This is a genomic window from Microbulbifer maximicatervae (SeqCode) (genome assembly GCF_052468155.1).
In genome coordinates this window covers 1,907,501-2,138,186 of the sequence record NZ_CP174335.1, presented here as the reverse complement: position 1 = coordinate 2,138,186, position 230,686 = coordinate 1,907,501, and the positions used below count along the sequence as shown (strand labels likewise).

At 50.5% G+C, this 230,686-nt stretch carries 195 protein-coding genes, 2 tRNA genes and 2 rRNA genes (2 of these 199 cut by a window edge); 103 read left to right on the top strand and 96 right to left on the bottom strand.

Annotated elements, in window-relative coordinates:
* Positions 1–964: the 3' portion of a glycerol-3-phosphate dehydrogenase/oxidase gene (locus ACJJIY_RS09195; RefSeq protein WP_445359457.1), read on the top strand. The gene continues 245 nt to the left of window position 1, outside the view; only the last 964 of its 1,209 coding nucleotides appear in the window; its start codon lies off the left edge, out of view; it ends in the stop codon at positions 962–964.
* Positions 965–1,049: 85 nt separating this feature from the next.
* Here the strand turns inward: ACJJIY_RS09195 and ACJJIY_RS09190 are convergent, their stop codons facing one another.
* Positions 1,050–1,310 carry a hypothetical protein gene (locus ACJJIY_RS09190; protein WP_445359456.1) on the bottom strand — a complete coding sequence of 87 codons (261 nt, stop codon included), beginning with the start codon at positions 1,308–1,310 and terminating at the stop codon, positions 1,050–1,052.
* Between the two features lie 528 nt (positions 1,311–1,838).
* On the opposite strand from ACJJIY_RS09190, the gene dusA reads away from it, so the two are divergent.
* From dusA to ACJJIY_RS09175, 3 genes are read left to right on the top strand one after another with little or no spacing between them, the layout of a single operon-like run.
* Positions 1,839–2,816: a tRNA dihydrouridine(20/20a) synthase DusA gene (dusA, locus tag ACJJIY_RS09185; protein WP_445359455.1), complete on the top strand. Its 978-nt coding sequence runs from the start codon at positions 1,839–1,841 to the stop codon at positions 2,814–2,816.
* A gap of 44 nt (positions 2,817–2,860) precedes the next feature.
* Entirely contained in the window at positions 2,861–3,856 is a 996-nt protein-coding gene (gene tal, locus ACJJIY_RS09180) for a transaldolase (protein ID WP_444906342.1), read from the top strand.
* On the top strand, positions 3,837–4,295 hold the full coding sequence (locus tag ACJJIY_RS09175) for a tellurite resistance TerB family protein (protein WP_282934160.1): 459 nt from the start codon (positions 3,837–3,839) through the stop codon (positions 4,293–4,295). Before tal ends, ACJJIY_RS09175 begins: the two co-directional genes overlap by 20 nt.
* A 43-nt stretch (positions 4,296–4,338) precedes the next feature.
* Here the strand turns inward: ACJJIY_RS09175 and ACJJIY_RS09170 are convergent, their stop codons facing one another.
* From ACJJIY_RS09170 to hrpA, 7 genes are all read right to left on the bottom strand, one after another.
* Positions 4,339–4,857: an STAS domain-containing protein gene (locus ACJJIY_RS09170; protein ID WP_282934161.1), complete on the bottom strand. Its 519-nt coding sequence runs from the start codon at positions 4,855–4,857 to the stop codon at positions 4,339–4,341.
* A 220-nt stretch (positions 4,858–5,077) separates the two neighbouring features.
* The gene (locus ACJJIY_RS09165) at positions 5,078–6,256 is read right to left on the bottom strand and encodes a PP2C family protein-serine/threonine phosphatase (protein ID WP_413664484.1); all 1,179 of its coding nucleotides are present in this window, start codon (positions 6,254–6,256) and stop codon (positions 5,078–5,080) included.
* Between the two features lie 38 nt (positions 6,257–6,294).
* The gene (locus ACJJIY_RS09160) at positions 6,295–7,197 is read right to left on the bottom strand and encodes an MlaA family lipoprotein (RefSeq protein ID WP_413664483.1); all 903 of its coding nucleotides are present in this window, start codon (positions 7,195–7,197) and stop codon (positions 6,295–6,297) included.
* A 127-nt stretch (positions 7,198–7,324) separates the two neighbouring features.
* Complete coding sequence (locus tag ACJJIY_RS09155) at positions 7,325–8,095, bottom strand: HvfC family RiPP maturation protein (RefSeq protein ID WP_444914687.1); 771 nt, start codon at positions 8,093–8,095, stop codon at positions 7,325–7,327.
* Complete coding sequence (locus ACJJIY_RS09150) at positions 8,076–8,873, bottom strand: HvfB family MNIO-type RiPP peptide maturase (RefSeq protein ID WP_413665843.1); 798 nt, start codon at positions 8,871–8,873, stop codon at positions 8,076–8,078. Before ACJJIY_RS09150 ends, ACJJIY_RS09155 begins: the two co-directional genes overlap by 20 nt.
* 136 nt (positions 8,874–9,009) lie before the next feature.
* The gene (locus tag ACJJIY_RS09145; protein ID WP_445359454.1) at positions 9,010–9,294 is read right to left on the bottom strand and encodes an HvfA family oxazolone/thioamide-modified RiPP metallophore; all 285 of its coding nucleotides are present in this window, start codon (positions 9,292–9,294) and stop codon (positions 9,010–9,012) included.
* Between the two features lie 239 nt (positions 9,295–9,533).
* On the bottom strand, positions 9,534–13,448 hold the full coding sequence (gene hrpA, locus ACJJIY_RS09140) for an ATP-dependent RNA helicase HrpA (protein ID WP_445359453.1): 3,915 nt from the start codon (positions 13,446–13,448) through the stop codon (positions 9,534–9,536).
* Positions 13,449–13,614: 166 nt separating this feature from the next.
* Here hrpA and ACJJIY_RS09135 point away from each other — a divergent pair, with 166 nt between their 5' ends.
* Together ACJJIY_RS09135 and ACJJIY_RS09130 are read left to right on the top strand one after the other, a co-directional pair.
* Positions 13,615–15,108: a peptide MFS transporter gene (locus ACJJIY_RS09135; protein ID WP_413664480.1), complete on the top strand. Its 1,494-nt coding sequence runs from the start codon at positions 13,615–13,617 to the stop codon at positions 15,106–15,108.
* Positions 15,109–15,219: 111 nt separating this feature from the next.
* The gene (locus ACJJIY_RS09130; RefSeq protein ID WP_445359452.1) at positions 15,220–16,338 is read left to right on the top strand and encodes an amidase family protein; all 1,119 of its coding nucleotides are present in this window, start codon (positions 15,220–15,222) and stop codon (positions 16,336–16,338) included.
* A 42-nt stretch (positions 16,339–16,380) separates the two neighbouring features.
* On the opposite strand, the gene ACJJIY_RS09125 is transcribed toward ACJJIY_RS09130, so the two are convergent.
* The 10 genes from ACJJIY_RS09125 to dnaX all read right to left on the bottom strand — a co-directional run bounded on the left by ACJJIY_RS09125 (position 16,381) and on the right by dnaX (position 25,251).
* Positions 16,381–17,562, bottom strand: coding sequence for a vWA domain-containing protein (locus ACJJIY_RS09125; protein WP_445359451.1), 1,182 nt, complete (start codon positions 17,560–17,562; stop codon positions 16,381–16,383).
* Between the two features lie 100 nt (positions 17,563–17,662).
* A complete protein-coding gene (locus tag ACJJIY_RS09120; RefSeq protein WP_445359450.1) occupies positions 17,663–18,508 on the bottom strand; it encodes an AAA family ATPase in 846 nt (281 codons plus the stop codon).
* 172 nt (positions 18,509–18,680) lie between these two features.
* Positions 18,681–19,361, bottom strand: a complete 681-nt coding sequence (locus tag ACJJIY_RS09115) for a YEATS-associated helix-containing protein (RefSeq protein ID WP_108731891.1) — start codon at positions 19,359–19,361, stop codon at positions 18,681–18,683.
* A gap of 416 nt (positions 19,362–19,777) precedes the next feature.
* Positions 19,778–20,158 (bottom strand): hypothetical protein, encoded by a 381-nt coding sequence (locus tag ACJJIY_RS09110; RefSeq protein WP_282934168.1) that lies wholly within the window; start codon positions 20,156–20,158, stop codon positions 19,778–19,780.
* A 196-nt stretch (positions 20,159–20,354) separates the two neighbouring features.
* Complete coding sequence (locus ACJJIY_RS09105; protein ID WP_444906346.1) at positions 20,355–20,762, bottom strand: YcgN family cysteine cluster protein; 408 nt, start codon at positions 20,760–20,762, stop codon at positions 20,355–20,357.
* Positions 20,763–20,814: 52 nt separating this feature from the next.
* Positions 20,815–21,102 (bottom strand): YcgL domain-containing protein, encoded by a 288-nt coding sequence (locus tag ACJJIY_RS09100; RefSeq protein ID WP_444892840.1) that lies wholly within the window; start codon positions 21,100–21,102, stop codon positions 20,815–20,817.
* Complete coding sequence (gene rnd, locus ACJJIY_RS09095; RefSeq protein WP_445359449.1) at positions 21,099–22,229, bottom strand: ribonuclease D; 1,131 nt, start codon at positions 22,227–22,229, stop codon at positions 21,099–21,101. The genes ACJJIY_RS09100 and rnd overlap by 4 nt, the downstream gene beginning before the upstream one ends.
* A gap of 9 nt (positions 22,230–22,238) precedes the next feature.
* Complete coding sequence (gene recR, locus ACJJIY_RS09090; protein WP_445359448.1) at positions 22,239–22,844, bottom strand: recombination mediator RecR; 606 nt, start codon at positions 22,842–22,844, stop codon at positions 22,239–22,241.
* Between the two features lie 30 nt (positions 22,845–22,874).
* Positions 22,875–23,219, bottom strand: coding sequence for a YbaB/EbfC family nucleoid-associated protein (locus ACJJIY_RS09085; RefSeq protein WP_413664473.1), 345 nt, complete (start codon positions 23,217–23,219; stop codon positions 22,875–22,877).
* Between the two features lie 55 nt (positions 23,220–23,274).
* A complete protein-coding gene (gene dnaX, locus ACJJIY_RS09080) occupies positions 23,275–25,251 on the bottom strand; it encodes a DNA polymerase III subunit gamma/tau (RefSeq protein ID WP_444895119.1) in 1,977 nt (658 codons plus the stop codon).
* A gap of 235 nt (positions 25,252–25,486) precedes the next feature.
* Here dnaX and ACJJIY_RS09075 point away from each other — a divergent pair, with 235 nt between their 5' ends.
* The 5 genes from ACJJIY_RS09075 (at position 25,487) to ACJJIY_RS09055 (ending at position 37,208) form a co-directional block, all read left to right on the top strand.
* Positions 25,487–26,014: an RNA polymerase sigma factor gene (locus tag ACJJIY_RS09075; RefSeq protein ID WP_413664471.1), complete on the top strand. Its 528-nt coding sequence runs from the start codon at positions 25,487–25,489 to the stop codon at positions 26,012–26,014.
* A 339-nt stretch (positions 26,015–26,353) separates the two neighbouring features.
* Positions 26,354–27,406, top strand: coding sequence for a FecR family protein (locus tag ACJJIY_RS09070; protein ID WP_444895120.1), 1,053 nt, complete (start codon positions 26,354–26,356; stop codon positions 27,404–27,406).
* 457 nt (positions 27,407–27,863) lie between these two features.
* On the top strand, positions 27,864–30,431 hold the full coding sequence (locus ACJJIY_RS09065; RefSeq protein WP_445359447.1) for a TonB-dependent receptor: 2,568 nt from the start codon (positions 27,864–27,866) through the stop codon (positions 30,429–30,431).
* A 272-nt stretch (positions 30,432–30,703) separates the two neighbouring features.
* Positions 30,704–33,541 carry a TonB-dependent receptor plug domain-containing protein gene (locus tag ACJJIY_RS09060; protein WP_444895122.1) on the top strand — a complete coding sequence of 946 codons (2,838 nt, stop codon included), beginning with the start codon at positions 30,704–30,706 and terminating at the stop codon, positions 33,539–33,541.
* A gap of 958 nt (positions 33,542–34,499) precedes the next feature.
* On the top strand, positions 34,500–37,208 hold the full coding sequence (locus tag ACJJIY_RS09055) for a TonB-dependent receptor plug domain-containing protein (protein WP_444895123.1): 2,709 nt from the start codon (positions 34,500–34,502) through the stop codon (positions 37,206–37,208).
* Between the two features lie 94 nt (positions 37,209–37,302).
* Here the strand turns inward: ACJJIY_RS09055 and ACJJIY_RS09050 are convergent, their stop codons facing one another.
* The gene (locus ACJJIY_RS09050) at positions 37,303–38,439 is read right to left on the bottom strand and encodes a tetratricopeptide repeat protein (RefSeq protein ID WP_444895124.1); all 1,137 of its coding nucleotides are present in this window, start codon (positions 38,437–38,439) and stop codon (positions 37,303–37,305) included.
* A 382-nt stretch (positions 38,440–38,821) separates the two neighbouring features.
* Here ACJJIY_RS09050 and ACJJIY_RS09045 point away from each other — a divergent pair, with 382 nt between their 5' ends.
* The gene (locus ACJJIY_RS09045; protein ID WP_445359446.1) at positions 38,822–40,354 is read left to right on the top strand and encodes a peptide MFS transporter; all 1,533 of its coding nucleotides are present in this window, start codon (positions 38,822–38,824) and stop codon (positions 40,352–40,354) included.
* A gap of 63 nt (positions 40,355–40,417) precedes the next feature.
* Here the strand turns inward: ACJJIY_RS09045 and ACJJIY_RS09040 are convergent, their stop codons facing one another.
* From ACJJIY_RS09040 to fabV, 8 genes are all read right to left on the bottom strand, one after another.
* Positions 40,418–41,248, bottom strand: coding sequence for a sulfite exporter TauE/SafE family protein (locus ACJJIY_RS09040; protein WP_445359445.1), 831 nt, complete (start codon positions 41,246–41,248; stop codon positions 40,418–40,420).
* Positions 41,249–41,322: 74 nt separating this feature from the next.
* The gene (locus ACJJIY_RS09035; RefSeq protein WP_413664459.1) at positions 41,323–42,096 is read right to left on the bottom strand and encodes an MBL fold metallo-hydrolase; all 774 of its coding nucleotides are present in this window, start codon (positions 42,094–42,096) and stop codon (positions 41,323–41,325) included.
* Positions 42,096–43,289, bottom strand: a complete 1,194-nt coding sequence (locus tag ACJJIY_RS09030) for an NlpB/DapX family lipoprotein (protein WP_413664458.1) — start codon at positions 43,287–43,289, stop codon at positions 42,096–42,098. The genes ACJJIY_RS09035 and ACJJIY_RS09030 overlap by 1 nt, the downstream gene beginning before the upstream one ends.
* Positions 43,290–43,323: 34 nt before the next feature.
* On the bottom strand, positions 43,324–44,199 hold the full coding sequence (gene dapA / locus ACJJIY_RS09025; RefSeq protein ID WP_282934185.1) for a 4-hydroxy-tetrahydrodipicolinate synthase: 876 nt from the start codon (positions 44,197–44,199) through the stop codon (positions 43,324–43,326).
* A gap of 92 nt (positions 44,200–44,291) precedes the next feature.
* Positions 44,292–45,257, bottom strand: a complete 966-nt coding sequence (gene lpxL, locus ACJJIY_RS09020) for an LpxL/LpxP family Kdo(2)-lipid IV(A) lauroyl/palmitoleoyl acyltransferase (RefSeq protein ID WP_413664457.1) — start codon at positions 45,255–45,257, stop codon at positions 44,292–44,294.
* Positions 45,258–45,363: 106 nt separating this feature from the next.
* Positions 45,364–45,597, bottom strand: coding sequence for a DUF2789 family protein (locus ACJJIY_RS09015; protein WP_413664456.1), 234 nt, complete (start codon positions 45,595–45,597; stop codon positions 45,364–45,366).
* Positions 45,598–45,746: 149 nt separating this feature from the next.
* Positions 45,747–46,790: an NADP(H)-dependent aldo-keto reductase gene (locus ACJJIY_RS09010; RefSeq protein WP_444912153.1), complete on the bottom strand. Its 1,044-nt coding sequence runs from the start codon at positions 46,788–46,790 to the stop codon at positions 45,747–45,749.
* Between the two features lie 111 nt (positions 46,791–46,901).
* Positions 46,902–48,080, bottom strand: a complete 1,179-nt coding sequence (gene fabV / locus ACJJIY_RS09005; protein WP_413664454.1) for an enoyl-ACP reductase FabV — start codon at positions 48,078–48,080, stop codon at positions 46,902–46,904.
* 480 nt (positions 48,081–48,560) lie between these two features.
* Here fabV and ACJJIY_RS09000 point away from each other — a divergent pair, with 480 nt between their 5' ends.
* The 3 genes from ACJJIY_RS09000 (at position 48,561) to ACJJIY_RS08990 (ending at position 50,438) form a co-directional block, all read left to right on the top strand.
* Positions 48,561–48,989 (top strand): acyl-CoA thioesterase, encoded by a 429-nt coding sequence (locus ACJJIY_RS09000; RefSeq protein WP_413664453.1) that lies wholly within the window; start codon positions 48,561–48,563, stop codon positions 48,987–48,989.
* 79 nt (positions 48,990–49,068) lie between these two features.
* Positions 49,069–49,641: a tRNA-(ms[2]io[6]A)-hydroxylase gene (locus ACJJIY_RS08995; RefSeq protein WP_413664452.1), complete on the top strand. Its 573-nt coding sequence runs from the start codon at positions 49,069–49,071 to the stop codon at positions 49,639–49,641.
* Positions 49,642–49,727: 86 nt separating this feature from the next.
* Positions 49,728–50,438, top strand: coding sequence for a DUF2238 domain-containing protein (locus ACJJIY_RS08990; RefSeq protein ID WP_444895133.1), 711 nt, complete (start codon positions 49,728–49,730; stop codon positions 50,436–50,438).
* Between the two features lie 9 nt (positions 50,439–50,447).
* On the opposite strand, the gene ACJJIY_RS08985 is transcribed toward ACJJIY_RS08990, so the two are convergent.
* Positions 50,448–50,924, bottom strand: coding sequence for an Lrp/AsnC family transcriptional regulator (locus tag ACJJIY_RS08985; protein WP_444895134.1), 477 nt, complete (start codon positions 50,922–50,924; stop codon positions 50,448–50,450).
* A 177-nt stretch (positions 50,925–51,101) separates the two neighbouring features.
* Here ACJJIY_RS08985 and ACJJIY_RS08980 point away from each other — a divergent pair, with 177 nt between their 5' ends.
* Positions 51,102–52,775 carry an aminotransferase class V-fold PLP-dependent enzyme gene (locus ACJJIY_RS08980; protein ID WP_444895135.1) on the top strand — a complete coding sequence of 558 codons (1,674 nt, stop codon included), beginning with the start codon at positions 51,102–51,104 and terminating at the stop codon, positions 52,773–52,775.
* 19 nt (positions 52,776–52,794) lie between these two features.
* Here the strand turns inward: ACJJIY_RS08980 and ACJJIY_RS08975 are convergent, their stop codons facing one another.
* Together ACJJIY_RS08975 and ACJJIY_RS08970 are read right to left on the bottom strand one after the other, a co-directional pair.
* Positions 52,795–53,697, bottom strand: coding sequence for a universal stress protein (locus ACJJIY_RS08975; RefSeq protein ID WP_445359444.1), 903 nt, complete (start codon positions 53,695–53,697; stop codon positions 52,795–52,797).
* Entirely contained in the window at positions 53,697–55,199 is a 1,503-nt protein-coding gene (locus ACJJIY_RS08970) for a SulP family inorganic anion transporter (RefSeq protein WP_413664447.1), read from the bottom strand. Before ACJJIY_RS08970 ends, ACJJIY_RS08975 begins: the two co-directional genes overlap by 1 nt.
* A gap of 371 nt (positions 55,200–55,570) precedes the next feature.
* On the opposite strand from ACJJIY_RS08970, the gene ACJJIY_RS08965 reads away from it, so the two are divergent.
* The 9 genes from ACJJIY_RS08965 (at position 55,571) to ACJJIY_RS08925 (ending at position 66,674) form a co-directional block, all read left to right on the top strand.
* A complete protein-coding gene (locus ACJJIY_RS08965) occupies positions 55,571–56,851 on the top strand; it encodes an efflux RND transporter periplasmic adaptor subunit (protein WP_444895137.1) in 1,281 nt (426 codons plus the stop codon).
* Between the two features lie 82 nt (positions 56,852–56,933).
* Entirely contained in the window at positions 56,934–57,635 is a 702-nt protein-coding gene (locus ACJJIY_RS08960) for an ABC transporter ATP-binding protein (protein ID WP_444895138.1), read from the top strand.
* Between the two features lie 12 nt (positions 57,636–57,647).
* On the top strand, positions 57,648–58,961 hold the full coding sequence (locus ACJJIY_RS08955; RefSeq protein WP_444895139.1) for an ABC transporter permease: 1,314 nt from the start codon (positions 57,648–57,650) through the stop codon (positions 58,959–58,961).
* A gap of 9 nt (positions 58,962–58,970) precedes the next feature.
* Positions 58,971–60,179, top strand: coding sequence for an ABC transporter permease (locus ACJJIY_RS08950; RefSeq protein WP_445359443.1), 1,209 nt, complete (start codon positions 58,971–58,973; stop codon positions 60,177–60,179).
* Between the two features lie 137 nt (positions 60,180–60,316).
* Positions 60,317–60,856, top strand: a complete 540-nt coding sequence (locus ACJJIY_RS08945; protein WP_444895141.1) for a nuclear transport factor 2 family protein — start codon at positions 60,317–60,319, stop codon at positions 60,854–60,856.
* A 102-nt stretch (positions 60,857–60,958) separates the two neighbouring features.
* Positions 60,959–62,311: a sigma-54-dependent transcriptional regulator gene (locus ACJJIY_RS08940; RefSeq protein WP_445359442.1), complete on the top strand. Its 1,353-nt coding sequence runs from the start codon at positions 60,959–60,961 to the stop codon at positions 62,309–62,311.
* Positions 62,311–63,636, top strand: coding sequence for a sensor histidine kinase (locus ACJJIY_RS08935; protein WP_445359441.1), 1,326 nt, complete (start codon positions 62,311–62,313; stop codon positions 63,634–63,636). Before ACJJIY_RS08940 ends, ACJJIY_RS08935 begins: the two co-directional genes overlap by 1 nt.
* Positions 63,637–63,920: 284 nt before the next feature.
* Positions 63,921–66,233, top strand: coding sequence for an immune inhibitor A domain-containing protein (locus ACJJIY_RS08930; RefSeq protein WP_445355037.1), 2,313 nt, complete (start codon positions 63,921–63,923; stop codon positions 66,231–66,233).
* 156 nt (positions 66,234–66,389) lie between these two features.
* On the top strand, positions 66,390–66,674 hold the full coding sequence (locus tag ACJJIY_RS08925; protein ID WP_282934201.1) for a hypothetical protein: 285 nt from the start codon (positions 66,390–66,392) through the stop codon (positions 66,672–66,674).
* Here ACJJIY_RS08925 and ACJJIY_RS08920 read toward each other — a convergent pair.
* Complete coding sequence (locus ACJJIY_RS08920) at positions 66,671–67,633, bottom strand: AraC family transcriptional regulator (protein WP_282934202.1); 963 nt, start codon at positions 67,631–67,633, stop codon at positions 66,671–66,673. The genes ACJJIY_RS08925 and ACJJIY_RS08920 overlap by 4 nt on opposite strands.
* Positions 67,634–68,013: 380 nt before the next feature.
* Between ACJJIY_RS08920 and ACJJIY_RS08915 the strand changes: the two genes are divergently transcribed.
* Both ACJJIY_RS08915 and ACJJIY_RS08910 read left to right on the top strand, forming a co-directional pair.
* A complete protein-coding gene (locus ACJJIY_RS08915) occupies positions 68,014–69,156 on the top strand; it encodes an efflux RND transporter periplasmic adaptor subunit (RefSeq protein ID WP_444939999.1) in 1,143 nt (380 codons plus the stop codon).
* A gap of 99 nt (positions 69,157–69,255) precedes the next feature.
* On the top strand, positions 69,256–72,447 hold the full coding sequence (locus ACJJIY_RS08910) for an efflux RND transporter permease subunit (protein WP_445359440.1): 3,192 nt from the start codon (positions 69,256–69,258) through the stop codon (positions 72,445–72,447).
* Positions 72,448–72,492: 45 nt separating this feature from the next.
* Here the strand turns inward: ACJJIY_RS08910 and ACJJIY_RS08905 are convergent, their stop codons facing one another.
* The gene (locus tag ACJJIY_RS08905; RefSeq protein WP_444895148.1) at positions 72,493–72,876 is read right to left on the bottom strand and encodes a hypothetical protein; all 384 of its coding nucleotides are present in this window, start codon (positions 72,874–72,876) and stop codon (positions 72,493–72,495) included.
* A 255-nt stretch (positions 72,877–73,131) separates the two neighbouring features.
* Here ACJJIY_RS08905 and ACJJIY_RS08900 point away from each other — a divergent pair, with 255 nt between their 5' ends.
* Positions 73,132–73,914, top strand: a complete 783-nt coding sequence (locus tag ACJJIY_RS08900; RefSeq protein WP_444934910.1) for a glycosyltransferase domain-containing protein — start codon at positions 73,132–73,134, stop codon at positions 73,912–73,914.
* 53 nt (positions 73,915–73,967) lie between these two features.
* Here ACJJIY_RS08900 and ACJJIY_RS08895 read toward each other — a convergent pair whose 3' ends face one another.
* The 10 genes from ACJJIY_RS08895 to ACJJIY_RS08850 form a co-directional block, all read right to left on the bottom strand.
* The gene (locus ACJJIY_RS08895; protein WP_444895150.1) at positions 73,968–74,261 is read right to left on the bottom strand and encodes a hypothetical protein; all 294 of its coding nucleotides are present in this window, start codon (positions 74,259–74,261) and stop codon (positions 73,968–73,970) included.
* Positions 74,251–74,553 carry a hypothetical protein gene (locus ACJJIY_RS08890; protein ID WP_282934207.1) on the bottom strand — a complete coding sequence of 101 codons (303 nt, stop codon included), beginning with the start codon at positions 74,551–74,553 and terminating at the stop codon, positions 74,251–74,253. Before ACJJIY_RS08890 ends, ACJJIY_RS08895 begins: the two co-directional genes overlap by 11 nt.
* 95 nt (positions 74,554–74,648) lie before the next feature.
* Positions 74,649–74,921 (bottom strand): hypothetical protein, encoded by a 273-nt coding sequence (locus ACJJIY_RS08885; RefSeq protein ID WP_444895151.1) that lies wholly within the window; start codon positions 74,919–74,921, stop codon positions 74,649–74,651.
* Positions 74,922–75,145: 224 nt separating this feature from the next.
* Complete coding sequence (gene aceF / locus ACJJIY_RS08880; RefSeq protein WP_445359439.1) at positions 75,146–76,789, bottom strand: dihydrolipoyllysine-residue acetyltransferase; 1,644 nt, start codon at positions 76,787–76,789, stop codon at positions 75,146–75,148.
* 17 nt (positions 76,790–76,806) lie between these two features.
* Positions 76,807–79,476, bottom strand: coding sequence for a pyruvate dehydrogenase (acetyl-transferring), homodimeric type (gene aceE / locus ACJJIY_RS08875; RefSeq protein ID WP_445359438.1), 2,670 nt, complete (start codon positions 79,474–79,476; stop codon positions 76,807–76,809).
* A gap of 448 nt (positions 79,477–79,924) precedes the next feature.
* Complete coding sequence (locus ACJJIY_RS08870) at positions 79,925–80,503, bottom strand: class GN sortase (RefSeq protein WP_445359437.1); 579 nt, start codon at positions 80,501–80,503, stop codon at positions 79,925–79,927.
* A gap of 2 nt (positions 80,504–80,505) precedes the next feature.
* Complete coding sequence (locus ACJJIY_RS08865) at positions 80,506–82,818, bottom strand: marine proteobacterial sortase target protein (protein ID WP_445359436.1); 2,313 nt, start codon at positions 82,816–82,818, stop codon at positions 80,506–80,508.
* 209 nt (positions 82,819–83,027) lie between these two features.
* Positions 83,028–84,131 (bottom strand): phosphoribosylaminoimidazolesuccinocarboxamide synthase, encoded by a 1,104-nt coding sequence (locus ACJJIY_RS08860; RefSeq protein WP_444934905.1) that lies wholly within the window; start codon positions 84,129–84,131, stop codon positions 83,028–83,030.
* 91 nt (positions 84,132–84,222) lie between these two features.
* Positions 84,223–85,308, bottom strand: a complete 1,086-nt coding sequence (locus ACJJIY_RS08855; protein ID WP_445359658.1) for an AI-2E family transporter — start codon at positions 85,306–85,308, stop codon at positions 84,223–84,225.
* Between the two features lie 23 nt (positions 85,309–85,331).
* Positions 85,332–85,625 carry a sulfurtransferase TusA family protein gene (locus ACJJIY_RS08850; RefSeq protein WP_445359435.1) on the bottom strand — a complete coding sequence of 98 codons (294 nt, stop codon included), beginning with the start codon at positions 85,623–85,625 and terminating at the stop codon, positions 85,332–85,334.
* Positions 85,626–85,817: 192 nt separating this feature from the next.
* Here ACJJIY_RS08850 and ACJJIY_RS08845 point away from each other — a divergent pair, with 192 nt between their 5' ends.
* On the top strand, positions 85,818–87,326 hold the full coding sequence (locus ACJJIY_RS08845; protein WP_445359434.1) for a M48 family metalloprotease: 1,509 nt from the start codon (positions 85,818–85,820) through the stop codon (positions 87,324–87,326).
* 67 nt (positions 87,327–87,393) lie between these two features.
* Here ACJJIY_RS08845 and nadA read toward each other — a convergent pair whose 3' ends face one another.
* Positions 87,394–88,446, bottom strand: coding sequence for a quinolinate synthase NadA (nadA, locus tag ACJJIY_RS08840; RefSeq protein WP_444895159.1), 1,053 nt, complete (start codon positions 88,444–88,446; stop codon positions 87,394–87,396).
* 163 nt (positions 88,447–88,609) lie between these two features.
* Here nadA and ACJJIY_RS08835 point away from each other — a divergent pair, with 163 nt between their 5' ends.
* On the top strand, positions 88,610–89,707 hold the full coding sequence (locus tag ACJJIY_RS08835; RefSeq protein ID WP_445359433.1) for an NAD(P)/FAD-dependent oxidoreductase: 1,098 nt from the start codon (positions 88,610–88,612) through the stop codon (positions 89,705–89,707).
* Positions 89,708–89,925: 218 nt separating this feature from the next.
* Here the strand turns inward: ACJJIY_RS08835 and ACJJIY_RS08830 are convergent, their stop codons facing one another.
* The 3 genes from ACJJIY_RS08830 to ACJJIY_RS08820 all read right to left on the bottom strand — a co-directional run bounded on the left by ACJJIY_RS08830 (position 89,926) and on the right by ACJJIY_RS08820 (position 93,130).
* Positions 89,926–90,765 carry a hypothetical protein gene (locus ACJJIY_RS08830; RefSeq protein WP_445359432.1) on the bottom strand — a complete coding sequence of 280 codons (840 nt, stop codon included), beginning with the start codon at positions 90,763–90,765 and terminating at the stop codon, positions 89,926–89,928.
* Between the two features lie 270 nt (positions 90,766–91,035).
* The gene (locus ACJJIY_RS08825) at positions 91,036–92,229 is read right to left on the bottom strand and encodes a hypothetical protein (protein WP_445359431.1); all 1,194 of its coding nucleotides are present in this window, start codon (positions 92,227–92,229) and stop codon (positions 91,036–91,038) included.
* 463 nt (positions 92,230–92,692) lie between these two features.
* Positions 92,693–93,130: a hypothetical protein gene (locus tag ACJJIY_RS08820; RefSeq protein WP_445359430.1), complete on the bottom strand. Its 438-nt coding sequence runs from the start codon at positions 93,128–93,130 to the stop codon at positions 92,693–92,695.
* A gap of 620 nt (positions 93,131–93,750) precedes the next feature.
* Here ACJJIY_RS08820 and ACJJIY_RS08815 point away from each other — a divergent pair.
* The 4 genes from ACJJIY_RS08815 to ACJJIY_RS08800 all read left to right on the top strand — a co-directional run bounded on the left by ACJJIY_RS08815 (position 93,751) and on the right by ACJJIY_RS08800 (position 99,661).
* Positions 93,751–94,701 (top strand): IS5 family transposase, encoded by a 951-nt coding sequence (locus ACJJIY_RS08815; protein ID WP_445359429.1) that lies wholly within the window; start codon positions 93,751–93,753, stop codon positions 94,699–94,701.
* Positions 94,702–95,369: 668 nt separating this feature from the next.
* Positions 95,370–95,729, top strand: coding sequence for a hypothetical protein (locus tag ACJJIY_RS08810; RefSeq protein WP_445359428.1), 360 nt, complete (start codon positions 95,370–95,372; stop codon positions 95,727–95,729).
* Positions 95,730–95,933: 204 nt separating this feature from the next.
* Positions 95,934–98,048 carry a TonB-dependent receptor family protein gene (locus tag ACJJIY_RS08805; RefSeq protein ID WP_445359427.1) on the top strand — a complete coding sequence of 705 codons (2,115 nt, stop codon included), beginning with the start codon at positions 95,934–95,936 and terminating at the stop codon, positions 98,046–98,048.
* A 41-nt stretch (positions 98,049–98,089) separates the two neighbouring features.
* Positions 98,090–99,661, top strand: coding sequence for a PepSY domain-containing protein (locus tag ACJJIY_RS08800; RefSeq protein WP_445359426.1), 1,572 nt, complete (start codon positions 98,090–98,092; stop codon positions 99,659–99,661).
* Positions 99,662–100,249: 588 nt separating this feature from the next.
* On the opposite strand, the gene ACJJIY_RS08795 is transcribed toward ACJJIY_RS08800, so the two are convergent.
* The 17 genes from ACJJIY_RS08795 to ACJJIY_RS08715 form a co-directional block, all read right to left on the bottom strand.
* Positions 100,250–100,325 (bottom strand) — tRNA-Lys (locus ACJJIY_RS08795).
* Positions 100,326–100,430: 105 nt separating this feature from the next.
* A tRNA-Lys gene (locus ACJJIY_RS08790) sits at positions 100,431–100,506 on the bottom strand.
* Between the two features lie 132 nt (positions 100,507–100,638).
* Positions 100,639–101,316 (bottom strand): 7-cyano-7-deazaguanine synthase QueC, encoded by a 678-nt coding sequence (gene queC / locus ACJJIY_RS08785; protein ID WP_282934224.1) that lies wholly within the window; start codon positions 101,314–101,316, stop codon positions 100,639–100,641.
* Positions 101,317–101,351: 35 nt separating this feature from the next.
* Entirely contained in the window at positions 101,352–102,011 is a 660-nt protein-coding gene (gene queE / locus ACJJIY_RS08780; RefSeq protein WP_108731832.1) for a 7-carboxy-7-deazaguanine synthase QueE, read from the bottom strand.
* Positions 102,012–102,117: 106 nt separating this feature from the next.
* Entirely contained in the window at positions 102,118–102,957 is an 840-nt protein-coding gene (gene ybgF / locus ACJJIY_RS08775; RefSeq protein WP_445359425.1) for a tol-pal system protein YbgF, read from the bottom strand.
* Positions 102,958–102,975: 18 nt separating this feature from the next.
* On the bottom strand, positions 102,976–103,464 hold the full coding sequence (locus ACJJIY_RS08770; protein WP_444895168.1) for an OmpA family protein: 489 nt from the start codon (positions 103,462–103,464) through the stop codon (positions 102,976–102,978).
* Between the two features lie 99 nt (positions 103,465–103,563).
* Complete coding sequence (tolB, locus tag ACJJIY_RS08765) at positions 103,564–104,859, bottom strand: Tol-Pal system beta propeller repeat protein TolB (RefSeq protein WP_444912140.1); 1,296 nt, start codon at positions 104,857–104,859, stop codon at positions 103,564–103,566.
* A complete protein-coding gene (gene tolA / locus ACJJIY_RS08760) occupies positions 104,856–105,650 on the bottom strand; it encodes a cell envelope integrity protein TolA (protein WP_445359424.1) in 795 nt (264 codons plus the stop codon). The genes tolB and tolA overlap by 4 nt, the downstream gene beginning before the upstream one ends.
* Positions 105,651–105,657: 7 nt before the next feature.
* Positions 105,658–106,089, bottom strand: a complete 432-nt coding sequence (gene tolR, locus ACJJIY_RS08755) for a protein TolR (protein ID WP_444892812.1) — start codon at positions 106,087–106,089, stop codon at positions 105,658–105,660.
* A 20-nt stretch (positions 106,090–106,109) separates the two neighbouring features.
* The gene (gene tolQ / locus ACJJIY_RS08750) at positions 106,110–106,799 is read right to left on the bottom strand and encodes a protein TolQ (RefSeq protein ID WP_413664412.1); all 690 of its coding nucleotides are present in this window, start codon (positions 106,797–106,799) and stop codon (positions 106,110–106,112) included.
* A 4-nt stretch (positions 106,800–106,803) separates the two neighbouring features.
* Positions 106,804–107,208, bottom strand: a complete 405-nt coding sequence (ybgC, locus tag ACJJIY_RS08745) for a tol-pal system-associated acyl-CoA thioesterase (RefSeq protein WP_282934233.1) — start codon at positions 107,206–107,208, stop codon at positions 106,804–106,806.
* Positions 107,209–107,220: 12 nt separating this feature from the next.
* Entirely contained in the window at positions 107,221–108,240 is a 1,020-nt protein-coding gene (gene ruvB / locus ACJJIY_RS08740) for a Holliday junction branch migration DNA helicase RuvB (RefSeq protein WP_413664411.1), read from the bottom strand.
* 23 nt (positions 108,241–108,263) lie between these two features.
* Complete coding sequence (ruvA, locus tag ACJJIY_RS08735; RefSeq protein WP_445359423.1) at positions 108,264–108,875, bottom strand: Holliday junction branch migration protein RuvA; 612 nt, start codon at positions 108,873–108,875, stop codon at positions 108,264–108,266.
* A gap of 57 nt (positions 108,876–108,932) precedes the next feature.
* Entirely contained in the window at positions 108,933–109,460 is a 528-nt protein-coding gene (gene ruvC, locus ACJJIY_RS08730; protein WP_445359422.1) for a crossover junction endodeoxyribonuclease RuvC, read from the bottom strand.
* 150 nt (positions 109,461–109,610) lie between these two features.
* A complete protein-coding gene (locus ACJJIY_RS08725) occupies positions 109,611–110,354 on the bottom strand; it encodes a YebC/PmpR family DNA-binding transcriptional regulator (protein ID WP_282934236.1) in 744 nt (247 codons plus the stop codon).
* Between the two features lie 105 nt (positions 110,355–110,459).
* Complete coding sequence (gene aspS / locus ACJJIY_RS08720; RefSeq protein WP_445359421.1) at positions 110,460–112,238, bottom strand: aspartate--tRNA ligase; 1,779 nt, start codon at positions 112,236–112,238, stop codon at positions 110,460–110,462.
* Between the two features lie 77 nt (positions 112,239–112,315).
* The gene (locus ACJJIY_RS08715) at positions 112,316–112,588 is read right to left on the bottom strand and encodes an FmdB family zinc ribbon protein (protein WP_282934238.1); all 273 of its coding nucleotides are present in this window, start codon (positions 112,586–112,588) and stop codon (positions 112,316–112,318) included.
* A 287-nt stretch (positions 112,589–112,875) separates the two neighbouring features.
* Here ACJJIY_RS08715 and ACJJIY_RS08710 point away from each other — a divergent pair, with 287 nt between their 5' ends.
* The 5 genes from ACJJIY_RS08710 to ACJJIY_RS08690 all read left to right on the top strand — a co-directional run bounded on the left by ACJJIY_RS08710 (position 112,876) and on the right by ACJJIY_RS08690 (position 117,984).
* Positions 112,876–113,274, top strand: a complete 399-nt coding sequence (locus ACJJIY_RS08710) for an HU family DNA-binding protein (RefSeq protein ID WP_282934239.1) — start codon at positions 112,876–112,878, stop codon at positions 113,272–113,274.
* Between the two features lie 214 nt (positions 113,275–113,488).
* On the top strand, positions 113,489–115,216 hold the full coding sequence (locus ACJJIY_RS08705; RefSeq protein ID WP_445359420.1) for a proline--tRNA ligase: 1,728 nt from the start codon (positions 113,489–113,491) through the stop codon (positions 115,214–115,216).
* Between the two features lie 121 nt (positions 115,217–115,337).
* Positions 115,338–115,904 (top strand): lytic transglycosylase domain-containing protein, encoded by a 567-nt coding sequence (locus ACJJIY_RS08700; RefSeq protein WP_108731817.1) that lies wholly within the window; start codon positions 115,338–115,340, stop codon positions 115,902–115,904.
* Positions 115,905–115,907: 3 nt separating this feature from the next.
* A complete protein-coding gene (locus ACJJIY_RS08695; RefSeq protein WP_413664408.1) occupies positions 115,908–116,975 on the top strand; it encodes a helix-turn-helix transcriptional regulator in 1,068 nt (355 codons plus the stop codon).
* Positions 116,976–117,153: 178 nt separating this feature from the next.
* Positions 117,154–117,984 (top strand): sterol desaturase family protein, encoded by an 831-nt coding sequence (locus tag ACJJIY_RS08690; RefSeq protein WP_445359419.1) that lies wholly within the window; start codon positions 117,154–117,156, stop codon positions 117,982–117,984.
* 68 nt (positions 117,985–118,052) lie between these two features.
* Here ACJJIY_RS08690 and ACJJIY_RS08685 read toward each other — a convergent pair whose 3' ends face one another.
* Positions 118,053–118,457 carry a DUF4345 domain-containing protein gene (locus ACJJIY_RS08685; protein ID WP_444914740.1) on the bottom strand — a complete coding sequence of 135 codons (405 nt, stop codon included), beginning with the start codon at positions 118,455–118,457 and terminating at the stop codon, positions 118,053–118,055.
* Positions 118,458–118,687: 230 nt separating this feature from the next.
* Between ACJJIY_RS08685 and ACJJIY_RS08680 the strand changes: the two genes are divergently transcribed.
* Entirely contained in the window at positions 118,688–119,545 is an 858-nt protein-coding gene (locus ACJJIY_RS08680; protein ID WP_445359418.1) for a peptidylprolyl isomerase, read from the top strand.
* Entirely contained in the window at positions 119,545–120,594 is a 1,050-nt protein-coding gene (locus tag ACJJIY_RS08675) for a HupE/UreJ family protein (RefSeq protein WP_445359657.1), read from the top strand. The genes ACJJIY_RS08680 and ACJJIY_RS08675 overlap by 1 nt, the downstream gene beginning before the upstream one ends.
* Before the next feature lie 53 nt (positions 120,595–120,647).
* Here the strand turns inward: ACJJIY_RS08675 and ACJJIY_RS08670 are convergent, their stop codons facing one another.
* Both ACJJIY_RS08670 and ACJJIY_RS08665 read right to left on the bottom strand, forming a co-directional pair.
* Positions 120,648–121,124: an Lrp/AsnC family transcriptional regulator gene (locus ACJJIY_RS08670; protein ID WP_108731811.1), complete on the bottom strand. Its 477-nt coding sequence runs from the start codon at positions 121,122–121,124 to the stop codon at positions 120,648–120,650.
* 139 nt (positions 121,125–121,263) lie between these two features.
* Positions 121,264–122,463 carry a pyridoxal phosphate-dependent aminotransferase gene (locus ACJJIY_RS08665; RefSeq protein ID WP_444914742.1) on the bottom strand — a complete coding sequence of 400 codons (1,200 nt, stop codon included), beginning with the start codon at positions 122,461–122,463 and terminating at the stop codon, positions 121,264–121,266.
* 670 nt (positions 122,464–123,133) lie between these two features.
* On the opposite strand from ACJJIY_RS08665, the gene ACJJIY_RS08660 reads away from it, so the two are divergent.
* Positions 123,134–124,063 carry a S41 family peptidase gene (locus ACJJIY_RS08660; protein ID WP_445359417.1) on the top strand — a complete coding sequence of 310 codons (930 nt, stop codon included), beginning with the start codon at positions 123,134–123,136 and terminating at the stop codon, positions 124,061–124,063.
* Between the two features lie 190 nt (positions 124,064–124,253).
* Complete coding sequence (locus tag ACJJIY_RS08655) at positions 124,254–124,886, top strand: 2OG-Fe dioxygenase family protein (protein ID WP_444906404.1); 633 nt, start codon at positions 124,254–124,256, stop codon at positions 124,884–124,886.
* Positions 124,887–125,013: 127 nt separating this feature from the next.
* On the opposite strand, the gene ACJJIY_RS08650 is transcribed toward ACJJIY_RS08655, so the two are convergent.
* Positions 125,014–125,454 carry a YqaA family protein gene (locus ACJJIY_RS08650; RefSeq protein ID WP_445359416.1) on the bottom strand — a complete coding sequence of 147 codons (441 nt, stop codon included), beginning with the start codon at positions 125,452–125,454 and terminating at the stop codon, positions 125,014–125,016.
* Positions 125,455–125,644: 190 nt separating this feature from the next.
* A complete protein-coding gene (locus ACJJIY_RS08645) occupies positions 125,645–126,118 on the bottom strand; it encodes a hypothetical protein (RefSeq protein ID WP_445359415.1) in 474 nt (157 codons plus the stop codon).
* Between the two features lie 143 nt (positions 126,119–126,261).
* On the opposite strand from ACJJIY_RS08645, the gene ACJJIY_RS08640 reads away from it, so the two are divergent.
* Positions 126,262–126,462, top strand: coding sequence for a CPXCG motif-containing cysteine-rich protein (locus ACJJIY_RS08640; protein ID WP_445359414.1), 201 nt, complete (start codon positions 126,262–126,264; stop codon positions 126,460–126,462).
* 21 nt (positions 126,463–126,483) lie between these two features.
* Here ACJJIY_RS08640 and ACJJIY_RS08635 read toward each other — a convergent pair whose 3' ends face one another.
* The 3 genes from ACJJIY_RS08635 to ACJJIY_RS08625 form a co-directional block, all read right to left on the bottom strand.
* Positions 126,484–127,959 (bottom strand): cryptochrome/photolyase family protein, encoded by a 1,476-nt coding sequence (locus tag ACJJIY_RS08635; RefSeq protein ID WP_445359413.1) that lies wholly within the window; start codon positions 127,957–127,959, stop codon positions 126,484–126,486.
* The gene (locus tag ACJJIY_RS08630; RefSeq protein WP_445359412.1) at positions 127,956–128,831 is read right to left on the bottom strand and encodes a MerR family transcriptional regulator; all 876 of its coding nucleotides are present in this window, start codon (positions 128,829–128,831) and stop codon (positions 127,956–127,958) included. Before ACJJIY_RS08630 ends, ACJJIY_RS08635 begins: the two co-directional genes overlap by 4 nt.
* Positions 128,832–128,905: 74 nt before the next feature.
* Positions 128,906–129,868 carry a YbgA family protein gene (locus ACJJIY_RS08625; RefSeq protein ID WP_108731802.1) on the bottom strand — a complete coding sequence of 321 codons (963 nt, stop codon included), beginning with the start codon at positions 129,866–129,868 and terminating at the stop codon, positions 128,906–128,908.
* A 242-nt stretch (positions 129,869–130,110) separates the two neighbouring features.
* Here ACJJIY_RS08625 and ydiJ point away from each other — a divergent pair, with 242 nt between their 5' ends.
* The 3 genes from ydiJ to ACJJIY_RS08610 all read left to right on the top strand — a co-directional run bounded on the left by ydiJ (position 130,111) and on the right by ACJJIY_RS08610 (position 134,869).
* Complete coding sequence (gene ydiJ, locus ACJJIY_RS08620; RefSeq protein ID WP_445359411.1) at positions 130,111–133,146, top strand: D-2-hydroxyglutarate dehydrogenase YdiJ; 3,036 nt, start codon at positions 130,111–130,113, stop codon at positions 133,144–133,146.
* A 74-nt stretch (positions 133,147–133,220) separates the two neighbouring features.
* Positions 133,221–133,958: a tetratricopeptide repeat protein gene (locus tag ACJJIY_RS08615; protein ID WP_282934256.1), complete on the top strand. Its 738-nt coding sequence runs from the start codon at positions 133,221–133,223 to the stop codon at positions 133,956–133,958.
* 506 nt (positions 133,959–134,464) lie between these two features.
* Positions 134,465–134,869, top strand: a complete 405-nt coding sequence (locus ACJJIY_RS08610) for a 3D domain-containing protein (RefSeq protein ID WP_238152122.1) — start codon at positions 134,465–134,467, stop codon at positions 134,867–134,869.
* A gap of 92 nt (positions 134,870–134,961) precedes the next feature.
* Here ACJJIY_RS08610 and ACJJIY_RS08605 read toward each other — a convergent pair whose 3' ends face one another.
* Both ACJJIY_RS08605 and ACJJIY_RS08600 read right to left on the bottom strand, forming a co-directional pair.
* Positions 134,962–135,495, bottom strand: coding sequence for a hypothetical protein (locus ACJJIY_RS08605; protein ID WP_445359410.1), 534 nt, complete (start codon positions 135,493–135,495; stop codon positions 134,962–134,964).
* 203 nt (positions 135,496–135,698) lie between these two features.
* Positions 135,699–135,959 carry a hypothetical protein gene (locus ACJJIY_RS08600; RefSeq protein ID WP_108731798.1) on the bottom strand — a complete coding sequence of 87 codons (261 nt, stop codon included), beginning with the start codon at positions 135,957–135,959 and terminating at the stop codon, positions 135,699–135,701.
* A gap of 197 nt (positions 135,960–136,156) precedes the next feature.
* Here ACJJIY_RS08600 and trhO point away from each other — a divergent pair, with 197 nt between their 5' ends.
* The gene (trhO, locus tag ACJJIY_RS08595) at positions 136,157–137,158 is read left to right on the top strand and encodes an oxygen-dependent tRNA uridine(34) hydroxylase TrhO (protein ID WP_444892795.1); all 1,002 of its coding nucleotides are present in this window, start codon (positions 136,157–136,159) and stop codon (positions 137,156–137,158) included.
* A gap of 8 nt (positions 137,159–137,166) precedes the next feature.
* On the opposite strand, the gene ACJJIY_RS08590 is transcribed toward trhO, so the two are convergent.
* Positions 137,167–137,559 (bottom strand): hypothetical protein, encoded by a 393-nt coding sequence (locus tag ACJJIY_RS08590; protein ID WP_444892794.1) that lies wholly within the window; start codon positions 137,557–137,559, stop codon positions 137,167–137,169.
* A gap of 592 nt (positions 137,560–138,151) precedes the next feature.
* Entirely contained in the window at positions 138,152–139,303 is a 1,152-nt protein-coding gene (gene apbC / locus ACJJIY_RS08585; RefSeq protein ID WP_445359409.1) for an iron-sulfur cluster carrier protein ApbC, read from the bottom strand.
* 211 nt (positions 139,304–139,514) lie between these two features.
* Between apbC and metG the strand changes: the two genes are divergently transcribed.
* Entirely contained in the window at positions 139,515–141,542 is a 2,028-nt protein-coding gene (gene metG / locus ACJJIY_RS08580; RefSeq protein WP_445359408.1) for a methionine--tRNA ligase, read from the top strand.
* A 10-nt stretch (positions 141,543–141,552) separates the two neighbouring features.
* Here the strand turns inward: metG and ACJJIY_RS08575 are convergent, their stop codons facing one another.
* Positions 141,553–142,455, bottom strand: coding sequence for an EamA family transporter (locus ACJJIY_RS08575; protein ID WP_445359407.1), 903 nt, complete (start codon positions 142,453–142,455; stop codon positions 141,553–141,555).
* 151 nt (positions 142,456–142,606) lie between these two features.
* Here ACJJIY_RS08575 and ACJJIY_RS08570 point away from each other — a divergent pair, with 151 nt between their 5' ends.
* The 4 genes from ACJJIY_RS08570 to ACJJIY_RS08555 all read left to right on the top strand — a co-directional run bounded on the left by ACJJIY_RS08570 (position 142,607) and on the right by ACJJIY_RS08555 (position 144,823).
* Entirely contained in the window at positions 142,607–143,554 is a 948-nt protein-coding gene (locus ACJJIY_RS08570; RefSeq protein WP_282934264.1) for a D-2-hydroxyacid dehydrogenase, read from the top strand.
* Between the two features lie 260 nt (positions 143,555–143,814).
* Positions 143,815–144,066: a hypothetical protein gene (locus tag ACJJIY_RS08565; protein WP_282934265.1), complete on the top strand. Its 252-nt coding sequence runs from the start codon at positions 143,815–143,817 to the stop codon at positions 144,064–144,066.
* Between the two features lie 39 nt (positions 144,067–144,105).
* Entirely contained in the window at positions 144,106–144,603 is a 498-nt protein-coding gene (locus ACJJIY_RS08560; RefSeq protein ID WP_444914754.1) for a hypothetical protein, read from the top strand.
* Positions 144,581–144,823 (top strand): hypothetical protein, encoded by a 243-nt coding sequence (locus ACJJIY_RS08555; protein ID WP_444914755.1) that lies wholly within the window; start codon positions 144,581–144,583, stop codon positions 144,821–144,823. The genes ACJJIY_RS08560 and ACJJIY_RS08555 overlap by 23 nt, the downstream gene beginning before the upstream one ends.
* A gap of 126 nt (positions 144,824–144,949) precedes the next feature.
* Here ACJJIY_RS08555 and yghU read toward each other — a convergent pair whose 3' ends face one another.
* Positions 144,950–145,828, bottom strand: a complete 879-nt coding sequence (yghU, locus tag ACJJIY_RS08550) for a glutathione-dependent disulfide-bond oxidoreductase (RefSeq protein ID WP_444895198.1) — start codon at positions 145,826–145,828, stop codon at positions 144,950–144,952.
* A 402-nt stretch (positions 145,829–146,230) separates the two neighbouring features.
* Between yghU and rsxA the strand changes: the two genes are divergently transcribed.
* From rsxA to ACJJIY_RS08515, 7 genes are all read left to right on the top strand, one after another.
* Positions 146,231–146,806: an electron transport complex subunit RsxA gene (rsxA, locus tag ACJJIY_RS08545; protein WP_108731788.1), complete on the top strand. Its 576-nt coding sequence runs from the start codon at positions 146,231–146,233 to the stop codon at positions 146,804–146,806.
* 9 nt (positions 146,807–146,815) lie between these two features.
* Positions 146,816–147,430 (top strand): electron transport complex subunit RsxB, encoded by a 615-nt coding sequence (rsxB, locus tag ACJJIY_RS08540; protein ID WP_444914757.1) that lies wholly within the window; start codon positions 146,816–146,818, stop codon positions 147,428–147,430.
* A gap of 71 nt (positions 147,431–147,501) precedes the next feature.
* Positions 147,502–149,553, top strand: a complete 2,052-nt coding sequence (gene rsxC, locus ACJJIY_RS08535; RefSeq protein ID WP_445359656.1) for an electron transport complex subunit RsxC — start codon at positions 147,502–147,504, stop codon at positions 149,551–149,553.
* Positions 149,553–150,605: an RnfABCDGE type electron transport complex subunit D gene (locus ACJJIY_RS08530; protein ID WP_444906414.1), complete on the top strand. Its 1,053-nt coding sequence runs from the start codon at positions 149,553–149,555 to the stop codon at positions 150,603–150,605. The genes rsxC and ACJJIY_RS08530 overlap by 1 nt, the downstream gene beginning before the upstream one ends.
* Positions 150,605–151,309: an electron transport complex subunit RsxG gene (gene rsxG, locus ACJJIY_RS08525; RefSeq protein WP_445359406.1), complete on the top strand. Its 705-nt coding sequence runs from the start codon at positions 150,605–150,607 to the stop codon at positions 151,307–151,309. Before ACJJIY_RS08530 ends, rsxG begins: the two co-directional genes overlap by 1 nt.
* Positions 151,309–152,022 (top strand): electron transport complex subunit E, encoded by a 714-nt coding sequence (locus ACJJIY_RS08520; RefSeq protein ID WP_282934271.1) that lies wholly within the window; start codon positions 151,309–151,311, stop codon positions 152,020–152,022. The genes rsxG and ACJJIY_RS08520 overlap by 1 nt, the downstream gene beginning before the upstream one ends.
* A 333-nt stretch (positions 152,023–152,355) precedes the next feature.
* Positions 152,356–153,063, top strand: a complete 708-nt coding sequence (locus ACJJIY_RS08515) for a TetR/AcrR family transcriptional regulator (protein ID WP_282934272.1) — start codon at positions 152,356–152,358, stop codon at positions 153,061–153,063.
* A gap of 101 nt (positions 153,064–153,164) precedes the next feature.
* Here the strand turns inward: ACJJIY_RS08515 and ACJJIY_RS08510 are convergent, their stop codons facing one another.
* Entirely contained in the window at positions 153,165–154,325 is a 1,161-nt protein-coding gene (locus ACJJIY_RS08510; protein WP_445359405.1) for an SO2930 family diheme c-type cytochrome, read from the bottom strand.
* Positions 154,315–155,610 (bottom strand): parallel beta-helix domain-containing protein, encoded by a 1,296-nt coding sequence (locus ACJJIY_RS08505; RefSeq protein WP_445359404.1) that lies wholly within the window; start codon positions 155,608–155,610, stop codon positions 154,315–154,317. The genes ACJJIY_RS08510 and ACJJIY_RS08505 overlap by 11 nt, the downstream gene beginning before the upstream one ends.
* A gap of 219 nt (positions 155,611–155,829) precedes the next feature.
* Here ACJJIY_RS08505 and ACJJIY_RS08500 point away from each other — a divergent pair, with 219 nt between their 5' ends.
* Positions 155,830–156,342 (top strand): hypothetical protein, encoded by a 513-nt coding sequence (locus ACJJIY_RS08500; RefSeq protein WP_445359403.1) that lies wholly within the window; start codon positions 155,830–155,832, stop codon positions 156,340–156,342.
* Positions 156,343–156,344: 2 nt separating this feature from the next.
* On the opposite strand, the gene ACJJIY_RS08495 is transcribed toward ACJJIY_RS08500, so the two are convergent.
* From ACJJIY_RS08495 to ACJJIY_RS08485, 3 genes are all read right to left on the bottom strand, one after another.
* Positions 156,345–157,373 (bottom strand): alpha/beta hydrolase, encoded by a 1,029-nt coding sequence (locus ACJJIY_RS08495; RefSeq protein ID WP_444914761.1) that lies wholly within the window; start codon positions 157,371–157,373, stop codon positions 156,345–156,347.
* Positions 157,374–157,449: 76 nt separating this feature from the next.
* Entirely contained in the window at positions 157,450–158,052 is a 603-nt protein-coding gene (locus tag ACJJIY_RS08490; RefSeq protein ID WP_413664379.1) for a Yip1 family protein, read from the bottom strand.
* 341 nt (positions 158,053–158,393) lie between these two features.
* Entirely contained in the window at positions 158,394–159,458 is a 1,065-nt protein-coding gene (locus ACJJIY_RS08485; protein ID WP_444906420.1) for a branched-chain amino acid aminotransferase, read from the bottom strand.
* A 618-nt stretch (positions 159,459–160,076) separates the two neighbouring features.
* Between ACJJIY_RS08485 and ACJJIY_RS08480 the strand changes: the two genes are divergently transcribed.
* The 16 genes from ACJJIY_RS08480 (at position 160,077) to glpQ (ending at position 179,127) form a co-directional block, all read left to right on the top strand.
* Positions 160,077–161,375 carry a hypothetical protein gene (locus ACJJIY_RS08480; protein WP_413664377.1) on the top strand — a complete coding sequence of 433 codons (1,299 nt, stop codon included), beginning with the start codon at positions 160,077–160,079 and terminating at the stop codon, positions 161,373–161,375.
* Between the two features lie 536 nt (positions 161,376–161,911).
* Positions 161,912–162,703, top strand: coding sequence for a hypothetical protein (locus ACJJIY_RS08475; protein WP_444895207.1), 792 nt, complete (start codon positions 161,912–161,914; stop codon positions 162,701–162,703).
* Positions 162,704–162,720: 17 nt separating this feature from the next.
* On the top strand, positions 162,721–163,941 hold the full coding sequence (locus ACJJIY_RS08470; RefSeq protein ID WP_413664375.1) for a hypothetical protein: 1,221 nt from the start codon (positions 162,721–162,723) through the stop codon (positions 163,939–163,941).
* A 102-nt stretch (positions 163,942–164,043) separates the two neighbouring features.
* Positions 164,044–165,600, top strand: a complete 1,557-nt coding sequence (locus ACJJIY_RS08465) for an ABC transporter permease (RefSeq protein ID WP_445359402.1) — start codon at positions 164,044–164,046, stop codon at positions 165,598–165,600.
* A gap of 273 nt (positions 165,601–165,873) precedes the next feature.
* Entirely contained in the window at positions 165,874–167,964 is a 2,091-nt protein-coding gene (locus tag ACJJIY_RS08460; protein WP_445359401.1) for a PEGA domain-containing protein, read from the top strand.
* Positions 167,965–167,973: 9 nt separating this feature from the next.
* Positions 167,974–168,183, top strand: a complete 210-nt coding sequence (locus tag ACJJIY_RS08455) for a hypothetical protein (protein WP_413664372.1) — start codon at positions 167,974–167,976, stop codon at positions 168,181–168,183.
* Positions 168,184–168,207: 24 nt separating this feature from the next.
* Complete coding sequence (locus tag ACJJIY_RS08450; RefSeq protein ID WP_282934287.1) at positions 168,208–169,002, top strand: MotA/TolQ/ExbB proton channel family protein; 795 nt, start codon at positions 168,208–168,210, stop codon at positions 169,000–169,002.
* Positions 169,003–169,040: 38 nt separating this feature from the next.
* On the top strand, positions 169,041–170,345 hold the full coding sequence (locus ACJJIY_RS08445) for a hypothetical protein (RefSeq protein WP_444912110.1): 1,305 nt from the start codon (positions 169,041–169,043) through the stop codon (positions 170,343–170,345).
* The gene (locus ACJJIY_RS08440) at positions 170,335–171,417 is read left to right on the top strand and encodes a vWA domain-containing protein (protein ID WP_282934290.1); all 1,083 of its coding nucleotides are present in this window, start codon (positions 170,335–170,337) and stop codon (positions 171,415–171,417) included. Before ACJJIY_RS08445 ends, ACJJIY_RS08440 begins: the two co-directional genes overlap by 11 nt.
* Positions 171,414–172,418, top strand: coding sequence for a VWA domain-containing protein (locus tag ACJJIY_RS08435; protein WP_413664370.1), 1,005 nt, complete (start codon positions 171,414–171,416; stop codon positions 172,416–172,418). Before ACJJIY_RS08440 ends, ACJJIY_RS08435 begins: the two co-directional genes overlap by 4 nt.
* Before the next feature lie 23 nt (positions 172,419–172,441).
* Complete coding sequence (locus ACJJIY_RS08430; protein WP_282934292.1) at positions 172,442–173,104, top strand: hypothetical protein; 663 nt, start codon at positions 172,442–172,444, stop codon at positions 173,102–173,104.
* A 12-nt stretch (positions 173,105–173,116) separates the two neighbouring features.
* Positions 173,117–173,779 carry a hypothetical protein gene (locus tag ACJJIY_RS08425; RefSeq protein ID WP_444892778.1) on the top strand — a complete coding sequence of 221 codons (663 nt, stop codon included), beginning with the start codon at positions 173,117–173,119 and terminating at the stop codon, positions 173,777–173,779.
* A gap of 30 nt (positions 173,780–173,809) precedes the next feature.
* A complete protein-coding gene (locus tag ACJJIY_RS08420) occupies positions 173,810–175,273 on the top strand; it encodes a M48 family metalloprotease (protein WP_413664368.1) in 1,464 nt (487 codons plus the stop codon).
* 100 nt (positions 175,274–175,373) lie between these two features.
* Positions 175,374–177,005 (top strand): long-chain fatty acid--CoA ligase, encoded by a 1,632-nt coding sequence (locus ACJJIY_RS08415; protein ID WP_444895211.1) that lies wholly within the window; start codon positions 175,374–175,376, stop codon positions 177,003–177,005.
* 459 nt (positions 177,006–177,464) lie between these two features.
* Positions 177,465–177,884 (top strand): hypothetical protein, encoded by a 420-nt coding sequence (locus ACJJIY_RS08410; protein WP_444895212.1) that lies wholly within the window; start codon positions 177,465–177,467, stop codon positions 177,882–177,884.
* A 154-nt stretch (positions 177,885–178,038) separates the two neighbouring features.
* Positions 178,039–179,127 carry a glycerophosphodiester phosphodiesterase gene (gene glpQ / locus ACJJIY_RS08405; protein ID WP_444895213.1) on the top strand — a complete coding sequence of 363 codons (1,089 nt, stop codon included), beginning with the start codon at positions 178,039–178,041 and terminating at the stop codon, positions 179,125–179,127.
* A gap of 45 nt (positions 179,128–179,172) precedes the next feature.
* Here the strand turns inward: glpQ and ACJJIY_RS08400 are convergent, their stop codons facing one another.
* The 3 genes from ACJJIY_RS08400 to ACJJIY_RS08390 form a co-directional block, all read right to left on the bottom strand.
* Complete coding sequence (locus tag ACJJIY_RS08400) at positions 179,173–179,952, bottom strand: enoyl-CoA hydratase (RefSeq protein ID WP_444895214.1); 780 nt, start codon at positions 179,950–179,952, stop codon at positions 179,173–179,175.
* A gap of 215 nt (positions 179,953–180,167) precedes the next feature.
* Positions 180,168–181,088 carry a dimethylarginine dimethylaminohydrolase family protein gene (locus tag ACJJIY_RS08395; protein ID WP_413664363.1) on the bottom strand — a complete coding sequence of 307 codons (921 nt, stop codon included), beginning with the start codon at positions 181,086–181,088 and terminating at the stop codon, positions 180,168–180,170.
* Between the two features lie 88 nt (positions 181,089–181,176).
* A complete protein-coding gene (locus tag ACJJIY_RS08390) occupies positions 181,177–182,424 on the bottom strand; it encodes a Zn-dependent hydrolase (RefSeq protein ID WP_444895215.1) in 1,248 nt (415 codons plus the stop codon).
* Between the two features lie 129 nt (positions 182,425–182,553).
* On the opposite strand from ACJJIY_RS08390, the gene ACJJIY_RS08385 reads away from it, so the two are divergent.
* On the top strand, positions 182,554–183,336 hold the full coding sequence (locus ACJJIY_RS08385) for a tryptophan 2,3-dioxygenase (RefSeq protein ID WP_413664361.1): 783 nt from the start codon (positions 182,554–182,556) through the stop codon (positions 183,334–183,336).
* A gap of 127 nt (positions 183,337–183,463) precedes the next feature.
* Here ACJJIY_RS08385 and ACJJIY_RS08380 read toward each other — a convergent pair whose 3' ends face one another.
* Together ACJJIY_RS08380 and ACJJIY_RS08375 are read right to left on the bottom strand one after the other, a co-directional pair.
* Entirely contained in the window at positions 183,464–183,889 is a 426-nt protein-coding gene (locus tag ACJJIY_RS08380) for an ExbD/TolR family protein (protein WP_413664360.1), read from the bottom strand.
* A gap of 185 nt (positions 183,890–184,074) precedes the next feature.
* The gene (locus ACJJIY_RS08375) at positions 184,075–184,527 is read right to left on the bottom strand and encodes a methylglyoxal synthase (protein WP_413664359.1); all 453 of its coding nucleotides are present in this window, start codon (positions 184,525–184,527) and stop codon (positions 184,075–184,077) included.
* Between the two features lie 272 nt (positions 184,528–184,799).
* Here ACJJIY_RS08375 and ACJJIY_RS08370 point away from each other — a divergent pair, with 272 nt between their 5' ends.
* Both ACJJIY_RS08370 and ACJJIY_RS08365 read left to right on the top strand, forming a co-directional pair.
* Entirely contained in the window at positions 184,800–185,204 is a 405-nt protein-coding gene (locus ACJJIY_RS08370; protein ID WP_282934304.1) for a hypothetical protein, read from the top strand.
* A 1,183-nt stretch (positions 185,205–186,387) separates the two neighbouring features.
* Positions 186,388–187,305 carry a hypothetical protein gene (locus ACJJIY_RS08365; RefSeq protein ID WP_444895216.1) on the top strand — a complete coding sequence of 306 codons (918 nt, stop codon included), beginning with the start codon at positions 186,388–186,390 and terminating at the stop codon, positions 187,303–187,305.
* 70 nt (positions 187,306–187,375) lie between these two features.
* Here ACJJIY_RS08365 and ACJJIY_RS08360 read toward each other — a convergent pair whose 3' ends face one another.
* The 4 genes from ACJJIY_RS08360 to ACJJIY_RS08345 all read right to left on the bottom strand — a co-directional run bounded on the left by ACJJIY_RS08360 (position 187,376) and on the right by ACJJIY_RS08345 (position 193,782).
* Complete coding sequence (locus ACJJIY_RS08360) at positions 187,376–188,296, bottom strand: phosphoribulokinase (RefSeq protein ID WP_444895217.1); 921 nt, start codon at positions 188,294–188,296, stop codon at positions 187,376–187,378.
* 83 nt (positions 188,297–188,379) lie between these two features.
* Complete coding sequence (locus ACJJIY_RS08355) at positions 188,380–191,529, bottom strand: efflux RND transporter permease subunit (protein ID WP_444895218.1); 3,150 nt, start codon at positions 191,527–191,529, stop codon at positions 188,380–188,382.
* Positions 191,526–192,689, bottom strand: coding sequence for an efflux RND transporter periplasmic adaptor subunit (locus tag ACJJIY_RS08350; protein ID WP_413664354.1), 1,164 nt, complete (start codon positions 192,687–192,689; stop codon positions 191,526–191,528). Before ACJJIY_RS08350 ends, ACJJIY_RS08355 begins: the two co-directional genes overlap by 4 nt.
* Before the next feature lie 382 nt (positions 192,690–193,071).
* On the bottom strand, positions 193,072–193,782 hold the full coding sequence (locus ACJJIY_RS08345) for a Crp/Fnr family transcriptional regulator (protein WP_413664353.1): 711 nt from the start codon (positions 193,780–193,782) through the stop codon (positions 193,072–193,074).
* Between the two features lie 345 nt (positions 193,783–194,127).
* On the opposite strand from ACJJIY_RS08345, the gene ACJJIY_RS08340 reads away from it, so the two are divergent.
* The 4 genes from ACJJIY_RS08340 to ACJJIY_RS08325 all read left to right on the top strand — a co-directional run bounded on the left by ACJJIY_RS08340 (position 194,128) and on the right by ACJJIY_RS08325 (position 201,627).
* Positions 194,128–195,342 (top strand): TonB family protein, encoded by a 1,215-nt coding sequence (locus tag ACJJIY_RS08340; protein WP_444895219.1) that lies wholly within the window; start codon positions 194,128–194,130, stop codon positions 195,340–195,342.
* A gap of 158 nt (positions 195,343–195,500) precedes the next feature.
* Positions 195,501–197,573, top strand: a complete 2,073-nt coding sequence (locus ACJJIY_RS08335) for a M13 family metallopeptidase (RefSeq protein ID WP_444895220.1) — start codon at positions 195,501–195,503, stop codon at positions 197,571–197,573.
* A 169-nt stretch (positions 197,574–197,742) separates the two neighbouring features.
* The gene (locus ACJJIY_RS08330; RefSeq protein ID WP_444895221.1) at positions 197,743–199,629 is read left to right on the top strand and encodes an MFS transporter; all 1,887 of its coding nucleotides are present in this window, start codon (positions 197,743–197,745) and stop codon (positions 199,627–199,629) included.
* Between the two features lie 174 nt (positions 199,630–199,803).
* Entirely contained in the window at positions 199,804–201,627 is a 1,824-nt protein-coding gene (locus tag ACJJIY_RS08325; RefSeq protein WP_444895222.1) for an MFS transporter, read from the top strand.
* Between the two features lie 49 nt (positions 201,628–201,676).
* On the opposite strand, the gene ACJJIY_RS08320 is transcribed toward ACJJIY_RS08325, so the two are convergent.
* Entirely contained in the window at positions 201,677–203,608 is a 1,932-nt protein-coding gene (locus ACJJIY_RS08320) for a cytochrome c/FTR1 family iron permease (protein ID WP_444895223.1), read from the bottom strand.
* Between the two features lie 171 nt (positions 203,609–203,779).
* Here ACJJIY_RS08320 and ACJJIY_RS08315 point away from each other — a divergent pair, with 171 nt between their 5' ends.
* From ACJJIY_RS08315 to ACJJIY_RS08270, 10 genes are all read left to right on the top strand, one after another.
* Positions 203,780–204,259, top strand: a complete 480-nt coding sequence (locus ACJJIY_RS08315) for a glutathione peroxidase (protein ID WP_282934317.1) — start codon at positions 203,780–203,782, stop codon at positions 204,257–204,259.
* Positions 204,259–204,738, top strand: coding sequence for a MarR family winged helix-turn-helix transcriptional regulator (locus ACJJIY_RS08310; RefSeq protein ID WP_444895224.1), 480 nt, complete (start codon positions 204,259–204,261; stop codon positions 204,736–204,738). The genes ACJJIY_RS08315 and ACJJIY_RS08310 overlap by 1 nt, the downstream gene beginning before the upstream one ends.
* A gap of 381 nt (positions 204,739–205,119) precedes the next feature.
* Positions 205,120–206,655 (top strand): 2-isopropylmalate synthase, encoded by a 1,536-nt coding sequence (locus tag ACJJIY_RS08305; RefSeq protein WP_413664345.1) that lies wholly within the window; start codon positions 205,120–205,122, stop codon positions 206,653–206,655.
* The gene (locus tag ACJJIY_RS08300) at positions 206,656–207,444 is read left to right on the top strand and encodes a uracil-DNA glycosylase family protein (RefSeq protein ID WP_444895225.1); all 789 of its coding nucleotides are present in this window, start codon (positions 206,656–206,658) and stop codon (positions 207,442–207,444) included.
* Positions 207,441–207,917, top strand: a complete 477-nt coding sequence (gene rimI / locus ACJJIY_RS08295; RefSeq protein ID WP_444895226.1) for a ribosomal protein S18-alanine N-acetyltransferase — start codon at positions 207,441–207,443, stop codon at positions 207,915–207,917. Before ACJJIY_RS08300 ends, rimI begins: the two co-directional genes overlap by 4 nt.
* Before the next feature lie 123 nt (positions 207,918–208,040).
* Positions 208,041–209,423, top strand: coding sequence for an MATE family efflux transporter (locus ACJJIY_RS08290; RefSeq protein ID WP_444895227.1), 1,383 nt, complete (start codon positions 208,041–208,043; stop codon positions 209,421–209,423).
* A gap of 203 nt (positions 209,424–209,626) precedes the next feature.
* Complete coding sequence (locus tag ACJJIY_RS08285) at positions 209,627–210,937, top strand: YHYH protein (protein WP_444895228.1); 1,311 nt, start codon at positions 209,627–209,629, stop codon at positions 210,935–210,937.
* Positions 210,938–211,379: 442 nt separating this feature from the next.
* Positions 211,380–212,744 carry a YHYH protein gene (locus ACJJIY_RS08280; RefSeq protein WP_444895229.1) on the top strand — a complete coding sequence of 455 codons (1,365 nt, stop codon included), beginning with the start codon at positions 211,380–211,382 and terminating at the stop codon, positions 212,742–212,744.
* A gap of 30 nt (positions 212,745–212,774) precedes the next feature.
* Positions 212,775–214,322: a YHYH protein gene (locus ACJJIY_RS08275; RefSeq protein WP_444895230.1), complete on the top strand. Its 1,548-nt coding sequence runs from the start codon at positions 212,775–212,777 to the stop codon at positions 214,320–214,322.
* Between the two features lie 30 nt (positions 214,323–214,352).
* Positions 214,353–214,895 (top strand): hypothetical protein, encoded by a 543-nt coding sequence (locus ACJJIY_RS08270; protein WP_444895231.1) that lies wholly within the window; start codon positions 214,353–214,355, stop codon positions 214,893–214,895.
* 150 nt (positions 214,896–215,045) lie between these two features.
* Here ACJJIY_RS08270 and ACJJIY_RS08265 read toward each other — a convergent pair whose 3' ends face one another.
* Positions 215,046–215,996: an IS5 family transposase gene (locus tag ACJJIY_RS08265; RefSeq protein ID WP_444895065.1), complete on the bottom strand. Its 951-nt coding sequence runs from the start codon at positions 215,994–215,996 to the stop codon at positions 215,046–215,048.
* 354 nt (positions 215,997–216,350) lie between these two features.
* Between ACJJIY_RS08265 and ACJJIY_RS08260 the strand changes: the two genes are divergently transcribed.
* The 4 genes from ACJJIY_RS08260 to ACJJIY_RS08245 all read left to right on the top strand — a co-directional run bounded on the left by ACJJIY_RS08260 (position 216,351) and on the right by ACJJIY_RS08245 (position 220,813).
* On the top strand, positions 216,351–217,649 hold the full coding sequence (locus ACJJIY_RS08260) for a YHYH protein (RefSeq protein WP_445359400.1): 1,299 nt from the start codon (positions 216,351–216,353) through the stop codon (positions 217,647–217,649).
* A 245-nt stretch (positions 217,650–217,894) separates the two neighbouring features.
* Positions 217,895–218,416, top strand: coding sequence for a hypothetical protein (locus ACJJIY_RS08255; RefSeq protein WP_444895233.1), 522 nt, complete (start codon positions 217,895–217,897; stop codon positions 218,414–218,416).
* A 267-nt stretch (positions 218,417–218,683) separates the two neighbouring features.
* Entirely contained in the window at positions 218,684–220,132 is a 1,449-nt protein-coding gene (locus tag ACJJIY_RS08250) for an ATP-binding protein (protein ID WP_444895234.1), read from the top strand.
* A gap of 6 nt (positions 220,133–220,138) precedes the next feature.
* Positions 220,139–220,813 (top strand): response regulator, encoded by a 675-nt coding sequence (locus ACJJIY_RS08245; RefSeq protein WP_444895235.1) that lies wholly within the window; start codon positions 220,139–220,141, stop codon positions 220,811–220,813.
* Between the two features lie 34 nt (positions 220,814–220,847).
* On the opposite strand, the gene ACJJIY_RS08240 is transcribed toward ACJJIY_RS08245, so the two are convergent.
* Complete coding sequence (locus tag ACJJIY_RS08240; RefSeq protein WP_444895236.1) at positions 220,848–222,614, bottom strand: aminopeptidase P family protein; 1,767 nt, start codon at positions 222,612–222,614, stop codon at positions 220,848–220,850.
* A gap of 277 nt (positions 222,615–222,891) precedes the next feature.
* Here ACJJIY_RS08240 and ACJJIY_RS08235 point away from each other — a divergent pair, with 277 nt between their 5' ends.
* The 5 genes from ACJJIY_RS08235 to ACJJIY_RS08215 all read left to right on the top strand — a co-directional run bounded on the left by ACJJIY_RS08235 (position 222,892) and on the right by ACJJIY_RS08215 (position 227,730).
* Positions 222,892–224,475, top strand: coding sequence for a peptide chain release factor 3 (locus ACJJIY_RS08235; protein WP_444895237.1), 1,584 nt, complete (start codon positions 222,892–222,894; stop codon positions 224,473–224,475).
* 63 nt (positions 224,476–224,538) lie between these two features.
* Positions 224,539–225,156 carry a 1-acyl-sn-glycerol-3-phosphate acyltransferase gene (locus tag ACJJIY_RS08230; protein WP_444895238.1) on the top strand — a complete coding sequence of 206 codons (618 nt, stop codon included), beginning with the start codon at positions 224,539–224,541 and terminating at the stop codon, positions 225,154–225,156.
* Positions 225,157–225,167: 11 nt separating this feature from the next.
* The gene (locus ACJJIY_RS08225) at positions 225,168–225,935 is read left to right on the top strand and encodes a TSUP family transporter (protein ID WP_444892752.1); all 768 of its coding nucleotides are present in this window, start codon (positions 225,168–225,170) and stop codon (positions 225,933–225,935) included.
* A 4-nt stretch (positions 225,936–225,939) separates the two neighbouring features.
* Positions 225,940–226,290, top strand: coding sequence for a hypothetical protein (locus ACJJIY_RS08220; protein ID WP_282934336.1), 351 nt, complete (start codon positions 225,940–225,942; stop codon positions 226,288–226,290).
* Between the two features lie 30 nt (positions 226,291–226,320).
* On the top strand, positions 226,321–227,730 hold the full coding sequence (locus tag ACJJIY_RS08215; protein WP_444895239.1) for a M20/M25/M40 family metallo-hydrolase: 1,410 nt from the start codon (positions 226,321–226,323) through the stop codon (positions 227,728–227,730).
* A 791-nt stretch (positions 227,731–228,521) separates the two neighbouring features.
* Here the strand turns inward: ACJJIY_RS08215 and rrf are convergent.
* Together rrf and ACJJIY_RS08205 are read right to left on the bottom strand one after the other, a co-directional pair.
* A 5S ribosomal RNA gene (gene rrf / locus ACJJIY_RS08210) occupies positions 228,522–228,637 on the bottom strand.
* Positions 228,638–228,840: 203 nt separating this feature from the next.
* Positions 228,841–230,686: ribosomal RNA gene (locus tag ACJJIY_RS08205) — 23S ribosomal RNA — on the bottom strand; it runs 1,036 nt beyond the window's last position.

The following is a 230,686-nucleotide window of genomic DNA, read 5'->3' as shown; positions in this document are numbered from 1 at the left end:
CGTGAGAATGGTCCCTTTTTATATCCCTATCTACCAGCACAGCAAGAGACCGGCCTGGCTGGTCCGCTTGGGGTTGAGCCTATATAGCCTTCTGTCTGGACTGAGTAACACCGATTCATACTTTCGCAGAATACCCAAATCCCAGTGGGACAGCCTTCCAGGCCTGAATAGAGAGGGCCTAAAAGAGGTCTTCCGCTATAACGATGCGCAGACCGATGACGCAGCCCTAACCCGGGACGTAGTTGCCTCAGCGGTTGCCCATGGGGCGCAGATTATCTGTCCCGGTAGCCTAGTAGGTGCAGAAGTCACTGGGGATGGGGTCCGCGTTGACTATGTTGCTAATGGCAAGCTCAGCACGCTGCGCACCCGGGCGCTCATAAATTGCAGTGGCCCCTGGGTAGCCAACACGAATGCACGCTGTTCACCGCCAGTGGACATGCCCCCTATCGACCTGGTCGCAGGTACTCATATTTTATTGCCCCTCTCTCTTGGCGATAAAATCTACTATGTGGAGGCTGATGATGGCCGTGCGATTTTCGTGATGCCCTGGCAGGATAAAACACTGGTTGGAACTACAGAACGCCCCTATTTTGGCGATCCTCGGGATGTCACCCCCACACTAGAAGAAGAGAGTTACCTTCTGCAGACCGTACAGAAATATTTCTCTCAAGCCCGGGAGCTCATTGGAGAAGATATTTGCGAGAGTTATTCCGGACTACGGGTACTTCCGGAAATGGAAAAGAGTCCTTTTGCGCGCTCCCGGGAAACCATTATTTGCTGTGATGATAATAAGAAGCCTAGAATTCTAGCGGTGGCAGGCGGTAAGCTAACCAGCTATCGTGCCACTGCACGTAAATTACTAAATAAACTTGAACCCACTTTATGTGTGGAACCACCCACCCCACCCAATACCCAACATTCCGAAACCGCAAAAAACTCTTCTGAACGCGAGAGAAATATCTAAAATTTCTTCCTCGCAATAGCCCCCATTTACTTTGGGAGCAAGAAAATGGGGAGCAAGAAAAACCTCCTACCCCCGAATTTTGCTATTAACCTTCATCCACATTGGAATTCATTACTGCTAAACACTGACTTCCCGGACCTGAACAAGGTCCCTGCAATACATAAGTGGCACGCTTATCACATCCTGAAACCCCATAAGTTCTGTATCCCAGTAGCTGGATCGTTATTGAGCCCGCATCACAGTTCAGATCAAAAGGCGCCCTTTTAGATACAGTTTCTTTCATTAATGAAGCGCATCCACCCAAAACCAGTACCACAGCTCCCACACTGATTAATTTAAACTTCATACTAAACTCCTTTTATAAATTTTGTTGAGCTTGGCCAAAAAGTCAGAAGTGCACTGCCATCAAAGAAAAGACTGCACTCAAAATAATCGGCTCAGTATTAAGGACGGAGCAATTCTATCTTTCATCACAGAAATCTGTCGGCAGAAGAACATTGTGTTCACTCACTATTTATTTTGCTGATGTGGATAATTCAAATTACCAGCAAGTACAAACTGAATAAAACCTGATCTCTCTTTACCTTGCATATATCAGCCATCAAGGATCGAGTAAGAAGCTCCTGGTATATGAACCCGTTCCAGCTTTGACATCCACCGCAGATCTCTCACACTATTAGTTACACAAGCAACCGATAGGATAAGAGCACCCCTTATAAAGCCCGCCAACCATTATTCGAGTTCCACCTTGCTGTTCCGCAAGCACTCACTCCAGGAAAGGTGCCCGAAGTTTCACAATAAAGCCGCACATCACCATAGGCATCCCATATAATGGCGGCTACTCTGTTTTTATTAGTGTTTTACTCCGCAGTTTATGTCCGAATTTAATACCCACCGTTTCTGTACTGCACCACTTCTCGATTGGAGCGACCGCCATTGCCGCTATATGTGGCGCCTATTGAGCAAGCATGCACGCCTGTATTCGGAAATGGTGACCACCGGGGCAATACTGCATGGTGACCAACAGCGACATTTGCAATTTGATGCAGCTGAGCAACCTGTCGCCCTGCAGTTGGGGGGCAGTGACCCTCAAGAACTGGCTGAATGCGCCCGTGTCGCCGAGGAATGGGGCTATAGCGAAATCAACCTTAACTGTGGCTGCCCCAGTGACCGAGTCCAGTCCGGGCGTTTTGGTGCCTGCCTTATGGCGGAACCGGATGTGGTAGCCGCAGGACTCACTGCCATGCGGGAAGCGGTATCTATTCCGGTTACCGTCAAGCACCGTATCGGCATCGACGATATGGAAGACTACCCAGGCCTGACCCGCTTCGTGGAGGCCCAGGCCAATGCCGGTGTGGATACCTTTATCGTCCATGCGCGCAAAGCGTGGCTTAAAGGGCTAAGCCCCAAGGAAAACCGCGAAATTCCTCCGCTCAATTACGACATGGTTTACCAGTTGAAGAAAGATTACCCCAAACTGCAAATTGTTATTAACGGGGGGATCAATTCAATTGAGGAATGCCAGCAACATTTAAGCCACGTGGATGGTGTTATGCTGGGGCGCGCGGCTTACCAAACCCCGACAATCCTGGCCCAGGTGGACAGCCAATTATTTGGCGGTGAGACCGGCCCGGATGCCATCCAGGTGGTAGAGCAGATGCTGCCCTATATCGAGCAGGAAATGCAGCGCGGACAGCGCTTGAATCATATCACCCGGCATATGCTCGGGTTATTCCAGGGGCTTCCTGGTGCTCGGCGCTTCCGCCGACATTTGAGCGAAAATGCCCACAAGCCGGGGGCGGGTCCCGAGGTGCTTGAACAGGCATTGGCCCAGGTCACCCAAGCCGCTTAGACCGCTTTCAATATGTAGACCAGTGAATAATTAAGGGAGGAACCATGAACAAGTTGGAGCAACTCAAACAGCGCAGCCAGGTTGTAGCAGATACGGGAGATATTGAAGCAATTCGCCGATATTGTCCTCAAGATGCCACAACCAATCCCTCCCTACTGTTTAAGGCCGCCCAGCTCCCTCAGTACGACAACCATATCGCCGAGGCACTTCAGTGGGCCGAAAGCCACCAGGGTGGCTCGAACGCGGAAAATATTGCACGCCTGGCCGCCATCAAACTGGCTGTCAGCATCGGCACGGAAATCTTGCAGTTGGTGCCCGGGGTGGTATCCACCGAGGTCGATGCTCGTCTCTCCTTTGATACCCGCGCTACTATTGACTACGCACGCCACCTGATCGCCCTCTACGAACGCGCAGGTATTTCCAAAGAGCGGGTATTGATCAAGATCGCGTCGACATGGGAAGGCATTGCTGCCGCATCGGTACTGGAGCGCGAGGGAATCCACTGCAACCTGACCTTGTTGTTCAGTCAATCCCAGGCGATCGCCTGTGCCGAAGCCGGGGTAACTCTGATCTCCCCCTTCGTCGGTCGAATCCTCGATTGGCATATCGCCAACAGCGGCCGCGAGTCATTCCCTGCGGAAGAGGACCCGGGCGTAATCTCGGTGCGCAATATCTATGAGTACTACAAGTCCCGAGACTACAAAACCATTGTGATGGGCGCCAGCTTCCGCAATACCGGGGAGATTGAGGCTCTGGCTGGTTGCGATCGACTGACAATCAGCCCTCAGCTATTACAGGCCCTGGAGGACAGTGAGGCACCTCTCGCTGCTGGCCTGCCACCGGTATCCGCAACCAAATCCCGGCCGACACAGGATCTGGCTGAAGCCGAATTCCGCTTTCAATTGAATAGCGATGCCATGGCCACTGAAAAGCTTGCCGATGGCATCCGGAACTTCGTGAAGGATCAGGAACGTTTAGAGCTATTGTTACAGAACCGAGTAAAGGGACAGCAGGAAATTCATGCTGCAACAAATCCGTAAACTGTTTGAGCAGATAGGAAATAGCGTTGATGTTGAAGCACGTGACGAAAAAGACGTGCGGATGATCAGCGCTGCGCTGTTAGTCGAGGTCGCCACTGTCGATCAAAAGCTCGATGAGTGTGAGCGTGAAACGCTCACACAGCTCCTGTGCCAGCACTACTCTCTCGACCAGACTAGTGCCACAGAAATAGTCAGTGAAGCTATTGGCCAACGGGACAGAGCCACATCCCTGTTCGAGTTCACCCAGGCGGTGAATGAACAGTTCAGCGAGAGAGATAAATACCTGCTGATTTTACAGATGTGGCAGGTAGCTTTTTCAGATGATGTTATCGAGGCTTTCGAGGAGCACCTGATTCGCAGGGTGGCAGAGCTAATTTATCTGCCACACGGACTCTTCACCAAGGCACGCGCCGAAGCGAGGGATATGAAGCGTTGCTAAGAAAGGGAGATTTCCAGAACTGGGGATTAGGAGAGAATAAGCGCTAGTGATAATGCGCCGAAGATTTGGCAACCGGGGAACATTCTCGCTCCAGGGTATGTACCAAGTCGCGAAAAGTCTCGGCGTTTTGCTCGTTCATGCTCATCAATACCCGGTGAGCTTCCAGCACCTTTTCCCGCGCAGCACACTCGTCGGGGCTATTACATACCAAAGGCGTGGTGGGTACGCTCATATCGTGGACCGTATCGCTGATTTCAACCAACGAATCAAAGCCCATAGCGTCCAATAGATGGCGGATACCTTTACCCGCAGAGAATACCAGCGGCTTATCACAGCCCCGCTCCAAAGCGCGAATAGCAATCTTCGCCATCAGGCCGAGGGTCGTACTATCAACACCTTCTGCACCACCGAGATCAAATGCCACTCCGGCAAAATCACCCCGTGCAAACATGTTGTCGATAAAGCTATCAAATGAGGTACAAAGGTTGAGACGAACATCACCTACTAACTTGATGACGTAGATGCCCTGGTGGGCCCCAACCATAATTTGCCCGGACTGCATAACAACCCCTGGCTCACCCGAATACACCTTTTGATAGAAGTGCAGGCGGATGGCAAAAGTTCACTGGTAGAGAACACAATAGCATTTGACGTTTTTGGCGCCTAGTGCAATTTTGTGCATAAAGTGGGCGGAGCTTACTCCTGACTATGCAGACTGACAAGTGCGATAAAGCACAAAATTCGACTTCATAGTCGAAGACTATCGATAGAAGTTTTAGGCATTACTGACGGCCTAAAGTGAGAATCGTAATATCGTCCGGAAGGGCACCAAAAGTATCCATTTTTAGAGACTGACAGAGCCTGTCGAGTTCTCCCCCACTCTCTGAAATAGCCTGCAAAAGCTGGGCCTCTTTATCAAGCAGATCGCCCTGTAATAATTCAAGTACACCGTCGGAACAAGCGACCAGGCGCCAAGCGGGCGGCAGCTCAGCACGCATCACTTGCCAATCACCCCGTTCAAATATACCCAGGGGGCGCCCTTTTCCCGGCAACCAGTCTGCACCTGCCTCACTTACCAGGGCCGGCATAGGTATTTGCCCGGCGACGGCATAGTGCAACTGCCGGGCACTACTATCCACAACCCCGACAAACATACTGGCGTGCTTGCCCAATTTTGTGGATAACAACTCGCCATTGACCAGATTAAGGACATCCAACAAGTCATCACTGAGGGAATCCAGCTGGGCAAATAAGGGGCGCTCCCGCAAGCGATGCATAATACTGTGCTTAATCAGGGCAGTAACCAGCGCAGAAGAGACACCATGGCCCGACACATCGACCAGGTAAAAGGCTACAAAGCGCTCACCGAACAAGCCGTAATCAACAAAATCACCGCTCAGGTACAGGGAGGGAACCAGCCGGTAGGATGCTTCCACACCACTGGGGTAGTGATAGGGGGTACGGGGAAGTAAATGCTGTTGCAGTAAACGGCCAGCTTCCTGGTCCCTGCGCAGCAGCTCGACATGATCCCGCAGTTCACTGTTGCGACGCTCCAAGGTCACTTTATATTCGCGATTCTGCTTCGCCAGGTTTTCTTCACCGCTGATACGGCAGATCATGCGATCAATAGCCGCCGCTTCTTCCAAAGGTTTAACCAGGTAGTCTTTGGCTCCAAGGCGCATCGCTTGGAGTACATCATCGGCAGCACTGTCTGAGGCAATAATTACTGCGGCCACTTCTGGGGCTATGCGCTTTATCCGCCGCAACACTTCCAGCCCACTCATATCCGGCAAATAGCGATCAATCAATACGATATGGAAAGCACCGGGGCTGAACTGGCCGATGCCATCTTCCCCGTTGTTGGCAACACTTACCTGGAAGCCAAAACGCGAAAGCGCCCCTCGCAAAAAATTGCGGGAGCGCTCATCGTCGGTAAGCACCAGGCTACTGGGGCCGGCCATATAAAGGCTCTAAAAAGTTATCTGCCCTAGGTAACAAATCAGTAGTCGGAAGCCTCTTCCACTTCACCCTGATCAATTGCCTCTGCGGCCTCTTCTTCAGTTTGAACATCCATTTCACCATCGACAATCAAATAGTCGCGGCGCTGCAGGTAAGCATCCCGCAAGAGTACATAGCGATCACCATGCAACAGGGACTCCGCTTGCAGCAGGCTGGCACGGCTCTGAATGATATCTGTACCCTTCAATGCATATTTGGTCGCGTCGTCATTTACATAGGTCAAGGGGTTGGTGTAGTAATCCACGACCCTGGCAGGGGTATCCCGTACAGTGGATGGACCCAGTAGCGGCAAAACCAGGTAGGGGCCAGAAGGCACACCCCAAACAGCCAAAGTCTGGCCAAAGTCCTCGCCATCACCCTGCTCGAGACCCATGTGCTGGGCAACATCCAGAATACCGACAATACCTACCGTGGAATTCACCAGGAAACGACCCGCGTCATTGCCCGCTTGGCCCCATTTACCCTGCAGAACATCATTAAAAGTATTGGTAACTTCGCGCAGATTGTCGAAAAAGTTGCTGACACCGTGCTGCACGAAAATCGGGGTAATTTGGCGATAGCTGACAGCGGCGGGCTTCAACACATAGCGATCTGCACCATCGTTGAAGGAGAATATGGCCCGATTAAAACCTTCCCAGGGGTCGCGAAGTGATAAATCTTCGCCCTCGGCACCACCAAATTCATCGGCAGGATCAAAGCCGTACTCATCCTCGAGAGACAGGCCCCCGTCATCGGCACTGGCATCCTCTGCTCCGCTGGTATCTACCGCAGCCGGGTTTTGAGCTGCACCACCAAACGGATCTTGTTGCGCTAGCGCCCCTACTGGAGTAACAGCTATCAGAGTTGCCATTAACCAGGGCGATAAAGTTTTGCTTCCAAGCACAACCCTGCTCCTCTTATATCAAACTAGTGAGACCAAGGATTCTAACGCCCTAGTAATTCGTAAGCTACCCTCGGCAGCATAGCAGCTGGGATTTGCCAAAGATAAAGGAGTTTCAGGCAATCACAGGCTAAGCCTTTAAACCGGCAATAACCCCTTTATTCAGTAGTTTTTCTAATAAATCGGCACCAAAATCAAATAAGGAGTCACGACTAATATTGGGTAATTCCTGAGCCATCTGTTCCAATATTTGTAAGCCGGTGTAATCGCCCGCAGAGACCAACTGCAACAATCTGGCGGTGACGGCATTGATCTCCATAAAATTCACTTTGTCGGAACGATCCCGGTATACGAAAAGGAACGTCGGTACCTCCGGCGGCTCTTGGGGCTGAAAATCCGGCCCCAACCGATGCACTGGGTAGCGGTAGCTGAGGCTCCAGACAAGAGGGGAAACTACAGGAACTTGCTGTAAAACATCCCCCTCTATCGCCAGCCCTTCCGGTAATTCCACATCACTGACATCTAAAGCCAACTCTACCCACTCGTAGTGGGCAAGCTCCAACAGGAACGGAGGATCTTGTGGTTGTTCTCCCCGTTCGTTCTGTAAATATGAGAGAAACTCTTCACTGATCTGCAAAAAATACGGGCTAACGGATGTGTGTTTGTGGACAAAATCACGCACCATTTGATGCCAGTTTTCGTCGCTATAAAGACTGCGCAATACCGGGAATCCACTGGCAACAAAGGATTCAATATTGTTGTAAATCAAATCCCGATAAATAGCGACACGCCGGTCCTCAATTTCTGCCGGCGGCGCAACTTGATCCGGTGCGCGCAAATGGGCAGCAAAGTCCCGCTGCACACTTTTGAATGTCTCGGGCTTATCGACGACTGAGGACATAATTCTCTTCCACCTGGTGACTGGCCTGAATGGTTTTAATATGTCCTACTTCTTCGAGTAATTTGGGAATCGGCGGAATATTAAAATCCCGCTCAAGTAGCGTCGGCATCACACCGTGAATATCGTAGGCGCGATCGAGTAGTTCCCACACAGGATCAATAACCGGTGCACCATGGGTGTCCACCTTTAAATCCTCTGCCTCATCATAGTGCCCGGCAATATGTACGTAGCGAATTCTTTCAGTAGGTAGTGCAGATAGAAAGTCCAGCGCATCGTAGCGGTGGTTAATCGAGTTTACATAAATATTGTTCACGTCCAGAAGCAAATCACAATCGGCCTCTTCCAGCACCGCATTTAAAAAAGCCAGTTCAGTCATCTCCTGGCCCGGCGCCGCATAGTAGGAGACATTCTCCATTGCAATCCGTTCTTCCAGTGCGTCCTGGACCATACGGATTCGCTCGGCAACATACATCACCGCTTCTTGCGTAAAGGGAATGGGCAATAAATCGTACAGATGGCCGTGATCTGAGCAATAACTCAAGTGCTCACTGTAACCGCGAATATTGTGTTGCTTGATAAATTTTTTAATGGCTGCAACCAATTCCATATCCAATGGTTCTGGTGCACCAATCGAGAGAGATAAACCGTGAAGTAAAAAAGGAAAACGCTCTGTATATTCCTTAAACCAGCGCCCATAGCGACCGCCAACACCAATCCAATTCTCAGGTGCTACCTCCAGAAAATCTACGGCATCTGTATCAAGGTTTTCACCCATCATTGACCGGCGCAATCCAAACCCAGCGCCTTCTATGGAAAACTCGCGCAACACTTTCAGGTCTCACTTTTTTCAGCGATCAATAAAAAACAGGGTGGATCGCTAAAGCGTATCCACCCTCTTTGAGTACAGCGAAAAATTACCCGCCACACTTACCTTCGCCGCACTTACCTTCTTTTTTCTTGCCTTCGCCGCACTTGCCTTCTTTTTTCTTACCTTCGCCACACTTGCCTTCGCCGCACTTACCCTCTTTCTTTTTATCATCACCGTCGTGATCAGCCAGCGCCACGTTGTAGCCTGAGCTCAGGTCTGCTGCGGCAAAGGGGTTAGCATTACTGTTGGCAGCAGATACATTCATAGCGGCAGTGGCGATAAACGCTGCGCCAACTGCGGCGGCTACAGGGGAAAGGTGCTTCTTGTTCATAGTGAATCTCCTAACTAGGTGTCCTTAGCAATAAAAAGTACAAGAGACTTTTTTCCACTCCGCAGAAGTATAATGCTGCGAAACAAAAATCAGTCATTGAATAGAACCCGCCACAAAATAACCGGTATCAAGGGGTCATTCTGGGCTCCAGGCCTGCTTTCAGTACTTCTGTCGGGCTCTCCATCAAATTCTTACACTTGATCAAAATTTTTTTTGTGATCTCTTTTCCATAGAGAAAATCAACCAAGCAAACCTTTCCCATCAATTTCTGCCCATGACTTGCTTAAGCGCTTGGATGACACCGGCATCAGGGTTTTTAGAGTCTGCGCGAATAAGGAAACACGAAATTCCTCCAACATCCAGCGAAACTCACGCAATTCTGCCTCTGCAGAGAGTTCTCTGGGTGAATATTTCTCCACTTGCGCCAAGTAAGGCTCCGCCGCCTTCTGGTATTCAACTTGCAGTTTTCGGTCACGGTTAGGGTCGAGAGCGGCCTTTTCCAAGCGCATTGCGATCGCCTTCAGATAGCGGCCGTACTGGCGCAGCCATGACAGCGGAGTATCAAACAGGCAGCCTCGGTAGAAGAGCCCAGCCAGTTGCTGCTGGATATCCCCCACCGCCATTGCGACCGCCAGGTTTTTCTGCTGTTTGATTTGTTTGCGCAGTGGCACCAGCTGAGCCAGGGCCTTGACCAACAGATCACCAATCTCCTGGGCCACCCCCACCAAGTCACCGTCATTTTCCAAAGCGGCCAGGAATTCAGCTTCGGTGCGCGGCAACTCCTCTTTGGGCCAGAAAACTTCGCGCACGGCTGCCATCAGGATGTCGTCAGCTACCTCCTCACGGCGCCCCAGATCCGCTGCGGAAAGCCCCAGCTCCTTGCCTCGCAACAGCTCTTTGCGCAGATACTTCACCTTCTCCGGCAAGTGCAACAGAGCCAAACGGCAAATACCGGCGCGAGTAAGCCTGCGAGCCTCACTGGGGTTATCCAGTAGCTTCAGGGAAACACTGTCTTTTCCTTCAACCAGCGCGGGGTAAGCCCGCACCTTGAGCCCGCCCTGGTTGAGGGTGTGGGTCTCTGGAAGATTACCGAAGTCCCATCGGGAAATACCCTCCCGCTCAAAACTGTCGCCAGCTGTTGCCAGCCCCTGCTGTACCCGATCCCGGTAGCGCGCCTGCAATAGGGCCAAATCCCGATCTTGATCCAGCAATTTACCGGCTTCATCCATCACCTGGATATTGAAACGGTAATAATCTTCCAGGGCCTGTTCCGCAGACTCCCATACCTCATCTGGCAGCTGCTGCGCTGTCTGGCGCTTCAGCTCCAGAGCCAACGACTGCCACAACGGGGTATTGTCTGCACGCAGTCGGGGCAAAGCCTTATCTATCGCAGCCGGCACTGGCACAAAATACTTGCGCCACTGCTTGGGCAGGGCTTTTACCAGAGCGATGCACTTGTCCCGCAAGATGCCCGGCACCAACCAGGAGAGGCGAGCTGCCGGCACCTGGTGCAGCGCTGCAACCGGCACCTGGATACTGACGCCATCATCCACACTGCCAGGCTCAAAGTGATAGCTGAGCGGATAGACAATACCGCCCGCCTGCAACTCATTGGGGAATTGGGCCTCTCCCACATGATCGGCACTCTGCTGCATCAATAAGTCGCGGGGAATAAACAGCAGCTGTGTATCGCTGGATTCCGCTTTCTTGCGCCAGTGCTCAAATCCAGCCAGGTTGACGATATCTGCCGGGATACGCTCATCGAAGAAACGGTACACCACTTCATCATCCACCAGAATATCCCGGCGACGGGATTTGGCTTCCAGCTCTTCCAGGGACTTCAACAGGTCGAGATAGTGCTTATAAAACCGCCCATTACCGCGATAGCGTTGCTCCACCAGCGCCTGGCGAATAAACACTTCCCGAGAAGTTTGCGGGTCCAGTTTGCCGTAGGGGATTCGGCGTTTTTCCACCAGCACCAAACCGTAAAGGGAGACCTTCTCAAAGGCCATTACCTGCCCGGAGCGAGCGTCAAAATGGGGTTCAAAATAATTGCGCTTAACCAGGTGCTGCGCGGCGGCCAATATCCACTCGGGCTCGACCTTGGCTACGGTATGGGCGAACAGGCGGCTGGTCTCCAGTAACTGGGCAGACACCACCCAGCGGGGAGGTTTTTTAAATTGACCGGAGCCTGGGAAAATATGGAAACGACGATTGCGGCAGCCGTTAAACTCCTTGTTTTCATCCCGCGCGCCAATATTGCCCAGCAATCCCACCACGATGGCTCGGTGTATCGCTTCGTATTCCGCCGGCTCTTTGTTTTCTTTAACTTCGAGATCGCGACAGGCCACACGCAGCTGGTGGTGGATATCTCTCCACTCGCGCATACGCAGCCAGGACAGGAAGTTTTTCTGGCACCACTTGCGCAACTGATTTTGACTCAGTTCCTGACGCTGGACTTCAAAGGCATCCCACAGCTGAACGAAGGATAAAAAATCCGATTGTTCATGTTGCCACTGGCGATGCTTTTCATCCGCAGCCTGGCGCTTTTCTGCCGGGCGCTCGCGCGGGTCCTGCACGGCCAGAGCGGCGACAATAATCAAGAGCTCCCGCGCACTGCCATTCTCTGCCCCCGCCAACAACATGCGGCTCAGGCGCGGGTCTAAAGGCAACCTTGATAGGGATCGCCCCAATTTAGTGACCCGGCCCTGCTCATCTACCGCCTGTAATTCCTGCAGCAATTTATAGCCGTCATTAATCAGTCGTGGGTCCGGCGGATCGACAAATGGAAACTCGCGGATATCACCGATACGCAACTGCAACATTTGCAGAATGACTGCGGCCAGATTTGTGCGCAGAATTTCCGCATCGGTAAATTCCGGGCGCTGCTCAAAATCCCGCTCTTCATACAAGCGCACACAAACACCAGCGCTGACACGGCCGCAGCGACCGGCACGCTGGTTGGCGCTGGCCTGGGAAACCGGCTCTATAGGCAGCCGCTGAATTTTACTGCGGTAGCTGTAGCGGCTCACTCGTGCAGTACCCGGGTCGATCACATAACGGATACCGGGCACGGTAATAGAGGTCTCTGCCACATTGGTAGCGAGTACAATGCGACGGCCTTTATGGCCGTGGAAAACTTTGGCTTGCTCCGCAAGGCTCAAGCGGGCATACAAGGGCAGCACTTCCAATTGCGCTATCTGTGCATCGCGCAAAGCCTTGGCGCACTCGCGGATTTCCCGCTCGCCGCTCATAAATACCAGGATATCCCCACCGCGCCGACTGCTGGATTTCTCCTCGTGCAGCAACTCCTCCACAGCAGTGACCACCTGCTCGTTGAGATCTGCATCCGTATCCGCTGCGGGGCGATAGTTAACTTCCACCGGGTAGGTACGACCGGAAACCTCGATAATCGGCGCATCGTCAAAGTGCCGGGAAAATTTTTCCAGGTCGATGGTCGCCGAGGTAATTATCAGTTTCAGGTCAGGGCGCTTGGGCAGTATGGTTTTCAAATAGCCCAACAGAAAATCAATATTAAGGCTGCGCTCATGGGCCTCATCGATGATCAACGTATCGTATTTATTTAGCAGGGGATCGCGCTGAATTTCAGCCAGCAGGATACCGTCTGTCATCAGTTTGACGTGGGTATGCTCGGTGCTGTGGTCGGTAAAGCGCACCTGGTAACCGACGGACTCTCCCAGGGGCTGCCCCAGCTCCTCAGCAATTCGATTGGCTACAGTGCGCGCGGCAATCCTGCGCGGCTGAGTGTGGCCGATCTGGCCGAAAATTCCCCGGCCCAGTGACAGGCAAATTTTTGGCAACTGAGTGGTTTTACCAGAACCGGTTTCACCGGCAATCACTACAACCTGATTTTTCTCGATCTGCTCGGCGATTTCCTCCCGCCGCGCTACCACTGGCAAAGACTCCGGCCACTGCACTTCCGGCAACTTGCGCCGGCGCTCCTCCACCAGGGTCTCAGACGCTTGGAGCTGCTGCTCCAATTGGGCCAACATGCGATCTACCCGCTTGCCCTCTTTCTGGCGCCGGCGCACATTTTTGACAGTCCTGCGCAACCCATAGCGGTCACGCCCCATGGTCGCGGAGATTCGGGCCTGCAGCGCCCCCAGTACTTTTTCTGCTTCGGTGTGACTCATAATTCGTACAGCAATGGCAAACGCGGGATTATACCCCCTGAGCACCGCAGGGCTATCAAACCTTATTGTGGCGCTCATCTATACTGGTGCGAATAGCACTTCTTCTGAGGGGCACGGCCTTTACTGCTGGTGCAATTCCTCAGGGTCATACCTTGCGAGCAGTACTATGCAAGAGATCAAGCCCAAGCCCCCCGCCAGCGCAGGCCAGCTGTTTGGCCACCCCAAGGGACTCTTCCTGTTGTTTGGTACTGAGATGTGGGAACGTCTCAGCTACTACGGCATGCGTGGTATTTTTGTCTTCTACCTGACCTCTACAGCGACTGCCGCAGTCTTCGGCTGGGAACAACTGACCGATACCGAGTTGCAATCCAAAGCCCTCAGCTACCTGGGCTGGTATGCAATGCTGGTGTACCTGACCCCCATTATTGGCGGTTGGATGGCAGATAATCGCTGGGGCCAGCGCCGCTGTATTATGTTCGGCGGCACCTTGATGATGCTGGGGCAGTTCGCCCTGGGATTCCCCCACGGTTGGCTGCCAAATGGCAGTCAAATTTATATGCTGTGGATCGGGTTGGCCTTGCTGATTATCGGCAACGGTTTCTTCAAACCAAATATCTCTACCATGGTCGGGGACCTTTACGAGGAAGGTGACCACCGCCGGGATACCGCTTTTACCATTTTTTATATGGGCATCAACCTGGGCTCTATCCTCGGTTACCTGCTGGTGGGCTGGATTGGGGAAAAGGTGGATTACCAGCTGGCCTTTATCGTCGCTGGTCTTGGCATGTTAGCCGGCCTAATCCTGCAGATGACCCAAGCCAAGCGCTACCTGGGAGAAATCGGTGTAGAACCTTCTGCGCACCTGGAACTGAAAGACAAGAAAGATGAGGACGTCGATAAGCGCCGCCCGTTGACTCAGGAGGAGCGAGACCGCATCAAAGTTATTTTGGTTTTGGGCGTGTTTATCGTGATTTTTTGGGCCGGCTTTGAGCAGGCTGCCGGCTCAATGAACTTATTCGCCAAATATCGAACCGACCTGAATGTACTGGGGTGGGAGATTCCAGCCAGTTGGCTGCAGATGGTAAACCCACTGTTTATTATTATCCTCGCGCCAATTATGGCCAGTATTTGGGTAGGCATGGGAGACCGGGAACCCAGCTCACCGGCCAAATTCAGTTTGGGACTGGTTTTTCTCGGCGTGGGATTCTTATCCATGTGCGGTGCCGCCCTGCAAATTGGCGATTCAGAGACCATTAAAGCGAGTATTTGGTGGCTGGTATTTGCCTATATTTTCCACACCATTGGCGAACTTTGCCTATCGCCAATTGGGCTCTCTGTCGTAACTAAATTATCTCCGCTGCGCTATTTATCCCTGATGATGGGGCTTTGGTTTGCCTTTATTGGTATTGCCAACAAAGGAGCCGCAGAGATCGGTAAACTCGTTGGTGTATCCGGCCCACTCGCAACCTTTGGCGGAGTAGCCCTGGCCGCAATTATTGCCGGAATTATCCTGTACTTTATTCGCGAGAAACTGGTGGACTGGATGCACGGTGCAGAAGAGGTTCACGTAAAGGTGGGCGAAACCACCAAGGAGGAACTGAGCATCACCGCCGATCACGACGGTGTACCGCCGAAGCATTTTAGCGGTAATGACAAATAAGGGAGCCAACCCATAAAAGGCGTATTTTGCGAGCACGGACCTCGCTCTTTAACGTTATCAGATTCCGGACCGCTAACAGGCGTACGTTTAGCGGTCAAAGATCTCTTTCAATTGAAAGGGGAGAAAAATACGGCAGGCAGCCCCGAGTGGTTTAATACCCACCCTCCTGCCAATAAAACCGCACTTAGCTTGCAGCAATTACTGGAGGCCGGCTCAACCTTTACTGGGTTTACTCACCTTGATGAACTCGCCTACAGCATGCAGGGGAGTAATTTACACTACGGTTCTGCCGACAACCCTAAACTGCCCGGCTATTTTTGTGGGGGTTCCTCTATGGGATCGGCCGCCGCCGTGGCCTCAGGAACAGCCGATATTGGCTTAGGCACCGACACCGGCGGATCGGTGAGGGTACCTGCAAGCTATTGTGGTTTATTCGGCATTCGAACCAGTCACTCACTTATTCCTACCGACGGTGTTATCGGTTTAGCACCCTGCTTTGATACTGTCGGTTGGCTTAGTCACACTCCTTCATTACTTGTAGACGTCGGCAAAATTCTAATCCCGTCACAGCACTTGTCCGCAAATAAAGTAACCCGCCTGGTTACTTGCCCCGAGATAAGTCAACTGGCAGATACGCCCATTCAATCAGCAATCCAGGAATTTATTCCTACATTAAATAATCAATTTCCTATCTGCGAGATTAAACACCTGTCTGACATTGAATTACTGGGCGAACTGGCGGATGTATTCAGAATTTTGCAGGGCCGCGCTATCGCCAATACTCACGGAGACTGGTTGCGAAAATACCGGCCGGTATTTTCAGAGGACATCGCCACGAGAATTACTATGGCCCTATCAATTACCGACGATGAGATATCCTGGGCCAACGAAAAACGACAACAGTGGTGCAAGTTGATGGAAACATTACTACCGGACAACAGTAGCGTTTTACTAGTACCAACCACCCCCACAACCGCAATTAAGAAAGGGACCGATAGTGAACCCAGCAAAGTACAAACAAATCGCCAGCGACTATTGGGTTTAACCGCTATTGCAGGGCTTTGGGGCACCCCCCAGTGTCATCTGCCGTTGTTTTCTATCGTAGAAAATGAGATTAATACTGGGGGAAAAGAGATAGAGAAACCCAGTGGCTTCTCATTGATAATGACTCCACGAAGCGATTTTTCGCTTCTCTCTCTAGTTGAGCAACTAACGAAACCCCACGAATAGCAGGTAGCACCTAAGGTGCTACCTGAAAAAGCGATCAGCTTTTTAACGCCCTTTAACCAAATAAGCGATGGCTCGATCCAATCCCTCCAGGGTCATCGGATACATATGCCCGTCCACCAGTCTCTGGGTCATACCGATACTGGGAGTATATTGCCAGTACTCCTCTCCTACAGGGTTCAACCAGATCAGGTTACTGTAGGTATCGGTAACACGCTCCATCCAGGCCGCACCGGGCTCCTCATTCATATGTTCGACACTGCCGAAACGACTGGTAATTTCGTAGGGCGCCATAGACGCATCGCCGACAAAAATTACTTTGTAGTCCTTGCCATAGATGCGCAGTATTTCCAGCAGCGAGGTATTTTCGCTATAGCGCCGCTGGTTGTCTTTCCACACATGCTCGTAAACAAAATTGTGGAAATAAAAATATTCGAGATGCTTGAACTCAGAACGACAGGCGGAGAACAGTTCTTCACAGACGCGCACATAGGGGTCCATAGAGCCCCCTACATCGAAAAAGATCAGCACCTTAATTGCATTATGTCGCTCCGGCACCATTTGAATATCCAGTAACCCTGCGTTGCGTGCAGTAGAGGAAATGGTGTTATCCAGATCCAGTTCCTCTGCGGCACCGGTGCGGGCAAATTTGCGCAGCTTGCGCAGAGCCACCTGGATATTGCGGGTGCCCAGACTGATACTGTCATCCAGATTTTTAAACTGGCGCTTCTCCCACACTTTTGACGCCGAGCGATTGCGCCCCTTACCACCCACACGGATACCGCCGGGATGATAACCACTATTGCCAAACGGGCTCGTGCCGCCAGTGCCAATCCAACGATTACCACCACTGTGACGCTTCTTCTGCTCCTCTAGACGCTTCTTAAATTCCTCCAGCAGTTTTTCCAAGCCACCGAGGCTTTGTACCTGGGCCTTTTCCTCTTCGCTCAGCTGCTTCATAAATTCTGCACGCAGCCAGTCCTCGGGAATCATTTGTTCGACAATGTCGTCGAGGGTCTCAAGGTCCTTAAAATAGGCGTCGAAAGCGCGATCAAATTTATCGAAGTGCTTCTCGTCCTTGACGAGGCAAACGCGGGCAAGGAAGTAAAATTCCTCAAGGTCGGCAAATACCAGGCGCTGCTGTAATGCCTCAAGCAGGGCCAGCAGTTCGGTGATGGTTACCGGTAATTTATAGCGGCGTAAATTCTGGAAAAAGCCAATCAGCATAATAATTCGCAGTCAGCACAGGGAAAAAATAACACCCGGTTAAACCGGGCCGAAATCACCGAGGACAATTTCAGCCCTCGGTGACATTAACCAACACAGTTTAGCGATTATCGCGACGGGCCATAAACGCCAGGCGCTCCAGCATATGGACATCCTGCTCGTTTTTCAGCAGGGCACCGTAGAGCGGCGGAATGGCATTGCTGCTATCGCTGTTTTTCAGGATCTCCCCGGGAATATCATCAGCCATCAACAGCTTGAGCCAATCGATCAGCTCAGAGGTAGAAGGCTTTTTCTTCAGGCCTGGAACCTCGCGCAGCTGGAAGAAAATATCCATTGCCTCGGCCACCAGCTGCCCTTTGATCCCTGGGTAGTGCACATCGACAATTTTGCACATGGTGTCACGATCGGGGAAGCTGATGTAATGGAAAAAGCAACGGCGTAAAAAGGCGTCCGGCAATTCTTTCTCATTATTGGAAGTGATAATTACGATGGGGCGCTGCTTGGCCTTGATGGTTTCGCCAGTCTCATAGACAAAGAACTCCATACGATCCAGCTCAACCAGCAGGTCGTTGGGGAATTCGATATCCGCTTTATCGATTTCATCGATCAGCAGCACCACGCGCTCTTCTGCCGCAAAGGCCTCCCAAAGCTTACCGCGCTTAATGTAGTTGCCAATATCGTGAACCTTATCCACCCCCAGTTGGGAGTCCCGCAGGCGGGATACCGCGTCGTACTCGTACAGGCCCTGCTGGGCTTTGGTGGTGGATTTAATATGCCACTGAATCAGCTTTAGTCCGAGGCTCTCTGCTACCTGCTCGGCGAGCAGTGTTTTGCCGGTGCCGGGCTCACCCTTGATCAATAGTGGGCGCTGCAGGGTAACGGCCGCATTCACCGCCATCTGCAAGTCGTCGGTCGCTACATAGCTTTCGGTACCGGTAAACTTCATAACTGCTCCAATCCTGTCGTCGAGGCTAACTATCTCTTTTAGCGAATGATAATTGAACAACAGGTTGGGGGCGAGGCGGTAACGCTCAATTTGGATGACCAGCTTGCGCTGGAGGAATTTGCCAGTCCCGCAGGGCGAGCCTTGAAAGTACGCGTGGGCTTACCGAAGCAGCCTAGGCCATCTGGGTACTGCGGCGGTGTACAACCTGGCGACCTTTGCCGGTGATATACCAGCGGATGCCCAGGTGACTGTGAATTTTCCCGACCATCTCCAGCACCAGCAAGCTATTCAAGGCGCGGGCTATAGAATTGGTTTCCATACCGCTGTCCTGCACCATGCCGGAAAGAGACCGAAATACACACTCCCCGGTATTTAACAAATGCAGCACCTGTAGGGCATTGTCATCCAATTTACGGATCTGATTGAAATCGATGGTCGGCCCCTGCTCGGGATCGCCCTCAATTTCATGCTCCAATAGGGGCATCATTTCCAACTGCATGGTGCGCAGTTCCTGCTCCATATTCTCTACTCGGGCGCGGGCAATACTGGCGTCGCGCAACTGGCGCCGCGCGGCGTTAAACACGAACATACGGGACGCAATTGCAGCGAGCAGGCAGTAACCGGTAAAAATCAATAAGCGCGAGGGGTCACCCTGGATTTCTATCAACAAGTCACTCTGGGTGAATTTAAGGAATATCGGCACCATCAAGGCGCCACACAGCCCCATAATCAGGCAACGTGCGAGCCCCGCTGGATCTTCTTCGGTGAACAGCATTTGATAGTAATTGACCAGCCCACCCAAAATGCCCGAAACCAGCATTACTGCAGTCAATATAAGCAGGTGATCGAGCATCAGTATTCCTCAGCCATTCGGCTCTCACTGCCAATCCGGGCAAGTGGGTATTGAACTGAATATTTCACTCTATTCACGACTGCCCTTGCCCTCTTCCCCTAATTAGGTGCGAGGTATTTCCCACATGCTGGATACAGCCGCCTCTTGTTGTTACTGGATACCTGGCAGAAAAGTGACACTGCTTTTACATTGTTTTGCATTGCGCCACAGCGGGAACCAGCTTAATAGATATAGCAGCTGTCATTGACTGGGGTTGTCGGTCTAAAGGGTTTTAACGCCTTTGATACGAGCAACCGAGTGAAGGCCTGGATATAGGCGTCGAGGAGGGACGATGGCTGCGCAAGTGAATAAAAGTGCAACAAAAAATACTGGGGGAATGGCTACCCTGCCCTCAGGCATGACAGCCATATCTTGGGCTATTGTTCGTTAAAGTAGGGATCTTCATCAAAGCGACGACGCCTGTCCCGGCGAAATCTCATCAGCAAGCTGACAATCCCCCAAACAACCATGATCGCCAGGGCTCCACCCGAAGCGAATATCAAATTGGTAGTGACCTCTGGCGCCGCTCCATTTTCTTCAAACAGCGTTTGATAAACAAATAGCGGCAACACCGGCACAGCAACTGACTCCGCTACAGAGGTCTTTGCCGGTGCCAACAACACTGCCGCAGCCACTAAGAGTAGAGTCTGGCGCACCCAGCTCCATCGCCAATTGCGCATAAACCACCAGCCCGCCAACAGCATAACCAGTGTTGAAGCGGCGTACACCATCCAGGCAAATTGGAAATCTTCTGTCATTCTCTCACTCTACTTTCTGGCACACCGATCCAATATCGGGCAAATATGCCAGGGTCCTTTACATCGTCACTCGCTCGGAACCGGCATATTTACGCCGCTTCGCAGACAAGCACTGCCAGCGATAATTAATTCGAAGAATCGAATTAATTATGCGCAATATTCAAAGGCGTTCACAGGTCGCAGTTCCCGTTTGCAATCAACCTTGTTCAACCCAAGAGACAATATGATCCTCCATATCGTCTGGATGAACCGACTCTTCACTGACAACGCGCCCACGCACCGATATCCCCGCCCGATGTACGGATTCCGGGTCTCCCGATACCAATGGGTGCCAGTCTGCAAGAGGGCGCCCTTCCGCAAGACTGCGGTATGCGCAGGTGAGCGGCAACCAATCGAATTCGGCAATATCCTCTATACGCAACTGAATGCATCCGGGGACATGGGCTTTGCGCTGGCTGTACTTGCTGCACTGGCAGGAATGGGTATCCAACAGGCGGCAGGCCACATTAGTGAGGTAGACCTCACCCGTATCCTCATCCTCCAAACTGTGCAGACAGCAGCGACCACAACCGTCACAAAGCTGCTCCCACTCGGATCGACTCATTTGCTCCAGCGTTTTCCGCCGCCAAAAAGGCTCCTGTGCCATTTAGCTCGACTCAGCGTTGCAACTTGCTGTTCTTCAGCGCGATTTCACTCATTTCGGAATCGGCTATTGGCGGCATCTGTAAGTAATAGCCGCGAGTACGCACCTCTTTGAGCAACTTGTCCGCCTCTGCACGGGCCAGCTTTTTGTCCGGCGTCACCAACATCGTAGTGACGTGCTGCGGCTTGCCGAAAAGCTCCAGTAGATTTTTGGGAACCCTCGCAGTGCCCTCGCGCTTATCCACGTACAGATACATTTCGTCTTTATTTGGACTGCGATAAATATCGCATAAAACTTTCACTTCAATTCCTCTTTACGCAATTGTTTCAGAGCTTCGAGCAAAGGATGGCCAATCACATCGGCCCGCCACCCTCTGAGCCGCCCCTCTAACTCGGGTCGACGGGCCTGGACCAGAGCTTCGAGCTCTTTTTTGCGAATTAATATTTCGGCAGGCAACCCGGCCCGCTCGGCAATAGACACCATCTCAAGCCGCAGTTGCTTGAGGATCTCTCCCTGCTGCCGGTTGAGAGGCTGCTGCATTCGCGCAGGTGGATCGCTTCTCTCGCAGGCTTGGGCAACGATCTTTAACAAAGCTTCGCCGTGCTCACGCAGAGCTCGCCCTTCCATACCCAGTTGGCCCAAGGCACCTCTGTGCCGAGGCAACTGTTGGGCCAGGCCGAGACAGATATTCTCTTTCAACAGGTGATTGCGCGGCATATTCAGCGCCCTGGCCTGCTTTTCGCGCCAGGCACACACATCCTGAAGCACTGCCAGTTGTTTACTGCGCAGGCGCCAGGCACCTTTCACTTTTTGGTAGTAAACCTCAGGTGGGTTCGGGTTTCGAGCCGTGACCACCAATGATGCACAGTCTTCCTGCAACCACTCCAGGCGCCCCTTCGCATTGAGGTCCTTTACCAGTACGCCGTAGAGTACCGGCAACCAAGCGACATCGAGGGCGGCATAGGTTTTCTGTGCATCGCTGAGAGGTCTCTGCAGCCAGTCCGAGCGGGTTTCACTCTTGGGCAACTCTATATGCAGTAGATGGTTAACTGTCGCCGCATAACCTAAGCCTGCTCCCATACCACAGATTGCAGCGGCAATTTGGGTATCAAAAATGGGCTCGGGAATCACCCCTAGCAAGCGCTCAAGGGTTTCCAGGTCCTCACTACAACTGTGCATGATTTTAGTGACAGCGGTATCGAGCAAGAGGTCGCGAAGCGGCTGTAACTCCTCAATCGCCAAATTGTCGATCAGGTAGCAGTGTTTTCCATCACCTACCTGGACCAGCGCCGGCTGGGGATAAAAAGTACGGCTGCGCATGAACTCGGTATCCAGGGCTACCGCACTCTGCTTGCGCCATTCTGCACACAACTCTACCAGCTGCTCGTAACTGTCGACCCAGCGTGGAGTGGTATCTATTTCTGTCATCGATATCACTCAACTGCCGGAAAAAAATGCGGTTCGACTATTAAAGGCGTGGGCGAGAGTGCCGCCATCGATATATTCCAGCTCTCCGCCGATGGGCACACCGTGGGCAATCCGGCTCACCGTCACCCCCTGGGCACGAGCTCTCTCCGCGATGTACTGCGCGGTAGCTTCACCTTCTACCGTAGGGTTAGTGGCGACTATAAGTTCGCGCAACTGCTCAGTAGCGAGCCTCAGCTCCAGCAAGTCGATCCCCAGGTCCCCCGGGCCAATACCATCGATGGGCGAGAGATGCCCATGCAGGACAAAGTAGCGACCGTGGTAATTACCGGCCTGCTCAATAGCCAGAACATCAGCGGGCGTCTCAACCACGCACAGTGAGTCCTGCTCGCGCCGGCTATTGCTACACAATGAGCAAACGGGCTCCTCTGTCAGGGTGCGACACTGCCCACAGCGCCCCACTTGCTCCACCGCTCGCGCCAAACTCTGGGCCAGCAGGGAGGCAGCTTCGCGGTCTTTTTCCAACAGGTACATCGCCATGCGCTGCGCGGACTTGGGGCCCACACTGGGCAGACAGCGGAGCGCGCGGATCAGCTCTTCAATCAGGGGACTAAACATACAAACTCAAAACCAGTGGATGGCCACTTCTTAAAAGGGGAACTTAAAGCCTTCAGGCAAATTGATACCTGAAGTCAGGTCTCCCATCCCTTGCTTTTGCAGTTCCTGTGTTTTTTCCTCTACACGGCGCACAGCGTCGTTGACCGCAGCGGCCAGCAGGTCTTCCAGCATTTCCTTCTCCTCGGTCATCAGGGAGGGATCAATTTCCACAGATGTCACATCGTGGCGACCATTCATCGTCACCTTGACCATACCCGCCCCAGACTCACCGCAGATGCGAAGCTCAGTCAGGTCCTGCTGCATCTTCTGCATTTTTTCCTGCATATCGGCCTGCATTTTCTGGGCCTGCTGCATCAAATCGCCCAAACCTTTCATAGGTAACCTCTATCTTGTGCATGTGGTCCCGGAATAAACCGGGCCCTAATTGTCATTAATCTTCTACTACTAGTGATTCTACGGAGCCCGGCACCAGTTCCGCACTCAATTCTGTCTGTAATTCTTGAACCAGCGGGTCAGCGACCAGTGCATCCTGGGCAGCTTCAAGCCGCGCTTGGCGAGTAGCTGCGACTAACCGGGCGGGAGTACTCCCATGTACCTGCCCTACTTGTATCTGCGCTACCACAGGCTGTTGGAAGAAGTCAGCCAGAGAGTCCCCCAGACGCCGCTGGTGAACTTCGTCGTAGAGGCTGCTGTAGGATTCATCCAGGGTGAACGAGAGTATATTGTCCTGCCTGCCCACCATCTCCAAGTGCTGGGCAATGGAGTGCAAAATACCGGTAATACCCAGCTGTCCATACATTACCGGCCAACTGCCAGGCGTTAATGCTTCCAAACGCCCTTTTGGCACTTCCTGACCCCGGCTTTCTGCCGGAGCCTCTCGCGAGGTACTCACCGTACTTTGTGGTACTGGTTGCTGTAGTGCCGGCGCCGACTCCACTTCCGCAACTCGCTGGCGCAGCTCGGCCAGGACATCTTTACGCTGGGGACGCTCTTCTGCCACTCCCTGGACAGGGGGCGGGCTTGTAATTTGCTCCGGCTGAGCCTCCGTCGCTGGCTCACTGATCATTTCAGTTGGGGCTGCCGGCTCTGCCTCTCGCTGCTCTGTCTGATGTTTAAACGGCTGCAGGCCTTCCACTGCCTGCGAGGGAGTTAGATCAACCGCTGTAACAGCCTGCGGCTGTGCCGCTTCAGGCTTTTTTGCCGGACTGACCTCCGGTACTTCTGGTGCTATAGGAGCCTGAGGCTGTAGCGCTTCTGGAGCCGGTGCTGGCGAAACGGGTTCGGAAGCCGATGGCAGTGGCGAACGGGGAATATCCGCAACACCCTGGGGGCGGAAGGCCAGCATCCGCAGCAGAGCCATTTCAAAGCCACTGCGCTGATCCGGGGCCAAAGGCAGGTCACGCCGGGCCAGCAGGGCCATCTGGTAATACAACTGCACATTTTCCGGGGCGATACGCCCAGCTAAATTTCTCAGTCGCTCACCATCACCCAGGGAATTATCGATAGATTGAGGCAACACCTGGGCCACTGCAATGCGGTGCAGGTTGTCGGCGAGTTCTGCCAGCGCAGCACTGTAATCAGGGGCCTGCTGAGACAACTCAGCAACTGTGGCAAATAAAGCCTGTGCGTCCTCTTCAGACAAGGCTTGCAGCAGCTTCCACACCAAGCCGGTATCGATACTGCCCAGCATACCGCGCACTTCTGCCTCGGTAATTTGCCCCCCACCAAATGCGATGGCCTGGTCAGTAAGACTCATCCCATCTCGCATACTGCCATCTGCCGCGCGACCGAGGTGCCACAGAGCGCCCTCTTCAAAAGGGACCTTTTCCTGCTCCAACACAAACTTCAAGTGCCCCACAACCCGCTCGGGGCTCATATTCTTCAGCTTGAACTGGAGACAGCGGGACAGCACGGTAACCGGCAACTTCTGCGGATCAGTCGTCGCCAGTAGAAACTTCACATGGGGAGGTGGTTCTTCGAGGGTTTTTAACAGTGCGTTAAACGAGCTGTTCGACAACATATGGACTTCATCGATCAGGTAAACCTTGAAGCGGCCCCGGGTCGGTGCGTACTGCACGTTCTCAAGCAGTTCACGAGTATCTTCGACCTTGGTACGCGAGGCTGCATCCACTTCGATCAGGTCGACAAAACGGCCATCGGCAATCTCATTGCAAGTGTGGCACTGGCCACAGGGTTCAGAACTAACTCCCTCTTCACAATTCAGACACTTGGCCAGGATTCGTGCAATCGTGGTTTTACCCACACCACGGGTACCGGCAAAGAGGTAGGCGTGATGCAAGCGACCATTATCCAGGGCGTTGATCAACGCCTGGAGAACATGCTCCTGTCCCACCATCTCGCGAAACAGCTTCGGCCGCCACTTCCGTGCCAGTACTTGATAACTCATTCAATCTCCGGTGCTCGACACACCTCTGCAAGGTCTTATTGTCTGCGCCTGTGGCGCGGCCGCCATTATACCGGCATCCATCGCCAGGCATAGAGAATCGAAGAGTGTGACCAGTCAAGTTCTATCGTACCTCTCGTAGCGAAACCAATGCTTGTGATATAACTGTGCGCCAGCTCGCACTAAGAACAATCAGTCCATAACTACAGCGAGCAGGGTACGGGGATCACGATCAGTAATGAATAAGGCCAGGAAGACGCTTCTTGAAAGGCTGTTTACCGAGCACGGACAGGCCTTGGTACGCTTTGTCTCTCGCATTGTAAAAAGCCCTGACGATGCCGAGGATATCGCCCAACACGCCTATCTACGCCTGCAAAAACTCAGCGATGAAAAGGAACTCGAGAATCCACGGGCCTACCTCTACCAGATTGCCAACAACCTTGCTGTGGACCAGCTGCGTCGGGGCAAGCTGCATGTAGAGTACGTAAGCCAGCAGATCCCCATGGAGGGTGAGCCTTACACCGACGACCATGCGGACCATCAGTCACCAGAAAGGTTGCTGGCAGCCCGCCAGCAACTACAGTCCATCTACGAAACCATGGACAAGCTACCCCTAAAGTGCCGCCAGGCCTTTCTATTACATAGGACCCGGGGCCTTTCCTATAGCGAGATAGCTAAGGAGATGAATATCTCCGTGAGTAGTGTGGAAAAGTATATTTTGCAGGCTTTGAAAGCGTGTCGTAAGAAGGTAACTCCTGAAAGGTGACCTTCAGTCAGTTGCGCCACTTGTGACATATATCCTTAAAATAACGATAAAAAAAGATGAACCACCGGTATTCACACCTTAACAACAACTCCACAAAATTATTTGAGGGGGGGAGCTGTTCAGTCGTCTCAGCTTCGAAGGGCCGAATTGAGTAAACCTAAATACTCTACATACAACAGAACATTTTACTGCAATTCAGTAAAAACTCGTTGGAATTATTTTTTTACTCAGAGGTCCGTGCAGTAAAGGTCGCACAAATTGAGAGACTTTGAGTAATATGCCGCCTTTAGTATCAAAGTACTAAGTTAATTTTCGCAAATCCAAGGTGCTAGAGCAGCCATGAAGAGTAACCCTAAGCAAGCATTAAGTGAAGAAAGCCTGGATCAGGCTTGCGCTTGGGTTGCTCGTTTGCGCTCTGACTCGATCACATCTAGCGACCGCCACCAGTTCAAGAAATGGATTTCCCAAGACGAGAATCAGTTGGCTTTTGCCGAAATCACTGAACTCTGGGGAGACCTGGGTGCCTTATCTCACCTACCGGTAGATACATTGTTCCCAGAAAGCATTCCCTCTCCGCAAAATAATGCTGCCGTATGCTCCGCATCCACCGAAAATGCACAGGGGCAACAAAGCTCAAAGCAATGGACATTGCCGCAGTGGCTTATGGGCGGAGGGCTAGCAACCTGTGGAGCAATAGTTGCCTTATGGGTTGGATATCAGGGTATGGGCGGCGAACTCAAAGCTCAAATATATGCGACCGAACGCGGACAAATACAAACTATAAATCTGTCCGACGGCTCAGAAGTAAAACTGAACTCAAATAGTGAACTGCGGGTAATCTATAACCGCAATGAGCGTCGCACGGAGTTAGTTCGCGGTGAAGCCTTCTTCGAAGTGGCAAGACAAACTTCTCGCCCCTTTACTGTTACCGCCGGCAGCGCCAACATCCGCGTATTGGGGACTGAATTTAACGTTGAACTTAACCCAGAGAACACAAGAGTATCCGTAACCGAAGGCACAGTCTCAGTTAGTGAGACCGATAGCGCCCCCGGCTTGGAACCCGAATCAGTACAACTGGTCAAGAACGAGAAAGTCAGCGTTTCTGAAAGAGGCCTCAGCCCAATTGGCCAAACATCACCGGAAGAAGCTACCGACTGGACAAAAGGACTACTAGTCTTTGAAAAAACCCCACTTAAGGATGCTTTAACCGAGTTAAATCGCTATTTAGCGGTTCCAGTTGCCGCCTCTCCCCAAGTAGAGGGCAAATTAGTCACAGGAACCTTCGAGATCTCCGATCCAGACAGCACCTTGAAAGCTATCGCTACTGCGCTCGATTTGCACGAAGACCACAGCGACTCCAACCTGACTATCTTGTCTCCCGCACATAACTAGGTTATAACCGTCATCACGGCGGTTATATATTAGGCAAGCAAAATAAGCCCGCCCAGAATCTAAGAAGAACTATCAGTTTGCTGCATTTTGACATGCTGCATGTATTTGAATGGGCACCTCATTGACACCTAGGCACTGGATAACAATATCCCTTGTGTTAGCGCTCTGCTCCCCTAGCGCTACCTACGCCCTATGTCCAGAATCAGGAATCAAAATCCCAAAAGGGAACCTCTCTAAAGCCCTGATATCACTGGGCCAGCAGTGCAAAATATCATTACTTGTGAAAGCCTCATCGGCGACTAGATTTCAAGTTAGCAAGCAAACTTTACACAGCCCTGAAGGCCAGTTTGAACCAGCGCTAGAAGAACTACTTTCAGGGATCCCCCTATCCTTTAAAAAAGTTGGCCCATCATCTGTAGCAATTATTAAATCCCCTGAACAGGCTACCCCCGTCCCAATGGAAATGGGTGTCGCGCAAACTGAAGAGGTGACCGTCACCGGTCAAAGCCTGACAGGAAGTCATTTACGCCACTTCCAATCAGAAGGGTACCTTCCGGTTGACCGACTTTCGCGGGAACAGTTGGAAATGACTGGCGCCCAAACTGTCGCCGACTTGCTTAAGTTTCTACCTGCTATTTCTGGCAACTCCACAAGCACTTCAGTAAGCCTGGAGAGCGATGGCACCGCGACGGTCTCGCTACGTGGCCTACCTGCTAACAGCACCCTTGTTCTCCTCAACGGCAGGCGCATCATTAGCGACGGATTCAATGGGGAGGCAACAGACCTAAACACCATCCCTTTAGCTCTTGTTGAAAGGGTAGAAATTCTCAAAGACGGCGCCTCAGCTGTTTATGGGTCCGATGCGATTGCAGGGGTTGTGAACATCATCCTGCAAACCGACTTTGAGGGACTCTCAATAAAAAGCTATTACGGACAGGCTTCGCAAGGCGACCGGCAGAGCGAATCCCACCACTTAACTTGGGGGTGGAGGGGAGATCACTCCCATGTAATGGTTAATCTGGCCCAGAAGCGCCAAGGAAAAGTAATGAGCCGAGACAGAGGGCTCTCCAACTCAGCAGACAGCCGCGCAATTGGTGGCACCGATCAGCGGTCATCTGCTATCCCGGGGGGGTTTATCGCCCTGGAAAGAAATGAGGTATTGACCAATCTCTCACCCGGGATATATCAGCAATGGTCACCTGACGATAAATTTGACTACAGTGACTACACCTCAGCAATAACTCCCACGCAAAGCGACTCAATATACATAGCGGGTAGTCTAGATATCGGTGATAACGCGCAAGCTTTTTCTGAGATCATGGGAGTTCGATCCAGTGGGGAGTCAACGTCTGCCCCGACCCCGGTATTTACACGCTTTGACAATGGTGACCTAACAATATCAGCCGACAATATTTACAACACTTTTAATCAAGAGGTTTACGACGTTCGCAGGCGCGTTATTGAGCTTGGCCCACGGACACAGAACAACCGAACAAACACCTGGAGATTTAATACTGGGGTAAAAGGCTTCTGGGACGAATGGCAGTGGGAGCTGGGTGCTTCGATCCATAAGACCCGCAAGAAAGAGACATTAAACAATGTAATAGATCCCTTCGCACTATCTCTAGGCCTCAAAGGGCCAGACCTTTGTAATGCCACAACATCCTGTGTGGCGGTCAACCTTCTTGGCCCCAGCGGTAGTATCGACGCAGAACAATTGGATTTTATTCGGGGGAAAAGCGTTACGATCAGCAATTCACGAATGACCTCCCTCACATTCATAACCGACGGCATCATCAAGAAAATATCGGCGGGAAATGTTCTGGCTGCAGCAGGTGTTGAATTAAGGCGGGAAAATGTAAACCTTCACTCAAATGATAATTTCGGAATGTCATTTATTGGAGGGCATGCACCCGGGTCAACTGAGGGAACCCGACTCGTCAAAGAAGCCTTCGCGGAACTATCTATCCCACTAATCTCTGAAAAATTATGGCTGGATGGAGCTATCAGAAGCTCCCATTACGATGATTTTGGGAGTACCAGCAACCCAAAACTAGCCTTGCGATGGAAACCCACCTCATCCTTACTTGTGCGAAGCAGCTATACTAGGGGATTCAGGGCACCGACCTTGACAGATATGAATCAGCAGGGCTACCAAACCCAAGAATTCCTGTTCGATCCCTGCTCAAGCTCAAATGCAGATAATCTGCCCGGCTGCCGATTTCAATCTGATAGCTCCCGGATACAATATTTAACCGAATTTAGCGGAAATTCAGATCTTTCACCCGAAACATCCCGCACAATCTCTCTCGGAGTAACATGGGAGCCACTCCAAATCCCCGACTTTAAAGCTAAATTTGACCTCTATGATATAGATGAAAACCAAGTAATCGGCACCAACCCCCAATTCTTATTGGATCAAAATGCCTACTACAACCTTTATACCGATTTAGTCATACGCGACCAGAGTGGTGACATTACCAAAATTTATGCTTCCCGCATAAATCAAGGAAGCCGAGAGATCCGCGGATATGATGCAGCTTTTCGTTATAACCTTCCGTTGAACAGTGATAAGAAGCTACAACTGGCTTTGAACATCAGCAAAATGCTTCACTACCTGAATCAGAGCTCCCCCAATTCAGTCAAAGAAGACCTATCCGGCACTTTCACAGATACTTCCGTCGGCGGCCTAGGATCACTACCAAAATGGAAAGCCAATGCTGGGGCCTATTTAAATATAGGGGCTTGGGATGCCGGCTATACCATGCATTACGTCGATAATCTAAAAGAAACCTTCACCAATCTAGATGGCACAACCGAAAACCGCAGTATCAGCAGCTGGTCATCCCACGACATCCAGATTGCCTATGCCTCGAATTCTCGGTTGAGATTTTCTTTCGGCATCAATAATTTATTTGGCCGCTCTCCACCTTTTGCATCAACAGCCGAGAGTAATAATCACGATTACCTAACCTATGACCTCACAGGTCGATTTTTTTACGGAAGTTTTTCTCTTAGTCTCTAGGCTTAACCATTCTACTCCAACCTCTCTTGCAGCTCCTCGCACCCCCAAAGCGCTCAAAAATAAAGCAGGTAGGCCGATAAGCAAACATCAGCCAACCTATCAAACCTGACAATACGCAGTATCAGAAAAAAACACGATTCTTTTGAGGGGTTCCGTCCGCCACTCGTTAATAGGAGTGTTGGGAGGGAAGTAGCCACTTGGGGGTAGCTATTTCCAGCAATCGTCATTAATGACCAAAGACTAAAAATCCAACGATCAAGAGAGGATTGACAATGAAAAAGAACCTCCTGTCCGCAGCCGTAAAAGGAGCCCTGGGCTTCACCGCTGCCGCAATTATGGTTCCTGCAATGCCAGCTTTCGCTCAAGAAGATGCGGAAATGGTTGAAGAAGTAATCGTAACTGGCTCCCGTATCCAGCGCGCCGACCTGGAAGGTGCTCTGCCGATTCAAGTGATGGACGCTGACGCCATCGCCGCTACCGGTGTGACCTCTGCACCTGAGCTAATGGCCAAGCTGACTTCCATGCAAGGCATGACCGTTGCAGCTGATTCCGTTGGTGGTAGCGGCGGCGGTTTGCAAACCGCCAACCTGCGGGCCCTTGGTTCCGGTTACACCCTGGTTCTTCTTAACGGCCGGCGTATGGCTTCCTCTACCTCTGGTAGTGAGTTTGACTTGAGCCACATTCCTCTGGCAGCTATTGAACAGGTTGAAGTATTAACTGACGGCGCAAGCGCCCTGTATGGCTCCGATGCTATCGCCGGTGTTGTAAACTTTATTCTTAAGCGAGAAGTAGACAGCACAACAATAAATGTACGCTACGATAGGCCCGAGGCTAGCGGTGGCGGCGACATTGCCTCATTTGACATAACCAGCGGCTTTGGCAGTCTGGATGAAGACGGCTTCAGTATTGTCGGAAGCTTTAGCCACCATGAACAAAGCGAGCTAGCCGCAAAAGACCGCGACTGGGCTAGCTCAGGTATCATTCCGGTAACCAACCCCACTACCGGCAATACCGGTCTGTTCTTTAATGGTTCCACCAACTCCATCCCAGGTAACGCTTACGTCTATTACACAGACGAATGGAAGGCCGCCAATGGTGGGGACAATGCTCCCAACTCCGAAACTTTTAACCCTTATCTAGAAGCGAACGGTAATTGTGCGCCAGATAATGCCCCGTCTGGAAGTGTATGTGCTTTCGACTACACCAGCACCCTATTTATCCTCCCAGAAAAAGAAACTGATTCTATTTTCCTATCTGGAAAATACCGCATCAGTGACAACCTAGAAGGCTTCAGTGAGCTGGTTTACTCCGAGCGCACTATAACATCTAAGACCGCACCCTACCCAACAGGTCAAGTACCCCTGCCCATCGATTCTCAGCTGGTTCAGGACTACGTACTGCCTTACGCAAGTGTTGACACATCCGACATCGAGCAAGTTACAGGTACTTGGCGCGCTCTAGCAGCAGGTAACCGTGTTACCGAGTGGAAATCCGATGCCTTCCATTTCGTTGCAGGGGTGAACGGCTCCGTTGGCGACATCAACTTTGAAGCTGCGGCCTTCCATGCCTCTATCGATCAAGAAGAGAATTACCCGGACGGACACTTACTGGCTGAAGAGTTTGCAGAGCTCGCTAGCTCTGGCCAATTGAACATTTTCGAGCCGGTAGATAGCCTGTCAGAAGACACGGTCGCATTGGTTGCACCTACCATCTACGATGGCAATTACGGCACTACGGAAACCAGCGTTACTGGTTTCGACCTGTCTATGGACATGCCGCTATTCAGTATGGACGGTGGTGAAGCCCAATTGGCAGCGGGTATCGACTTCCGCCGTAACACCTATGAGGAAGGTATCTCTGACGCTAACCGCGATGGCCTAATCCTATTCCGTCAGGCTGGTGACGTTTATGATCTTGAGCGAGACACGTATGGTGTCTACGCTGAAGCTCTTTTTCCTGTGCTAGACACTTTGGATTTCACTGCTTCTATGCGCTACGACTCCATAGGTGGCACCGACGCGGTAGTTAACGGTAGTGACCTCGGCAGCGTAAGCGGTTCTATGTCTGATGTAACTTACAAGCTGAGCACCCGCTGGGCGGCTACGGATAATCTATCCTTCCGCGCCTCTTATGGCACAGGCTTCAAAGCTCCATCCATGCTTGAGCTAGCTAAGCCTCTGGTGAACTTCGGAGTAACCTCTGGCACCTTCGACTGTGTATTCCCTGCTGGTGATGAACTGCGCAATCTCTGTGTTGCGAACTCAGGGTTCCAGGCTCAGGTACTGCAAGTTGGCAATACTGAACTAGACGCAGAGACCTCCACTCAATACTCCCTGGGCTTTGTTCTAGATACTGACAGCGGCTTCACTGCCACAGTCGACTATTGGAACATTTCCATGGAAGACCAGGTCGATTATCTGCCCGAACAAGATATATTTGGAAACTGGGAAAAGTACCGCGACCTGTTTGTAGGGGTACACAACAGCACTACAGGGCGTGACGAACTCGGCATCATTCAAGCTTTTGTCAATATCGGTGAGTCAGAAGTAAGTGGTGTCGACTACCGTTTCGAGCAATCACTTGAACTCTCTTTCGGTGATATGCTGCTCTCCCTGGGCGGAACCTATATGATTGAGAATGAAAACTCACTCTTCGGTTCTAGCATGGGTAAGTTCGGCGCAAATGACGAAGTAACCTTCCGTAACCAGATCCGTGCAGGCGTCACTTTGTCCCACGGTATCTTCACCCACAACCTGGGTATGAACTACCGCAGCGGATATCTGGATCAAGCTAATACCATTGGCTTAATCGACGACGACGGCTCATATATTACTGAAACCGTCTATGACGAAAATGGCGTGGGCTCTGAACAGATCGTGTACGAAGATGTGCAACTTTCTATTCCTTCTTACATCACCTTCGACGTACAGAGCCAGGTTGCCCTGATGGAAGATCAGTTGACCCTGAAACTCGGTATCAACAACCTGACTGACGAAGAGCCGCCGCGCACCCTGCGTACCAGTGGCGCTGGTCACCAGCTGGGCTTCGATCCGCGTTACTCTGATGGCTACGGTCGCACTGTCTACCTGAATGCAGGTTATACCTTCTAAGAACATAAATTCTTAGTAAAGCCCGCGGCGTTAGCGTCGCGGGCTTTTTTTCAGCAGTGGGTAGATGGAACACAACAATAGGCAAAAAAGCACTTCTTAAAAGGTTAAGACTTCACGCAATATGGTATCTCTGCCAATTTGTGAACCGATGGCAAGAAGAGGACTAATTGAAACAGCTGCCCCCGTCTAACCCAATTCTCTCGAATACCTCTTTTTCTAGTGGCCTTCAGAATGAATGCTGCTGCTCCGACCTTTTTCAGTTCACCCTTCCTCCGCGGCAATCACGCCTTCAATCCAGTCAGTGAACATTTTTTAAGAATCGAACCCGTATTGCAGCAAAAGTCTCTCAAGGCACACCTCAAAACTATCTTTACAGATGTGGAGAACAAGTTAATTTGCTGACTAACACTCAACTCTTTCCACACAAGTATCGCCCAGATCCTAGCTATCAGCTCACAACGGTTGATTGGCCCCCCCTAAAACTCATCAGTCCTCAAGCACCGACATTTCGTAAGCACTATCTTGAGCCAATCTACCGAGCATTGAGAAGCCGGAAGAGGTCGTAAATCAGTAAAGCAAGGCTTATTGGAGAACGGTGGGTTACCAACAGGAGGTTCACTATCTAGAACTTGCTCATCCCCTCTCAAAGGACCTTCAATGGCAAAGGGGTGTGATCGTTATTTGCTCAATTTTTCAGATAAAAAATCTCATACTACGTTAAAGCTATAAATAGGCTTCAACTTGCCTGAAGCACCAGTTTTAAAGAATAAAATCCAAGTACTGCCTAAAAAACAAACCAAATGCTCTAAACATATTGAGCGGAATTGTTCATAAGTCGACCAAAAACTCATCGGAAAAGTTCCATATTTACCTTCAATGCATTAAAGTCAGCTTCGACAGTTTTTAACCCATATCATAAAAAGCATTATAAGCACCTTAAGTATAAGAAGGTTCCACTATGATTAAGACCAAATTGAGCATAGCCATCGCTGCTCTGGGCACCCTCGCCAGCACTGGCGTTTTCGCCCAAGAGTCTGCTGAGATTGGCGCAGAAGTAGAAGAAGTAATTGTTACCGGTTCACGCATCGCTCGTGACCCGCTATCCACTACAGGTCCAATTACTCTGGTTGATTCCGAAGCGATCCAACGCTCCGGTGTAGGCACCATTGATGAGCTGCTGAACCAACTTCCTTCTATGGGTACCACTGGTATCAATGCAAATGACAACAACGGCGGTGCTGGTCTTTCATTTGTAGACCTTCGCAACCTGGGTTCTGCACGTACCCTGGTTCTCGTAAACGGCCGCCGTTTCGTATCTTCCAGTTCTGGCGTGGCCGCCGCAGTGGATATGAACAATATTCCTGTAGATATGATCGACCGAATTGAAGTGCTAACTGACGGCGCTTCCGCTGTTTACGGCTCAGACGCTGTAGCAGGTGTTATCAACGTAGTTCTAAAAGATTCTTTCGAAGGTGTGCGTGTTAATGCCCGTGCCGGCGCCACTGAATCTGGTGGTGGAGAGAATGGCGAACTGTCTATCACTTTCGGTCAAGAATTCGAGCGCGGAAAATTCATCGCCAACCTTACTCATAGCAAGCGTGATGAGATCGCTTACACCGACCGCGATTGGGCTGGGCTGCAAAGCTCCATGTCCCCAACCGGTAATATCTTCACCTCATACGGTAATTTCGGCGTTGCTGAAGATGGGACTACCCTAGGCGACTACGCTAGCTATGACATTGGCCAGTACATGTGGCTGTCGGGAGCTATGGAGCGTACCAGTTTTACTGGAAGCGGCACCTTCTCAATTACTGACTCCATCGAGCTCTATGGTGAAGGTTCTTACACTACTAAAACTACCAATCAGCAGCTCGCCGCCCAGCCGATGTACGCTGGTAACGGCTTGAATATCACTGCTGACCACCTTTCAGCAGAAGTTCAATCTCAACTATCTGACGCCTGGCAAGAAGCTGAAGACGCTTACCAAATTGAGCTCGCTGCATACAACGCAGCAGTGGCAGAGTGGGAGGCCCAAGGCAGCCCTAAAGATCTTGAGCCTACTGCACCAGTAGCCACCCACGGTGAAAACTGGCAAGACGGCCTCAGTGATGTACGTCTCCGCCCAGTTGCTGGCGGTACTCGCGACTCCGAACAGGAAACCAAAACTTTCCGTGCCCTCACCGGTTTGCGTGGTGATTTGTCCAATGGCTGGGGCTGGGATGCATTCGTAAGCTACGGCAAGAACAAGGGTGATAACACCGTTGGCAACTCCATCAGTAAGACTAAAGTTCAGGAAATTCTTGATGGTGTAAGCGGTATTGCCGAAGAAGATGTTCAATTCCTGGGCGGTATGAGTGATGAAGTCATTGACTACATTAGCTACACCGATCGCGAAGATAACGAATACGATATGCTCAATGTCGGCGCCAGCTTGACTGGAGATATCGACGCTCTTGAGTTCCAAGGTGGAACCTTAGGGTTTGCTGCTGGCGTTGAATATCGAAAAGAGTCTGGTGAATTCAATCCCAGTGAAGAAACTCAGCTAGGCGAAACCTTTAGCAATCAACAAGATGCTACCTCTGGTGACTTCGCAGTAACTGAGGTGTTCGCAGAGTTCAACCTGCCAATCCTGGCTGGCCTCGACCTTGCTGATGAACTCTCCTTTGACGCAGCTATTCGCTATTCTGACTATGACACTTTTGGCGGTCAGGCAACCTACAAGCTTGGCGCTATATACGCACCAACGGAAAACCTACGTTTCCGCGCTAGTTTGTCTACTGCATTCCGTGCTCCAGGCATCTATGAACTATATAGCGGTTCTGCCCAGAGCTATGAATACCTCATTGACCCCTGTGACACCAGCAGTAGTAATGAGGCAGGCCAAGGTGCAAACTGTAGCATGGTAGGCGCAGGTTTCACCCAGGCAGGCAGCCAAGTACCAACCAACATCGGTGGTAGTGAGGATCTGCAGCCAGAGGAATCTACTAGCTTCACCGCAGGTATCGTATGGACTCCAGCTTTCGCTGAAGATCTGTCCATCACCCTCGATTACTTCAAAATTGAAATCGAAGACGCAATCACCTCAGCTGACACCCAGCAGATCCTGGATGATTGTTACCGTGATGGCAACGCAGCAGCTTGTGCACTGGTTCGCCGCAGCGACAGTGGCCAAATCGAGTACCTGGAGGGCTCTCTGATGAACATCGGAGAGATCAATACCAGTGGTATCGATATTGATGTAGTGCAAAACTTCCATTACGACGCTGGTAAGCTAGCCTTGCGTGCCCAAGCAACTCACCTGCTTGAGTACGAAGAGTACAATTCTCAGACAGACCAAACCACTGACCGCGTAGACTATATCGGTACTAACAGTGAGGCTTACACTAAGTGGCGCGGCCTTGCCAGCGCAACTTGGTACGCCGACAGCTGGGACTTCGGAGCTGACATTCAGTACATTGGTGATGGCCACAGCCCATACTTGGACATGCCCTCCCACACCTACCTGAACTTAAAGGCAGGCTGGGATGTGAATGATACTACGCGGCTTACTGCGGGTATCGACAACGTTACTGATCGCGAGCCGGCTACTACTTCCGGCAGCGACTGGAATGGTACTTACGACTTCCAGGGCCGCTATGCCTGGGCTGGCGTTACTTACCAGTTCTAAGTGCTAACTTTCTAAGTCAAGCCGAAAAGGGCGCCTTTTGGCGCCTTTTTTTGTTTCAAGTGAAATAACCTTGTAAAAGCTGCTACCCCCGAATCTAATCCCCGGTCCTCAGCAGAAGGTTCAACTTGTTTGTATATCTATTTTTTACATCCAAATTACCAACTAGTGAAAATGCTTCAGTAAAGCTCTCTTTGGAGGCCGCGATATCACCAAGCCGGTACCGAGTTAACCCCAACAAAAAATGAAATCGATGATCACTCTGATCTGCCCGCAGTGCCCTTCGAAGGCGTTTTTCAGCGAGTTTAAATTTATTGTTTTCATAGGCTTCCCGCGCCTGATAATAAAGGTAATAGGGGTTCCTGTTGCGGTGATAACGCACACGGCTCGCAAAGTCATCAGCCAACCTCTCCCTACCTGTCTTGCGATAAAGTCTCTCCAGATTACTGGCCGCAACAAGGTTGCCTCTCTGCAGCTGCAATGCATGCAGATAGCTCTGCTCAGCTTCATCAATAAGGTCGAAATAGCTGTAGAAAGCCCCTAAATTTGACCAAAGGTCCCCTCTTTCCGGCTGTAACTGTAGCGCCTTGCGCAGATACAGAAATGCTCGCTCCTTATCTCCCGCACGCATCAACTCTACCCCCCGATTACTGTAATAAAGGGCAAACGCAGTGCTGTCTTCAAGCTTTTGCTGCTTATAAGTTGGATCGTAGACTGCCAGATTAAAGTCAATCACTCGCCGAATATTTCTATATTCAGAAACCATATTGACATGACGGTAGACGGTAAAAACCTCAAAGTCATCCTGCCCCCAAACCGGAGGCACATCCACCTCATTAAAATAGGCCTCCACACCCAGCTCTCTAGACATAGCAACCATCATTAAGGTAAACGCTAGGCAGTTACCCCGCTGTAGCTGGTAAGTTTTACTCGCTGGAAAAGTACTGTTGGGGTTGTATTCGACCTGAAAGTCACCTCGTCCATAGCCATCCACTAAAGACTGTAGCCGTTTAGACGGAGACTCTGCAGGAGCGATAGTATCCAAATAGGCCAATACATCAGCGTCGAGACCCAGGAGATCCTCATCGGGCAGCTCCGCCGGCAAAACTGACCGATTGAGGATAGCCCGCCCACTAAGGACGTTACTTATATCAACAGCCCCAGAGTATTTAGGGGGAATTTGGGCACAGCTAGAAACAAACAGGACCAGAATAAAAGCTAGTGAGGTCTTCATCGTTATTTTCCCCTCAATATTTTTAGCCTTATGGGATTTAACACCAATTTAACGTAAATAGAAGTACCCTGTTGCCATTTATATAAATCCCCTCACTTCGGTTCGCCTGTTAAATAGACAACTGGTAAACTTTCCAAGTTACGCAGGAGGTAGGCGCTACAAACATTTAGGCCTTGGAGCTGGCAGAAAACATCCACCCAAGCCCGGATAAGTCCCGACCTCTTTAAACAAGAGCAATACAGGAAAGAAATAGTACTCTGACACACGGATAATTTACCTGGCTAACCAAAGGGCACCGAAATTTCAGTTCCCTGGCCAGGCTACCTTCCTAAATATGCAACAACATATTGCATTAGAGCTATAACAACTGGAATTTCAGCTTATGTCGTCAAATACAGACCAAAATGACGCTGGCTTTTTTGGCCACCCCAAAGGGCTCTCGACACTTTTCTTCACCGAAATGTGGGAGCGGATGAGTTACTACGGTATGCGAGCCCTGCTTGTGCTGTTTATGACAGCCAGCCTTCAGGAAGAGGGCTTGGCCTTTACCGTTGCAGCAGCGGGAGCTATTTATGGGCTCTACACTGGCGCCGTGTACTTCCTCGGCCTGCCCGGTGGCTGGATTGCAGACCGCCTACTAGGAAGACAACGCACCATATGGTACGGCGGCATCATCATTATGTGTGGCCATATTGTGCTCGCGATCCCAACCAGTTGGAGCTTTTTTATAGGCTTGATCCTTGTTGCTACCGGCACAGGCCTCCTCAAGCCCAATATCAGTGCAGCAGTTGGACACCTGTACCAACCAGATGATGTTCGCCGCGACAGTGGATACGCACTGTATTATATGGGCATCAACATGGGCTCAATCATCGGTTATGCCGTCTGCGGGTACTTCGGTGAAAATGTCGGTTGGCATTGGGGCTTTGGTGCCGCTGCTGTGGGGATGGCTATTGGCCTGATCCAGTATCGCCGCACTATCCACAATCTGGGGGACGCAAGCCTCAATCCCGAGAACCCGCTTTCGCCAGAAAAGGCAAAACTGGCTTGGCGCATAATTGGTGCTGTTGTAGTCGGTGTTGCAGTGATTACCGGCTTGGTGATGAACGGCACTATCACCATCAACCCGGTAGAAATAGCCAAGTACGTAGCTGTAGCCTTCACCCTGACCTTCCTTGCCTACTTTGGCTTTATCTACTTTGGCGGCCAGCTGAGCGGGTCAGAGAAAAAGAAAATGTGGGCGCTATTCCTAGTCTGTGTAGCCTCTACCTTTTTCTGGTCGGGCTTCGAGCAAGCGGGCTCCTCACTGAACCTATTCGGCCGCGACTACACGGATCGCCTGATTGGCAGCTTTGAAATGCCAACCTCCTGGCTACAAAGCTTTAACTCCATCTTTATCATTACCCTGTCCCCCTTCTTTGCCGCGCTGTGGATTAACCTGGGCAAACGCATGATCACCCCATCCTATGGGCTGAAGTGTGCACTTGGCCTGATCATCATGGCCAGTGGCTTCCTGGTAATGTTCTTTGCCGCTCAATATGCAGCAGCGGGCCTGAAAGTTGCTCCTTACTGGCTGGTAGCCACTTACTTCCTGCACACTGTCGGTGAACTCTGCCTGAGCCCAGTGGCCCTGAGTGCAGTAAGTAAACTTTCTCCTCGCCGCTTTGCTGGCCAGATGATGGGTGTCTTTGTTCTGACTTACTCTATCGGCAACCTCTTTGCCGGTCTTCTGTCAGGTAACTTTGATCCGAACAATGTTGCTGAGATGCCAAACCTATTCCTGCAAATCAGCTTGTTCACAATCGGAGTGGGTATCATCCTGGCCCTGATCAGTCTCAAGTCCAAGTACTGGGAAACTGACTCAGAAGCACCCCAGAATACTGCGACAGCTGAAGGCTCTACTAAAACGGCCTAATACTTAGCTGTATTCCAAAAAAAAGGCCACTGCTATACAGTGGCCTTTTTTATTTTCCCTCGCCTAAAGCAAGCCTTGTAACAGACCGACATTCAGCCAGATAAAGCGCGCCCCAATAATAAACAGCAAAACGGCAAAGCAATGCTTAAGCATTTTGGGAGAAAGGCGATGGGCGAGATTGGCACCAAAGCGGGCAAAAAACGTGCTGGTGACAACGATTCCAAAAAACGCAGGCCAGTACACATAGCCACTACTCCATGCTGGTAGAAGCTGATTGCCCCAGCCCTGGAAACCAAAGCTCAGCGCACCCGCAACCGCAATGGGAAGACCACAAGCCGCCGACGTAGCGACCGCACGCTGCATCTTCACCCGGCAACGGGATAAAAATGGAACGGTTAGTGAGCCCCCACCGATACCAAAAATCGCCGATACCCAGCCGATAACTCCCCCAGCAGATAGCAATAAAGATGACCTTGGCAAGTTGCCGGCCCCCTCCGTTAATTGATCGTGCCGGGCACCACTAAGCCACATCCTCACCGCAATCACGATCGCAAAGACGCCTATCAGCAGCTGCAGCCAGGCACCGGGGAGTAACTCAGCAGTGGCACCACCGGCCCAGGAGCCGATTAAAATGCCTGGAGCCATAATTCCAAAGATCTTCCAGTCCACCGCCCTTTTCTTATTGTGGGCGCGCACTGAACTTATTGATGTGACAATGATTGTTGCTAGGGAGGTACCCACAGCCATGTGGGTGAGGATTTCAGGGGATATCCCCATAGCGGTGTAAACAAAAACCAAGGCAGGGACAATGATCAGGCCACCACCTACGCCAAATAGTCCGGCAATAGTTCCAGCAGCGGCACCGACCAACAAATAAACCAGTAGTATTTCCATAGCCCACCCCGTTTAAATACGACAAACAATTTTGTCGCATTTAAACAGATATAAGCTGGGGATAGATAGCGACCTTAACTTCGGCTTTCCACTGTAAGCCAGTCAAACCCTTCCTGCTGACAGGCAAAAATACAGCTCTCCACTGTTTCGGCAACCTCTGCCAGGGCCTCCTTTGCCAGGGCAAGGCTGTTATTTTTTTCACTGATATGGGCTACAACCAGGTGCTGTAGCTGTTCATAGCCAACGCGCTGTAGAAAGCCAGCAGCCTGCTGATTACTCAGATGGCCATAGGCACCTCCAACGCGTCGCTTCAACGAAGGTGGATAGGGCCCTTGAGCGAGCATCAGAGGGTCGTGATTTGCCTCTAGAACCAAGGCATCACAATCACCAAAGTGCGCTTCAACATGAGGGGTGATAGTCCCCAAGTCCGTCAACAAGCCCAGACTGCTACCGCGACAGCGAAACACAAACTGCGCCGCCTCACGAGCATCGTGGGGAACCGCGACCGGGGTTATTTCAATATCAGCGACAACAAAAGGCTGGTGCCCCTCAATTAAGTGCAACTCCGGTAACTTGCCAATATCACGCGCCTTAAAAGTACCGGGCGTCAGGTAGACAGGCAGGCCATATCTGCGCGCAAGTGGACCTACACCAGAGAGGTGATCACTGTGTTCGTGGGTAACCACAATCGCAGAGATATCAGCGGGAGACATACCGAGCCGCGCCATACGGCGTTCGGTTTCCTTGATGGTAAAACCGCAGTCAACCAAAAGAAAGTGGTCGCCACTGGCGACCACTGTTCCATTGCCTTTACTGCCGCTTCCCAAAGAGGCGAAGCGCAGGCCCATTAAATAAGGTTCTGCTGGATAGATTGAAGCAGCTGGGAAGCTTCATTCTTTGAAAGCGGCTGTCCGCGAGTATCGCGCACGCGCACTTCAATCTCATCGTCATTACCACGAATAACAATCAGATAACCGGGATAAGCCTCGCTTGTAGCGGTTCCTACTCCCAGGCCTTTGATTTCCTTGAAGAGAGCAGGTTCAGCCCCCTCAGTCATATCAATTCCAGCCAAGATCTGCTGTAGGCTTACCTGATCAGCGCTCTCTGCCAGCTCATCTTCATCGCTCTTGCTACCCCAGGAGAACCAGCCTCCGTCGCCATCTTCCTCATCAGAAGCAAGTGCACGGTCTTCATCGTAGGTGACGTAAAAAAGTCCAATATCGGAATCTTCACGGTGCAGGCGATAAGCACCAGAATTCACAGCATGAGCGACAGTAGCCCAGGCCCGATCCATTTCGAGCCCCATTGCAATATAGGGCTCGTGACCAGCAGGCTCCCTCAACTGGACCTTAAGTGAGCTGCTACCAATTGCCTGGGCAACCAAAGACGCTGTAGCAGCAGCTGTTTCTGACGCCAGTGCCGTGGACATTTCATCAATCATCCACCCTTCACGCTCAGGGCTCGAAGAGCGATCAGGCCAATTAACGCTACCGCCAACCGGGGCTGCAGAAGGCACAGACAAGTGGCGCACATGAATCTCTGTCGTATCGGGTTGCACACCGGTTTCTACCTGCAAGCGATACTTATCTTTAGTGTCAGGACTCTCTTTAAAGGCCATCCAGGCAGTTTCCATCACACCCGCATTGGCATCTGACATTTCTATATTCAAGCCTGAGCTGCGAAGGAATTGGTGCAACTGGGGCCACACCTCTTCAGGAGGCTGGGATACCAGCACCCAGCGATTTCCGCCGAGCTTTTGAATCTTTACTCTCTCCAGACCCGCATTCACTGAAAGCGCTTGAGGACGCGGAACTTCAAAATCCCCCTGGGCCAGCTGCTCTCCTGCAATCTGCGGAATCTCATAGAGTTCCTCCTGGTGCTTGGTATTAACACCTTCAGGTATCCGCAGAGGCGTCAGGCTATCGGCATGCTGGTAATCATTACTGCGATCGCGGAAATAGCCATCGTTGCCGAACACACCGCACCCCGCCAGTGTAATACTGGAGATAAAGAGCCCGGCTCCAACGGTCAATTTTTTCATTAAAGCTATCCTGGTTAATTCTCAGTTCGCGGGTTTAGAGTACACCGGCACTGCGCAGAGCTTCGCGCACTGTTCCGTGGTGCTCAGGGGATAAACTTGTCAGAGGCAGGCGTATTCCACCGTCGACACGACCCATCTCCCGGAGAGCCCATTTCACCGGTATCGGGTTGGACTCCAAAAACAGCACTTTGTGCAATATTTGTATTCGCTGGTCAATTGTCCGTGCAGTCACCGCATCACCGGCCAGCGCCGCTTCACACATTTGGGCCACTGCTGCGGGGGCCACATTAGCGGTTACACTAATATTTCCATGACCACCCAGTAACATTAGTTCAACCGCGGTACTATCGTCGCCAGAGTAAACGGCAAACCCTTCGGGCAGAGTATCTATTAAAACCTTAGCCCGCTCCAGGTCACCAGTGGCCTCCTTAATGCCTACGATATTGCCGACCAACGCCAGGCGCTGTACCGTTTCTGGCAGCATATCTACTGCTGTGCGGCCGGGAACATTGTAGAGAATTTGGGGAATGGAGACAGCTTTGGCCACCGCACGATAGTGCTGGTAGAGGCCTTCTTGGGTGGGCTTATTGTAATAAGGTGTAACCAGTAGGCAGGCATCTGCACCACATCGGGCGGCATTCTCTGTAAGGTCAATCGCTTCAGAAGTAGAGTTTGCGCCAGTTCCAGCAATCACTGGCACTCGACCTGCCACTTGGTCCACAACACGTCGAATAACCTCAATATGCTCATTGAAGTCCAAGGTTGCAGATTCACCGGTAGTCCCCACAGCAACCAGTGCTCGGGTCCCCTGCTCGATATGCCACTCAACGAGGTTGTGCAGACTGTCCCAATCCGGGCTTCCGTCTGCGTACATTGGGGTGGCCAGGGCCACCATACTACCGGTTAACATCCTCACTCCTTATTTTTTGCACTCCACCCGGAATACCACCGCCAGAGTCAGTTCAGTATGTTACTTAGGCCAGGGTATCTGCGCCAGTGCGACTAGCTCGCCACTCTTTTGCGTTTCTTTTTCTTTTTGCGTACCCCGTGATACACATTTTCTGCCCCTTCAGGACGGGTCTTAAAACGGCGATGCACCCACATGTATTGTTCTGGGGCCTCGCGAATACGCGCTTCGATAAACTGGTTCACCAAAATGGCATCTTGCAGCTCATCTCCCGAAGGGATCTGATCAATAGGATCGTAAATCTTCAAACGGTAACCTGAGCCATCATCCAGTCGTGTCACCACATAGGGCACCACTTTGGCCTTGCCGACCCTGGCGAACCGTGAGGTTCCCGTAACAGTCGCCGCCGGAACATCGAAGAAAGGAGCAAAGATCCCCTGCTTAATCCCATAATCCTGATCCGGAGCATACCAGACCGCACGCCCGCGCTGCAGGGCTCGCAATACCCCGCGCACATCTTTACGCTGATAAACACTGCCATTCTCAGTATGGCGCTCTCGCCCTTTGCGCTGCATGTAGTCATAAACCGGATTTTTGTGCGGCCGATACATGCCATCGAGAGTAATGCTCATCCCCATCATGGCGGCGCCGATTTCCAGGGTAGTGAAATGCATAGCCATCAGGAGAACGCCCTGGCCTTGGGCCTGGATGGCCTGCAGGGCTTCCAGCCCTTCAAAGGTAAAGCGTTTTCGTAACCATACGGCAGAGCGAAACCAGGCCATGCCGGTTTCCATTAAGGCGATTCCACTGGACTCAAAATTACGCCTAAGAAGTTCAGCTCGCTCACCTTCCCCCAGCTCGGGGAAGCACAGCGCAAGATTGCGTTCAGCAATCGTGCGTCGACTGGTAGCTACTCTTAGCATTAGGCGGCCAAACGCACGGCCCATGGCCAACTGCCAGCGATAGGGCAGTTGCGCGATCAAAAACCATAGTGCAAAAAGCAGCCAGGTCAGCCAGTAGCGAGGATGCAGCAATGCCGCGCGAAATCGGGGTTTTTCCATCAGATCTATATCAGGGTGTGGCGCCGAGGCGCAACCTAAGTCGGTTGAAAACGACGTAGTATACCCTATGCGAGGAGAGCGGGGACTGAGTAACAACCACAGGAGGTCAGTGCCTTAACAGGGTGTCCAACTCATCCACTGCGACACACCAATCCGAATCATCCAAGATGGCATTCTCCAGGAACTCTCGTTGCCCATCGCTCCAAAAGGAGGCGGAGGAAAGCTTCTCGTGACGGTGCAAATAGTGCGTGACCAGAAATTCATGGATCTGTGCATCTTCAGACGCCAGCCCCAACTGGGAAAACAGGTCCTTCAGTGTGTGATGTCCAGTAGTTTCCATAACGATTACCGCTATCTATTCTGGCAGCCATATTTTCATGGCGACTACCCCAATTATAGTTGGGCAGCCCCTGATTCATCCCGCATTATTCCTGCGGGGCTTTCAGAGGCATCACAGGCTTTCATCAATAGAATTCAGACTCTGCCCTTTTAGGGCGCCGGGTTGGGATTCCCCTGGTGTATAGCTTCGATAGCCGCTAATTGCTCACCATCCAGGGTAATTTCAACGCTGGAAATATTGGAACGCAATTGCTCGATAGTTGTGGCGCCAATGATATTTGAAGTGACAAATGGCTGCTGATTCACGAATGCCAGTGCCATCTGCGCAGGGTCCAGACCAAACTCCCGGGCCAAATCCACATAGGCCTGGGTCGCAGCCAGGGTTCGCTCTCCGGCGTAGCGCTGAAAGCGATCATAGCGGGTAAGTCGCGCACCCTCAGGCTTCCTTCCCCCCAGATACTTACCCGAAAGAACCCCAAATGCGAGGGGGGAGTACGCCAATAGGCCACATCTCTCGCGAATAGCAATTTCAGCGCAGCCAACTTCAAAAGCCCTGTTTAAAAGACTGTAGGGGTTTTGAATCGATACAATCCTTGGCTTCCCGTAGGCAATCGACTGCTGCAGGTACTCAAACATACCCCAGGGGGTCTCATTGGAAACACCGATATGACGAACCTTGCCCTGCTCAACCAACTCCTCGAGTGCGCCCAATGTTTCAGCTATAGACACACCATCGTCGCTGCCGTGGGTATAGTCCAGGCGCCCGAAGAAATTAGTTTGCCTTTCAGGCCAGTGGACCTGGTAGAGGTCAATGTAGTCAGTGCGCAAACGTTTTAAGGAATCGTCACAGGCCTGCAAAATCTGCTCTCGGTTCAGACGGGGACCCGAGCGAATATGGCCAACACCTGAATTGGCGGCACTGCGGCCCGCCACTTTAGTTGCGACAACAACCTGGTGCCTGCCTCCTCGCGCAGCCAACCAGTTGCCGATATATTCCTCGGTTCGGCCCTGGGTTTCTGGCCGTGGCGGTACGGGATACATTTCCGCGCAATCAATGAAGTTAACCCCTTGAGATATTGCATAGTCGAGTTGCTCAGCGGATTCAGCTTCATTATTTTGTTCACCATAAGTCATGGTGCCCAGGCAAATCTGGCTTACCTTAAGGTTGGTGGTGCCGAGTTGGCGATACTCCATTGAAAAGCCCCCATAAACCGAAAAACCGGATTATGCAGCTTTGCTAGGAAGAGTTGTAGGAGTGCGTTACGGAAGGGGAAACGGGACTCCCAAATGGAGTCCCGCATAAAATCAGCCAAATTTGGTATCTACAATGGGTGAGGTGTCGGCATCGTAATCAATACCATCAACACCAAATCCAAACAGCTTGAGGAAATCCGCCTGATAGCCCTTGAAGTCAGTCAAGTCGAACAGGTTCTCAGCAGTTACCTCTGGCCACAACTTTTCGATCTTCGCCTGGGTCTCAGGGCGCAGCTCTTTCTCGTCCATACGTAAACGGTTCACATCATCGAGACGTGGAGTATCGGTATAGAGCCCCTCAGTGTAGAGGCGGTATAGCTGTTCGATACAGCCCTCATGAGTCCCCTCTTCTTTCATGATTTTGTACGCAAGAGAGATATAGAGTGGCATCACCGGAATAGCAGAGCTGGATTGGGTCACCAGCGCCTTCAAAACGGCAACGTTAGCCGCAGCCTTACCGTTATCGGTGATCGCTTTTGCCGCGCGATCAAGATCTTCTTTAGCTTTACCGATAGTCGCGTGACCATAAATCGGCCAGGTCAACTTTTCACCGATATAGGTATAAGCCACAGTCTTGCAGTTATCAGCCAATACCCCGGCATCACCGAGGGCCTGCATCCACAGTTCCCAGTCTTCACCACCCATAACCTTGACGGTATTTGCGATCTCTTCGTCGCTCGCCGGCTCCAAAGTAATATCGGAGATCTCCAGCTTGTCAGTGTTCAGATTCTTGGCAGTGTAAGATTTGTTAATGGGCTTGAGGACAGAGCTATACAGCTCACCGCTTTTCGGATCTGTGCGACGCGGGGATGCCAAGCTGTAAACCACGAGATCAACCTGACCGAGGTCTTCTTTGATCATATCTACAGTCTGGGCTTTCACCTCATCTGAAAAGGCATCGCCATTGATACTCTTTGCGTAAAGCCCCGCTTTGTGGGCCTCCTGCTCAAAAGCTGCGGAATTGTAATAACCCGCAGAAGCCGTGCGCTTTTCAGTAGGCGGCTTCTCGAAAAACACACCAAGGGTGCTTGCGCCGCAACCAAAAGCAGCTGTAATTCGTGATGCCAGGCCGTAGCCTGTGGAGGCACCTATCACCAGCACCTTTTTGGGCCCATTTTCGACCGCTGGCTGGGACTGAATATACTCAATCTGCTCGCGTACGTTAGCAGCGCAGCCCTGCGGGTGGGCATTGGTACAAATAAAACCGCGTACTTTCGGCTGGATGATCATCCTTACAGTCTCTCCCTTCGTCTTTTGGGAATCGTTGTTACCTGATTACAGATACGCTGGTGGCGCTCCGGAGAACTATCAACCCAAGGTCGTGAGTGCGACGCCTGGGTCAGGTTCGTGGGCCATTCTAATCTCTGTCGCCGAGGAGTCCCATAGCGGTATTTCCCACAATCGATAGATGACGTCCAAAATATCTACTATCCCGGCCAAAGCGCCACATCCTGTTCAAAACCCAAACAGGAAATCGATATTTCCTGACTTTCCTGCACATAAAAGGGGCTACAGTGATTAATGTCGCGCCAAGCCGGTGCCACAAAAGGGCTAATTGACATATTTCCACAGGAAAACTCATCAACCGCGCTTTTTCTGGCTTGGCACGCTGTATGCAGTCTCACCAGTGAAGGAAGCTTTTCGCTGTCATACAGCAAGCCAGGGATGGCTCGAGCGTTGTTAAACCTGTAGTAAGTTAGGAAGGTCAGAGTGAAATACTATTCGCGACACTGTGTGAAACCCGGAGACCTCAATCCTGCCCAGCGCCTGTTTGGCGGACAGCTACTGTCCTGGATTGATGAGGAAGCAGCAATCTTTGCCGGCTGCCAGATGGGTACTCCAATGCTGGTCACCAAACTGATGTCGGAAATTGACTTCGTCAGCTCCGCTGGCTGCGGTGATGTGGTGGAGTTTGGATTCGAAGTGGTTGGTATCGGCCAAACCTCGCTCACAGTCCACTGCGAGGTTCGCAACAAACAGTCGCAGCAGCTGATTGTGCAAGTGGACCAAATTGTTTTTGTCGCGCTGGACGCAAATGGCAAGCCCACCCCTCACGCAAAGGCCGGCATGTCTCTGGAACAGGCCCGAATTGTTACTCAACAAGAGCGGGAGGTTCGCGAACGCAGAATTGCCAGCTGACTCTACCCCGGAGCAATAACGCTCTAGAGCAGTGAAACGGTGGCGGTATACTGACGCTTTGCACTAACCGCCATCGACTATGTTTGAACTGCGATTTCACACCCCCAAACCCTGGGCTCAAGTGGTGCTCGCCGACTTTGATCGATTCCTGCAGGACCATGCTGCCGCAGAGAAAAAGGCCTCCGGCATGGCGGTATCCATGTTCTCCCACTATCCCGACAAGCCCGTTTTAGTGGAAGCCATGATCAACCTGGCACTGGAAGAAATGAACCACTTCCGCCAGGTTATTAAGATTATGCATGATCGAGGGATCTACCAGGCACCGGATGAGAAAGATCCGTATATCAACGCCCTGCGCCAACTGATTCGCCGGGGGCCAGATGAATACTTGATGGACCGCCTGCTCACCGCAGCGATCATCGAAGCGCGGGGGTGCGAGCGCTTTGGGCTGGTGGCTGAGGCACTGCCAGCTGGCCCCCTGAAAACCTTCTACCAGGTCATCACCGATAGCGAGGCTCGCCACCACGAACTATTTGTCGAACTCGCCCTGGAGTACTTTCCCCGCGAAAAAGTGGAAGCGAGGCTATCTGAATTACTCGACGAGGAAGCCGCGATTACTGCCGCACTCCCACACCGCGCGGCATTGCATTAGCGGACCGTAATTCAACGCAATTCCTATTCCCCTCCAATGGTGTATCCTGGCGCCAATCTCTAGCCCGACGTAGAGGCGCCAAACATATGCAGACTTTCCTTCGCCAACACTGGTTCCGCCTGTTCTTATTGACCACATTTGCCATTACCTGGGCCTGGTCTGCCTGGAACCCCCTGCACCCCGATGACTGGTTGCTTGAGAACTATCTGGTATTTGCCGCTCTACCGATCATTTTGATCAGTGCACGGAGTTTTCCCTCATCGAATATCTCCTATACATTGATCACCATCTTCATGTGCCTTCATGTGATCGGCTCTCACTACACCTATGCCGAAACGCCTTTTGGCTACACCTTACAGGAATGGCTGGGCTCCGATCGCAATATGTACGACCGCCTGGTGCATTTCAGCTTTGGCCTTCTCCTGGCCTATCCGGTGCGAGAGATTCTTGTGCGCCTGGCTCAACTGCGTGGATTCTGGGCCTATTTCTTCCCGGTAGACGTGACTTTTGCGCTCTCATCAATCTACGAAATCATCGAGTGGCAAGCGGCGAAAGCTGTCTCTCCAGAATTGGGCGCAGCCTTCCTCGGCTCTCAGGGAGACATCTGGGATGCGCAGAAAGATATGCTGCTAGCGGGGCTCGGCTCTATCACCACCATGCTGGTGGTACTCGCCCTGAACCTGTGGTTGAACTCCAACGCCTGGAGTGAGATTCGCAACAGCCTTAAGCCCCCCCCGGGTGACAGCGCCCTGGGAGAAACCCGATTGCGCCACTGGTGGAGTAATCGACGCGGCTAGAATCCACCCCTATTTCGACAATGCATGATTTAGCGGTAAACGGGTTGTCTGCTTCATCGTCTCCATTACAAAACTGGAGCTGACATCAAACAGGTCGGCCTTGATCAGCTCCTTGTAGAGACGATCGTAGCCAGGCATATCGGTGACTACCGCTTTGATCAGATAGTCCAAATCTCCACTCATACGATGGACCTCAAGAATTTCAGCCACCCCCTGTGTCAATTCACTAAAACGGGCGGCCCACTGATCATTGTGCTGGTTGGTACGAATTGAAATATAGACCGTCAGCGGCAAGTTCAGTTTTTGCTGATCAAGGAGGGTAACCCTGTCGCAAATCACCCCCTCATCCTCAAGACGGTGAATGCGGCGCCAACATGCCGACTTGGACATCCCAACCCGCTCGGCAATATCCCCCACTGACAGGGTCGCATCAGCCTGCAACAGCTCGAGTACTGCCCTATCCAGTTTGCTTAATCCTTCAGTCATCACTCAGTCCCCGCCTCGCCCAATCACACAAAATGACGCTTTATGGCACAGTTTTACGATTTAAATCTTATTATCGGCACAGTCATTCATAAATTACACAATAAAAGATACAAGTAGAGACATTGTTTCAAGCATTCGGGACTAAAGTGAGCCCCACAAAACAGGGGAAAGGAAATCATGACAGACCTGATAAAGCACATCCGCGACTCGGTAATCGGCGAATTGCAAGCAATCGTAACGCCGTTTGGAAAACGTCCTCTGGTGTACGCCGACTACACAGCTTCCGGTCGTGCGCTGACATTTATCGAAGAGACTATCCGCCAGCAGGTACTGCCCTTCTATGCCAATACCCACAGCGAGAGTTCCTATACCGGTGCCCATACCACCGCGCTACGGGAGCAGGCCCGTGAAGAAATTCGTCAGGCAGTCAACGCCAGCGATAACCATAAAGTGATTTTTTGTGGTTCTGGTGCAACAGCCGCGATCAACAAATTGATCGATATTCTCAACTTGCGCCTGCCCGCAGACCTGGATAGGCAACACCAACTCTTAAGTAGAATTCCCGAACATGATCGCCCGGTTATTTTTATCGGCCCATACGAGCACCATTCCAATGAACTCCCCTGGCGAGAGAGCATTGCCGATTTAATCGCTATTCCACTGGATAAAAGAGGCAAACTTGACCTTGAAGTACTGGAATCAGAACTGCGCGCCCATGCCCATAGACCATTTAAAATCGGCAGTTTTTCTGCGGCCTCTAACGTAACCGGAATCAAAACAGATGTAGAGGCCGTGACTGCACTCCTTAAAAAACACGGAGCTTTATCATTTTGGGACTACGCCGCCGCAGCACCCTATGTGCAAATTAATATGCAAGGGCCAGCAACGCCGGATAGCCACTACCAAAAGGATGCCGTGTTTATCTCCCCGCACAAATTCATCGGAGGACCTGGCACTCCAGGTATTCTGGTTGTACACGAAGACCTGCTGAAAAACTCGGTACCTGCTACACCGGGAGGCGGTACCGTCCTTTATGTCACACCGGAAGATCACCGCTATCTGGAAGACGCCGAGCGCAGTGAAGAGGGCGGCACTCCAGCCATTATCGAGTCGATCAGGGCCGGTATGGTTTTCAAACTTCAACAGACGGTGGGCGCAAAAGAGATTGGTCGACGCGAAACCCAATTTTTACAGCGGGCACTGCAACGCTGGTCGGAGGAGGAGGCCATTGAGATACTCGGCAATACTGACTCCGCACGACTATCCATCATCTCCCTGCGAATTAAATGGAACAATAAGGACCTTCACTACGGTTTTGTGGTGGCATTGCTCAATGACCTGTTTGGTATTCAGGTTCGCGGAGGCTGCTCCTGTGCCGGTCCCTATGGACACGCTTTATTGGGCATCGATATGGCCCACAGTAAATCCCTGGAAGAACAAATCCTGCAAGGTCAGAAGGTACTGAGACCCGGTTGGATAAGACTCAACTTTAACTATTTTATCAGCGAGGAGGTCTTCGAATACTTATTGGAGGCAGTGGCCCTGGTCGCCAACTACGGCTGGAGATTGTTGCCGTTTTACCGTTTTGACCCACTCACCGGCGTATGGAGATATCAGGATAAGAGAATGAGGACATCGCTTGATATTTCTCAGCTGACATTTACTGATAAAGACACGCAACAAGAGCAGGAAAACCGTTACAACTTAGATCTTAAGAGCTATTTAATGATGGGAGAAAAAGAGCTTCGCAAAGTTGGTCGCGAAGCCCATTTCTACGATTTAAGACTACCCGATGAGGCAGAACCCCTACGCTGGTTTGCCAGCCCCCGGGAAGCGGCACTGGCACTTTAAGTGGGAAGCGAAGGGGCTTCTACCGCAACAGCAACAGAGGCTGGCGGGCTTTCAACAACATTTTTACAGTGATGCTTCCCATCAGAAGGTCGTGCAGGCGGTTGTGACTGAAAGCTCCCATCACGGTTAGGTCAATCTGGTGCTCGGTTTGATAGGCCACCAAAGCTTCAACGGTATTGCCGGTGAGATTACTGGCAGTGCAAGTGAGCCCTGCAGAATCCAGTTTGGCCGAGGCTTCAGCCAACAAATTCTCCGCAGTTTCAGCGGGCCCTACATAGACAAGGTGACAGGAGAGTTCGCGAAATAATGGGCTCTCTGCAACCATCGCCAATGCCTTGCACGAGGCCTCACTGCCATCGTAGGCAAGCATCACCCTGCTGGGCTCTGTGAAGTCCCGATTGACCACCAGAATCGGCTTGTGCAGTGAGCGCACCACTGTCTCCAGGTGAGAGCCAAGTCCACGCTCAGAATCCCCGTGCTCTTCACCGCGAATTCCCAATACCAGCGCGCGAATGGAATCTTCCATTTCCACCACTGATTCTGTCAGGCTGTCGTGACGCTGGCAGGCTTTGATATTTTGCACACCGGCGTCTTCGGCACGGCTGCGGGCGGCCTGTAGCATCAGTTTGCCCTGCTGCACCATTAACTGCGCCCGCTGCTGCTCCAGCGCAGTTAACTCTTCCAGTAACTCCTCCTGACTTCCCAGGCCAATGCTGCCGGTAAAATCGGTTACCGCAGGGACACTGCTTCTTTCGATGTTGTGCAACAGCTTTAACGGTGCTTGCAGGCTCCTGGCCAGCCAGGCCGAGTAATCACACACCGCTCCAGTGTAATGAGAGCCATCGATACAGGAGAGTATCAATGGCGCCTTGCCGCCATTACCTGTGTTCTCATTGTTATTTTCGCTGTTGCTTACGGCCATCAATGTCCTCCAAGAACCCGCTCAATTTCCTCGGGCTTATCGTGTACGCCAAAACGGTCGACGATCGTTTCACTGGCTTCATTCAGTCCTACCAGTTCAACTTGTGCTCCCTCGCGGCGGAACTTAAGCACCACCTTATCTAGCGCATTAACCCCGGAAACATCCCAGAAGTGCGCGCGGTTGAGGTCGATCACCACCGTATCCACCACCTCTTTGAAATCAAATGACGCGGTAAACTTATCGGCTGAATTGAAAAATACCTGCCCAATGACCTTGTAAGTACGGCGACTCTGCTTTTCATCCAGGGAGCTGCTCACATACATAAAGTGACTGACTTTGTTGGCAAAGAACAGCGATGCCAACAGTACACCGACAAATACACCATAGGCCAGGTTGTGAGTCCACACTACCACAACCACAGTGGCCAGCATGACCAAATTTGTAGAGAGTGGGTAGTGCTTCAGGTTGCGGATGGAGCCCCAGTCAAAGGTGCCGATAGAGACCATAATCATGACTGCCACCAGCGCCGCCATGGGGATCACAGCAACCCAGTCACTGATAAACACTACCAGTGTCAGCAGGCCGATACCGGCCACCAGAGTGGAAAGACGGCCGCGGCCACCGGATTTCACATTAATAACAGACTGGCCGATCATGGCACAGCCAGCCATACCACCCAGGGTACCCGCAGCAATATTGGCAATACCCTGACCTTTACACTCACGGTTCTTGTCACTGGTAGTATCCGTCAGGTCGTCGACAATCGTCGCCGTCATCAGGGATTCCAGCAAGCCCACAACGGCCAGACCTGCGGAGTAGGGAAAGATAATCTGTAAGGTTTCAAAGTTAAGCGGAACTTCTGGCCAGAGGAACACAGGCAGAGTATCCGGCAGCTCACCCATATCGCCGACAGTGCGAATATCCAATCCCATCGTCACTGCCACTGCGGTGAGGAGCAGAATACACACCAGCGGTGATGGCACGGCCTTGCCAATCACGGGGATATAAGGGAACAGGTAAATAATCCCCAGACCCGCCGCAGTCATTGCATAGACTTCCCAGGTACCGCCGATCAATTCCGGCATTTGCGCCAGGAATATCAATATTGCCAGGGCATTGACGAACCCTGTCACCACAGCCCGGGAGACAAAACTCATTAAGCTCCCCAGCTTCAGGTAACCCGCAATAATCTGCAGTACCCCCGTCAATAAGGTTGCCGCAAGCAGATATTGCAACCCGTGTTCTTTCACCAGGGTCACCATCAGCAGAGCCATGGCCCCGGTGGCAGCGGAGATCATTCCCGGGCGACCGCCGACAAATGCAATCACAACAGCGATACAGAAAGAGGCGTAGAGGCCGACTCTGGGGTCAACGCCCGCGATAATCGAGAAAGCGATGGCTTCGGGTATCAAAGCCAGGGCCACTACCAGGCCGGCGAGAACATCCCGACGTATGTTGCCGAACCAGTCGGCTTTGGTCGATGAGAGCAGCGAAGGAAACATAGGAGACAGCTAATTAAATTGAGATTGATCAAAAAAAGGCCGCGCACTCTACCATAAACGGCAGCAACCCCGCATGGCGTAGCCTCCCTCTCACCACTTTTCCTCTGACAAATATCAGAACTGTCCACTGCCGTCCGACCGTGGACAAGGCGGACACCGGACACTTTTTGCGGACACCATCAAGAAAACCAAAAACTACAAAGTTTCAAAAAATTCCTTTTATTTCAACAAGTTAAATAAAAATTAACTGTTGGCATGCTTATTGCGATACCCCTCCTAACAAGCAGATTCTTAACTCTGAATCCAAATTTCCAAAAGCCTGCATCCAAATAGCAATGACAGGCAAACAGTAAGAGAAACGGAAAGCCGCAATGATTAGAGATACTTCCAGGCAAGATACCAAGATAGAAGCCGTGCCGGTTTGGAAGAACAAAAAGGTCGTCAAAGCCTCGGTATTTGCCAGTTTGACAGTGGCATTCCTGATCTGGGGTATCAATTCCTGGCACAGCAATAGCTCTGTCGACAGCACCCTCTCACTGTCTCAAGTCAATATCGCCCAGGTCCAGCGAGGAGACCTGGTGCGGGACCTGGTGGTTCAGGGCCAGGTGGTCGCTGCAAACAGCCCCACGCTTTTCAGCCCTGCCCAGGGCATTGTGAAGTTTGCGGTGAAAGCTGGGGATACCGTTGACGAAGGGCAATTGCTGGCCACCGTCGACAGCCCGGAACTATCCAATCAACTGGCCCAGGAAAACGCCCAACTCAACCAGTTGACGGTGAACCTGCAGCGCCAAAAAATCCAGGCCAAACGCCAGCATATGGAAAACCAGCAAAAGGCCGACCTGGCCAAAGTCAACCTCACCGCTGCCAAGCGAGAGTTGAGACGTGCAGAGCTGTCTATGGAAAAGCAAATTATCTCGCGGCTGGATTTTGAAAAAACCAAAGACGATATGGCCCGAGCCCAGCTGGAGTACGAACAAGCCGTACAAAATGCGGGACTGGAAAAAGAATCACTGACCTTTGAAACCCAGAACCTGGAACTCCAGGTCTCACAACAACGCCTTCAGGTAGAAGAAACTGAGCGCCGTGTACGCGAGCTGAACATTATCTCACCGGTCAACGGCACCGTCGGTAGCTTAGCTGTGGCGCAGCGCAGCGCCGTAGGCGCTAATGCGCCACTTATTACAGTTGTCGATCTCACCAGCTTTGAACTCGAGGCCAAGGTGCCGGAAAACTATGCCGACGACCTGGGCATCAGCATGGCCGTGGCAATCAATCTCGGTGGAAAAGAATTATCCGGGGAAATTACCGCAATCTCCCCCGAAGTCATCAACGGTCAGGTGGTTGCACGGGTTCGTTTCACTGAGGGCCAGCCGAAAAAGCTTCGACAAAATCTCCGCCTCACCGCCCGCATACTGCTGGAAAACCGCAATAACGTACTGTTGGTCAAACGCGGTGGCTTCCTCGATCAAAGCGGTGGCAACCATGCCTTTCGTTTGAACAGCGAACAACAGGCGGAGCGAGTTTCCATCCAGATAGGCGCCTTTGGCTTAAAACAGGTAGAGATTATCTCGGGCCTACAAGAGGGAGACAGAATCATTATCTCCTCTTCCGAGGAACTCGAAAATGCCCAGCTAATTGCGCTGACAGATTAACCCCGAGTTCAAATTGGAGCTCGATATAGCTCCTTAGTAAATCAATCAATAATTTAAAGTTTAAGAAAAAGGGAATATCGCAATGTTGAAAATGAACAATATCCGTAAAAGTTTCCGTACCGATACTATCGAAACTCATGCGCTGCGCGATTTCAGTCTCGAGGTTAAAGAGGGTGAGTTTGTTTCTGTAACCGGCCCCAGTGGCTCCGGTAAAACCACCTTTCTCAACATCGCCGGCCTACTGGAAACGCCCACCAGTGGAGAGTACCTGCTCGACGGTGAGAATGTCAGTAATCTCAATGACCGCCAGCGCTCACATCTGCGCAACGAAAAAATAGGCTTTATTTTCCAGGGGTTTAACCTGATTCCCGACCTAACCTTATTCGACAATATCGACGTTCCCCTGCGCTATCGTGGTTTCAATGCAAAAGAACGTCGCAAGCGTATTGAAAAAGTGCTCGAGCAGGTAGGCCTTTCTGCACGCGCTAAACACCTGCCGGCACAGCTCTCCGGTGGACAGCAGCAACGTATCGCTATCGCCCGCGCTTTAGCTGGCGAACCCCGTTTTCTGCTTGCGGATGAGCCCACCGGTAACCTCGACTCCTTAATGGCCCGCCAGGTAATGGAGCTACTGGAGTTTATTAACGAGTGGGGAACCACCATCGTAATGGTTACCCACGATCCAGAACTTGCACGCCGTGCCCACCGCAACATCCAGATCGTAGATGGACAGGTTTGCGATTTACGTGCGGTCCCCGAGCATCCTGCTGCCGTTACTGCTTAAGGAGACTGCACCATGTTTGGATACTATATTTCCCTGGCCCTACGAAGTTTGCGCGGAACCCCGATTTTAAGCAGCTTAATGGTTGCCGCTATTGCAGTCGGTGTCGGCGCCTCTATGACGGTGCTGACCCTGAACTACACCATGTCCCAGAATGCTTTAAAGCACAAAGACGACGTTCTCTTTGCTGTACAGCTAGACAGTTGGGATGTTAATAAAGCTTACAAAAGTAAGAATGAAATACCCTGGCAGCTGACCTATCGGGACGCCGAAGCGTTATTGCGCTCAGATATTCCCACCCGTCAAGTTGCCATGCATCGCTACGGTTTTACCGTTGAGATTGAAAACTCTGCTATTAGACCTTTTGAATCACATACCCGGGTAACTACCCGGGACTTTTTCGCTTTGTTCGATGTGCCCTTTATTTATGGCGGCACCTGGGAGGAGTCTGCTGATAGCTCTCCTACTCAAGTAGTTGTGCTTTCCAAGCCGACAAATGACAAGCTATTCTCTGGTCAAAATAGCGTTGGAAAGACAATAAAACTCAACGACGAACCCTATACGGTAGTGGGGGTTATCGACACTTGGGAGCCCTCACCAAAGGTATATGATGTCAACAACAGCCCGTTTGATACAGTAGAAGAGTTATTCATACCCTTTGGCTTACACCGCAAGTTGGAAATTCACAGCTGGGGCAACACCAATGGCTGGGACAATGCCGATCCGCAGGGATATGAAGAGTTTCTACAGAGTGAATATCTCTGGGTTCAATACTGGGTTGAACTTACAACTAGCGAGCAAAAAGCGCAGTACGAAAATTTTCTTCGCGCTTATATACAGCAAGAGAAAGCTCAAGGGCGTTTCGAGCGACCACTAAAATTTGCCTTGAGTAAACCATCTGAATGGTTGGTTCTCAATGAGGTACTCAGTGATGACAACCGTATTCTTGGGTGGGTTTCTCTGGCGTTTCTCCTGGTATGTATTATCAATGCCGTCGCATTGTTGTTGGCGAAATTTCTACGCAAGGCACCAGAAGCAGGTGTACGTCGCGCTCTTGGAGCAAGTAGAAGTGCGATTTTCACCCAGCACTTGATTGAAAGCGCAACCATAGGAATTATCGGAGGAGTAGCGGGCATCTTTCTCGCCATACTCGGCCTTAGCGGCATTCGCTACCTGGCCATGGGCCAAATCGACACACTCCCAACTATGGATTGGGTCATGATGGTTGCGGCTATTGGCCTGGCTATTGTCGCAAGCCTATTGGCAGGTTTCTATCCAGCATTGAAGATCAGTCAAACCAACCCTTCTATCTACCTGAAAACCCAGTAAGGCCTGACCATGCTTGAATTAAAACCGATGCTGTCCGCCCTCTGGCGCAACAAAGTTTCTGCACTGCTGATTGCCCTTCAGCTTGGCTTAACCCTGGCAATTATCAGCAACACAGCAATAATAATCCAAGATAGAGTAGAAAAGATAAACCGGCCCACAGGAATCGATGTCGACAACATTATTACTATTGGGTTCATGGCAATACCAAAAGACTACGACACAATTGGGGCGGTAAGAGCCGATTTGGGGATTCTCCGCCAACTTCCAAATGTTCTCGATGCTTCGATCACTCAACAAATCCCTCTATCGCAATCAGGATCGTCTTCGGTATATCACAATAAAGCCAATCAGGAGATCGGCGGTGAGGGAGCCAACTACTATCAGGTTGATCCACACTTTATTAACACCCTAAATTTAGAGTTAGTCGCAGGTCGCAACTTTACCGAGGCAGATATGCAGGCCAGCAACTCTCACGAGGCTACAAAAAAACCTGTTGTCATTATCACCCAGCAACTTGCTGACAAGTTCTACCCCAATCAGGATCCTATAGGGCGGCCAATTTTCTCCGGTGGTAGCTCTGAACCGATGGAAATAGTCGGAGTTGTAGAACGGCACTTGGGAGCCTGGGTTGGATGGTCCAAAGCTGGCAATGTGATGTTTTACCCAGAAATAAAAAATAGGCGTTATGCAAAATATATAGTACGTACAGAGCCGGGCAAACGCGATGAGGTAATGAAGGTGTTAGCTGACAAGCTGTCTGAACGGGACCCTCAGCGAGTAATCTCTGTTGAACCACTCTCTAAGTATGTCAAGCGCAGCTATGCTATCGACAATATGATGGTTAAAGTACTTTCTATTGTTGCAGCCATGTTGAGCTTTATTGTAGCTCTTGGCATTGTAGGTCTAACCATTTTCTGGATTAATCAAAGGGCCAAGCAAATTGGTGTTAGGCGTGCATTAGGGGCCACCCGTACTAATATCAGCCGATATTTCCTTATTGAGAATGGAATGATAGCGAGTCTGGGTATCGCAGTGGGAAGTGCAGCGGCACTGATTGCCAATCAATATATGGTTCGCGATTACTCACAGCCTGCTTTAACGATTGTTCCCCTAGTTGTTTGTGCACTACTTGTCCTTTTGGTCAGCCTTGCTGCTGCACTTGCCCCAGCTTTGCGAGCAGCGAATATATCACCGGCAACAGCCACTCGAAGTATTTAAACAACAACCTTGAGGGGGTGAACTACATACTCACCCCCAAATAAAGGTCAAAATTTTTTATTCACTTCGCATGGTTTATTTGTCACATCCGGCGGACATGCCCAGACTACAGAAAATAAACAATAAGGACATTGATCTTGTTAAAAAAAATATCTTCTTTATTTTTTGTGGGGCTAACCTTCATTAGCCCAAACTCACAAGCTGAAAAACATCCGGTTATTGCTGGCCCACTAGTAACTGAAGAACTAGTACAACAAATTACTAGAGCCGACCAACGTTTATTTGATGCATTATTCAATAATTGTGATCTAAGAGAAGCACAAAACTTGGTTACCGATGACTTTGAAATGTACCATGACAAGTGGGGTCAAACAGCAAAGTCTGGAGAGGAGTTTGTCAATGCCATTACCAATATGTGTAAACAGCGTGAGAATGGAAATGGTATTCGTGCACGTCGTGAACTGGTAATCGAGAGCACTAAAATCTACCCTGTTAACCATTACGGTGCTATTCAGTCAGGCACCCATCGATTTTATGGCATCAATGACGACAAATCTGAGATCTTACGGGAAAGTTCACAGTTTACTCATCTCTGGAAACAGGTAGACGGAAAGTGGCAGCTCGCGAGGGTACTCAGCTTCGACCATAAACCTGCTGAGCAACATATCGCCCACTAACTATCCCTAATCTATTTGTGGCAGGGAAAACCTGCCACAAGCACTCCCCTTCGCCATCAACACATTGCATAATAGGCGCCTTAATAGCGTGTCTTAGAAACTATGGACAAAGTACTTATTATTGACGACAACAGCAGTATCGTTTCTGCCCTGGAGATCCTGTTGTCTCTGCATGACTTGCAGCCACTTTGTGCGATTACTCCTCAAGCCGGCTTACAGCTACTACGAGAGAATAGCGATATCAACCTGGTTATCCAGGATATGAATTTCACCGCTGACACAACTTCTGGAGAAGAAGGCAAAGAACTGTTCTTCGCGATTCGGGAAATAAATCCGGACCTTCCGATTATCCTGCTGACCGCTTGGACTCAACTGGAAATGGCCGTTGAGTTAGTCAGAGCTGGTGCTGCTGATTACCTGGGTAAGCCCTGGGATGATAATAAGCTAATATCCACAATTAACAATTTATTGGAGTTGGGAGAATTACAAAAGCGCCAGCAGGCATCCCAGCAACAAGCTTTGAATGCTCGCAGTCAATTACGGGAGGACTTTTTACTACAAGACATAATTTACCGCAGCGATAAAATGCAAAAGCTGTTGGAGATGGCCACTCAAGTAGCGAAATCTGAAGTTCCCATCCTGATCACAGGGCCAAATGGGGCAGGCAAAGAAAAGATTGCTGAGATTGTCCAGGCGAACTCTTCATCTAGAGAAGGGCCTTTTATTAAAGTTAACGTAGGTGCACTGCCAGAAGATCTGATGGAAGCAGAGCTGTTCGGAGCCGAACCTGGAGCCTACACCGGCGCCGGCAATCGGGCACGGGAAGGCAGGTTTGAAGCTGCCAATGGCGGCACCCTATTTCTCGATGAGATTGGCGAGCTGTCACCCAGTGGCCAGGTGAAACTACTGCGCGTACTCCAAACCGGGGAATTCCAGCGTTTAGGCAGCAGCCAAACCCGCAAAACCAAAGTTCGGGTAATCAGTGCTACCAATAGGGATCTCCACAAGGCTATCGAGGAAGGCAAGTTTCGCCAGGATTTATTTTATCGACTCAATGTTTTAGAGCTGCGCCTTCCTCCACTGCATGAGCGCCCTGAGGACATCGCCCCCCTTGCAATAAGCTTCCTCGCAGAAAATGGCAACTCCAAAAAACTATCTCCTCAAGCATTAAATGCCCTTACTCGCTATCATTGGCCCGGTAATGTACGGGAGCTGCAAAATGTTATGCAGCGAGCGGCCGTCCTAAGTCAGAAGGATACTATCGACGAAGCCGTCCTGGCACTTCCTGAACAAATGACAACCGATAAAGTGGAAGTGAGTTTTGAGCCCAGCCGCGAGTTGCTACAAGAGACACTATCCAACTGCAATGGCATTATTGCCCAGGCTGCACGAGAACTCGGTATGAGCCGCCAAGCGCTATACCGCCGCCTGGAAAAACACGGTATACCCTATTGATGTCGAAATATTTTTCACTTGAAGGCCGCCTTATAACAACAGCGGCCATTCCCTTAGTCGCTGGTATTTCCATATCCTGGCTCGGCACTCGGGCTGGCTTTAACCCCTCGCTATCCTGGGCAGTGGGGCTTATCATTTCATTGCCGTTATTAATTATACTGGTTCGCCTTATAATTACCCCCCTAACTAGCACCCTAAAATCACTACAAAATGGCCTGCTAAATTTTCGTGACGGCGACTTCTCAATTTCCCTTGTACATCCAAAGGATAGCGAGCTCAGAAAAATAACACTGCTTTATAATGAAATTGGCGAACACTTACGTAAAGAGCGCGCTCATATTTATCAACGGGAACTCCTTTTAGACACCGTTATCCAGACATCTCCCCAAGCTCTTTTACTGGTCGATCAAAGCGATCGTATTATTTACTCAAACAGTAGTGCCAAACAACTACTCAATAATGGTAAACCTATACAAGGGTTAATGTTACAAAACCTCCTACCCAAAAGCCCTAAAGAAATAGCTAGCGCCATTAATAGCTGGAAAAATGGACTATTTAATTACACTGATAGTAATGGACCGCACTCCATGCATATCGGGAACAATACATTTATATTGAATACCCAAAAGCATCGCTTAATCGTCTTGCGGGAAATGACCCGCGAACTAACCCGTGCAGAGGTAGAAGTTTGGAAAAAAGTTATTCGCCTGATAAGCCATGAACTGAACAACTCCCTTGCCCCGATCTCGTCTCTCGCCCACTCAGGAAAAATGCTGGTAACAAAGCCCGGCAAAGAGAAAGCTCTGGAAAAAGTATTCGATATTATTGCAGATCGCTGTAAGCATCTAACAGAGTTCACCCAAGGATATGCCTCTTTTGCAAAACTCCCTCCCCCTAGCTGCGAGGCCATAACTTGGCAAGATCTAGTCGATCGTATAATGCCAATTCAGGCCTTCTCAATTAAGGGTGCCTTACCGGATGAACCCGGTTATTTTGACCCCATTCAAATTGAACAGGCCCTCTTAAATTTGATTAAAAATTCACGAGAAGCTGGTAGTGATAGTGAGGATATTGAGCTTGAAGTCAGCACCGATATCCTTGGGCAAAAGTTAGTACTCTCCGATCGTGGCTGTGGCATGAGTGAGAAAGTGCTTGAGCAGGCTTTGCTCCCCTTTTTCTCAACTAAAGAGCAAGGTGTCGGCCTGGGCTTAGCGCTCTGCCGAGAAATCATTGATGCACACGATGGGCACATACAACTCTTGAACCGCCCCGGTGGAGGGTTACAAATTTGCCTCTGGCTACCATGGAAAAACAATAAAAATTAGATGTGCAACAAGTTATGCTACAAAAGCCATCCAGACGGGGAAATAATTTCTAACAGCGTCAACGGGAAAATTTCTCAGTGATCAAATGAACGTCACACTTTAGTTTAAAATTATGCCAAATCTCTATAATTTTATTGCGGCCTAATCATCTTAAAACGTCATCCCTCTGTAGCTAATAATAAAAAAACTGAGCTGCCACAACTCGAAGTCTGACTATTTTAGTAAGTTTTATTTATGTCTGATTTCGGAACTTATAATTATCTCGGAACGCACAAGAAGGGATCATGCTAAAAATAAACAGTTTGCTCTCCGTCGGCACGCTTGCACTGAGCCTGATGACAGTCAATGCCCACGCCGTTAACTCATCTCAAAAGGGTGGTGATCAAGTCGACTTGGTTATTGCCAATGAAGCCAAATTAATTGATATGCTCAAGCGCTCTGGGCGCATCAGCCAAGATGCCTCTATTGCAGAAGCTGAACGCACTTTAAGGGCTTACTTAAAAGAGCGGGCCACCCATAGCATTAATGGGGCTCAAGATCTTTCCAGCGATACCGTAACGATGATGCGCGATGCCCGTGGAAAACATCACCCCCGGCTTAAAAGGGGCAAAGGTTCCCTTCACCGCAACCATGGCAGCCGCCACCCTAGAAACATTCAACTAGAGAGCTACGACGGTGAAGCCCAAACTGCACGGGTTCTCGCTATTTTGATGGAGTTCCCCGATTTTCCCCATAACAGCATCGAGCCCGGGGAAAGTGATATGTACTACGCGGATTACGCCGCTGAACATTACGCTGACTTGCTTTTCTCCCAAAACGGCTTTGAAGGCCCCAATGGGGAAAACATGCTATCCATGCAACAGTTTTACTGGCAGCAATCCGGCAACAGCTACTCAGTTGAAGGCTCTGTAGCAGGTTGGTATATGGCCAACCAACCAGCAGCTTTTTACGGCAATAACACCGATGGTGATGCTCGCTCCCTAATTCGTGAGGCCCTGGAAGCTGCAGCTGCCGACCCCACAGTAAACCTGTCAGACTTTGATATTGAAGACCGTTACGACTTGGATGGTGATGGCGATTTTTGGGAAGCAGATGGTTTGGTAGACCACATCATGATCTTCCACTCCTCGGTTGGTGAAGAAGCAGGTGGCGGGCAACTGGGTGAAGACGCCATTTGGTCTCACCGTTGGAACCTTGGCAGCGTCTATTCACTAGAAGGAACTACTGCGGAGGTAGATTACTGGGGCGGCACTATGGCTGCTTATGATTACACCATTCAGCCGGCGGACGCCGCTGCAGGGGTTGTCAGCCATGAATATGGCCATGATTTGGGCTTGCCCGATGAATACGATACCGATGGTAGCGGTCGCGGTGAACCCGTCTCCTCCTGGTCCATTATGTCCAGTGGTAGCTGGGCCGGTATTATTCCGGGTTCAGAGCCCACCGGCTTCTCTGCCTATGCCAAGGAATACCTGCAACACAACCATGGTGGGAACTGGCTTCATGGTGAAACTATTGCACTAGATGAAATTCCTCGCCGCGGTATCGAGTTGCTACTCGATGAAGCGGTTAATAAGGGGACCAATAACGATGCAGTCCGAATTGACCTACCAGCAAAACAAGAAATAGTTACCGAACCCAGCAGTGGAGAATACGCCTACTTCAGCGGTAGCGGCAACAACCTGCAAAACTCTATGACAATATCTGTTGATCTGAGCAATGCAGAAACAGCAAGCCTCTCTTTCAAAGCTTGGTACGACATTGAGCTGGATTGGGATTACGCCGCGATCATGGTAGATTCCGGTGATGGCTTTGTCTCCATTCCCGGTTCAGTAACTACAGATACCAATCCCAACGGCACCAACCCAGGTAATGGTATTACTGGTAGCTCCGAGGGCTGGATTGACGTTGCATTCGATCTAAGCGCTTACGCCGGGCAAGAAATTAGCCTTTCACTTACCTATATTACTGATGGCGCCGTAGCGAATTCAGGTCTTTTTGCCGATGACATCAGCATCGAAATTGATGACACAACATTCCTTTTCGATGATGCTGAAACTGATGGCAACTTTAGCCTTGCAGGCTTTAGCCGAAACCCAGGCTATCTCGAGCACGATCACTACTACTTACTCGAATGGCGTACGCATCGCGGCGTTGATGCCGGATTGGCACATGTGAATGTAGCCGGCGAGATGCTCACTTTCACAGAAGGCCTCTTGGTTTGGTACGTAGATTCCAGCTACGATAATAACTGGGTTGGCGTACACCCAGGAAACGGCTTCCTCGGAGTTGTTGATGCCGACCAAAATGTATTGAGATGGAGTGATGATTCCGTTGCCAGTACCCGCTATCAGGTTCACGATGCCACATTTAACATCGAAAGAGCCGACGACATGGTTCTGGATTTACTCGAGGACTACGGCATACTCTTAAGTGACACTCACAACCGCCGCTACCCATTGTTTAATGACACCCGGAGCTATAGCAGCGAAGAAATACCAGATGCCGGCCGCGCTATCACACCTTACGGCTTAAAGGTTCGGGTCGTATCTCGCAGCGGAGATAAATCTGTAGCTAAAATACGCGTAACCAAGTAAAGAAGTAAAAACAGACGGCGCCTACATGGCGCCGTCTCCAATTTAACAAATAGAATAAGATTCCCGCTTAAAACAAAGCCTTTAATTTGAGCAAAACTCCCCTCTCCAGCTAACCTGAATGCCAGAAACTTATTTTCATCATTCAGGCATTCATTTATGGAAAAGCCTCTAGACAACTCCCGTCGCCACTTTCTTAAGCTTTCAGGAACATCGCTACTTTTAATTCCTGCCACATTTATCGCAGCACCCTCAGCTCAGGCCCAAATCAAAGCGCAAAAAGACAAAGTAAATTACCAGGATACTCCCAAGGATGGGAAAAAGTGCGTGGACTGTCAGCTATTTGAGCCCCCCAATGCCTGCCTGGTTGTGGAGGGCGATATCAGTCCCGAAGGGTGGTGTAGCTTATTTGTTTTGAAGCAGGGCAACCCAGTTTCAAATTAAGCTGGGACCCGCTGTTCACCGCGCAATTTAATCACGTCCGCGCGGGGCGGAAGACCAAACATACGGCTGTATTCACGACTGAAATGAGAGGGGCTCTCATAGCCAACCCGATAGCTGGCGGAAGCCGCTTCCAGTCCCTCAGTCAACATTAGGCGTCGTGCCTCATGTAAACGCAGCTTTTTCTGGAACTGCAACGGGGACATGCGCGTGATCTGCTTAAAGCTGTGATACAGGGATGACTCACTCATATTGGCCTGGTCGGCCAAGTCACTGATACGCAGCGGTTCTGAGAAACGGTCTTTTAGCACCTCAATCACGCGGGATACCCGGTTCGCCTGGCTATCTACCATGGCAAACTTGCGCATCCGCGCGCCAATCTCCCCCATCAGGGCACGATAGATAATCTCACGCCGGGCTAATGGCGCCAGTATCGGGACATCTTTAGGGCTATCCAGCAAGGAAACCAGCCGGTTTAGCGCATCAAGCATACCGTAATCCATTTTGGTCAGGCACAGGCCGCAGCTGACTTCGGGACAGTCGTAGCCAGCCTCCACACCCGGCGCCTTATCACCCAGCTCCATAACCAGGTCTGCCACCTCTTGCGGGTCGATCGTTATCTTTACCCCGAGGAACGGTGTATCCAGGGAAGCATCTTCAACACGCCCCAGGATCGGTAAGTGCACTGAGGTTGCCACATAGCTCAGCGGCATATAGGAAATTTCCCGGTCTCCCAGTTCTAAGGTCTTGCGGCCTTGAATAATAAAATTCAGGGACGGTGTATACACCGATGCCGCACAGGCTCCCGGCTCATTACAGCGAATCAGGGAGAGACCACCCAGTACCGTTTCATTTAATCCCTGTTCCGGTGCCTGACGCATCAGGGAGGCAATCAGCTTCTGCCGTATCGACTCCATATCCATGGCGACAGAGTTGAATTCCGCTCTTTTTTCAATGCTCATATGCTCCCCTTGTGCCCGCTAACAATTCCACGACTCAACACGAAGTGGCACAGAGTATACGGAGTTTTAGGCAATTTCCGTGTAGTTTTGCAGGATTGGGCAATCACTGTGCAGTAATAGGTAACTATAACCGATTAATAGCCCTGCAGTCGCTGTAATATCTTAATCACCTTTTGCGATAACTAGTTATATATCCAGTTCTTTACACATCCAACAGAATGTGATCCTTCCAACCCAAAAGCACGTCTTAAGTAGAAATAGGCAATCAATTAACAGTTCCCGGATACCGCAACCAACTTGGCCACCGCTAGAGTTACGCCCTTATTGGGAGAAGCACCCAATAGCCCTTCCCCCTCCGTAGCAAAGGGAGTACACGCGTAATGGTAAGAAAATTAACGACGGTTTTATTCGGCGTATCCGCACTGGTACTCGCCGGCTGCAACAGTGACGCACCCAGCGGTCAACAACCGCCTCCCCCAGCCGTGGAGGTCGCCCAGGTATCTGCAGGAAATACGACATTGTGGCGCAGCTTTACCGGCCGTGTGGCAGCCCCAGAAACCGTTGAACTGCGCCCACGGGTTAGCGGTTATATCGACAAGGTTTCATTTGCCGAGGGAACTCTGGTCAAACAGGGCGATGTCCTGTTCACCATTGACCCCCGCCCTTACCAAGCTCGCGAACGCGCCGCCCGCGCAGACCTGGCTCGGGTTCGCAGCGACCTCTCCTATAGCGAGAAGCAAGCCGGCCGGGCAAAACAGCTACTCAACAGCAAAGCCATCTCCCGCGAGGAATACGATCGGCGTATCGCTTCGCGAGATTCGGCCCGAGCGGCCCTCAGCGCCGCCGAGGCAGCGCTGGAAAATGCCCAGTTGGACCTTCAATACACTGAAGTTAAAGCACCAATAAGTGGCCGAGTAAGCCGCGCCCTGGTTACTCAAGGCAATCTCGCCAATGCCGACAGCACCCTGCTGACAACGCTGGTCTCTGTCGACCCAATGTACGTGTATTTCGAAAGTGACGAACAGACTTTTGCTAAGGGCCGCGACTTACTCAACAGCGGGCAAAAACCTGCTGTGCGCATAGGTCTCGCCGGTGAGCAGGGCTATCCACACAGTGGGGAGTTGGACTTTATTGATAACCGCCTGAACAGCCATACCGGCACTATTCAATTCCGCGCTGTGGTTAACAACAGGGACGGCTTTTTCAGACCGGGGCAATTTGCCCGGGTGGAAATGCCGATTGAAGAGGTGTCACAGGCAGTTTTAATCAATAGCAAAGCGGTTCTTACCGATCAGGACCGCCGCTATGTCTACATCGTCAACGACAGTAATGTCACCGAAAAGCGCCCCGTGGTCGCTGGCCAACGCCAAGGTGACCTTGTGGTTATCCGCAGCGGCCTGGAGCCCGGCGAGAAAATTGTGGTGAATGGCCTGCAAAAGATTTTCTTCCCAGGCATGCCCGTCGCACCGGAAATGGTGGCCATGCAGGAGCAGGTAAAGGCGACCCAAGTCGCTGGCCATTAAACAAAGAGCAAGGGGCTTGCCGAAGTGGGCCCATACATTCAGCTAATCCTATCAATGGAATCCGAGCGGCTGACTGAGTCGCTCTCGGAGTAGCAGTATATGAATTTTTCCCGTTTCTTTGTCGACAGACCGATATTTGCATCCGTGTTGTCGATCATTATTTTCGTCGTCGGTCTGATCAGTATTCCCTCACTGCCGGTCAGCGAATATCCCGAAGTTGTGCCTCCCAGTGTGCAAGTGAGTGCTCGCTATCCTGGCGCTAACCCTAAGACAATCTCAGAAACTGTTGCCACGCCGCTGGAAGAAGCAATTAACGGCGTGGAAAATATGATCTACATGAAGTCAGTGGCTGGTAGTGACGGCACCCTGACTTTGAACGTGACCTTTGAGTTGGGCACCGACCCGGACCAAGCCCAGGTACAGGTGCAAAACCGGGTGTCCCAGGCCCTGCCGCGCCTGCCCGAAGATGTCCGCTTGCAAGGTGTTACTACCCAGAAGCAGTCGCCAAACCTGATGATGGCGGTGCACCTGATTTCACCGGACGATAGCCTCGACGCTACCTATATTCGCAACTACGCCGTACTGCATATTCGCGATGAGCTATCGCGCATTCCCGGCGTGGGTCTTGCCGCCGTATTCGGTTCCGGTGACTACGCCATGCGCTTGTGGGTGGACCCGCAGAAAGCCGCCGCCGTAGGCATTACTGCTGCCGATATTGTCAGTGCCGTGCGTGAGCAGAACGTACAGGTTTCCGCCGGCCAGATCGGCGCCTCCCCCATGCCGAACGGCTCCGACTTCCTGATTTCCATTAACGCCAAAGGCCGCCTGGAAAGTGAAGAGGAGTTTGGCGATGTTGTACTCAAGACCGGCAATAATGGTGAGATCACCCGCCTGAGAGATGTGGCCCGTGTAGAGCTGGCCTCTTCCCAGGACTCCCTGCGCGCCCTGCTCAACGGCCGCCAGGCTGTCGCCATCCCTATTTTCCAATCCCCCGGCTCCAACTCACTGGAGGTTTCTGCGGCGGTACGGGAGAAAATGGCTGAACTGGATGATCAGTTCCCGGAAGGCCTCAAGTGGGAAGTCGCTTACGACCCCACGGTTTTTGTTAGCACCTCCATCAGCTCAGTGATCAAGACCCTACTGGAAGCCGTGCTGCTCGTGGTTCTGGTAGTTATCCTGTTCCTGCAAACCTGGCGCGCCTCATTGATCCCACTGTTGGCCGTGCCGGTATCTATTGTCGGCACCTTTGCGGTGCTGTTGATGTTGGGCTTCTCAATCAACACCCTGACCTTGTTCGCTATGGTGCTGGCCATCGGTATTGTGGTGGATGACGCCATTGTGGTGGTGGAAAACGTCGAGCGGAATATCGAGGAGGGACTGACACCTTTAGCCGCTGCCCACCAGGCCATGCGAGAGGTGAGCGGTCCAATTGTCGCGATCAGCCTGGTGCTCTGCGCGGTGTTTGTGCCCATGGCATTCCTGGACGGCATCACCGGCCAGTTCTACCGCCAGTTTGCCACCACCATTGCCATCGCCACTATTATCTCCGCGATCAACTCTCTGACTCTGTCTCCGGCTCTGGCGGCAACTCTGTTGAAGCCTCACGGCGCCAAACCGGATATGCCCGCGCGTATTATTGAGCGTTTGTTCGGCTGGATATTCCGCCCGTTCAACCGCTTCTTCCAGCGCAATTCCGAGCGTTACCAGCGGATCGTGGGTGGCAGCCTCAAGCGCCGCGGTATCGTATTTAGTGTTTACCTGATATTGCTTGGCGGTACTTTCGCCCTGTTCCAACAGGTGCCCGGCGGCTTTATTCCCGTTCAGGATAAGACTTACCTGGTGGGCAGTATCCGCCTGCCAGAAGGTGCCTCCCTGGATCGCACCGAGGAAGTTGCTCGCCGCGTGAGTGAATTGGCCCTGGAAACCGAAGGTGTTGCCAACGCCGCGGCCTTTGTCGGCTTCAATGCCCTGCAAGGTACCAACACCCCCAACGTGGGCACTGTATTTATCCTGTTCGACGATTTCGATGAACGTGAGCGCAGTGCCCAGGAAATCGCTGCGGAGCTAAATGGCAAGATCTCGCAGATCAAGGAAGGCTTTGCCATGACCTTTATGCCGCCGCCCATCTTCGGTCTGGGAGCCGGCTCCGGCTACTCGCTCTATGTTCAGGACCGTCGCGGTGCCGGCTACGGTGAGTTGCAAAACGCCACCAATATGTTGGCGGGCGCCCTGAGCCAAGCCAGCGGCCTCAGCTACCCCTTCAGCTCCTACCAGGCCAATGTGCCGCAGATGGACGCGGAAGTGGATCGACTACAGGCCAAGGCTCAAGGTGTGCGCATGGACGACTTGTTCGGCACCCTGCAGCTCTACTTCGGCTCTATGTATATCAACGACTTCAACCTTTTCGGCCGCACCTACCAGGTCGTTGCCCAGGCTGATGCACCCTTCCGCGATGAAGTGCAGGATCTCGATAATCTCTACACCCGCAATATGAATGGGGAAATGGTGCCCATCAGCACCATGGTGACCCTGCGCCAGAGTTACGGACCCGATCCGGTGATCCGCTACAACGGCTATCCGGCAGCCGACCTGATGGGGCAGTCCGATCCCAGCATGCTGTCCTCTTCCGAGGCACTGGCAGCGGTTGAGCAGGTTGCTAGCCAAGCCCTGCCACCGGGCATGCAAATCCAGTGGACCGACCTCAGCTTCCAGCAGGTCAACCAGGGCAATGCCGCTATGGTGGTTTTCCCTCTCGCAGTACTACTGGTATTCCTGGTGCTGGCCGCCCTCTATGAAAGCTGGGTTATGCCACTGGCGGTGATCCTGATCGTGCCCATGTGTCTGCTGGCTGCACTTTTCGGTGTCTGGGCTACTGGCGGCGACAACAATGTATTTGTTCAAGTCGGGCTGGTTGTACTGATGGGGCTGGCTTGTAAGAACGCCATTTTAATCGTGGAATTTGCTCGCGAACTGGAAATGGAAGGCAAAGGCACTGTCGAGGCTGCACTGGAAGCCTGCCGCCTGCGTCTGCGCCCGATCATTATGACCTCAGTCGCCTTTATTGCCGGTGTTGTTCCACTGGTATTGGCCGGAGGCGCTGGCGCTGAGGTGCGCAATGCCATGGGCATTACCGTATTTACCGGCATGATCGGTGTAACCCTGTTTGGCCTGTTCCTCACTCCGGTATTTTATGTTGCCCTGCGCAAGATTGCCGGCGGCAAACTATCAGCTGCCCGTCACGCAGATAGTCAAGAAAGCAATTTACCCTTAGAGCACGCGACTAATACTTAACCCCGCTTATCCCGGGCGCACCAACACTATGCGCCCGGGCTTTTTCTACTTGCGCTTCTCCTTTTTCCAGCGGGCTCCAGGAAAAACAATCACATACAAGCGGATCAACAAGCCCATTGGCACACAAATCAAAATCACAATAACTCCTAAAACAGCACGCATATAATCACTGCCTTCTTCGTGTTTCTCAGCGTGATCCCACAGGTAGGATTGGTAACAGTGATCGGGCCCATCAATCGGCTTCAGGGTATAGTTAATTACCCGCTCCAGAAACCTCCAGTAACGCCGAAAACGTGTTTCTGTCACCCTTGAGAAATAGCCACAGCGCGCAGATATAGTTGCATCAGGATTGCCGCCAGCAATGGCATTGCCCAATTGATCCACGGCAACAATAACATTCCAAAGCCAGCTTTTATTGGCACCTTTCATTACCAGCCTATTTATTGACGGATAACCCTCCTCCCTAATATCCCAGCCCTAGGGTTTGGCATCCACAGTAAAACAATCACCAATGAAAGAATAATCCATAAAAACACGAGCGTGCACACAAACGCTTTTTCGTAAGAAAATCAAGTTCCGCCGAACTTCAGTGGCAAAAGCCGCGTTCGGCTAGACTTTTTCCGAGCGGCAATAAATCCATGCCGTTAAAAAATACTTCAGATTATCGAGATCTCTTCCTAAAAGATGTTGCATGTCGCCACGATTGCCACCCACTCGGAAAGGATGCTTCCCGTCCTACTGGAATCCGCCAACCGCAACGGCGTGTCATTATCTATCCTTGGGCACAATTACCCTTGGAAAGATTTCTCGTCCAAAATAGACATCTTAATGCCTTTCTTTAGATCCCTACCGGAAGAGGATATCGTCTGCTACCTGGATGGTTTCGATTCACTAATACTGCCATCAATCAAACACTTAGAAAAAAAATTTCTCACCTTTGGCAAGGAAATTATTTTTTCCAATGATTACGAACATAGCGGTATACAAGGATTTTTTGAAAGAAAATTTTTTCCCAGCGAGTGTGTTTTTTCTACAGGAGTCTTTATAGGCAGAAATATAGCGCTACAAAACCTTTTCCAGGCCGCTCGTAACATGTACCCCAATTACTCTGATGACCAAAAAATTCTTAGGCACTATTATGCACACCAAAACTGCACACAAATAGGTATCGACGGTGAAAGCCAACTTTTTTTTAACTTTGATGCCGCCAATCCAAGTTTCAATCTACTAAGCCAAGTAAGCAAAATTCACAACGAAGAAATATACCTACACAATGGAGAAACTCCGAGTATTATTTCATTCCCTTGCAGCTGGTTTGCTATTGGCATCAAGAAAAAACTCAATGTGCTTCTGGAAAAACTCGGGTACGAATACAACCCAGGAATTAACATCAAAGGTACTTTCCATGGCCTGAAGTACTATATTGGCACCTCGATTAAAGAGAGTATCAAAACACTATTAAAATAGCCCCAAATCACCCAGCCAATACTCCCTTCAATCGCAGATAACCTTTATATCGATCAATAAAAGCTATAACTTAATTCAAACGGTGAATAGGGTCCTTCACACCAATCACCGGTGTCCAGTTGATAGCAGTGCACACCCTCGGCAATACAGTTATCGAGACTTCCCATATAGGGATCACCGGCCAGGCAAAAACGCGGGAATGCAGTAAGTTCATCCGGTGGCACCGGAGTAGTTTTGTAGGTGTAGTAAGTTGCCGTGCCGGTTAAGTCATAACCGAAACCGTCAGCCACGCAGCCCGCCAGGGACTGCGTTACAAGAACAAGAAAAAAAACAACGCTAATTTTCATAGGAAATACAACGCCTTCCACCGGAAATGTCAAAACAACGAGCACTGGGTGGGCAAATAGAACCCGGCGCCAGCTCCTCAGAATCTCCCGGGCAGCTTGTTGGAGACGCAGGTGCATCTGGCACGTGGGAGGAATGAGAAGAGTGAGAAGAGGGATAACCCCGGTATTCCGCATGGCGGGGAATTGGCGGGCTTACGGGATAAACTACTTGATTGCGCGTATCGGGGGTTCCACAACCCTCAAGGAATACACCCATCGACAAAGCAGAAATAAATATCGCAAATTTTTGCATGGTAGCGCTCCGTATCAGCACCGCGCGGACAGAATCCACGCACTTTTAGATCCGGCTATTTCGCAACAGCTCCACACTGGGCTCGGCTACTATCGTTAGTAAACCCGCAATATAGGGAAAAACCAGGCCATGGAGTCCTGCAAGCTATCTACGCAATCCGCCGCCTCGCATTCGCTTTTGGCGGTAAGGGGTTGTGGGTATTTTGTGTGGTTACTGCCGACTTCCACAAAGCTGGCGCTTTGTCCGGCAGCCTCTGCCTCATAAAAGAAAGGGTCTTCGCCCTCCACTTCGTCCGCAGGCAAAAACAAGCAGCCCTGCATCGCAAATACCGCCACAAACGGCAACGCGAATTTCCTTGTAGGTCCCATAATCCGACACCTCACATTTTCAGTGCTGCGATGATAGTAGCCTCTCTGTGAGTCTAGCTGCCGAGGCATTAGCAGCCAGCAATCCAGAATCGATTTGCGCGTAAATCATCTTATTGTTGTTTTACGCGGCGAATATTTCATTTCCACTTAAAGGCTCCTTAGTCCTGACTATAAAAAAAGCGGCCGATTGGCCGCTTTTTTTACTGACTTTAACTCGCTGGCAATTACAGCAACAGTCTGCGCACATCCGCCAGCACGCTAACCAAATAAGTCATAAAGCGTCCGGCATCTCCGCCATTTACCGCGCGGTGATCGTAGGAGAGTGCCAAGGGCAACATTTGACGAGGCTCAAAGTCCTTACCGTTCCACACCGGCTTCATCGCCAGCTTGGAAACACCGAGGATACCAACTTCCGGAGAATTGACGATCGGGGTAAATCCGGTGCCGCCGATAGCCCCCAAACTGGAAATGGTAAAGCAGGCGCCCTGCATCTCGTTGGGCTTTAGCTTGCCATCGCGGGCTTTCAGGGCCATTTCAGTGGCCTCTGCCGCCAGCTCGTACAGGCCTTTCTTATCCACATCGCGGATAACCGGCACCATTAAGCCTTTTGGAGTATCCACTGCCATACCCACATGCACATAGTCCTTGCGCACAATGTGCTCGCCATCGTTGTGCAGAGACACATTAAAGCTCGGCTCTGCACGCAGGGCTGCGGCTACCGCTTTCAGCAGGAAAGGCACTGGGGTGAGCTTCACTCCGCGCTTCTCCGCCTCGGCCTTCATGGACTTGCGGAAGATTTCCAGCTCTGTGATATCCGCATCGTCAAACTGGGTGACGTGAGGCACGTTGAGCCAGTTGCGCGACATATTGGCTGCGGTGATCTTGTGGATCTTGCTCATCGGCTCCACGTTCACCGGGCCAAACTGGCTGAAGTCGATATCCGGCATCTTGGCGATGCCAATTCCACCGCCGACACCAACCGCGCCGCTTTCGGCTTTCTTCACCTGCTCGCGAATGTAATTATGCAGATCGTCCTTGGAGACCCGGTTGCGCGGGCCAGTCGGCTTCACCTTATTCAAGGTAACGCCCAACTCGCGGGCCAGTTTGCGCACGGCGGGGCCGGCGTAAACCTGGGCTGCTGCGGTGAGGTTGCGCTCCAGCTGATAGTCTTTCTGCGGCACTGCCGGGGGCTCAACAGACGTAGATGCCTGCTGTGGCGCGCTCTCGGCAGGCGCTGTCGCTGCAGGGGCTGCAGCTGGAGTAGCGGGCGCGGCGGCGCCTGCAGCAACTACTTTCAACACGCCCAAAGTGTCACCTGTGGAAACCTTGTCGCCTTCTTTAACGGCGATAGAAACCACGGTACCGGCGCTGGGGGAAGGCACATCCATAGAGGCTTTATCGCCTTCCACCACAATCAGGGAGTCCCCCTCTTCAACCACATCACCGGGCTGTACACTGATCTCGATCACATCAACCGCATCAGCACCGCCCAAATCCGGGATCTGGATCGTTTCCTCTTTCGGCTCGCCACTCGCCGCTGCCACAGGGGCTTCAGCCACAGGCTCCGCGACGGGTGCAGCTTCTTGCTTGGCGGGGGCCGCAGCGGGCTCCTCTGCCGGCGCTTCCGCCACATCGGTTTCGATCTCGCCAATCACATCGCCTTCGGAGACCTTATCGCCCTCTTTCACGCTGATGCTGAGGATTTTGCCAGCCACCGGGGCTGGCACATCCATGGAGGCTTTATCGCCCTCCACCACAATCAGAGAATCCTCTTGCGCGACGGTATCACCGACGGCAACCGTTATTTCAATCACATCCACCTGATCGGCACCGCCGAGATCAGGCACTTTAATGACTTGTTTTGCCATAGGAGTTCTGCCTTCTCTTAGCTGATGCGCGGGTTAACTTTTTCGGCGTCGATATTGAGCTTCACGATTGCTTCCGCAACCTCTTTAGCATCAATAACACCCTGCTTGGCCAAGCCGTTCAGTGCGGCGATTACCACGTAGTTGCGATCCACTTCGAAGAAGCGACGCAGCTGCTCGCGGCTGTCACTGCGGCCAAAACCATCGGTACCCAGGGTGGTCAGTTCACCGTCGATAAATTCGCGCAGTGGCTCCACATAGGAACGGATGTAGTCGGTGGAGGCGATAACCGGGGAGGTATTGCCTTCGAACTGCTCAGTGATCCAGGCTTTGCGCGGTTCGGCTTCCGGGTGCAGCATATTCCAGCGCGCCACATCCTGGCCTTCACGGGCCGATTCCACAGCGGAGGTGAGGCTCCAGACATCGGACGTCACACCGAACTGGTCGGCAAGGATATCCGCTGCTGCCAGTACTTCGCGCAAAATAGTACCGCCACCAATCAGCTGTACATGTTTCTTCGCCGCTTTGCCCTTGGCGCCTTTCTTGACGTTGGACTGCAGCTTGTAGATACCGCGAATAATGCCTTCTTCCACGCCCTGAGGCATTTCCGGCTGCAGGTAGTTTTCGTTCTCGATAGTGATGTAGTAGAAGAGGTTCTTCTGCTCTTCGTACATCTCTTTCAAGCCGCGCTGCATAACTACAGCCAGCTCATAACCGTAAGCCGGGTCGTAGCTGCGGCAGTTGGGGATCGTGGAGGACAGTACGTGGCTGTGGCCATCCTGGTGCTGCAGACCTTCACCGTTCAAGGTGGTACGGCCAGCAGTGGCACCGATCAGGAAGCCGCGCGCCTGCATATCACCAGCGGCCCAGGCCAGGTCGCCGATACGCTGGAAGCCGAACATGGAGTAGTAGATATAGAAAGGCACCATCGGCACGCCGTGGTTGCTGTAGGCAGTAGCCAACGCCATCCAGGTGGACATAGCACCGGCTTCGTTGATGCCCTCTTCCAGCACCTGGCCTTTCTTATCTTCCTTGTAATACATGATCTGGCCGTGATCCACCGGGGTGTAGCGCTGCCCCTGGGAGGAATAAATACCCAGCTGGCGGAACAGGCCTTCCATACCAAAGGTACGGGCTTCATCGGGAACAATCGGTGCGATGTTCTTGCCGATATTCTTGTCTTTTACCAAGGCGGCGATTGCGCGGACAAATGCCATGGTGGTGGAGATTTCGCGCTCACCGGAGCCTTTGGTCAGTGCGCTGAAGGCATCGAGACCGGGAACTTCCAGTTTCGGGCACTCAACCGGGCGACGGGGAACCGGACCGCCCAGGGCCTTGCGGCGTTCCGCCATATATTTCATTTCCGGGCTGTCCGGAGATGGGCGGTAGTAAGGGACCTCTTCCAGCTCTTTATCGGTGAGCGGAATGGCAAAGCGATCGCGGAAACGCTTGAGGGAATCCAGATCCAGCTTCTTCACAGAATGGGTATCCATCGCCGCTTCACCGGCGGAGCCTAAGCCGTAACCTTTAACGGTCTGGGCCAGGATCACGGTGGGCTGGCCTTTGTGGGCCATCGCCGCTGCGTAAGCTGCGTATACCTTGTAAGGATCGTGGCCGCCGCGATTGAGCTTCATAATCTCATCGTCGGACATATCCTTAACCAGCTCCAGCAACTCCGGGTACTTGCCGAAGAAGTGCTCGCGGGTATAAGCGCCGCCGTTGGCCTTGAAGTTCTGCATCTCGCCATCGACCACTTCGTCCATGACTTTCTGCAACAGGCCTTTGTCATCTTTCTCTAGCAGCGGATCCCATAGGCGACCCCAGAGTACTTTGACAACATTCCAACCGGCACCGCGGAATACGCCTTCCAGCTCCTGCACGATCTTGCCGTTGCCGCGTACCGGGCCGTCCAGACGCTGCAGGTTACAGTTAACCACGAACACCAGGTTTTCCAGTTGCTCGCGGCCAGCCAGGGAGATTGCGCCCAGGGTTTCCGGCTCGTCACACTCACCGTCACCAAGGAAAGCCCACACTTTGCGATCGCCGCGCGGGGACAGGCCGCGGGCAGACAGGTAGCGCATAATGTGCGCCTGGTAAATCGCCTGGATCGGCCCCAATCCCATGGAGACCGTGGGGAACTGCCAGTACTCCGGCATCAGCCAGGGGTGAGGGTAGGAGGACAGGCCATTGCCGTTTACTTCGCGGCGGAAGTTGTCCAGCTGCTCTTCATCGAAGCGCCCTTCCAGGTAGGAACGGGCATAAATACCCGGTGCGCTGTGGCCCTGGAAGAAAATCAGGTCGCCGCGCTCTTCACCGTCATTGCCACGGAAGAAGTAGTTGAAGCCCACATCGTAGAGTGTGGCCGCAGAGGAGAAACTGGAGATATGGCCGCCGAGGCCATCGTCATTCTGGTTGGCACGTACCACCATCGCCAGGGCATTCCAGCGAATCAGGGAGCGAATCCGGCGCTCCATAAATAAGTCGCCAGGCATACGCTTTTCCGCATTGGGCGGAATGGAGTTGCGATAGGGAGTGGTGATTGCCGCAGGCAATTGTACGCCTACATCGGTAGCGCGGTCAGACAGCTGCTTCAGGAGGAAGGCTGCGCGTTCTTTGCCGCTATAGCGGATAACCGCTTGCAGCGCGTCCAGCCACTCCTGCGTTTCGAGGTTATCGGTATCTTCGTGCATCAAGTGCTCCTCGGCGAATTAGGCGACGTCGAGTCGGTCTATTTCTCAAAAATCGGTACGCGGGCAAACTACAGCGCGAGCAAAAAAAAGCTTCCTTTTTTTCTTGGTTCCGCCAATTCACCAACTTTGTTGGCGTAAATGCAAAGTTTGTGAATCTTTACTCGAATATGACGGTGAGGAAAGCGGCGCAATTAATTGCCGCAAGTGCCTAGTTTGACTGTGATTATTTGTTCCGGGGCCCGCGCAGACTGGCGGACAAAACCCCATCCCCGGTTGTTAGCGGAGGGAATTGTAGTATTACTACAAAAAATTTTCCAGATAGGACGGTTAGTAACAAATAAAACAAAAGAGCAAAACAATTATTTGCCGTTTGGCCGTTTCACCGGAACATTTAGTGGAATTTTTGAGAAAATGAGCTACAAAATCGAGTCTCAAACAAAGACATCAGTCACAGCTGAACCAGCTCCCCACCGGGTTGATATTCAGCGTAGACCAAGTAACGCAGCGGGCCACCAGCCGCCAGGGCATTAAAGGGGTAACAAGTCACCAGCAATAAACCCCGCTCGGCAAAGATCGGCAAACGCTCTCTCTCACTGTCCACAATTCGCATTTCCGCAACCCGATAAGTATGCCAGCGTCCGCGTTTATCCTGCAGGTAAATGGAGGTACCCCGCCTGACACGCTCTAATCCCGCAAAGTGAGTATCCCGGTGTGCGGCAATAACCGTGGTGCGAGGCTCGCCAGGATTGCCGGACCCAGCTAAGAGACCAGGGCCGAAAGCCAACGCCTGGCCACTACCGCCGCTGAGAACAATTAATGGCGACTGTCCTTCCAACTTTAACTTGGCCACTGGCCAGGTGTCCGCCCAGGGCCAGGGCTTTTGCAGAGCCCCGCCCTGTAGCTGTTCTTCCCAAGCACTATTAATCAACACCTGGGTCAATTCTGCCTTGGCCAGGAGCCAGCTGGCGGAACCCAGCTGCCACAAGCCCGTTCCCAAGCAAAGCATAAAGAGCAGTGAGCGAGCCACGCTTACACACCTCCCCGTTGCAGAGGATTAGCGCCGCTGGGTTGACGGGGGTCCGGTAAAACCCTGCGCAGGAAGGAGCGCAGGGCTCGGGTCAAGTTGCTGCGCAAGGCCCGACCGCGCTGGAAGATCGCCGCAAACATCAACAATACCGCCGCTGCCAATAACTGCCCGTAGAGACCTGTAGCAGTTTGCGGATAGGCCTGGCGCTGTAGCACTTGCCCTTTAGCCATCATATTGGTGACCGAGCTGCGAGATAACTTCTCTTCAGCGCTGCGTACAACTTCCTCTTCAACTGCAACAAAACTGGTATAGGGGCTGGCAAGTTGATGCCTCAGGGCAATCTGTAAAATCTGTTCGCGCAGAGCCAAGCCCGCATCCGACTGCTCTCCAGACTGAAGCTGCCGGTCCCGCAGAGAATCTATCTTGCTGCGCGCCCAGACACTGCCGATGCCTGAAGTATCGCTATCACTCTCTACTTTCAGAGCTAGTTTGCGCACAAACTGTTTACCCGCCATTCGGCCCCGCAGCTGGATATCTCCCTGCAAGAGATCACCCTGCACCTTGGCCACCAACTGCATAGGCTCACCGTTATAGAGATCCGGGATACGCTTGGGGTAGGCATCCGCGACGACGCCCTGGGGCCAACTGAGTTGCAGGTCTGTAGCCATAGGGTTTTCCAACTTGGCGAACAGAGCCTGCATACGCTCACGAACTTCGGAAATATCACCGATGGTGACGAAAGTACCGCGCCCAAACTGAGCAGCTTTGCGCATAAAGTGGCTATTGGGAGCCGAACCAATACCCACAGTAAACAGCCGGGCGTTATGCAAGGACTGGCTAATTAACTCGAACAGGGCCCGCTCATTGCCCACCGCACCATCTGTAATAAATACGACTTGCTGAACGGTACTGGTGTCGTCCTGCATTTGCTGACCGAATGCCATTCGCAAGGCCGGCGCCATTTCTGTGCCCCCCTCCGCAGTCAGGTTTTCGATTTCCTGGCGCGCACGGCGGATATTCTCCGCGCTCGCGGCTATCGGGCGCGGGAAAAATGCCCGGGTTGTACTGTTAAATTCAATAACGTTAAAGCGATCATTGCTGTGCAAGCGAGACAGTGCCAGGGTAAGACTCTCCTTCGCCTGGCGAATAGAATTGCCAGACATGGAGCCGGAAGTATCGATCACATAAATCACTTCCCTCGGTAAACGCTGCGCGGAAGTACCGTCGCTGGGTGGCAGCAGCATGACCTGTAGATAAGCACCAGCCTGCTCTTCTGTCCCCTCTTGCGCTGTGATTTTCTCGCTAAACAACGCCGCCCGCGGCATAGCAGAAGCGCGCGGTTGCCAATTCAATAAGAAATCCCGATCCATAGCAGCTGTTTCATCGCGCAACTGAATCCGGTAGCGACCGTCACCTCGGTTATCAATATCAATCTGGTGATAGGGGCTATCGATTTTTGCTAGTGGCAGTCCGCCATGCAGATCCACCTCGATAGAAATATTATGACTACCCAGTTCCTCAAGCTCCTGCGCTGGCTGCATAAACGGAGTTATCGACGCAGCATCCGGCACTTGATTAGTGGGCAGTGCCCAGCCACTACTCTCTACCACCAACTCCTGCTCATCGCCGTTCAATGCCTGGGAGGGTATTGGCTTGCCAGGGATATAGCGCGGGGTCAATGTCGTGGGCATACGTAGTGAAAAAACGCCACTGTCATAATTCACTGGCTGCAAAAAGCGGATATTAATTTGCACCATCTCATCGGGGGCAATATTGGCCACTTTATTAGTGAACAGATTTGGGCGCTGCTGCTCTAGCAGAGCTGCACGCTTACCCGCCGCACGAGCAGCCTTATAAATCTTGGAGGCCTCTTTTCGCTCGCGTACCTTACCGACAATGCGGCGCTCGCCCACCTGAATTTCAAGCCCCGCCACCGCAGCTTGCTCAGGCAGTGGTAATGCGTACACCGCTTCCTGCCAGCCGTCGGTGGTATTCTTGAATTGCTGCTGAAGCTCTACTTCCGCTACCAGACCCCGCACGGAAATACTGACCTGACTTTTCAGGTGCACCGCTGGAATGTACGTTCCGGGTTCATTGCCAGTAAAAAGTAAGTCCCCCCCCTTTACATCGTCCAGGGTAGCTGTCTCGGTAAACTCCCGCTGGATCGCATCACCCACAGCGGGGATCTCCTGAGCATTGACCTCTGCCCCGATTGCCGCAATGACAACTGCCAATACCACCACAACAAATAACAACCAGCGCCCTACACCACCAGTTTTCTGGCGGCGACGATAGTATTCCTCGGTCGGCAACATCAGATCGTCTTTATGGAACCGCTGCCCGAATAACATCACCCTGTTCACTCATTTACCTCCACTTTTAAATTGGATGTTGAAGTCATTAAACAGAGGGAAGCGGGCGAAAGGCGGCAGGAATACGAGCACAAAACAGGAGGAATTGTGGCGAATTATGGCAGGCATAAAAAAACCGGCGAAAACGCCGGTTTTTTGCAGTTCGATCCAGATTAGTCGACCAGGCCGTAATCCTTGCGGAGAACTTCAAGCAATTCCTCTTTGGGATTATCAGATATCTCAAGTTTCGTACCAATAATCTTCTCCGCAATACCAATATAAGTATTAGAGAGATCCATCAGCATAGATTCTGGCAACTCGTTATCACGAGCCAAAGCCGAGCGCTCATCCATGCGATCTTTGTTCAGCAGGATATCGGCATCCGGGAAGTATTTGAGCAGGGCCTGGCGGAAACCTTCTTTGGATTTCTCTACAACCTTACCCGCGCGATACTGTTCGCCGTCCCAGATACGGGAGGAGTCCGGGGTGCCCACCTCATCCATATAAATCAGCTTCTCTTCACCATTGGCATCGGTGACATAGCCGAATTCAAACTTGGTATCGACAAAAACCTGGTCGAGCTTTTCCAGCTCGGCAGAAATCAAATCAAAACCTTCTTTTAGTAACTTCTCGTACAGGTCGATATCGCCTGCATTGCGGAAGCCGAAGGCTTCGAAATTGTCTTCGATATTCTTGCGGGTGACATTGACATCGTCTGCTTCCGGCACGCCGGGGATACCCTTGAGAATGCCTTTGCTGGAGGGGGTAATGAGCAATTCAGGCAGCTTCTGGTCTTTCTGCAAGCCATCAGAAATCTCGATACCACAGAACTCCCGCTCACCCTTCTCATAGGAGCGCCACATGGAGCCGGTAATGTACTGACGGGCGATCGCTTCGATCATAACCGGGCGCGCCTTCTGTACGATCCACACCAGAGGATGCGGGATATCGAGAATATGGCTATCGGCGAGGCCCTGCTCTTTAAACAGCTTGAACCAGTGGTTGGAAATAGCATTTAGTGCTGCGCCCTTGCCTGGTACGCCACGCATACCGCCTTCGCCAGTCCAGATACAGTCGAACGCGGAGATGCGATCGGAAATCACCATTACCGCAAGTGGGGTATCAGGAGAAACCGGGTAGCCCTTCTCCTCAATCAGGCGACGGCTGTCTTCTTCGCTCAGCCAGTATACGGAACGGACCTTGCCACTGTGGATAGGCTTGTCGGTGCGGATCGGCAGGTCATTATTGACCGCTAGAACTTTGTCAGCCAGGCTCATGGGCTCTCACCTATTTGAAGGGACCAAATAAAAGAAAGCGCGGCATTCTAGCAAATGCCGCAGCCTACAGACAAAGAAAGATATCGGGCAATTACTCCGAGCTTCGCCGGGCCTCCCATTCCACCTGGTGCTCATGGGTGGGCCAGGCACTCATAATGGCCTTGAGCAAGGTCGCCAGGGGAATTGCAAAGAAGACGCCCCAGAAGCCCCAGATGCCGCCAAAGAACAATACCGCGAGGATAATAGCAACCGGGTGCAGGTTAACTGCCTCAGAAAACAGCAGTGGTACCAGTACGTTGCCATCGAGCAGTTGGATGATGCCGTAAGTCACCATCAGGTAGAGAAACTCATTACTCCACCCCCACTGGAAAAGCCCAATAGCCGCAACGGGGATAGTGACAACCGCTGCACCGATATAAGGAATCAACACACTGAAACCCACAGCTACCGCCAGCAACAGGGCGTAGTTCACCCCCAGTAACAGGAAGGCGGCATAACTGACAGCAGCCACAATGCCAATTTCTATTACCTTACCGCGTACATAATTGGCCACCTGATCATTCATCTCATGCCAAATCTGGTGGAGCATGGGCCGCTCTTTGGGCAGGAAAGAGGTGCACCAGCGGATCAACTGTTCCGCATCCTTAAGGAAGAAGAACACCAGGATCGGCACCACTACAACGTAAATCAGCAAGCCGGCAAAAATGGGTAGATTGGTAAGGGAGAAGGCCAGCAGTGTCTGTCCCAGGCCGCCCAATTCGCTGCCAAGGGTATTGAAGATTTCATCGATCTGTCCGGCTGAAATTAATCGTGGGTAGCGCTCAGGGAGTAACAATAATAGTTCTTGGCCGCGCTGCACCATATTGGGCAACTCTGCCCCAAGCCGCACCAACTGACGCCAGATAATAGGTAGTACCACAAATAACAGAGCCACAATAGTACCCACCAACACCAAGCAGGACAGGGTAACCGCCAGCCAGTGTGGCACACGCCAAGACTTCAGCTTTTGCACCATACCCTGCATCAGGAAGGCGATCACCAGCGCGGTGAATACCGGGGCCAGCACAGCGCCCAGAGTCGCCAGGACCACCAGGGCCAGGGTCAATATTAAAACCAGAAGCACCACTTCTTCCTGACTGAAGTAGCGGTTCACCCAGCCTTTTACAATCGATAACATAGACTCTCGGGATTTATCTTTATTCATTTGCCAGCGTACAGCCAATATTGAAAGGTATTATTACGTCGCTCAGCGCGGAGCAGGGACCGGCCACTTAAAGACGCAAAACTGTGGAAGTCTCGCCAGGACCCTTCATCAGTGGCCAGCACACAAAGCAGCGTTCCCTCTGGGTATTCCCGCAATGCCCGGCGCATGGTCAGTAACGGTTGTGGGCAGGGCAGATTTCTTGCATCCACAATAGTGGCCGCGTCCCAGTTCGGTATCTGGGTATCGGGCTGATTGGTAGAAGAAGTTACTGACATTGCCTTTTTAGTCACAAACCAGAATTGCCGGGGATTATAGCGCGAACCAGACGCCATAACCCGCACAGGCTTTACGCTTTTTAACTTTCCGCCTGGCGCAAGCGTGAACCTTTTATGGTCCACTAAGTCCAACCCTCGACAGTCCAACGGGGTAGCGTATAGAGTTGGACTATAGATCCTTCATGGACAGACCGAGCAGTAATCAAGATGACTGATTCCAAAAACAGCCTGCTTCACCGAACGCGCCCCCCAGCTATCCTCCACCGACTTCGCGCAGGACTGCGAAGCCTGGGTATGGGGTTGTTACTCGGCGCAGTCCCGTTTGCTGCCATAGCGGACAGTGATGAAATCCGCCTCCCGGAGCTCGGTGACAGAACCAGCGGTGTCGTATCCCACACCCAGGAAAAAGAACTGGGGCAGATGTGGCTGCGTATTTTTCGCAGTCAGGTTCGCACCTCCAGTGATGCCCTGATCCAGCAATTTGTCGAGGGCATGGTCAAGGAATTGGCCGAGTACAGCCCACTGGAAGACAAAGAAATTGATGTTGTTGTAGTAAACAACAAAACCATGAACGCCTTTGCAGTCCCCGGTGGAGTCATGGGGGTCCATACCGGCCTGTTTCTGTTTGCAGAGCGTGAAGACCAGTTTGCATCGGTAGTTGCCCACGAATTGGGCCACCTCAGCCAGCGGCACTACGCCCGCTCCCTGGAAGCACAGCGCAACAGTACAATTCCCACCCTGGCCGGTATGCTCGGTGCCCTGGTTCTGGCGGCTACCGCCGGTGGTGAAGCGGGGATCGCGGCCATGAGCGTGACCCAGGCTGCAGCCCTGGACAACCAGCTGCGATTCAGCCGCAAGAATGAGCAAGAGGCAGATAGGGTCGGTATCGATACCCTGGCCAAATCCGGTCGCGATCCAGAGGCCGCCGGTGAAATGTTCGAGCAAATGCTCAAGGCCACCCGTTACTACCAGCGCCCGCCAGAATTTCTCCTGACCCACCCCGTTACAGAAAAGCGTATTGCCGATGCCAAGTTGCGCGCTCAGCGTATGGAAAAAGTGGCTCCCAGCGAGGATCTGGATTATCACCTGATGCGCGCCCGAGTGCGGCTCGCCACAGAACCAACGCCGCAGCAAGCAGTAAAACGCTTTAGCGCGGAGCTGAATGGTATTAATGACAATGAGGATGCCGCCCGTTACGGCCTCGCCCTGGCCCAAGTAGCCGCAGGCAGGCCCGATTCAGCGCTGGACACCTTGCAGCCCCTGTTAGACAAGACCCCCTCAAAAGCAGCCTATGTGCTGGCCCGAGCGGATATCGATCTGATCCGAGAAGACTACAGCAGTGCCACCAAGCGCCTGCAGTGGGCCCTCGATCGCAATCCGGGAGACCACGCCTTAATCATGGGCCTCGCCAATGCCCACTTTAAAGCCGGTAACTACCTGGCTGCAGAACGCCTGCTGGCGAAATATAGCCGTACGCGGAAGAAAGACCCGGCAGTATGGTATCTACTGGCGGAGACTCACGGATTGGCCGGAGATATTGTTGGCGTGCACGAGGCCAGGGCCGAGTATTACATCCTCAACGGCATATTCGACAAGGCTATTCAACACCTGCGCCATGGAATTCGCATGTCAAAAGACGATTACCAGGTCAATGCCATCCTGGAACAGCGCCTCAAAGATGTACTGAAAATGCAGGAAAGAATCGAAGAGCTGTAATTCCCCCCAACAAAAAGAGCGGCCACTGGCCGCTCTTTTTGTTTACTCACCGCTACTCCCTCGAGAGCTAACCTTTGCGGAAATCCAACATCCGCTGCAGCGGAATCATCGCCTTGCGCCCCAGTTCCGGGTCCACAAAGATCTCATTATCCCCGCGCTCCAGTACACCGCAGAGGTTCTCCAGAGAGTTCATCGCCATCCAGGGGCAATTAGCACAGCTGCGGCAAGTAGCTCCAGCGCCGGCGGTAGGCGCTACCATTAGCTCTTTGTCTGGGCACTCCTGCTGCATCTTGTAAAAAATGCCCTGGTCGGTAGCCACAATAAAGCGCTTCTCTGGGCGGGTCTTGGCAGCATTAATAATCTGCGAGGTAGAACCCACCACATCGGCCAGGGCTACCACAGAGGCGGGAGATTCAGGATGCACTAAAACCACAGCATCCGGATAGAGGGCCTTTAAGTCCTCAACCCCCTTGGCCTTAAACTCTTCATGCACAATACAGGAACCATCCCATAACAGTACATCCGCGCCGGTTTCCCGCTGGACATAGCCGCCGAGGTGTTTGTCAGGTGCCCAAAGGATTTTTTCGCCATTGGCATCCAGGTGATCCACTACATCCAGCGCAATACTCGAGGTCACCACCCAGTCCGCCCTGGCTTTTACCGCAGCAGAAGTATTGGCGTAAACCACCACGGTGCGGTCCGGGTGCTGATCGCAAAAGTCAGAGAACTCCTGTGGGGGGCAGCCAAGATCCAGGGAGCAGGTTGCCTCAAGGGTCGGCATCAGTACTTTCTTGTTAGGGGTAAGGATCTTAGCGGTCTCACCCATAAACTTTACCCCGGCCACTACCAGAGTGTCCGCCGAGTGCTGAGCGCCAAAACGGGCCATTTCCAATGAGTCGGAAACGCAGCCGCCGGTTTCCTCCGCGAGGGCCTGAATCAAAGGATCGGTATAGTAGTGTGCGACCAATACTGCATTCTGTTCTTTCAACAAGCGCTTGATGCGCTCGCGCCATTCTTGCAGCTCTTCTTCGCTATATTGAGACATTACCGGCTCCGCCAGGTGCGCTTGCACCAAAGAGCGAGAATCTACCTTGTCTGCGGCAATGGACTTATGAGTCATGACTAACTTCCAGTCGCGGAAAAGCGCGCATTATAGCGCAATGAAACGACACCACCACGCACCCTTTCGACAGCAACTTTAATCTGGCGTTACAGGCAAAATAGGCCGAAGGGATTCATCCTGGCCACCTCAAAAAGGTGGGTATTTTAGCAACAGGGTCTCTATGGAGATATTAGACACAGTGATAGTCGGGGCAGGCATATTGGGGCTTGCCTGTGCCTACAAGTTGAGCCTCTCTGGCCACAAAGTGATGGTGCTGGAACAACACACTGCTATTGGAACTGAAACCAGCGCGCGCAATAGTGAGGTTATTCACGCAGGGCTCTACTACCCGACGAACAGCTTGAAAGCCCGCGCCTGTGTCAGCGGTAAATCCATGCTGTACCAATTTTGCCAGGAATACGCGGTTCCCCATAAACAGATCGGCAAACTGGTAGTCGCCACAGATAAAGCACAGCTGCCGCAACTCCGAGCCCTCAAAGCCCAGGGGGATGCGAACAACGCCGGGGGACTTCGTTTACTGAACGTTAAAGAGGCTCTATCTATGGAGCCAGAATTACAGTGTGCCGGGGCCATCTACTCACCAACGACGGGCATTATCGACAGCCACAGACTGATGCTGGCTCTTGAGGGCGCCATAGAATCCAAGGAAGGGGAAATCGTACTCGCAAGTAAAGTCACACGAATTGAAATATCTGCCGAAGCTTGCCAGCTGATTATGGAAGATGGTTACCGATTGAAAACCCGTAATCTAATTTTGGCCGCAGGCCTTCACACCAGCTCACTGATGGGCACAGTAAATAGCGAAGCTATAAAACGAGAAATTCCCATCACGTATTTTGTTAAGGGCAGTTACTTTACTCAGTCAAGTAAGGTGCCTTTTTCACACTTAATTTACCCTCTACCTGAAAGCGCCGGTCTGGGTATTCACCTCACTCTGGATTTAGCTGGAGGGGCACGGTTTGGGCCGGATGTGGAGTGGATTAAAACCATTAACTACCAAGTAGATCCGGACAAGCGGGAAAAATTCTATAGCAGTATCCGTCGCTACTGGCCCGGATTAGAAAGCGACACATTGCAGCCTGGCTATGCCGGTATTCGCCCCAAGATTGTTCCCCAAGGAACCCCTGCTGGTGATTTTCAGGTTTACCATAAGAAACTCAACAACCATTCTCGGCTAGTGGCGTTCTTTGGTATTGAATCTCCAGGTCTAACTTCTTCACTATATCTGGGAAAGGTGGTTTCAGAAATTATTGGCTAACTTATTACTTAGCAATGACTAAAATTTACTAAAAAGGGAGAAGGAAAGAATACTCTGCGCTCGGGACCCTATGAGGCATGGATGCCGATTAGGAACTTACAGGGATGTATTCACAGCGTGTTTCGAGTGCAGTGTATTCGTTCCTTCCACCCCAGTAGCATATTTCAGTACAGCCACAATCCTGCAGAGATAACAATACCCCCCCCAGAAGTCCATTACTACTGAACAATATTTCCCTGATTGCCCGTTCCTACCTGAACCGCCGTAGCCACCTGTCCATCATTTGTCTGACTTGTAACATGAACATTGGAGCTTCCCACTTGAGTAATAGTGGCCAGCCCAGTGCTTAACCCCAACTGAGAAACCTCCGCATAATTCATATCACCACTCTGAAAGGTGGTAATAGAGGAAAATAGGGCAAATCCCTGCGCTACTAACGCCTCATTAAGAGTCCCATCTTGATCAACACTGATAAAGCTTGACTCAGTGAGATCCCCCTGGAATAACTCAGCACTATTTTCGCTCCCTAGTTGATTAATTAATCCAGTACTGTTGAGCGCAAAATCTTCGTGAATAGCCTGTGCGAAGTTCATGGTCCCAGATTGGGTAACAGCTACAGTACCCTGTATTCCCCCCACATCCACCTGGGCTGCAATACCCTCATTATTTGAACCTGACTGGATAACAGTGGCACTACCAGCTTCAACAAAGTCATCCTGGACTACCCAACCAAAATTACCGTCACCAGACTGGCTAATTAAAGCCGTACTCTCTGAGACCTCTGCAATTTGCTCCAATATTGCTTCATTCATCAAACCCGATTGCTCTACCGTGCCCGTGTTCAAATCTGTAAGGGCACCTTGTAAAACCGATGCCTGGTGGGAATCCCCTGTTTGAGTTATCGAGACGGTATTATTGGTACTGGTCGGATTAGACTGGTCCACTGTTGCCAGATGCCCAACACCGTCCTGATCAATATCTATCGTATTATTGCCGCCCATAGAATGGCCACTGAAAGTGAGCGCAGCTATTGCAGTAACTGAAGTCCAAATTCTCATTTAACTAATCCCTTGTACATAAATCCCACCCCTTCTGTTTAAAGTCCAGGCGTAGCAAAGCATCCCAGAAAATAATCTAAGCCAATTTAAATTAGAGTTAAAAGCCAAACCAGACAGGAGAGAATCAATAGGAAGAGAACATGCAACTCCCTAAAAAATCGCTCTTATCTCAAACATAGGACTGAATAATACACAAAAGAAAAACTGGGGCTTTGCAAATACACGACAGCTGCCGGCATTCATACTGATATCGCAAAGCCCCAATGAAATCTATTGAAAAATAAATCCAATATTGGAAGTACCATTTTGCGTTGCGATTGCAGTTTGTGAATCTAGCATTTGCGATGTTGTATGTTGATTCAAATCACCGATTTGAGTAGTTGTCGCCACACTGAGCATATTTCCCTGTTGGAGCACACCGGCAATATTACTGGTGCCATTTTGAAATATGGAGCCCGTAACTGAGGTGGCAGTAATTTGCCCCAACGTCGCATCATTCATTGACCCTAACTGAGTAACCGTTGCAGAGGCAAAAGAAGTTCCCCCAGCTTGCTGGGTAACGCCCATATTCGCAGTACCAGATTGGCTCACTATACCAACACTGGCATCTATACCAGTATCCTGAACGCCGCCACCAAAGTTTCCATCCCCTACTTGAGTCACACTTACAGTACTATTGGCAACACCATTCTGCTGTAGTGCCCCACCAAAGTTGCTGGTACCGGTTTGGGCAATAAGGACCGTACTTGAAGTAACTCCATTTTCCTGATCGGACTCGATGTCATTCATATCGCCTGACTGAATAGCAGTAACGGTAGAGTTAAAAACCCCCATTAATTGCTCACTATCAAAGTTATTCTGGTTGCCAAGCTGATCTGCTGACACAGAGCTAAATTCAACAACACTCTGCTGGGAAATCTGGGCCATATTGTCATCGCCAATTTGATTTAGGATGACATCACTTCCCAAAATATCGAAGACCTGCCCCATTATGATCGCATCATTCATATCCCCAGTTTGATTCACCGCGATACTGGATGCTTCAGTATCAGTCTGGGTGATGGTCATAAAGTTCATTTCCCCAGCTTGATTTAGTTCCTGGGTAGAACCAAGTGACTCAAGTTGCTCCGCTGTCGTATCGTTATTATTCCCAATCTGGTTAATTTCCAACGAACTGGACTCAGTCATAAACTGCTGGAAAGACTCGGCCATATTTCCATCACCCTCTTGGTAGTGGATCATGGTATTACTTACGGCATCGCTCGCCTGGGTCGATGACGAAGAGTTTGCATCGCCAATTTGGGTGACATCTATCAGGTTCCCTATAGCCGTAGGGTCAACCTGATTGGCATTCGCTGTATTACCCACTCCCTGCTGATCTATTAACGTCGTATTATTACTGGCCATCGCACTTCCACTCACTGCGGCCAATATAACTAGAGCTACAGGCTTCAACTTCCTCATAATTCAATCCTTCATTAACTATTCAAGCTTTTCTTGGGGCTCAACTTAGAGGGCCTCATCAACAACATCGATACCAATAGGCATGCCGGCGTAAGGCATGCGCAGAATCCAATTTAGCGCCATCCCTACTCCAAACAACAGCATCCACCAAAGAAGTGTTAAAGCTCGCCAAACTCGAGCGCTGAGGCAATGAAATTGACACAGGCAATTATGCGAACAACAAATCCCAAGAGGAATTGACATGCACTGGCACAAGGTCACTTGCGATAATGAACGACTGAATATTTAGAAACTATTCTCAAATCGCTGATCATGGGCCGACCAACTACTGGGTAAGAGTTAACGATAAGCGGCGATACAGCTATAAGAAGGAAGTGGGGAAAAACTAGGAACAAAGTTTGGGATTAAATTTCTGTGCCACACAGATCAGAACCTAGCAGCACAGAAATCAAAGAACTGACTGCTACTGTAAAATTGTGCCGGTATTACTTACCCCAGACTGTGTCGCTATTGCCGTCTCGGCGTTACCCGCTTGAGAGGTAACATACACATTCAATGTACCCGTTTGGGATATTGTGGCAACACCCGTAGTGATATTGTTCTGATAAATAATTACATCGTTGGAGTCGCCGGTTTGCAACACTGTAGCGCTGGTGAAGAAGGCATTTCCTTGATCCAGCGTAGACATATTCATATCACCAAACTGGTTGACAATCATAGTTGAATTTTTAACCGTAAACTCCTGTTCCAGGAGTGCCATCTTGTCATTACCCATTTGCAACAGCTCCATCACAAGAAAGCTAACCGAACCTAGCTGATCCAGGGCTGCGACATTTCCTATGCCATCCTGAGCAGCAACCATCAAACTTGAGCTGACGCCTAAGTTTTGATTAACGTCCATTTGATTCATTTGGCCAATTTGTGTGGCCAGCAAAGTAGAATCGACCGTCTGCTGCTATAGAGAAAAACTCGGGCCGACAATTAGAAATATCTCTTACAAAAACCAACTCCTTTACCTACACAGATCGAACCGCACTACTTAGAAACCAAATCCGCAACATCAAGGCAAGCAGTATCCACCATAATTGGTGGCACGAAATGCTTGAGGAGGTAGCAACACCAAAGACTGCAGCCTTATTTCTCTGAAACTAGATTCATAGCATTAACTGGCTTCAAATTCCTACCAATGCGTCAGAAGACAAGTCGATGGCTCATTCAATGCTACCAATATAATCTAAGCCATCTATGGGAATAAAGCACCCAATAACTAGGTATAAAGTTTTACAAAGAATAGAAGTGGCAGGTTTAGTGCATTCAGGGAAGAACCAAGAAAACCAGACATTGAGAACTATAAGAAAGGAATTTTTGGTCGCACTTGGCTTCATACCTTGAGCAACCGATTAAAAGTCGAGATATAAAGCTTATACTAGCCTTGTTTTGGAGATATCTCACTAAGGAGTCTCTGAATAATTCTGAGCCAATTTGGTAATATTCACCTACCCATCAAGACTACGATGAATCATGCACCAAGTCACCTTTGCCGAAGCAGAATATAAGCTAAAGCGCCGTATAACTCGCCGAGAGAAGTTTCTTTCTCAAATGGAAGCCCTCATCCCATGGCAGCGACTAGAAGCTCAGATCACTCCTTGTTATCCACAAGGTGAACGTGGCCGACAGCCATATCCATTGAGTGTCATGCTCCGTATTCATTGCATGCAGCTATTTTACAATCTCAGTGATCCCGCTATGGAAGATGCACTGTATGAAATTGAATCCATGCGTAGTTTTGCTGGATTGACTTTGAGTGGCCCAATTCCCGATGAAACAACGATTCTTAACTTTCGCCACTTACTGGAGCTCAATCAGCTAGGTGCAGCTCTTTTTGATGAAATCAACAAGCATCTTGCTGAGAATGGCATGGTACTGCGTGAAGGCACCATTGTAGATGCCACTATTATCTCTGCGCCAACTTCAACCAAGAATAAAAAGAAAAAACGTGATCCAGAAATGCATCAAACAAAGAAAGGCAATCAGTGGCATTTTGGAATGAAAATGCATATCGGGGTTGATGATGTGCTCGGAGTAATACATAGCATAGATACAACAGCAGCGAATTCGCATGATGTCACAACTACAGAGCGAGTTCTCCACGGGGAGGAGAAAAGAATCTGGGGAGACTCTGGGTACATTGGTGCGGAGAAACGTGAAGAGTTGAAAGAGCGGGAGGCGGATTGGTATATAGCAATGAAGCCGAGCAAGCTAAAAACTCTTCCAGGGCGTGATGCACTTCGTAAAGCGGAAAAGATCAAGGCGCAGATAAGAGCGAAGGTCGAGCACCCCTTCCGCTACATCAAACGGGTATTTGGTTATGACAAGGTCCGCTATCGGGGACTGGTAAAAAATACTGAGAGGCTGTGCTTACTGGCAGGCTTTACCAACTTAATAATAGGGAGAAAATACTTGGCTGCCTAGGGGTGGTTCGCCTGAAATCCACCTATTGAGGGTTTCAGATGAAAAATTAGTGGACTATTACGCGCAAATTACGCGTTTGTGCGTAATAAAGTGAATTTTTCAAGCGGTTCAGCTTAATTCTAGAAAAATGCTTCGTTGATCAGAGGGTCCCTAAACCAACCATAACTTTGCATAACGACTCACCACTCTATCCAAAACAGGTTCGACAAGCCTCTATTTACTGCCACTAAAAATCGACTCCTCCAATATCAATTAGTATGAAAATATTTTGTCTGCCAAGAACAATATACGAATGTGGAATTGGGTAACCAGCCACCAAAAATCATCCAGCAGAATCACGCCAAACCTATCAGCAGATTTTTTTTACTAGAGATCGAGGTTGCCAACGGCAATTGCATTTTCACCATAGAAAGCAACTCCCAGCCCTTGATAACTCTCAATAAGTAGAGCAGAATGCGCCTCAAATTGTCACTTCGCAAGTACCAGCTTTGTCAATCTGCTACTTTACCAAAACCAAACAATCACGAGGCGCACGAAACCTGCTGCCTCGTATAGCGTTGTTTTTATTTTTGGTACAAGCATTGATTCCCACTGGGTACATGCCAGCCTCGATCGCTACTGATGGCACAGTTATCAAACTCTGTCCTCGTGGCGTCTCACCAGAAGTAATGGCGATTATTCATCAGGGGCATAATCAAAAGCCATTAAGCAGCGGTACAAAGAGCGAGCAAAATCACCACTCCCATCATCAACATATACACCATGAGATGGCGAGCATGTCAGCTGATAAAGTTGCTGAAAGTACAGATCATGATCACCATACCGAAGGTAATTGGCAGTCGGACTGCAAGTTTGGTATTGCAAAGCCAAGTTCCGAAGTAACATTTTTATCTACCCCTTATCTATCTAGCCTGTCAAAAACACGCTATATCCAGCAGCGACACTTGGCTGAGGAAGTAATCGCCAGCCTACATCGCAAACAGCAGCAGCGCGCTCCTCCCTTCTCAGCCTCTTTATCCACAATTTAAATCTTTGCTCTTCATCTTTTGGGCTCGTTTACGCCTGCCTCAATGATGGAGCCAGTAAGGCATTTGATATAAGCAAATCAGTATGCTCGTAGATACTACCAATCTAGTATCAGAGCACCTGTGCCTGCCGTTATATCGTCTGCGTTACAGCATCTAAATTATTTTTTCGGCGCGCTATATAGCGTACCGACAGGATACCTATACATGAAAATTACTCGAAAGCTGCTCATCTCCTTAACACTTATTGCTATCAGTAGTGCGCCTCATGCTAAAGGCCAAGATCATCATTCCCAGTCAATTGAGGAGATTGTAGTTACAGCTGATATCGACAATTCTCTATCTGCACACTCTGCAAGTGAAGCAATTCATAACCTTCAGCGTGTTCCAGGGGGAGTTGACTTGGTTCGTGCCGAAGACTATTTAGTTGAGTTTACGCAGAGTATTGGTGACGCGCTGAAGTTCACACCCGGTGTCTTCGCAGACACTTCAGCACAGCGTGATAACCGAATTTCTATTCGGGGATCCGCTGCGAATGCTACTTATGAGCGCCGAGGAATTACTGTATTGCGTGATGGAGTACCGATTTCACGTGCTAGTGGCAGCACCGAGTATCAAGAAATAGACCCACTATCTATTGACTATATCGAGATCTATAAAGGATCAAACGGCCTTCGCTATGGTGCAGCTTCACTGGGAGGTGCAATCAATGTGGTAACACCGACGGGAGCTACGTCAAAAACTGGTAGTAATATAAGGTTGGAAGGCGGATCATTCGATACATACCGAACCAGTATTAACACTAAAGGAAGAATTGACGCTTTTGATTATTACGGTGCGGTAACCAAACTAAATAGTAGTGGATTTAGAGAACATTCCGAAGTCGACAGTATTTATAGCTTTGGTAATGTTGGCTACAAATTTAGTGACAACTTAGAAACTCGCTTTTTCCTAACCGCATTGCAAGACAATTTTGAGCTGGCTGGCTCTTTGACACACGACCAAGCACTAAGCAATCCTGACATGTCGCCAGAATCAAATATTGAACGCGATATGGATCGAAACCTTGATGTATTTCGCTTATCAAATCGAACAGTTTTTGCACTGGATTCGCTCACTATTGAAGCCGGGGCTTGGCTAGCATCAAGATATTTGGATCACGCTATAACACCATATGCCGGCATCATTGAGCAAAGCGGAATGGAGTTTGGTATATCTACTGATATTACTGGTGATTTCCAACTGGATATCACTGATATTTCCTGGGTTATAGGTATAACCCATGCTGAAAGTAACAATGAGTCAGAACTGTTTGCGTACTCTGAGGGCCCTTTTAGCCCAACACCAACTGCCGAGAAGGGGGATTTATCAAGTAAAGATGATCGGAATGCGACGAATACTGTCATCTATGGACAGCTAGACTTTTCCCCAAGCGAGTCACTTAACCTAATCGCAGGAGCTCAATATATTAGTAGCATCAGAGAAAACAAAAATATCTTTAACTCTGACCCCGCTCAGGATACGGGTGGACCGAAAGATGACACCGGTAAGTTGAGCTTCGAGAAATTCAATGGGCGCCTTGGTGTTATTTATACCCTACAAGATGAAAATCAGCTATACGCTAATGTGAGTGAAGGTTATGAGCCACCAGGGATAACTGATCTAACTTCGGGCGGAGCGGATCCATTTACAATTCTTGATGCACAGGAGTCATTGACTTTTGAGGTTGGGTCTCGCGGGCAGAAAGGTATTGTAAGCTGGGACGCATCTATTTATCACAGTGAAATTAGCAACGAATTTGTAGACGTTGGGCAGTCCGGGTTTAGCGGCGAAACAACAAGTACAGAAAACGCAAGAGGTAACACACTACACAAAGGTGTCGAGCTTGGTTTCGATATACGAATAAATAAGAATATTCTCTGGCGGAACATCTATAACTATAACGACTTTAGCTTTGATAATGATCCGGATAGAGGGGATAACAAGTTACCTGGAATACCTCAATCAATCTATGCCAGCGAATTAAAATACTCGAGCAATGACAGGTGGTATGCAGGCATTAACTTGCGACATATTGCCAACGGAGCCTACGTTGACTTCGCCAACACTGAAAGAACTGCGGGATATGAATTAATTGGCATTATTGCCGGTATCTCGATAAACGAAGCGATCGACTTATTTGCATCTGCGGAAAACCTAACCGACGAAAAATATATCTCAAATGTGTCAACAGTATCAGATCTTAGTATGGCTTCCAGTAATTCAGTTTTTACTCCAGGTCAAGGTCGCGCCTTCTATGTTGGTATCAGCACTAACTTTTAATAGCCCCCTCACAGTAAGAAATACATAAGCGAGGTAGCTTGATGAAACTGCAATTCATTAGATGGCACAGATTCCTAACCTGGATAGCTTTTTTTGGTGTTGTAACTTGGTCTTTGTCTGGAATATCCCATCCAATAATGGCTTGGTTTGGTCCGCAAGCCAAAAATACAATGCCACCCACGTTTCAAGCCAGTACAGAAACCTTATATAAACTTGAAAAAATTGTTGATAAGCTGCCTATCGAAAGGGCGGCTATCGCTAAAGTTGTTCCTTCAAGTGAGGGTAATCTACTGCAGATTACAGAAGCTGATAACAGCCCAAGGCGTTATTTCAACCTTGAAACTGGAAGTGAGTTGTTTGATCATGATATAGCACAAGCAAAGTGGCTCACCTCTCATTACTTGGACTTACCACAAGAAAATATTATTGATGTTAAATTCAAGGAGAGCTTTAGCGCTGATTACCCGCGAGTTAATCGCCTGCTACCAGTTTATGAAGTGACCATTGCCGTCGACGATAATTTACTCAAAGCTTTTATCTACACCGAAACAGGTGCCTTAGCTGCTTTAAACAATAGCTTTAAAGCCAAAACGCAAATGTTTTTCAGAGCGCTACATACCTGGAGCTGGCTAGATACTACCGGCCATGGGCGTGTGCTCACTGTTGCACTATTTATGTTGACGCTTCTAGTGATAGCCTCAACGGGACTCTATCTGATTTTTGCACTCCCCAGCCGCAAAATTCCCAAGTCTAATCGACGCTGGCATCGCCGCCTCGGCTACCTACTTTGGCTGCCATTACTTGGCTGGTCAGCAAGCGGGTTTTACCACTTATTACAGGCAGAATACATACAGCCCATTTCAGGCTTGCGACTGCTTGAACCTGTGCAACTGGAAAGCTTTGCAGTTACGGAAAGAGAGATGGCTCAGTGGCGGCATAGCATAGAGAGTAGCATTCCTAAGAAAGCGCATTTAAATGCTATTTCGCTCAATCAGTCCATCGATAAAAAGCCATTTTATCGACTTGGGATTAGCATTCCGATTGAAGAGTCAATGTCCAATTACCAACAGCGTAAAGCACGCTTTAGCGGACTGCCTCTGGAAAGCTCATCAGCTTTAATCAACGCTCAAACAGGGGAGAAAGAGTCGATTAAAGACCAGGACTTGGCCAAAGAACTAGCTCTACAGTTCATCCAATCTAATGGCAATACAATCGACAATATTAAAATTGATGAAATCAAGCTGGTCACACACTTTGGGCCAAACTATGACTTCCGCAATAAACGGTTACCGGTTTGGCAGGTCGACTTGAATGACCCAGCCAATAGCAGGTATTTTGTTGACCCAGTAACAGGTATTTTAGTTGACCAAAATCGAAAGATTGACCGGTTGGAATCACTTTCATTCTCACTGCTTCACAAGTGGAATTTTTTACGTCCATTAATAGGAGCTGAAAAGCGTGACATATTGATTGTAATTACATTACTCGCCTTAGTTGCAATGTCCTGCTTTGGATTGGCTATTTATTTAGCACGCAGAAAGCCAAGAGCTAGGAGGGTTGGTTCCAGCCTACCCCCTCAGGAAGCGTCTGGCTACATTAAAGCCTCGAATTAGAACTAGCCTTTTTCTCAGGCAAAACTCTCGGTCAAGAGCAGCCCCTGCGCCCAGGATCTACCCTTGACTGAGAGACTTATAGGGCAGAATAACCTAAAGGCTATACACGCCCCCTTTTAAGCTCAAGTGTTAACCACAATTATCGATAAAGATGTTTTTACTGTCTCGAACTGACTTTTATCTTAGCTAAAAGTTTCTACAACAGCTTATTTTCCACATGCAACCTTGACACCAACGAGCACTAAATCGTGTTCATTGCCGATCTGGCGAGACTCTCTAACTCGGCAAAAGCCGCCGCCAAGACCAACATAAGGCCCTCTAAAGTAAATAGCGGCTATTGAGCCCAGGGTTAAGCACACACAACTTAAAGCACACCCTGGCGAGCACATCTGCACAGTCGGCGAGCCTTTACGATGCGGAAAACTCTGATAGATCACCATACATGTAATATCCACCATTCAGAATCGAAAACGAAAGGAGCTGATTAACACAGCAAATAAGCAGGGTAATAGAAAGTCTGAAACTAGCCCACGTGTACGATGGTAATACAGAGAAACTGGTTAATTGATAGTGGGAAAAAAGGAGAAGTGGTGGGTCGTGCTGGATTCGAACCAGCGACCAATTGGTTAAAAGCCAACTGCTCTACCAACTGAGCTAACGACCCCCAGGATGGTTGGACTAACTTGGTAATGGTCCAACTTGGGTTGTTTTTACCTTCGCGCAGAAGTGTAAAAACTAGGTGGGCTGCCTTGGGCATCCCTGTCGAAAATGGTGGGTCGTGCTGGATTCGAACCAGCGACCAATTGGTTAAAAGCCAACTGCTCTACCGACTGAGCTAACGACCCTTTTCGATGCCTCGTTGTGAGGAGCTGCGTATCTTACGGATCTATTTCGAAAAGACAATACCTAACTCAAAAAAAAATCTAACAAATTTAAGGAGTTAGGTATTTGTTCAAAAAATTGGCGCCAGCGGCCAATTAAGGTGCGTAGACCGTGGGGTCCTCCAGGCCGGCCTCTGTGAAGCCGGCAGCCCTCAGGCGGCAACTGTCGCAGCGACGGCAGGCAGCGCCATCTGGCAAGGCTTGGTAGCAGGACACAGTTAAACTGTAGTCCACCCCTAAGCGGGTTCCTTCGGTAACAATATCCGCCTTGCTCATGTCCATCAGCGGCGCACGTATAGACAGCTTATTGCCCTCGACACCGGCTCTGGTCGCCAGGTTGGCCATCTTCTCGTAGGCCTCAATATATTCCGGGCGGCAATCCGGATAGCCGGAGTAGTCCACGGCGTTCACACCCACAAAAATATCCTGGGCGCCCAGCACCTCTGCCCAGCCCAGGGCAATAGATAGGAATACCGTGTTTCGCGCCGGCACATAGGTCACCGGAATACCGGAGGTTTCCTCTTCGGGTACTTCGATAGAGTCATCGGTCAACGCCGATCCGCCGATTGAGCGCAGGTCGAGCTTAACCACCTTGTGCTCAACGGCCCCCAAGTCCTTCGCCACCTTCTGCGCAGCCAATAGTTCTGCCTCGTGACGCTGGCCATAATCGAAGCCCAAGGCGTAACACTCGTAGCCCTCAGCGCGAGCCATGGCCAGTACGGTGGCTGAGTCCAGGCCTCCGGATAGCAAGATTACTGCTTTCTTTGCTGTCATTTTTTCCTCTTTTCTTGATGTGGCGCAGCGGCGATTTATACGCCTGGGATGTCGCCCCACAACAGCTTGTGCATTTGCATCTGCATACGCACCGGTAACCCATCCTCCAGTATCCATTCAGCTAGCTGGCGCGGCTGCAGCTGCTCGTAACTGGGGGAGAAAAGCACTTCTCCAACCCGCTCAGGTATGCGGTACTGATCCAGGGTGAATCGAGCCCAGTCGTAATCCCCGCGATCACAGATCACAAACTTGATCTGGTCCTGGCGAGTGAGTACTTGCATATTCTCCATACGGTTGCGGTGCTGCTCCCCGGAGGCCGGCGTTTTCAGGTCGACTACTCTCGATACCCGCTCATCCACTTTATCCACAGGCATTGCGCCACTGGTCTCGAGGGACACCGCATAGCCCGCATCGCAAAGCGCCTTCATCAGGGGGAAACAATTGGGCTGGGCCAGGGGCTCACCACCGGTAACGCACACATGGCGAGCGGGATGGCTTTGCACCTGCTGCAAAATCTGCTCCAGCGTCATGCGCTCGCCGCCGTAAAAGGCGTACTCGGAGTCGCAATAGGTACAGCGTAACGGGCAGCCCGTCAGGCGCACAAACACCGTAGGAAGGCCACTCTCTCGCGCCTCTCCTTGGAGGGAGTAGAAAATTTCACTGATTCTGAGTGATTCTTTGGAAAGATCGGTCATACACACCCAACACAAAAACGCCCGAGTGGCACATGCCACCCGGGCGCGGGATCATAGGCTTTTTCTGCTCAAAAAACCAGCGATGGCAGTCAGTAGCGATTGGATGCTACTGGAAGTTCTCCTGTAGATACTTCTTCGCCAGGTTCGACGCTCTGGCGTCACTGGCTGCCACCTGCTCCAGCAGGTTGCGGGCTTTTTGTTGGTCGCCCAGCTGGTGATAAACAGTACCCAGCTTGTAGCGGCCATCCCAGACTTTACTGGAATTCGGGTAACCGTCGAGGAGGGCTACGAACCACTCCCGAGCCTCTTCCAGGTTGCCTTGAACCAGTGCAATCTCACCCAGCCAGTAATTCGCATTCGGGGCGTACTGACCATTGGGGAAGTCCTGCAACAGGCTTTTGAACTCTTCACTGGCGCCGCCGTAATCGCCATTGCGGGCCAAGCCAAAGCTGGCCTGATAGCGGTCGCGCTCGCTCTTGCCGTCTTTCGGGCCCTGGGGTTTAGGCGGCATTGCTGAGCCCCCCTGCCCTTGCATTGACGAAGCACCGCCTTCAGCGGTAGACGGCGGCTGAGCCGCTGGCTCTGTACCACTCAGGCGCGCAATACGCCGGTCCAGATCCATATAATCTTCGGTGCGCTGCTGTTTGAGACGCTTGATCTCATGGCGCAACTCTTCAACTGTGCCACGCAACTCCCGCACTTCCTGCTGCAAAACCTGCATTTGATAGTAGGCTTCGGCCTGGGGGTTGCCCTGGGCTCGGGGTGGTGACATACCGGCGCGGGCGAGCTGGGTCGGAGCACTGCTATCCGCTTCATCGGTATAAGTAATGGTCGACTGGTCCTGGCTTTTAGAAGACAGGTCTACAATCGGGGCCTGGGAAAATACCGGCGATGCCGCAGTCATTACTGCTGCGGCGATCGCTAGTTTTCTAATCGTTAAAGCCATTGGCATCCATTTTTACGATTAGTTAATAACAACGCGACGGTTCATCGCACGGGCAGATTCGTTAGAACCCATTTGAGCCGGACGCTCTTCACCGTAGCTGATTACTTCCAGGTTAGCTGCGTCTACGCCTTGCAGTACCAAAAAGTCGCGAACGGCATTGGCACGACGCTCACCCAGAGCCAGGTTGTACTCGCGAGTACCCAGTTCGTCAGCGTGGCCTTCCAGGCGAACAGAACCGGCGGCAGCGCGCATACGGTCAGCGTGACGGATCAGCAGTTCACGGGTTTCGGGCTTCAACAGAGACTGGTCGAAATCGAAGTAAACTACGTTTTCAAGAGGTGCCACTGTCTCGGTTGGGGTAGTCTCAAAATCAGTGGTTTCAACCACAGTTTGATCTGCCTGATCTACAGTTTCCCCAGTGCTGTCGCTAGTATTAGTGTTACTACAACCAGCCATTACTGCCAATACACAGGCTAACCCGAGGCCTGTTTTTACTGATTTCAACATAAGCTACTCCGCTTTATATATAGTGTTATCGAAAATCCTGAAAGATTTCTACTTGCTCTAATTCACACCCTTCGCTTAAGCGCGTCGGGCATCCCCGCCTTATTCAAAGTACGGCGACCAGGCCGGTTCACGGACATCACCCCTCTGAGAGGGCAGGTTGTACTTCACCCCAGCATCCAGCGACACCGCTGCCAGAATACCTTTATCCCCACGTTTGGTAGCGTACATCAACATGGCCCCATTCGGCGCGATACTAGGGGATTCGTCCAGCGTAGTTTCCGTAAGGACACGCACTCTGCCCGAGTTGATATCCATCGTAGCGATGGTAAATACGCCCCTATTACGATGCACCATCACCAGTGTCTTTCCATCGGGAGAGACACGGGGCCGCGCATTGTAATCGCCATCGAAGGTTAAGCGGTCGACTTGACCAGTGGCAAGAGTCAATTGGTAAATTTGTGGCTTCCCTCCCCTATCGGAGGTGAAAACCAGTGATTTACCATCTGGCATCCAGTTCGGCTCGGTATCAATGGAGAAGTGCCTTGTCATTCTTGTCAGCTTATTACTGACCAGATCCAGCACGTAGATCTCCGGGTTGCCGTCCTTGGAGAGCACCATCGCCAGTTTGGTTCCATCCGGGGACCAGGTCGGCGAACTGTTGATGCCCTTGAAGTTAGTTAATTGCTTGCGCGCACCAGTGCGCAGGTTCTCGCGGAAAATTGCCGGGCGCCCGGTTTCAAAGGAGACGTAGGCGAGCTCCTGGCCATTGGGGGACCACATGGGAGACATCACCGGCGCGCTGAAACGGCGGATCTGCTTGGCGCGAGCACCATCGATATCTGCACGCATCAGCAGATAGCTGGGCTTGCCGCCACGAGTCTCTTCCTGCACGTACACCATTTCCGTGGAGAAGGCACCGCGAATACCGGTGATAGCTTCAAAGATCTCATCGGCGGCGCGGTGGGCGATATCCCGCAGCTGGGTCTGGCCGCCGCGCACTTGCTTGGTGAACATTTTGTGCTGGCCGAAAACATTGACCAGATCAAAAGTGAGCAGGTAACCGGTGGCCTGCGGCTCAATGCGGCCGGTCACAATATACTCAGTGCCGAGGATACGCCAGTCGCGGAATACCACGTCTTCCGGGGCCTTGGGGAAAGACAGCATGTCCTCCTTGGGCACAGGGGAGAAAAGGCCACTGCGGCGAAGGTCTGAGGAAATAATCCCGGAAACATCTTCCGCCAGTACCCCGCCACCAGACCAGCTGAATGGGGACACGGCGATCGGTGTGGGGTCATCGATACCGCTGGTGATATCCACCACCAGCTGGGCTCGGGCCCCCAGGCTCACCGAGGCGATTGCAATAATGACGACTGTCTTCAGTAAACTCTTGATCATTGGCGCAGATCTTCGACTTTAAAGTTCAAAATAGTTGTACGGACTTTCCGCTCAAATACTACTGGTTCCTCCCGGGCCAGGTCGGCCACTTTGGGAAATACCTCCACTTTTTTGATAGCGGTCAGTACCGAGCGATCCAGGGCGGCATTACCACTGCCCTCGACGATATTAGCTGCCACCACCCGGCCTGTGGGGACAAAGTTTATTTTTACCTTGGTAAGCATACCGTTTCGGGCACTGGGTGGGCGACTCCATACCGCCTCAATTTGCTGCTGAATTGCCTGCCCCACTGACATTACTGCCACCTCGGCCTCATTCGCATCCAGTAGCTCCTCTTCATCCTGAAGAGCTTCATCAAAGGAACTCTGGCGCTCTTGTGCCAATTTCTCCTTTAACTCTTTTTCCTTGCGCGCCTTCTCTTGCTGTTCTTTTTCGCGACGGGCTTTTTCTGCCTGTGCCTTCCGGTCAGCCTCGGCTTTCGCCTTGCGTTTCTTTTCCGCTTCGAGCTTTTTCTTCTGCTCCAGGGCTGCGCGGCGCTTACGTTCGACCTCAGCCTTACGCTTTTGCTCCGCAGCGCGATCAGCACGCTGTTTTACTTTATCGACCTTTTTCGGCAGTTTCTTCTTCGGTGTTGCCGCTTCAATCGTCACCAGCTTGGCCTGCACAAACTTTGGCATCGGTTTGCGCTCGGGCATACTGCTGGCTTCCCAGCCGTAGGTCATGGCAACTATCAACGCCCCGTGTAACACGAGGCTGATGATAATCGCCAATGCATAAAAGCCTTTATTCACCGGCACCCTACCCCTGAGGTGGCTCTGTCACCAGGCCGACGCTGGGCGCTCCCGCCTGCTGCAGTTCGGTCATGGCATTGACGATCAGGCCATAGCGAGCCTCGGTGTCACCCCACACCAAAACCGGAGTTCCCGGCTTTTGGCGCAATACCTTAGCGACCGTTTGTTTAATCTCTTCGAGCGGCTTGGCGCTCTTCTCGTCAGTCCCCAGATTTAGGTAATAGGTGCCATCGGAGCGTACCGAAATAATCAGCGGCTCCTCATCGGTTTCCTCCATCGGCGCCGAGGGCGCGTTTGGAAGGTCGACTTTGACCCCCTGCATCAACAATGGTGCCGTGACCATAAAGACAATTAGCAGCACCAGCATTACATCAATGTAGGGCACCACATTGATCTCGGAGACCAGCTTCTTTTTGGTTCCCTTGCGAAACACACTCATAGGGTTCGCCTATTCACTACTCAGCCGGAATGCACTTTGCGGTGCAGGATAGAGGAAAACTCCTCGGCGAAAGTTTCGTAGCTGGACAACAGCGACTCCGCTTTGGCGGAATAGCGGTTAAAAGCCATCACCGCAGGAATTGCTGCAAACAGGCCCATAGCGGTAGCCACCAACGCTTCACTGATACCGGGTGCGACCGTGGCAATAGTGGCCTGGTGCATAGTGGCGAGACCACGGAAGGAATTCATAATCCCCCAAACGGTGCCAAACAGGCCGATATAGGGGCTGACAGAGCCTACGGTTGCCAGGAATGGTAGATTCATTTCCACCTTTTCCTGCTCCCGGGACATAGCCACACGCATGGCCCGCTCAGTGCCTTCCATCACCGCTTCAGGGCCGCTGCTGCCCTGTTGGCGCAGGCGGGTAAACTCGGTAAAGCCAGCGCGAAAAAGGGACTCAACACCATCAGTCTTGCCTTTTTCCGCTCGCTCGTTACCTTCGCGGAAGAGTTTGTTCAGGTCGGCGCCGGACCAAAAGCGGCGCTCGAAATTGTTCAGGGAGCGCTTGGCCTGGGACAGGTAGAGTCCGCGCTGGATAATCATCACCCAGGACACCACAGAGGCCAGTAACAGCAGCAGCATTACTAACTGTACCAACAGGCTGGCGTTCTGGATTAGCCCCCAAAGAGAAAGTTGTTCACCGGCGTTCATCTTCTTAAATAACTGCCTTTAATGCTGAATAAATAGGTTCCGGCAGGGCACAGGGCCTGCGGCTGTCGTCAGCGACACAAGCAACTTTGACCACACCTTCGCAAATTAGCTCATCGCCGCGCCAGATTTTTTGCTCAAAAGTCACTGCGGCCCGCCCCAGTTTGCCAATCGAGGCCGTAGCGCGCAATGCATCATCAAGAAGTGCGGACTTTCGATACTGAATCTCGGCGGAGTGCACCACCAGTAACAGACCCTGTTCTGGCATCGCCGGCTTATCATACCCGAGGGAGCGCAGCAGTTCTGTGCGCGCGCGCTCCATATACTTCAAATAATTGACGTAATAAACGATACCACCTGCGTCGGTATCCTCGATATAAACCCGCAGCGGGATACTGAAAACTTCCTTCACCCCATCCTCTCTCTACTTATTATCTGGCTTCGGCAAGCCGAAGTGCTCGTAGGCCAGGCCGGTTGCCACTCGCCCTCGCGGTGTGCGGGCGATATAACCCTGCTGAATCAAGTAGGGCTCTAATACATCTTCCAGGGTATCCCGCTCTTCACTGACTGCTGCAGCGAGACTGTCCACCCCCACCGGTCCACCATCGAACTTCTCGATCATGGCCAATAGCATACGGCGATCCAGCTGGTCGAAACCACGGGAATCCACATTGAGCATGTTGAGGGCGGCATCGGCAATGCCGGAATCCACGGCACCATCACCTTTAACTTCGGCGTAATCACGCACGCGGCGCAGCAGGCGGTTGGCTATTCGGGGGGTACCCCGAGCGCGACGGGCAACTTCGAGAGCACCACCTTCATCCATCTCCACTCCCATCAGGCCAGCGGAGCGACGGACAATACTGGTGAGATCCTCAACGTTATAGAACTCAAGCCGCTGGACGATGCCGAAGCGATCCCGCAGTGGCGAGGTAAGCAGGCCTGCCCTTGTGGTGGCGCCCACCAATGTGAAGGGTGGCAGGTCCAGCTTAATCGAACGCGCCGCAGGTCCTTCGCCGATCATAATATCCAGCTGGTAATCTTCCATCGCCGGATACAGTACCTCTTCTACATGGGGGCTGAGGCGGTGAATCTCATCGATAAACAGCACATCCCCCGGCTCCAGGTTAGTCATCAACGCAGCCAGATCGCCAGCCTTCTCCAGTACCGGGCCCGAGGTGGTCTTAATGGCCACCCCCATTTCGGCGGCGATGATATTTGCCAGGGTGGTTTTACCCAGCCCCGGCGGGCCGAATACCAGGGTGTGATCCAGGGCCTCTTTGCGCAGCTTGGCAGCCTGAATAAAGATCTCCATTTGCTCCCGCACCACTGGCTGACCCACATAATCATCCAGGGTTTTGGGGCGCACGGCGCGGTCGTACTGCTCTTCCTGGCCCGAGGGGCCCACGGGCTCCGGTGCCACCAAACGGTCGGCTTCGATCATTGCAACAACTCCAGGGCCTCAGATTAAGCGGGGGCCATTCCCTTAAGGGCCAGGCGAATCAAAGTCGCACTATCGGCATCCGGCCGCTCCTTGCTGGCGCGGGCCACCATTTTACTGGCTTCAGTGGGCTTGTAACCCAGAGCCGCCAGGGCGCTCTCCGCTTCACCGGTGTGATCCACCTTGGGCTCGGCAGCAGCGGCCATCAGGGGGATATCGTTGGCGTCGCCAAAATCCGGGGTCAATTTATCCCTCAGCTCCACGATCAGGCGCTCAGCAGTCTTTTTACCGACGCCAGGGACTTTGACCAGCGCCGCTACATTATCCTCCGACACACAGCGGGCCAGGGCAGCGCCGTCCAGCCCGGATAAAATAGCCAGGGCCATCTTGGGACCCACTCCACTCACCTTGATCAGGGTGCGAAACAATTTGCGGTCCCCATCGCGAATAAAGCCATACAACTGCTGGGCCGTTTCGGACACTGCCAAATGGGTGTGCAACTGTACCGGCTGCCCCAATGCGGGCAGCTCAAAAATCGTGGTCATGGGTGCGAGCACTTCATAGCCCACCCCCTGTACATCCACCAACAACAGGGGCGGCTGCACTGCGGCCAGGGTACCGCTCAATCTTCCAATCATGTGTTATTCCAGGTTTATATTGTCTGCGCCCTTTATGGGGCCAATTCTACCAGCCGATCACACGCTCAGGCGGCCGCGACGAAAACGACTGCGCGCACCGCCAGCGGTAAATACCAGGGTTTGCTCGGTATGCATATGACACAGAGCCACGGCCAGCGCATCGGCGGCATCCTCCTGGGGCGACGCAGGTAGGGACAGCAGGGTTTTCACCATGTGCTGGACCTGCAATTTATCCGCTCCACCGTTGCCGACCACTGCCTGCTTCACTTTGCGAGCTTCATATTCGGCTACTGCCAGACCACTATTTGCCCCTGCCACAATAGCTGCCCCCCGGGCCTGTCCCAATTTCAGGGCGGAGCCGGCGCTCTTGGACATAAAAACATTTTCAATTGCCATCTGAGCAGGCTGGTATTGCTGGGCGATCTGGCTCACTGCATCAAAAATCAGTTTGAGGCGCTCAGGCAGGCCACCTTCGGGAATACGAATCACCCCGCTGGCCACATAGCGAGCCTTGCCCCGCTCCACATCGATAATTCCATAGCCCGTTTTTCGCGAGCCGGGGTCAATACCCAGGATTCGGGTCAAAAGGCAGCTCCCCAAATATCTGTATGTTTATATAGTGGTGGGAGTGTCCCAAGGTGAACAGGAAGCGTCAAGGGAGGGGGAGTAAGAAGGGCTTGAAAAGATAAAAAACCAGAGGCGGGACAGTAGCCGCCTCCAGTTACGGAACCGGCTTTAGCCCAGCTCCTCCATCACCTCTGCCGGAATATCCGCATTGGTGTAAACGTTTTGCACATCATCCAAGTCTTCCAGCATCTCGATCAGAGCGAGTACTTTTTCAGCACCGTCTTTATCCAGCGGAATCGTGGTGGACGGAATCATGGCAATTTCAGCACTGTCCGGGGTAAAACCAGCTGCAACCAGGGCGTCCTTAACCGTCAGGTAGTCCTGGAATTCAGTGGTAACTTCAACACTGCCGTCATCGTTGGATTCGATATCCTCAGCCCCGGCTTCGAGAGCTGCGTCCATCAACGCATCTTCATCCACTCCGGTCTCGTAGAACATCTGACCTTTGCGGGTAAACAGATAGCTAACGGAACCGTCGGTACCCAGGTTGCCACCGCGCTTGGTGAAGGCGTGACGCACTTCAGCCACGGTGCGGTTGCGGTTGTCAGTCAGGCACTCCACCAGGACCGCTACACCACCAACGCCGTAGCCCTCGTAAACTACGGCTTCGTAGTTTTCACCATCCGCATTGCCGGCGCCACGGGCGATAGCTTTGTCGATGGTGTCGCGCTTCATATTGGCGCCCAAAGCCTTATCGATAGTGGCGCGCAGCGCCGGGTTATCGTCCGGGTTTGGACCCGATTTGGCGGCTACCGTCAACTCGCGAATGATCTTGGTAAAGACCTTGCCCCGCTTGGCATCCTGAGCTGCTTTGCGGTGCTTAATATTGGCCCATTTACTATGTCCGGCCATTTTCCGTCTCTCTTCAGTCAGTGCGTAGGATGAGCCAAAGAGCGAAGCGAATCGCCCATCACTACGATTGGATGGGCCCGCTTCGCTCGGCCCATCGGGGAAAAATCAGCTGATTTTTTCTTCTTTTTGTCGCAGGCGAATACTCAGCTCACGCAGTTGTTTCGCATCTACAGCACCCGGGGCATCTGTCATCACACAGGCGGCGCTCTGGGTTTTCGGGAAAGCGATAACATCGCGAATTGAGTCACTGCCGGTCATCAACATCACCAGACGATCCAGGCCAAAGGCCAGGCCACCATGGGGCGGCGCACCGTATTTAAGTGCATCCAGCAGGAAGCCAAACTTCTCGCGCTGCTCTTCAGCATCGATACCCAGGATGCGGAATACCGCTTCCTGCATCATCTGGTCGTGGATACGAACAGAACCACCGCCCAGCTCAGTGCCGTTAAGCACCATATCGTAAGCGCGGGAAAGTGCTTCGAGCGGATTCTTTTCCAACTCTTCCGGGGTACAGGAAGGCGCAGTAAAGGGGTGGTGCAACGCAGTCAGGCTGCCATCGTCATTTTCTTCAAACATCGGGAAGGCGACAACCCATAGCGGCGCCCACTCGCTGGTGTACAGATCCAGGTCTTCACCCAGCTTGCAGCGCAATGCACCCAGGGCTTCGGAGACAATCTTGGCCTTGTCCGAGCCGAAGAAAAGAACGTCACCGTCTTCCGCTTGCAGGCGATCGAGAATAGCTGCACGAGTTTCAAGCGGCAGGAATTTAACGATTGGCGACTGCAGACCATTTTCCAGGTCAGAGCGATCGTTAACCTTGATGTACGCCAGGCCCTTGGCGCCATAAATACCGACAAATTTGCCGTAATCGTCCAGCTGCTTGCGGGTCAGTTTCTTACAACCGCCAGGTACTTTAATCGCGGCAACACGTCCCTTCGGATCATTGGCCGGCCCAGAGAATACCTTGAAGTCCACCTCGGTCATCAGGTCCTTGATCTCCACCATCTCCAGCGGAATACGCAGGTCCGGCTTGTCGGAACCGTAGCGCAGCATCGCCTGGTAGTGGGTCATGCGCGGGAATTCACCCAGATCAACACCCTTAAGCTCTTTAAACAGCTTGCGAACCATATTCTCGGTGATCGACATGATTTCCTCTTCGTCGAGGAAGGAGGTCTCAATATCGATCTGGGTAAATTCAGGTTGGCGATCAGCGCGCAAATCCTCATCGCGGAAACACTTGGCGATTTGGTAGTAGCGATCGAAACCGGAAACCATCAGCAACTGCTTAAACAGCTGTGGTGACTGTGGCAGGGCGAAGAACTTGCCCTCGTGAGTGCGACTCGGCACCAGGTAATCCCGGGCACCTTCTGGGGTGGCGCGGGTCAGGATTGGGGTCTCGATATCGAGGAAGCCGTGCTCATCCAGGTAATTGCGGATTGCGGTAGTCAGCTTGGAACGGAAATACAGGTTGTTCTGCATTTCGTTGCGGCGCAGATCCAGATAGCGGTATTTCAAGCGGATATCTTCACCCACCTCGGTGTGCTCATCCAGCTGGAAAGGCACTGTCTCAGCAGTATTGAGGATCTCCAGCTCTGTGCCGTAAACCTCAACTTCACCGGTCACCATATTGGGATTCACGGCCTCTGGGGCACGGGCGCGCACACGACCTGTCACTTTAAGCACATATTCGCTGCGCACGCGATCGGCCATCTCGAAGTGTTCGGCCGCATCGGGGTCGAACACCACCTGTACAATTCCCTCGCGGTCGCGCAGGTCGATAAAAATCACTCCGCCGTGATCGCGGCGGCGGTCGACCCAGCCACAGAGGGTTACTACGCGGTCAATGTCCGCAGAACGAAGGACGCCACAGTAATCGCTGCGCATGGATGAAAATTCCCGTTATCGATAGGTGAAAAGATTAGTTAGAGGGTACACCGCACGGACAGCCCCGCACAGCTCGCCTAGGCCGTCTTTGCCGCCGCTGTGCCAGACTTGTCGCTTTTGGCCTTACCACTGTTGGCAGAGTCACCGCCAGCGAGGTTTTTCTTGCTACCAGTTTTAAAATCAGTCTCATACCAACCGGCGCCCTTCAGGCGAAATCCAGCCGCTGAGATTTTCTTGCGCAGCTCGGCCTTCTCGCAAGCTGGGCAGTCTTTGAGCGGGTCATCGCTCATCCGCTGCAAAGCTTCCATTTCATGGCCGCAGGCATTGCACTGGTATTCATATATCGGCATTACACAGTACCTGGTGCTTAAAAAAAGGGGGAGAGAGTATACATGAGGCCTACAGAGGTAAGAAGCTGCACGGGTCTTTTCCCTGGGTAAAGCGTCCCATAAAGGCAACGTGAGGCTAAAAAATGTAAAAAAAGCACTATTTTTCTAGTATTTCTTCGTGCGGCCGAACAAAAACTATATATACTTCCCCCATCACCCGCTGAGACACCCGTAACGGATGCAGCGCAGCGGGAGAAAAAACACACTTTTACCGGATATATACCGAACAACAAAGAAGGAAGTAAGCCATGGCTGTCTCCAAGAAAGCTGCTACTAAAAAGGCCCCGGCAAAGAAAGCTGCGGCCAAAGCTGCACCGGCCAAGAAAGTAAAAGCAATCAAGGAAAAGTACACTAAGACTCAAGTACTTAATCAGATTGCAGAAAGCACTGAGCTGTCCCGCAAGCAGGTTCAATCTGTTCTGGACGAGCTGAACGATATCATCGAAGGCCACATCAAGAAGCGCGCAGTTGGCGAATTCACCCTGCCGGGCCTGATGAAAATCACCACCGTGAAAAAGCCAGCTAAGAAAGCTCGCAAGGGTATCAACCCGTTCACCGGTGAAGAGACTACCTTCAAGGCGAAGCCTGCCAGCATCCAGGTTAAAGTTCGCCCACTGAAGAAGCTGAAGGAAATGGCAGAGAACTAATACACTCTGTAAAGCCTCAGCTTAAAAACCCCGCTTATGCGGGGTTTTTTATTCACTCCCATTCCAAGCCAGTGCCCAGGCACCTGCTAAATAGATACCCCGGTATAGCAAAAGGCAATCCGCTTTGAGGCAATACTGCCCCCAGGCAATATTTATTGCCCAGCGAATAGCGTAAAATAGCCAGCTTACCCGTAATAGAATCCATATAATTCCTATGCGCGCATCTCGTTATCTCATCGCAACCCAAAAAGAAACTCCCAACGACGCAGTGGTGATCAGCCATCAGCTGATGCTGCGTGCCGGCATGATCCGCCGTCTGTCTTCAGGTCTCTACACCTGGCTGCCCACCGGGTTGCGGGTGTTGCGCAAAGTCGAGCGCATTGTTCGCGAAGAGATGGACCGCGCTGGCTCCCTGGAAGTACTGATGCCGGTCGTGCAGCCGGCAGAGCTTTGGGAAGAGTCCGGCCGCTGGCAGCAGTACGGCCCCGAACTCCTGCGCATCAAGGATCGCCACAACAATGACTTCTGCCTGGGCCCGACCCACGAGGAAGTCATCACCGATCTGATCCGCAGTGAAATCAATAGCTATAAGCAGTTGCCCGCCAATTTCTACCAGGTGCAGACTAAATTCCGCGATGAAATCCGTCCGCGCTTTGGCGTAATGCGCGCGCGCGAATTCACCATGAAGGATGCTTACTCCTTCCACGTGAACGAGGATTCCCTGCAGGAAACCTACGATATTATGCACGGCGCCTACTGCCAGATTTTTGAGCGCATTGGCCTGGACTACCGTCCAGTGCTGGCAGACACCGGTTCAATCGGTGGTTCCAGCTCTCACGAATTCCACGTGCTGGCGCAGAGCGGCGAAGACGATATCGCCTTCTCCACAGAATCCCGCTACGCCGCCAATGTCGAATTGGCAGAAGCGGTTGCCCCAGCTGGCGAGCGCCCTGCTCCGTCGCAGGAAATGCAGGAAGTTCATACGCCGAACCAAAAAACCATCGTCGATGTCAGCGAGTTTTTGAAAAGTGATCCCGCCCACTCAGTAAAAACCCTGATTGTTCTGGGCGAGTGCGAAGAGGGTGAAACCGCTCCATTAATTGCCCTGGTACTGCGTGGCGATCACGAGCTGAACGAATTAAAAGCAGAGAAGCTGGCTGGAATCGCCAGCCCTATTCAGTTCGCCTCGGAAGAGCGCATCGCCGAAGAACTCAGTTGCAACATTGGCTCCCTGGGCCCGGTGGGCATAAAGATCGAGACTGTTGTGGATCGCTCTGCAGCGCACCTGGCAGACTTTATCTGCGGCGCCAATCGCGATGACTACCACTTAACCGGTGTGAACTGGGGTCGCGATGTGGAGTTGGGCCGCGTCGAAGACCTGCGCAATGTAGTGGCAGGCGACGCCAGTCCCGATGGCCAGGGCACCCTGGAAATCAAACGGGGCATCGAGGTCGGCCACATTTTCCAGTTAGGCGACAAATACAGCCGCGCTATGAATGCCACAGTACTGGATGAAAACGGTAAAGAGCAGGTTATGTCCATGGGCTGCTATGGCATCGGCGTTTCCCGTATCGTTGCTGCGGCCATTGAGCAGAACCACGACGACTCAGGGATTATCTGGCCCACTGCGATTGCACCTTTCCAGCTGGCGATTGTGCCAATCAATATGCACAAGAGCGATGTGGTAAGGGAAAAGTGCGAGCACCTGTATGAGTCCCTGCGCAGCAAGGGTATTGATGTATTGCTGATGGACGAAGCCAAAGCGCGACTGGGTGCTATGCTCGCCGATGTGGAGCTGATCGGTATTCCCCACCGCATTGTTATCGGCGATCGCGGCCTGGAAAAAGGTGTGGTGGAATATAAAGGTCGCGGAGATGCGGAAAGCCAGGAGTTTGCCGTATCCCAGCTCGAAGAAGTGTTATTGGAAAAATTTAATCAATAATTGTCGAGCCGCCCGGTCTGCCCCCAAGCAGGCCGGGACCTCTTACGGCAAAAGTGCTTTTTATCGGCGGCGTCACAAAATCACGCTGCCCATTTTGCCGGGCTTTTCGTAGAATCACCCCATGATAAAAAAAGCCACCGCCCTCTTGTTGCTCTGCCTTACCTGCTGTGCCGCCCAGGCTCAAAGCAGTAGAGCCGAGATCGACCCGGAGTTGCGCCTCGCCCTGCAGGACGCAGTTACCCAGGCCGACAGCTTTGTGGACCGCTTCGATGCGGAAGTGTGGCTAATGTCTAAATCCCAGCCTCTGTCCCGCTATATCAAAGATCCCAAGCGGCGGATGCACGTACTGAAAGCAGTCCACCGGGAGGCAACTCGGGCCGGGCTGCGCCCGGAAATTGTATTGGCGGTTATCCAGATTGAGAGTGCTTTTGACCCCTATGCGATATCCCGCGTTGGCGCTCTGGGTATGATGCAGGTAATGCCATTCTGGAAAAATGAAATCGGTCGACCCGACGATAACCTGATCGATATGGACACCAATCTAAGGTACGGCTGTACCATTCTTAAACACTACATCAAGAAAGCCAAAGGCAATCTAGCCAACGCCCTCGCCTATTACAATGGTAGCTACGGCCGCCATACTTATAGCAGCAAGGTCCTGGATGCCTGGGCCGAGCGCTGGAGATAAACGATGACCGCCGGCTACTTATTTTTCTCCGGCGGTGCATGCGCTCTTCTTTTATTGGCGGCAACCAAGGTTGCTATACATCACTACCGGCTTGTTGCCGGGCGCTGCTTACTGGCCCTGCTGATAGCCGTGATCTGCTATTTACTCTGGCCCATCCTGCCACAACTGAGTGGACCTACTGCGCTCTTGCTTAACCTGCCAATTACTCTGATTCCCGCAATTTTTTGGCTGTTTACTCACCTGTTATGCCGCGAGGAAGAGCCTTTTCCCCTGTGGGGCTGGATTCCGATTGGTATTACCCTGGTCATCGGCATAGTCGCCTACCACGCACCATTGCCATTGACGTCAGATCAGCAATCCCCACTATTTACCCTTTCGCAGCTACTCAAACTCGGTTTAATCAGCCTCGGCCTACTGACACTACAACGACAGTTTCACCTGGACTTGGTCGCAGAGCGCCGACGCCTGCGCACAACCCTACTTATCGCCGTCGGCGCCTATATGCTGGTAGTAATTGGCGCAGAATCTATCTTTGCTTACCGCCCGCTTCCCAACGGTGTACCGACACTGCACGCACTATTTGCCAGCCTGTTGTCACTGGTTGCCTGCCTATGGTTGCTGGCCCTTTCCCCCAGCGCTCTGGGAGAATCCCTGCCGCGCCCGAAGAGGAGCGAGCCAGAGGAGGAAGAACAGCCTTTAGCTCCGCCACCTGAACTGGATGAACAACAGCAAACCCAGCTGCAAAAATTACAGGAACATATGCACAACGGTGGTTATCGCCATACCGGACTCACCATCAGGGAGCTCGCGGAGCAGTTGGATATTCGCGAACATGTGCTGCGTGTGCTGATTAATCGCCATCTGGGTTATCGCAATTTTAACGAATACCTAAATCAGTTTCGTATTGATGAGGCCAGCAACCGGTTGGCAGACCCGGAGCAGGCCCATTTGCCAGTACTCACCATTGCTCTGGACATCGGCTATCGCTCCTTGAGCCCATTTAACGCTGCTTTCAAGCGCCGTCACAGCCAAACCCCCACTGAGTACCGCCGGGAAAAGCTGCCCGCCTGAATCTCCTTTCCTGAAATAATCCGTCAGCATTTTTTCATATTCCGTAAGCCCGCAAAGTAAAAGGCTCCCAGACTGGGAGCGCGGTGAAAGCGATTTTCCCGCTGCGTGCCCGGCTCACCGAGACCCGATTTAACACCGGTGAGTCTCCCTTCAATAGAAGAATAATGATGGTGAGAATATGGATTTTTTAGTCGACATATCCCAGGACGGAGCCAAACATTTCCAGTTGAGTTTATTTCGCTATGTGCTGGCCGCTTCAGTAATGAGTATTTTGGCCGGCTGGCTATTTCGCTCCTGGATGAACCGGCGCCGTATCCAAAAGCGTCGTGCCGAATGGAAAGATATTCGGCGGGAGGTGAGTTATTCACTATTAACGGTGTGTATCTTTACCCTGGTAGGGGTTATTACCACCATGATGCACGATCTGGGACTGACCAAATTTTACTGGCAGTGGAGCGATTATCCACTCTGGTGGAGTATTGCCAGCCTGCCAGTGGTGATTTTGATCCATGACGCTTATTTTTACTGGACCCACCGAGGTATGCACCATCCCAAGGTGTTTAAACACTTCCACCGCCTACACCATCAGTCCAGAACACCCACGCCCTGGACGGCATACAGTTTTTCCGTAGGTGAAGCGATCCTGATGGGCGCTTTCTCTCCCCTAATTGCGCTGATACTGCCGCTTAATCCAACTATTTGGTTCACCTTTTTATTTATCAGTATCTTCCGCAACGCCATGCTGCACACTGGCCGCGAGTTCCACCCCCGCAGCTGGGTCGACGGCCCTATGGACAGGCTCACCACCACGACTCACCACGACTTGCACCACCAGCGCTTCCAGGGTAACTACGGCTTTTACTTCACTTGGTGGGATCGCTGGATGGGCACAGAATTTAAGGACTACAAGCAAGTCTTCCGGCAAGCAGTGGATGGGCAATTACACGGGGGAGAAAAAGAGGTGGAAATAGACAACAGCGCAGAAGAAGGCGTAAAAGCTCACGCTTAACCCACTCAAATTACTTAAATGGGTGCCGGGGTTCCCCCGGCTCCTTTCTACTAGCCGTAACAACCGTGTTAATGGCCATGCTGCAAAGGCAACCAGCGGGATTCTCGGTAACAGTAAAGTCCCCAGATCACAAAGACGACTTCGATAGCAAAAAGCACTAAATTGCGCTGGTCAAAACCACTGATAAATAACATTCCGTAGAGGCGCCCAAGAGCGAAGCCGATATAGGCGATAGACATCGCAGCGTAAGCAACCCTGCGGTGCGGGCGCATAGCCAAAGCCACCAGTAGAATCACCGCGATGGCCAACATAAACCCGCCATAAGTGGCCATAAACTCGGGCATGGCTTCGGGGGTATCAAATGAAAAATCCACTTCATCCGCTAGGCTCTGCGGTTTAAACAGGGCCCAGAGGCCGATAGAAGCAAAAACCAATAGATTGAGTGTCAAATAGACTCTTCCCAAATATTTCAATCGATTCTCCCCTCTAATTTCTGTTACTCACCCCTATACAAGGGGAACACCGCATTGGAGTACTGTCACAGTATATATGAGCCACACCCCGCCATACGCCGGAACAATTCACCAATTTGGTACAAAGCGATGGATTTATCAATATTTTCTTACTGGCAAATTGAGAATGTCTTTCCATAATTAGAATCCACAGCGCAACTCCGACCCACTCCAAAATAAGGGCCGCGCTTTTGAATACCACCACCTTCCTCAAGTCATTGGCGAAAGAGCCCCTGCTGTATTTTATTTCGATCGCCCTAATCCTATTGGGATTGGGAGAAATCCTGGAACCGCCTGCACAAGAGATTGTTATCAGCGAGGGGCGCGTCGAACATCTACGTTCGGTGTTTGAGCGCAAGTGGCACAGGTACCCCACTGATAGCGAGCTGGAGCAACTTATTGAGAATTACCTAAGAGAGGAAATACTTTACAGGGAAGCGCTTGCCCTGGGATTAGCCGAGAACGATACGGTAATCCGCCGCCGCCTACGAATGAAAATGGAACTTACGGCGCGTAATTTCGCTGACACTCAAGACCCTGGCGATCGAGTATTGGAGAAATTCCTTCAAGGTCAGGCTGATAAATACCAGAATCCCCCCACCCTATCTTTCCAACAACGATTTTTCTCAGTGGATCTGGCCTCATCAGATTCACGTGATTTTAACGACTTACTCATGCAGCTAAACAGCGGTCAGGCTTCGCCAATGATTGGGGACTCAACCCTACTACCAGCTGCTTTTATCGACACTTCAGAGCCACGAATAGACAGGCAATTTGGGCTGGGATTTTCCGCTCAATTGTCCAAGCTGCCTATTGGCAAGTGGAGTGGTCCAGTCCGCTCGACCTTCGGCAATCACCTGGTCCTCCTTGAGGAAATCAAGTCCACCCAGCTACCGGCATTGGCTGAAATACGCAGCCGCGTACTAAATGATTGGCAATTCCAGGCGCAAAAGAAGATTCTGCAGGAGCAGTATCTCCAGTACCGTAAAAACTACGAGGTCACTGTCCACAAGCCGGATAACTTCTCAGCCGAGGTTGCCGTCAAGTGATGCACATACGGCCACTCCTGTTCATTCTGCTCCTCAGCTCTACTCCAATACTATCTGCCCACGAACTGCGCCCGGCTTACCTGGGCATCACTCAAGTTGATGCACAATTATTTAAAGTACTTTGGCGATTGCCCGCACAAGGCAATCTTCGCCTCGCTCTGAATGTCCATTTGAACCAAGCTGCCTCTCCCCTAAGCCAACCCAGAGCGCAAATAAGTAAGGGCTACTACACAGAGCACTGGACCACCCATCACCCCAGGGAGCTACAACAGCTGTCGATTCATATCGATGGCCTACAGAGCACTATGACCTATGCGCTAGTGCGGATCTCCTGGTTAGATGGGCGTGAGCAAGTTATCCGACTGACACCAGACCAGCCAGAATGGACCCTTGACCAACCCGCCAGCGAGTTCCAAGTCGCCCAAACTTACTTTGTGCTGGGCGTTGAACATATTCTTCTCGGTGTCGATCACTTGCTGTTCATTTTGGCCCTGATCTTACTCAAACAAAGCCTTCGCCAGCTGATCGGCACTATCACTGCTTTCACTATCGCCCACAGTATTACCTTGGCAGCTGCCGTACTGGGCTATATCCATCTGCCATCAGCGCCAGTGGAGGCGATTATCGCCCTCAGTATTTTACTGGCAGCCAGAGAGGCTGTACGCCAGAGGCATGGTGTTTTCAGTTTGACCAGTCGCTATCCATGGGCAATTGCCTTTGCTTTTGGACTTTTACACGGTTTGGGTTTTGCCGGTGTACTGGGGGAAATTGGGCTTCCCCAGGGCGCTATTCCCCAGGCATTACTGACTTTTAATCTCGGTGTGGAAGTGGGGCAATTAGTATTTATCACCGCTGTTCTTGCAGCAATCAACTTGTATCAGAAGCTCCTTAAGCACAGGCCAGGGTATGCCATTCGGAACCGCGAACAATACTCTTTCGGGGAAGGCGGAGGTATCGGAATACCAGTCGCTACGGTGGTCGCGTATACGCTGGGGGGCACTGCCTGCTACTGGGTGATTGAGCGCAGCCTGCTTATTGTTTTCCCATAACAGAGAACACTAACCGGTGCCCTGAAAATCACGGACACCGGTTAATTTAAGGCTCAGTCCTGAAACAAGAGTTCCAGTGGGTAGCCGGTAAAAGGCTTGGTTTTCTCAATCACCAAATGAGAAGTCATACGGGAAATCGCCGCCTCTTCATTGGCCAACAACTGCTCTGAGACTCGATTAAAATCTGCTGCGTCCGGGCAGACGAAATGCAGCATATAGTCGAACTCACCAGACATCTTCACACAGGAAACAATCTGTGGAATATCGCTAATAATACGGCGAAAGTTCTCACTGGTACGGGCATCCTGCCGCTTAAGCGCAACGTTTACATAAAACTCTGCATGCCGAACTTTATCCAGGTTTATCTCGGCAAAGAACTCGCGGATATAGCGCTCACTGGTCAGGCGTTTAACCCGGGCCAGGCAGGCACTTTCCGATAATCCAATTTTTTCACTCAAATTCAGGTTACTTGTACGTGCGTTTGATTGCAGGGCCTGCAAAATACGCAAATTATGCCGGTCAATTTTCACGGAGCTATTTTCTTTTGAATCTGAAAGGGGGCAAGGATAGCGGTATTCGCCGGTGGCATAAACATTACAGCCACCGGCATGGGAAACTTGTCATCACTTCAAAGGTGAATTTGGCGACAACCAGTCTCCCGGCAAAGGCCTAACCGGCCTGGCGGTTACCACTGGTGACGAACTGTTCAATGCGATCCAAGGCCCGCGACAACTCGGCCTCATCAGCCGCCAGGGTGAGGCGAACATGATTCACTGAACTGCTACCAAAGGGCGCGCCAGGCAGTACCGAGACCCGCTCAGCATCCAAAAGGGCTTCAGCGAAGGTTTGCCCGGAGCTGGATACCTTGGAGACATCCACCATAACAAACATCCCAGCCTCAGGGCTGTAGCAACTCAAGCCAGGTATCTGGCCAATCCTCTCAACAATCAGGTCTCGACGCTGCTGATAGGCATCCCGCATCTGCTTCACGAAGTAGCTATCAAATTCCAGGGCAAAGGCAGCGGCCTCCTGGATAAACTGCGGGCAGCCAAAAATTGTCGCCCCTGCAAAAGCAATCAAACGATCTACCAGGGGACCACGAGCTACTGCCCACCCCAGGCGCCAGCCACTCATGGCGTGGGATTTGGACAAGCCATCAACCACAACAATATTATCCAGCGACTCCGCTGCCGTACGCAGAGAGGTGTGGCGGCGGGCAAAGGTGATCATTGAATAAACTTCATCACACACCAGCCAAATATTGCGCTCGCGGCAGTATGCCGCCAACTCGCGCAATTGTTCAGGGGTAGCCATCGCGCCAGTCGGGTTTACCGGCGTATTGATCATAACAACCTTGGTCTGCTCACTGATGGAGGCCTTGATAGCGTTGACATCAAAAGCAAAATTGGTCTCCGCCGGGCAAGTCACTCTCTTTACGGAGAGGCGCAAGGCATCACAAATGGGGACATAGCCGATATACATCGGCTCGGGAATTACTATCTCCTCACCGGGGTTTAGCAGGCAGGCAAGTACTGCGTAGATAGCGTTGGTTCCACCGGGGAAAACAACAACATCATCCGGATTACAGGGGTGGGGAGAGACCTTGCTCTCGATGTCCGCAATAGCCCTGCGCAACATTGGCTCCCCGGCGGCAGGGGAATAGTGGGTGCGCCCCACTCCCAGGCGAGCGCGGGCAAAGTCGAGGATCGGCTCGGGGGTGTCAAAGTTGGGATCGCCTACACAGAGAAAGATGACATCCTCCCCTTTATTGGCGAGATCGTGAGCCCGGTCACTCACAGCCCAAACATTGGAATCCTCACCATTCAAAGCCTCACTTTGCAAGCTGAACCTGGGGGTAAAATTTGTCACGTTTTTCACTATTTAGCAGCCATTTATAGGGGCTAAGGTAACAACCATCTGGGTAATCGGTGCCGCTATATGACCGTCAATTTCGCATTAGAGGGAGCTTTTCTCAGGTATTCCCGCAGATAATGCGGGGGCCAGTGTGTTCACGTGGATCGCGACTAGAAATAGATTTTCAGTCTCAGTTACTCAGGTCGATCCTGCCGCCCCAAAGAGAGCGAGTAATGAGTAAAACTTAAGCAAGGTATCACCCCATCCCACTGCAATTGAACACTATTAACCGGAGCCAGGAAAATCCCAGGGCTATGGACAAAGCTTCATTACGATGTTCTTTTTTGACATCCCGTCCGCTCCCCATGCCCCTTTCACCTGACTCGCAGCAATCTCCCTCAAGTTTTCGCTGTATATAGATTAACTTTAATCTTCAAAGATGGAGGGCAAACTCCAATCCCGGTTTAGGTGCAAAACTGGCCCCTTAGCGCCTCTGGATATACTTAGTGTTAACCAGCTTTGGTCTTCCGAGACTATCTATTACGACTTGATTGCGTGTTATCGTTAACACCTGAAAACCAATAAGTAAATATAAATCATGGATAAGATGAAACAATTACTAACCTAACTTTTGCCCTCCTGTTCACTTACGGCAATCGGCACTGAAATTTCTCAGGAAAGGAAGTTGGAGCTTATTAATTCTATCGAGAAAAAGATTGCCTCCAACTATGTCCTGCAAGAAAACCTGGAAGCTATTCACTCTTCATTAAATAAAGTTGCAGAGTCAGAGGCATTCAGACAAGCCTCTGACACAGAGTCAGTGGCTGGAATTATTAAATCCGCCTTAACAAAGCATGATAAACACTTTGGCGTAAGCTGGGATGATCCAGAATCTCCCCAACAGCAGCCGAAACACGAGGATTGGTTTAGTAAGCTCAGTAGAAAAAATTCTGGATTTACCCGAGTCGAAGTTTTAGAGGGTAACATCGGCTATATTGATTTCTGGGGGTTTGACCATGTTAACGAGGAGTCCCAAGGTCGAGTGGCTGCAGCTATGGCATTAATCCAAGATACCAGCGCTATTATTTTTGACCTGAGAAAGAATGGTGGTGGTAATGGCTTTATGGGCGGCCTTATCAGCGGTTATCTTTTTGATAAACCCACCCACCTCAATAGCATCCACTGGAAGCCCGCGGGCAATGTTACAGAGATATGGAGTCAGGAAAAGGTTCAGGGTAAAAAGGTAGCAGACACCCCGGTATATATATTAACCAGTAGCGATACCTTCTCAGCAGCAGAGGCCTTTGCGTACTATTTAAAGCACCTGGACCGTGCAACCATTATTGGAGAGGCTACCAAAGGTGGGGCAAATCCCTGGCAGTACTCCCCCCTTGGGAATGGCTTTAAAATAGCAATCCCTATCGCCAAGGCAGTTAATCCGATTACCAAAACTAACTGGGAGGGGACTGGTGTAAAACCAGATATCGAGACATCTCGGGAGAAAGCATTTCCAACAGCCTATAGGCTCGCCTTACAAGCGGCCAAAATTTCTACTGCACACCCGGAACATTTAAAAGAGATTCAACAAAAACTGCAGGATTTCGACAGCCTTTAAAATACCTTAACCCCTTTCAATAACTTTTCAGACTACTACTTCAGGAAGGGGTCCTAGTTATTAGCCACCCCTCCCAGATCAATTCAACACCCCATAAATAAAAAAACAGCCCTTAATAATTGTAAAAATCTTTCACTCACATTAACCTAAAATCATTCCCTTATCTTATTCGTGTAGCAGGGCGAATTGGATGTTTCAATTTACTCAAATCCTAAAGTACATTCCTGAAGAACTTGCGGACAGCTTTGCCCACCTCCCTCCAGATGAATACCTAAAATCCCAAAATCCATATCGCTACCGAACATATAGTTCAGGACTCTATAGTGGCAATTCAATTGAGTGGAGCAACAATACCATCTTCATACAGAGTAAAACAATCAACACGTACCTTGGGGATATAGAGCGTCACTACCCCTCATTAGGAGCAATCGCTCGAACATTCTCACAAAATATTGTAAGACACTTAATTTTCCAACAATATATACCGGCAAAAAAATATCAGGTCGGGTGCCACCAGATAAGAGTTCGTGCTACAGATGAATTCAACGCTTACCCCACCCCTGAGGGTTTTCATCAAGATGGGTTTGACTATGTAGCGATTAATTGTATTAATAGAAATAATGTCAATGGAGGCGAATCATTCATCAGCAACTTGGATGAAAATGAAATTATATTTCATGGCACACTAACCCCTGGAAAAGCTTTGGTTTTGAACGACAGGTCGCTCAAACACTACGTAAGCCCCATCACTCCTCTTTTTCCCGGGGAGGCTTTAAGGGATGTTGTGGTAATTACATTACATAACGATAGAAACACCACATGAAAACATGAAGCTTACCCAAACCAGATCCCAAAGAATTTTTTCAAGCTTAAAAAGATGACCGCCTAAATCAAACTTCAAATCCTCTCAAAATACCAAACCAAGATCTTTTATTAACTTAATATCCATATCAAGATGCTTGCAATACCATATAGTAAACCACCAGATAGCGTAGACATTTACCCATGGCAACCAACAACAAAAACCAAACCAAGCGAATTCTTAGAATACCAGCCATTACAGTAAGGGGATCACCAATAATAGGCACCCAGGAAAAAAACAGGGAGAATACCCCATATTTTTTAAATCTCTGTTCAGCCTTTACAAATTCCTCTTCAGACATTCTCAACCATTTCTTGATCATGCCCAAGCTGGCCCAGTAGCCTAATGCATAATTGAGAAGAGAGCCCGCTACATTCCCAGTAGTGGCGACTATTATCAGGGCCCAAGGGGAGAGCCCCTGGAGTAATAGACCAGTCATTACAATTTCTGAGCTTAGCGGCAGAATGGTCGCTGCCAGGAATGCTGATACGAAAAGCCCCAAAAATCCACACTCAAGAAAGTACCCCATAATGACGACTCATACCTAGCTAAACTCGGCATTCCTTCTATCTATACTTATAATTATGCCACTATAATCGAAAAAAGGGGGACATCCCAACCCCCCCTCATCAGTGTTAGCGATACTAGCCACAAGCCTCTACTTTTTATATTCACCCTTGTTAACACATTTTAGAATTCATAACCTTACACAGACTTACTTAGGCCCAAGTACAGACCCGCTCATCCGAAGTCGAAATCAGTGTCCACCCCATAATCCTCCAGCCACCTTCTAGTTTTGCTATCGACAAGATATTGCAGGCAGCTTTCCTACTCCTTTCTTTTGATTTGGATCGCTGAAAAACAACAAGCGATGTTGCTGAACCATCTTCTGAAACATAAATTTTCTCTATATATAATCCGGAAAATGGATATGTCTCTAGATCCATAGTTTTACGCAGCTGGCCGATAATTACGGGGATTAAATCGGGATGACTAGACAACCCCGGCTGCTCACCGATAAAAAATAAAGGGGATTGAGCAAAGTACTTCTTCAAACTACTTGGCGGAGATGAACTATTAAGTGTGCGGTAAAAACTTTTTATAAGATCAGATACTTCACTGCGCGAGCTTGCATACATTTCAGATGAAAAGACAATAAATACGACAACCAATAGCGCCATAGCAATTTTCATGGCTACCACTTCCTATTTTAAGGAGTTTCTGAGTAACTCTGCAATTAGGGGGGGGGGACAGACTAAAGGTTGAAGTATAGTTATGCTATTAATTCGCATGGACTAAAGAAGGAAATCTGACAATCACCAGAAGGAGTTATCCTGTGTCAGAGGTAATAGTGGAGAGAAGTATTTACTGTCCTTATTGTGGTGAAATCATAAAAATACTGGTTGATTCATCGATTTTGCCTCAACAGTACACTGAGGACTGCCAAGTTTGCTGTAGGCCTATCGTTTTCTCTGTGGAACTCGATTTAAATGGCGAGCTATCTATCGTGGCTCATACTGAGGATGAAGCGTTCTAAATCGCATTGTCGCACTCAAATTCACTTCAAATTGGCAAAAACTTCAATCGCTCGCTTCCGTCCAGCCCCCACATCGCAAATCACTTGAGGATAGCCTTGAGTCGGCGGTGGATCGTGTATGGCTTTGTCGCTCAGCTCCTTTAGCTCAGGTATAAACTTGCGGATAAAATCTCCATTGGGATCAAAACGTTGCGACTGACTATAAGGGTTAAATACACGAAAATAGGGTGCAGCATCAGTACCCGTGGAGGCAGTCCACTGCCAGCCCCCATTGTTGGAAGCAAAGTCTGCATCAATTAAGCGCTGCATAAAGTAGCGCTCACCCCAGCGCCAATCTATCAGCATATTTTTACTGAGAAATGAAGCTACTATCATACGCAATCGATTATGCATCCAGGCAGTCTCATTTAACTGTCGCATCGCTGCATCAACTATCGGAACCCCAGTCTCCCCCAAAGTCCAACGCTCAAACTGATCCTTATTGTAGGACCAGGGGATTTGGTCAGTTTCCTGCTTGAATGGCCTCCCTTTACTCAGACGGGGAAAGTCCACCAACAAATGGGTATAAAACTCCCGCCAGATTAATTCGCTAATCCAACAGGCCGCCCCATCATCTCCACCCAGCCAACGCCCCTCATTCATATCCAACGCCATTGCTATACATTGGCGAATCGAAACAGCACCACTATTTAGGTAGGGGGATAAGCAGGAGGTACTATCAAGTGCTGGAAAGTCTCTCTCTGCCTGATAAGCAGATATTTTTCCACCGAACTTCTTGAGCCGTTTCAGTGCCGCCTTTTCTCCTGCTTGCCAACCTTTAATCAGGCCTGCATCGTCGATCTTATCTATCGAGTATGTCGACAGTTGCGTTGGAATCTTTTGGCTCAATTTCTGCTCTTCAGATAAAGAAAGCCACTTTGGCCAATGTGCTTCATTTTCCCGGGTAGAAATTTTCCGAGGCTTAGGTAAGGTTTTTACTTCACTATCGGCACACAATTGAATCAGTGCACGCTTGAAGGGGGTAAACACCTTGTAGGGTTCCCCTCCGCCGGTTCTTACTGCTCCCGGTGGAAGCAGGGTGCGGTCACTGTAGAATTGAACCTGAACCCCCTCATTTGTCAGTAAATCTTTTACTGCATTATCACGGCGCAGCTCATTGAGTGGATATTCAGCATTCGCATAGAGAGCATTGATATCCAGGCGCTCAACTATTTGCTGAAGAACCCCTGGAACCTGAGCAAAAGTAGGAACTTCAACGAAGTACAGCGGTATATTGCGCTCCTCTAATCCATCTTGTAATTCACGCAAACAGGCAATACGAAAAGTTACCAATGGATTGCCTTCATCCTGACTCTGCCAGGTATCCGGACAGGCAATAAATACAGCAGCTACCTCCTGACATTGCACACTGGCTTGGTAAAGTGCTGAATTATCATTGAGGCGTAAGTCACTGCGTAGCCATACCAGGCCACGCGGCAAAGTCACTGGGCGACTCATAGCTTTAAAGACTCCCGCAATTGCGTAACTGCGCTCTCTGTATTTCCGGCAAGTACCCTTGTTAAAGGGAGACGGTTCAGTTCAGTCAAAGCCAAGCGCTGCACCTCAATAAAATCACCCGCAAGCCACAGGGGGGCAGTCATCCCCTGAACAGCACTTGGTAGCTCACGTTCAAGAATATTTTTGGGCAGAGCCTTGTGGCTGTAGCAAAGCACTCCCTGAGCACCCAATTTTTTGACGGTACTTCCAAGGTCCAATAATCCCGCAGGATAAGCCAGGGTAATAGCCTCTATTCCTGCAGCAAGGAGTACCGCAATAAACATCTGTATAAATGCCTGTTGGCCCTGAACGCCAATGTCCAGTAAAAGAACACGGGGCTTCGCCTGGGACTTGTCTTTGTCCAGGTTTTTCCTGGCCATACCATTAGCCAGAAGTAGCTGTTCCTTTAACAGAGGCCAGAAAAATGTCTGTGCTCCACGGGCTTCAGGTAGGCGAAATCGCTCAAGCCGCACATGCAAAGGTTTCAACCAGTGCTCCAACAGCAAAGCGGCAGGGAATGAGGAAAACCACTGATCGAGACGGCGGCGCAGCTGGGGTTCTGCAAAGTCTCTGAGAAGACCGGAGGTTTCATCCAGCATCGCCTGCCAATTGTTTTCTCCATCGCCTGCAGTCGCTGCCCCCCCTAAATTGTCCTGCTCTCGCGCCAACAGGTCTCGCACTTGACCAATGGAAACGCCCCTGGCGAGGCATTGCAGGACCTTTTCGATCTGCTCGACTTCCTCTTCACTATAAAGGCGATGCCCTTTACTGGTGCGCATGGGTTTTAGTAAACCATAACGGCGCTCCCAGGCCCGTAAGGTCACGGGGTGCACCCCGGTCCTCCGAGCTATCTCACGAATCGGAAAATAGTTTTTTTCAACAACTTCTGGGTCGGACATGACGCTCATTATCGAAATTCACATAAACCTAATTCAGCCGGCTCGGCAGCGAGCAAGACCTGGCTGTGGATAAAGTGGTGTGGGCTTCTCGGCAAGTAATGACGGAGCATAGTAAGCACCGCCGAAATCGGTTTATGCCCTTGCCGGTACTCCTCGATAAGCTGGGCCAGTTCAGCCCGCTCTTCCCGGCTTAAATAGCCCTTTAAATGCCCCTGGCTGTGCATCAGTGCATTGGTTCGATCCTTGCGCGATGCATGTTGGGAGAGAATATCCATAATCCGCCCACGAATTTCATAAGCGAACTCTTCGGGGGTCACCGCACGAGAGTTGGAAACAAACTGACCCAAGGCACGGGTCAGAGGCTGGCTATGGGCTAGCAAGAGGTACTTATAAGCGGTGTAAAACTCAATAACTTTAGCGGGTCGAGGATCCGGCGATACATAGCGATGCCAGGCATCGTAAGCAAATACTCGGGTTAAAAAGTTCTCGCGAATATCGCTGGCATTCAGTCGCCCTACTTCCTCCATAGGGAGGTGGGGGAAATTCTCTCTCACACGCGCAGCAAATAGACCTGCCGAATGCGCCAGTACACCGCGACCATCTTCTTTGTAATGGGGGGTAGTACGCACACCGCAGCTGGGAGACTTTTGCATCAGGATAAAACCGCGCAACTGCTCAACCTCCGGGCTTATCTCATCTGCGTAAGCCTCAAGATCCTCTGTCACATCGATATTGGTGTCATCGCGCCCAACTGCACGCAGGCGATCACTGACAATCAGGTGAATTGGTGGGCGGGGCACTCCCAAGCCTATTGCCACTTCCGGGCAGTAAGCTTGCAGATCAAAGCAATTACCCAGCAGCTGAGTGCAGACTTTGCTGTGCTTATGGCTACCGTTATATCGAACGGGATCACCCACGGCACAGCGGCTGATACCAACGGGAATCTTATGCGGCAGGAATTGAATATTCATAGTCACAAAGTGTGCAGGTAATGGCCTACCTTTTTTATAGCCTGTCACTAAAACTTATACAAGATCTGCTCTTGTATAAGTTTTTGGAAGTCTCTTGCAAGGTAACCGTGGCTTGCGCAAATACAAACCAAAGCTACAATGCAAAGCCGCGTTCATTCCGAGTTTTAGCGCTGCGCGCACTCTTATCGCCGGTCCCCGGTCTGCGATGCGGCCCATACCTCCCGGAAAGTACGGATTAGCTCATGATTCCAGCATTGCGCGAAGTCGACGAGGTTCAGGCGCTCTATTTGCAGTTCTTGCAGGAACTGAAGGACGCAGGTTTCCGTGGCGATACCACCCCCAGTTATGCCAGCCGCACGGTCCTGGCTACCGATAATTCGATATACCAGGTCCTCCCCCAGGCCGTTGTTTATCCCCGCGACAGTCGTGACTTGCAGCTGCTCGCCGAGCTGGCTGACAGGGAGGAGTTTCACTCGGTAGTGCTATCCCCCCGTGGCGGTGGTACCGGTACAAACGGCCAGTCCCTGACCGATGGACTGGTTGTAGATATCTCCCGCCATATGAACCAGATCCTCGAAATCAATGTTGAGAAGCGCTGGGTCCGGGTACAGGCCGGTGTGGTCAAAGATCAACTGAATGCAGCACTCAAACCCCACGGCCTCTTTTTTGCTCCGGAGCTTTCCACCAGTAACCGAGCCACCATTGGCGGCATGATCAATACCGATGCCTCAGGCCAGGGTTCATGTGTCTACGGCAAAACCCGCGATCACGTGCTGGAGTTACACACCGTATTATTGGGCGGTGAGATTTGGCACTCGGCCCCGATCGACGATGAGGAGCTGGCACAAGTTAGTGTCGGGGATAAACGCTCTACACAGGTTCACCAAGTCTGTGATTCTATCGCGCGTACAAAAGCAGAATTAATCACAGCAAAGTTTCCCAAGCTCAACCGCTGCCTCACCGGCTACGACCTGGCTCATATTCGCGACGATAAAGGCTTTAACCTCAATAGTGTTCTCTGTGGCTCAGAGGGAACCCTGGGTTTTATCGCCGAGGCAAAACTCAACCTGTTGCCAATTCCCAAATGTGTCGCTCTGGTCAATTTAAAGTACGACCATTTTCAAGAGGCGCTACGCGACGCCAAAGACCTGATGCTGGCCGGTCCCATGTCAATCGAGACGGTGGACAGCAAAGTGTTGCAGCTGGCGATGGAAGATATCGTCTGGCACAGCGTCAGTGAATTTTTCCCAGCGGATGATCGTCCGGTCAAGGGCATTAATTTAGTCGAGTACGCCGCCGATAGCGAAGAGGAATTGGAGCAGGCACTGGCCCAATTTACTGCTCATATTGATGAAGCTATTGGCCAGGCAGGTAAAAGTTTCGGTTATTCCATTGCCCGAGGCCACGCCGAGGTCAATCGAATCTGGGCCATGCGCAAACGGGCCGTGGGCTTACTGGGCAATGCCCAGGGAGAAAAACGCCCAATTCCCTTTGTCGAGGACACGGCGGTACCACCGGAAAACCTGGCGGATTTTATCGCTGAGTTCCGCGCGGTATTAGATAAGGCCAATCTCGACTACGGTATGTTTGGCCATGTCGATGCGGGCGTGCTGCACGTGCGCCCGGCAATTGATATGAAAGACCCCGAGCAAGCCGCACAAATTCGTCCGATTACCGATCAGGTGGTCGCCCTCACACAGAAATATAAAGGCCTTTTGTGGGGGGAGCATGGGAAAGGTGTCAGGTCTGAATACGCACCGGAGTTTTTTGGCGAGCTCTACCCTGAGCTGCAAAAAATCAAAGCCGCCTTCGATCCTCGCAACCAACTCAATCCGGGGAAAATAGCTACCCCCAGTGATGACAGCCAGCTGCTGAAAATTGACGAAGTATCCACCCGAGGCGAGCGAGACCGGCAAATTCCCGCCCAGGTCTGGGAGGGCTATGAGGAAGGTGTGCACTGCAACGGCAATGGCGCTTGCTTTAGCTGGAACCCCGACGATGCCATGTGCCCTTCCTACAAGGCCACTCGCAACCGTATTCACTCTCCCAAGGGGCGCGCCTCTTTAATGCGCGAATGGCTGCGATTGCTCAGCGAAAAAAATGTTGATGCGGTCTCCAGTGCCCAGCGCCTGCGGGAACGCTCCTTTTTTGTCGGACTCCCCAAGCGCATTATCAATTCCCTGGCAAAAACCCGGGGAGAGTACGATTTCAACCACGAAGTTAACGAGGCGATGCAAGGCTGCCTGGCCTGTAAATCCTGTGTAGGGCAGTGCCCGATAAAAGTGGATGTGCCGGAGTTTCGCAGCAAATTCCTTGAACTCTACTACAGCCGCTATTTGCGTCCGCTAAAAGATTACGCCGTCGGTGGGCTGGAATTCCTAATGCCACACCTGGCCAAGCTACCTCAGTTATACAACTGGCCACTAAAACTCAAGCCAGTTTCCTTCCTGATGGAGCGCCTGTTCGGCATGGTGGACAGCCCACTGTTATCGGAAAAAACCTTGAAAGCGACTATGGCGGAGCTGGGTGTGCCTGTCGCCAGTGCCGCCTGCCTGGAGTCCTTGGGCCCGGCACAGCGCAGTCGCGCAGTGGTGATAGTGCAGGATGCTTTTACCAGTTACTTTGATGCCCAAGTGGTTGCCGACATCGTGCGCTTGCTAAAGCAGCTCGATTTTGTCCCCATGCTGGCGCCCTACCGCGCCAACGGCAAACCCCTACATGTGCACGGTTTCCTGCGCCAGTTCCAGAGGGTCGCTGAATTAAACAGCCAGATGCTTAACGACCTCGCCGCCAGCGGTATTCCCCTTGTGGGCATCGACCCCTCAATGACCCTGACTTATCGCTCCGAGTATAAAAAGCTGATGGGCGATGAGGCACCCAAGGTCCACTTGTTACAGGAATGGCTGGCTTCCCAGCGGGAGCACCTGGAACAACAGCGCCACCGCATAGCGCCCGCCAACTTCCAGCTTCTGCCCCATTGCAGTGAACAAACCAATGCCACCGCCTCGGTGAAAGACTGGCAAAATGTTTTCACTGCCCTGGGCCTGGAACTCGCTACCGAGAGCCTCGGCTGCTGCGGTATGGCCGGTACCTATGGCCACGAAGCAGATCACAAAGAGACCTCACGAGTCATTTTCCAGCAATCCTGGGCGCCCCGATTGAACAGTGGCGAAAACCAGTTGGCCACCGGCTATTCCTGTCGTTGCCAGGCCAGTCGCTTTGCAGGCGTATCCTTGCGCCATCCGCTACAGGGGCTACTGGCACAACTGGATAAATAGGCATTTACTGACGTAAGGGGCCCATATCTCCGGGTCTCTTACTGTCCACCCAAAGTAGCCTGCGGGAAGTGCCTATGCACAAACATCTCTCAAACCTGCTCATGCTGTTTTATGCACTGCTTGGCATCGCCGTATTGCTAGCAGCAATATCCATAAGCTCAAACTCCGGGAAACAACAATTAGGGCACCATCTATCCCAGGCCCAACACTCCCTGGCATTGGTTACTGAGGCTGAAACCTACGCCCGCACGGGCAACTACGCCGACGCACTGCCACTTTACGAAAAGGCCATCTCCTCGCTGTCCGACTATCCGGACCAGCAACAGGCCCTGCGCTACCGCTACGGTATTGTGCTCAATGCATTTAGCGCCCAAGCGCGACCTGACCTCTACCCCCTTGCCCGCGCACAGTTCGAATCGGTCCTCAATTACCTGGATGAGGGCGCGGTGCTACCGCAGTCCACCGCGAGAGTGCGGTCGGCCATGGCACACACTTACCATCAGCAAGCAGCAACGGAGAAGGAGCACACTCAGCGAGCTCATCTATTACGCTCGGCTTACCTTCTATATAAGAGTGCAATCCAAGGCCTGCGCGAACAGGCGGAATGGCAGAACCTTGCCATCACCTATTTCAACCTGGGGCAAGTCTGTGAATGGCAGGGAAACCTGGAGGAAGCCATCATCTGGTTGGAAAAAACGGTGAAGCTGGACATGCAGCACAAGCTGCCGGACCTCCAGGAAGACAGTGACTACTTATCCGCATTGCGCAGCCAGGTGGAACCGATACTGGAAAACCCCGAAACCGCGCTGTAAGTACTGGGGATTCCCTGCACTTTTTAATGTGACGCACCGGTTTTTCCGCTAAAACCTGCTGTTTTTTGTCATATCAGCAATATATGGAGAATAAGTCACAAATAATTTATGAGGAATTTTTTACTGTTCCAGTCATGCTAAGCAATGCCCTCCACCACTCCTAGCACGACTCTTTAGAATGACATCGCTGTCACGCAATTTTTCTCTTTTGAAACCATTTACCAAGGAGCTGGGTTCTATCCGGCCATTTCCTTCTGTACAAAATATATACAGTGCAATTTTATTGTTCTTTATATCTGAAAATTAAGCCATTTTTTTATTTTCTGTAAATAACCCGCCAATTCATACGGCTTTTTCTCGCTTTGCAGGAAAAAGTTGATACCTCAGGAATCGCCGGTAATATAGCCAGCGTTGATTAAATATTGATCAACGATTTCCAAACAAACTTGGAAATTTCACAAGCAGCCCTTGGCTTGTGACCATTTATGACCTGGAGGTAATGGGACATGATGAAACAGACTCTGCGAAATACTGCCTTTTTTATTGCTGCCTTGCTCGCTATCGGTGTAAGCGTTAATGCCTCAGCAGCACTTAAGAAAACCATGATTGTTGACGCAACTGCTTACAACTCTGTACCCGGACAAACTGACAGTGATCCCTGGGTAGCAGCTTGGAACAACCGCCTGCGCCCCGGTGACAAAATTATCGCCGTATCCCGTGACCTGGAAAAACACGGTCTGACTAACGGCGCCAAAGTTAAAATTGAAGGTCTGCCTGGCACCTATACCGTGCGCGACCGTATGAACAAGCGTTTTACTAACCGAATCGATGTTTGGATGGAGAAAGACATTAAGAAAGCCCGCGCCTGGGGCAAGAAAAAACTGAAGATTGTTTTTGAACCCGTAAAGTAATTAGACCTAATTTCAACAGAGCTTGTGACCCCGCCCTCCAGCGGGGTTTTTTTATTGTTAAAAGAATTTATATCCAATCCACCAAAAAGCAATCAGGGTTCCATCTCCATTAAAAACCCTTCTAGCTCTGTACAATTTGAATTTCCGATATAAAACAAGCTCGGCTGCTGGTTCTCGGTATAGCGATGTTTTAATCCATCCTCGCCAATTAATATTAAGTATTCTGATTTTACCCAGCGCTCACCCTCCCTGTATTCCGTTAGCCATAAAAGCGATGGCTGCCCCTCGTGACAGAGCCCATAAAACATGCGGGTTTTTTCCACCAGTTTCTTGGTCATGTAATCTAGATAGCGGCCGGGATAGGTATAGCGATCAGCCTCAATACCAATTATCTCTGGGTTTATCCCCATATCGGCGCGGCCAACTCTCTGTATATAAATTGCCAGGTTCTCGTCGCAATCGAGACAATGGCGCCCGGCAACAATGGCATAGCCACTCAATTCGGAGATAAGTCGGGCTTCTTTCAGGTCAGTGGTGAGCAGCTGTCGATTGGAAAGGCGGATGCTCTCTGCGGATACCAGTGGACTTAATACAGTCACCAGCAGAATAAGGTAGCGCAGGTTCATGGGGAGGGTAACCGCAGGTTAGGTAGTACCGCCGGAGACCTGGATTCCACCATTGTCTCGCGGCGGCACTGTGATTGGGTGTGCTGTTACACAGTCGCGATTCCCTTCTCACATTAACCATAGCAGTTTGAACAAATGTCAGCCGACTTTTGCCACAACTCCCGCTGGGAATTGCCAGTCAGCCGATTCACCCTGAAGAGGACTTACCAGCTGCCGTCGGCTTCCTGAACTGGCCCAACAAAGGTAGCGATCCCCTCCTCTTTAAGAGCATCGAGCGCTTCATCCAGCGCTTCCCGCTCAGTCTCAAACGCATCTTCCCAAACGGTTGAGTTGTTGTGTTCATCGACGATTTCAAGCAGCCAGCCGCCCTCACCATCTTCATAAATATCGATCTGGACGGAAACCTCGCCCTCCCGATAGATCTGGCTCAACTCCGATTCTTTCGGTGCAAACTCTTCGCCCATGGGATTCGCCTCGCTGTGACCTTGAAATTTCGGCCAGAACTTTGACAACTTGCGGCCCGACGGTCAACTACAAATCCCTTTTCTTGCAGATGCGGACCGCCTGCTTACTGTACGACAAGCTCCTTTTTTTGCGATAAAATGCGCGGCGATTTTTTCTGCTCCGGATTTGCGATCCGGCCCGCAACTGAGGAAGTACCATGAACCAATTTGTTGTCTGTGCACTGTATAAGTTCGTTACCCTTGAGAACTTTGAAACGCTTCGCGCCCCACTGCTGGAGGTGATGCAAGAAAACAGTGTTCGCGGCACCCTGCTGTTGGCCCAAGAGGGCATCAATGGCACTGTAGCCGGCTCCCGCGAAGGTATCGACGCGGTATTAGCCCATTTGAAGTCAGACGAGCGCCTCGCCAACCTGGACTACAAAGAGTCCATCACCCAGGCAATGCCCTTCCTGCGCAGTAAAGTGAAGCTAAAGAAAGAAATTGTCACCATGGGTGTAGAGGGCATTGATCCACTGCGCACCGTCGGCACCTATGTCAAACCCAAAGACTGGAATGCCCTGATCAGCGACCCAGAGGTTGTTGTCGTGGACACCCGCAATGACTATGAATTCCAGGTCGGTACTTTCAAGAATTCCATCAACCCGGAAACTGAGACTTTCCGCGAGTTCCCGCAGTACGTAAAAGAGAATATGGACCCGGCCAAGCACAAGAAGGTCGCCATGTTCTGCACCGGCGGTATCCGCTGCGAGAAGTCCACAGCCTATATGAAAGAGCAGGGCTTTGAAGAGGTATATCACCTCCACGGCGGTATTTTGAAATACCTGGAAGAAGTCCCAGCAGAAGAATCCCTGTGGGAAGGCGAGTGCTTTGTTTTCGATGAGCGGGTGACAGTCAACCACAACCTGGAACGCGGCAAATACGATCAATGCAATGCATGCCGCATGCCCATCACTGAGGAAGACCAGCAATCTCCCCTGTTCGAGCAGGGTGTAAGCTGCCCGCACTGCCACGACAAGGTGCCTGAAGCGGACCGAGCCCGTTTCCGCGAGCGCGAAAAGCAAATTCAGCTAGCCAAACAGCGCGGTGAAGTACACATTGGCCAGGACGCCCGCGCGCAAACTGTCTCCCGCCGCGAGCAAAAGAGAGAGGAGCGCCGCCGCCAGGCTGAAGCCCAACAGGCGCGCAACCAGCAGGCCTAACTCCTCCCCTAGAGAGCAAGAGGCTGAGGTACAACCTTTATCTGGGCTAGCCAGGCCTCTGCCTCAGCCTCCACAACGAACTCCCTAGAACTGAGCCTGCACAGGCAGGAGCCATGGCTGGGCAGCGGACAGGTCCAGCGCCCTCGCGGGTGTAACACCGCGATAAATGCCCGTCTCAGTACGGGGTTCTCAGCAATAAAGTAAATAAACTTCTGGTGTTCCTCCAGTGTGCTTTTGCTGCGCGCATAACGCAGGTCGAGTAGTACACGTAGGGGTTTTCGGTGGCGATACTTTTCCACCAGTAGTGCAATGGCTTCTATTTTGTCCTTATATCCCACCGGACCAAAAAAAAGCACACGCGCTATTCCACCCACCGGCCGATAGCTAATATGAAAATTCATTGATAACAGCACCCGTGCGCTTGTCTTTTTTATTTTTATCGACTACAGCTTCCGTAATGCCTCTTTTTATTGTCTTACCTGTATTGAAAACGCGAAATAAGGCAGACTTTTTTCTCGTACACTCCTGATATTTACTTCTACCTCAACGGCAATCCAACATCCGTATAAAGGGTTTGACGTTTGTCGGCGAAAATACTGCACCTGTAAACCCGTTTTAATACCCTCAGCCCCAACTACACTTAATAAGCGACAAAAAACCTGCAAATACTGCCACCTAAAAATCATAAGCGATCTATATCGCAAAAAAATATCGGCTTTATGATTTTTAAAACAATAAGTAACTAGTACGATCAAAATACCCCTGTTTTTTACCAGGTAATTCTGTGAAATATTTTGAAACTTCTAATTTACCCAGGGCGCGACAGAAGTGGGCTATCGCTAAAAGGAAATCTGTACCATAAAACAAGGAACAAACTAGTACGGCTTACTTCAATGAGGGACACCGGGCTGCATCAATATAGAAATATTGGAGCCCGGTAAAAACAGAAAAACAAAGAAAATTATTTCTTTGTGATCAATATCGCGAATGGGTTCAACTTATTTCGATTTCCGGCATATCGCTGTCATCACTGCTGTTTAACCAGATCTGGGCAGCAGCCTTGCGGGCAATTTCGCAATAAAAACCAGCAATTTCACTATCTGGATCGGAAATAACACTCGGCTGTCCGCTATCCACATCGGCGCGGATTTTCTGTGCCAGCGGAAGCTCTCCCAGTAAATGGGTATCGTACTCTGCAGCGATTCGCTCACCGCCACCGGTACCGAAAATTGGCTCGCTGTGACCACATTTGGAACAAGTATGCAGCGCCATATTTTCCACAATACCCAGCACAGGTACCGATACCTTGCGGAACATCTCCACGCCCTTAATGGCATCTTTTAGTGCCAGGTCTTGAGGGGTAGTTACAATTACCGCACCGGCCAAGGTAGTTTTCTGTGCCAGCGTCAATTGAATATCCCCAGTACCCGGGGGCATATCCACAACCAGGTAATCAAGCCCATCCCGGCTTTCCCCCCACAGGGTTTGACTGAGAATCTGGTTGAGCGCGCCGCTGGCCATAGGCCCGCGCCATACCGCTGGGGTCTCCTCGGTCATCAGATACCCCAGAGACATTGTCTCTATTCCGTGAGCCTCTACCGGCACAAAGAATTTCTGTTCTTTCACATGCGGGCGCTGGTCTTCAGTTCCTAGCATGGTGGGCAGGCTCGGGCCGTAGATATCAGCATCCAACAAACCAACCCGGGCACCTTCCGCCGCCAGGGCCAGAGCCAGATTGACCGCAGTCGTGGACTTGCCAACCCCGCCTTTGCCCGACGCGACAGCAACAATGTTTTTTACCTTCGCCAGAGTTTCCGGCGCCCCGGAAGTCGGCGTAGCGGGAATATCGCTGAACAGCTCAAACTGCAACTTAGAGCCTTTGAGGGGCCCGGCTTTCAACAGCGGCTGACAGCTTTCCTCTACTCTCTGGTGCCAGTCTGCCTCCTGGCTCGCACACGGATATCCCAGGGTAATCCCTGCGAAAACAGTTTCGTCCTCATACCCAACTTCAATTTCTGCGTCCAAATCATCCAGCGGCAAGCCACTGGCAGGATCATGCAACTGGCCGAGGCACTCCGCCAGTCGCTCCAGTTCAGCCTGAACTTCCTGTGACAGCTCGTCATGATCGTGATGATGATTGCTCACGGTATCTCCCTCTCAGCGCTTCTAGATTGGCTCGCATTGTGTCGGATGACGCGGCCTAACACCAGCCACGGCAGCCAAACAAGGATTCACATAAGCCAGCTTGATCCCTCCACGACATAGTGCAAATCTGCTATATTCCGCGGTCTTTTGACGATCTTCGGCCCACTCTCCGTGAGTCCCTGGCCGCAACCCCACAGCGATGGAAAAACCGATGTCCGATACGCGCAACATTCTCGTCACCAGCGCACTGCCCTATGCCAATGGCTCCCTACATCTGGGCCATGTGCTCGAATATATCCAAACCGATATTTGGGCCCGCTTCCAGCGTGCGCGCGGCAATAACTGCCTGTATATCTGTGCCGACGATGCTCACGGCACTGCAATTATGCTGAAAGCTGAACAACTGGGCCTGACCCCGGAACAGCATATCGCCAATATGCAGGCAGAACACGAGCGCGACTTCGCCGACTTCCTAATTGGTGTGGACAACTACCACTCCACCCATTCAGAGGAAAACCGCGAGCTGTCGGCAATGATCTACCGCCGCCTCAGCGAAAACGGCCACATCGCGTCGCGCACTATTACCCAGGCTTTCGATCCAGAGAAACAGCTTTTCCTGGCGGATCGCTATATCAAGGGAACCTGCCCCCGCTGCAGCACGCCCGACCAGTATGGTGATAACTGTGAAGCCTGTGGCGCCACCTACAGCCCTACCGAACTGATCGATCCGGTATCAGCGATCTCCGGCGCCACTCCGATAGAAAAGGAGTCAGAGCACTTCTTCTTTACCCTGCCCGCATTCACCGAGTACCTGCGCGAATGGACTCGCTCCGGTACCCTCCAGGATGAAGTGGCCAACAAGCTGGCCGAATGGCTGGAAGAGGGTCTGCAAGAGTGGGATATTTCCCGCGACGCCCCTTACTTCGGTTTTGAAATGCCCGATGCGCCGGGCAAATATTTCTACGTGTGGCTCGACGCTCCCATTGGCTATATGGCCAGTCTCAAAAACTACTGCGACAACAAAGGGCTGGACTGGCAGGAGTACTGGAAAAAAGACAGCGACGCCGAGGTCTACCATTTTATCGGCAAGGATATCGTCAACTTCCACGCACTCTTTTGGCCAGCCATGCTGGACTCAGCGGACTTCCGCACCCCCAACAAAGTTTGCGTACACGGCTTCCTTACCGTAAACGGCAAGAAGATGTCCAAGTCCCGCGGCACCTTTATCAATGCCCGCAACTACCTGGATCACTTGAGCCCTGAGTATTTGCGCTACTACTTCGCCGCCAAACTGACCGGTGGCGTCGATGACCTGGATCTGAACCTGGACGATTTTATCGCCAAGGTGAACTCTGATCTGGTGGGTAAAGTAGTCAATATCGCCTCTCGCACCGCCAAGTTTGTCAGCAAGTCCGGTGGCAAGCTGGCCGGCGAACTGGCCGACGAACAATTGTGGAACCAATTTGTAGAAGCGGCTCCACGAATTGCTGAGTATTACGAGCAGCGAGAATACGCCCGCGCCATGCGCGACATTATGGCTCTGGCCGACGCCGCCAATGCCTGGATCGCCGACAAGGCTCCCTGGTCCCTGGCCAAGCAGGAGGGTACCGAAGCTGAGGTTCTGGCTATTTGCTCCCAGGGTGTGAATATGTTCCGCGCCCTGATCACCTGGCTCGCCCCGGTATTGCCCAACACTGCACAAAAAGCGGCGGAGTTCCTCAACAGTGAGCTGGATTGGAACAGCGCAACCAAACCGCTGACAGATCACGAAATCAAGAAGTTCAAACCGCTGCTGCAACGGGTTGAGAAAACCCAGGTAGATGCGGTTATGGATGCGGCTGCGGAATCCCTGGCCCAGCTACAAGCGGAAACCAAAGCTGCTACCGGCCCTCTAGCGGAGGACCCCATTGCCGAGGAAATCCAGTTTGATGACTTCGCCAAAGTAGACTTGAGGATCGCCCTGATCGCCAAAGCTGAGCATGTTGAAGGCGCCGGTAAACTGCTGCGCTTAACCCTGGACCTGGGCGGCGAAACCCGCCAGGTATTTGCCGGTATTAAAAGCGCCTACGCCCCTGAAGACCTGGAAGGTAAGCACACCGTTATGGTCGCTAACCTGGCGCCGCGCAAAATGCGCTTTGGTATCAGTGAGGGTATGGTTCTGGCAGCGGGTCCCGGAGGTAAGGACCTGTGGATACTGGAGCCCCACGAGGGCGCCAAACCCGGTATGCGCGTAATGTAATTTCCCTGCGCTAACGCAGGGAAACTGCAATCAAGCCGGCACACACCAGCCCCACTCCCAGCAGCTGGGGCCTGTGTGCCGGCTCCTTGAGTAACCAGACCGCCAAGCCCACGCCCAGGGGAATACTCAACTGCCTTAGGGCGACTACATAACTCACATTTTCAGTCATTGTCATCGCCAGCAGTACCAGGCCGTAAGTCGCTCCCATCATGGCACCGGTCAGAGCCCCGACCTTCAAATCCCGAAAACTTTGGATCAATGGCGCAGTGCCACTCTGACCCAAGCACCCCAGAAGCAGCCATACACCACAGGCAAGAAACTGCATCCCCAAATAGCTGTAGGCCAGAACAAGCGCAGGGATAGTGCCTCCCGCAGCATCCCCCAGGTAAATCAGCGCCCCTTTATCCGCCAGTGAATAGCCCACAGTGCCAATGGCTGCGACCAGCGCCCAGGCGCAGTCCGCGCGCCAATAAGCTCTCCAGTGCCACTCGCGGAAATACACCAGCGGTACCAGCAAGCAGCCAATTGTCACCAACAGCATTCCCACCCAGGCGAGTGGAGGTAGCGATTGCCCCAACAATACCGTTGCCAGTGCAACCAGCAATACCGGCAATGCTCGAGCAACGGGATAGACCAATCCCATATTGGCTCGCTGGTAGGCGAGGGATAAGCCCCCCATATAAATCATTTGAAAAAAACCACTACCGATAAGGAGGATCCAAAAACTTCGCGGGAGCGAATCAACCTGACATAGCAACCAAAAATTTAGCGGTAAAAGAAAAATTCCAACACTGAGAGTCGCGATACAGAAAAAAGCGGGAGTTGGTGTGCGAGACTTCCCCAGTAAATTCCAACCCGCGTGTAGAAATGCAGAAATTAAAACAAGACTGGCAGCGGTAAACGATATTCCCATAGAGGCCCTCTTCGATTGCGACAGAAAGGCCCCGACAAACCAACCGTAGCCACGAATATGCGCAGTTAAGGCCGCTGGCCAGCAAAGTTTTGCATTCCCTCTTCACTGCCGTAGCATGTCCACCACACTGCAAATCTATCGAGGAGATGTCATGCGCGGCGTATTTCTGGACACTTTGACAATGAAGCTTGAGGAGCTGGATACCTCGGCCCTAACAAATAGTCTAGACCAGTGGGACTTCTATGAAACGACTCCCGCCGAAAAAGTCGCGGAGCGAATCGCCGAGGCCGAGGTGGTAATAACCAATAAAGTCATAATAAGCCGCACATTATTGGAGCAGGCCAGCAAATTAAAAATGATTTGTGTTTGTGCAACCGGTACAAATAACATCGATCTCGCCGCCGCACAGGAATTAAATATTCCGGTGTACAACGTTAAAGGTTATGCGGGGGCTTCTGTACCACAGCACACTCTTGCCCTGATCCTGGCTCTTGCTTCCAAGTGGCACCGCTATCACAACGATGTTTTTGCCGGACGCTGGAGCCAATCTACAATTTTTTGCCTGCTCGATCACCCAGTGGTTGAACTCGCAGGAAAAACACTCGGTATCATTGGCTTTGGTGCCCTCGGGCAGAAGGTGGCAAAACTGGGGGAAGCCCTGGACATGCGGGTACTGGTGGCTGAATCATTTAGCGGCACACCCGCTGAAGGCAGGACGCCACTGCAACAATTGTGTGCAGAGTCCGATGTCATCAGTCTGCACTGCCCGCTCACAGAAGAAACCGATCAGCTGGTAGACGAGCAATTCATCGCCGCGATGAAACCCGGCGCACTCCTGGTCAATACGGCTCGGGGCGGGCTGGTAAATGAACAGGCACTGGCGGATGCTTTGCGCAGTGGGCACCTTGGGGGGGCGGCGCTGGATGTCCTCAGCCAGGAGCCCCCACCCGCCAGTCACCCACTATTGGACAGAGATATCCCCAATTTGATTATCACCCCCCACAACGCCTGGATCAGCCGTGAATCACGCCAGCGCCTACTCAACGGCGTCGTAGAGAATATTGAAACCTGGAAAAGTGAGAGTACCAGCCATCCATAAACAACTCGCTTTTATCTAACCCAAGCCATCTCAGGCATCTGCCGGTCCGAGGACTAATCCCCTCTGTGAACTCAGGCCGGCTTTTGCCGTTTGAAACTACGACCGGGCCCGAACAGCTGCCAGCCATAGTCCAAGATCAGTAGCAGAGACAGGGACTTTTTCCTGCAAAAATCGCGTGAAAAAAACCCCTTTTTCAAGTGGGAATTACCACGCGGGACTATAGACTTCCTCGGCAATTAAACCCCGAGAGGAGAAACCTGATGGCAACCGCAAGATCTCCACATACGAACTCCAGTAGGGAGAAGCTGCAACAGGCCTATAATCTTGCTGGAGAGGCCGCTTCACAAGCTGCTGGCAGCTTGAAAGAGAGGGCCCGGACCTCTGTAGAGTCCCAGAGACAACGTGCCACCGATGTAATGGAAAAAGCGGAGTCCTCACTTCGGGAGCGCCCCATTCTCGCTGTTGGCTGTGCATTCGTTGTTGGCTGGGCAATTGCGAAGCTCTTTAAGTAACGCTTCTCTCTTTTTTTCGACTGGTAAGGACACCCCCTGATGGGCAATGAAAAAAAGTCCCAAGCGTCTGGCGAGAATGCCGATCCCGCTGCGCAGGAGCGCAGCCCGGGTCAGTCTTCACCTTCTCCCTCAGGGAAAGACTCTGATGGAGAAGGTGAAAATAGCCTTGAAGCTACCCTTGCTCGCGCCGAGGCAACACTGACCCTACTGACTGCCTGGTTGGCTAATATTCAAAAGCTATTCCAGCTGGAGTTGGATAGAACGATTGCAGCCGGCAAGCGTATTGTTGCCCTGCAACTGATGTTACTGCCTCTAAGTGCGGCCCTCATCGTCAGTCTCTGTGGAGGCGTTGGGCTGATTGCCTACTATTTTTCCCAGTCTATTTATTTGGCATTTCTGGTATTTATTCTTATCCAGGTCGCTATTTTGGCGGGAGCTATCGTTTATCAAAAGAAGCTGGTGCCCCTACTGGGTTTTGAAGAGACCAAGCGACAAGTTAAAGAGGCTTTAAACGATGTCACTGAAGTCTTTAAATAAACAGATCGAACAATGCAGCCGGGATACGGAGCGACAACGGCTCAGTGTTTTGGCAATCGTAAATAGACAACAGCAAGATGTTCAGCAGCGTTTACAGGGAATTCCCCTGCCACTGGTTTTAGGTCTGGCTTTAATTGCCGGGTTCGCGGCGGAAAAATTATGGCAATTGCCCCGCACCTCACAGGTGGTTCAGTTTATGCTGTCTATGAGGGCTTTTTAGCCGACGCTACTCTTTATAAAAATATTAATTCAACGGCCACTTTTAAAAAGAGGGGCACCGGAAAATAACCATAGAAAATAGATACTGGCACATCTTTGTGCCAGCCTCACCTATTAATACCCTGTATTAATCAACATCCTTGTCGGTCACTTTATCTTGGGTGTTATTGTCAAAATCACCGGCGCTGTGGCGCTCATGTAATTGTTCGCTGGGCTCACCCCAGGTTCGATTGACCATTCGTCCGCGCTTTACTGCTGGCCGCTCTGCAATTTCCCCCACCCAGCGATTGAGATTTTTGTAACTCTGGGTATCGAGAAATTCCGCCGCACTATAAGCTTCATTGCGCACCAGGGCCCCATACCAGGGCCAGATCGCAATATCGGCGATGGTATAAGTCCTTCCCGCCACATACGGATGCTTTGCCAGCTGTTGGTCCAATACGTCCAACTGGCGCTTTACTTCCATAGCAAATCGGTTGATCGGGTATTCATATTTTTCCGGTGCATAGGCATAAAAGTGTCCAAAGCCTCCCCCCAGGTAAGGGGCTGAGCCCATCTGCCAGAAGAGCCAATTCAAAGCCTCGGTGCGCTGCTCAGGCGTATGAGGCAAGAGGACATTAAACTTTTCTGCCAGGTAGAGCAGTATGGAGCCACTTTCAAATACCCGGATTGGTGGCGTAGTGCTGTGATCCACTAAGACCGGAATCTTGGAATTTGGGTTTGCTTCAACAAAACCACTGCCAAACTGCTCTCCTTCAGTGATACGGACTAAATGGGCATCGTATTCTGCTCCCTCAAACCCGAGTTCCAATAACTCCTCTAACATCACCGTCGCTTTAACCCCGTTCGGCGTGGCCAAAGAATAGAGCTGCATCGGGTGCTGCCCCTGCGGCAGCGCTTTATCATGGGTCGCACCCGCTACCGGCCGATTGATACTGGCAAAAGCGCCCCCGCTTTCCTTATCCCACTGCCAAACCTTGGGGGGAGTGTAGGTTTCGTTCGACATTAAACTGCTCCAACTGAATTTAAGGTTGCTCTCAAGCAAAAACACGCATGCCGCGTCAATATACTGTATTGCCTCTACCCCACGCTTAACACCAAGTACCAAACTGGGTTACCCATCTTGTACCTATCGTTTCAAATTGACATAGGTACTGCAAATAGTATCCACAAAGGCCTCCACCTTTGCTCCAAGTGGAGTCCTTTTGATCCAGAGGTGGCCCTTTGTCGGCCCTTTTCCCCTGCCACCCTCCTCACGAGTTGAAGCCCCCAAGCGACTCAACCATAATAGCCGCCCTGCGCGGCATTCGACGGTGCTCACAAGGAAGGTGCTAGTCTCACCTTAACCCTGCCGACGCCATTGCCGCTGTTCGCGCCACTCCGCCCTCGGGCTTTAACCGGACCTGTTATGACCGAATTTGCCGTCATTCTGCTCAGCACCATCTTGGTCAATAATTATGTGTTAGTGCAGTTTCTCGGCCTGTGCCCGTTTATGGGAGTTTCCAATAAACTGGAGACCGCTGTGGGTATGGCCGGCGCTACCACCTTTGTACTTACTTTGGCCTCTATTTGTTCATACCTGGTCAACACCTATCTGTTGGCCCCCTTTGGTATTGAAGATCTTCGCACCATCTCATTTATTCTGGTGATTGCTGTTGTCGTACAGTTCACGCAGATGTTTATCCAGAAGACCAGCCCCTTGATGTACAAGGTGTTAGGCGTTTTTCTACCGCTGATCACTACCAACTGTGCCGTGTTGGGTGTCGCTCTACAGAACACTATGAAAGCGCACACTTTTATACAGTCCACTCTTTACGGATTTGGCGCAGCAGTGGGTTTCTCCCTGGTGTTAATCTTGTTTTCCTCGATGCGCGAGCGCCTTTTTGCCGCCGATGTCCCGCTGCCATTTCGCGGCGCTGCAATCGGTATGGTCACTGCCGGACTGATGTCGCTGGCATTTATGGGCTTTAGCGGTCTGGTATAGGGTTTCGAAATGCTGGACTGGATTTCACAAATTTCTTCTCCCCTGCTGGTGCTCGGTGGCATGGCATTGGTATTCGGTGCCCTGCTGGGTTTCGCCGCCGTTCGCTTCCGGGTGGAGGGTGACCCCCTCGTTGAGCAGGTCGATGCCCTGTTGCCACAGACTCAATGTGGCCAGTGTGGCTACCCCGGCTGTCGCCCCTACGCAGAAGCGATAGTGCACGGCGATACCATCAACAAGTGCCCCCCCGGCGGGCAGGCCACTATCAATGAGTTGGCCAATCTGCTGGATATAGAGCCCATGCCGTTGGACGCCGAGCATGGCGTTGAAGATGTAAAAAAAGTGGCATTTATCCGCGAGGCAGAGTGCATCGGTTGCACCAAATGTATTCAGGCCTGCCCGGTAGATGCCATTGCGGGCGCCGCCAAATATATGCACACGGTGATCACCGACGAGTGCACAGGATGCGACCTTTGTGTCGAGCCCTGCCCCGTTGACTGTATCGATATGGTTCCCCTGGAAACCGCTTTACAGGATTGGCATCCACACAAGCCCAGCGATAGCTCGGTGCTGATTGCCAGCGATCGCTGCACTATTCAAGAACATACCGGGGGAGGCGCGGTTTGAACCCCGTAGATAGCAAGACCAAACAAAGAGAGGCCGTTCAGGAGAGACGCGCAGCCCGCGAGGCACAACTGATTGCCAGTGAAAAAGCGCGCGAGCTGCGCCCCAACGACTTCCCCGGCGGAGTGCACCCTCCCGAGAACAAACACCAGAGTACCGGTGAGCCTATAGGAGTGATCCCCCTCGCCGAGGACTTGATCGTACCACTGCTACAGCACTCCGGTACCACCGCCATACCGCTGGTGAACCTCGGTGATAAGGTATTAAAGGGGCAAAAGATTGCCGAAGCCGACGGTTTCATTAGCTGTCCAGTGCATGCTCCCAGCTCCGGCAGGGTTATGGCCATTGAACCCTATCCAGTTCCCCACCCTTCGGGTCTGCTGGAGGACTGCATTGTCATTCGCACAGACGGCGACGATGCCTGGTGCGAACTCACCCCCTGCGAAGATTACCTCCAGATTTCACCGATAGAGCTTCTGGACAAGATCCGCGACTGCGGTATTGCCGGCATGGGCGGTGCAGGGTTTCCAACCGCTGTGAAGCTAGACCCTCACGGCGGCGCCGAAATTGATACTTTGATTATCAATGGGACAGAGTGTGAACCCTATATCACTGCCGACGATATGCTTATGCGGGAGCGTGCCGACGAAATTATTGCCGGCGTGGAAATTCTTGCCCATATCCTCGACCAGCCCGAACGGGTATTGATTGGTATCGAAGACAATAAGCCCAAAGCTATCCGCGCGATGCGCAAAGCTGTCGAAGGCACTCGATTCGATATCGTGGTATTCCCCACAAAGTATCCGTCCGGCGGCGAAAAACAGCTGATTCAAATCCTTACCGGCCGAGAAGTGCCCAACAAAGGGCTACCGGCCAATGTGGGGATTGTATGCCAGAATGTCGGCACTGCTCGCGCGGTATATCGCGCGATTCGGTTTGGCGAACCCCTGATCAGCCGAGTGACGACTGTTGTCGGCAAAGCACTGGAGCAGCAGCGCAATATCGATGTGCCTATCGGCACTCCCATAGAACATATCCTCAAATACCACGGTGTCCATCGGGGCCTGATGCAAAAGGTGATCATCGGCGGTCCGATGATGGGTTATACGATTGACGATCAACGCGCTCCGATCGTAAAAACCACCAACTGCCTGCTGGTACCGACCCGTGAGGAGCTACCGCCAGCACCGGTGGCCCAAGCTTGTATTCGCTGCGGTTTTTGCGCAGAGGCATGCCCGGCTTCCCTGCTGCCGCAACAACTCTATTGGTATGCCCGCGCCGACGAACGGGAGAAGCTACAGGCCTACAACCTGTTTGACTGTATCGAGTGCGGTGCCTGCTCTTACGTCTGCCCCAGTACGATTCCCCTGGTTCAGTACTACCGCGCTGCCAAGGGTGCAATTCGCACTGCTGAAGCGGAAAAAGAAAAGTCCGATCGCGCACGCGATCGTTTCGAATTCCGCAAGTTGCGCCTTGAAAAAGCTGAAAAAGAGAAAGAAGCGAAACGCGAAGCCCGGCGCAAAGCCGCTGAACAAGCTCGCCAACAAAGGGAACAAAACCCTGAATCTCCGACTGCCAAAGCTGAGAAGCAGGAAGCAGATGTTGTCGCCGCCGCCCTGGCGCGAGTTAAGTCCCGCCAGGAGGATCCTAAGCAGCTTTTGGCCCGCGCCCAGCGTACTTTCTCCAGTGCCGAGAGCCGGGTGGAACGCATACGCAATAAACTGGAAGCTGCCGATGAGAGCCAGCGCGACCAATTGGCAGCGCAACTCAAAGCTGCTGAAGTGAAATTGCAGGAAGCACAACACAAGTTGACCCTTGCCGAACGACGCGCCGATAGGGATACCACCCGGGAGCCCAACCAGAAAGAAACCAATGCAGCTGTGCGGGCAATTACCAAAGCCCGTGCCTCCGCAGAGGCGCGGGCCCAGATGAGTGACGCCGACAGACTTGCTGCAGATATCGAAGCACTGCGCAAGCGCGTCGCCAAAGCTGAGACTCGCCTGCAAAAGGCTCGGGATGAAGATGATGCCAATCTGGGCGCATTCGAAAGTGCCCTGGAGAAGCTACAAAAGAAACTGGAAGACAAAATGCGCGAACAACAAGCAGCACAGGACGGAAAGCAATAATGTCTCTGATGCGCGCCACCTCCCCTCACGCCCGTTCCGGCAATGACACCACTAAAGTCATGCTACAAGTCGCCGCGGCCACCATACCCGGTGTGCTGGCGATGGTGATTTATTTCGGTATCGGAGTACTGATCAATATTGCCCTGTGCACAATCACAGCGCTTCTGTGTGAAGCAGCGGTAATGAGATTACGCGGCAGGCCGGCAGCATTCTATCTGCGGGATTGCAGTGCTTTTGTAACTGCACTGCTGCTCGGTATCGCGCTTCCGGCCTACTGTGCCTGGTGGCTGCCGATAGTGGGCACTGCGGTGGCTATTGTCCTGGCCAAGCATCTTTATGGCGGTATGGGGTACAACCCATTTAACCCCGCAATGGTGGGCTATGTTGTCCTGCTGATTAGTTTCCCGGTAGATATGACCCGCTGGGTGGGAGCTGCAGAGGTTATCGGCGGGACACCTAGCCTGGAAGAGGCCTTCTCTCTGGTAATCGGTACCTACAATGTCGATGGTTTTACCCGCGCTACACCGCTGGAAATCGTGCGGTTAAACGAGTCAGTGCTTCTCTCCCAGCTCTATGAAATGGAGCCGGTCCTCAATAAAGGCACATTTGCTGGAGTCGGTTGGGAAACCGTCAGCTTCGGATTCCTGTTAGGTGGGCTGTTCTTACTATTTCGCGGCATTATTACCTGGCATGCACCGGTTGCCATGCTCGCCACCCTCACTCTGATTTCCCTGTTTTTCTACGACAGCGGCAGTTCCTTGTCAGAGGGATCCCCCGTACTGCATTTATTTTCTGGGGCCACCATGTTTGGGGCCTTCTTTATTATTACCGACCCTGTCAGCGGTGCCACCAGTAACCGGGGCCGCCTGATTTTTGGGGCCGGTGTGGGGCTGCTCACTTATGTAATCCGGGCCTGGGGCACTTACCCCGATGCGGTGGCTTTTGCTGTATTGCTGATGAACTTTGCAACACCAACCATTGATAACTACACGCTTCCACGGACCTATGGCCACAAGGGCTCCCGCCGCGCTACCGACCTGGAGGAGAGCTGATGCTTAAACAGTCAATGGCCTCCAATGCCGCCGTTCTCACTCTTATCGCCCTGGTCACTGCAGGTACACTCGCAGTGACCCAAATTACGACTAAAGAACCGATTGAGAGAGCTATCCGGGAAGCTTCGGCGAAAGCGCTACTGGAAATTATTCCATTGGAACGCCACAGTAATGACATGTTGGTAGACACCTATCCAATTCCAAAACCTTACTGGAATCAGCTAGGCCTGCAACAAGGTGGAGATATCAATCTCGCGCGGGAAGAGGACGGAAAAGTCTCCGCAGTCATTGTGCCCGCAGTCACACCGGATGGATATTCCGGCCCGATAAAAATACTCGTTGGTGTGAATCGCGATGGCACTATTGCTGGCGTCAGGGTAACAAGCCACACAGAAACTCCGGGGCTGGGCGATAAAGTCGAGCTGAAAAAAAGTAACTGGGTGCTCCAGTTTGACGGCCTGTCACTAAAAAATCCGCCTTCAGCCGATTGGAAAGTACAAAAGGATGGCGGTGTTTTTGATGAATTTACTGGCGCAACAATTACTCCTCGCGCTGTTGTCAATGAAGTGCACCAGGTGCTTGAGTTTGTAGCCCAGCACCACGAACAAATATTTAATGCGCCAATGTCCAATCGAGCGGTAGAGATTGAGAACTCTGAAATCGACTCGGAACAAGTACCTGCGGCGGTTGAGGAGCAGAACTGATGGCAACTCCCGGCTACACAGAAATCGCCCAAAATGGGCTGTGGAAAAATAACCCCGCGCTGGTGCAATTGCTTGGCCTCTGTCCCCTGCTGGCGGTCACCGGTTCCGTAGTGAACGGCATCGGCCTCGGTTTGGCCACTACCGGAGTTCTCACCTGCTCCAACCTTGCGGTCTCCCTAATCCGACGACAAATTCCGGATACTGTCCGCTTGCCGGCCTCCGTTATGATCATCGCCACCTTCGTTACCTGCGTTGAGCTATTGATGAAGGCTTATACCTACGAGCTTTACTTGGTGCTAGGTATTTTTATCCCGCTAATCGTAACCAACTGTGCGATCCTCGGGCGAGCAGATGCTTTTGCCAGTAAAAACCCCGTGCTTCCGTCCTTGGCAGATGGATTTATGATGGGTATCGGTTTCACTGCAGTACTCATCGCCATTGGCGCAGTCAGAGAAATTCTTGGCCAAGGCACGCTATTTTCAGATATGGACTTGTTATTTGGTTCAATGGCAAAAGATTGGGGTATTTCCATTTTTGGCAGTGACTATCCAGGCGTTCTTGTTGCCGTGCTTCCTCCCGGTGCATTCCTTGTCGCCGGCTTATTGATCGCAGCAAAAAACGCCATTGATATCGGTATTGAAAGACATAAAAGCCAGAAAGTTAAGATCATTCCAGGCTCAAAGCGCGTACGTGTTACCGGAAAAATCTCTTAAGATAAGCAGCAGCTAACCAATTTAATTCTGCAATTGAATGGCTATTTATCCTGCCAATCGATTGCAGAACTTAATTTTTTCACCAAAAGCCAAAATGTGAACCCCCTCACTAATCTGTATCTTGCGGATTTTTCATCTTTCACTTTTTCAGTATGATGAGATACATCATCAAATCCCCACTTTTTTACATTTATTGCGCTGTACCAGTGCAATATTCGTGTAATCGAATGTAATAGCATTATTCCCTTTTTTTAATTTTGTTTGGCTAGAATGGCACGGCCGACCAGCTTCACCTTGCTATCGGCGCCAACGCAATAAGACAGGGATAATGCTATGACTGTAGACACTGGAAAGTCTGAATTGGTCTACCACGGCCGCCGGGCCCAACGCGCAGATAGCCGTCTGCGGCGCAAGGCGATTCTAGAGGCCACCCTGAGACTGATCGTTAAAGAAGGTATCCGCGGCATCAGGCACCGTGCAGTCGCCCGCGAAGCTAACGTTCCTCTCGCGGCTACTACTTATTATTTCAAAGACCTGAATGACCTGATCAGCGATTCATTTACTTATTTTGTTGAGCAGGGACTCGAGGCTACACGCCAACTGCATGAAGAGAGTTTTAGTGCGGCACGGAATTTATCCGCACAAGAGCGGGCGTCACATAGCAGTCGTAAACTGCTGATTCAACAATTGACCCGTTTTATTCTTACTCATGTCCGCACCCAGGCTGAAGACCGGGATCGCAGATTGGTTGAACTGGCATTCCGCAATGAAGCGCTTCGCAATGAGCAGCTGACCCGCGCGGTGCGGATGGCCAATCACGCCAGAGAGTCAATGATTAAGGAATTCTTCCAATTACTGGGTCTGGCTGATTCTGAAGCGGCTGCACAAATTGCTCACGGTACGATCCTGAACCTTGAGTATGAAATTTTGAGCGGTGCTATTGCCATCGACTCGCCGCTGCTGGAACGCACCGTCACCTTGATGATCAACGGATTAATTCCAGCGGCAACAGTTGTTGCTGAAACTGCAGCATACGGCTGAATCTTTCTGAATTACTCGTCTCCAGGAAACGGGTATGGAGTTGTCCCCTCCATACCCAACTCCTCTCCATATAGCTCTTTCCAGATAGCTTCCAATAAAGATTAAGTGCAGCTTCCCGGTAGGGAGCTTACCCACTGCTTTAGTAATTCAACGCCCTCTGTATGCACCATGCTTCTACCTAATTCAGGCATCATGGCCCCAGGTGCGGTAGACTCTACACGAAAATTCAAAATAGAATTTTCAGGCTCTCCCGGTACTATTGCGAATAAATGCCCTCCACTGCCTGTACCCGCAGCAATAGGCGGTTTACATAGCCCAAGTTTGCGCCAATCAGTTTCGCCATAATGCAACATAAGCCCCGAGGTATCTGCCGGCCCAGTAGGATTGTGACAGTGGCCACAATTGATATCCAAATAAGCCCTGGCACGATCCTCCAGCGACACAGTCGCATCGTAAATATTGGCATTTCTCGGTAAACTTTTCAGATCAGGCAGCCCACGTAAATAGCCGGCCTTCTGCCAAAACAGCAATTGATTCTCTACTCCGCTACCGTAGGGATAGTCTTTATTCAGATGTCGAGCTTTTGGGCCGAGAGGAGAAATGGCTTTGTCAGTAAACTTTTCTGCATGGCAACCAGCACATTGATTGGCGTCAGGTACTACATAACTAAGGTTTTCCTGTTGTCCGTTCAGGCCAACCAACTGAAAATTTTTCACATCTCCAGCAATCTCAAGAGTTGCCTCAGTCTGCTCTTTATTCCAGACATAGGGCAGCGCCTGCCAATTTTCCTGCCTGCGGATTAAAAGCCGCGTCTCAACGAGACGGACTCGATTTAAATCAAGTGCCTGCCCAAAGCGCCCTTCAACATAATCCGCAGAGAAGTCATCGGTACGGCGAACTACACCACTACTCTCCTGTGGATAGTAAAATGTCTTGCTTAAGATAGTTCCGACAGGGTAATTAAACTGTTCTTCTCCGTAGGTTACAAACGCCCCCTTAGGCAGCCAGACGGTTCTGAACTTATGAGCATAATCGGTAAATAAACCCGTATTTAAATCGTAGGGTAATGCTCTTTCCGCAGGGAAGAGCACACCTTTCTCCAGTCTCAATAAATTCCATGCACTGAGATTTTCGGGCACCTCTTCTGCCGGGAATAAATGAACATCCTTTTTGTATGAATCACATCCCACAAGGCCAATCAGTAATACAAGGCTCCAAATAGAATAGATAAGCTTCCTACTTATTTGATTGTTATTCTTCATTAGCTACCTCTATCACTGCCAAATGGTCTTCATTTTCCAGCTTTGGATCAAAGTCTAAAACTACTTTGGCAAGCTTTTCCAAATGACACTGATGAGGTGCTATATCCGAGGATATATTCTTATACTCATTTCCAAAATCTATGTTGAGAATTCCTGCAGGTTCGTTATCAATACATAACTTTAATGCCTCAGGTATTTGACCATCCACCAGTTTACTTTGATCAACAACCCCATCCCAAAGAATATCCGGCAATGTACCTGATATTCCAAACATAGCTAACTTCAGAGCTTTTAACTTAAGATGATCTGGCGATGTACCACCGCCAGAAAAGTTATTGGCATAGATATAGATCCCCTCTGGGTATGGGTCAAAATCAGCTTGCGTAGACTTATCACTATAGTATCCAGCCGTAAAATAGCTGCTGATCAATATGTTAGCAGTATCATTATCAGAAATATCATTTTCAAAAATCTCCACCCGATCATTCGAGTTAATAACCACCCCAGATCCTGCTGGCACGGCAGCAACCGGCGTGCCCTCATGACCAAAATTTCCAGTATTATTATTCTTTATCTGGTTATTGTAGATACGTGTACTGTGCCCTGGCTGCGGAAGATTAGGCATATTAAAAACAAGAATTCCCCCAGTATTATTCACAGCAATATTGTTGTAAACATCTGCACCGATCGTATTCTCTACCTCAATACCCGCCACATTAAATTCTGCACGGCTATTGCGAACAATAACATTCCGCGACTGACCGACATAAATTCCTGCATCTGAAGCACCAATAGCTACCACACCATCGATTAAAGTATTTTCAGTCTGTACAGGATAAATACCATAGGCACCATTTTGGGTAGACGGGCCATTGGTCCATTCAACACGAACATCCCTGATGATAATGTTTTTGCCCTCATTAATTTTCAGGGCATCGCCTATGGTATCCTCAATAGCCAACCCCTCAATAGTAAAGTTACTGGCATTAACTAATATCCCCTCAGCACCCTGAATTTGCCCCTCAAAGGAGAGGACAGATTTATCCATGCCAGCTCCACGTAGCGTTACCCCATCAATATTCAGGGATAAACTACGATTAATATGGAATTTACCCTCAGGAATAGTAATAACATCCCCGGTCTTTGCAGATATCAGTTTTTTTAATAGTTGCTTTTGAAAATCAACCTTACTGGAACTGTCCTCAACTCTGGATTCAGGCCGTTCAGAACATCCAACGGATACTATTAAAGCCAGAATTACTCCCATATACGCTAAAGTCTTCATAGCCACACCTTTTATATAAATTATTGTCAATTGAGCTACTCAAACCTCAAATTGGTACTCATGTACCAATTTAAAGATGAAAACAGGACTAAATACACACTTTGATACTATCCAACCAACACCTCGTTATCAAGGCGCTATTATTAATACAGAAGACAACCCTAGAAATTCATTTAAGCGCCATACTCCCAAAAACAAAAACCACTTATTGAAATCAAGATGGCCAGTACTTCAATCAAAAAATATCAGTTTTTGTGTTTTCTTATTTACATATTCTGCTCACTTGACGCTGCTGCCGAAATGATAGCGATACAGATCTCTGCTCCTAATGGATCAAACCTCTACACAGAACAACCTATCGATAAAAGTACAGATATCAAAGGAAGCGAGCCTATCTATATCAAAATATCATCAACTCAATATCAAGCAATAAAGTGCAAAGGCCCGTGGGGCGCTACAAAGTACAAAAAATGGATGACGGAGGGGCCTGGTTTCAAGCTCTACCAAAGTGATAAGCAGCTGCTCATTCAGGTTGTTGAACACCGGGTAATTAGCGCTGACATGGCCATTAACTCCATGAGCATACATTGCATGGACGCAGAACCTAAACAAGTTATTAAATCAATAGCGGAGATAGTGATCGAAAGATCAATAAATTCAGAAGAAATACTAGAGTTTGATAACGAGTATAAATTATCTTACCAGTACTCAATTACAAAAGGAAAACCGTAAGTTTAGTCATTCAGGAAACTATTCATGCCGGCATAAACTTTTGCGCACTCCCCTTTCACTAAGTCTTCAAGAATCAAAAATGGATGAATCATATCGGAAAAATGAACATTTTCAGACCTAACACCCACCTCTTCCACTTTCCGGTAGTAAATATCCCCAGTATCCCGGTGCGGGCAAAACTCCACGGTAAAAACTAAGGTTTCAGGAAGAGCTGCCGTAAAATCCATAAAAAGAGGGGATGCTTTTTTTCTACACTGCCCCTCAGCAAAATATTGCCCCAAGTACCAAATTGATTTTCGTGCCTCTAAAAAATAGCCTACCGCATTCTCTTCATGGGACCGTAAATGCATGGTGTAATCGAGAACCGGATAAATTAAAACCTGCTTTTTAATCTTAACGCTGTAGTCAAATTGAGCCAGGTGAGACATTGTGGCGGCCAGAGCGCCACCTGCAGAGTCCCCAGCAACCGACAAACTCGGTTGATAATATAAGCCCAATCTATCCAGTGCCGCCCAAACCCCAACAACTGCGGCATAGCAATCTGTTACTGCGCTCGGATAGCGATTCTCAGGGGCCAACCGGTACTCAGGCGCAACAACAATATGTCGAGTCTCCCGGGCAATCTTTCTGCAAATCGGGTCAAATGAATAAACGTTTCCAGCTACATGACCACCGCCATGAAAATAGACAAGAACAGGTAGAACTTCATCGGGATAGGGGACAAAGACTCTTACAGGTACGTCATATCCAGAGGCATAGATAATGCCATCTCGTACCGAGGCAACATCTGGAATATCAGTGACATACTTATCTATAAACTTTGTGGTCGATTCCCGAACATTGATGGGGTTGAACTCAAAGCCCTTTGAGTAGAGCTCTTTCATAGAGCTGTTGAATTCTTCAAGAAACCCCGAAAGGCGGTCATTTACTTTACGCATTGTCGTTACAGCCAGGATAGAAGAGACTTCGCCGTACCCGTGAATATGAGCCCCTTCACCGGGTACGACGTCGATAGCTTGTATCCCCACCACAACAACAGCCCTAAATCGCCTGGCGAAAATGCCTGAAACGACATTTCATCTAGTGATAGCTAGGAGCCCAAACTACTCAAGAGGAGTAAAAGACCGGTGCGGATACATAGCTCCAGAATAGAACTGTAGCAACCATAACAATGACTGCCATGACGAGTGACACCGTAATAATTGCACTGGCAAAAAGGAAGCCACGCTCTTCAGAAACACCCATCACAATAGGAATTCCCAAATAAAGCAGATAGACGGCGTAAGCAACCGCCAGAGTTGCGAGCAGTATGTCCAGCCACAACACAGGGTAAATCCCCGCAATACCCACAATAAAAATAGGCGTGGCAGTGAAACCCGCTACAACAACGCCTTTAAGGGGGTGAGTTTCAGCTCCGTAAGTCTTGGCCATCCAATGGATAAAATAACCAATAGCAGTAACAGCCAAAACCATTGTGCAATAAAATACGGCGACCAATTCCAAAGCACTTTGTCCCGTAATTCTCACCGGGGCACCAGTGCCAATCGTCCAGCCAACTTGTGTCGTGCCAAAATACCAAGCAGCTGCAGGAAGTAATGCCAGAACGATGACATAAGGAACCTGTCTACGCAGATTACGTTCAGAGAGACTGCCAATAAGCTGCCACTGTCTACGTGGTTGCAGCATAAGGCCAAGCATATGGGTCAACATCTCGTTATCCTCGACTGTGCAAGGAACTATAAGCGAGACCTATTAGCTCAAATTGATCTTGGAACTGCTGGTCAAAATGAGGTGTACCGCAATCAGGCCACTCTCAAGCTCCAATTTATTTCTTATTTAACCCCTTCACTTTTAGGTGTTAAGGTCGCACAAGTCAACAAACTCAATTAAATTGGCGGGAATGTTTACGCGAGCGTTTCGCTTGGAAACAAGTAAATAGAAAACACTGCTACAAAAAAACCCGCGAAGGATAAAGCAGGGTTTATGGTGGGGAAAGCTGATTACTAGACCCAGGCAGCCTTGGAAACTGCCCGGGTACGAAGATTCAGTACTTAAACTACAGGCTCAACAGAATGCATCCACCCGTAAGCATCCTCAGAACGCCCCTCCTGAATATCCAGCAGTGCTTGTCGCAAACGCTCTGCAACAGGACCTGGGGCATCGGCTAGTTCGTACTCTCTATCACCATCGCCAATTACGCTGATAGGACTGATTATTGCAGCAGTACCGCAAGCAAAAGCTTCGCTACAGTCTCCAGAAGCTATCTGCTCTAACAGCTCATCAATGGGGATCGCCCGCTCAACAACCTTGTACCCCAATCCCTCCGCAAGCTGGATCAGAGAATATCGTGTGATGCCCTCGAGAATTGAGCCGTTCAACGCTGGGGTATATATAGTGCCATCAATGACCGCAAAAAAATTCATCCCTGACAGCTCATCGATACTCTGCCGATTAGAGGGGCTCAACCAAAGCGACTGATCATAACCTCGCTCTTTAAGGCGGCCGATACTAAGTAGAGAACTGGCATAATTTCCGCCAACTTTGGCATCCCCAGTTCCCCCTACTGCAGCTCGAGCATCTTCTCTCTCAACCCACAAACGCATATTGCCGGAATGGTAGGCTTCCGAGGGACTAGCTATTACATAAAATTCATAGGCATTACTGGCTGAAACCGTTAGGTCCGGCTGGGTTCCCATTAGGAAAGGACGCAGGTACAGGGACTCACCGCTGTTGCTCGGGAGCAGGCCAGCGCAGTAAGCAGTCACAACACGAACGCCATCCAGGAACAGGGACTCAGGAACCGGAGGCATACATAAGCGCTTCGCTGAATATGCCATTCGTGCAGCATTCATTTCGGGCCGGAACAGTGCAGCTCCCCCCTCGGAAGTTCGATAGGCCTTCATTCCTTCAAAGCATGACTGCGCGTAGTGAAGTACCTTAGCAGCAGGGTCGACGGTCAGAGGCGCATAGGGGATCAACTCTCCACTACTCCAGCAACCATCCTGCCAAATGGCGCGAAACATTACTGGGGCCATGGCGGTTCCAAAGCCCAGCTTCTCGGGTGCTTCATAGCCCCGAAGGCTTACCGCGATCTCTGGATCGATATAGATACTCACTGAGCTCTCCTCTGAATTCGAATCAGCTGATTATGGCGCTTGTTACGCTGCAATCCAAATAGATCAACCTCTGATACAGCAACAGCAGTAATCTAACCCCAAATTCAGCATACTTGTTAGGACGATGATCCACCTATTTAGCTTCCGCCATCCTGATGTGGCACCAGCGCCAACCAAGCCACTCGCTACACTTCGCTGCCAAGTCGCGATATCGGACGTAATCAACAAATTTTTGGCATCTACTTACAGTCCCTCACCCCTAATTTGCACTCCCAACTGCTAAACCAAAAGGGTGGTCACAGGCATGCTGGCGCAATGGGCATTAAGTGGCTGAAGTACCCGCCGCAGCTTCCTTCTTGGCACATAGTGCTAGCTATACTGACTAATACGCGGCCAGGCAGGCATTTATAAGCATCCAGTCGCGCCGTCACTGTGAGCTTGAGGATACCCCCTCAATGCGCTCAGGGTCGAGAGAACCACATTCAGGAGAGAACTTCCGCCGTATTCGCTGTTGCAGTGGGCGAGCGGAAATAAGACCCGAAAACTGACAGGTGCAGGTTCCAACCTCAGCTGTTTGGTATTCGGTGAAGCCAAATATGAAACGGAAGTGGTTCAATCGTGACACAGATAGATACCAGCAATTCCTTTGCTATCGGCTTGATGTTTACAGCCACAGCACTGCTGTGTAATGGCGCCCTGGCCGACGATGGCGCACCTGTGGCAGTCCAAACTAATGCACCTCCAAAAGCCTTTATTGAAGCCGCCTCGAAACCACTCAAGAAAACACCTCGACAGCTAAGGCCCTCCGAGGCTGTAGAAAATTACCGTGAACGTATAGAGGAGCTCGAAGCCCAATATGGTGCTTATGGCGCCGGTATTGATGAACAGCTTTTGGGGCTGGCTACCGCATTACAGAAAGCTGGCGATCATGAGCAGGCTGTCACTGAATTTCGTCGTGCAATGCTGATTAGCAGAGTCAATGAGGGGCTCTATTCACTAAGCCAAATCCCTATGATCAAGCGCTTGATCGAGAGTCAAATAGCGCTCAATCAGTGGGAAGAAGCTAACGACAACCAGCAGTACCTCTACTGGCTCTACCAGAAAAATTACGGCGAAAAAGACCCCCGTATGCTGCCAGTAATCAACAACTTGAGTCGTTGGCATTTACAGGCTTATGTGGAGGAAAAAGGGGACACGCTATTTGAGCATCTAATTAGTGCAACCAATCTTTACAGTTTGGCGGTAGATATTATTACAAAAAACTTTGGCTCCACCGACCTTCGCCTTGTTGATGCCCTGCGCGGATTAAAAGCAACTAACTATTATCTGGCCACCTATAAGGGTGAACCCAACTCTCCAGTTTTTGTTAACGCCAGCTTTGGTGGTAGTGGCCCCGACTCACATCAGCGAACCAAATTAGATCACTACCGGATGAAGAGTTTTAACACCGGGAAAAAAGCCATTACCCGTATCGTTGATGTCTACCAAAGAAACCCCAAGTCCCCCCCGGCAGCATCAGCCAAAGCCAAAGTTGAACTCGGCGACTGGTACATGATGTTTAACAAGTGGCACTCCGCACGCCAAACCTACGGCGAGGCCTACAAGGCACTTTGGGATAACGGTGCCTCTAACGATGAAATTGAGGACATATTTGGACGGCCTGTGGCTTTACCCGCGCTCCCCGTTTTGGAGTCGGACAGCAAAGCCCTAGCCAATTCCCGGATTACGGTCTCCTATGATGTCACGGCTTTTGGCAAGGCGAGGAATATAAAAATACTCAGGGCTTACCCTTCAGATAAAGTAAAGATCCGCTCAAAAGTTAGAAACATTCTAAAACGCGCTAAATTCAGACCAAGGTTTGAAGATGGAGAGGCGGTGGAAACCCGCGGAATTGTGCAACGCTTTATATTCGACTGAGAAACCTATCACCACTGACACCAGCTCGATGTGGAATCTACGCAAATAATCAAATAACAACTATTTTTAAAGTTCCACATTGAGCATTTGCTAGTACCGGAAAAACACTTCATGTGTCTCACGCGGTCACACCGGCAAACAGTCTAGGAGAGAAAGAGATGACACCTCGAGCAGCGGTAGAAAAAATTCACCGCCACAGCTGTTTGTCAAATGTACTGGTACCAATTGCTTTGGCGGCGATCTTAACCGGTGGGTGCAAGAGCCAACAAACTCAGTCACAGCCACCAGCAATGCCATCTCTACCATCCTCCAGTTCATCTTCCAGTTCTGCATCGCAATCACAATCGCAATCTAGTAGCAGCAGTAGTTCGCAAAGACCTGGCCAATCAACGGCTTCGAGCAGTGGGCAGCCTAGTAGCAGCTCTTCCAGCCAGCCCAGTGCGAATATGCCTACAGCGAGATCAGAACAGAGCCAGCCCTCCAGTAGTGGAAGTAGCGGATCAGAGTCGAGGGATCAAAGTTCACCTGGGGATCAAATGCCGGACCCAAACGGTTCAAATGATCCATCGACACCAATTTATACGGATCCCGAACAAACCAGCCAAAATGGAGAGAAACCTACTGATCCTTCGTCTGGTGAAGATGGAACGCCTCCCGAAGAAATTGATTTTTCTGAGGAGGAGCAATCATCTTCGTCTTCCAGCGCATCATCTAGTAGCTCAGCTTCTAGCAGCAGCTCATCCAGTAGTAACTCAGAGGCCAGCGGCGCGCCTGCCAGCAGTTCAGCTTCTGGGCAACCCGGCGGTGGTTCGCCACGTTCCGGTAGTGCCCCCAATGAAGCTCCCACTTCATCGGCAGATCGCGTTGCAGAACTTGAGGGCCAGTTTGAATCCACTATGGTCAGCTATGACGGCATGATTTTGCGGGAGCGTGACTTTGTAAGAAACAGACCGGGGTCAGCCTCCGAAGAAAATAAAGAAGAGGCGATGGATGAGGCACCACCAGCAGGGGAATCCCTAGAAGACTTAATTCAATCTGCAGAAGCCGAAATTCCACCTCCCCCCAATGCAGGCCCAACATCAGGTAACGGCCCCAAAAATAATAACTCCAGTGGACAAATAACCGGTCCCGGACTGCCCGCCTCTGGACGTAAAGGTGATTTTAATCACGGTGGTTCACAGGCAGTTGTGCCCGCCGATATACCCAGTGGTACAGATGATGACGTCGTAGCTCGACAGATTCGTGAAGCTGCCACACGCGAGACTGACCCCGAATTGCGCGAAAAGCTTTGGGAAGAGTATCGCAAGTATAAAAGTGCAACGCAGTAGTCTTGGAGAACGCCGATATGTCGACCAACCAAAAAACCCGACCGGTTAAGTATCAGTTCATAACAAGAGTCGCAGCATTTTTACTAACTCTTGTTGTTATCAATGGTTGTACCACTACCGAAGTCAGAACTACCGCATTTACTCCGCTAACAATCGAAGATAACAATGTTCCCGAAGAGAGACTGCTGGATGTCGGCGTTATTCAATTCAATCCAGGTCTCGATACAGCACAAGCAGATGAAGATGAGCTTGTTTTTCCCGAGCTTCGTCAAGCTGAATCCCGCTATATGGCTGTCACACTTGCCGATTCATTGCAGTCCAGCCTGGGGTGGGGAGCTGTAAGGGTTATTCCATCGAGCCGCACCAATATTGATGTGACCGTATCCGGGCGTATTTTGCAATCTGATGGAGAAAAGCTGACGGTGGAAATCACCGTATCCGATTCCCGGGGGCAGTTGTGGTTTACCAAGCAGTATTCAGAGAACGCATCCCACTATGCCTACGACCGAAAGCACCCTACTGAAGGAGATGCTTTTCAGGGAATCTATAACCGTATTGCTAACGATATGCTGAATTACCGACAAAAGCTTTCAAATCAGCAAATCGTAGAGCTGCGCACAATTTCTGAGATGCGGTTTGCACGGGATTTTTCTCCCCAGGCATTCAATCGCTATTTAACTCAAAGTGCTGAGGGTGTCTATTTTTTAAGTGCTTTACCCGCAGAGAATGACCCCATGTTGCAGAGGGTAAGAAAAATACGGGAAAGGGATTATCTGTTTGTCGACACTCTGCAGGAGTACTACGGCACCTTCGCCAAAAGTATGGAAGTTCCCTATCAGGAATGGCGAGCCCGCAGCTATGAAGAAGTAAGGGAGATGCGAGAGTTAAAGCGCAAAGCCCGCAATCACACAATTATGGGAGCAGCAGCCATTATTGGAGGTATCGCAGCTGCTGGCGCTGGCACTGGAAGCGCTCAGGCAGCTGGGCAGGTTGGAATCGGTGCCGGGGGCTATCTTGTTAAAAGTGCATTTGACCGAAAATCCGATGCCAAGATGCATTTGGAAGCTCTGCAAGAATTAGGAGACTCCATTGAGGCAGAGGTAGAACCGCAAATTGTTGAGCTGGAAGATCGCACTATTACCCTCACAGGTACTGTTGAAAATCAGTATCGGCAATGGCGGGAAATTCTAAAGGAAATCTATGAAGCCGAAACTGGCGCAGTCAGTAACAGCATTTAAATTACGTTAGAGGTACCCAAAAAGCACGCTAATCAATGTGATTAGTTATTACTGAATACCCAACATCTTCACTGGGTCATTGAATAACACGGCGGAATCACTATGCAGCACCGCGATAACTCCAAGGAAGATACAGTTCATATAGAGCCCGCAGAATTCACATTCGGCGGAGAGGAAAGCTCTAAATCCCCTAAGTCAACGACTGCCAATGCTATTCATCAACGGGAGCAAAGGTCCTACTGGCCCGCCGTTCTTGGGGTGATAATGGTAAGCGCACTGGTCGGTGTATTTTGGGGGCTTCCTCAAGTTGTAAAACCACCAAAGCGTTCAGCCGATACAATTGTCTCCGTACAGCCTGGAAACAGCGCAGCTGTAGAGAGCAACCAAAAATCTCCTTATAGCGATGCAGAAATAATGCAGCAACGCAGGGAGGTTCAAAAGGTTCTCCAGGAAATTCTTGAAATCAAAGAAGAGCTCAAAGATCGAAAGGTAGAAGTGTGGGCTTTTGAAGAATTCTACTCTGCTGAAGACTTGGCTCTAAAAGCTGATGAAATTTATCGAAAACGCAATTTTATGGCAGCGCTCGAAAAATACCGGGAATCACTCCAGGCATTAGAGTACCTGAAAGATAGTATTCCCGAGCGCATTGAAACGCATATTAGTGAAGGTAATCGAGCTCTGAATCAGGGGGATAAGGATTCCGCCAGCGATGCTTTCAAGATGGTATTAACCATATCCAATAACCACCCCAGAGGCCTTAAGGGTATTGAGCGAGCCGACAAACTCCCCCTCGCTTGGTGGCACTTAACTCAAGGAACAAAGACATTTAAACAGGCCAAATTGGATTTGGCTCAGGAACAGCTCAAGAAATCTCTCGCGATCGACTCAGAAACAGCCGATGCTCAGGATCTATTGGCAAAGGTTGAGGGTGCAATTACAGAAAGGGATTATCAAAGCGCGATGTCATCTGGCTACGGTGCAATTGCCGAAGAAAAATTTGAATCGGCAAAATCCTATTTTCATCGAGCAAAGAACTTAAAGCCAACAGCAAAAGCCCCCGATATCGGCTTAGCACAAGCACAAAATGAAGCTGACAGAGTGCAGATAGAAAAACTCCTCCAACAAGCCCGCATGGAAGAAACCAAGGAAGAATGGCACAGAGCCCTAAAAAGTTATACAGACCTGGTCAAGAAGGACTCTAGCCTGGTGGACGCAATAACAGGCAAGGCTAGAGCTGCTGCCAGAGCAAAGCTGGATGACCAGTTAAAAGACTTAATTCAAGATCCATTAACCCTTGGCGAAGGTAAAAGGAACTACTTTGCCCGACAAGTACTAACAGACGCTCGCAAACTCAATACTAAAACCCCAAGGCTACAAAGACAAATTGAAGACCTTGAAAATGCCCTGACACAAGCCCTGATCCCCTTACCGGTTAAATTCAAGTCGGATCGAACCACCAGTGTCACCATTTACCATGTAGGGAAATTAGGTAATTTTGACCAAAGGGAAATCGCGCTGAAACCTGGGCGCTATATCGCCATTGGTACCAGAGAAGGTTACCGAGACGTTCGCCAAGAGTTTGTTGTAAAACCAGGTAAGCCCACAACGGAAGTTGTTATCCAATGTGCCGAAAGGATAAATGGTGCCAATAATAGTTAAATGAGAGAACCCAGACAGCAGCATAAACTCTAAAAATAAGATTTTCCGTAATGAGCTGCGATGACAACAGACACCTCGTTGAGCTGAGCGAAACGAGGTGTTCTGTGACAAACACCCTATAAATCCCCATGCAGATTACGCCAGCAAGCTAAGCTTTCTGCAGATAGAAAATTGTGTACCCACCTTTGGTCAGGCTGACTGAGCATAAAGCGATGCGTGCCAAACCAATGCCATTGCGAAAAATCTATAAGTACCAGCAATAGGGAAACATAAATGACAGTGAAGGAAGCAGTACCTGTCCAGGATGAAAAGCCGCCAGTTCAGGAACAAAGCCTGATTGAGCCAGTTGGATTCACCCCGGTACAAATAAAATCTACCCGCGCGCGACTCTTTCTTTCTAAGCGAGCATTGATTGTCGCAGGTTGCCTTTTACTCGCTATTTTTGCACTCAGCTATCTGATTATGGCGCGGTCATTAATCTTTGATACCAACCCGGTTGATGCCCGCATCAAGGTCAGTGGGTTCGCCATCCCTCTGGGCGATGGACATTTGGTTTTACCTGGTAATTATCAATTCACGATCAGTGCTGACGGCTATTTGCCCCAGAGCGGCGAAGTCGAAGTAAAACGTGACGGGCACAGTCGCCACTCCGTTTCCCTGGAAAAACTTCCAGGCCACCTACAGGTTAAAACAACGCCCCCTGTACCAGTAAAAATCCTTATTAATGGACGGGAAGTACCCAATAAAAATGGTCTTGTGGAAGCAATCAACGCAGGTCCTATGCGTGTGACTGTCCTATCAGACCGATACTTGCCGTTCACCCGTGAAATCAATGTTGAGGGGCTAGACAATACCCACACACTGGAGGCCGCACTTCGACCGGCCTGGGCCAGTATCACCGTCAGCAGCAACCCTCCCGGGGCCACGGTCACGGTTGAAGGAAAAGTTCTCGGCAGAACACCACTGACCACTGAATTAGTTCAGGGCGACAGAACCGTATCCATTTCACTGCCGGAACATAAAACTGTCGATATTCCTGTCGCTGTTACAGCCGGTGTCGATCAAACGCTAGCAACCGTCAGCCTGGGACCCGCTGATGGACTTTTACGTGTTGTTACCACCCCAGAGGGAGCGGGAGTGACGGTCAACGGAGAGTTTCGCGGTCATACCCCGCTGGAACTGGAATTGGCCTCCGGCCACAGGCATAGACTTCGCTTCTTCAAGGATGGCTACGCCTCTATTGAGCACACAGTTGACCTCGGTGCTGGAACACAGCGAGACCTGAATATAAACCTAAATGCTGTGTACGGCAGGGTTCACGTCAGTAGCGTCCCTCCAGATGCGGAAGTTTACATTGATGGTCAATACGCCGGGAACAGTGGACAAACTTTCAACCTGCCAGCCCGCAGCCATAACATTGTCGTACGTAAACAGGGCTATCAGGAATTTGACACTCGTGTCATTCCCAGCACCAAACTGGAGCAAACTGTCAGAGCGGTACTGCTTACATCCGAACAAGCGCGCTGGAGAGAAACCCCATCAACTTTGCGTCACGCAGCTGGCGGCACCATGAAACTCATGCGCCCCAACGCCGTATTTACCATGGGATCATCCCGGCGAGAACAGGGGCGGCGGGCAAACGAGGTTATGCGTCAGGTATCTCTAAATCGGCCTTTCTATATTGGGACCACTGAAGTTACTAACCGGGAATATCGGCGTTTCAAGCGCCTGCATACCTCAAGCCATATAAATGGTGTCAGTCTCGACAATGACAATCTGCCAGTTGTAAATGTCAGTTGGGTAGAGGCAGTGCTATTTTGCAATTGGCTCAGTGAAAGAGACGGTCTCACACCGGTCTATTTGACGGAAGCCGGGCGTGTTGTCGGCTTTGATGGCGCAGCCAATGGTTATCGCTTACCGACTGAAGCCGAATGGGCCTGGGTTGCACGATACGATCAAGGCACCATGAAAAAATTCCCTTGGGGAAATGAGCTACCAATAAAGAGCAATTCCGGAAACTACGCAGATACTACTGCCACAAAACTAGTTCCTGCAGTCCTTCGCACCTACAGTGATCGTTACGCAGCTACCTCACCGGTAGGTAGCTACAGTCCTAATGCTTTTGGTATTTATGACTTGGGTGGAAATGTCTCTGAATGGATTCACGATCTATACACGATAGGGACCGGGTTATCCCGACGTATCGAAGAAAACCCTGTCGGTCCAGAGGATGGGGACTTCCATGTAATACGTGGTTCCAGTTGGCGTCATTCGGGGTTGACTGAGTTACGCCTCTCCTACCGTGATTACGGAGAGTCCGCTCGTAATGATATTGGCTTCCGCCTTGCCCGCTGGGTGAATTAGGAGACTAGTGTGAAATTTTTATTACTTACTTTACTGCTTCTATTTATCAACTTCGCGTACGCAGAAGATGAAAACAAGCCGGAAGAGAACCAACAAACAGCGGCAGTAATCCCCAAGAAAGAAGCACCAATAACTAGGAATAAAAGTAATTCAGATGACTATAAAGCCTCGGAAGAAATCTCCGAAGACTTATCGGTTTCCTTTCCCGTAGATATATAGAAATAGCTTCTAGCGAGTATCGCCATGAAATTTAAATCATCAGATTTTGTCTTCCAGGTCTTTGCTCTTCTGGGGTCTATTATTTTGGTCCATGCGATTTATGTCGCCATTATTCGCCCTAATGCAGATGCGCTAATTGAGGAGCAACTGGCGAGGGAGGCCGCTGGGGAAACCTACGTTCAACAACGCTCTATCTACATTGTGATGCGCGACTATGAGCAAGAGGCCTGCTTTGTTCTGATGTTGTGGGCAATGGCCATTATGGGACTAAAGGCACAGAGAAGCATTCGCGAGCGAAAATTACTGGACAAAGCTCTACTTAATATCAGCGAGGGAACTCCTATTCTTCCCGAGGATACCCGTGATTTATCCCGCCCAATACAAGCCCTTCCTGAAGAGGAGCGACGATATTTAGTTCCCAGGGCACTACTCACCGCCCTGCAGAGATTCGGTTCTACCAAGAATGTCGCCGCCGTTTCCAACTCTGTAAAAGAGGTTTGCGAAACTGAGGGAGACAGACTCGACTCTGAGCTGGCAATGGTTCGCTATATTACCTGGGCTATTCCATCTATCGGATTTATTGGCACGGTACGAGGTATCGGCGAAGCATTATCACAGGCGCATCGAGCTGTAGAGGGGGATATAGCTGGCGTGACGGTAAGTCTGGGGGTCGCGTTTAACTCTACCTTTATCGCCCTGGTAATTAGTATCGTCATTATGTTTTTCACTCACCAGCTACAACTCATGCAGGAGCGCCTGGTGTTGGATACACAAAGTTACTGTGACAACCGCTTACTGCGCTTTCTGAAAATCAGCTAGCGGTTTTACCTGAATAAGTCGTAGCGAGGAATAAACCCATGGGACAAGGCGTCCTGGAAATAAATGACTGCGGATTACGTGTATTTTCAAATACTAACGAAGTACTGGAAAGTCCTGGAATTGCAGTTATTGAACACAATAAAATTCATATTGGCACCTCAGCTCAAATGCGTGCCAGGAGCCACCCGACTCAGGTTAACAACCAGTTTTGGAGAAGACTGAGCCTCGAGTCGCTAAAGTCAGAAAATCAACGTTGCCGCCACCATGCCGACTTGGTCTACTGCCACCTTCAGGAAATAGCGGAACACTGTGACCTTCCCGATGAAATTGTTCTCGCTGTTCCCGGCAATTTTACCCACGAACAACTGGCCTTACTTCTGGGAGTTATTAAAGTCAGCGATATCAATATCGTAGGCATTGTTGATGCAGCAACCGCGTGCCTGGGTAATTTGGCTCCTGCTGGAATCCAACTGCATATCGACCTACAACTCCACCAGACACTGGTAACAAAGATTGCTGTGGATAAGCAAGCCACGGTGAAAACAGTAGAAACTGTTGCCGACGCAGGACTACACAACTTCCAGGAATCCTGGGCTCGCGTATTTACCGATGCATTTATTATGCAGTGCCGATTTGATCCGCTACATTCAGCTGAATCAGAACAGCAACTCTATGATTTGATGCCCCAGTGGACTGATCGAGCGATGCGTCACGGAGAAGTTCTAGCTGAACTTGATGATCGAACAGCAAAGATCAGCCTGCGGCAGCTTCAAGATGCAACAACCCCTCTCCTTTCTCGTATACGGGCAATGATTGAAAACCTGGAGGAAAGTCAAAGTGTGAGTTTTATCTCCCATCGCTGGGCTGATATCCCAGGGGGAATTCAATTGGCCCAACGTGTACATCTTCTCTCAAGAGACTCCATTGCACATGCCATCAATCATCGCTGGAAAGAATTGCGCAGTGATAGCAGTACATTGAAACTGATCAACTCTGTCACTGCCCTCCCCCCCAGCGAGGTCAAGGTGCATGTAGAGAAATCCTCAGAAACCGTAGCGACACATTTACTTTTTGGCCACAAGGCACTGGCCGCCCAGGAACCTCTATTCGTTTTCTGGCATGACGAGAAATTTCAAGTCACCCCAACACCACCGGAGCACCCTGCCGCAACAGTCACAAATCATGCGGGCAGACTTGCTTTGCGGGTGGATGCTGGAATTCAGCTCACACTCAATGGAAAAGAGATTGAGTCACCCGTTAATCTCAACGCCGGCGATACAATTGGAGTTGCAGATTATCAAGATGTGATAACTGCGATTAGCGTGGAGCGATATGGGGCGTAAAAAGCGTCGTTTTTCCACATTTAGCCTGTCCTTCCTCGATATCATGTCCTGTGGTTTTGGGGCAGTAGCGTTAATTTTTCTTATTATCAAACACGGCTCCGATCACCAAGTTGAAGTAGAGACTGAAGATCTCACTGCCGAGGTGAACCTTCTGGAAGAGGAGGTGGAATTTGGACAGGAACACTTAGTTCAAGCCAGAAATACTCTGGATGTCGTTAGTGATGAACTGGTTGAGGCTCAAGGGCTTGCCAGGCGCATTTTGGAGCAAATAGAGGAAACCAAAGGCAATATCGCTGAAATCGACAGTATCGATGAAGAAGAGGATATCAAGAGGCTACAAGATAAACTCAAAAAACTGGAGCAGGCGAAAAAGAACCTTGAGGAAGAAAATAAAAAGCTGGGAAATAACGTTCGTAAATTTGTCGGTGATGGGGACCGTCAATACCTCACCGGCCTGCGCCTAGGCGGTAATCGCATCCTGATACTATTGGATTCATCTGCGTCCATGCTCGGCGACGAGCTTATTAAAATAATACGCGCCCGTAACATGTCTTCACCGGTCAAACGCAAAACTGAAAAATGGCGCAGGGCCGTCAGCACAGTCTCCTGGCTTACTGCTCAGTTTCCCAGGGATAGCCAATACCAGATCTATACTTTTAATACCTCTTTTCGTGCCGCAATAGCCGGTACAGAAGATCGCTGGCTCAATGTAGATGACCGCGACCAGTTGGACCAGGCTATCAAAGGGCTAGATGAAGTAGTGCCAGAAAATGGTACCAGTCTAGAGAGAGTATTTAACGCTATTAACGCTATGACGCCACTGCCCGACAACATTATTCTCATTACCGATGGGTTACCGACCCAAGGGATGAGTGCGCCCAGAAAACCCACTATTTCGGGTAGAGACAGGCGCAGTCTATTCAAGCGCGCGGTAAAAGTGCTCCCCAAGAATATCCCCATCAATGTCATTCTTGCCCCTATGGAGGGGGACCCATTTGCGGCTAGTGAATTTTGGAAGCTGGCGATGCAAAGCAAAGGCTCTTTCCTTGCACCTTCGAGGGACTGGCCATGATAGGAGCACAAAAAAAGCGTCGCCAGGAGGAGTTCAGCATTTCCTTCCTGGATGTTATCTGCTGCGGATTTGGCGCAATTGTTTTGCTGCTGATGATCGCCAAGACTGCAGAACCGATTGTATTAGAGGAAGCTGAAGTAGACCTTGAAGGGCAGGTATTGGAACTACAGCAACAGCTGGCAGAAATCCGTGGTGAGACCACAGTTATCAACCGGGATCTAAATTCAAAGCGAGAACAAATCGATATCGAGCGCAAGAGAATTGCCAACCTGCGCGGTGAGTTGGAAGCACTTCAAGCGGAATTTGCCAGTAAAACCGAAGGGCAAAGTGAGGATGGCAAACTCAAAGGTGAGCTGACCATTGCACTACAATCCATCACTGATGAAATGCGTCGCCTACTGGGCGAGAACTACCAGCGTAAAAACAATGTTATTGGCGGAATCCCTGTCGACAGCGAATACATTCTCTTCATTATCGACACATCCGGCAGTATGTTTAATTACGGCTGGGACCGAATGATGGCGGAGATGGTCAATACTCTAGACCTTTATCCCAATGTTAAAGGTATCCAGGTCATGAATGATATGGGGGACTATATGTTCTTCAATTATCGAAACAAGTGGATACCAGATACCCCTGGGCGCCGCCAAGCGATACTAAAGCGGTTGAAGTCCTGGAATCCTTTTAGTAACTCCAGCCCTGTTGAAGGTATCCAGAAAGCCGTCCGCAGCTTTTATGATCCCAGTAAGAAAATCAGTATTTATGTGCTTGGCGATGAATTCACCGGAAAATCAATCCGCAGGGTTATGTTAGCTGTCGAACGGGTAAATGCTAAGCACGGTGAGGGAAAACGAAATATCAGAATCCATGCAGTAGGATTCCCTGTACAGTTCTCTCGCCCTCCACACCTACAAACCACAGGACTGCGCTTTGCGGCCCTTATGCGCGAACTCACCTATCGAAACGGCGGCACTTTCGTGGGGTTGAATGACTTTCGCTAGTTAAATGATTCAAGGAGGAACATATGAGGTATAGGTCGACTTCCTTTGGACACCTAAAGGTACTTATTCTTGTAAGTTTCTTCCTGGGTGCTTGCAGTCATACAGTACAGGTGGATGGCAATTACCCAGCCCCAATAGGCGATCAATTGCCAATAACAGTAGGCTTCTACCTCAGTGAAGACTTTAAAAGTTTCACTTATAAAGAAGACAGTGAAGATCGTGAAGAATGGAATATAAGCACAGGCAGAGCACAAAAAAATCTGTTTGAAACAGTACTGGGTTCCATGTTTACCGATACCGTATCTCTATCCAGTTATCCACAGGAAGTCCCCGCCAATGTCGAACTGGTGATAGTTCCAGAAGTGCGAGAGCTGCAGTTCACAATGCCCAGAGAGACAAGGGTCAATATTTTTGAGGTATGGATTAAATACAACATGACCGCATTTGACCCCAGTGGCGGACAGGTTGCCAACTGGGTAATAACCGCTTACGGAAAAACCCCTACCGCATTTTTACAGTCCCAGGAACAGGCATTAACTCAGGCGATAAATATCGCCCTGCGCGATGCCGGAGCAAATCTTTATACCGGGTTTGGGAAAGTCCCTGAACTACAGGCCTTTCTCTCTGGGAAGCGCCGATCGCTATCACTGAGAGAAATCAAGGTGAAAGCCAAAAAGGCTGAATAAGAGGAGTAAATCGTGTTCAAGCCACTTCTAGTTGCAGCGATAGTCTTTATTAGCGGTTGTACCACTGTCGTAATTGATGAGTATCGACGCTCCGATGGTGAGCTTGCCGAAGGAGATTCCGTCGTCATCTTGGGCCGCCGTCATTCCAGTGAATATGAAACAGAGCCTGATTTAATTGCCTGTGTTGGTAGAGAACTACACAACCCTGAGTTAGGTGTAAACATTATTCCAGAGCAAGACTTTGTCGATCTTATGTACCCCTGGTTTGAACCCAGGACAGCACCTATGCATGTTCGCTCCCTAGATCGCCTGATGGAAAATGAAAGTGTGCGTGAGCGAATGGAAACCTATGGAGTGAAGTACATCGTCTGGATTGATGGTTCAACAGAGACCACAGCCAGTGCCGGCTCTATCAGCTGTACCATCAGTACCGGCGGTGCAGGGTGCTTTGGCTTTGGGACCTGGGATAAGGAATCTGACTACGAAGCGGCAGTATGGGATTTCAGGGACCGCGAATTATCTGGGAAACTTAGTGCAGATGCCAAAGGAACCTCCTATATGCCCGCGATCGTGGTTCCAATACCACTAATCGCCAGGGTCCAGAATAATGCCTGTAAAGGAATGGCGCTGCAGCTCCAACAATTCTTGATGCCAGCAGTAACACCCAGTTCATAAAAATTAAGACGCTACGGGAGGCCAGGGGTAATGAAATTTATCGAGCGTGTTTTTGCCAGCGCTATCCTAATACTCAGTGCAGGCTGTGCATTTAACCCTGCCACCAATAAGCCTGACCTTGTTCTAATGTCAGAGGACAAGGAGATCTCCATTGGTAAAGAGATGCATGAGAAGCTAATAGAGAGCACTCCGATCTATAAAGACCCAGTCCTAACCGCTTATGTTAATCATGTCGGGCAAAAAGTAGCCGCCGCCAGCGACAGACCGGATATCAAGTACCAATTTACGATCATCGACAGCCAGGATATCAACGCATTTGCCCTTCCCGGTGGGTATATCTACATCAACCGAGGCCTTCTAACTTACCTGCACTCTGAAGCTGAAATGGCGGCTGTACTAGCTCACGAGATTGGCCATATCACCGCCCGCCATGCGGTAAGGCAAAAAACAGCTGCGACCGGAGCCAGCGTTGTATCAGTATTGTCAGTTTTGGTTACCGGTAGTGGTGTAGTCGGAGATGTTGCAAATTTATATAGCACCGCTGCAGTGAAGGGTTACGGCCGCGAGATGGAACTGGAAGCGGATCGCTTCGGAGCCCAATATATGTTCAACGCTGGTTATGACCCCCAGGCCATGATCAATGTTATTGGGCTATTAAAGGATCAGGAGACATTTGCCCGACGCCGTGCCCGTATTGAGGGCAAGAAACCGCAAACTTACCACGGGGTTTTTGCATCTCACCCTAGAAATGACCTTCGCCTACAGGAAGTTGTAAACGCTGCAGGCCAGCTTCCCGAAGATAACAAAGAAACCAAAGTAGAATACTATCGGGAAAAAACAGATGGCCTTGTGTACGGACAGAACACACAGCAGTCCACTAAAAATCGCTACAATCACAAGCGGCTGGGTTTCTCCCTTCTATTTCCCGATGGCTGGTTGGTAGAAAATCAACGTTCAGCCATTGTCGGCTCTGCACCTGATAAAAGTGCACAAATTACCATTACAGTTACCCAACGCGATGGCAACCAGCCCGCTGACATGGCTCTGCGCTCAGAGTTCGATCTACGACAACTGGAGAAAGGGGAGAAACTCAATCAATATCGACTTGAAGGCCATACCGGAAAAATTCCACCGCTTGAAAAAGAGGATGCAGATCCAGACAGAATTGCGGTAATTTTTTATGGTAGCAGACAATTTGTACTGCAGGGGAAAGTCACAAATGATGAAGACTCAGATCCAGAAGCTATTGATAAATATGACAATTTATTCCTGACCAGCATTAGAAGCTTCAGGCCGCTACGACAAACTGACATTGTAGAAGAGAAGGACATCAAACGCTTGCGCTACGTCCAGGCCAATGAAAAAACTACTTTTGCCTCCCTGGCAAAACATATGGAAATCGGCGAATATGCAGAGGAGCAATTACGCCTCTTAAATGGTTATTATCCCCGAGGAGAACCCAAGCCCGGAGAATGGATAAAGATCGTTCAATAATTTTATAAGAAGCAGCCCCTAATCCTTTTTCTATCACCCCCCAAAATTTTGGAGGGTTAGTGTCTATCTGAAAATAAAAGATAATAATAAGGAGTAAGTGATGAATGGCATGATGATGCAATCCCAGCTCATCCTCACCGGTATTATGAAGCATGCTCTAAGCAACTCACCGGATAGTGAGATTGTTTCAGTTACTTTGGATAACCCCGATTTTCGTTATAGCTATCAACAAGCTTTTGAGCGAGTCTCGCAATTGGCAAATGCACTACAAAAGCTTGGAGCCAATGATGGAGATCGAATTGGTACTCTTGCCTGGAACGATCACCGGCATTTTGAACTCTACTACGCAACTTCTTGCAGCGGGCTCGTTTGCCATACCATTAACCCCCGGCTTTTCCCTGAGCAAATATCTTACATTATTGAGCATGCCACAGATCGATGGCTGTTTATTGATCCACTATTTATGCCCCTAATCGAATCTCTGGCAGAATATCTAGATTCGATTGAAGGCATCATTGTGCTAACTGATAAAGCACATATGCCCGCCACAAGCCTGAGCAATGTTTACTGCTATGAAACATTGATTGCAGCAGAGCCCACTGAGTTTCAATGGCCTGAATTAGAGGAAGAGAGTGCAGCAGCACTCTGTTATACATCAGGCACAACAGGCAATCCCAAAGGGGTACTTTATTCCCATCGCTCTCTGATGCTGCATACCTACGGCGTATTGATGCCAGATGTCTTTGCGATTAGAAGGGACGAAGCCATATTGCCTGTTGTTCCCATGTTTCACGTCAACGCCTGGTCAATACCCTATGCGGCACCGGCTGTTGGAGCAAAACTCGTGTTACCTGGCCCCCAAATGGGGTGTGGAGAAACGCTCAGTCAATTAATTCAAAAGGAAGCCGTTACTATCGCTGCCGGCGTTCCAACCGTTTGGCTCGCCCTGCTCAAGTACCTGCGGGAAAGTGAAGAGACCCTACCCAGCTTGAATCGAGTAGTCGTGGGTGGATCGGCTTGCCCCTGGAGTATTATGGAGGAATTCGAGCAAAAGCATGGGGTATACACCCATCACGCCTGGGGCATGACTGAAATGAGCCCACTGGGAACCTACAATGCCCGCATACCTGAGAACCTCTCTAAAGACGAAGCACAGGCCCTCAGGCTCAAGCAGGGCCGAGCGGGCTTTGGGGTCGAGATGCGTATTGTAGACCCCGAGGGAAATACCTTGGCACAAGACGGGCTGGCTTTTGGAGCCCTTCAAGTGCGTGGTCCCTGGGTCTGTGAGCGCTACTACCAATCCAAAGAGTCAGCACTTACCGAAGACGGCTGGTTTGATACTGGTGACGTTGCCACGATCGATGCTGACGGCTACCTGACAATCACTGATCGCACTAAGGATGTTATCAAGTCCGGCGGCGAGTGGATTTCCTCTATTGAGCTGGAGAATTTTGCTATGACACAGGCGGGAGTAGCCGAAGCCGCTGTTATTGGGGTTGCCCATGAAAAGTGGGCTGAGCGGCCTCTCCTGATCATTGTTCCCGCTGAAGGCAAAACACTAAAAACTGAGGAGATTCTGACATCCTTTAAAGGGCATTTTGCCAACTGGTGGATTCCCGATGACTGTGTCATTGCCAAGGAAATCCCCCATACGGCTACAGGCAAAGTCAGCAAAAAAGACCTTCGGGAAATCTATGCCGACTATCTATGGTCTCACGAAGCCACTGTGTGAAGGGGATTAAGACGCTTTTGGCAGGCATCATCGCGGCATAGCAAAGCGTTGCACTGTAATAACGCAATTTTACCTGCCTCAAGTCTTGATTAAATTTTGACGGCGCTGAAATAGCGCCGTTTTAGAATGCTTAACTTCCTGTTAATACCTAAACCAGCGGTTCCTCTGTAGGCGACAATCTTTGCTTGCTGACTATTAACCCTTATCGATTCATGGTTTCCGGGCTGACTGGATATCGGTTTATCTTCTATTGACTTACCTAGGCGCACTAGCCAACCAGAATTGTCTAGAATTATCTTGAGTAGAAGTATCTGACTGTGGATATCCTGGAATATCTCAGTCCATGTGAGAGGGAATAGGGAATTTACACTTCCTTGCGTTGGATGGCACTGGCTTACAATCTAGCCATTATCATACTCCTCACAGCAACGGCATTTACTCATTAACGAGGAAGTCACAATGAAGAAATTATTCAGTTTGGTAATCGCTGCAATAATTACCATTTCTGCAAATACCCTAGCTTGGGCAGATAATGACCATGCCGCACAACTTGCGGAGCGCTTAGAGGCAACTAAAGCCAAGCTTAACCTCTCTGATGAGCAGGTAGAAAAAGTAAAGCCAATCCTGGAATCAGCCAATGAACAACGCCGCCAAGTGCTTGCAAAATACGGCGTTAACATAGAAAGTCCCTCTGGCGCTATCCAAAAGATGAGCTTTCGTGAGAAGCGCCAGTTAGGCAAAGAAATGGCCGCTATCAGAAAATCTACGCTCAGTGAAATGTCCACCGTACTGACGGATCAACAATTAGCAGAGTTCAAAAATCTTCAAGAAGAAAATCGAGCAGCCTTCAAAGCCAACCTTCAAGAGAGAAGAAATTAGAGTCTCCAGGGTTCATAATGCCTATCAGATAGACGAAGCCGCGCTGAATAGCTCTGCGAAAGCCTCGTCCCGGCGGGGCTCTCGTATTCAGTTATATCCCTGTCACATTTCTCTGCTAGAAAGTGCCCCACAATTCATCACGGGCCTTTATCAGATGTTAAAAAACATTCTATCAGTAGTGTTGATTGGCTTTTCTATAGCCGCAACACTAACCTGCGCGGATAACTTTGATCAGAGAAATAAACAAACTATTGTGGTAGCTCATAGAGGTGCCTCAGCCTACCTACCTGAACACACCCTCGAATCCAAAGCGCTGGCTTACGGTATGCGTCCAGACTATATCGAGCAAGATTTGGTACTCAGCAAAGATGATCACTTGATCGTAATGCACGATATTTATCTAGATAGTGTAACTAATGTCGCCAACGTTTTTCCCCAGCGCGCTCGCGATGATGGTCACTTTTACACTATCGATTTTACCCTAACCGAACTTAAACAGCTTCAGGTATCAGAGCCCTTCATAGATAGTGAGGATGGACTTCAAGCAAAATACCCCGAGAGATTTCCAATATGGAAATCTAGCTTTAAGCTATCCACCTTTGAGGAAGAACTGGAATTAATTCAGGGGCTTAACCGATCTCTGGGCTACGATATTGGCATTTACCCGGAGATTAAAAAACCCTACTTCCATCACTGGGAAGGAAAAGATATTGCCTCTATAGCTTTGCAATCACTCAAGAAATACGGCTATACCGATCGCGATCACAAAGTTTTCTTCCAGTGCTTTGATGCAGAAGAGCTTCAGCGAGTTAAATTTGAGCTGATGCCCTCCATGGGGATGGATCTATCATTAGTTCAATTGATCGCCGCCACCGACTGGGGGGAAAAATTGGTCGAAGTGAATGGAGAAATTGAAAAGTACAATTATGACTGGATGCTGCAACAGGGGGGCTTGCGCAAAATCGCCACCTACGCAGATGGGATTGGCCCCTGGTATCCTATGTTAATGGAAGTGACAAATGGCCAACCAAGAGCTAACAGTGTTGTCCGCCGGGCACACCGCAGACAACTAGAGGTTCACCCCTACACTTTCCGCGCCGATACAGGCAAGATTCCCGAAGAATTTGAAAGCTTCGAGGACTTCCTGCATTTCGCTGTATATCAGCTGCGCATTGACGGTCTCTTTACCGACCACCCCGACAGAGCCGTTAACTATCTTTCCCGGGGACATAGGGATCGTTAAAAAATGAAATCAGAAAAAAGGCCGCATAGTGCGGCCTTTTTTTACTTAATCAAACTTGGAGAAGTCCGCTGGTCTCTTCTCCATGAAGGCCATAGCAGCCTCTTTAAACTCATCAGAGGCGAGGCGTTCCTTAAAGTAACGGCCTTCGTCTTGAATAAACTCTAACCCTTTCTCTTGAGTTGCTCTGCGCAAAAGCTGCTTAGTTAAACGCAGGGCGGCCGGAGCTTTCCTCGCTAACTCAGCTGCGGCTTCACGTGCTCGAACTATGGCGTGTTCTGGCGCCACTGCGGCATTACAGATACCAATCTCAACGGCTTCCTGAGCACTAAAACGCTTGCTCAACAGTAATAGTTCAGAAGCTTTGGCATGGCCGGCGATCCTGGGCAATAAGTAGCTGGAGCCATACTCTGGACACAGCCCCAGGTCCACAAACGGCATCTGGAACATGGCGTCGTCTCCAGCAAAAGACAGGTCGCAATGCAACAGCATGGTCGTACCAATACCTACTGCGGGGCCATTAACGGCTGCAACTACCGGCTTGGGGAAGTGGTAGAGAGCACTCATAAACTGGAAAACCGGAGACTCCTCCCCTTCGGCAGAGCCGCCCAGGAAATCTGTCAGGTCGTTACCACTGGTGAATATACCCTCAGCACCGGTAATAATCGCGACGCGAACATCCGGGTTTGTAGCTGCGCTATTCAATAACCCTGCCATCGCGGTATACATGGCCATAGTCAGGGCATTTTTGCGCCCGGGTCGATTAATCGTAATCTCGAGGATGCGGTCCTTAAGCTGAGCCTGAATTTCAGCGCATTCGCTTTGCATATTGTTCTCCGGGGTAAGAAGTAGATTGGGCTACTCTCAGTAGCCTAATTATGGAACCCCAACGGAAGCCACTTTTAATCCGCTGTAGGCCATCTATTTAGGAGATTCATATTAACCGCTACTCCCAGAGGTTCGAGTTCCTAATCAACCACTTTCGTTGACGGGATTAACCCGGTCACCAGTGACCGGGCCCTCTAGATAACCATCAACAGTAATCAAACTTTATTGGCTGAATCCCGGCGCAGAGGTTGGCACATGCAATGAACGCCACCGCCCCCCGGAGTAATCATTGAAATATCCGGGTCGATAACTTCCAGGCCATGTGCGCGACACTTCTCCGCCAGTCCGGTATTGGCCTTAGGTAGCATCACTCGATCGTTCCCCAGGGCAACGACATTCACTCCAAGTTCCAATACTTGCGGGAAGGGAATATCGATAATCTCTATATTTCGGCTTTTAAACCACTGCACCAGCTCCGGCTCAACAGCATCAACACAAATTGCTGCCAGCTTTTCCGCAAGCATGGCTACCATCACATCAATATGCAGGAAGAACGGATCGAACTGGTAGCCTTTAACTTCCCAGCCCTCTTTTTCCACCCAACTTTTCATCTGCTCAAATCCCTGCGGGCTGGTGCGTTCGCCGGAGTAGCCACACAGAATGACGCCGGGCTCTAACACCATAAAATCACCGCCCTCCAGAGAGCCTGCGGTGATAATGTCGTAAATAGGGATATTCAGCTCTGCATATTTCTTCACTATGGGCGCCCACTCACCACGGCGCCAAGGGCTGAACATCTGAGTCACGATAGGCCCCCAAGGGGTCATTACCGAGGAATCGCGACCGTAAATTTGGTAGGGCAATGTGTTATCCGCTGGAATAAGGTGCGTATTCACTCCTGCGTGGCGGTAAGCATCGAGCATCTCTCCATGCTGTGTCATCGCCACCTTGTGATCAAACTTCATACCGAGGCGCTCGGCACGTCGCGCACTCGCATTACCAGTGCGCCAGCTGAAGTTATCCACAGGCCCAATTAGAACATCTCTCAGTACACCGTATTCTGAATCCATCCCCCACTCACTCAGGGGTGCCGTACCGCCGTTATCCTGACGGTGCTTCAAAGTAAAATTACTCATTCGCCTAAATTCCAACTTGTTATCAACTATGCCAAAACAAAGACAGTGCAACGCCGAGAGTTGACAGAAGCACTTGTTTTACTGCTACTTAAGCCTGCTCCGCACTGTTTAGCATTGCGTGAAGCAACACATTACAACCCGCCTCAAGATGATCCGGCTCCGCCGATTCTGCTTCATTGTGCGACAGCCCTCCTTCACAGGGCACAAAGATCATAGAGACAGGGGCGACTCGGGAAACATATACGGAATCGTGCCCAGCACCTGAAACCATCTTGCGATTGCTATATCCCAAGGTCTGCACAGCACTGCTAACCGAATCAATGCAATGCTTATCAAAGGCGACGGGAGGTGAGTACCACTCTTCACGAATATCGACTCTGGTACCTGTCTCTTCCTGTACTCTTTCAGCCGCCTTATACAAGGCTTTATGCAGATGGTTTAACCCTTCAGGTAACGGGTGACGGAGGTCCAGTGCCAGCACAACCTCTTCAGGAACTGTATTTCGGCTGCCCGGCGCCGCCCTTAAATCCCCACAGGTCATACGCGCATCTTCTGAATACTCCCGGACTTCACGATACATGCGCTCGCACAGAATGGACATTGCCTGGACCGGATCACGGCGGTCCTCCATCGGAGTTGGACCCGCATGGCAAGGCGTTCCGTAAAAAGTTACGTCATACCAGCGAATACCCTGTACACCAGTGACAACACCAATTACCTGATCCTGTTTTTCGAGGATCGGGCCCTGCTCGATATGCGCTTCAAATGAAGCTTTAATAGCCCTCGGCTGAGCTGGCTCAGTACCGAGATAGCCGATCCGCTCCAACTCTTCACCGATGGTGATGCCCGATTTATCCGCGCGGCTGTGCCCATACTCCAAGCTAAATTCGCCAGCCCAAACCCCGGAGCCCACCATTGCAGGAGAGAAGCGCGCACCCTCTTCATTAGTCCATACAACCACCTCTAATGGGGCCTTGGTCCTGATACCTTGATCCTCTAGAGTGCGCAGAACTTCCAGGCCGGCAAGTACGCCATATACACCGTCAAATTTGCCACCCGTGGGCTGGGTATCCAAATGAGAACCAGTCACTACCGCAGGCAAGCTGTTATCTGCTCCCGGTCGTCGGGCAAAAATGTTGCCCATCTGGTCCACTCTGACCTCACAGCCTATATCTCGGCACCAGCGCACGAAAAGGTCGCGCCCTTCACGGTCTTCATCTGTCAGGGCTTGTCGATTGCACCCGCCCGCTGGGGTCGCGCCTATCTCAGCAATTTCCATCAGGCTATCCCAAAGGCGAGAGCCATTGACACGTAGGTTTTGCGCTGGGTTTTCCATTCAAAGAGCTCCGGGCTTTATAATGGGTCCAATATAAATCACTTTGCCGTAATTTTTGTTTTGATCCACACCGGCTAAAGAGAGCATTATTTTGTAACTGGTCAAAACACACTCAGGAAGCAGCTGACTATGACAATAACTTATAGCTCTTACCTAAAAGTAGACGAGCTTTTGCAGTGCCAAAAACCCCTTTCCGATGGTCCCGAGCACGACGAACTACTTTTCATTACTATTCATCAAAGCTACGAGCTCTGGTTCAAGCAAATGTTGCATGAACTGGATTTCCTGGTGCGACTATTCAACGCAGGTGAACGCAATCGCGCATTGCATACACTTAAACGTGTCGACACGATTTATCGTACTTTGATTCAACAGGTCGATATCCTGGAAACCCTAACCCCACTGGAGTTTATGTCTTTCCGCGATCGACTATCCACGGCTAGTGGTTTTCAGTCGTACCAGTTTCGCGAGTTGGAATTTCTTTACGGAGCCAAGGACCCGAAAAAACTGGAAAACTATACCCCTGGCTCAGAGCACTACCAGCGCTTGATGAAGCGCCTTGAGGCGCCGACCCTTTGGGATGCTTTCCTAAACTTTTTGGTTCACGAAGGGCATAAGGTACCCGCTAATGAGCTTGAAAGGGATTTTAGCCAAGTTGCGGAACCTTCTTCAGCCGTCCAGAAAATACTGATCGATATCTATCGCAATGATCCACTGGTAAGTGAAATCTGTGAGGCTTTGGTGGACATCGATACTTCGTTACAACAGTGGCGTTACAGACATGTAAAAATGGTCGAGCGAACAATTGGCAGGAAAATGGGGACTGGTGGATCGAGCGGAGTAGGTTATTTACAGGGAACCCTGTTTAGACCGGTTTTCCCCGACCTCTGGGCAATTCGTTCAGAATTCTGATATCGGATTTCATTTGAGGGGGTACTTAAGTACCACCCCAATTTGTGACCAGTTCAAAACCATAATTCACAAATGAAAAAAGCCAGCAATATGCTGGCTTTTTAAGCGCGGGTAACTCACCGGGAACTTAGTCCTCGTAAGGTACCAGGGAGACCTGAATACCCAGGCTCACTTCCTTCGCGGCATCCGCAATCTGTACGTAAGTATCCGCACTAGACTTGTTGTGTGCACGCACAATCACCATTGCCTGCGGGTTCTCCGCATACATCTGGGCGATACGGGCCCGTACAGCACGGCTGTCAATACGGCTGCCATCCGCCATGGTGATTTCATCATTTGCGCTAACCATCAACAGAATATTCTGCTTGGTAGGATCTGGCTCAGCATTGCTGGTCTCATTCGGATCAGGCACATTCACATCCAGCGCCTTCTCTTTAACAAATGAAGCAGTCACGATAAAGAAGATCAACATGATAAACACAACGTCCAACATGGGCGTCAGGTCGATATCTGCCTTTTCTTCTTCTACGGCCTTTCCGCGTCGTCTACTCATAAAACACCGTGCAATTTTCAAATATCAGGGGTGCCGGATTGACCGGTCTAATCTGGTGGGCAAGATTGCCGCGATTTCGCAAGCATTGCAAGTGCGAGCGATAACAGAGATAAATAAACTTTAAAAATCAATAAGTTACAGAATCGAGCCGACAGAAAAGATCAAATTTTAAGCAAAAATTCCGACTAACGTCCTGCTAGATAGCTGTGATAGTCAGGCACCTCATGCTCGAAGGATTGGTCCATCAATGGTGACTGTACCACCATATCTGCACTGCTCTGGTTGCAAGCCACTGGGATATTCCACGCTGCAGCAATACGCAGTAGTGCCTTGACGTCTGGGTCATGGGGCATGGGCTCAAAGGGGTCCCAGAAGAATATCAGTAAGTCCACCTGCCCCTCGCTAATCCTCGCTCCGAGCTGTTGATCACCTCCCAGAGGGCCACTTAAGAGCTTTTCGACACTTAAACCCGTCGCATCTTCAATTTTTCCACCAGTAGTCCCCGTAGCCAATAACTGGTGTCGTTTGAGCAGATTGTGATGTCTGAGACACCACTGAATCATGGCATCTTTACGGTTGTCATGGGCTACCAGAGCCACTCGCTTTGTCGCCGGCAGTGCTTTAGCAATAAATTCCATTTGAACCTCAATATCAAGAGTCTCTTCTATAGTATCTCAAATAAGCACCGACAGATTTGATTTTCCCGTAGGTTTAGTCCCTGTTATCGCAACCCAACTCCTTTATAGAGACTTCCAAAATTACTACAAAACGATTCATTAGATTCGAAGAAGTAATGTGGATTAATTCAAAGACCTCTTTATTCATTGTTATCTAGAGTAAGATCCCCCTGAACACAGCCCCCCTCGCTATAATGCAACAGCAAGAAACCGGACCTTTATAAGGAGTAAGTATGAGCGTAGGAGCCTGGGAGCCACAGGTAAGTGGCCCACAAAATGAAACCAGTGAAGAATTCAACCGGGAGCAGTTGCTCAGACTTATCGAAATTGCAGAGTCAGATAAACCTTTTACAGAATCAGTAGGAGCGTTTGAAAAAGTACCCTCTACACTTATTCGCCTTCCCTTCCAACACTGGATCGAAGAGAGCGAACATTGGAACAGTGCCCAGCTATGGCAACTGATCCGCTTCTTTACCTTGGCAGAAATGAATCTGCCAGGCTGGGACGCCGGCGCTGAGTCTGCAGTAATTCCCCTCGCCAAAGTACTCAAGCAACGCTCGACGCCATTAACAAAAGAACAACTGTTATGGATTCGCCAGAATTCCAACAATCGTTATTTGCCCTACGGGCCACTATAAAGCTACGCGATTGACTCCATATCACCCCAGTGACAGAGATATTCTGTTACTGGGTCAGTCCTGTCCCCCTCTCCCATTGCAAAACTCATAAGGTTGCCTTCGGTAAGAGCAGCCACTCCAAAGCAGAAGCATTGCCCATAAAAATATCATTAAGATTGTTGATCAACGCACGGATAATCAGGACTGCATTCAAATAGCTTCTGGTATTACTTGCCTCTGAACAACTGCCCTCTACTCCTTTTATGGCTAGCAGGGATGTCACGTGATAGCAAAACAAATGACTGGAGACCAAGCGCTCGCTTTCTCGGTAATTAAAAAGACCTCAACTGAAGAGCACAAACTAATACAGTTCCGTCCCATTAAATACATGGTTATAACTAGATTTATCACTGGTTTGCTTTCCGCTATGTAAAAGTAAACCTCGCAGCAATAATGTCAAATCCCGGCAGCCAAGACCCCAAATACCCCAACCGGTTGGAACTTATATACTGGGCAGTAGATCCCGTACATGAGTGTAAGTTCGCTCCCAGTTTTTAATTCCTTACTAAATGCCAGGGTACGGCAGTAGGATTCAAACTGTCTCTGACATCTTGACACTTGCAACTTTCCGCAATTTGAATATCACACTTCAATACGCAAGGTTACACAACCAGCTATGGAGGTTGCCCGCTAATTGGCGCAGGCAAAAGCTCGCAGTTAAGTTTTGTTAATCCGGCTCTCTGTTAATTGATGAACAGAAACTATCTGCCACCATCAAAATCCAACTATAAAAGCCAAAACAACTAAACCAACAAGTTCATAAAGCTTACAAAATTACTCAACTATTTAACGCCACCGATACTGACCTGATACAAGGAATATTGAAGTTAAAGAATCACCAGTAATGAGTGCTTTCAAGTTCCCAAAAAGATCAAAAACACAGTTCAAACGGCCCCCAATTGAAAAATATGTAAAAAAAAGCCATTTTTTTTACATTAAATAGAAAAAAACCATCTAAAGGACTTGCAATTAGGTATACAAATAAGCTGCAATTAGCGCCGCTAGCTTGGGGGGACTCACTATCAATTGTTTTCTGCCGAAAACATGCATCTTGGACGGTGCCTAATTCCGTTAAAGATGGCTGAGAATAATTGATAGGAATGCCCCCACTTACTAAAACAATTCATTTTGCAGGGATATTTAAATGGCTACTAAAAAAGCTGCTCAAGTCGCTACCAGCGACGTCGCAAAAATGGAAGCGGAGCTACGCTCCCTTACCGCTAAACTGGAAACTGCCCGCCTTAAGCAGGAAAAAGACCTGACTGTCAAAGCCGAGAAATTGGCAAACAGTGCCAAGAAAGCTGCTGCTAAAGCAAAAACTACTCAAGATAAAGTAGCGACTGTTAGAGCTAAGAAAAAGACTGCTGCTCAACAGCAACAGCTGAAAAAAGCACGTGAAGCCGCCGCTGCAGCTAAAACTGCTGCAACTGAAGCCAAAACTGCCGCAACTGAAGCCAAAGATGCACTGGCTGAAATCAAAGCCGCCAACAAGCTGGCTTCTCAGGTAGCTAAGATCGTCGCTAAAGAAGAAGCTGCTGTAGCTAAGAAACTGGCTGCTGCTGAAAAGAAAAAAGCCGCTGCCGAAGCAAAGAAAACTGCTGCTGCCGCTAAAAAAGCCGCTGCTGCTGACAAGAAGAAAGCCACCGCAGCTAAGAAAAAGCCCGGCCGCCCAGCTAAAACTGAAGAAGCCAAGAAGAAGCCTGGTCGTCCCGCTAAGGCCGAAGAAGCTAAGAAAAAGCCTGGCCGTCCCAAAAAAGACGCCACTGAAGCCAAAAAGAAGCCCGGTCGCCCAGCAAAAACTGAAGCCGCTAAGAAAAAGCCCGGCCGCCCCAAAAAAGCAGAGACCGCAACCGCCGCAGCAACTGATGCTGCTCCTGTAAAACGCGGTCGTGGCCGCCCACCTAAGGCAGAATCCGCACAAAAGAAGCCCGGTCGCCCAGCAAAAGCGGAAGCCGCTAAGAAAAAGCCAGGGCGCCCCAAAAAAGCAGAAGCCACAGCCGCAGCAGCAACTGAAGCTGCTCCTGTAAAGCGCGGTCGCGGTCGTCCGCCCAAGGCTAAGTAAGCCAGCGCTTAAGTAAAACTGATTTATTCAGTTAGTTTAAACCCTGGCCTCGCCAGGGTTTAAACAGAACTTACTGCATCCGCAAGCCCTTCACCTGATGGTCCTCCCCCAACTCAATAACACAATCTGCCCAACCCGGCATATCCTCTAGTAAGCTCCGCGTCACTCTTTCGTAGTGTTGTACAAACTGAACAATTTGTTGATCTGTCATCCCCATTCCGGAGCGAATCCTGAGTTTATGTTCCTGTAACTTACGCCACTCAACGATACATTCCATACTCGGCGCTTTGAGCATCACCCATACATCGATAAGCGAAAAAAGATCTCGATAAGAACCTTCCAACTGTTGATTAATATAATTTCGCCATTCGCCAGTACTATCTTCCCTGCACTCCAGTTCATTGAGCGGTCCTTCATGCCCTTCTGAAGGCTTGGCCCCTAGGCACCATCCTTCGAAGATAACAACATCAACTTGCCCCTTGAATACGGGCCACAAGTGCTCAGGGATCCGATCATCACGTCCTTTATCAAACCTAGGTAATGCTATAGCGGAATCAGTATTGGCTGCACACAGGGCCTTGAGCATGCTAATTCCCAAGCCGATATCATGGGTTCCCGGCACACCACGAGTTTCGAGTAAAGGGTGTACCTGTGTAGCCAGCTTGCGGCGCTGTTCCAGCGTTAAATAGATATCATCCAGAGACAAAACACAGCAGCGATAGCCCATCGCCTGGTAAATACATTGCCACACGTCCGCCAGGGTCGACTTGCCGGTACCCTGCCCCCCGCTAACCCCAATTAATAATGGATTGCTGCGCTTATGGCGAGTCAGTACCCAAACTCCGAGGGGAAGAAAAAGTTGTTCGAGTACCTGGAGGAAATCGCATGGTAATTGGTGCTCACGCAACAACTCCTTAAAAGGCCCCGATAAACTCTCCTTAAGCTGTCCACTACGCTCTAAAACTTCATTCGGCCATTTAGCCTTATTCATAAATTCCCTGCTATAAAAACGGGGGCCTAAGCCCCCGAATTTTGTGATCACTAAGTATGATTACAGTACTTATATAGCCGTCACTAACTCGTTACCGACTCAATAACCCCCTCTGGATTACCCCTCTTCTTGGAGCGGCCCGGTAGTACTAACATAATGGGTGTAACCAATAACGTCAGCAAAGTGGAAAAGGTAAGCCCGTAAACAATTGCACTGGCTAGCTTCACCCAAAAAGAGGCTATCACTCCATCGACAACAATATTGCGTCCGACCATATCCACACTGACGCCTAGCGCCAGGGGCAACAACCCGAGGATAGTTGTTGCCGTTGTCAAAAAGACCGGTCTCAGCCTCTGTGTCGATGCCTTTACTGCTGCTTCCGTTGGTGTCAGGCTCGGCTCATTCTTACGCACGAAATTATAGGTATCTATCAGTACAATATTATTGTTCACCACGATTCCAGCCAGCGCCACAATCCCCACTCCAGTCATAATCACACTGAAGGTGCTTTGTGTTATTAGCAGACCAAACATCACCCCCAAAGTGGACATAATCACAGATGAAAGTACTAATAAAGACTGATAGAAGCTGTTGAACTGTGTTACTAACAGGATAAACATTAAAAACAGAGCCAGGAGGAAGGCTATGCCGAGGAATTGAAAAGACTCATTCTGCTCCTCATCCGCCCCACGGAATAGCAGCTCAACCCGGTTATCCACCGGATTACTCTGCAACCACTTCCTTATTTCCTTCACTTTGTCATCCGGCAGAATCCCCTCTTGCGCATCAGCCTTGATTTGCATGCGAGTAATTCCGTCGATTCGCTCAATCTTATCGACCTTGGGCATGGCTTCTGTGTGCACAAAACTGCTAATCGGAACGGTACCTTGCACGGTATTAACTTTTAGCTGATCGAGCGCGGCTATGCCTCTGGCACTTCTGGGGTACCTGATACGTATATCTACTTCTTCATCCGTATCATCGGGTCGATATTCTGCAACCCGGACGCCATTGGTAACCAACTGCACCGCCCTGCCAACTTCAGTTAGATCGGCACCATATAGGGCAGCCTTGGCTCGATCGACTTTCACTTCCCACTCGATGCCAGGTAGTGGCGCGGTGTTTACAATATCTCGCAACCCGCCAATTTCCTCCATTGCACGGTGTAGTCGCCAGGTTTCCAGCAGTAGCTGCTCATAGTTCTGACTGCGCAACTCCAGAACAATATCCTTGCCTACCGGCGGTCCTCCCTCCATTACATTTGCGGTTACTTTAATTCCGGCAAAATCTGAGGTGCGGGAACGGATATCGGCAAAAATGTCGCGGCTCCGTCGCTCGCGTTCCTCTGCGGGATAAAGCTCCACTAACATATTGGCGATTTGATCTGGGGAACGATCAGAATTTCCAGAAATTCCGCCAGAACCAATAGTAGTGTGAGCTATTCGGACCTCAGGCACACTAAGCACGGCTCTTTCCACTTGCACCACCAGGGCTTTTTTCTCCTCCATGGACAAATTGCCCTGGGCCCTAATTTCTACATTACCGTATTGCTCTTCTGTATCCGTGAAAAATTCAACACCCGCACCAAAATTGACAAAGCCAATAAAGATGGCAACCAGAATGGCAATAGTGGTTAAGAACCCACCCAATGGGCGCTGCAGAACCTTCTCAAGAATACGCGCATACCAGCCGGTAATTCCAGGCAGGGCTCGAGGTAACCCATCCTCTAACTGGCTCAGGTAGTTACGAGTAGAGGCATCCATTGCGCTTTTGCCAAACAGTGAACCCAACACAGGAGCAAAAAACAGGGCGTACAAGAGTGACCCCGCCAATACTGCAAATACTGTAACGGGCAGGTAACGCATGAAGTCTCCCACCACTCCAGGCCACAGCATAATCGGCAAAAATGCTGCAAGGGTAGTCGCCGTTGAGGCAACTACCGGCCAGAACATCCGACTGACTGATGCAATATATGACTCCCTTGCTGACAAGCCTTCAGCCATTTTCCGATCGGCAAACTCGGTAATCACAATGGAACCATCAATTAACATACCGAGGGCCAGCAACATTCCGAACATCACCATAAAGTTAAACGAATAACCCAGATACCAGGTGATGATGGAACCAAACAGCAAAGAGAAGGGCACTCCCAGTCCCACCAGAATTCCCGAGCGAAAGCCGAGCGCGGCAACGACAATAATCATTACCAGTAGCATCGCGGTCAGGATGTTTCCCTGCATCTCACTGACCATATCCCGTGCGAAATCAGATTGGTCAAAAACAAACTCAACCGTAATTCCCTGTGGCAAAACACCAAATTCAGCCTGAACCACTTCCCGGACTCGATCCGCAACATCGACAGAGCTGGCATCGTTGCGCTTTTCAACATTAATAGCGAGCCCCGGGCGACCATTGATACTGGTGTAGCTCACTGCATCTTTGAAGGTTCTGCGAATATCTGTAACAGCACCCAAGGTCACAACTCCATCGCGTGACTTCTTGAGCGGAATTTCATAAACATCCTGAGCGGTCTCAATCAACCCAGGGACTTTCACTGAAAAACGGCCCCGATTGGTTTCCAGCTCCCCTGCAGGAATTAACAGATTGTTCCCCAATACCGCGTTGATTAACTCCGCACTGGTGATTTGATAGTGCTCCAGTCGCACCGGATCAATCACTGCCTCAACAACCTCCTCCCTATTACCGTGGAGATCTGCACCTAGCACCTCAGGGATACTCTCTATCTTCCGCTTAAGCAATTCAGCCGAGCGCAGTAAAACCCGTTCATTCACTTGCTCGCCGGATAGGGTAACGACGATGGTAGGGAAAGGTTGAGCGGATACTTCCTCCACAGTGGGCTCGTCGGCATCCCGGGGCAGCTCAGCCCTGGCCCGCTCTACAGCATTGCGAATATCATCGACGGCATCATCTACACCAATGGCAGAGTCAAATTCAATCACGATATATGCAAGGGATTCCCGGGCGACAGCAATCACCTCGACAACCCCTTCTACCGCACGAATTTCCTTCTCCAGAGGGCGGACCAACAGGCGTACACCATCCTCTGGGGAAATTCCCTCGTGAGTGACCTGTACAATTACAAATGGAGGGTTCACCTCAGGGCTTGATTCAATTGTCATCGCTGCGCGAGCAACTATGCCAATTAAAACGATCAGCAGCATCAGGCATATTGTACTGCGATTTCTTTGAATAGCGCTTTCCAACAGCTTCATCGCGAATCCCCCTCGGGAATCACTGAAGTTTCGGATACCGGAGTCACCTCTGCGGAATCTACTGGGGAAGCTTCCTTCGCTTGGTTCTCCCGGGAAAACTCCTCCCCAGTTTTCAGTATTTCTGCACGAACCAAATCTCCCGTAGTGACATATTCTTGTCCCACAGTAATCAGAGTCACTGTGTCGGGCAGTCCAGAAACCCAGACCCCGCCATCACCATCCCCAACCAGTGAAACATTGATAAATTGCACTCGGTTTTTATCATTGAGAGTCCGCACCCCCAATTCACCGCTATCATCCAGCGTGAGTAGAGATGCATTAATATGGTGGGCCGTAATTTCACCGGTCGGGAGGACCAGCTGACCACTCAAGCCTCCGGGAAGTTGATTACCTGGATTATCTACTGCTACCTCCACTCGGTAAGCCCGAGTAATTTCCTGCGCCTGTTGACTGATATAACGAAGGTATCCGTCTACTAACAGTCCTCTTTGTAATTGGGCTCTCGCCGGCCCGCCCTCAACAAGGCTCCCCACTTGATCCTCTGAAACTTCGCCAACAATTAAGATGGGATCCAAGTCAAGAATGGTCGCGCATTCCTCTCCCCGGCGAATAAAATCTCCCAGCTCCACCGCTCGGCTATTCACTACTCCAGCAAATGGTGCACGAATTTGCAGTTTCTCTACCGTCACTTTGGCACGTGTGTACTCCGCCTTGGTTCGGGCAAGCTCAACTTGCTGCTGGGCCATTGCGGTATCCGACTGCAGTCCTTTTTTCTTAAGTTTCTCGGCACCGGCAAAGTCTATTTCTGCTTTGCGTTTTGCCGCTTCAGCTAATGCCAGTTGCTCAATACGATCTTCAGCCTCGATTTCGCAAATGACATCCCCTTGTCTAACTGTCTGCCCTTCCGCAACTGGGAGTGCAGCAATAATGCCATCCAGTTCAGCGCGCAAACGTACATGCCGGTTAGCCTCAGTGCGCCCATTCACTAGTATCTGAGTGGCGTATGGGCTGGACTCAATGATTTGGGCTTGAATTCGCAATTCAGGCTCTGGCTTCTTGGCAGTTACCTCTTTAGATTCTGACTGCTCATCCTCTGCATCGGAGAATAACTGCCCACTCAGCAGCCATAAAATAGCGATCACCGAAACAATAATTGCCATTCGGTAATTGCGCCTTGACCAGATTGATGCCAATACATTCATAACTTACTAAACCTGTTGGGCAATGATGCGCCATCGCAAAAGGGGTCTTAAATCCAATCGAAGGAATCTGCGATAACAACTGAAGCGAAGCGATTTTTACACAATCACAGCGACTTATAAAAAGCTCCGCTGTGTCCTACTCGAATTCTGTCAATAAATACGTGCTTAATGTCGGGCAAATGAAATATACGAGTGATCTACAAATTTAGACTGGAATCAGCAGATAGTCCCCCCTTAAGAAAGGTGTACACATGTGCCAATAAAAATAAGTACAAAGAGGAGGGAGAGCGGTCAGGAGCGAGGAAATAATTCTCTCGCCCTTGGTTTGAACGGGAAATCTCTACGACAGCATAGATTCCAGAAATCCAAGCATGTCGGATTCATCATCAACCAGCTCACCAGAACCAAACTCCGCATTCCAGTCGAGCAGAATTTGAGCCAAAGCTTTCGCCTGTTCCGCTAAGGCAATTAACTCTTCCCGGCTATTTTTTGGTCCCGTATAAAGTTTCAGCTTTCTATGGCTATTCGCCAACTGATGCCCCGGATACTTGGACCTATAGACCTCCAGTTTCCAACGCAATGAATGCACCATATTGCGATAGAAAACCAGTTTTGCCGGCAACTGTAAAAGTGATAAGTCTTCCAGGTCACCAAACAGCGTACAATCAACGCCTAGAACCTGAGTATCCTGGCTATTATTCGCGGCAAATACATCGGCACTGCGGGGCTCCGCCAATAGCATCGACAAATCACCAAATAACTCACCTGGACGTATTACCGCCAAAGGACGTTCATTTCCCGGAGCCTCCTCAGCTGCGGGACTGTTCACCTTCACATGTAACTCACCGCGTAACAAGAAGTAGACCCATTGATCCACATCCCCTGCACGCAGCAGCTGCTCACCCGACTGAAGGCTGACCAACCGGGAGCGCTTTAGCAATACATCGTATTGCCACTCACTCGAGGCACGAATATCCCGAAATAGATGGATGACATTGAGAAGGCGATCCACAGCATCCCGTGGATACTCGCTAAGAGGTTTAATTTCCATGCACAATTCAAATTTAGTGAAAACTATTCCATTTTCCTGAAAAGAGTGGCCTAAGCCACTCTGCAAAGTGCCATTCTAAACGATATCGACCTAGCACACCTGTTTCTAAGTGTGACAATCGTTTCCTTACCAACCCTTTATCTTGGGCGAATGAGGACAGTCTGACCTTATCAGGCTTGAACTCCGTTCCAGTTACAGTAGAGTTAGGTGTAGTGAGTAGTACATTGTACTCTCACAAGCTTTGGGCGCGCACTTTTTAATCTGACTTGTGTGCATTGGGGTTGGGGCCCCTGAATTCTTACTTAGCGGAACATTTTGCTCCTGCTACTGAGACACCGTAGAACAATGAAATCGATAAAAATTGTCCTCTCTTTTTGGGTGTTTACATTTGCTCTCACTGCGAAAGCTGCACCACTTTTAAACGGTCTTGCATTAGAAAAACAATTTAATAAAGACATTTATATCGCTGCGATCTACTCGGAAAACTTGACCCGGGATTCCAGTACACTGCTCGATAACAACATTCCCCGGCGGTTGGAAATTCGTATTATCACAAATAGCCTTCCCGCACGCCGATTCCGCAATCAATGGATGGAAGCCATTGCGATTAACAACCGCGGAGATACGCTCAGCAGTCAGGCAGAAAACATGGTGACCTTTGCCAACATGTTTAAGGGGCGCTTTGTTAACGGCGATCAATTGAGTGCGGAGTTTGCGGCAGATACAGGCTCGACCACCATATACCTCAACAGCATCCGGTTAGGTGAGATTGCCGACCCTAATTTTTTCAATACCCTGCTGCGAGCCTGGATTGGCTCAGTTCCCCCTTCCAGCGACTTCAAAGACGGATTACTCTCCGCCGGCCAGGTATCAGGCAACTTGATTACCACATTCGAATCTCTGACACCAACTAGTGAACGAATTGCAGACCTGCAACTGAAGCAAATAAACCAGGAAGAGGCTGTCACTGCGGAGGAGGCGCCTACGGAAAAACCACTTCCTACACCCGCCATTGAGATTGCCGACCTACCCCCACTCACCCTAGCCCTGGCAGAAACGGTCCCTGCCGCAGCAATTTCCCCAGACGCAGGTGTAATTCAAGAGGGCTCTGAGGTAGCTTCACAATCAGAGGAATCTGCATCAGCGCTGGCCGAAGAAGAGATTGAATTGATTACGGTCCCTCCTGAGGATGGGCCAATACTGGCCGAAGGTGCAGCCGACATGTTAGAGGAAGAAGAGGAAGCCCCCCTGACGGCGGATATGATCCTGGCACGCCAGATTTACCATTCCAGTTTACTTCGTCACACCTACCGCTATATTCGCTACCCTAAGCGGGCACAGGGGCGTGGACAAGAAGGCAGTGTCCGTCTAAATGTGACCATTAATTCCCAAGGGGAAGTATTAGAGATTCAGCCAATCCAAGAATCCCGCTTCTCGAGCCTTAACCGTGAAGCCCAAGCAGCCGTTCACAGAGCTGACCCGTACCCGGGGGTTCCTTCGCAACTGAGTACGGATACTTATAATTTTTCTATTCCTATCACCTTCCGTCTCCCCGATTGAGCAAAAAGATTAAAACTAGCGTTTTAGAGCCCCGCATTGCGGGGCTTTTTACTAGGCTCAATCCAACGCACCTCTTCCCCAGCTAAACGCAGCCCTCTTGCCCCAGCTCACCCCCTGCTTTTAGTATGCTCGGCGGATATTCAGCCAAAAGAGCAAAAATGAAAAAGTTACTATTACCACTCGCTATTGCCGGTACTCTGGCGGGAGCCCAGTTCCCTCTGTTTGCTGTCGCTCACGACCACTCCACCGGTAGTAAAGCTACCGCTGAGCAGGTTCAGCTTTCCTCGGGTATCGACCTGGGCGCTATGGATACCAGTGTACGGCCTCAAGACGACTTCTTTGCTTATGTAAACGGCACTTGGCTGAAGAATACTGAAATCCCTGCGGACAAGTCCCGCTGGGGTGGTTTCTCTATTCTGAGAGATCAAAGTACCAAGCAAGTCAAAGCTCTGATTATGGAAGCCAGCCAAGGAGCCAAGAGCGCCGATAGCGCCGATGCCAAGCAAATTGGAGATCTCTACAACAGCTTTATGGATAAAAAGCTGATCGAGAAAAAAGGACTCTCAGCTGTTTCCGGCGAACTCGCCAAAGTCGATGCAATTAAGAACCGCAAGGATCTTACCGATTTCTTCGCCTATGCGGATACCGTCGGCTACGATGTACCATTTGGCGGAAGCATCTGGCAGGACCTGAAGCAAGTAGAAAACTACATGACTTTCCTGTGGCAGGCAGGCCTTGGACTCCCTGATCGTGACTACTACTTCGAGGACACTGAGAAGAGTAAGAAACTCCGCGAAGCCTATGTAACCTACCTCACTGATCTTCAAGACCTCGCAGGACTTAAAGAGGCTGACGACTTTGCCAACAAGATCTTCAAACTTGAGGAGAATTTGGCAAAACACCATCGCAGCCGCGTTGATAACCGGGACCCGGAAAAGTACTACAACAAGAAAACTGTTGCAGAACTTAAAGAGCTAATGCCCGTTGTAGATTGGGACAGCTACCTAGCCAAAGCCCAATTGAAGGAGGCAGATAGTTTTATTGTCGGCCAGCCTGAATACCTGGAAGCGGCCAATGAGATTATTGCCAATACTGAGCTGGCAACCTGGAAGCGCTACCTGAAGGTCAAAGTGCTTAATGCAATGGCGCCCTACTTGCATGACGAAATCGCACAACTGCGCTTCGACTTCTACGGCACCACTGTTCACGGTATCGAACAGATGGAACCCCGCTGGAAGCGCGGCGTGCAATTTGTCAATGGTTCTGTAGGCGAGCTGGTCGGTAAGCGCTACGTAGAAAAGCACTTCCCGCCCGAAGCTAAAGAGCGAATGGTTGTACTTGTGGACAATCTGAAGGCCGCCTACCGGGAATCCATCGAATCCCTCGAGTGGATGGGCGAAGATACCAAAAAGCAGGCTCTGTTTAAGCTAAGCAATTTTTCCACCAAAATCGGCTACCCAGACAAGTGGCGTGACTATAGTAACTTGACGGTTAAATCCGACGACCTGATTGGCAACGTTCTGGCAGCCAACTTGTTTGAGTCCTCTTACGATCGCAATAAGCTGGGTAAGCCGATTGATCGCGATGAGTGGGGCATGAGCCCACAGACGGTGAATGCTTACTACAACCCAGCCATGAATGAAATCGTATTCCCTGCAGCGATTCTGCAACCACCATTCTTTAATATGAATGCGGATGATGCAGTCAACTACGGCGGTATCGGCGGTGTAATCGGCCACGAGATTGGGCACGGATTCGATGACAAAGGCAGTAAATTTGATGGGCGCGGCTACCTCAACAACTGGTGGACCGACTCCGACCGTAACAATTTTGAGCAGCTGACCAGCAAGCTCGTATCCCAGTACAACGCCTACGAGCCGCTTGAGGGTGAACACATCAACGGCGAGCTGACCCTGGGCGAGAATATCGGCGATTTATCAGGCCTGGGAATTGCCTATAAAGCTTATAAAATGTCTCTAGATGGAGAAGAGGCACCTGTTATTGACGGCTTTACCGGCGATCAGAGGGTGTTTATGGGCTGGGCTCAGGTGTGGCGCAGCAAGATGCGCGATAAAGCCCTCAGTGGACGTTTGAAGGTAGATAGTCACTCTCCCGCTGAATATCGTGTGAAAGGCGTACTACCAAATATCGATGCCTTCTACGAAGCATTCGATATTAAGGAAGGCGACGGTATGTACCTGCCTGAAGAGGAAAGGGTAACTGTCTGGTAAACCGGTACCGTCACCTGGCCGCCCACGCGGCCGGGTTTCCCTTCAACCAATTCTACCTCTCCCCCAACAACCCCTAATCTAGCGTACCAATTTACCCTCTATCACGGGGATACCTCCCGTCGGCAGTATGACTTACCATTAGCTCACTTAAATAAGAAGAGAGTTGCCAATGGCTAACCAGTCTCAGTTTCATCTTCTCACTAGCCGCCGCTTTTTGCCGTTCTTCAGCACCCAATTCCTGGGCGCCTTCAATGACAATGTTTATAAAAACGCCCTAATTGTCATGATCGCCTTTCGCCTGGTGGAAAGTGAAGCAAACGCACTAATTAACCTGGCTGCTGGCTTGTTTATTCTTCCCTTTTTCTTATTTTCTGCCTCCGCCGGCCAGATCGCGGACAAATACGACAAGGGGAGATTAATACGCTGGATTAAGCTAGGAGAGATCGCTATCGGTGCACTAGGTGTTTTCGCCCTTTTTAGCGGAAGCAACGCACTCTGTTTAACTGTGCTCTTTCTCTTGGGCATACAGTCCGCCTTTTTTGGCCCGGTGAAGTACGCGATCATCCCTCAACACTTAAAGCGTTCCGAACTGATAGGGGGTAATGCTCTGGTGGAAATGGGGACATTTGTGGCCATTTTAACGGGAACAATTGTCGGTAGCCTACTCGCAGGCCTCACAGGCCATGGGCAACAGGGAATTCTCTACTTAGGCCTGGTAATTATGGGTGCAGCTACCCTGGGATATCTAGCTAGCCGCTCAATCCCCGCAGCGCCAGCCCCCACACCCAATCTAAAAATAAACCCTAACCCCATTACTCAAACCCATAAAATACTCCGTGCCAGCGCGAGTACTCCCTCAATTTTCTACTCCATTATTGGTATATCTTGGTTTTGGTTAATGGGGGCGGCCTATCTGACACAAATTCCCAGTTTTACCAAGAATGTCCTAGGTGGCAGTGAATCAGTGGTTACATTGCTACTGTGCAGTTTTACCATTGGTATTGCCATTGGGTCCTTGATCTGCGAGCGCCTCTCCAGTGGATTTATTGAACTTGGCCTGGTGCCTGTTGGCGCGGCTGGACTCACCATAAGTGGTATCGCCCTGGGTATTGTCGGGGGAAACTTTGCAGAACTCCATGAAGCCAGCTTTACCGCATTTCTAAGTACCGATGGTGCATACTCTCTTCTCAGTTGTCTGGTACTACTGGGGATGTTTGGGGGTCTTTACATCGTTCCTCTGTACACCATGATCCAGGATCGATCCGACCCGGCAATTCGTGCACAAATTATCTCCGTAAACAATATTTTGAACGCCCTCTTTATGGTGGCTTCAGCGCTACTTGGAATTCTATTCCTCAATATGCTGGACGCGACCATACCGCAGTTCTTTCTTGTTATTGCACTTATGAATGCGGCGGTCGCCATTTTTGTGTTCGCCAAAGTGCCAGAATTTGCTATGCGCTTTTTGATCTGGGCCCTTTCCCACACCATGTACCGGGTAAAGCACCAAGGGCTTGAACAGATACCCACAGAGGGACCAGCCCTAATCGCTTGTAATCATGTGAGTTATGTCGACGCACTATTACTCGCCGGCGCTGTCCGCCGTCCTATCCGCTTTATTATGTACAAGCCCATTTATGAAATTCCAATTTTGCACTTCGTTTTCAAAACAGGCCGGGCAATTCCAATTTGCTCCAAGCAGAAAGACCCTGAAGGCTATGAACAGGCTTTTCAAGCCATTGAGGAAGGGCTAAAAGATGGAGATCTTCTCTGTATATTCCCCGAAGGTCAGTTAACTAAAGACGGAGAACTACAGCCATTTAAAGCCGGCATAGAAAAAATTCTGGAGAGAACCCCCGTCCCTGTAATTCCTATGGCCCTCCAAGGTCTCTGGGGTAGCTTTTTCAGCCACAAAGATGGTCATGCCTTCACTACATTGCCTAAGCGTTTTTGGTCGCGGGTGAGCGTCGTTGCCGGCAGGCCTGTCGAAGCAGCCGGTGCCAAGGCAGAGGCTCTATACCGCCAGGTGCTGGGCCTGCGCGGAGAGAAGCGTTAGCCTCCCCTTTTTCTTAACCGACAAGGATATGTGCCTACTTCACTGGTAGGCACATAAATTCTTCTCCTGCCCCACGACACCAGCCCCCTCCTTAAATCATTCCGATCACCTATTCTGATAGCGGGAATATAAATACATAGCTGCTAAGGGCGGCACAGGGACGAAGGCTTAACCATGTCTCAAAGCAACCAGTTCAAGCTCCTCGCCAGTCGCCGCTTTACGCCACTGTTTCTCTCACTGTTAGGCAGTGTTTTTAATGACAGCCTGTTTAAAAACTCCCTGCTAGTCATACTGGCATTTCATTTGGCCAAAGCAGAAGCCAATACACTGATTAATCTCGCCAGTAGCCTCTATGTCATACCGTATTTTCTATTTTCACTCGCCGCTGGACAATTGGCTGACAAGTATGAAAAGGGTCGAGTCATAAGAATTATTAAAGCCGCCGAAATACTAATCAGTATCCTCGGGGCCATTGCACTACTCACTGATGACCGAGTTTTAAGTTTTATCGTATTAATACTTTTTGCCACCCACACAGCTTTCTTTAGCCCTGTCCGATATGCCATCTTACCGCAGCATCTAAAGCAATCAGAATTACTTGGAGGAAATGGTTTAGCCCAGGTTGCATCCTTTTTCGGATTACTGGTTGGAACAATTGTCGGCACCCTCCTAGCCGGTGATGTGGGCCAGGGAAAACCAGGGCTTTTATATCTAAGCTTGGTGATGGTCACTGTCGCCGTACTAGGCTATCTCGCAAGTAGGGCAATCCCTCCCGCTCCATCCTCCGCCCCCAATTTAAAAATAGATTGGAACCCTATCAGCCAAACGCTGAAAATTATGCGGGAAGTAATCAAAACACCCACCGTTTTTTACGCAATTATTGCAAACTCCTGGTTCTGGTTATTTAGCACCGCATACCTAACCCAGGTTCCCAGTTTTGTCAGAAATGTGCTTGGCGCCAGTGAACCAATAATCACGATACTACTCTGCTGCCTAACTGTTGGCGTTGCTACAGGCTCACTAATGTGTGAAAGCTTATCTCGCGGTCGTATTGAACTGGGCTTGGTGGCAGCCGGCGGGCTGGGAATGACGGTGGCGGGACTTTGGTTGGGCATCCTATCGGGAAACTATCAGATGCTCTCCAACGCATCCCTTAGCCAATTCCTACAGAGTGATGGTGGACTGACCATTTTATTTATCACGACTTTCATTGGCGTTGCCGGCGGTATTTTTATCGTACCGCTATACACCATTATTCAGGAAAGGACAGCAGAGCAAATTCGCGCGCAGGTTATCTCTGTAAATAATGTCCTTAATGCCGTATTTGTAGTCATTATATCTTTTTCTATTATTGGGCTACTCGGGCCTGTGGGAATGACAATTCCCCAGGTATTTACCCTGCTGGCCGTACTAAATTTCGCTCTTTTAGTACTCCTGCTTTTTCGAATGCCGGAAATGTTATTTGACACCCTTTCTTGGCTTACCTATATCCTGCCCAGGCGCACGAAATACGAGGGGACTGAGCAAATCCCTAGCGAAGGTTCAGCACTTCTAGTTGCCCGCTACTCTAACCTGCTAACCCCATTTATTGTTAGCGGGGCAACGCAACGCAAGGTTCGCTTTATCCCCAGCGACGCCATTACTAACAGCCCTAGGCTTCACGCACTTTTACGCAAAAGTGACTATTTCCCCAAAAACTACTATGAAATCGAAGCTTCAGAGCTCAAGAAAAAGCACAATGCGATTCATGAGGCAGAGGCAAACAGGGATCTTCTGTGCATCCTGATTGAAGAAAACAGCAGGAAAGAAATTACGGAGCTTGTCACGCTGCTCAAGGAGAGTTTTCAAGGCGCATCATTGCCATTTATCCCTCTATCGATCCAAGGTTCGTTTAGCTATAAACGAAACCTAAAGACAATAGTACGGGTTGGCAGCCCAATACCGCTTGCAGAAATTTCTCCAGAACTGCTATCCGATAACCTGAAGGGTGCCGAATAAAGAGAGGCAGAATAGGGTACCCACAGAGTTGCGGGTACCCAAAAGCCATTTAGGCCGCTTTAGCGGAACTGGAATCTGAGCGGCTGCCTTTCAGTAGCAACCACAGAGCGACAACCAGTATTGCCCCCTGAATACCAACACCTTGCCAAGTCGGGTAGATACCCAACCAGTCAAAGCTGAGATTTACCGGCAGCGGAGAAATCGCAATCCACGCCGCTTCTTGCAGTGCCGCGACTGCCTTGCCCGCAAGAACAAATGACAACGCCAACAGTAAATAGGTTGTCATGGAGAAGAACTTGCCTATAGGCAAGCGAGCAGAGAAGCGCACAAAGGCAACGCCCAACACAACCAGCAATATCGCACCGGCAGCGAGGCCACCCCATAGGGCGCTGTACTGACTGGAAGCTGTTTGCACCAATAGGGCCTGGTAGAACAGGATGGTTTCAAAAATTTCGCGGTACACAGCAACAAATGCGAGACCGGCGATGCCCCACAGGGCGCCAGCGCTAAGGCTGCGGTTGATGCTGTTCTGGATATATTGCTGCCACTGATCCGCCTGGGTCTTACTGTGCATCCAGAAACCCACATAGAAGAGCACAACTGCGGCCAGAAGCGCTGCGACCCCTTCCATAACTTCCCGGCTGGCGCCACTGATGGAAACCAAACTCTGTGCGGCAACCCAAGTAACAACACCTGCGACCGCGGCGCTGATCCAACCGAAGTGAACAAATTTCAACGCATCGCGGCGACCGGTTTTTACCAGGATCGTTGTCAGTGCAATCACAACCAGCAGCGCCTCGAGACCTTCGCGCAGAAGAATCACCAAGCTGGCAATAAATAGTGCACCCGCAGAGAGAGTTGTCTCCTGCATTAAAGATTCGGCGCGCCCCAGTTGCTCAAGAATTACCTGTACCTGAGCCCTGACTTGATCGGGGTTACTATCGGCATTCAGCTGACTGCGCAGCCCGAGCAGCTCCCGTTCAGTGGCTTTACGCAGATCGGCGTCGAGGGAATCCAGAGAACTCTCCGCCATCTCAAAACCGTCCAGGTAGGCACTAATAGCCAGGGTGCGAGCGTGATCGTAGTTACCTTCCTGGTAGGCCACCAGGGACTTTTCCAGTTGCGCACGGGCTATCTCAATCGGCTGGGTGCCGAGGCTCCCCTCACCAGCAAAGAAGGGTGTGGGGTCGGCACGCAGGGAAGCAACTGCCGCGCCGGACAGTTCCGGGCGATCACTGTGCAGCACATTGGGGCTGTACATCACGATATCCTGCAAGCTCGGTTCAACGCCTTCGCCCTCCCCCGCTTCACCCTGGAAAGCCAGGCCGCCAACATAAAATGCCAGGGACCAGCGCTGCTGCTCATTCAGGTTTTTGAAGGCGGTCATTGCAGTGCCATCGATACCGTTACTGATAGCATCGTAAAGGCCCAGCAGGGAGCGATTTTCAGCGCGCTCCAACTCGTAGAAGTTTGTAGGCGCCGGCTCCAACTGTACCGCTAAGGGGCCATCCCCTCTACCCTCGATACCATGGCAGGTAACACACTGCGCCTGGTAGATAGCGCGACTCTCATCCACATTCAGCAATGCAGTGGGCAAAGATAGCGCGGGGGCGATAGACAGTAGCCCCTGACGCAACTTGGCGGTATGCGCTTGCACTTCCTGCACACTGGCCTTGCGGAGAATCGCCGCTTGCAGCGCATCCGCCTCGGTGCGGATCATCGCCGCTTCGGGCGACTCTTGCAGTTGTGCGCCGCGATCGATCAGTACCGAGGCGAACTCCTGCATCTCTGCAAACTCATCGTCACTAATGATCTCCCCATCTGCCACCGCTTCCGGATAATCCACACCGATGTACTCTGCCATCTGCATCAGCTGGCGCAATTCCTGCTCTGATAGACCGGAGGCCTGGGCTTGGACGGGTAGAACCGTAATGGCCAGTAGCGCCACTAGCAGGCGGGCCAAGTGTAAGGTGAGGCGCATGGAGAATCCTTTACTGTTATTGCAAAAGGGTTTTATCAATCTGGCGCATAATATAATTGGTAATCATTCTCACAATAAAGCCTGCAAAAGGGCTACTCCCAAATAAAGCGGTTGCAAAAAAGATTGTGCACAACTAAATTTAGCAAAATACAAACCGTCGAGGCTCTCTCAATGACCGATCTCTACTCAATTCCCGTGCAAACCGCTGATGGGCAAAAGACCACTCTGGCCGATTACAAAGACAAGGTGGTGCTAGTTGTTAACACGGCCAGTAAGTGTGGCTTCACCAAGCAATACGCTGGCCTGGAGGATTTATATAAAAAATACAAAGACCGTGGATTTACCGTCCTGGGCTTTCCCTGCAATCAATTTGGCAAGCAGGAACCCGGTAGCGATGAGGAAATTCAGGAGTTTTGTGAACTGAACTTTGGAGTCAGCTTCCCCGTCTACGCTAAGCTGGACGTCAATGGCGATGAAGCTCACCCGCTGTTTGTGGAGCTCAAGAAACGTGCGCCGGGGCTATTGGGAACCGAGGGCATTAAGTGGAATTTCACTAAGTTCTTGATCGGTAAGAATGGCGAAAATGTTAAACGCTACGCGCCAAAGGATGCACCGGCATCCCTGGAGACAGAAATCGAGCGTATGCTCTGATGATTGTCTGTGATGACGATTCCGGCGAGCTGGCACTGAACCGCCAGCTATGTTTTGCCCTCTACGCCGCATCCCGAGCCATGACCCGCGCCTACCAGCCGATGCTAAAGGAATTGGGGATCACCTATCCGCAATATCTGGTTTTAATGGTTCTGTGGGAGTGGGCCAACACCAAGGCGCCATCGGAAGAAGAGCAGAGCGTCAGTGCACTGGGGCAGAGGCTGATGCTGGATTCCGGCACCTTGACCCCGCTGCTTAAGCGGATGGAGCAAAACGGCCTGGTCAAGCGTCGCCGCAGCAATCAGGATGAACGGATAACCCTGATCACTGTGACAGAGGAAGGCCTTGCCCTTAAACCAAGAGCCAGAGAGTGGGTGACAGCACAGCTGGACAACAGCCGTATCAGCCGCAGCGAGGTAGAGCAACTACACGGAGACTTGTGGCAGTTTCTGCATAAATTGACCGATACCACCCCTTGATAGCGAACCCCATTGAAACCTTCAGTGGGGCAGCCCTTCAAAACCAGGATATAAACACTAAAAAACAGCCAAAAAAGAAAAGAATATAACAAAAGCGGAAAATAATGCGCCAATATTAGGATATATATTGACCTTCCGGTTGATTTCGCTTCATAATGCCCTGAATCCGACCTAATGCGGAAACTGTTGTATATGAAGACTCCATTTATCACTCAGCGCCAGTCTTTTCTTGCCCTAGCTTTCTCGCTACGACTGCCCCTGCGCGGCATATAATTTTTCTCCCCCCACCCCCAACAGAATTCCAAACTTTATTTGAGCGATGCATAGACAGCGGCAAGGCCCCCTGTTTAGCCTCAAAGCAAATAAGGAGAACAAACGAAAATGAGCACTAAAAAAGATAAGTTAGTCATTTTTGATACCACTCTGCGCGATGGTGAGCAGAGTCCTGGCGCCTCTATGACGAGAGAGGAAAAAATTCGTATCGCCCGCATGCTTGAGAGAATGCGTGTCGATGTCATTGAGGCTGGATTCGCGATTGCCAGTCCCGGAGACTTCGAGTCGGTCAAGGCCGTCGCTGAAGCCGTTACCGAATCACGGGTTTGCAGCCTGGCCCGAGCGGTCAATGCCGATATCGTGCGCGCTGGCGAAGCCCTGAAGAATGCCAACGCCTCGCGTATCCACACATTTATTGCCACTTCTCCAATCCATATGAAATACAAGTTGCAAATGGAACCGGAAGCGGTGTTGCAGCAGGCAGTGAAAGCGGTTCAAACAGCGCGCAACTTTACCGACGATGTGGAATTCTCCCTCGAGGATGGCAGCCGCTCCGAGCCGGAATTTATGTATCGCATCATCGAAGCGGTTATCGCGGCAGGGGCCGGCACTATCAATATTCCCGACACCGTTGGTTACGGGGAACCGGAAGAGTATGGGGCTATGTTCCGCCGTGTTATCGAGAACGTCCCCAACTCCGACAAAGCCATCTTTTCGACCCACTGTCACAACGACCTGGGCCTCGCCGTTGCCAACTCCCTGTCGGCCGTGATGAACGGTGTGCGCCAAGTGGAATGCACCATCAATGGCTTGGGAGAGCGCGCCGGTAATGCCTCCCTGGAAGAAATCGTTATGGCAGTACAAACCCGCCAGGATCTCTACCCGGTAGAAACAGGGCTGGATACCAGCCACATCGTGCCCACTTCGAGAATGGTGTCGTCGATTACCGGATTCCCAGTGCAACCCAACAAGGCCATTGTCGGCGCCAACGCCTTTGCCCATGAGTCCGGTATTCACCAGGACGGTGTTCTGAAGCACCGCGAGACCTACGAAATCATGCGCGCAGAAGATGTCGGCTGGGGTCAAAACCGCCTGGTTCTCGGTAAACACTCCGGCCGGGCTGCCGTTCGCGCCCGCTACGAAGAGCTGGGGGTAGATTTCGCCGATACCGAAGAATTCCAGCAGGTATTTGCCCGCTTTAAAGACCTAGCCGACAAGAAACATGAGATCTTTGACGAAGATTTGCACTCTCTGGTGAGTGGAGGCGAGTCACCGGTAGAGCGATTCCAACTGAGTGACCTGGATGTGCGCACCAAAATCGGCTCAGCCCCCCAGGCCTTTGTCAGCCTCACCATTGACGGAGAGCCCCGACAGACTGAAGCCAGCGGAGGCGGCCCCGTAGATGCCACCTTCAAAGCTATTGAACAGCTGGTAAACAGCGGCGCCGACTTAAAACTGTATTCTGTGAATGCGGTCACCCAGGGAACAGACTCCCAAGGGTCCGTTACAGTGCGCCTGGAAAAGGACGGCCGCCTGGTCAACGGCGTTGGCGCAGATACAGATATCCTGATTGCCTCAGCACAAGCCTATATGGATGCGTTAAACTTGCTCGCCAGCAGTGAGAGTAAGAAACAGGGCGTATAAGTGAACGAGCTTCAGCGAGCGGAATATTTATCAGTACTTGGAGTTCCAAGCTATGTGCCCCGATTCGTATTGCCGCTCGCACCCGATCCTCGCCAGGCCGAACTGCCTCCCGCCGAAGAGGCTGCTGGGACTCAGCAGCCTCTGGTTGCAAGTGGAATAGCTCAAAACCCGCTACCCCACTCAGCAGATCAGATAATCACCCAACCGGTACAGAGTCCGGAGCGCAACGCCCGTGTGCTAGATGAAATAAGCGCTCTCACCGACCAGACAAAACGCCCACAAGAGACGGTGGCAGTGACACCGGCTCCTGTTGCCCCCCCCCAGCAAAGTGTTAAACCTTTTGTTTTGAACTGCTGGCGTATTGGGGAGGAACTCCTGGCCGTGGACAGTCACGAGCCCGGTGCAGCGCTTCCCCTGGAAGCCCTGTTCAACAATATTCTCCGCGCCTTGCACTGGCACCAGCTCCCCCGGCAACAGGAGCGCCTGCAATGGCCTTTAACAGAAAATCGCTTTGGTCCTGCCGAAGACGCCTCACAGGCTCGCGATACATTCTCCAGCTGGTTGGAGGCCTCTTATTCCCGTATGCCGGTTAAATCCATCTGGCTGATGGGCAGTGAAGCTCAAGACTTTTGCACTCCGATCCCATTGGAAAGCCAGGTTGTCGAATGGCAGAAGGCCCGCTTAATTAGTATGCCCAGCCTCTCGCAACTACTGCGAGCCCCCGAACTAAAACGCCCCCTGTGGAACCTGTTGCGCACTAGTTACCCGACTGAAACCCGCGCAGAATGACCTACTTAAATTACACTGAGCTACAGTTGCGCTCCGCCAATGCCGACGACTGTGCATCTCTGGCCCAGTTGGCAAAAAGTGCCCACAGTCATCCGTGGAGTGAAGCCCAATACCAGCAGAGTCTCAGCGCCGGCCACTACTGCTGGGTCCTGATCCAAGGCGATGACATTATCGCCTGTTGCGTGATCAGTAGCCTGTTTGACCAGGCAGAAATCCTGGACATTGCCGTATCCCCAGCGCAACGCCGACAGGGCCTCGCCGAGGCATTATTGAACAGCGTGAAAACGGAATTACCCAGCGAAGTTGAGCGAATTTTGCTCGAGGTGCGGGTATCCAATCTCGCTGCGCGCTCCCTCTATCGCAAACTGGGTTTCTCTGAAGACGGGATACGCAAAAATTATTACCCCGCGCAAAACGGCATGCGCGAGGACGCTGTACTCATGAGTCTCGCTCTGAATGACACTCAGTCGTAGAATGAGCCTCTCATTCGGAATTCCCGCCTTACCGACAAGGCCTTGAACGGCAGGCAACCACTCCTGCCCTGTAACACTATTCCCGACTTCCCAACCCCCTCGTTGGATTGACAAGAGTTATACATGTCTCTATCAAAAAGCAGCCCATCACTGCTGGAAGGTTCAGTTTCCAGTCACTTACAGAGACTGGCACTACCCATGGTCTGGGGAATTCTCGCCGCCATGTCCTTTAATATCGCCGATACCTATTTTGTCTCCCAGCTGGGCGATGGCCCCCTGGCGGCGATGAGTTTCACCTTCCCGGTAGTGATGGCCATAAACAGCTTTGCTATCGGTCTCGGCGCAGGTACTTCTTCGGCTGTGGCCCGGGTTTACGGCGCAGGGGATATAAAGAACGTTCGCCGCCTGGTAACTGACGCATCTGTACTGGCACTGCTGATTGCTGTTGTGATTACTGCAGTCGGCCTGGCCACCATGCGCCCTCTATTTGAGCTGCTGGGCGCCGGCCCCGATATGCTTCCGCTTATTGCCGATTACATGATCCCCTGGTATCTGGGAACCATCTTTGTCATTGTCCCGACCGTCGCGCTCGCTGCTCTTCGCGCCATTGGTAACAGCGCGGTAACCGGCCGTATTATGGTGGCGGTAGCCCTACTGAACCTGATTCTCGACCCCATTTTGATTTTTGGGCTTTTCGGCTTTCCCCGACTTGAGCTCCAGGGAGCAGCTATCGCTACGATTATCGTGCGCGCCCTGAGCTTTATTGCTGCACTTTACTTCATCATCAAAAAAGAACACCTAATGACAGCCCCACAATGGCGGCTGAGCGGCCTACTCGAATCCTGGCGCAAAGTGTTAGCTGTCGGGCTTCCCGCTGTGCTCACCAATGTCATTATTCCCGTATCGGGAGGTGTTGTCGTTGCACTCGTTGCCGTGCACGGCGAAGATGCCGTCGCGGGCCTGGGAGTCGCACTCCGAGTCGAACCCCTGGCACTCATTGTGTTTTACGCACTTTCCTCTGTAGTCGGCCCCTTTATGGGACAGAATGCCGGGGCGGAAAAAACCGATCGCCTGCGGGAAACCGTGAGCGTACTGGCAAGGTTCTGCCTGGTATTTGGAGCGGGACTGGCGGTGCTTCTCTACTTTGTTGCAGAACCTATCGTAAGTCTGTTCAGTGATTCCACCGAGGTTCTCGCTGTCGCTGTTGCCTACCTGACCCTGGTGCCTCTCAGCTATGCCGGGTACGGCTTTGTGATGTCTGCCAATGCCGCATTCAATGGACTCGGGAAACCGCTGCCAGCAACCGTCATTTCTTTCCTGCGGGTACTGGGTCTCTACCTACCCCTGGCCTGGATTGGGAACAGCCTGTGGGGCATGACCGGCCTGTTTGTCGCTACAGCAGCATCCAACCTGATTCTCGGCTTTATTTCCTGGTGGTGGCTGCGCCGCGATACGCACCAGCGCACAGCAGAGACAACAACCAGCCCCGAGCTGTCAACCAACTGATCGATCTGTGGGCCGAATTACTCCTGATTCGGCCCATATCCATCCACCACCCCTAAAAACACAACACAAGGAAATCAGTGCCTTAACAGGCAGCGTACACATTACTTCCCATTTTTGCCGATAACTTCAAATTCCTCCAAACCCCGGCAGACAGCAACATAGCCCGCCTTCTTCTCTTACTGCGAAACATGGATGGTGATTCGATGAGGCTTCAGGAGATTTCCCCCCTTCAAACCCGCACCCTGTTAATCAACACACTGGCAATTTTTCTGGCCTGCACACCTTTAACAGGTTGTGACAATGACGATTCAGACCCACCCCCTTCAGACGACGATACTGCCGATGACAGCAGCCCCTGGGTGCTAAATACCGACGATGAACGGGCGCCTTATATCTATGAGAGCAATAGTAATGAGCAGGTCCTGGTCAATGTGCAAAGCATCGAAACGGTCACTGTCGACGGCAAGGAATACACTCAAGTTACCGCGTCCGGCATCCCGGATTATGAAATTGAAATCACCACTGCTATCTACAACGAACTAATCAATCGCCCCAAGGCGAACACCGACTTTGTCTACGGCAGCCCTACAGTACAAATTGGCGATATCGTGAGTTTTGGCCAGGATATCGGCTTTAGCAGTAATCCCAATACCTGCTACGCCGAAGCGGGATTTGGATTTTGGCCGCCGGGCCCGGTCTGCCCAGAAAATGTTTCCCACAACAGCTATTTTCCAACTGAGCCAGAGGTCTCGGAAGAAGACTGTGAGAGTGGACTCGGACCTCAGGGTTATTGGGTCAACGGAACCTCTATCTACCAGTGGAGCGATGGACAGTCTGTGAATGGCACCTGGCACACTTTGGCACCTGTCGCTGAGATGTACGATGTTGATATTTGTGGTGGACACGCTGCCCGGGGAGACTATCACCACCACTTCTACAGCGATTGCCTGGCAGACTTGGTTGGAGATACTGGAGATAGCCACTCTCCCGTCTACGGGTTCACCGCCGATGGCTATCCCATTTATGGCCCTTGGGAGGCCGATGGTGTTCTTGCAATAAGTAGTTGGGTCACTAGAGACTATGACGATGCCGACTCTACTAGCGGCTGCGGGATTGCCGGCGAGCGCAGTTGCTTATTGGCAGATGAATACGATTTGTCACAAGGCACAAGTTCACTTGCTGAATCCGGCCCCAGTACCAGCGATACATTTACGTCCCTATCAGGCAACCTTTTTCAAACCACCAGCGGTTTTTTTTACGAAGACTATTACTGGGACTCCAATTTGACCGACCAGGAGGGCACTTATCTGGATCAATACAATGGGCACAGTGACAGCGAGCGGGGTTATCATTACCACCTAACGGTAGAACTGAATGATGAAGGGCAGCTGACCCCATCATTCCCCTATACCTTTGGGCCCCGCTTTTACGGCAAACTCGATGACCAGACAATTGTGAATGTTTGCTCCGATGAAGTCGGCGGAGGTTTTCCCCCTGGACCACCGCCAATGTAGCTAGGCCAGCAGAAAACAGCTTACCTATAATCACCTATAAATCATTGATAAAGCCCCACGCCAGCCTGGAACCGGTTAAAGCTTCCAGACTGGCGACTCTCCCAAATACAGTCTCAGAATCCAGGCCTCTGCTTTCAGTAGCTGGCTTCACTAAATACAGCCAGCCAACTACTAGACCTTTTAGTCAAAAAAATATCGAAAGAATAATATTTTATTTAAATTAAATACAAAGAAAGTCATTAACGAGATAAGTAATTTTTCAGCAAATAACTTTTTAACTGTTGATACCGAAAGAAAAGCCATCCTTTTGAACTTACGCACAAACTAGGCAGAAATAGAGAGCCAATTTAACCCTTTGCAAATTAGGTTAATAATTATCCACATTTTCTCCACTTTTATCCGCTAATTTCTGGACTAACCCCCATCTAATTCACGGTGTGCTATGAAATTAACGGAAATTTTTGACACGGACCGAAAGTCCATTTTGCCTTATGTAATATCTCTGGTATTGCTTTCAGGCGTACTCCAGGCATGCGGTGGAGGCGGCAGCTCTTCATCTGATTCAGATTCGTCATCTGAAGATACTAGCGACAGCGGCTCAGATTCCGGTGACGATAATGACGATGACGATTCATCAGATGATAGTGACAGTTCAGACTCGAGCACCGATAGCGGGGTTTGGATTCTAAATACTGATGATGAGCGCGCACCCTATATCTATGAAAGTAACAGCAATGAACAAGTACTAGTAAATGTTCAGAGCGTTGAATCTGAAACTGTCGACGGTAAAGAATACACTGTTGTATCAGCAACCGGCATTCCAAATTACACTATCGAAATTACACAAACTGTTCTCGATGCACTCCTGGAACGTCCAAAAGCATCCTCTGACTTTTTAACCGGCAGCCCCTATGTCAGCGTTGGCGATATTGTCAGTTTTGGGCAGGACATTGGATATAAAAGTAATTCGTCCTGTGGTGCAGAAGCTGGTTATGGCTTTTGGCCACCGGGGCCTGTCTGCCCTGAAAATGTTTCCCATGTTGGCTATTTTCCCGTTGAACCTGAACCTGCAACTGACAGTTGTGAAACTGGTTTAGGGGTACAGGGCTACTGGGTAAATGGAACCTCTATTTATCAATGGAGTGACGGGATGAGTGTTGATAATACATGGCATACACTCGCCCCCCTAGCTGAAGTCTACGACGTTGATATTTGCGGTGGTCACGCAGCAAACGGTGATTATCACCACCATTTTTACAGTGAATGCCTCGCAGAGATGGTCGGCGATATTGGTGACGACCACTCTCCAATTTATGGCTACACCGCCGACGGCTATGCAATTTATGGCCCTTGGGAAAGTGAGGGTGAATTAGCGGAAAGTAGTTGGGCTGTTCGAGATTACGATGATGCCTCATCCGAAAGTGGCTGTGGTGTCGCCGGCGAGCGCAGCTGCTTATTAATCGATGAATATGATATTTCCCAAGGCGTGGAAACTACTTCTAATACTGGCCCAACTACAAGTGATTCATATACCTCCGCCTCCGGAAATGAATTTGAAACAGCTGCTGGTTTTTTCTACGAAGATTATTATTGGGACGAAGAACTTACAGCTCAAGGTGGAGTCTATTTAGATCAGTACAATGGCCATTCGGATGATGAGCGAGGATACCATTATCATCTTACCGTCACTGTCGATAGCGATGGACAATTAATCCCCGCCTTTCCCTTCACTTTTGGACCGCGCTTTTACGGAAAATTGGATGACCAAACTGTTGTCAGCCGATGCTCAACAACCGTGGGGCGGTAACCAATAAAGATAAATTGAGGTAACCTTCTCGTGAAAATTAACGGGTACTTTCTTGCCGGCTCATTAGCCTGGCTAACTGCAGCCAGTGTTGTGGCTCAACCTAATCCCAACTCTGGGCATAACAACGATCAACGTTCGGTTAGGGAAGTACCTGTTCGCAATAGCAATGGAAGAAACTGGCAAAACAACAACTCGATAAATTCAGAAAACACTAGAAATAACACTGCAGATTCCTCCACCGACTCAAACAGCAATACAGTTGAAGAGGAAAGTCCAACAGATACTACGGTAGATAATCCAACAGAAACAACTACCGACGAAACAAGCAATACATCGAATAATAACGAGGACACTTCTTCGGACGTTAACGAAGAGAATTCCGGCTCCTCAGATAATTCGACAATTTCAGGTAACGAGGAAAGCTCGGTAACAGAGAGCTCCGGTACTACCTGGATTATCAATTCAACTAACGAACGCGCCCCCTATATTTACGAAAGTAACAGTAATCAGCAGGTTCTGGTTAATGTGCAAAGTATTGAATCTGTAACCGTTGCCGGAAAGGAATATACCCGCGTATCTGCTACCGGTATCCCGGACTACCAGATTGAAATAACCCAGGAAATACTAGACGCACTCATCAGCCGTCCAAAAGCCTCTACAGACTTCGTCAATGGCTACCCCTTGGTACAAACTGGTGAGGTTGTTAGCTTCGGCCAGGACATCGGCTATCGCAGTAATTCCAGCTGCGGCTCAGAAGCCGGTTATGGCTTCTGGCCCCCAGGTCCCGTGTGCCCCGAAAACGTCGACCATGTAGGCTATATTCCTGCTGAGCCTGAGGCATCCACTGACAGCTGTGAAACTGGGCTCGGTGTACAGGGTTACTGGGTAAATGGAACCTCAATTTACCAGTGGAGTGACGGACAGTCAGTAAATAACACTTGGCATACCCTGGCTCCCATGGCAGAAGTCTATGACGTAGATATCTGTGGCGGCCATGCAGCTAACGGCGATTACCACCATCACTTTTACAGTAATTGCCTGGCTGAAATTGCCGGGGACACCGCCGATGGACACTCCCCTATCTACGGCTATACCGCCGATGGCTACGCAATTTACGGTCCATGGGAAGACGCAGGTGTGCTAACTAAAAGCAGCTGGGCAATACGGGATTACGACGATCCCCGTTCAGACACCGGCTGTGGCGTTGCCGGGCAACGCAGCTGTCTGCTAGTCGATGAATATGATATTGATCGCGGCGTATCCAATACAAATAACACCGGCCCCACTACCAGCGGTAGCTACACCTCTCAATCCGGAAACGAATTTGAAACTCCGGCAGGTTTTTTCTACGAGGATTATTACTGGGATGAAAGCCTGACAGCGCAAGGTAGCGAATACTTGGATCAATTTAATGGACACACTGACAGTGAAAGAGGTTATCACTACCACCTGACAGTTACGCAGGATAACAATGGCCAACTAATTCCAGCTTTCCCATTTACCTTCGGCCCGCGCTTTGCCGGCAAGCTGGATGACCAAACTATCGTCAATCGCTGCTCAACCACCGTTGGCCGCTAACTCATATTCAAGCTTGGGAGTAAGAGTTAAATGAAAATGCACAGGTTCTTTATCGCTGGGTCTTTGGCCTGGATTGTTTCAGCCTCTATGACCGCGTATGCGGCACAGCCAAATCCTCACGCGGGCCACAATGGCGATCAGCATCCGGTGATAGAGATACCTCTACATGTTGCCGCTCCCAGAATCGAACTGGACATGAGCCGCGACGATATGTCCGGCTATAATCTACATATTGACTACGATCGGTTTGAGCTGGAATCCCCTCGCTTTGCCAATGACGATTCTGAGCAGTTTCTGGAGGGGCACGCCCACCTTTACATCAATGGGGAAAAAATCCAACGTCTTTATGGCTCGGATTTACATATTCCCGGAAAATTACTAAAACCCGGTTTTAACCAAGTCACCGTGACTCTCAATGCACACGACCACAGCACTTGGAGCCGCGGTGGAAAGCGAATACTGGCAACCTTATTTGTTCACCTCGATAAGAAAGAGCTGGTATTACACCGCTTTTCAACATCACCTATCGGGGGCAACAAACAAATAGCCAAAGTCAGCCGACCTGATAATTAGGGACCCTCTGATCAACGAAGCATTTTTCCAGAATTAAGCTGAGCTGCTTGAAAAATTCACTTTATTACGCACAAACGCGTAATTTGCGCGTAATAGTCCACTAATTTTTCATCTGAAACCCTCAATAGGTGGATTTCAGGCGAACCACCCCTAGGCAGCCAAGTATTTTCTCCCTATTATTAAGTTGGTAAAGCCTGCCAGTAAGCACAGCCTCTCAGTATTTTTTACCAGTCCCCGATAGCGGACCTTGTCATAACCAAATACCCGTTTGATGTAGCGGAAGGGGTGCTCGACCTTCGCTCTTATCTGCGCCTTGATCTTTTCCGCTTTACGAAGTGCATCACGCCCTGGAAGAGTTTTTAGCTTGCTCGGCTTCATTGCTATATACCAATCCGCCTCCCGCTCTTTCAACTCTTCACGTTTCTCCGCACCAATGTACCCAGAGTCTCCCCAGATTCTTTTCTCCTCCCCGTGGAGAACTCGCTCTGTAGTTGTGACATCATGCGAATTCGCTGCTGTTGTATCTATGCTATGTATTACTCCGAGCACATCATCAACCCCGATATGCATTTTCATTCCAAAATGCCACTGATTGCCTTTCTTTGTTTGATGCATTTCTGGATCACGTTTTTTCTTTTTATTCTTGGTTGAAGTTGGCGCAGAGATAATAGTGGCATCTACAATCGTACCTTCACGCAGTACCATGCCATTCTCAGCAAGATGCTTGTTGATTTCATCAAAAAGAGCTGCACCTAGCTGATTGAGCTCCAGTAAGTGGCGAAAGTTAAGAATCGTTGTTTCATCGGGAATTGGGCCGCTCAAAGTCAATCCAGCAAAACTACGCATGGATTCAATTTCATACAGTGCATCCTCCATAGCGGGATCACTGAGATTATAAAATAGCTGCATGCAATGAATACGGAGCATGACACTCAATGGATATGGCTGTCGGCCACGTTTGCCTTGTGGATAGCAAGGAGTGATCTGAGCTTCTAGTCGCTGCCATGGGATGAGGGCTTCCATTTGAGAAAGAAACTTCTCTCGGCGAGTTATACGGCGCTTTAGCTTATATTCTGCTTCGGCAAAGGTGACTTGGTGCATAATTCATCGTAGTCTTGATGGGTAGGTGAATATTACCAATATTGGCTTGGAATTATTCAGAGGTTCCTTAGATTAAGACCTGGAATTTTTCAAAGAGAGAATTGGAGCTAATACCCCAAAAAATATTTAATTAATAGCCGGCCCACTAATTAAAGGCTACTTAGGCTATTTACAATAAAGCAATAAGATATTTTTGCCTGACTCACGGAGTATCGCTTTTGAACGCAGTGCACAAATCTGAAAAAAATTAAGACGATAAAGAGGATATAAAATGTAGCTAGCAGGCCATCCACATTTCATTCACTTTTGTGCGCTAGGTTCGGGGAGCAACTCCTCCATATGCCACGGTGTGATATGAAAATAATTAAAATTTTTGACCGGAATGGCCAGCCTACACTCTCTTATACACTAGCGTTGATAATATCTCTCGGAGTTCTTCAGGGATGCGATAGTGGCTCTTCCTCAGATGAGGATGGCGATGACTCTTCTGAGACCTCCTCTGAAGAGTCAGATTCCAGCACTGATACTGGTGTCTGGATTATGAATACTGATGACGAACGCGCGCCTTACATTTATGAAAGTAACAGCAATGAGCAGGTTCTGGTCAACGTCCAGAGCGTAGCATCAGAAACCGTAGATGGCCGGGAATACACCGTTGTCTCAGCAACCGGTGTTCCCGACTACGAGATTGAAATTACTCAAAGTATTCTAGACGGACTACTTGAACGTCCATTAGCCTCCTCTGATTTCGAAACTGGCAGCCCCAATGTCAGCGTTGGAGATATTGTCAGCTTTGGGCAAGATATTGGCTATACGGGTATTGGCACCTGTGATGTAGATGCCGGCTATGGATTTTGGCCACCAGGACTCGTTTGCCCAGAGAATGTCTCTCATGTCGGATACATCCCTGTCGAACCCGAGCCCGCAACGGAGGAGTGCGCAACGGGGCTCGGCGTACAGGGCTACTGGGTAAATGGCGTCTCTATTTATGATTGGGGTGATGGTCAATCAGTGGATGGCACCTGGCAAACCCTGGCACCGGTTGCTGAGGTCTACGATGTGGATATCTGTGGTGGACACGCCGCAAACGGAGATTACCACCATCACTTTTATAGCGATTGCCTAGCCGATCTTGTTGGCGATATAGGTGACGACCACTCCCCTATCTACGGCTATACCGCCGACGGCTATGCAATCTATGGCCCCTGGCAGAGTGAAGGAGAACTCGCAGAAAGCAGCTGGGCTGTACGAGATTATGACGACCCCAGCTCCGAGAGCGGTTGCGGCGTAGCAGGCGAGAGAAGCTGTCTCTTGGTGGATGAATACGACCTCTCCCAAGGAGTCGAAACAACATCGAATACCGGCCCCACGACAAGTGGCTCTTATACCTCCCTGTCAGGCAATGAGTTCACTACAGCAGCGGGCTTTTTCTACGAGGACTATTACTGGGACGAAGGCCTGACTAATGAAGGCGGAGTATATTTGGACCAGCATAACGGTCACTCAGATGACGAAAGGGGATACCATTACCACCTGACTGTCACTGTCGATGATGATGGTGAGCTTGTCCCCGCCTTCCCATATACTTTTGGCCCCCGCTTTTACGGCAAGCTAGATGATCAAACTATTGTCAATGAGTGCTCAACACAGTAGTTCAGCGGTGCACTAACATTGAAGGCCAAGCCACTTTCCTAATACGCCGGAAATCTCCCTGGAGTCGCAGTAAGTGTAAGCTTTGCGGTCCCTTGTTTTTACGGGGACCGACACCCCAGGTAATGGAAGTAACTGGAGCAATAGCACCCGATAGACTAAAAGCACTGGTAACCAGAAGTATTCACAGCAACAGCAGTTTGAATGAAGTATGTTGCCCCATCGCCAAACCTGGGAGTGAGACAATAATGAAAATTCTTCGAGCCGTTCTTATCGGGTCTTTTATCTGGGGAATAACCAACCTTGCTACAGCACAGCCAGACTCACACACGGGCCATAACGGCGACCAACACCCAGTAGTCGAGATCCCTTTACACAATGCTGCACCGCGCATCGAACTGGACATTAGTCGCGATAAAATGTCCGGATATAACCTACATATAGACTACGACCGGTTCGAATTTGAATCCCCTCGCCACGCCAATGATGCCTCAAAGCAATATCTGGAAGGTCATGCCCATCTCTATATCAACGGTAAGAAAATACAGCGAATCTATGGTCCAGACTTACACCTTCCCGACAAGCTGTTTAAATCGGGCTTCAACCAAATTACTGTCACTCTTAACGCCCATGACCACAGTACCTGGAGCCGGGGAGGGAAGAGAATTCTTGCAACTCTATTTATCCGGCTCGATAAGCCCGATCTGATATTGCATCGTTTTTCTACATCTCCAATAAAGCCGGGAGTAAGCACAGGCAAACCGGGATAATAATAGAAGTAACTACCAGTAAGGACTCAATCTCTCCTACCGACTCAGGGCATGGAGGCCCCAAGAACAGCTTTGGATAACCAAGCTAAGCTTATTGGCACTTAGCTTGAGCTCTTATCGTGAGACTCTCGGAGTGTTAAAAGATTGCCCTGATATTTACAGTAAGTGTAGGCTTGATCTTCTGAGCCGCGTTTCCTCAGTGGAAACAGAGTAAAATGCACCTGAGCTCACTGTGAACACAGGCTACTGAAATCCAAGCTACCGGCTATGTCGTTAAATATTCGCTATAAACTAAGCCTCGCTTTCTTATTGACTACAGCAATTACTGTTGGCGGAATGTTCGTATTCTTTCAGTGGAGCTTTAAGCATGGTTTTATGACCTATATCCAGTCTCAGGAGCTTCGCGAGGTCGGCGATTTAGTAGATGAGTTACAAGAAATCTACGCCAGCGAAGGGAGCTGGCAATCTATCGACGGCAATAGCAGGCGCTGGCAAAGACTCCACAGACGCGTGATGTCCAGTCACTTTGAGGATATGCCACCCCCACATCGTCCACCTCCGGGTACGAGGGGGCCCCGCCGCCCGCCTGAGCCCCCACCTGAACACGCAGTGGGCAAGTCGCTTAATGCCCGCCTGGTCCTGTTGAACAAAGAGAAAAGACCTCTGATAGGTCGTTATTCAGGATCTGAGAACATGGTAATGCAGCCTCTGGTTGTGAACGGAGAAACCGTTGGTTACCTGGCTATCAATCCACTACCCGTGTTAGATGATGATTTGGCCGTAGGGTTTGTTAAAGAGCAATCGCGGACTTTCGCTCTTATCTCTGTTGCCACCTTCATTCTGGCACTAGCCATTGCCATCCCCCTTGCCTGGCAGCTGGTAAGGCCCATCCGTAAGCTGACCGAAGCGACATCCCATCTTACATCCGGCAACTTCAAAACCCGTATTGATATAGAGCAGCGAGATGAGCTGGGCCAATTAAGTGCTGACTTTAATCGGCTCGCCGCAACGCTGGAAGCAAATGAACATGCCCGAAACCGATGGATGGCAGATATTTCGCATGAGCTGCGCACACCTCTCGCAGTATTAAAAGGGCAGATTGAAGCCATTCAAGACGGTATCAGATCAGCCACACCAGAGAACCTGCGCATACTGCACAGCAAAATTCAACAATTGAGCCGCCTGATAGATGATCTCTATGAGTTGTCTCTCTCCGACGCGGGGGCACTAAGTTACTGCAAGTCCGACATCTCCCTGGAGAATATCCTACGAAGTGTTATCGAAGACTTTGAAATTCCATTCGACCAGAAAGGTATTCGCTTAAGCAGTGACCTCCAACTATCGGAAGATAAGTTAGTCTACGCAGATGAAGCACGCCTCAATCAGTTATTTAGCAACCTGTTAACCAACAGCCTGCGCTACACCGATAGTGGGGGACAACTCAAAGTAACTGCGCGCTGTGAAGCCCGAACAGCCATTATCACTTTCGCCGACTCCGCCCCCGGTGTTGCCAGTGCTGATATACCACACCTGTTCGAGCGCCTGTATAGAGCAGATAGTTCACGCAGCCGGGAAACCGGCGGTGCGGGTTTGGGGCTATCAATTTGCCAAAATATTGTTACAGCACACGAGGGTAGCATTTCTGCAACTCCGTCCACTATGGGCGGTCTTGAAATAAGTATTTTTTTACCCCTAAGCCAAAGGATTAAATGGTAGGAAGTTATGAGCGCCAAAATATTAATAGTCGAAGATGAAACCGAACTTGCGCACCTACTACTGGATTATCTTCATGCCGCCGACTATCAAGCCGAGATCATTTCTGATGGTAATCAGGTTGTCCCCAAAGTGGAAACTATGAAACCGGATTTGATCCTTCTCGACCTGATGCTACCTGGGCGGCATGGGATGGAGATTTGCGAAGAGATTCGCCAAAAAGGCAACGACGTTCCAATTATTATAATGACTGCGCAAATTGAGGAACCCGATCGTTTGCGCGGCCTGGAATCCGGTGCCGACGACTATGTTTGTAAACCCTACAGCCCCAGGGAACTCGTCGCACGGGTGAAAGCGGTGTTGCGCCGTCGACCACAAAAGGGCGAAGTCGGAAATGGTGGCATCGAACTAGATAGAAATACCGGGCAACTGCGAATCGGAGGTAAAGACGCCAATCTTACTGCGCTGGAGTTCCACCTATTTGACCTACTTTACAGTGAGCCCGGTCGAATTTTTTCCCGCGAACAAATCATGGACCGTATCTATTCCGATTACCGCGTAATCAGCGACCGAACTATTGATAGCCACATCAAAAAAGTGCGCAAGAAAATATCAGTGCTTATGCCTGAAAAAGAGTTAATTCACTCTGTCTACGGTGCTGGCTATAAGTTTGAGATAAATTAATTATGCCTGGGGGCACGCAGCCCCCAGATTCACACTACAAAGCTTCAGTAGCCAATTTTAACCATTCAGCAGTTTTTTCAGTAACCAGCGGGGTAATCACATCCCGCACCCTCTGGTGGTAACGATTCAGCCATTCCCGTTCAGTCTCAGTGAGTAGTGCCACGTCAATCAAATTACGGTCGATCGGAGCTAACGTAAGTTCTTCAAATTCTAGAAAATCTGGATAATTTTCGCTCTTTTTCACAAACACCAAATTTTCAATACGGATGCCGTACTGCCCTGTGAGATAAAACCCCGGTTCGTTGGAAACGATCATCCCCGGCTGAAGAGCAACACCTGTTACAGCCTTACCTATCCGCTGTGGCCCCTCGTGAACACTTAAGAAACTACCAACACCGTGACCGGTACCATGGGCATAATCCAGCCCTACCTCCCACAGCGAACGGCGTGCAAGCGCATCAATTTGCTCTCCACAAGTCCCCCTGGGGAATCGCAAAGTCGCAATTGCAATATGTCCCTTTAAAACCCGGGTAAAATTTTCTTTTGCCGAAGGCGGGAACTCACCCAGAGCAACAGTTCGGGTAATATCAGTGGTGCCATCTGGATATTGGCCTCCAGAATCGCACAGATATACCCCTTCTGGCTTTATAGCCAAACTGGATTCAGGGCTCACCCGATAGTGCACAATGGCCCCATTCGGACCATAGCCGGAAATTGTCTCAAAACTGTTGCCCTGAAAGCCTTCGCGAGCCTCCCTTTTACTCCGTAAAAGCTTTACTGCGGACAATTCGTCAAAATGGCCTGTCGCAACCTGTTCAGGTATTTCCGCCAGGAATTCACACACCGCAGCACCATCCCTTTCGTGTGCAGCCTGGCTGCCTGCCAGTTCAATCGCATTCTTACAGGCCTTGGCTTCCGTGACCGGGTCACCTTCCAGCATTAGTTCAATATCCAGTGCCCGCAATTGCTGTAAAGTCCAACTGTTGCTAATCAGGGGATCTATCCATATTTTATTGACGTGGCGGCGCTTAATATTTTCAAATAATTCCCCTTTGGCCACGACTAGACTTACATCTTTATCCAAGTGCTCAATCAACGCATCCCCTACAGCGCCCTCCCCCAAATAAAGAGTTGCACTGCCATCCCGATAAAGGACTGCATTGGCCAAGGCCACTGGTAAGTGCGGAATATCCTCTCCACGGATATTAAAAAGCCAAGCACAGCTTTCAGGATTTGGTAGCCATAAAGCATCGGCTCGTTTTTCTGCGAGACGTCGGGCAATCCTCTGCCGTTTCTCTTTGGAATGCTCACCAGTAAAGATGAAGGGGTGTGGGCGCGCAGGCCCACAGGGAGATGCGGGGCGGTCATTCCAGATGGCATCAATCGGGCTCTGTTCCATCGGCTGCAGTTGGATATCCCTTTCAGCCAATCGCTTCTTGATCAAGGCCAATCCCGGCTCCGTGTGCAGTCGCGGGTCATACCCCAGAGACTGACCGGCATCCAGCTGACTACACAGCCACTCAATGATCGCGACTTGACTGAGGCTCATTAACTCAATGGGTTGATCACCAAGTTGTTGCTGCGCCTGCAAGGTATAGCGACCATCAACAAATAATGCCGCTTCTCGACTGCCTACCGCAGCCATTCCTGCGGAACCAGTGAAACCTGTCAGCCAGGGCAGTCGCTCATCTGCCGCAGGCACACTTTCATTTTGGTACTCATCAGCGCGGGGTACCAAGAAAGCATCGACACCCTGCCGCTGCAACTCTTCCCGCAATGCCTGTAAACGCTCCCGGCTCATAACCTCTCCCCTTCAATAACTGAGTTTGCCACTGCACCGCTAAAAGCCCTTCGATGACTGTTGGCCACAATAGAGTACAGTGTTAATCCAAATGGATTTGAGCAAATTGTCCAGGTGTGCCAGTCCCGCTGGCAACTCAGCCCATTGACATGACCCCATTCGCCGAGCTGGTAAACTGACAAGTCTAATTTCGCAGTATACCCCACCCTCGGAGCAACGCCTGCGTGTATAATACGCCCCTATTTTTTTCGAATATCCAGTGATCGAATCTTAAAGTATGGGTCAAAGTTCTTCCCTGGCAGGCTTTGCCGGCCGCCGCACCTTCGCCATTATTTCCCACCCGGACGCCGGTAAAACAACCGTGACCGAAAAGCTTCTTTTGTTCGGGAATGCAATACAGCAAGCGGGCTCCGTTAAGGGGAAAAAAGGTCCCCACGCACGCTCTGATTGGATGACGATGGAACAGGAACGCGGTATTTCTGTTACCTCTTCCGTTATGCAGTTCCCCTACAAAGAGAGGACTGTAAACCTACTGGATACACCGGGACACGAAGACTTCTCTGAAGATACCTACCGGGTACTCACCGCCGTCGACTCCGCACTGATGGTGATTGACGGGGCCAAAGGTGTGGAAGACCGCACCATCAAGTTGATGAATGTGTGCCGCTTGCGAACCACACCGATTCTCTCATTTATCAACAAACTCGACCGGGATATTCGCGACCCGATCGAGGTAATGGATGAGATTGAAGAAGTTCTGAATATCCAGGCTGCCCCTATCAATTGGCCTTTGAGTTCAGGAAAAGGTTTCAAGGGGGTCTATAACCTCTACACCGATACCATCCATGTATTCTCCCAAGGTCAGGGCCACAGAATTCCCGATGATATTCAAATTAAGGGTCTGGACTCCGCTGAGGCTGACGCACTACTTGGCGAGTACGCCGAGGATATTCGGGAAGAGATTGAATTGGTTCGTGGAGCCACTCATGAGTTTGACCAGGAAGCTTATCTTGCCGGTGAACTGACCCCGGTATTTTTCGGTACGGCCTTGGGTAACTTTGGCGTAAGGGAAATGCTCGATGGTTTCGTTGAATGGGCGCCCTCACCCCAATCCCGGGAAACCAAAGAGAGAAAAGTAGAGCCCAGCGAAGATAAATTCTCCGGCTTTGTTTTTAAAATCCAAGCGAATATGGACCCCAAACACCGCGATAGAATTGCCTTTATGCGTGTCTGCTCCGGCACCTACAATCGCGGTATGAAAATGAAGCATGTGCGCATTGGCAAGGATGTAAAAATTGCCGATGCGGTGACATTTATGGCTGGCGACCGAACCCACGTAGAAGAGGCCATTGCCGGCGATATTATTGGTTTGCACAATCACGGTACTATCCAGATCGGCGATACCTTTACCGAAGGCGAAGCACTGAAATTTACCGGCATTCCCAATTTCGCCCCGGAACTGTTCCGTCGCATACGTTTAAAAGACCCTCTCAAATTAAAGCAATTACAAAAAGGGCTTCAGCAGCTTTCTGAAGAGGGGTCAACCCAGGTATTTTTCCCGCTGGATAACAACGACATTATCGTGGGCGCAGTTGGTGTACTACAGTTCGAAGTAGTCGCTTACCGATTAAAAGACGAATACAAAGTTGAAGCCATCTACGAAAACGTCAACGTGAACACTGCGCGCTGGGTAGATAGTGAAAGCGCCAAAGAACTAGAGAATTTCAAGCGCAAGGCCAGTAGCAACCTGGCACTCGATGGCAGCGGACACCTAACATACTTGGCACCGACGCGCGTTAATTTACAATTGGCTGAAGAGCGCTATCCGGAAGTTCGCTTTTATGCCACGCGGGAACACTAAAGCAGCAAGGCTAAATACCTTTGCTGAAACCTTAGTGTGACAGCAGTAAGAAAGAGGCAAATAATGAGTCAGTTTGTAGAAATACCTACTGAAGTACCCAATGAAGTACCTCGGCTGGGCAATCGCATCACCAAAGCTATTGGCAAGTTGATAATCAAGGTACTCGGCTGGCGAATGGATGGGAAAATCCCTCCAGAAAGAAAAGTCATGGTGGCTTTGGCTCCCCACACATCCAATTGGGATTTTGTGGTTGCCATGCCATTTATTATGGCATTGGGTATTAAAATTTCCTGGCTCATGAAAAAGGAAGCTTTTTTCTTCCCGTTTAAAGGACTATTTATGTGGCTTGGAGGTGTTCCTACCGATAGGCGCGCCGCAGGTAATATCGCTCTACAAGTTGCATCGAGTTACCGGGAAAATGAAAAAATGTGGGTGGGGATTACTCCCGAGGGGACCCGCAAAAAAGTAGGGCGCTGGAAGAACGGTTTTTTAAGGATTTCCTATACCGCTCAAGTTCCTATTTTGCTTGTTGCCTGGGACTTTCCCAATAAGCGTATTTGTATTGACTCCCTGTACCAGCCTATCGGTGATCTGGAACAGGATATGGCAGAGATCCAAAAGCGCTTTAGCAAGTATCAGGGGTATTACCACGATAATGAAAGTACTCTTGAAAAGGGGTAACCAGTCCACTCGTGATACAGTTAAGTAGTGAGCTTTCTACTTATACCTACCTGATACTGACAGTAATCGCCTTTACCGCAGGCTTTGTCAGTGCGATCGCCGGGGGAGGGGGAATAATCACCCTCCCCGCTTTACTCTGGGCCGGCATTCCCCCACTCGATGCTCTCGGTACCAATAAGTTTCAAAGCGTCTTTGGCACCCTATCATCCACCATTAACTTCCTGCAAAAAGGCCAGTTGAATTTACGCCCCCTCTGGCCAGGACTACTTGCTGCAATTATCGGTTCCTGCCTAGGCACCTTAACAGTCGCTTCACTTGGGGAGGCTGGCCTCAATACCTTACTTCCCATCCTGCTCATTGCTATTGCCCTCTACTTTATTCTGTCCCCTCGCATTTCCGACATTGACTCAAAACCCAGAATCAGTAACGTTACTTTTAATCTAGTTGTTGGCGGTGGGCTCGGCTTTTACGGGGGCTTCTTTGGCCCTGGGATGGGGTCTATCTGTGCAGCCGCCTTCGCAGCGCTACTCGGCTACAATATGCGTGCGGCTACGGCATCAACAAAACCTATTGTGCTCGCTACCAATGTGACCTCTATGCTAATTTTTATCGCTGGAGGCCATATTTTTCTATTGCTCGCTATCGCTATGTCTTTTGCCCAGGTTGTAGGAGCTCGTCTCGGCTCCAACCTCGTGATTGCAAGAGGTGCCAGTATTATCAAACCGGTAATCATTATTGCCACCATTGCTGTGGCAATAAAACTATTAGTGGAGGATTGATATCGTGACCTGGCTGGCAACGCTTATTCTTTCTTTCATTGCCTTTGTTATTGTGGTTTGGGTTCTTATGCACCTGCGCAGACCCAGATTTCGAATGGACCGAGGCAGTTTTGTTAAGGGCCTTGAAGATGTAATCACCGGGCAAGCCAGCGATACTGAATGGCGAGCACTCCTCGCCTGCCCAATGCGACACGACCCAAAGCTTGAAGAGATGCGACAACGTTGCCTCAATATTGAAGACAGCGAATATACTGGCGAACCGCCCTACTTATTTACAGAAAAAGGCCTGCGTAAGTTACGTGAAATTCGCGAGCAACTGATCGCGGCCTCATCAAATAACGAGCCAAAAGCTTAAGACTGAAGAGTATTAACAAAGGATAGACCGATGTTGAAACCACTGCTTTCCCTTACCGGGGGACTGATCACTACCATGGCACTGGGAATAGCCCAGGCAGCCCCTCTGTCACAGGAAGATGTATCTGTGGCGGAAGTATTACGTGACCAGGCACTGGAAAGCTCCGACGCCTACAGTATTGTAGAGTCTTTGACCGTCGAGGTTGGACCACGACGGACAGGCACTGAGGGTGATGAAAGAGCCGTTGCCTGGGCACAAGACAAAATGAAGGCATTTGGCTTTGATCGCGTCTATACCGAGCAAATTGAGGTACCCCGCTGGATTCGTGGCCATGCTCACGCCGAAGTCATATCCCCTTTCCCCCAGCCACTAGTTGTCTCCTCCCTCGGCTATGGCGCCGCCACTCCTGAGGGAGGGTTAACAGCGGAAATTATTGAGTTTCCCGATGTGCAGGCCCTGTTGAAGGCCCCGGCCAGCCAAGTGAAAGGTAAAATCGCTTTTATCAATAAGCGTATGGAGAGAGCGCGCACGGGGGATGGCTACGGCCCTGCAGCGCAAGGTCGCAAGCTGGGAATGCGTGCTGCCGCTGAAAAAGGGGCTGTTGCCATGCTGTTGCGCTCCGTAGGAACCGACTCAGACCGATTTGCCCACACCGGTATGATGTCGGTTGATGATGTGGAAAACCCAGTTCCTGCACTCGCACTTTCCGCTCCTGATGCAAACCTGCTCGAGGCTATGCTCCAACGCGGCAAGCCAGTCCAGGTAAAACTTGATGTTGAAACTGAGCGACTGAGTGACGGCCCCTCTTTTAATGTCATCGGTGAGATTACTGGCCGTGAGCAACCTGAAGAAGTCATGATTATCGGTGCGCACCTGGATTCCTGGGATGAAGGCACCGGGGCCTTGGACGACGGAGCTGGGGTTGCCATTGTTATGGAAACTGCACGTCTAATTGCTGAGCTGCCACAGCGCCCCCGTCGTACCTTGCGAGTCGTGCTGTTTGGTGCAGAGGAAATCGGATTGGTAGGTGCTAAGCAGTATGTTGAGGCACACGTAAAAGAACTGGACAATATTATTGCCGTCTCCGAATCAGACTTTGGAGCAGGGAAAGTCTGGCGTTTCGATACCCGTCTCCCTGAGAGCAAATTTGATATTGCAGATCAAATGATGCAACTCCTCGCCCCCCTGGGTATTGAGCGCGGGAATAATGAATCTTACGGTGGCCCAGATAGCAGTGTGTTTGTTGCGCGCGGTGTGCCAGCCTTTGGTCTATACCAGGACGGTACCGACTACTTCGATTATCACCACACACCCAACGATACCCTGGATAAAGTCGACCCTGAGAATCTTCGTCAGAATGTAGCGGCCTGGGTTGTAATGTCTTTCCTGACCACAGAAATGGAAGGAGACTTGGGCCGAGTTCCTACTGCCTCTGAATAAATAAAAGATACAGACGATATTTTTAAAGCCCCACCTGGTGGGGCTTTTTTTATCCCCAAACTTTTCTTCTCTCGCATACTGGCGTACCAATCAGCCGCAGTAATCCACAGATTTATCGCTCATAACACTGTTAATAACTGATGTCCGTTTTATGGCGCCTTTGTTACCAACAGAAACCATGGATAGAGCTGTGTATAACTCCGGGATATCCCCGGCCAGCCCCGTGATTGCTTGGCTCTATTGAAGGCGGGTAAAAAAGCAGCACTTTTGCGCAGATTTCCACAGCCAGCGGTTACTAACAGAAAGTCTGGATAGAGTTGTGCATAACTTTAATAAACGGGCTGCAGGCCCCGTGGTTACAGGGGATTACTGCAGAGACTAAAAAATCACCGATATTTTTACCGGCTAAATTTAATTTTTGGCGGGAGTGGTATGGGTACTTTTCTGAGTTTTACGCGAGTTATTTTTGTTGGATTATTTTTTGAGTGAGTGTAAAGGCATTTAGAGAGAAGATCGGTAAAGATCTATTTTTATAGGCTTTTTAGGAGAGCGTCTATTTAAGGTGCTCAGGTAGTTTTAGGTTTTTCTTTTTTTAATTACTGACTGATTTTTTAAATAGAAAGTTGAGCATTAAAATTTTTCAGAGCTATTTTTATTTTTTCTATTTAATTTCTACTAAGTATTTTCTGCTTTCTCATTCCTATTTTTTGTTTTTATTTTTGTTTTTTTAAATATTTTTTCAGCTATAAAAAAAAGGGCCACCCTATTGGGTGGCCCTTTTCGGATTAGAAGCCTGACGATGACCTACTCTCACATGGGGAAGCCCCACACTACCATCGGCGATGTTGCGTTTCACTTCTGAGTTCGGCAAGGGATCAGGTGGTTCCACAACTCTATTGTCGTCAGGCAAACTGGCTTGGGTTGGCATTGGTCTTATAAGCAAAGTGCTTGGCCTGCCGCGTTATCGCTGTTTGCCTCGGTCATGTTGCTGACCGGCGATAACCCCAAATAAGTCGGTAAAACAATCTGTAGTAATACACCGCAAGGGATCGTATGTCTCTAACTCACAATCCGCTAGCTTAGCTAGTCGTTAGTAACCATCTCTGTTGTATGGTCAAGCCGCACGGGCAATTAGTACTGGTTAGCTCAACGCCTCACAACGCTTCCACACCCAGCCTATCAACGTGGTAGTCTTCCACGGCCCTTCAGGAGGCTCAAGGCCTCAGGGAGATCTTATCTTGAAGGAGGCTTCCCGCTTAGATGCTTTCAGCGGTTATCCCGTCCGAACATAGCTACCCGGCAATGCCACTGGCGTGACAACCGGAACACCAGAGGTTCGTTCACTCCGGTCCTCTCGTACTAGGAGCAACTCTTCTCAAATCTCCAACGCCCACGGCAGATAGGGACCGAACTGTCTCACGACGTTCTAAACCCAGCTCGCGTACCACTTTAAATGGCGAACAGCCATACCCTTGGGACCGGCTTCAGCCCCAGGATGTGATGAGCCGACATCGAGGTGCCAAACACCGCCGTCGATGTGAACTCTTGGGCGGTATCAGCCTGTTATCCCCGGAGTACCTTTTATCCGTTGAGCGATGGCCCTTCCATACAGAACCACCGGATCACTATGACCTACTTTCGTACCTGCTCGACATGTCTGTCTCGCAGTCAAGCGCACTTATACCATTATGCTCATTGCATGATTTCCGACCATGCTGAGTGCACCTTCGTACTCCTCCGTTACTCTTTGGGAGGAGACCGCCCCAGTCAAACTACCCACCATACACTGTCCTCGATCCGGATAACGGACCAGAGTTAGAACCTCAAACATACCAGGGTGGTATTTCAAGGACGGCTCCACAACAACTAGCGTCGCTGCTTCAAAGCCTCCCACCTATCCTACACAAATAGGCTCAAAGTTCAGTGCAAAGCTGTAGTAAAGGTTCACGGGGTCTTTCCGTCTAGCCGCGGGTACACTGCATCTTAACAGCGATTTCAATTTCACTGAGTCTCTGGTGGAGACAGCGTGGCCATCGTTACGCCATTCGTGCAGGTCGGAACTTACCCGACAAGGAATTTCGCTACCTTAGGACCGTTATAGTTACGGCCGCCGTTTACCGGGGCTTCGATCAAGAGCTTCGCCGAAGCTAACCCCATCAATTAACCTTCCGGCACCGGGCAGGCGTCACACCCTATACGTCCTCTTACGAGTTTGCAGAGTGCTATGTTTTTAATAAACAGTCGCAGCCACCTGGTCACTTCGACCGGCCTCAGCTTAGGGAGCAAGTCCCATCACCAAAACCGGCGTACCTTCTCCCGAAGTTACGGTACCATTTTGCCTAGTTCCTTCACCAGAGTTCTCTCAAGCGCCTTGGTATTCTCTACCTGACCACCTGTGTCGGTTTAGAGTACGATTCACTATTACCTGAAGCTTAGAAGTTTTTCCTGGAAGCAGGGCATCAACCACTTCACCCACTAAGTGGGCTTCGTCATCAGTTCTCAGCCTTAGGGACCCGGATTTGCCTAAGTCCCCAGCCTACAACCTTAAACATGGACAACCAATCGCCATGCTGGCCTAGCCTTCTCCGTCACTCCGTCGCAGTAATAGCGAGTACAGGAATATTAACCTGTTTCCCATCGACTACGGCTTTCGCCCTCGCCTTAGGGGTCGACTAACCCTGTCCCGATTAGCGTTGGACAGGAACCCTTGGTCTTCCGGCGGGGAGGTTTTTCACCTCCCTTATCGTTACTCATGTCAGCATTCGCACTTGTGATACCTCCAGCAGACCTCCCGATCCACCTTCAACGGCTTACACAACGCTCCTCTACCATGCTCCTAAGAGCATCCGCAGCTTCGGTTATCAGTTTGAGCCCCGGTATATCTTCCGCGCAGGCCGACTCGACTAGTGAGCTATTACGCTTTCTTTAAAGGATGGCTGCTTCTAAGCCAACCTCC

What these genes read in the sequence shown, in the direction of transcription:
- ACJJIY_RS09190 (WP_445359456.1), bottom strand. Translation starts at nt 1,310, where the DNA reads ATGAAGTTTAAATTAATCAGTGTGGGAGCTGTGGTACTGGTTTTGGGT.
- dusA (WP_445359455.1), top strand. Translation starts at nt 1,839, where the DNA reads ATGTCCGAATTTAATACCCACCGTTTCTGTACTGCACCACTTCTCGAT.
- tal (WP_444906342.1), top strand. Translation starts at nt 2,861, where the DNA reads ATGAACAAGTTGGAGCAACTCAAACAGCGCAGCCAGGTTGTAGCAGAT.
- ACJJIY_RS09175 (WP_282934160.1), top strand. Translation starts at nt 3,837, where the DNA reads ATGCTGCAACAAATCCGTAAACTGTTTGAGCAGATAGGAAATAGCGTT.
- ACJJIY_RS09170 (WP_282934161.1), bottom strand. Translation starts at nt 4,857, where the DNA reads ATGCAGTCCGGGCAAATTATGGTTGGGGCCCACCAGGGCATCTACGTC.
- ACJJIY_RS09165 (WP_413664484.1), bottom strand. Translation starts at nt 6,256, where the DNA reads ATGGCCGGCCCCAGTAGCCTGGTGCTTACCGACGATGAGCGCTCCCGC.
- ACJJIY_RS09155 (WP_444914687.1), bottom strand. Translation starts at nt 8,095, where the DNA reads ATGTCCTCAGTCGTCGATAAGCCCGAGACATTCAAAAGTGTGCAGCGG.
- ACJJIY_RS09150 (WP_413665843.1), bottom strand. Translation starts at nt 8,873, where the DNA reads ATGATGGGTGAAAACCTTGATACAGATGCCGTAGATTTTCTGGAGGTA.
- ACJJIY_RS09145 (WP_445359454.1), bottom strand. Translation starts at nt 9,294, where the DNA reads ATGAACAAGAAGCACCTTTCCCCTGTAGCCGCCGCAGTTGGCGCAGCG.
- hrpA (WP_445359453.1), bottom strand. Translation starts at nt 13,448, where the DNA reads ATGAGTCACACCGAAGCAGAAAAAGTACTGGGGGCGCTGCAGGCCCGA.
- ACJJIY_RS09135 (WP_413664480.1), top strand. Translation starts at nt 13,615, where the DNA reads ATGCAAGAGATCAAGCCCAAGCCCCCCGCCAGCGCAGGCCAGCTGTTT.
- ACJJIY_RS09125 (WP_445359451.1), bottom strand. Translation starts at nt 17,562, where the DNA reads ATGCTGATTGGCTTTTTCCAGAATTTACGCCGCTATAAATTACCGGTA.
- ACJJIY_RS09120 (WP_445359450.1), bottom strand. Translation starts at nt 18,508, where the DNA reads ATGAAGTTTACCGGTACCGAAAGCTATGTAGCGACCGACGACTTGCAG.
- ACJJIY_RS09115 (WP_108731891.1), bottom strand. Translation starts at nt 19,361, where the DNA reads ATGCTCGATCACCTGCTTATATTGACTGCAGTAATGCTGGTTTCGGGC.
- ACJJIY_RS09110 (WP_282934168.1), bottom strand. Translation starts at nt 20,158, where the DNA reads ATGACAGAAGATTTCCAATTTGCCTGGATGGTGTACGCCGCTTCAACA.
- ACJJIY_RS09105 (WP_444906346.1), bottom strand. Translation starts at nt 20,762, where the DNA reads ATGAGTCGATCCGAGTGGGAGCAGCTTTGTGACGGTTGTGGTCGCTGC.
- rnd (WP_445359449.1), bottom strand. Translation starts at nt 22,229, where the DNA reads ATGACAGAAATAGATACCACTCCACGCTGGGTCGACAGTTACGAGCAG.
- recR (WP_445359448.1), bottom strand. Translation starts at nt 22,844, where the DNA reads ATGTTTAGTCCCCTGATTGAAGAGCTGATCCGCGCGCTCCGCTGTCTG.
- ACJJIY_RS09085 (WP_413664473.1), bottom strand. Translation starts at nt 23,219, where the DNA reads ATGAAAGGTTTGGGCGATTTGATGCAGCAGGCCCAGAAAATGCAGGCC.
- dnaX (WP_444895119.1), bottom strand. Translation starts at nt 25,251, where the DNA reads ATGAGTTATCAAGTACTGGCACGGAAGTGGCGGCCGAAGCTGTTTCGC.
- ACJJIY_RS09075 (WP_413664471.1), top strand. Translation starts at nt 25,487, where the DNA reads ATGAATAAGGCCAGGAAGACGCTTCTTGAAAGGCTGTTTACCGAGCAC.
- ACJJIY_RS09070 (WP_444895120.1), top strand. Translation starts at nt 26,354, where the DNA reads ATGAAGAGTAACCCTAAGCAAGCATTAAGTGAAGAAAGCCTGGATCAG.
- ACJJIY_RS09065 (WP_445359447.1), top strand. Translation starts at nt 27,864, where the DNA reads ATGGAAATGGGTGTCGCGCAAACTGAAGAGGTGACCGTCACCGGTCAA.
- ACJJIY_RS09060 (WP_444895122.1), top strand. Translation starts at nt 30,704, where the DNA reads ATGAAAAAGAACCTCCTGTCCGCAGCCGTAAAAGGAGCCCTGGGCTTC.
- ACJJIY_RS09055 (WP_444895123.1), top strand. Translation starts at nt 34,500, where the DNA reads ATGATTAAGACCAAATTGAGCATAGCCATCGCTGCTCTGGGCACCCTC.
- ACJJIY_RS09050 (WP_444895124.1), bottom strand. Translation starts at nt 38,439, where the DNA reads ATGAAGACCTCACTAGCTTTTATTCTGGTCCTGTTTGTTTCTAGCTGT.
- ACJJIY_RS09045 (WP_445359446.1), top strand. Translation starts at nt 38,822, where the DNA reads ATGTCGTCAAATACAGACCAAAATGACGCTGGCTTTTTTGGCCACCCC.
- ACJJIY_RS09040 (WP_445359445.1), bottom strand. Translation starts at nt 41,248, where the DNA reads ATGGAAATACTACTGGTTTATTTGTTGGTCGGTGCCGCTGCTGGAACT.
- ACJJIY_RS09035 (WP_413664459.1), bottom strand. Translation starts at nt 42,096, where the DNA reads ATGGGCCTGCGCTTCGCCTCTTTGGGAAGCGGCAGTAAAGGCAATGGA.
- ACJJIY_RS09030 (WP_413664458.1), bottom strand. Translation starts at nt 43,289, where the DNA reads ATGAAAAAATTGACCGTTGGAGCCGGGCTCTTTATCTCCAGTATTACA.
- dapA (WP_282934185.1), bottom strand. Translation starts at nt 44,199, where the DNA reads ATGTTAACCGGTAGTATGGTGGCCCTGGCCACCCCAATGTACGCAGAC.
- lpxL (WP_413664457.1), bottom strand. Translation starts at nt 45,257, where the DNA reads ATGGAAAAACCCCGATTTCGCGCGGCATTGCTGCATCCTCGCTACTGG.
- ACJJIY_RS09015 (WP_413664456.1), bottom strand. Translation starts at nt 45,597, where the DNA reads ATGGAAACTACTGGACATCACACACTGAAGGACCTGTTTTCCCAGTTG.
- ACJJIY_RS09010 (WP_444912153.1), bottom strand. Translation starts at nt 46,790, where the DNA reads ATGGAGTATCGCCAACTCGGCACCACCAACCTTAAGGTAAGCCAGATT.
- fabV (WP_413664454.1), bottom strand. Translation starts at nt 48,080, where the DNA reads ATGATCATCCAGCCGAAAGTACGCGGTTTTATTTGTACCAATGCCCAC.
- ACJJIY_RS08995 (WP_413664452.1), top strand. Translation starts at nt 49,069, where the DNA reads ATGTTTGAACTGCGATTTCACACCCCCAAACCCTGGGCTCAAGTGGTG.
- ACJJIY_RS08990 (WP_444895133.1), top strand. Translation starts at nt 49,728, where the DNA reads ATGCAGACTTTCCTTCGCCAACACTGGTTCCGCCTGTTCTTATTGACC.
- ACJJIY_RS08985 (WP_444895134.1), bottom strand. Translation starts at nt 50,924, where the DNA reads ATGACTGAAGGATTAAGCAAACTGGATAGGGCAGTACTCGAGCTGTTG.
- ACJJIY_RS08980 (WP_444895135.1), top strand. Translation starts at nt 51,102, where the DNA reads ATGACAGACCTGATAAAGCACATCCGCGACTCGGTAATCGGCGAATTG.
- ACJJIY_RS08975 (WP_445359444.1), bottom strand. Translation starts at nt 53,697, where the DNA reads ATGGCCGTAAGCAACAGCGAAAATAACAATGAGAACACAGGTAATGGC.
- ACJJIY_RS08970 (WP_413664447.1), bottom strand. Translation starts at nt 55,199, where the DNA reads ATGTTTCCTTCGCTGCTCTCATCGACCAAAGCCGACTGGTTCGGCAAC.
- ACJJIY_RS08965 (WP_444895137.1), top strand. Translation starts at nt 55,571, where the DNA reads ATGATTAGAGATACTTCCAGGCAAGATACCAAGATAGAAGCCGTGCCG.
- ACJJIY_RS08960 (WP_444895138.1), top strand. Translation starts at nt 56,934, where the DNA reads ATGTTGAAAATGAACAATATCCGTAAAAGTTTCCGTACCGATACTATC.
- ACJJIY_RS08955 (WP_444895139.1), top strand. Translation starts at nt 57,648, where the DNA reads ATGTTTGGATACTATATTTCCCTGGCCCTACGAAGTTTGCGCGGAACC.
- ACJJIY_RS08950 (WP_445359443.1), top strand. Translation starts at nt 58,971, where the DNA reads ATGCTTGAATTAAAACCGATGCTGTCCGCCCTCTGGCGCAACAAAGTT.
- ACJJIY_RS08940 (WP_445359442.1), top strand. Translation starts at nt 60,959, where the DNA reads ATGGACAAAGTACTTATTATTGACGACAACAGCAGTATCGTTTCTGCC.
- ACJJIY_RS08935 (WP_445359441.1), top strand. Translation starts at nt 62,311, where the DNA reads ATGTCGAAATATTTTTCACTTGAAGGCCGCCTTATAACAACAGCGGCC.
- ACJJIY_RS08930 (WP_445355037.1), top strand. Translation starts at nt 63,921, where the DNA reads ATGCTAAAAATAAACAGTTTGCTCTCCGTCGGCACGCTTGCACTGAGC.
- ACJJIY_RS08925 (WP_282934201.1), top strand. Translation starts at nt 66,390, where the DNA reads ATGGAAAAGCCTCTAGACAACTCCCGTCGCCACTTTCTTAAGCTTTCA.
- ACJJIY_RS08920 (WP_282934202.1), bottom strand. Translation starts at nt 67,633, where the DNA reads ATGAGCATTGAAAAAAGAGCGGAATTCAACTCTGTCGCCATGGATATG.
- ACJJIY_RS08915 (WP_444939999.1), top strand. Translation starts at nt 68,014, where the DNA reads ATGGTAAGAAAATTAACGACGGTTTTATTCGGCGTATCCGCACTGGTA.
- ACJJIY_RS08910 (WP_445359440.1), top strand. Translation starts at nt 69,256, where the DNA reads ATGAATTTTTCCCGTTTCTTTGTCGACAGACCGATATTTGCATCCGTG.
- ACJJIY_RS08905 (WP_444895148.1), bottom strand. Translation starts at nt 72,876, where the DNA reads ATGAAAGGTGCCAATAAAAGCTGGCTTTGGAATGTTATTGTTGCCGTG.
- ACJJIY_RS08900 (WP_444934910.1), top strand. Translation starts at nt 73,132, where the DNA reads ATGTTGCATGTCGCCACGATTGCCACCCACTCGGAAAGGATGCTTCCC.
- ACJJIY_RS08895 (WP_444895150.1), bottom strand. Translation starts at nt 74,261, where the DNA reads ATGAAAATTAGCGTTGTTTTTTTTCTTGTTCTTGTAACGCAGTCCCTG.
- ACJJIY_RS08890 (WP_282934207.1), bottom strand. Translation starts at nt 74,553, where the DNA reads ATGCAAAAATTTGCGATATTTATTTCTGCTTTGTCGATGGGTGTATTC.
- ACJJIY_RS08885 (WP_444895151.1), bottom strand. Translation starts at nt 74,921, where the DNA reads ATGGGACCTACAAGGAAATTCGCGTTGCCGTTTGTGGCGGTATTTGCG.
- aceF (WP_445359439.1), bottom strand. Translation starts at nt 76,789, where the DNA reads ATGGCAAAACAAGTCATTAAAGTGCCTGATCTCGGCGGTGCCGATCAG.
- aceE (WP_445359438.1), bottom strand. Translation starts at nt 79,476, where the DNA reads ATGCACGAAGATACCGATAACCTCGAAACGCAGGAGTGGCTGGACGCG.
- ACJJIY_RS08865 (WP_445359436.1), bottom strand. Translation starts at nt 82,818, where the DNA reads ATGTTGCCGACCGAGGAATACTATCGTCGCCGCCAGAAAACTGGTGGT.
- ACJJIY_RS08860 (WP_444934905.1), bottom strand. Translation starts at nt 84,131, where the DNA reads ATGAGCCTGGCTGACAAAGTTCTAGCGGTCAATAATGACCTGCCGATC.
- ACJJIY_RS08855 (WP_445359658.1), bottom strand. Translation starts at nt 85,308, where the DNA reads ATGTTATCGATTGTAAAAGGCTGGGTGAACCGCTACTTCAGTCAGGAA.
- ACJJIY_RS08845 (WP_445359434.1), top strand. Translation starts at nt 85,818, where the DNA reads ATGACTGATTCCAAAAACAGCCTGCTTCACCGAACGCGCCCCCCAGCT.
- nadA (WP_444895159.1), bottom strand. Translation starts at nt 88,446, where the DNA reads ATGACTCATAAGTCCATTGCCGCAGACAAGGTAGATTCTCGCTCTTTG.
- ACJJIY_RS08835 (WP_445359433.1), top strand. Translation starts at nt 88,610, where the DNA reads ATGGAGATATTAGACACAGTGATAGTCGGGGCAGGCATATTGGGGCTT.
- ACJJIY_RS08830 (WP_445359432.1), bottom strand. Translation starts at nt 90,765, where the DNA reads ATGAGAATTTGGACTTCAGTTACTGCAATAGCTGCGCTCACTTTCAGT.
- ACJJIY_RS08825 (WP_445359431.1), bottom strand. Translation starts at nt 92,229, where the DNA reads ATGAGGAAGTTGAAGCCTGTAGCTCTAGTTATATTGGCCGCAGTGAGT.
- ACJJIY_RS08820 (WP_445359430.1), bottom strand. Translation starts at nt 93,130, where the DNA reads ATGGACGTTAATCAAAACTTAGGCGTCAGCTCAAGTTTGATGGTTGCT.
- ACJJIY_RS08815 (WP_445359429.1), top strand. Translation starts at nt 93,751, where the DNA reads ATGCACCAAGTCACCTTTGCCGAAGCAGAATATAAGCTAAAGCGCCGT.
- ACJJIY_RS08810 (WP_445359428.1), top strand. Translation starts at nt 95,370, where the DNA reads ATGGCGATTATTCATCAGGGGCATAATCAAAAGCCATTAAGCAGCGGT.
- ACJJIY_RS08805 (WP_445359427.1), top strand. Translation starts at nt 95,934, where the DNA reads ATGAAAATTACTCGAAAGCTGCTCATCTCCTTAACACTTATTGCTATC.
- ACJJIY_RS08800 (WP_445359426.1), top strand. Translation starts at nt 98,090, where the DNA reads ATGAAACTGCAATTCATTAGATGGCACAGATTCCTAACCTGGATAGCT.
- queC (WP_282934224.1), bottom strand. Translation starts at nt 101,316, where the DNA reads ATGACAGCAAAGAAAGCAGTAATCTTGCTATCCGGAGGCCTGGACTCA.
- queE (WP_108731832.1), bottom strand. Translation starts at nt 102,011, where the DNA reads ATGACCGATCTTTCCAAAGAATCACTCAGAATCAGTGAAATTTTCTAC.
- ybgF (WP_445359425.1), bottom strand. Translation starts at nt 102,957, where the DNA reads ATGGCTTTAACGATTAGAAAACTAGCGATCGCCGCAGCAGTAATGACT.
- ACJJIY_RS08770 (WP_444895168.1), bottom strand. Translation starts at nt 103,464, where the DNA reads ATGTTGAAATCAGTAAAAACAGGCCTCGGGTTAGCCTGTGTATTGGCA.
- tolB (WP_444912140.1), bottom strand. Translation starts at nt 104,859, where the DNA reads ATGATCAAGAGTTTACTGAAGACAGTCGTCATTATTGCAATCGCCTCG.
- tolR (WP_444892812.1), bottom strand. Translation starts at nt 106,089, where the DNA reads ATGAGTGTGTTTCGCAAGGGAACCAAAAAGAAGCTGGTCTCCGAGATC.
- tolQ (WP_413664412.1), bottom strand. Translation starts at nt 106,799, where the DNA reads ATGAACGCCGGTGAACAACTTTCTCTTTGGGGGCTAATCCAGAACGCC.
- ruvB (WP_413664411.1), bottom strand. Translation starts at nt 108,240, where the DNA reads ATGATCGAAGCCGACCGTTTGGTGGCACCGGAGCCCGTGGGCCCCTCG.
- ruvA (WP_445359423.1), bottom strand. Translation starts at nt 108,875, where the DNA reads ATGATTGGAAGATTGAGCGGTACCCTGGCCGCAGTGCAGCCGCCCCTG.
- ACJJIY_RS08725 (WP_282934236.1), bottom strand. Translation starts at nt 110,354, where the DNA reads ATGGCCGGACATAGTAAATGGGCCAATATTAAGCACCGCAAAGCAGCT.
- aspS (WP_445359421.1), bottom strand. Translation starts at nt 112,238, where the DNA reads ATGCGCAGCGATTACTGTGGCGTCCTTCGTTCTGCGGACATTGACCGC.
- ACJJIY_RS08715 (WP_282934238.1), bottom strand. Translation starts at nt 112,588, where the DNA reads ATGCCGATATATGAATACCAGTGCAATGCCTGCGGCCATGAAATGGAA.
- ACJJIY_RS08710 (WP_282934239.1), top strand. Translation starts at nt 112,876, where the DNA reads ATGGCTGTCTCCAAGAAAGCTGCTACTAAAAAGGCCCCGGCAAAGAAA.
- ACJJIY_RS08705 (WP_445359420.1), top strand. Translation starts at nt 113,489, where the DNA reads ATGCGCGCATCTCGTTATCTCATCGCAACCCAAAAAGAAACTCCCAAC.
- ACJJIY_RS08700 (WP_108731817.1), top strand. Translation starts at nt 115,338, where the DNA reads ATGATAAAAAAAGCCACCGCCCTCTTGTTGCTCTGCCTTACCTGCTGT.
- ACJJIY_RS08695 (WP_413664408.1), top strand. Translation starts at nt 115,908, where the DNA reads ATGACCGCCGGCTACTTATTTTTCTCCGGCGGTGCATGCGCTCTTCTT.
- ACJJIY_RS08690 (WP_445359419.1), top strand. Translation starts at nt 117,154, where the DNA reads ATGGATTTTTTAGTCGACATATCCCAGGACGGAGCCAAACATTTCCAG.
- ACJJIY_RS08675 (WP_445359657.1), top strand. Translation starts at nt 119,545, where the DNA reads ATGCACATACGGCCACTCCTGTTCATTCTGCTCCTCAGCTCTACTCCA.
- ACJJIY_RS08655 (WP_444906404.1), top strand. Translation starts at nt 124,254, where the DNA reads ATGTTTCAATTTACTCAAATCCTAAAGTACATTCCTGAAGAACTTGCG.
- ACJJIY_RS08650 (WP_445359416.1), bottom strand. Translation starts at nt 125,454, where the DNA reads ATGGGGTACTTTCTTGAGTGTGGATTTTTGGGGCTTTTCGTATCAGCA.
- ACJJIY_RS08645 (WP_445359415.1), bottom strand. Translation starts at nt 126,118, where the DNA reads ATGAAAATTGCTATGGCGCTATTGGTTGTCGTATTTATTGTCTTTTCA.
- ACJJIY_RS08635 (WP_445359413.1), bottom strand. Translation starts at nt 127,959, where the DNA reads ATGAGTCGCCCAGTGACTTTGCCGCGTGGCCTGGTATGGCTACGCAGT.
- ACJJIY_RS08625 (WP_108731802.1), bottom strand. Translation starts at nt 129,868, where the DNA reads ATGAATATTCAATTCCTGCCGCATAAGATTCCCGTTGGTATCAGCCGC.
- ydiJ (WP_445359411.1), top strand. Translation starts at nt 130,111, where the DNA reads ATGATTCCAGCATTGCGCGAAGTCGACGAGGTTCAGGCGCTCTATTTG.
- ACJJIY_RS08615 (WP_282934256.1), top strand. Translation starts at nt 133,221, where the DNA reads ATGCACAAACATCTCTCAAACCTGCTCATGCTGTTTTATGCACTGCTT.
- ACJJIY_RS08610 (WP_238152122.1), top strand. Translation starts at nt 134,465, where the DNA reads ATGATGAAACAGACTCTGCGAAATACTGCCTTTTTTATTGCTGCCTTG.
- ACJJIY_RS08605 (WP_445359410.1), bottom strand. Translation starts at nt 135,495, where the DNA reads ATGAACCTGCGCTACCTTATTCTGCTGGTGACTGTATTAAGTCCACTG.
- ACJJIY_RS08600 (WP_108731798.1), bottom strand. Translation starts at nt 135,959, where the DNA reads ATGGGCGAAGAGTTTGCACCGAAAGAATCGGAGTTGAGCCAGATCTAT.
- trhO (WP_444892795.1), top strand. Translation starts at nt 136,157, where the DNA reads ATGAACCAATTTGTTGTCTGTGCACTGTATAAGTTCGTTACCCTTGAG.
- ACJJIY_RS08590 (WP_444892794.1), bottom strand. Translation starts at nt 137,559, where the DNA reads ATGAATTTTCATATTAGCTATCGGCCGGTGGGTGGAATAGCGCGTGTG.
- metG (WP_445359408.1), top strand. Translation starts at nt 139,515, where the DNA reads ATGTCCGATACGCGCAACATTCTCGTCACCAGCGCACTGCCCTATGCC.
- ACJJIY_RS08575 (WP_445359407.1), bottom strand. Translation starts at nt 142,455, where the DNA reads ATGGGAATATCGTTTACCGCTGCCAGTCTTGTTTTAATTTCTGCATTT.
- ACJJIY_RS08570 (WP_282934264.1), top strand. Translation starts at nt 142,607, where the DNA reads ATGCGCGGCGTATTTCTGGACACTTTGACAATGAAGCTTGAGGAGCTG.
- ACJJIY_RS08565 (WP_282934265.1), top strand. Translation starts at nt 143,815, where the DNA reads ATGGCAACCGCAAGATCTCCACATACGAACTCCAGTAGGGAGAAGCTG.
- ACJJIY_RS08560 (WP_444914754.1), top strand. Translation starts at nt 144,106, where the DNA reads ATGGGCAATGAAAAAAAGTCCCAAGCGTCTGGCGAGAATGCCGATCCC.
- ACJJIY_RS08555 (WP_444914755.1), top strand. Translation starts at nt 144,581, where the DNA reads ATGTCACTGAAGTCTTTAAATAAACAGATCGAACAATGCAGCCGGGAT.
- yghU (WP_444895198.1), bottom strand. Translation starts at nt 145,828, where the DNA reads ATGTCGAACGAAACCTACACTCCCCCCAAGGTTTGGCAGTGGGATAAG.
- rsxA (WP_108731788.1), top strand. Translation starts at nt 146,231, where the DNA reads ATGACCGAATTTGCCGTCATTCTGCTCAGCACCATCTTGGTCAATAAT.
- rsxB (WP_444914757.1), top strand. Translation starts at nt 146,816, where the DNA reads ATGCTGGACTGGATTTCACAAATTTCTTCTCCCCTGCTGGTGCTCGGT.
- ACJJIY_RS08530 (WP_444906414.1), top strand. Translation starts at nt 149,553, where the DNA reads ATGTCTCTGATGCGCGCCACCTCCCCTCACGCCCGTTCCGGCAATGAC.
- rsxG (WP_445359406.1), top strand. Translation starts at nt 150,605, where the DNA reads ATGCTTAAACAGTCAATGGCCTCCAATGCCGCCGTTCTCACTCTTATC.
- ACJJIY_RS08520 (WP_282934271.1), top strand. Translation starts at nt 151,309, where the DNA reads ATGGCAACTCCCGGCTACACAGAAATCGCCCAAAATGGGCTGTGGAAA.
- ACJJIY_RS08515 (WP_282934272.1), top strand. Translation starts at nt 152,356, where the DNA reads ATGACTGTAGACACTGGAAAGTCTGAATTGGTCTACCACGGCCGCCGG.
- ACJJIY_RS08510 (WP_445359405.1), bottom strand. Translation starts at nt 154,325, where the DNA reads ATGAAGAATAACAATCAAATAAGTAGGAAGCTTATCTATTCTATTTGG.
- ACJJIY_RS08505 (WP_445359404.1), bottom strand. Translation starts at nt 155,610, where the DNA reads ATGAAGACTTTAGCGTATATGGGAGTAATTCTGGCTTTAATAGTATCC.
- ACJJIY_RS08500 (WP_445359403.1), top strand. Translation starts at nt 155,830, where the DNA reads ATGGCCAGTACTTCAATCAAAAAATATCAGTTTTTGTGTTTTCTTATT.
- ACJJIY_RS08490 (WP_413664379.1), bottom strand. Translation starts at nt 158,052, where the DNA reads ATGTTGACCCATATGCTTGGCCTTATGCTGCAACCACGTAGACAGTGG.
- ACJJIY_RS08475 (WP_444895207.1), top strand. Translation starts at nt 161,912, where the DNA reads ATGCCGGACCCAAACGGTTCAAATGATCCATCGACACCAATTTATACG.
- ACJJIY_RS08470 (WP_413664375.1), top strand. Translation starts at nt 162,721, where the DNA reads ATGTCGACCAACCAAAAAACCCGACCGGTTAAGTATCAGTTCATAACA.
- ACJJIY_RS08465 (WP_445359402.1), top strand. Translation starts at nt 164,044, where the DNA reads ATGCAGCACCGCGATAACTCCAAGGAAGATACAGTTCATATAGAGCCC.
- ACJJIY_RS08460 (WP_445359401.1), top strand. Translation starts at nt 165,874, where the DNA reads ATGACAGTGAAGGAAGCAGTACCTGTCCAGGATGAAAAGCCGCCAGTT.
- ACJJIY_RS08450 (WP_282934287.1), top strand. Translation starts at nt 168,208, where the DNA reads ATGAAATTTAAATCATCAGATTTTGTCTTCCAGGTCTTTGCTCTTCTG.
- ACJJIY_RS08445 (WP_444912110.1), top strand. Translation starts at nt 169,041, where the DNA reads ATGGGACAAGGCGTCCTGGAAATAAATGACTGCGGATTACGTGTATTT.
- ACJJIY_RS08440 (WP_282934290.1), top strand. Translation starts at nt 170,335, where the DNA reads ATGGGGCGTAAAAAGCGTCGTTTTTCCACATTTAGCCTGTCCTTCCTC.
- ACJJIY_RS08435 (WP_413664370.1), top strand. Translation starts at nt 171,414, where the DNA reads ATGATAGGAGCACAAAAAAAGCGTCGCCAGGAGGAGTTCAGCATTTCC.
- ACJJIY_RS08430 (WP_282934292.1), top strand. Translation starts at nt 172,442, where the DNA reads ATGAGGTATAGGTCGACTTCCTTTGGACACCTAAAGGTACTTATTCTT.
- ACJJIY_RS08420 (WP_413664368.1), top strand. Translation starts at nt 173,810, where the DNA reads ATGAAATTTATCGAGCGTGTTTTTGCCAGCGCTATCCTAATACTCAGT.
- ACJJIY_RS08415 (WP_444895211.1), top strand. Translation starts at nt 175,374, where the DNA reads ATGAATGGCATGATGATGCAATCCCAGCTCATCCTCACCGGTATTATG.
- ACJJIY_RS08410 (WP_444895212.1), top strand. Translation starts at nt 177,465, where the DNA reads ATGAAGAAATTATTCAGTTTGGTAATCGCTGCAATAATTACCATTTCT.
- glpQ (WP_444895213.1), top strand. Translation starts at nt 178,039, where the DNA reads ATGTTAAAAAACATTCTATCAGTAGTGTTGATTGGCTTTTCTATAGCC.
- ACJJIY_RS08400 (WP_444895214.1), bottom strand. Translation starts at nt 179,952, where the DNA reads ATGCAAAGCGAATGCGCTGAAATTCAGGCTCAGCTTAAGGACCGCATC.
- ACJJIY_RS08395 (WP_413664363.1), bottom strand. Translation starts at nt 181,088, where the DNA reads ATGAGTAATTTTACTTTGAAGCACCGTCAGGATAACGGCGGTACGGCA.
- ACJJIY_RS08390 (WP_444895215.1), bottom strand. Translation starts at nt 182,424, where the DNA reads ATGGAAAACCCAGCGCAAAACCTACGTGTCAATGGCTCTCGCCTTTGG.
- ACJJIY_RS08385 (WP_413664361.1), top strand. Translation starts at nt 182,554, where the DNA reads ATGACAATAACTTATAGCTCTTACCTAAAAGTAGACGAGCTTTTGCAG.
- ACJJIY_RS08380 (WP_413664360.1), bottom strand. Translation starts at nt 183,889, where the DNA reads ATGAGTAGACGACGCGGAAAGGCCGTAGAAGAAGAAAAGGCAGATATC.
- ACJJIY_RS08375 (WP_413664359.1), bottom strand. Translation starts at nt 184,527, where the DNA reads ATGGAATTTATTGCTAAAGCACTGCCGGCGACAAAGCGAGTGGCTCTG.
- ACJJIY_RS08370 (WP_282934304.1), top strand. Translation starts at nt 184,800, where the DNA reads ATGAGCGTAGGAGCCTGGGAGCCACAGGTAAGTGGCCCACAAAATGAA.
- ACJJIY_RS08365 (WP_444895216.1), top strand. Translation starts at nt 186,388, where the DNA reads ATGGCTACTAAAAAAGCTGCTCAAGTCGCTACCAGCGACGTCGCAAAA.
- ACJJIY_RS08360 (WP_444895217.1), bottom strand. Translation starts at nt 188,296, where the DNA reads ATGAATAAGGCTAAATGGCCGAATGAAGTTTTAGAGCGTAGTGGACAG.
- ACJJIY_RS08355 (WP_444895218.1), bottom strand. Translation starts at nt 191,529, where the DNA reads ATGAAGCTGTTGGAAAGCGCTATTCAAAGAAATCGCAGTACAATATGC.
- ACJJIY_RS08350 (WP_413664354.1), bottom strand. Translation starts at nt 192,689, where the DNA reads ATGGCAATTATTGTTTCGGTGATCGCTATTTTATGGCTGCTGAGTGGG.
- ACJJIY_RS08345 (WP_413664353.1), bottom strand. Translation starts at nt 193,782, where the DNA reads ATGGAAATTAAACCTCTTAGCGAGTATCCACGGGATGCTGTGGATCGC.
- ACJJIY_RS08340 (WP_444895219.1), top strand. Translation starts at nt 194,128, where the DNA reads ATGAAATCGATAAAAATTGTCCTCTCTTTTTGGGTGTTTACATTTGCT.
- ACJJIY_RS08335 (WP_444895220.1), top strand. Translation starts at nt 195,501, where the DNA reads ATGAAAAAGTTACTATTACCACTCGCTATTGCCGGTACTCTGGCGGGA.
- ACJJIY_RS08330 (WP_444895221.1), top strand. Translation starts at nt 197,743, where the DNA reads ATGGCTAACCAGTCTCAGTTTCATCTTCTCACTAGCCGCCGCTTTTTG.
- ACJJIY_RS08325 (WP_444895222.1), top strand. Translation starts at nt 199,804, where the DNA reads ATGTCTCAAAGCAACCAGTTCAAGCTCCTCGCCAGTCGCCGCTTTACG.
- ACJJIY_RS08320 (WP_444895223.1), bottom strand. Translation starts at nt 203,608, where the DNA reads ATGCGCCTCACCTTACACTTGGCCCGCCTGCTAGTGGCGCTACTGGCC.
- ACJJIY_RS08315 (WP_282934317.1), top strand. Translation starts at nt 203,780, where the DNA reads ATGACCGATCTCTACTCAATTCCCGTGCAAACCGCTGATGGGCAAAAG.
- ACJJIY_RS08310 (WP_444895224.1), top strand. Translation starts at nt 204,259, where the DNA reads ATGATTGTCTGTGATGACGATTCCGGCGAGCTGGCACTGAACCGCCAG.
- ACJJIY_RS08305 (WP_413664345.1), top strand. Translation starts at nt 205,120, where the DNA reads ATGAGCACTAAAAAAGATAAGTTAGTCATTTTTGATACCACTCTGCGC.
- rimI (WP_444895226.1), top strand. Translation starts at nt 207,441, where the DNA reads ATGACCTACTTAAATTACACTGAGCTACAGTTGCGCTCCGCCAATGCC.
- ACJJIY_RS08290 (WP_444895227.1), top strand. Translation starts at nt 208,041, where the DNA reads ATGTCTCTATCAAAAAGCAGCCCATCACTGCTGGAAGGTTCAGTTTCC.
- ACJJIY_RS08285 (WP_444895228.1), top strand. Translation starts at nt 209,627, where the DNA reads ATGAGGCTTCAGGAGATTTCCCCCCTTCAAACCCGCACCCTGTTAATC.
- ACJJIY_RS08280 (WP_444895229.1), top strand. Translation starts at nt 211,380, where the DNA reads ATGAAATTAACGGAAATTTTTGACACGGACCGAAAGTCCATTTTGCCT.
- ACJJIY_RS08270 (WP_444895231.1), top strand. Translation starts at nt 214,353, where the DNA reads ATGAAAATGCACAGGTTCTTTATCGCTGGGTCTTTGGCCTGGATTGTT.
- ACJJIY_RS08265 (WP_444895065.1), bottom strand. Translation starts at nt 215,996, where the DNA reads ATGCACCAAGTCACCTTTGCCGAAGCAGAATATAAGCTAAAGCGCCGT.
- ACJJIY_RS08260 (WP_445359400.1), top strand. Translation starts at nt 216,351, where the DNA reads ATGAAAATAATTAAAATTTTTGACCGGAATGGCCAGCCTACACTCTCT.
- ACJJIY_RS08255 (WP_444895233.1), top strand. Translation starts at nt 217,895, where the DNA reads ATGAAAATTCTTCGAGCCGTTCTTATCGGGTCTTTTATCTGGGGAATA.
- ACJJIY_RS08250 (WP_444895234.1), top strand. Translation starts at nt 218,684, where the DNA reads ATGTCGTTAAATATTCGCTATAAACTAAGCCTCGCTTTCTTATTGACT.
- ACJJIY_RS08245 (WP_444895235.1), top strand. Translation starts at nt 220,139, where the DNA reads ATGAGCGCCAAAATATTAATAGTCGAAGATGAAACCGAACTTGCGCAC.
- ACJJIY_RS08240 (WP_444895236.1), bottom strand. Translation starts at nt 222,614, where the DNA reads ATGAGCCGGGAGCGTTTACAGGCATTGCGGGAAGAGTTGCAGCGGCAG.
- ACJJIY_RS08235 (WP_444895237.1), top strand. Translation starts at nt 222,892, where the DNA reads ATGGGTCAAAGTTCTTCCCTGGCAGGCTTTGCCGGCCGCCGCACCTTC.
- ACJJIY_RS08230 (WP_444895238.1), top strand. Translation starts at nt 224,539, where the DNA reads ATGAGTCAGTTTGTAGAAATACCTACTGAAGTACCCAATGAAGTACCT.
- ACJJIY_RS08215 (WP_444895239.1), top strand. Translation starts at nt 226,321, where the DNA reads ATGTTGAAACCACTGCTTTCCCTTACCGGGGGACTGATCACTACCATG.